At 72.8% G+C, this 203,493-nt stretch carries 217 protein-coding genes and 1 pseudogene; 108 read left to right on the forward strand and 110 right to left on the reverse strand.

Annotated elements, in window-relative coordinates; translation table 11 throughout:
• The 3 genes from CLV63_RS20915 to CLV63_RS20925 all read right to left on the reverse strand — a co-directional run.
• The coding region (locus CLV63_RS20915) for an RNA polymerase sigma factor (RefSeq protein WP_106584876.1) at positions 1-707 on the reverse strand (707 nt) is incomplete at its 3' end.
• A gap of 204 nt (positions 708-911) precedes the next feature.
• Entirely contained in the window at positions 912-1,145 is a 234-nt protein-coding gene (locus CLV63_RS20920; RefSeq protein ID WP_106584877.1) for a hypothetical protein, read from the reverse strand.
• Between the two features lie 11 nt (positions 1,146-1,156).
• Complete coding sequence (locus CLV63_RS20925) at positions 1,157-1,477, reverse strand: hypothetical protein (protein ID WP_146165626.1); 321 nt, start codon at positions 1,475-1,477, stop codon at positions 1,157-1,159.
• 374 nt (positions 1,478-1,851) lie between these two features.
• On the opposite strand from CLV63_RS20925, the gene CLV63_RS20935 reads away from it, so the two are divergent.
• From CLV63_RS20935 to CLV63_RS20950, 4 genes are all read left to right on the forward strand, one after another.
• Complete coding sequence (locus CLV63_RS20935; RefSeq protein WP_106584880.1) at positions 1,852-2,667, forward strand: helix-turn-helix domain-containing protein; 816 nt, start codon at positions 1,852-1,854, stop codon at positions 2,665-2,667.
• Positions 2,654-2,836 (forward strand): DUF397 domain-containing protein, encoded by a 183-nt coding sequence (locus CLV63_RS20940; RefSeq protein WP_106584881.1) that lies wholly within the window; start codon positions 2,654-2,656, stop codon positions 2,834-2,836. Before CLV63_RS20935 ends, CLV63_RS20940 begins: the two co-directional genes overlap by 14 nt.
• A gap of 330 nt (positions 2,837-3,166) precedes the next feature.
• Positions 3,167-4,135, forward strand: a complete 969-nt coding sequence (locus CLV63_RS20945; protein ID WP_211301403.1) for a family 43 glycosylhydrolase — start codon at positions 3,167-3,169, stop codon at positions 4,133-4,135.
• A 327-nt stretch (positions 4,136-4,462) separates the two neighbouring features.
• Positions 4,463-5,245 carry an SDR family NAD(P)-dependent oxidoreductase gene (locus CLV63_RS20950; protein WP_106584882.1) on the forward strand — a complete coding sequence of 261 codons (783 nt, stop codon included), beginning with the start codon at positions 4,463-4,465 and terminating at the stop codon, positions 5,243-5,245.
• A 191-nt stretch (positions 5,246-5,436) separates the two neighbouring features.
• Here the strand turns inward: CLV63_RS20950 and CLV63_RS20955 are convergent, their stop codons facing one another.
• The 3 genes from CLV63_RS20955 to CLV63_RS20965 form a co-directional block, all read right to left on the reverse strand.
• Complete coding sequence (locus CLV63_RS20955; protein ID WP_106584883.1) at positions 5,437-6,078, reverse strand: VOC family protein; 642 nt, start codon at positions 6,076-6,078, stop codon at positions 5,437-5,439.
• 171 nt (positions 6,079-6,249) lie between these two features.
• Positions 6,250-6,930 carry an SDR family NAD(P)-dependent oxidoreductase gene (locus tag CLV63_RS20960; RefSeq protein ID WP_106584884.1) on the reverse strand — a complete coding sequence of 227 codons (681 nt, stop codon included), beginning with the start codon at positions 6,928-6,930 and terminating at the stop codon, positions 6,250-6,252.
• Between the two features lie 41 nt (positions 6,931-6,971).
• Positions 6,972-7,910 (reverse strand): NADP-dependent oxidoreductase, encoded by a 939-nt coding sequence (locus tag CLV63_RS20965; protein ID WP_106584885.1) that lies wholly within the window; start codon positions 7,908-7,910, stop codon positions 6,972-6,974.
• Between the two features lie 101 nt (positions 7,911-8,011).
• On the opposite strand from CLV63_RS20965, the gene CLV63_RS20970 reads away from it, so the two are divergent.
• Positions 8,012-8,704, forward strand: coding sequence for a TetR/AcrR family transcriptional regulator (locus CLV63_RS20970; RefSeq protein WP_106584886.1), 693 nt, complete (start codon positions 8,012-8,014; stop codon positions 8,702-8,704).
• Between the two features lie 244 nt (positions 8,705-8,948).
• Here the strand turns inward: CLV63_RS20970 and CLV63_RS20975 are convergent, their stop codons facing one another.
• Positions 8,949-10,178, reverse strand: a complete 1,230-nt coding sequence (locus tag CLV63_RS20975) for a DUF418 domain-containing protein (protein WP_106584887.1) — start codon at positions 10,176-10,178, stop codon at positions 8,949-8,951.
• A gap of 125 nt (positions 10,179-10,303) precedes the next feature.
• Between CLV63_RS20975 and CLV63_RS20980 the strand changes: the two genes are divergently transcribed.
• Together CLV63_RS20980 and CLV63_RS20985 are read left to right on the forward strand one after the other, a co-directional pair.
• Positions 10,304-10,906: a TetR/AcrR family transcriptional regulator gene (locus tag CLV63_RS20980; RefSeq protein ID WP_106585060.1), complete on the forward strand. Its 603-nt coding sequence runs from the start codon at positions 10,304-10,306 to the stop codon at positions 10,904-10,906.
• A gap of 199 nt (positions 10,907-11,105) precedes the next feature.
• Positions 11,106-11,321 (forward strand): EF-hand domain-containing protein, encoded by a 216-nt coding sequence (locus CLV63_RS20985; RefSeq protein WP_106584888.1) that lies wholly within the window; start codon positions 11,106-11,108, stop codon positions 11,319-11,321.
• A gap of 332 nt (positions 11,322-11,653) precedes the next feature.
• Here the strand turns inward: CLV63_RS20985 and CLV63_RS20990 are convergent, their stop codons facing one another.
• Together CLV63_RS20990 and CLV63_RS20995 are read right to left on the reverse strand one after the other, a co-directional pair.
• Complete coding sequence (locus CLV63_RS20990) at positions 11,654-11,935, reverse strand: MerR family transcriptional regulator (RefSeq protein WP_106585061.1); 282 nt, start codon at positions 11,933-11,935, stop codon at positions 11,654-11,656.
• 1,005 nt (positions 11,936-12,940) lie between these two features.
• Positions 12,941-13,126 (reverse strand): ArsR/SmtB family transcription factor, encoded by a 186-nt coding sequence (locus CLV63_RS20995; protein ID WP_106584889.1) that lies wholly within the window; start codon positions 13,124-13,126, stop codon positions 12,941-12,943.
• 185 nt (positions 13,127-13,311) lie between these two features.
• On the opposite strand from CLV63_RS20995, the gene CLV63_RS21000 reads away from it, so the two are divergent.
• From CLV63_RS21000 to CLV63_RS21015, 4 genes are all read left to right on the forward strand, one after another.
• Complete coding sequence (locus tag CLV63_RS21000) at positions 13,312-14,052, forward strand: class I SAM-dependent DNA methyltransferase (protein ID WP_170134289.1); 741 nt, start codon at positions 13,312-13,314, stop codon at positions 14,050-14,052.
• A 241-nt stretch (positions 14,053-14,293) separates the two neighbouring features.
• Positions 14,294-14,716 carry a hypothetical protein gene (locus CLV63_RS21005; RefSeq protein ID WP_106584891.1) on the forward strand — a complete coding sequence of 141 codons (423 nt, stop codon included), beginning with the start codon at positions 14,294-14,296 and terminating at the stop codon, positions 14,714-14,716.
• Positions 14,717-14,767: 51 nt separating this feature from the next.
• Positions 14,768-15,574 (forward strand): helix-turn-helix domain-containing protein, encoded by an 807-nt coding sequence (locus CLV63_RS21010; protein WP_106584892.1) that lies wholly within the window; start codon positions 14,768-14,770, stop codon positions 15,572-15,574.
• 46 nt (positions 15,575-15,620) lie between these two features.
• A complete protein-coding gene (locus CLV63_RS21015) occupies positions 15,621-16,577 on the forward strand; it encodes an aminoglycoside phosphotransferase family protein (RefSeq protein WP_106584893.1) in 957 nt (318 codons plus the stop codon).
• A 22-nt stretch (positions 16,578-16,599) separates the two neighbouring features.
• Here the strand turns inward: CLV63_RS21015 and CLV63_RS21020 are convergent, their stop codons facing one another.
• On the reverse strand, positions 16,600-17,115 hold the full coding sequence (locus CLV63_RS21020) for a TrmH family RNA methyltransferase (protein ID WP_211301404.1): 516 nt from the start codon (positions 17,113-17,115) through the stop codon (positions 16,600-16,602).
• Positions 17,116-17,493: 378 nt separating this feature from the next.
• Between CLV63_RS21020 and CLV63_RS21025 the strand changes: the two genes are divergently transcribed.
• The 4 genes from CLV63_RS21025 (at position 17,494) to CLV63_RS21040 (ending at position 21,284) form a co-directional block, all read left to right on the forward strand.
• A complete protein-coding gene (locus CLV63_RS21025) occupies positions 17,494-18,678 on the forward strand; it encodes an NAD(P) transhydrogenase subunit alpha (protein ID WP_106584895.1) in 1,185 nt (394 codons plus the stop codon).
• Complete coding sequence (locus CLV63_RS21030; protein WP_106584896.1) at positions 18,675-19,115, forward strand: NAD(P) transhydrogenase subunit alpha; 441 nt, start codon at positions 18,675-18,677, stop codon at positions 19,113-19,115. The genes CLV63_RS21025 and CLV63_RS21030 overlap by 4 nt, the downstream gene beginning before the upstream one ends.
• On the forward strand, positions 19,112-20,527 hold the full coding sequence (locus CLV63_RS21035; RefSeq protein ID WP_106584897.1) for an NAD(P)(+) transhydrogenase (Re/Si-specific) subunit beta: 1,416 nt from the start codon (positions 19,112-19,114) through the stop codon (positions 20,525-20,527). Before CLV63_RS21030 ends, CLV63_RS21035 begins: the two co-directional genes overlap by 4 nt.
• Positions 20,528-20,831: 304 nt before the next feature.
• Positions 20,832-21,284 (forward strand): hypothetical protein, encoded by a 453-nt coding sequence (locus CLV63_RS21040; RefSeq protein ID WP_170134290.1) that lies wholly within the window; start codon positions 20,832-20,834, stop codon positions 21,282-21,284.
• A gap of 69 nt (positions 21,285-21,353) precedes the next feature.
• Here CLV63_RS21040 and CLV63_RS21045 read toward each other — a convergent pair whose 3' ends face one another.
• Positions 21,354-21,926: a dihydrofolate reductase family protein gene (locus CLV63_RS21045; protein ID WP_106584899.1), complete on the reverse strand. Its 573-nt coding sequence runs from the start codon at positions 21,924-21,926 to the stop codon at positions 21,354-21,356.
• A gap of 345 nt (positions 21,927-22,271) precedes the next feature.
• Here CLV63_RS21045 and CLV63_RS21050 point away from each other — a divergent pair, with 345 nt between their 5' ends.
• Positions 22,272-23,366, forward strand: coding sequence for a CapA family protein (locus CLV63_RS21050; RefSeq protein WP_245928960.1), 1,095 nt, complete (start codon positions 22,272-22,274; stop codon positions 23,364-23,366).
• A 123-nt stretch (positions 23,367-23,489) separates the two neighbouring features.
• Here CLV63_RS21050 and CLV63_RS21055 read toward each other — a convergent pair whose 3' ends face one another.
• The 3 genes from CLV63_RS21055 to CLV63_RS21065 form a co-directional block, all read right to left on the reverse strand.
• A complete protein-coding gene (locus CLV63_RS21055; RefSeq protein WP_106584900.1) occupies positions 23,490-24,425 on the reverse strand; it encodes a BsuBI/PstI family type II restriction endonuclease in 936 nt (311 codons plus the stop codon).
• Positions 24,422-25,918 carry an Eco57I restriction-modification methylase domain-containing protein gene (locus CLV63_RS21060; protein ID WP_170134291.1) on the reverse strand — a complete coding sequence of 499 codons (1,497 nt, stop codon included), beginning with the start codon at positions 25,916-25,918 and terminating at the stop codon, positions 24,422-24,424. Before CLV63_RS21060 ends, CLV63_RS21055 begins: the two co-directional genes overlap by 4 nt.
• A 122-nt stretch (positions 25,919-26,040) precedes the next feature.
• A complete protein-coding gene (locus CLV63_RS21065; RefSeq protein ID WP_106584902.1) occupies positions 26,041-27,216 on the reverse strand; it encodes a winged helix DNA-binding domain-containing protein in 1,176 nt (391 codons plus the stop codon).
• A 103-nt stretch (positions 27,217-27,319) separates the two neighbouring features.
• On the opposite strand from CLV63_RS21065, the gene CLV63_RS21070 reads away from it, so the two are divergent.
• Complete coding sequence (locus CLV63_RS21070) at positions 27,320-28,279, forward strand: helix-turn-helix transcriptional regulator (RefSeq protein ID WP_106585063.1); 960 nt, start codon at positions 27,320-27,322, stop codon at positions 28,277-28,279.
• 3 nt (positions 28,280-28,282) lie between these two features.
• On the opposite strand, the gene CLV63_RS21075 is transcribed toward CLV63_RS21070, so the two are convergent.
• The 3 genes from CLV63_RS21075 to CLV63_RS21085 all read right to left on the reverse strand — a co-directional run bounded on the left by CLV63_RS21075 (position 28,283) and on the right by CLV63_RS21085 (position 29,651).
• Entirely contained in the window at positions 28,283-28,711 is a 429-nt protein-coding gene (locus CLV63_RS21075; protein ID WP_106584903.1) for a GNAT family N-acetyltransferase, read from the reverse strand.
• A 66-nt stretch (positions 28,712-28,777) separates the two neighbouring features.
• Positions 28,778-29,062, reverse strand: a complete 285-nt coding sequence (locus tag CLV63_RS21080; protein WP_106584904.1) for a putative quinol monooxygenase — start codon at positions 29,060-29,062, stop codon at positions 28,778-28,780.
• A gap of 127 nt (positions 29,063-29,189) precedes the next feature.
• On the reverse strand, positions 29,190-29,651 hold the full coding sequence (locus CLV63_RS21085) for a MarR family winged helix-turn-helix transcriptional regulator (protein ID WP_211301405.1): 462 nt from the start codon (positions 29,649-29,651) through the stop codon (positions 29,190-29,192).
• Positions 29,652-29,787: 136 nt separating this feature from the next.
• Here CLV63_RS21085 and CLV63_RS21090 point away from each other — a divergent pair, with 136 nt between their 5' ends.
• Both CLV63_RS21090 and CLV63_RS21095 read left to right on the forward strand, forming a co-directional pair.
• Complete coding sequence (locus tag CLV63_RS21090; RefSeq protein WP_106584906.1) at positions 29,788-29,991, forward strand: hypothetical protein; 204 nt, start codon at positions 29,788-29,790, stop codon at positions 29,989-29,991.
• 99 nt (positions 29,992-30,090) lie between these two features.
• Positions 30,091-31,050, forward strand: coding sequence for a slipin family protein (locus CLV63_RS21095; protein ID WP_211301406.1), 960 nt, complete (start codon positions 30,091-30,093; stop codon positions 31,048-31,050).
• A 10-nt stretch (positions 31,051-31,060) separates the two neighbouring features.
• Here the strand turns inward: CLV63_RS21095 and CLV63_RS33680 are convergent, their stop codons facing one another.
• Together CLV63_RS33680 and CLV63_RS21100 are read right to left on the reverse strand one after the other, a co-directional pair.
• The gene (locus CLV63_RS33680; RefSeq protein WP_170134292.1) at positions 31,061-31,228 is read right to left on the reverse strand and encodes a hypothetical protein; all 168 of its coding nucleotides are present in this window, start codon (positions 31,226-31,228) and stop codon (positions 31,061-31,063) included.
• A 203-nt stretch (positions 31,229-31,431) separates the two neighbouring features.
• Positions 31,432-32,616, reverse strand: a complete 1,185-nt coding sequence (locus tag CLV63_RS21100) for an acyltransferase family protein (protein ID WP_106584907.1) — start codon at positions 32,614-32,616, stop codon at positions 31,432-31,434.
• A 186-nt stretch (positions 32,617-32,802) separates the two neighbouring features.
• Here CLV63_RS21100 and CLV63_RS21105 point away from each other — a divergent pair, with 186 nt between their 5' ends.
• The 5 genes from CLV63_RS21105 (at position 32,803) to CLV63_RS21125 (ending at position 35,960) form a co-directional block, all read left to right on the forward strand.
• Complete coding sequence (locus CLV63_RS21105; RefSeq protein WP_146165627.1) at positions 32,803-33,972, forward strand: sensor histidine kinase; 1,170 nt, start codon at positions 32,803-32,805, stop codon at positions 33,970-33,972.
• Positions 33,969-34,589: a response regulator gene (locus tag CLV63_RS21110; protein WP_106584909.1), complete on the forward strand. Its 621-nt coding sequence runs from the start codon at positions 33,969-33,971 to the stop codon at positions 34,587-34,589. Before CLV63_RS21105 ends, CLV63_RS21110 begins: the two co-directional genes overlap by 4 nt.
• 182 nt (positions 34,590-34,771) lie before the next feature.
• The gene (locus CLV63_RS21115; protein WP_106585065.1) at positions 34,772-35,206 is read left to right on the forward strand and encodes an SRPBCC domain-containing protein; all 435 of its coding nucleotides are present in this window, start codon (positions 34,772-34,774) and stop codon (positions 35,204-35,206) included.
• Positions 35,193-35,552, forward strand: coding sequence for an ArsR/SmtB family transcription factor (locus CLV63_RS21120; protein WP_106584910.1), 360 nt, complete (start codon positions 35,193-35,195; stop codon positions 35,550-35,552). The genes CLV63_RS21115 and CLV63_RS21120 overlap by 14 nt, the downstream gene beginning before the upstream one ends.
• Before the next feature lie 3 nt (positions 35,553-35,555).
• Positions 35,556-35,960 (forward strand): VOC family protein, encoded by a 405-nt coding sequence (locus CLV63_RS21125; protein WP_106584911.1) that lies wholly within the window; start codon positions 35,556-35,558, stop codon positions 35,958-35,960.
• A gap of 43 nt (positions 35,961-36,003) precedes the next feature.
• Here CLV63_RS21125 and CLV63_RS21130 read toward each other — a convergent pair whose 3' ends face one another.
• Entirely contained in the window at positions 36,004-36,570 is a 567-nt protein-coding gene (locus CLV63_RS21130) for a GNAT family N-acetyltransferase (protein ID WP_106584912.1), read from the reverse strand.
• A gap of 348 nt (positions 36,571-36,918) precedes the next feature.
• Here CLV63_RS21130 and CLV63_RS21135 point away from each other — a divergent pair, with 348 nt between their 5' ends.
• Positions 36,919-37,800: an AraC family transcriptional regulator gene (locus tag CLV63_RS21135; RefSeq protein WP_106584913.1), complete on the forward strand. Its 882-nt coding sequence runs from the start codon at positions 36,919-36,921 to the stop codon at positions 37,798-37,800.
• A 128-nt stretch (positions 37,801-37,928) separates the two neighbouring features.
• On the opposite strand, the gene CLV63_RS21140 is transcribed toward CLV63_RS21135, so the two are convergent.
• A complete protein-coding gene (locus CLV63_RS21140; protein ID WP_106584914.1) occupies positions 37,929-38,804 on the reverse strand; it encodes an alpha/beta fold hydrolase in 876 nt (291 codons plus the stop codon).
• Between the two features lie 108 nt (positions 38,805-38,912).
• Between CLV63_RS21140 and CLV63_RS21145 the strand changes: the two genes are divergently transcribed.
• The 4 genes from CLV63_RS21145 (at position 38,913) to CLV63_RS21160 (ending at position 41,996) form a co-directional block, all read left to right on the forward strand.
• Positions 38,913-39,419 carry a CGNR zinc finger domain-containing protein gene (locus tag CLV63_RS21145; protein WP_106585066.1) on the forward strand — a complete coding sequence of 169 codons (507 nt, stop codon included), beginning with the start codon at positions 38,913-38,915 and terminating at the stop codon, positions 39,417-39,419.
• A 227-nt stretch (positions 39,420-39,646) separates the two neighbouring features.
• Positions 39,647-40,489 carry an aminotransferase class IV family protein gene (locus CLV63_RS21150; RefSeq protein ID WP_211301407.1) on the forward strand — a complete coding sequence of 281 codons (843 nt, stop codon included), beginning with the start codon at positions 39,647-39,649 and terminating at the stop codon, positions 40,487-40,489.
• 120 nt (positions 40,490-40,609) lie between these two features.
• Positions 40,610-41,155, forward strand: a complete 546-nt coding sequence (locus tag CLV63_RS21155; protein ID WP_106584915.1) for a MarR family winged helix-turn-helix transcriptional regulator — start codon at positions 40,610-40,612, stop codon at positions 41,153-41,155.
• On the forward strand, positions 41,148-41,996 hold the full coding sequence (locus CLV63_RS21160) for an EamA family transporter (RefSeq protein WP_106584916.1): 849 nt from the start codon (positions 41,148-41,150) through the stop codon (positions 41,994-41,996). The genes CLV63_RS21155 and CLV63_RS21160 overlap by 8 nt, the downstream gene beginning before the upstream one ends.
• A 54-nt stretch (positions 41,997-42,050) precedes the next feature.
• On the opposite strand, the gene CLV63_RS21165 is transcribed toward CLV63_RS21160, so the two are convergent.
• Both CLV63_RS21165 and CLV63_RS21170 read right to left on the reverse strand, forming a co-directional pair.
• Positions 42,051-42,413 (reverse strand): fluoride efflux transporter FluC, encoded by a 363-nt coding sequence (locus CLV63_RS21165; protein ID WP_106584917.1) that lies wholly within the window; start codon positions 42,411-42,413, stop codon positions 42,051-42,053.
• Positions 42,410-42,892, reverse strand: a complete 483-nt coding sequence (locus CLV63_RS21170) for a fluoride efflux transporter FluC (RefSeq protein ID WP_245928961.1) — start codon at positions 42,890-42,892, stop codon at positions 42,410-42,412. Before CLV63_RS21170 ends, CLV63_RS21165 begins: the two co-directional genes overlap by 4 nt.
• A gap of 272 nt (positions 42,893-43,164) precedes the next feature.
• Between CLV63_RS21170 and CLV63_RS21175 the strand changes: the two genes are divergently transcribed.
• Genes CLV63_RS21175 through CLV63_RS21185 form a run of 3 tightly spaced genes read left to right on the forward strand, consistent with a single transcriptional unit; the run spans position 43,165 to position 47,586 of the window.
• Positions 43,165-44,061 carry an alpha/beta hydrolase gene (locus CLV63_RS21175; protein WP_106584918.1) on the forward strand — a complete coding sequence of 299 codons (897 nt, stop codon included), beginning with the start codon at positions 43,165-43,167 and terminating at the stop codon, positions 44,059-44,061.
• A 7-nt stretch (positions 44,062-44,068) separates the two neighbouring features.
• A complete protein-coding gene (locus tag CLV63_RS21180; RefSeq protein ID WP_106584919.1) occupies positions 44,069-45,874 on the forward strand; it encodes an ABC transporter ATP-binding protein in 1,806 nt (601 codons plus the stop codon).
• Positions 45,871-47,586 carry an ABC transporter ATP-binding protein gene (locus CLV63_RS21185; RefSeq protein ID WP_106584920.1) on the forward strand — a complete coding sequence of 572 codons (1,716 nt, stop codon included), beginning with the start codon at positions 45,871-45,873 and terminating at the stop codon, positions 47,584-47,586. The genes CLV63_RS21180 and CLV63_RS21185 overlap by 4 nt, the downstream gene beginning before the upstream one ends.
• A 134-nt stretch (positions 47,587-47,720) precedes the next feature.
• Here the strand turns inward: CLV63_RS21185 and CLV63_RS21190 are convergent, their stop codons facing one another.
• The gene (locus CLV63_RS21190; protein WP_106584921.1) at positions 47,721-48,374 is read right to left on the reverse strand and encodes a class I SAM-dependent methyltransferase; all 654 of its coding nucleotides are present in this window, start codon (positions 48,372-48,374) and stop codon (positions 47,721-47,723) included.
• 60 nt (positions 48,375-48,434) lie between these two features.
• On the opposite strand from CLV63_RS21190, the gene CLV63_RS21195 reads away from it, so the two are divergent.
• Entirely contained in the window at positions 48,435-49,103 is a 669-nt protein-coding gene (locus CLV63_RS21195; RefSeq protein ID WP_106584922.1) for a TetR/AcrR family transcriptional regulator, read from the forward strand.
• 75 nt (positions 49,104-49,178) lie between these two features.
• Here the strand turns inward: CLV63_RS21195 and CLV63_RS21200 are convergent, their stop codons facing one another.
• The 6 genes from CLV63_RS21200 to CLV63_RS21230 form a co-directional block, all read right to left on the reverse strand.
• Positions 49,179-50,069: an NmrA family NAD(P)-binding protein gene (locus CLV63_RS21200; RefSeq protein ID WP_106584923.1), complete on the reverse strand. Its 891-nt coding sequence runs from the start codon at positions 50,067-50,069 to the stop codon at positions 49,179-49,181.
• 86 nt (positions 50,070-50,155) lie between these two features.
• Positions 50,156-51,373, reverse strand: a complete 1,218-nt coding sequence (locus CLV63_RS21205) for a GDSL-type esterase/lipase family protein (RefSeq protein WP_106584924.1) — start codon at positions 51,371-51,373, stop codon at positions 50,156-50,158.
• 109 nt (positions 51,374-51,482) lie between these two features.
• Complete coding sequence (locus tag CLV63_RS21210) at positions 51,483-52,319, reverse strand: alpha/beta fold hydrolase (RefSeq protein WP_106584925.1); 837 nt, start codon at positions 52,317-52,319, stop codon at positions 51,483-51,485.
• Positions 52,316-52,747 (reverse strand): helix-turn-helix domain-containing protein, encoded by a 432-nt coding sequence (locus tag CLV63_RS21215; RefSeq protein WP_106584926.1) that lies wholly within the window; start codon positions 52,745-52,747, stop codon positions 52,316-52,318. The genes CLV63_RS21210 and CLV63_RS21215 overlap by 4 nt, the downstream gene beginning before the upstream one ends.
• 237 nt (positions 52,748-52,984) lie before the next feature.
• Positions 52,985-54,664: an SLC13 family permease gene (locus tag CLV63_RS21225; protein ID WP_106584927.1), complete on the reverse strand. Its 1,680-nt coding sequence runs from the start codon at positions 54,662-54,664 to the stop codon at positions 52,985-52,987.
• Positions 54,665-54,913: 249 nt separating this feature from the next.
• A complete protein-coding gene (locus CLV63_RS21230) occupies positions 54,914-56,080 on the reverse strand; it encodes an enolase C-terminal domain-like protein (RefSeq protein WP_106584928.1) in 1,167 nt (388 codons plus the stop codon).
• Positions 56,081-56,194: 114 nt separating this feature from the next.
• On the opposite strand from CLV63_RS21230, the gene CLV63_RS21235 reads away from it, so the two are divergent.
• On the forward strand, positions 56,195-56,899 hold the full coding sequence (locus CLV63_RS21235) for a GntR family transcriptional regulator (RefSeq protein ID WP_106584929.1): 705 nt from the start codon (positions 56,195-56,197) through the stop codon (positions 56,897-56,899).
• Between the two features lie 129 nt (positions 56,900-57,028).
• Here the strand turns inward: CLV63_RS21235 and CLV63_RS21240 are convergent, their stop codons facing one another.
• Entirely contained in the window at positions 57,029-57,988 is a 960-nt protein-coding gene (locus tag CLV63_RS21240; protein ID WP_106584930.1) for a universal stress protein, read from the reverse strand.
• Positions 57,989-58,286: 298 nt separating this feature from the next.
• Between CLV63_RS21240 and CLV63_RS21245 the strand changes: the two genes are divergently transcribed.
• From CLV63_RS21245 to CLV63_RS21255, 3 genes are all read left to right on the forward strand, one after another.
• Positions 58,287-58,502 (forward strand): type II toxin-antitoxin system HicB family antitoxin, encoded by a 216-nt coding sequence (locus CLV63_RS21245; RefSeq protein ID WP_245928962.1) that lies wholly within the window; start codon positions 58,287-58,289, stop codon positions 58,500-58,502.
• 311 nt (positions 58,503-58,813) lie between these two features.
• On the forward strand, positions 58,814-59,248 hold the full coding sequence (locus tag CLV63_RS21250) for a hypothetical protein (RefSeq protein WP_106584932.1): 435 nt from the start codon (positions 58,814-58,816) through the stop codon (positions 59,246-59,248).
• A gap of 127 nt (positions 59,249-59,375) precedes the next feature.
• Positions 59,376-60,050 carry a DUF2306 domain-containing protein gene (locus CLV63_RS21255; RefSeq protein ID WP_106584933.1) on the forward strand — a complete coding sequence of 225 codons (675 nt, stop codon included), beginning with the start codon at positions 59,376-59,378 and terminating at the stop codon, positions 60,048-60,050.
• Positions 60,051-60,094: 44 nt separating this feature from the next.
• Here the strand turns inward: CLV63_RS21255 and CLV63_RS21260 are convergent, their stop codons facing one another.
• A complete protein-coding gene (locus tag CLV63_RS21260) occupies positions 60,095-60,853 on the reverse strand; it encodes an SDR family NAD(P)-dependent oxidoreductase (RefSeq protein ID WP_106584934.1) in 759 nt (252 codons plus the stop codon).
• Between the two features lie 149 nt (positions 60,854-61,002).
• On the opposite strand from CLV63_RS21260, the gene CLV63_RS21265 reads away from it, so the two are divergent.
• Positions 61,003-61,656 carry a TetR/AcrR family transcriptional regulator gene (locus CLV63_RS21265; RefSeq protein WP_106584935.1) on the forward strand — a complete coding sequence of 218 codons (654 nt, stop codon included), beginning with the start codon at positions 61,003-61,005 and terminating at the stop codon, positions 61,654-61,656.
• A gap of 105 nt (positions 61,657-61,761) precedes the next feature.
• Here the strand turns inward: CLV63_RS21265 and CLV63_RS21270 are convergent, their stop codons facing one another.
• The 5 genes from CLV63_RS21270 to CLV63_RS21290 form a co-directional block, all read right to left on the reverse strand.
• Positions 61,762-62,490 carry an alpha/beta hydrolase gene (locus CLV63_RS21270; RefSeq protein ID WP_106584936.1) on the reverse strand — a complete coding sequence of 243 codons (729 nt, stop codon included), beginning with the start codon at positions 62,488-62,490 and terminating at the stop codon, positions 61,762-61,764.
• A 642-nt stretch (positions 62,491-63,132) separates the two neighbouring features.
• A complete protein-coding gene (locus tag CLV63_RS21275) occupies positions 63,133-64,506 on the reverse strand; it encodes a UDP-N-acetylmuramoyl-tripeptide--D-alanyl-D-alanine ligase (RefSeq protein WP_106584937.1) in 1,374 nt (457 codons plus the stop codon).
• Complete coding sequence (locus CLV63_RS21280) at positions 64,503-65,459, reverse strand: D-alanine--D-alanine ligase family protein (RefSeq protein ID WP_106584938.1); 957 nt, start codon at positions 65,457-65,459, stop codon at positions 64,503-64,505. The genes CLV63_RS21275 and CLV63_RS21280 overlap by 4 nt, the downstream gene beginning before the upstream one ends.
• Positions 65,452-66,183, reverse strand: a complete 732-nt coding sequence (locus CLV63_RS21285) for an aspartate/glutamate racemase family protein (protein ID WP_106584939.1) — start codon at positions 66,181-66,183, stop codon at positions 65,452-65,454. Before CLV63_RS21285 ends, CLV63_RS21280 begins: the two co-directional genes overlap by 8 nt.
• A gap of 77 nt (positions 66,184-66,260) precedes the next feature.
• Positions 66,261-67,007, reverse strand: a complete 747-nt coding sequence (locus CLV63_RS21290) for a M15 family metallopeptidase (RefSeq protein WP_106584940.1) — start codon at positions 67,005-67,007, stop codon at positions 66,261-66,263.
• Between the two features lie 89 nt (positions 67,008-67,096).
• On the opposite strand from CLV63_RS21290, the gene CLV63_RS21295 reads away from it, so the two are divergent.
• Complete coding sequence (locus tag CLV63_RS21295; protein ID WP_106584941.1) at positions 67,097-67,792, forward strand: response regulator transcription factor; 696 nt, start codon at positions 67,097-67,099, stop codon at positions 67,790-67,792.
• Positions 67,785-68,894, forward strand: a complete 1,110-nt coding sequence (locus CLV63_RS21300) for a sensor histidine kinase (RefSeq protein WP_106584942.1) — start codon at positions 67,785-67,787, stop codon at positions 68,892-68,894. The genes CLV63_RS21295 and CLV63_RS21300 overlap by 8 nt, the downstream gene beginning before the upstream one ends.
• Positions 68,895-68,928: 34 nt before the next feature.
• On the opposite strand, the pseudogene CLV63_RS21305 reads toward CLV63_RS21300, so the two are convergent.
• The 4 genes and pseudogenes from CLV63_RS21305 to CLV63_RS21320 form a co-directional block, all read right to left on the reverse strand.
• Positions 68,929-69,135: pseudogene (locus CLV63_RS21305) on the reverse strand (hypothetical protein); the annotation flags it as partial.
• Between the two features lie 71 nt (positions 69,136-69,206).
• A complete protein-coding gene (locus CLV63_RS21310) occupies positions 69,207-70,493 on the reverse strand; it encodes an RNA polymerase sigma factor (protein ID WP_106584943.1) in 1,287 nt (428 codons plus the stop codon).
• A gap of 12 nt (positions 70,494-70,505) precedes the next feature.
• Entirely contained in the window at positions 70,506-70,925 is a 420-nt protein-coding gene (locus CLV63_RS21315) for a YciI family protein (RefSeq protein WP_106584944.1), read from the reverse strand.
• 155 nt (positions 70,926-71,080) lie between these two features.
• Positions 71,081-71,575: a MarR family winged helix-turn-helix transcriptional regulator gene (locus CLV63_RS21320; protein WP_106584945.1), complete on the reverse strand. Its 495-nt coding sequence runs from the start codon at positions 71,573-71,575 to the stop codon at positions 71,081-71,083.
• 164 nt (positions 71,576-71,739) lie between these two features.
• On the opposite strand from CLV63_RS21320, the gene CLV63_RS21325 reads away from it, so the two are divergent.
• Positions 71,740-72,900, forward strand: a complete 1,161-nt coding sequence (locus CLV63_RS21325; protein ID WP_106584946.1) for a cytochrome P450 — start codon at positions 71,740-71,742, stop codon at positions 72,898-72,900.
• 230 nt (positions 72,901-73,130) lie between these two features.
• Here the strand turns inward: CLV63_RS21325 and CLV63_RS21330 are convergent, their stop codons facing one another.
• Entirely contained in the window at positions 73,131-73,967 is an 837-nt protein-coding gene (locus tag CLV63_RS21330) for an alpha/beta fold hydrolase (protein ID WP_106584947.1), read from the reverse strand.
• A gap of 131 nt (positions 73,968-74,098) precedes the next feature.
• Between CLV63_RS21330 and CLV63_RS21335 the strand changes: the two genes are divergently transcribed.
• A complete protein-coding gene (locus CLV63_RS21335; protein WP_106584948.1) occupies positions 74,099-74,848 on the forward strand; it encodes a hypothetical protein in 750 nt (249 codons plus the stop codon).
• A gap of 90 nt (positions 74,849-74,938) precedes the next feature.
• Here CLV63_RS21335 and CLV63_RS21340 read toward each other — a convergent pair whose 3' ends face one another.
• Together CLV63_RS21340 and CLV63_RS21345 are read right to left on the reverse strand one after the other, a co-directional pair.
• Positions 74,939-75,565 (reverse strand): class I SAM-dependent methyltransferase, encoded by a 627-nt coding sequence (locus tag CLV63_RS21340; protein WP_106584949.1) that lies wholly within the window; start codon positions 75,563-75,565, stop codon positions 74,939-74,941.
• 38 nt (positions 75,566-75,603) lie between these two features.
• A complete protein-coding gene (locus CLV63_RS21345; protein ID WP_245928963.1) occupies positions 75,604-76,647 on the reverse strand; it encodes an NAD(P)/FAD-dependent oxidoreductase in 1,044 nt (347 codons plus the stop codon).
• Between the two features lie 55 nt (positions 76,648-76,702).
• On the opposite strand from CLV63_RS21345, the gene CLV63_RS21350 reads away from it, so the two are divergent.
• A complete protein-coding gene (locus CLV63_RS21350) occupies positions 76,703-77,314 on the forward strand; it encodes a helix-turn-helix domain-containing protein (RefSeq protein ID WP_106584950.1) in 612 nt (203 codons plus the stop codon).
• A 147-nt stretch (positions 77,315-77,461) separates the two neighbouring features.
• Positions 77,462-77,650 carry a methyltransferase family protein gene (locus CLV63_RS21355; protein ID WP_106584951.1) on the forward strand — a complete coding sequence of 63 codons (189 nt, stop codon included), beginning with the start codon at positions 77,462-77,464 and terminating at the stop codon, positions 77,648-77,650.
• A gap of 148 nt (positions 77,651-77,798) precedes the next feature.
• Here CLV63_RS21355 and CLV63_RS21360 read toward each other — a convergent pair whose 3' ends face one another.
• Positions 77,799-79,112, reverse strand: coding sequence for an FAD-binding oxidoreductase (locus tag CLV63_RS21360; protein WP_106584952.1), 1,314 nt, complete (start codon positions 79,110-79,112; stop codon positions 77,799-77,801).
• 190 nt (positions 79,113-79,302) lie between these two features.
• On the opposite strand from CLV63_RS21360, the gene CLV63_RS21365 reads away from it, so the two are divergent.
• Positions 79,303-80,184, forward strand: a complete 882-nt coding sequence (locus CLV63_RS21365; protein WP_106584953.1) for a sigma-70 family RNA polymerase sigma factor — start codon at positions 79,303-79,305, stop codon at positions 80,182-80,184.
• A gap of 114 nt (positions 80,185-80,298) precedes the next feature.
• Here CLV63_RS21365 and CLV63_RS21370 read toward each other — a convergent pair whose 3' ends face one another.
• The gene (locus CLV63_RS21370) at positions 80,299-81,900 is read right to left on the reverse strand and encodes an MFS transporter (RefSeq protein WP_106584954.1); all 1,602 of its coding nucleotides are present in this window, start codon (positions 81,898-81,900) and stop codon (positions 80,299-80,301) included.
• 84 nt (positions 81,901-81,984) lie between these two features.
• Here CLV63_RS21370 and CLV63_RS21375 point away from each other — a divergent pair, with 84 nt between their 5' ends.
• Together CLV63_RS21375 and CLV63_RS21380 are read left to right on the forward strand one after the other, a co-directional pair.
• On the forward strand, positions 81,985-82,584 hold the full coding sequence (locus tag CLV63_RS21375; RefSeq protein WP_106584955.1) for a TetR/AcrR family transcriptional regulator: 600 nt from the start codon (positions 81,985-81,987) through the stop codon (positions 82,582-82,584).
• A 123-nt stretch (positions 82,585-82,707) separates the two neighbouring features.
• On the forward strand, positions 82,708-83,049 hold the full coding sequence (locus CLV63_RS21380; protein WP_245928964.1) for a DUF2277 domain-containing protein: 342 nt from the start codon (positions 82,708-82,710) through the stop codon (positions 83,047-83,049).
• A gap of 256 nt (positions 83,050-83,305) precedes the next feature.
• Here the strand turns inward: CLV63_RS21380 and CLV63_RS21385 are convergent, their stop codons facing one another.
• Positions 83,306-84,091: a MerR family transcriptional regulator gene (locus CLV63_RS21385; RefSeq protein WP_106584956.1), complete on the reverse strand. Its 786-nt coding sequence runs from the start codon at positions 84,089-84,091 to the stop codon at positions 83,306-83,308.
• A gap of 301 nt (positions 84,092-84,392) precedes the next feature.
• Here CLV63_RS21385 and CLV63_RS21390 point away from each other — a divergent pair, with 301 nt between their 5' ends.
• Positions 84,393-85,562, forward strand: a complete 1,170-nt coding sequence (locus CLV63_RS21390) for a serine hydrolase domain-containing protein (RefSeq protein WP_106585070.1) — start codon at positions 84,393-84,395, stop codon at positions 85,560-85,562.
• Here the strand turns inward: CLV63_RS21390 and CLV63_RS21395 are convergent.
• Positions 85,495-86,448, reverse strand: coding sequence for a helix-turn-helix domain-containing protein (locus CLV63_RS21395; protein ID WP_106584957.1), 954 nt, complete (start codon positions 86,446-86,448; stop codon positions 85,495-85,497). The genes CLV63_RS21390 and CLV63_RS21395 overlap by 68 nt on opposite strands.
• A gap of 78 nt (positions 86,449-86,526) precedes the next feature.
• Between CLV63_RS21395 and CLV63_RS21400 the strand changes: the two genes are divergently transcribed.
• Positions 86,527-87,384: an alpha/beta fold hydrolase gene (locus tag CLV63_RS21400; RefSeq protein WP_106584958.1), complete on the forward strand. Its 858-nt coding sequence runs from the start codon at positions 86,527-86,529 to the stop codon at positions 87,382-87,384.
• A gap of 130 nt (positions 87,385-87,514) precedes the next feature.
• On the opposite strand, the gene sigJ is transcribed toward CLV63_RS21400, so the two are convergent.
• Positions 87,515-88,450 (reverse strand): RNA polymerase sigma factor SigJ, encoded by a 936-nt coding sequence (gene sigJ / locus CLV63_RS21405; RefSeq protein WP_106584959.1) that lies wholly within the window; start codon positions 88,448-88,450, stop codon positions 87,515-87,517.
• 150 nt (positions 88,451-88,600) lie between these two features.
• Here sigJ and CLV63_RS21410 point away from each other — a divergent pair, with 150 nt between their 5' ends.
• Both CLV63_RS21410 and CLV63_RS21415 read left to right on the forward strand, forming a co-directional pair.
• On the forward strand, positions 88,601-89,047 hold the full coding sequence (locus tag CLV63_RS21410) for a nuclear transport factor 2 family protein (RefSeq protein WP_106584960.1): 447 nt from the start codon (positions 88,601-88,603) through the stop codon (positions 89,045-89,047).
• 237 nt (positions 89,048-89,284) lie between these two features.
• Positions 89,285-89,665, forward strand: a complete 381-nt coding sequence (locus CLV63_RS21415) for a DoxX family protein (RefSeq protein ID WP_106584961.1) — start codon at positions 89,285-89,287, stop codon at positions 89,663-89,665.
• A 28-nt stretch (positions 89,666-89,693) separates the two neighbouring features.
• Here the strand turns inward: CLV63_RS21415 and CLV63_RS21420 are convergent, their stop codons facing one another.
• The 6 genes from CLV63_RS21420 to CLV63_RS21445 all read right to left on the reverse strand — a co-directional run bounded on the left by CLV63_RS21420 (position 89,694) and on the right by CLV63_RS21445 (position 93,488).
• Positions 89,694-90,080, reverse strand: coding sequence for a hypothetical protein (locus tag CLV63_RS21420; RefSeq protein WP_106584962.1), 387 nt, complete (start codon positions 90,078-90,080; stop codon positions 89,694-89,696).
• Positions 90,077-90,637: a PadR family transcriptional regulator gene (locus tag CLV63_RS21425; RefSeq protein WP_170134293.1), complete on the reverse strand. Its 561-nt coding sequence runs from the start codon at positions 90,635-90,637 to the stop codon at positions 90,077-90,079. Before CLV63_RS21425 ends, CLV63_RS21420 begins: the two co-directional genes overlap by 4 nt.
• A gap of 99 nt (positions 90,638-90,736) precedes the next feature.
• Positions 90,737-91,543 (reverse strand): NUDIX hydrolase, encoded by an 807-nt coding sequence (locus CLV63_RS34660; protein WP_245928965.1) that lies wholly within the window; start codon positions 91,541-91,543, stop codon positions 90,737-90,739.
• 184 nt (positions 91,544-91,727) lie between these two features.
• The gene (locus CLV63_RS34665) at positions 91,728-92,066 is read right to left on the reverse strand and encodes a methyltransferase family protein (protein ID WP_245928975.1); all 339 of its coding nucleotides are present in this window, start codon (positions 92,064-92,066) and stop codon (positions 91,728-91,730) included.
• A gap of 361 nt (positions 92,067-92,427) precedes the next feature.
• Positions 92,428-93,153, reverse strand: a complete 726-nt coding sequence (locus CLV63_RS21440; protein WP_106584964.1) for a cation diffusion facilitator family transporter — start codon at positions 93,151-93,153, stop codon at positions 92,428-92,430.
• Positions 93,153-93,488 (reverse strand): ArsR/SmtB family transcription factor, encoded by a 336-nt coding sequence (locus tag CLV63_RS21445; protein WP_106584965.1) that lies wholly within the window; start codon positions 93,486-93,488, stop codon positions 93,153-93,155. Before CLV63_RS21445 ends, CLV63_RS21440 begins: the two co-directional genes overlap by 1 nt.
• Before the next feature lie 328 nt (positions 93,489-93,816).
• On the opposite strand from CLV63_RS21445, the gene CLV63_RS21450 reads away from it, so the two are divergent.
• A complete protein-coding gene (locus CLV63_RS21450) occupies positions 93,817-94,242 on the forward strand; it encodes a VOC family protein (RefSeq protein ID WP_211301418.1) in 426 nt (141 codons plus the stop codon).
• 68 nt (positions 94,243-94,310) lie between these two features.
• Entirely contained in the window at positions 94,311-94,811 is a 501-nt protein-coding gene (locus CLV63_RS21455; protein ID WP_106584967.1) for a pyridoxamine 5'-phosphate oxidase family protein, read from the forward strand.
• Between the two features lie 355 nt (positions 94,812-95,166).
• Here the strand turns inward: CLV63_RS21455 and CLV63_RS21465 are convergent, their stop codons facing one another.
• Entirely contained in the window at positions 95,167-95,811 is a 645-nt protein-coding gene (locus CLV63_RS21465; RefSeq protein ID WP_106584968.1) for a dihydrofolate reductase family protein, read from the reverse strand.
• 414 nt (positions 95,812-96,225) lie between these two features.
• Positions 96,226-96,981, reverse strand: coding sequence for a MerR family transcriptional regulator (locus CLV63_RS21470; protein WP_106584969.1), 756 nt, complete (start codon positions 96,979-96,981; stop codon positions 96,226-96,228).
• A gap of 53 nt (positions 96,982-97,034) precedes the next feature.
• Between CLV63_RS21470 and CLV63_RS21475 the strand changes: the two genes are divergently transcribed.
• The gene (locus CLV63_RS21475; protein ID WP_106584970.1) at positions 97,035-97,298 is read left to right on the forward strand and encodes a hypothetical protein; all 264 of its coding nucleotides are present in this window, start codon (positions 97,035-97,037) and stop codon (positions 97,296-97,298) included.
• Positions 97,299-97,386: 88 nt separating this feature from the next.
• Here the strand turns inward: CLV63_RS21475 and CLV63_RS21480 are convergent, their stop codons facing one another.
• Positions 97,387-98,559: an epoxide hydrolase family protein gene (locus CLV63_RS21480; protein WP_106584971.1), complete on the reverse strand. Its 1,173-nt coding sequence runs from the start codon at positions 98,557-98,559 to the stop codon at positions 97,387-97,389.
• A 103-nt stretch (positions 98,560-98,662) separates the two neighbouring features.
• Here CLV63_RS21480 and CLV63_RS21485 point away from each other — a divergent pair, with 103 nt between their 5' ends.
• Entirely contained in the window at positions 98,663-99,238 is a 576-nt protein-coding gene (locus tag CLV63_RS21485) for a CGNR zinc finger domain-containing protein (RefSeq protein WP_106584972.1), read from the forward strand.
• 85 nt (positions 99,239-99,323) lie between these two features.
• On the opposite strand, the gene CLV63_RS21490 is transcribed toward CLV63_RS21485, so the two are convergent.
• From CLV63_RS21490 to CLV63_RS21515, 6 genes are all read right to left on the reverse strand, one after another.
• Complete coding sequence (locus tag CLV63_RS21490) at positions 99,324-99,506, reverse strand: DUF397 domain-containing protein (protein ID WP_106584973.1); 183 nt, start codon at positions 99,504-99,506, stop codon at positions 99,324-99,326.
• Positions 99,499-99,687, reverse strand: coding sequence for a DUF397 domain-containing protein (locus CLV63_RS21495; protein WP_106585072.1), 189 nt, complete (start codon positions 99,685-99,687; stop codon positions 99,499-99,501). Before CLV63_RS21495 ends, CLV63_RS21490 begins: the two co-directional genes overlap by 8 nt.
• The gene (locus tag CLV63_RS21500; protein ID WP_342751420.1) at positions 99,680-99,904 is read right to left on the reverse strand and encodes a DUF397 domain-containing protein; all 225 of its coding nucleotides are present in this window, start codon (positions 99,902-99,904) and stop codon (positions 99,680-99,682) included. The genes CLV63_RS21495 and CLV63_RS21500 overlap by 8 nt, the downstream gene beginning before the upstream one ends.
• Positions 99,862-100,047, reverse strand: coding sequence for a DUF397 domain-containing protein (locus CLV63_RS21505; protein ID WP_106584975.1), 186 nt, complete (start codon positions 100,045-100,047; stop codon positions 99,862-99,864). The genes CLV63_RS21500 and CLV63_RS21505 overlap by 43 nt, the downstream gene beginning before the upstream one ends.
• Before the next feature lie 139 nt (positions 100,048-100,186).
• Complete coding sequence (locus tag CLV63_RS21510; protein WP_106584976.1) at positions 100,187-100,369, reverse strand: DUF397 domain-containing protein; 183 nt, start codon at positions 100,367-100,369, stop codon at positions 100,187-100,189.
• The gene (locus CLV63_RS21515) at positions 100,359-101,183 is read right to left on the reverse strand and encodes a helix-turn-helix domain-containing protein (protein ID WP_106584977.1); all 825 of its coding nucleotides are present in this window, start codon (positions 101,181-101,183) and stop codon (positions 100,359-100,361) included. The genes CLV63_RS21510 and CLV63_RS21515 overlap by 11 nt, the downstream gene beginning before the upstream one ends.
• A gap of 321 nt (positions 101,184-101,504) precedes the next feature.
• Between CLV63_RS21515 and CLV63_RS21520 the strand changes: the two genes are divergently transcribed.
• The 3 genes from CLV63_RS21520 (at position 101,505) to CLV63_RS21530 (ending at position 104,467) form a co-directional block, all read left to right on the forward strand.
• Positions 101,505-101,978, forward strand: a complete 474-nt coding sequence (locus CLV63_RS21520; RefSeq protein ID WP_106584978.1) for an ATP-binding protein — start codon at positions 101,505-101,507, stop codon at positions 101,976-101,978.
• An 8-nt stretch (positions 101,979-101,986) separates the two neighbouring features.
• Complete coding sequence (locus CLV63_RS21525) at positions 101,987-103,024, forward strand: hypothetical protein (protein WP_245928966.1); 1,038 nt, start codon at positions 101,987-101,989, stop codon at positions 103,022-103,024.
• A gap of 267 nt (positions 103,025-103,291) precedes the next feature.
• Positions 103,292-104,467: a winged helix DNA-binding domain-containing protein gene (locus CLV63_RS21530; RefSeq protein ID WP_106585074.1), complete on the forward strand. Its 1,176-nt coding sequence runs from the start codon at positions 103,292-103,294 to the stop codon at positions 104,465-104,467.
• 157 nt (positions 104,468-104,624) lie between these two features.
• Here the strand turns inward: CLV63_RS21530 and CLV63_RS21535 are convergent, their stop codons facing one another.
• Positions 104,625-106,349 carry a serine/threonine-protein kinase gene (locus CLV63_RS21535; RefSeq protein ID WP_211301408.1) on the reverse strand — a complete coding sequence of 575 codons (1,725 nt, stop codon included), beginning with the start codon at positions 106,347-106,349 and terminating at the stop codon, positions 104,625-104,627.
• Positions 106,350-106,465: 116 nt separating this feature from the next.
• Entirely contained in the window at positions 106,466-107,068 is a 603-nt protein-coding gene (locus CLV63_RS21540) for a TetR/AcrR family transcriptional regulator (RefSeq protein WP_106584979.1), read from the reverse strand.
• Between the two features lie 219 nt (positions 107,069-107,287).
• Here CLV63_RS21540 and CLV63_RS21545 point away from each other — a divergent pair, with 219 nt between their 5' ends.
• A complete protein-coding gene (locus tag CLV63_RS21545; RefSeq protein WP_106584980.1) occupies positions 107,288-108,052 on the forward strand; it encodes a class I SAM-dependent methyltransferase in 765 nt (254 codons plus the stop codon).
• Between the two features lie 241 nt (positions 108,053-108,293).
• Here the strand turns inward: CLV63_RS21545 and CLV63_RS21550 are convergent, their stop codons facing one another.
• Positions 108,294-108,779, reverse strand: a complete 486-nt coding sequence (locus CLV63_RS21550) for a DUF6194 family protein (protein WP_342751421.1) — start codon at positions 108,777-108,779, stop codon at positions 108,294-108,296.
• Positions 108,780-108,820: 41 nt separating this feature from the next.
• Between CLV63_RS21550 and CLV63_RS21555 the strand changes: the two genes are divergently transcribed.
• Both CLV63_RS21555 and CLV63_RS21560 read left to right on the forward strand, forming a co-directional pair.
• The gene (locus CLV63_RS21555; protein ID WP_106584982.1) at positions 108,821-109,591 is read left to right on the forward strand and encodes a MerR family transcriptional regulator; all 771 of its coding nucleotides are present in this window, start codon (positions 108,821-108,823) and stop codon (positions 109,589-109,591) included.
• A 171-nt stretch (positions 109,592-109,762) separates the two neighbouring features.
• Positions 109,763-110,236: a carboxymuconolactone decarboxylase family protein gene (locus tag CLV63_RS21560; RefSeq protein ID WP_106584983.1), complete on the forward strand. Its 474-nt coding sequence runs from the start codon at positions 109,763-109,765 to the stop codon at positions 110,234-110,236.
• Between the two features lie 164 nt (positions 110,237-110,400).
• On the opposite strand, the gene CLV63_RS21565 is transcribed toward CLV63_RS21560, so the two are convergent.
• On the reverse strand, positions 110,401-110,967 hold the full coding sequence (locus CLV63_RS21565) for a TetR/AcrR family transcriptional regulator (protein ID WP_106584984.1): 567 nt from the start codon (positions 110,965-110,967) through the stop codon (positions 110,401-110,403).
• A gap of 125 nt (positions 110,968-111,092) precedes the next feature.
• Between CLV63_RS21565 and CLV63_RS21570 the strand changes: the two genes are divergently transcribed.
• The gene (locus CLV63_RS21570; RefSeq protein WP_106584985.1) at positions 111,093-112,016 is read left to right on the forward strand and encodes an NmrA family NAD(P)-binding protein; all 924 of its coding nucleotides are present in this window, start codon (positions 111,093-111,095) and stop codon (positions 112,014-112,016) included.
• Positions 112,017-112,040: 24 nt separating this feature from the next.
• Here CLV63_RS21570 and CLV63_RS21575 read toward each other — a convergent pair whose 3' ends face one another.
• Positions 112,041-112,748 carry a DUF2306 domain-containing protein gene (locus CLV63_RS21575; RefSeq protein WP_106584986.1) on the reverse strand — a complete coding sequence of 236 codons (708 nt, stop codon included), beginning with the start codon at positions 112,746-112,748 and terminating at the stop codon, positions 112,041-112,043.
• A 252-nt stretch (positions 112,749-113,000) separates the two neighbouring features.
• Here CLV63_RS21575 and CLV63_RS21580 point away from each other — a divergent pair, with 252 nt between their 5' ends.
• From CLV63_RS21580 to CLV63_RS21600, 4 genes are all read left to right on the forward strand, one after another.
• Positions 113,001-113,750 (forward strand): TetR/AcrR family transcriptional regulator, encoded by a 750-nt coding sequence (locus CLV63_RS21580; protein ID WP_106584987.1) that lies wholly within the window; start codon positions 113,001-113,003, stop codon positions 113,748-113,750.
• A gap of 405 nt (positions 113,751-114,155) precedes the next feature.
• Positions 114,156-114,446 (forward strand): DUF4287 domain-containing protein, encoded by a 291-nt coding sequence (locus CLV63_RS21590; protein WP_106584988.1) that lies wholly within the window; start codon positions 114,156-114,158, stop codon positions 114,444-114,446.
• Between the two features lie 171 nt (positions 114,447-114,617).
• A complete protein-coding gene (locus tag CLV63_RS21595; RefSeq protein WP_106584989.1) occupies positions 114,618-117,452 on the forward strand; it encodes a DEAD/DEAH box helicase in 2,835 nt (944 codons plus the stop codon).
• Entirely contained in the window at positions 117,449-118,792 is a 1,344-nt protein-coding gene (locus tag CLV63_RS21600) for an SWIM zinc finger family protein (protein WP_106584990.1), read from the forward strand. Before CLV63_RS21595 ends, CLV63_RS21600 begins: the two co-directional genes overlap by 4 nt.
• Positions 118,793-118,870: 78 nt before the next feature.
• On the opposite strand, the gene CLV63_RS21605 is transcribed toward CLV63_RS21600, so the two are convergent.
• Positions 118,871-119,743 (reverse strand): MerR family transcriptional regulator, encoded by an 873-nt coding sequence (locus CLV63_RS21605; RefSeq protein ID WP_106584991.1) that lies wholly within the window; start codon positions 119,741-119,743, stop codon positions 118,871-118,873.
• Positions 119,744-119,920: 177 nt separating this feature from the next.
• On the opposite strand from CLV63_RS21605, the gene CLV63_RS21610 reads away from it, so the two are divergent.
• On the forward strand, positions 119,921-120,322 hold the full coding sequence (locus tag CLV63_RS21610) for a RidA family protein (RefSeq protein ID WP_106584992.1): 402 nt from the start codon (positions 119,921-119,923) through the stop codon (positions 120,320-120,322).
• A gap of 135 nt (positions 120,323-120,457) precedes the next feature.
• On the opposite strand, the gene CLV63_RS21615 is transcribed toward CLV63_RS21610, so the two are convergent.
• Complete coding sequence (locus tag CLV63_RS21615; protein WP_146165628.1) at positions 120,458-121,729, reverse strand: phospholipase D-like domain-containing protein; 1,272 nt, start codon at positions 121,727-121,729, stop codon at positions 120,458-120,460.
• A gap of 312 nt (positions 121,730-122,041) precedes the next feature.
• Here CLV63_RS21615 and CLV63_RS21620 point away from each other — a divergent pair, with 312 nt between their 5' ends.
• Positions 122,042-122,809 carry a phosphotransferase enzyme family protein gene (locus tag CLV63_RS21620; RefSeq protein WP_342751422.1) on the forward strand — a complete coding sequence of 256 codons (768 nt, stop codon included), beginning with the start codon at positions 122,042-122,044 and terminating at the stop codon, positions 122,807-122,809.
• A gap of 53 nt (positions 122,810-122,862) precedes the next feature.
• Positions 122,863-123,330 carry a GNAT family N-acetyltransferase gene (locus tag CLV63_RS35050; protein WP_106584995.1) on the forward strand — a complete coding sequence of 156 codons (468 nt, stop codon included), beginning with the start codon at positions 122,863-122,865 and terminating at the stop codon, positions 123,328-123,330.
• A gap of 139 nt (positions 123,331-123,469) precedes the next feature.
• On the opposite strand, the gene CLV63_RS21630 is transcribed toward CLV63_RS35050, so the two are convergent.
• Together CLV63_RS21630 and CLV63_RS21635 are read right to left on the reverse strand one after the other, a co-directional pair.
• A complete protein-coding gene (locus tag CLV63_RS21630; protein ID WP_106584996.1) occupies positions 123,470-124,273 on the reverse strand; it encodes an NYN domain-containing protein in 804 nt (267 codons plus the stop codon).
• Positions 124,274-124,438: 165 nt separating this feature from the next.
• Positions 124,439-124,987 (reverse strand): hypothetical protein, encoded by a 549-nt coding sequence (locus CLV63_RS21635; RefSeq protein ID WP_245928967.1) that lies wholly within the window; start codon positions 124,985-124,987, stop codon positions 124,439-124,441.
• 348 nt (positions 124,988-125,335) lie between these two features.
• On the opposite strand from CLV63_RS21635, the gene CLV63_RS21640 reads away from it, so the two are divergent.
• The 4 genes from CLV63_RS21640 (at position 125,336) to CLV63_RS21655 (ending at position 129,167) form a co-directional block, all read left to right on the forward strand.
• Complete coding sequence (locus tag CLV63_RS21640) at positions 125,336-126,547, forward strand: MFS transporter (protein ID WP_106584997.1); 1,212 nt, start codon at positions 125,336-125,338, stop codon at positions 126,545-126,547.
• Positions 126,548-126,620: 73 nt separating this feature from the next.
• Positions 126,621-127,058: a DUF3592 domain-containing protein gene (locus CLV63_RS21645; protein WP_106584998.1), complete on the forward strand. Its 438-nt coding sequence runs from the start codon at positions 126,621-126,623 to the stop codon at positions 127,056-127,058.
• A gap of 73 nt (positions 127,059-127,131) precedes the next feature.
• The gene (locus CLV63_RS21650; RefSeq protein WP_106584999.1) at positions 127,132-127,560 is read left to right on the forward strand and encodes a DUF3592 domain-containing protein; all 429 of its coding nucleotides are present in this window, start codon (positions 127,132-127,134) and stop codon (positions 127,558-127,560) included.
• Between the two features lie 209 nt (positions 127,561-127,769).
• Positions 127,770-129,167 (forward strand): erythromycin esterase family protein, encoded by a 1,398-nt coding sequence (locus CLV63_RS21655; protein ID WP_106585000.1) that lies wholly within the window; start codon positions 127,770-127,772, stop codon positions 129,165-129,167.
• Between the two features lie 94 nt (positions 129,168-129,261).
• Here CLV63_RS21655 and def read toward each other — a convergent pair whose 3' ends face one another.
• The 4 genes from def to CLV63_RS21675 all read right to left on the reverse strand — a co-directional run bounded on the left by def (position 129,262) and on the right by CLV63_RS21675 (position 132,598).
• Positions 129,262-129,939, reverse strand: a complete 678-nt coding sequence (def, locus tag CLV63_RS21660; RefSeq protein WP_106585001.1) for a peptide deformylase — start codon at positions 129,937-129,939, stop codon at positions 129,262-129,264.
• Positions 129,940-130,786: 847 nt separating this feature from the next.
• Positions 130,787-131,170, reverse strand: coding sequence for a hypothetical protein (locus tag CLV63_RS21665; RefSeq protein ID WP_106585002.1), 384 nt, complete (start codon positions 131,168-131,170; stop codon positions 130,787-130,789).
• 446 nt (positions 131,171-131,616) lie between these two features.
• Positions 131,617-131,802: a DUF397 domain-containing protein gene (locus CLV63_RS21670; RefSeq protein ID WP_106585003.1), complete on the reverse strand. Its 186-nt coding sequence runs from the start codon at positions 131,800-131,802 to the stop codon at positions 131,617-131,619.
• Positions 131,792-132,598 (reverse strand): helix-turn-helix domain-containing protein, encoded by an 807-nt coding sequence (locus tag CLV63_RS21675; RefSeq protein WP_106585004.1) that lies wholly within the window; start codon positions 132,596-132,598, stop codon positions 131,792-131,794. The genes CLV63_RS21670 and CLV63_RS21675 overlap by 11 nt, the downstream gene beginning before the upstream one ends.
• Before the next feature lie 127 nt (positions 132,599-132,725).
• Here CLV63_RS21675 and CLV63_RS21680 point away from each other — a divergent pair, with 127 nt between their 5' ends.
• From CLV63_RS21680 to CLV63_RS21715, 8 genes are all read left to right on the forward strand, one after another.
• Entirely contained in the window at positions 132,726-132,992 is a 267-nt protein-coding gene (locus CLV63_RS21680) for a hypothetical protein (protein WP_146165629.1), read from the forward strand.
• Positions 132,992-133,303 (forward strand): hypothetical protein, encoded by a 312-nt coding sequence (locus tag CLV63_RS21685; RefSeq protein ID WP_106585006.1) that lies wholly within the window; start codon positions 132,992-132,994, stop codon positions 133,301-133,303. Before CLV63_RS21680 ends, CLV63_RS21685 begins: the two co-directional genes overlap by 1 nt.
• 106 nt (positions 133,304-133,409) lie before the next feature.
• Positions 133,410-134,261, forward strand: a complete 852-nt coding sequence (locus CLV63_RS21690; protein WP_106585007.1) for a radical SAM/SPASM domain-containing protein — start codon at positions 133,410-133,412, stop codon at positions 134,259-134,261.
• A 20-nt stretch (positions 134,262-134,281) separates the two neighbouring features.
• Complete coding sequence (locus CLV63_RS21695) at positions 134,282-134,659, forward strand: hypothetical protein (protein WP_106585008.1); 378 nt, start codon at positions 134,282-134,284, stop codon at positions 134,657-134,659.
• Positions 134,660-134,930: 271 nt separating this feature from the next.
• Complete coding sequence (locus CLV63_RS21700; RefSeq protein WP_245928968.1) at positions 134,931-136,457, forward strand: replication initiator; 1,527 nt, start codon at positions 134,931-134,933, stop codon at positions 136,455-136,457.
• Between the two features lie 320 nt (positions 136,458-136,777).
• Positions 136,778-136,954: a helix-turn-helix domain-containing protein gene (locus tag CLV63_RS35295; RefSeq protein ID WP_106585078.1), complete on the forward strand. Its 177-nt coding sequence runs from the start codon at positions 136,778-136,780 to the stop codon at positions 136,952-136,954.
• Positions 136,954-138,465 carry a tyrosine-type recombinase/integrase gene (locus tag CLV63_RS21710; RefSeq protein ID WP_106585009.1) on the forward strand — a complete coding sequence of 504 codons (1,512 nt, stop codon included), beginning with the start codon at positions 136,954-136,956 and terminating at the stop codon, positions 138,463-138,465. Before CLV63_RS35295 ends, CLV63_RS21710 begins: the two co-directional genes overlap by 1 nt.
• A gap of 331 nt (positions 138,466-138,796) precedes the next feature.
• Positions 138,797-139,918 (forward strand): DNA glycosylase AlkZ-like family protein, encoded by a 1,122-nt coding sequence (locus tag CLV63_RS21715; protein WP_170134294.1) that lies wholly within the window; start codon positions 138,797-138,799, stop codon positions 139,916-139,918.
• 43 nt (positions 139,919-139,961) lie between these two features.
• On the opposite strand, the gene CLV63_RS21720 is transcribed toward CLV63_RS21715, so the two are convergent.
• On the reverse strand, positions 139,962-140,357 hold the full coding sequence (locus CLV63_RS21720; RefSeq protein WP_106585011.1) for a hypothetical protein: 396 nt from the start codon (positions 140,355-140,357) through the stop codon (positions 139,962-139,964).
• A 139-nt stretch (positions 140,358-140,496) separates the two neighbouring features.
• Here CLV63_RS21720 and CLV63_RS21725 point away from each other — a divergent pair, with 139 nt between their 5' ends.
• The 3 genes from CLV63_RS21725 (at position 140,497) to CLV63_RS21735 (ending at position 143,730) form a co-directional block, all read left to right on the forward strand.
• Complete coding sequence (locus tag CLV63_RS21725) at positions 140,497-141,366, forward strand: ATP-grasp domain-containing protein (protein WP_106585012.1); 870 nt, start codon at positions 140,497-140,499, stop codon at positions 141,364-141,366.
• Positions 141,367-141,517: 151 nt separating this feature from the next.
• On the forward strand, positions 141,518-142,360 hold the full coding sequence (locus CLV63_RS21730; RefSeq protein WP_106585013.1) for a thioesterase family protein: 843 nt from the start codon (positions 141,518-141,520) through the stop codon (positions 142,358-142,360).
• A 323-nt stretch (positions 142,361-142,683) separates the two neighbouring features.
• Positions 142,684-143,730 (forward strand): methyltransferase domain-containing protein, encoded by a 1,047-nt coding sequence (locus tag CLV63_RS21735; protein WP_245928977.1) that lies wholly within the window; start codon positions 142,684-142,686, stop codon positions 143,728-143,730.
• Positions 143,731-143,766: 36 nt separating this feature from the next.
• Here CLV63_RS21735 and CLV63_RS21740 read toward each other — a convergent pair whose 3' ends face one another.
• Both CLV63_RS21740 and CLV63_RS33260 read right to left on the reverse strand, forming a co-directional pair.
• A complete protein-coding gene (locus CLV63_RS21740; protein ID WP_106585015.1) occupies positions 143,767-144,309 on the reverse strand; it encodes a hypothetical protein in 543 nt (180 codons plus the stop codon).
• A gap of 75 nt (positions 144,310-144,384) precedes the next feature.
• Positions 144,385-145,440, reverse strand: a complete 1,056-nt coding sequence (locus tag CLV63_RS33260; RefSeq protein ID WP_146165630.1) for a hypothetical protein — start codon at positions 145,438-145,440, stop codon at positions 144,385-144,387.
• Between the two features lie 242 nt (positions 145,441-145,682).
• Here CLV63_RS33260 and CLV63_RS21755 point away from each other — a divergent pair, with 242 nt between their 5' ends.
• Entirely contained in the window at positions 145,683-146,600 is a 918-nt protein-coding gene (locus CLV63_RS21755) for an LLM class flavin-dependent oxidoreductase (RefSeq protein WP_106585018.1), read from the forward strand.
• A 113-nt stretch (positions 146,601-146,713) separates the two neighbouring features.
• On the opposite strand, the gene CLV63_RS21760 is transcribed toward CLV63_RS21755, so the two are convergent.
• Both CLV63_RS21760 and rnhA read right to left on the reverse strand, forming a co-directional pair.
• Positions 146,714-147,157 (reverse strand): SMI1/KNR4 family protein, encoded by a 444-nt coding sequence (locus CLV63_RS21760; protein WP_106585019.1) that lies wholly within the window; start codon positions 147,155-147,157, stop codon positions 146,714-146,716.
• Positions 147,158-147,277: 120 nt separating this feature from the next.
• The gene (gene rnhA / locus CLV63_RS21765) at positions 147,278-147,736 is read right to left on the reverse strand and encodes a ribonuclease HI (protein WP_106585020.1); all 459 of its coding nucleotides are present in this window, start codon (positions 147,734-147,736) and stop codon (positions 147,278-147,280) included.
• Between the two features lie 171 nt (positions 147,737-147,907).
• On the opposite strand from rnhA, the gene CLV63_RS21770 reads away from it, so the two are divergent.
• Entirely contained in the window at positions 147,908-148,888 is a 981-nt protein-coding gene (locus CLV63_RS21770) for a hypothetical protein (protein WP_106585021.1), read from the forward strand.
• A gap of 371 nt (positions 148,889-149,259) precedes the next feature.
• Complete coding sequence (locus tag CLV63_RS21775) at positions 149,260-149,532, forward strand: hypothetical protein (protein WP_106585022.1); 273 nt, start codon at positions 149,260-149,262, stop codon at positions 149,530-149,532.
• Between the two features lie 287 nt (positions 149,533-149,819).
• Here CLV63_RS21775 and CLV63_RS21780 read toward each other — a convergent pair whose 3' ends face one another.
• Positions 149,820-150,833, reverse strand: a complete 1,014-nt coding sequence (locus CLV63_RS21780; protein ID WP_211301410.1) for a nucleoside hydrolase — start codon at positions 150,831-150,833, stop codon at positions 149,820-149,822.
• 213 nt (positions 150,834-151,046) lie between these two features.
• Complete coding sequence (locus tag CLV63_RS21785; protein ID WP_342751424.1) at positions 151,047-151,832, reverse strand: SDR family oxidoreductase; 786 nt, start codon at positions 151,830-151,832, stop codon at positions 151,047-151,049.
• 141 nt (positions 151,833-151,973) lie between these two features.
• On the opposite strand from CLV63_RS21785, the gene CLV63_RS21790 reads away from it, so the two are divergent.
• Both CLV63_RS21790 and CLV63_RS21795 read left to right on the forward strand, forming a co-directional pair.
• A complete protein-coding gene (locus CLV63_RS21790) occupies positions 151,974-153,248 on the forward strand; it encodes a sensor histidine kinase (RefSeq protein WP_106585024.1) in 1,275 nt (424 codons plus the stop codon).
• A complete protein-coding gene (locus CLV63_RS21795; RefSeq protein WP_106585025.1) occupies positions 153,200-153,856 on the forward strand; it encodes a response regulator transcription factor in 657 nt (218 codons plus the stop codon). Before CLV63_RS21790 ends, CLV63_RS21795 begins: the two co-directional genes overlap by 49 nt.
• Positions 153,857-153,866: 10 nt before the next feature.
• Here the strand turns inward: CLV63_RS21795 and CLV63_RS21800 are convergent, their stop codons facing one another.
• Both CLV63_RS21800 and CLV63_RS21805 read right to left on the reverse strand, forming a co-directional pair.
• A complete protein-coding gene (locus CLV63_RS21800; RefSeq protein ID WP_106585026.1) occupies positions 153,867-155,726 on the reverse strand; it encodes an AMP-binding protein in 1,860 nt (619 codons plus the stop codon).
• Positions 155,727-155,872: 146 nt separating this feature from the next.
• A complete protein-coding gene (locus CLV63_RS21805) occupies positions 155,873-157,066 on the reverse strand; it encodes a multidrug effflux MFS transporter (protein WP_449288804.1) in 1,194 nt (397 codons plus the stop codon).
• Positions 157,067-157,520: 454 nt separating this feature from the next.
• Between CLV63_RS21805 and CLV63_RS21810 the strand changes: the two genes are divergently transcribed.
• The 7 genes from CLV63_RS21810 to CLV63_RS21840 all read left to right on the forward strand — a co-directional run bounded on the left by CLV63_RS21810 (position 157,521) and on the right by CLV63_RS21840 (position 163,850).
• The gene (locus tag CLV63_RS21810) at positions 157,521-158,273 is read left to right on the forward strand and encodes a HipA family kinase (RefSeq protein ID WP_211301411.1); all 753 of its coding nucleotides are present in this window, start codon (positions 157,521-157,523) and stop codon (positions 158,271-158,273) included.
• Positions 158,270-158,668, forward strand: a complete 399-nt coding sequence (locus CLV63_RS21815) for a DUF3037 domain-containing protein (protein ID WP_211301412.1) — start codon at positions 158,270-158,272, stop codon at positions 158,666-158,668. Before CLV63_RS21810 ends, CLV63_RS21815 begins: the two co-directional genes overlap by 4 nt.
• A gap of 64 nt (positions 158,669-158,732) precedes the next feature.
• On the forward strand, positions 158,733-159,062 hold the full coding sequence (locus CLV63_RS21820; protein ID WP_106585028.1) for an ArsR/SmtB family transcription factor: 330 nt from the start codon (positions 158,733-158,735) through the stop codon (positions 159,060-159,062).
• 475 nt (positions 159,063-159,537) lie between these two features.
• Complete coding sequence (locus CLV63_RS21825; protein WP_106585029.1) at positions 159,538-160,968, forward strand: hypothetical protein; 1,431 nt, start codon at positions 159,538-159,540, stop codon at positions 160,966-160,968.
• Positions 160,965-162,092: an ARPP-2 domain-containing protein gene (locus tag CLV63_RS21830; protein WP_106585030.1), complete on the forward strand. Its 1,128-nt coding sequence runs from the start codon at positions 160,965-160,967 to the stop codon at positions 162,090-162,092. Before CLV63_RS21825 ends, CLV63_RS21830 begins: the two co-directional genes overlap by 4 nt.
• 114 nt (positions 162,093-162,206) lie before the next feature.
• Positions 162,207-162,593, forward strand: coding sequence for a VOC family protein (locus tag CLV63_RS21835; RefSeq protein WP_106585031.1), 387 nt, complete (start codon positions 162,207-162,209; stop codon positions 162,591-162,593).
• Between the two features lie 276 nt (positions 162,594-162,869).
• Positions 162,870-163,850, forward strand: a complete 981-nt coding sequence (locus tag CLV63_RS21840; RefSeq protein ID WP_106585032.1) for a threonine ammonia-lyase — start codon at positions 162,870-162,872, stop codon at positions 163,848-163,850.
• Positions 163,851-163,909: 59 nt separating this feature from the next.
• Here CLV63_RS21840 and CLV63_RS21845 read toward each other — a convergent pair whose 3' ends face one another.
• The 3 genes from CLV63_RS21845 to CLV63_RS21855 all read right to left on the reverse strand — a co-directional run bounded on the left by CLV63_RS21845 (position 163,910) and on the right by CLV63_RS21855 (position 166,008).
• Positions 163,910-164,878, reverse strand: a complete 969-nt coding sequence (locus tag CLV63_RS21845) for an SRPBCC family protein (protein WP_245928969.1) — start codon at positions 164,876-164,878, stop codon at positions 163,910-163,912.
• Positions 164,879-165,082: 204 nt separating this feature from the next.
• Positions 165,083-165,505 carry an organic hydroperoxide resistance protein gene (locus CLV63_RS21850; protein ID WP_394339798.1) on the reverse strand — a complete coding sequence of 141 codons (423 nt, stop codon included), beginning with the start codon at positions 165,503-165,505 and terminating at the stop codon, positions 165,083-165,085.
• Positions 165,502-166,008: a MarR family winged helix-turn-helix transcriptional regulator gene (locus CLV63_RS21855; protein ID WP_106585033.1), complete on the reverse strand. Its 507-nt coding sequence runs from the start codon at positions 166,006-166,008 to the stop codon at positions 165,502-165,504. Before CLV63_RS21855 ends, CLV63_RS21850 begins: the two co-directional genes overlap by 4 nt.
• Before the next feature lie 282 nt (positions 166,009-166,290).
• Between CLV63_RS21855 and CLV63_RS21860 the strand changes: the two genes are divergently transcribed.
• The 3 genes from CLV63_RS21860 to CLV63_RS21870 all read left to right on the forward strand — a co-directional run bounded on the left by CLV63_RS21860 (position 166,291) and on the right by CLV63_RS21870 (position 168,124).
• The gene (locus CLV63_RS21860; protein WP_245928970.1) at positions 166,291-167,553 is read left to right on the forward strand and encodes a DUF418 domain-containing protein; all 1,263 of its coding nucleotides are present in this window, start codon (positions 166,291-166,293) and stop codon (positions 167,551-167,553) included.
• Between the two features lie 133 nt (positions 167,554-167,686).
• Positions 167,687-167,848 carry a 50S ribosomal protein L33 gene (gene rpmG, locus CLV63_RS21865; protein WP_106585034.1) on the forward strand — a complete coding sequence of 54 codons (162 nt, stop codon included), beginning with the start codon at positions 167,687-167,689 and terminating at the stop codon, positions 167,846-167,848.
• A gap of 30 nt (positions 167,849-167,878) precedes the next feature.
• A complete protein-coding gene (locus CLV63_RS21870) occupies positions 167,879-168,124 on the forward strand; it encodes a type B 50S ribosomal protein L31 (RefSeq protein WP_106585035.1) in 246 nt (81 codons plus the stop codon).
• 49 nt (positions 168,125-168,173) lie between these two features.
• On the opposite strand, the gene CLV63_RS21875 is transcribed toward CLV63_RS21870, so the two are convergent.
• Positions 168,174-169,838, reverse strand: coding sequence for a molybdopterin-dependent oxidoreductase (locus tag CLV63_RS21875; RefSeq protein ID WP_106585036.1), 1,665 nt, complete (start codon positions 169,836-169,838; stop codon positions 168,174-168,176).
• A 154-nt stretch (positions 169,839-169,992) separates the two neighbouring features.
• Between CLV63_RS21875 and CLV63_RS21880 the strand changes: the two genes are divergently transcribed.
• Positions 169,993-170,730, forward strand: a complete 738-nt coding sequence (locus CLV63_RS21880) for a PIG-L deacetylase family protein (RefSeq protein ID WP_211301413.1) — start codon at positions 169,993-169,995, stop codon at positions 170,728-170,730.
• Between the two features lie 28 nt (positions 170,731-170,758).
• On the opposite strand, the gene CLV63_RS21885 is transcribed toward CLV63_RS21880, so the two are convergent.
• From CLV63_RS21885 to amaB, 3 genes are all read right to left on the reverse strand, one after another.
• Positions 170,759-171,646 (reverse strand): DUF2268 domain-containing protein, encoded by an 888-nt coding sequence (locus tag CLV63_RS21885; protein ID WP_106585037.1) that lies wholly within the window; start codon positions 171,644-171,646, stop codon positions 170,759-170,761.
• 441 nt (positions 171,647-172,087) lie between these two features.
• Positions 172,088-172,570, reverse strand: coding sequence for an N-acetylmuramoyl-L-alanine amidase (locus CLV63_RS21890; protein ID WP_106585038.1), 483 nt, complete (start codon positions 172,568-172,570; stop codon positions 172,088-172,090).
• Between the two features lie 59 nt (positions 172,571-172,629).
• Positions 172,630-174,153 carry an L-piperidine-6-carboxylate dehydrogenase gene (amaB, locus tag CLV63_RS21895; RefSeq protein ID WP_106585039.1) on the reverse strand — a complete coding sequence of 508 codons (1,524 nt, stop codon included), beginning with the start codon at positions 174,151-174,153 and terminating at the stop codon, positions 172,630-172,632.
• Between the two features lie 281 nt (positions 174,154-174,434).
• Here amaB and CLV63_RS33685 point away from each other — a divergent pair, with 281 nt between their 5' ends.
• Complete coding sequence (locus CLV63_RS33685) at positions 174,435-175,580, forward strand: pyroglutamyl peptidase (protein ID WP_106585040.1); 1,146 nt, start codon at positions 174,435-174,437, stop codon at positions 175,578-175,580.
• A gap of 16 nt (positions 175,581-175,596) precedes the next feature.
• On the opposite strand, the gene gndA is transcribed toward CLV63_RS33685, so the two are convergent.
• The 7 genes from gndA to CLV63_RS21935 all read right to left on the reverse strand — a co-directional run bounded on the left by gndA (position 175,597) and on the right by CLV63_RS21935 (position 184,858).
• On the reverse strand, positions 175,597-177,036 hold the full coding sequence (gndA, locus tag CLV63_RS21905; RefSeq protein WP_106585041.1) for an NADP-dependent phosphogluconate dehydrogenase: 1,440 nt from the start codon (positions 177,034-177,036) through the stop codon (positions 175,597-175,599).
• Positions 177,037-177,301: 265 nt separating this feature from the next.
• Positions 177,302-178,240, reverse strand: coding sequence for an MBL fold metallo-hydrolase (locus CLV63_RS21910; protein ID WP_245928971.1), 939 nt, complete (start codon positions 178,238-178,240; stop codon positions 177,302-177,304).
• A gap of 180 nt (positions 178,241-178,420) precedes the next feature.
• Positions 178,421-179,302 carry a VOC family protein gene (locus CLV63_RS21915; RefSeq protein ID WP_245928972.1) on the reverse strand — a complete coding sequence of 294 codons (882 nt, stop codon included), beginning with the start codon at positions 179,300-179,302 and terminating at the stop codon, positions 178,421-178,423.
• A gap of 132 nt (positions 179,303-179,434) precedes the next feature.
• On the reverse strand, positions 179,435-180,694 hold the full coding sequence (locus CLV63_RS21920) for an NAD(P)/FAD-dependent oxidoreductase (RefSeq protein ID WP_281260752.1): 1,260 nt from the start codon (positions 180,692-180,694) through the stop codon (positions 179,435-179,437).
• Positions 180,695-180,825: 131 nt separating this feature from the next.
• Positions 180,826-182,370 (reverse strand): PucR family transcriptional regulator, encoded by a 1,545-nt coding sequence (locus CLV63_RS21925; protein WP_106585042.1) that lies wholly within the window; start codon positions 182,368-182,370, stop codon positions 180,826-180,828.
• 135 nt (positions 182,371-182,505) lie between these two features.
• Positions 182,506-183,201: an ANTAR domain-containing protein gene (locus tag CLV63_RS21930; protein WP_106585043.1), complete on the reverse strand. Its 696-nt coding sequence runs from the start codon at positions 183,199-183,201 to the stop codon at positions 182,506-182,508.
• 130 nt (positions 183,202-183,331) lie between these two features.
• On the reverse strand, positions 183,332-184,858 hold the full coding sequence (locus tag CLV63_RS21935) for a PucR family transcriptional regulator (protein WP_106585044.1): 1,527 nt from the start codon (positions 184,856-184,858) through the stop codon (positions 183,332-183,334).
• 147 nt (positions 184,859-185,005) lie between these two features.
• Between CLV63_RS21935 and CLV63_RS21940 the strand changes: the two genes are divergently transcribed.
• From CLV63_RS21940 to CLV63_RS21950, 3 genes are read left to right on the forward strand one after another with little or no spacing between them, the layout of a single operon-like run.
• Positions 185,006-186,490 (forward strand): sodium:solute symporter, encoded by a 1,485-nt coding sequence (locus CLV63_RS21940; RefSeq protein ID WP_106585045.1) that lies wholly within the window; start codon positions 185,006-185,008, stop codon positions 186,488-186,490.
• A gap of 41 nt (positions 186,491-186,531) precedes the next feature.
• On the forward strand, positions 186,532-187,488 hold the full coding sequence (speB, locus tag CLV63_RS21945) for an agmatinase (RefSeq protein WP_106585046.1): 957 nt from the start codon (positions 186,532-186,534) through the stop codon (positions 187,486-187,488).
• Between the two features lie 56 nt (positions 187,489-187,544).
• Positions 187,545-189,167 (forward strand): thiamine pyrophosphate-binding protein, encoded by a 1,623-nt coding sequence (locus CLV63_RS21950; RefSeq protein WP_106585047.1) that lies wholly within the window; start codon positions 187,545-187,547, stop codon positions 189,165-189,167.
• Positions 189,168-189,184: 17 nt separating this feature from the next.
• Here CLV63_RS21950 and CLV63_RS21955 read toward each other — a convergent pair whose 3' ends face one another.
• From CLV63_RS21955 to CLV63_RS21965, 3 genes are all read right to left on the reverse strand, one after another.
• The gene (locus CLV63_RS21955; RefSeq protein ID WP_106585048.1) at positions 189,185-190,246 is read right to left on the reverse strand and encodes a fatty acid desaturase family protein; all 1,062 of its coding nucleotides are present in this window, start codon (positions 190,244-190,246) and stop codon (positions 189,185-189,187) included.
• A 177-nt stretch (positions 190,247-190,423) separates the two neighbouring features.
• A complete protein-coding gene (locus tag CLV63_RS21960; protein ID WP_106585049.1) occupies positions 190,424-191,641 on the reverse strand; it encodes an MFS transporter in 1,218 nt (405 codons plus the stop codon).
• A gap of 260 nt (positions 191,642-191,901) precedes the next feature.
• On the reverse strand, positions 191,902-192,300 hold the full coding sequence (locus tag CLV63_RS21965; RefSeq protein WP_106585050.1) for an STAS domain-containing protein: 399 nt from the start codon (positions 192,298-192,300) through the stop codon (positions 191,902-191,904).
• Positions 192,301-192,579: 279 nt separating this feature from the next.
• On the opposite strand from CLV63_RS21965, the gene CLV63_RS21970 reads away from it, so the two are divergent.
• Positions 192,580-193,431 (forward strand): SAM-dependent methyltransferase, encoded by an 852-nt coding sequence (locus CLV63_RS21970; protein WP_245928974.1) that lies wholly within the window; start codon positions 192,580-192,582, stop codon positions 193,429-193,431.
• Positions 193,432-193,503: 72 nt separating this feature from the next.
• Here CLV63_RS21970 and CLV63_RS21975 read toward each other — a convergent pair whose 3' ends face one another.
• Positions 193,504-194,631 (reverse strand): mandelate racemase/muconate lactonizing enzyme family protein, encoded by a 1,128-nt coding sequence (locus CLV63_RS21975; RefSeq protein ID WP_106585051.1) that lies wholly within the window; start codon positions 194,629-194,631, stop codon positions 193,504-193,506.
• A 31-nt stretch (positions 194,632-194,662) separates the two neighbouring features.
• Complete coding sequence (locus tag CLV63_RS21980) at positions 194,663-195,427, reverse strand: creatininase family protein (RefSeq protein ID WP_211301414.1); 765 nt, start codon at positions 195,425-195,427, stop codon at positions 194,663-194,665.
• Between the two features lie 41 nt (positions 195,428-195,468).
• Here CLV63_RS21980 and CLV63_RS21985 point away from each other — a divergent pair, with 41 nt between their 5' ends.
• Positions 195,469-196,428, forward strand: coding sequence for an ROK family protein (locus CLV63_RS21985; protein WP_106585053.1), 960 nt, complete (start codon positions 195,469-195,471; stop codon positions 196,426-196,428).
• A gap of 32 nt (positions 196,429-196,460) precedes the next feature.
• Here CLV63_RS21985 and CLV63_RS35150 read toward each other — a convergent pair whose 3' ends face one another.
• The 5 genes from CLV63_RS35150 to CLV63_RS22005 are packed head-to-tail and all read right to left on the reverse strand — an operon-like array spanning position 196,461 to position 201,451.
• Positions 196,461-197,276 (reverse strand): ATP-binding cassette domain-containing protein, encoded by an 816-nt coding sequence (locus tag CLV63_RS35150; RefSeq protein WP_342751427.1) that lies wholly within the window; start codon positions 197,274-197,276, stop codon positions 196,461-196,463.
• Positions 197,273-198,070, reverse strand: a complete 798-nt coding sequence (locus CLV63_RS35155) for an ATP-binding cassette domain-containing protein (RefSeq protein ID WP_342751429.1) — start codon at positions 198,068-198,070, stop codon at positions 197,273-197,275. The genes CLV63_RS35150 and CLV63_RS35155 overlap by 4 nt, the downstream gene beginning before the upstream one ends.
• On the reverse strand, positions 198,067-198,969 hold the full coding sequence (locus CLV63_RS21995; RefSeq protein ID WP_106585054.1) for an ABC transporter permease: 903 nt from the start codon (positions 198,967-198,969) through the stop codon (positions 198,067-198,069). The genes CLV63_RS35155 and CLV63_RS21995 overlap by 4 nt, the downstream gene beginning before the upstream one ends.
• Positions 198,966-199,901, reverse strand: coding sequence for an ABC transporter permease (locus CLV63_RS22000; protein WP_106585055.1), 936 nt, complete (start codon positions 199,899-199,901; stop codon positions 198,966-198,968). Before CLV63_RS22000 ends, CLV63_RS21995 begins: the two co-directional genes overlap by 4 nt.
• Entirely contained in the window at positions 199,898-201,451 is a 1,554-nt protein-coding gene (locus CLV63_RS22005) for an ABC transporter substrate-binding protein (protein ID WP_106585056.1), read from the reverse strand. The genes CLV63_RS22000 and CLV63_RS22005 overlap by 4 nt, the downstream gene beginning before the upstream one ends.
• 83 nt (positions 201,452-201,534) lie before the next feature.
• Here CLV63_RS22005 and CLV63_RS22010 point away from each other — a divergent pair, with 83 nt between their 5' ends.
• A complete protein-coding gene (locus tag CLV63_RS22010) occupies positions 201,535-202,368 on the forward strand; it encodes an IclR family transcriptional regulator (protein ID WP_106585057.1) in 834 nt (277 codons plus the stop codon).
• Positions 202,365-203,399: a serine hydrolase domain-containing protein gene (locus CLV63_RS22015; RefSeq protein ID WP_106585058.1), complete on the forward strand. Its 1,035-nt coding sequence runs from the start codon at positions 202,365-202,367 to the stop codon at positions 203,397-203,399. Before CLV63_RS22010 ends, CLV63_RS22015 begins: the two co-directional genes overlap by 4 nt.
• Positions 203,400-203,493: the final 94 nt, after the last annotated feature.

Below are 203,493 nucleotides of genomic sequence, written 5' to 3' on the forward strand. Positions count from 1 at the left end.
GGGTTCGGGGTGGCGGGGGTCCCGCTGTCGGATCCCTGATCGCGGTGGGTGCGTTTGCGGGTGCGTTGGCGGGCGGTGGTGGTGACGTGCTTGGGCCGGTCGCGCCCGGTGCGGACGTCGTTGCCCCACGCCCTCGTGGGGGTTTCGCCTTCCAGCCACAGCGCGGTGAAGGCGCGCCGTGCCCGCGAGATCAGCGAGTAGAAGCTGGACACCGGCAGGCCGAGGGATTCCGCCGCCGCGGTGTAGTCGCCGTGGTCGTAGAGGGCGCGGATGAGTTCCTGGTTGCGGGGGGTCAGGGCGGCCCAGATCTGGTCCAGGGCCAGGCGCTCGACCACGCGTTCCTCGGGGCTGTGAGTGGGGGCGGCGGCCAGCTTCCAATAGCGGTGGAACTGGGGTGCGGACCCGTGGGGGGTCTGGCCGTGGGTGGAGCGGTGCTTGCGGGTATGGACGGTGATGACGTTCCACCCGGCCCGGATCAGATCCCAGTAGGCCGGGGGTTCGGCCGACGTATAAAGGTGCTCGGCCATCGCCGACCACGCGACGTCGCGGCGCTCATCCCAGGGCACCGGGGTGGGGTAGCGGTACTGGGTGGCGGCGTAGTTGGCCAGGCGGGCGAGGGCGCGGGCGGTGAAGCCGTGCCGCAGCGGCTGGTCCTCGGCGCACGCAGAGGGGTCGGACTGTGGGGCGTCCAGGGCGGTTTGAGGCATGGTTGTTCCTCGGCGGGGGTTCGGGGCGGGGTCTCCCGCCCCCAGGGCCTCGCGGGGAGGGGTGCGGTGGGCCCAACGGGAGCGGGAGACGCCTTCGGGGGCGCGACGCGGGATTGGATTCTCGGCAGCCGATGGCGCTTTGTTGGGAGTTGCCCGGATTCGGTCGTTAATGGGCGCACTATGAACACCCGGTATGCAATGGCGCTATTTCTCAACGGGCGTGAACTTGCGCCGCCACGGATCCGGCAGGGGCTTGCCCTCTGTGATCCAGTCATGAAGCTTTTGGAAGGTGTCGTCAGCGCGAATCAGCGCGGCCCTGAGGTCGGCTTTTGTCGCCCGGCTCTCGCGGTGCTCGCGGAGTGCATCCGAGACGAGGTCGAAGAGGATGTCGGCCTGGTCTTCCGGTGATTGCGGGGTGATTCGCTCAAGGTCGTCCACAGCGGTTCCTTTCACTGCTGGACGGAATGGCGGGATGCCGTACTCAGCGCGTGTGCGCACGGTGGGCACGCGCGGGAGTGGTGCTGCAACACCAGGGCGGCAATGGGCATTCGGGCCCGCATCTCATCGGGCGGTCCCCAGAGGTGTTCAGTGAAGCCGTGGGCTTTGACGCACGGCACGGGCAGCGATGCGCAGAACACCGCGTGCGCGGTGATGCCGTCGCGTGCGTCCCTGGTGCGGAAGAACGACCATCCGCCCTGGCCGAAGGCCGCCCGCAGATCAGGGAACGGATGCCGCGCATCCGGAACCCGCTTGGGGATCACGACGGACATCACGCCGCCCCCTGGAGCTTCAAGTACTCCCGCACCAGCCGCCGCAACTCCGCATGCGTGCCGATCTCACCGAGCAAGCCGGTAACTGTCTGAGCGACGACGGCCGGAGGGCGCTCTCCGTTAGGCATTCCAACGTCCATGTAGGCCAAGAAATGCTGATGGCGTGGGAGCCAGACGCAACGCCAACCGGGGGTATCGGTCTCGACTCGACGGACGGCCGCCTCTATAGGTTCGGACTCGTTCATAGATCTATCGTGCGCATCGAAGAGGTGCATGCGTAAGGCCAGACTTCATGTGCGCAGTAGCTGAAATGTTCTGTGCACACCTGAAAATCAGCTATAGATTCTGAATATCTTCCGTGGTGGAATGCTGTCATGGCAGACAGCAGAGTTGCAGGCCGGTTCGGGCGTGAATTGTCCAGAGCACGCAAACGAGCAGGAATGTTACAAGCTGCTCTCGCGCGCGCCCTGGGCGTCAGCCCATCGCACGTGTCCAACCTTGAACGCGGACGACGCGACCCGGCATTGTCGTTGCTCCCCGAACTCGACAAGGCGTTGGAGACGGACGACTATTTCGTCCGTCTTTGGGATGAGTTGACCGGAACAGGGCGGCAGGCGTGGCTGGATGAGATCACAACGCTGACTCACGAGGCCAGCGTCATCTTCGAGTATCAGACCTTGGTGTTCCCCGCGTACCTCCAGACAGAGGCGTACTCGCGGGCGCTTGTGCGACACGGAGTTCCGTGGCTCACTCCGGCGGAGGTAACGGAACGTGTCAAGGTTAGAGTCAGCCGGGCTCGCGATATGGCGAAGGCCATTTCTCCACAACTCTGGCTTATCGTCGACCAGACCGTGCTAGCGCGTCGATACGGGTCATCCGATACTGTCCGGGAGCAACTGTCGTACGTGGCGGGTTTGATCGAACGTGGTCGGCTCATGGTCCAGATGATCCCGGCGGACGCGCATCGTCACCCAGGGACAAGTGGCCCATTCCGAGTGGTCGCCACCTACGGAAGTCCGGACGTCGTCTACGTGGAGAGCGCGCACGAGGGCCAGATCATCACTGCTGCGGCCGACGTCGATCGGTACCGACTCTGGTTCACTGCGCTCCAAAGTGCCGCGTTCACACCGGAAGTCACGCTTTGTGAGATCCGCGACGAACTGAGAAAGTTGGATCATGAACACGAATGACTGGCACAAGTCGTCCTACTCCGGGGGCAACAACGAGTGCGTCGAGGTCCGAGAGGGTCCCTCTACGGCCGACGTTCGCGACACCCAGAACAGGCAGGCCGGACACCTCAGTTTCCACCCCGGCGAGTGGGCGGCGTTCCTGCACCAGGTCCGCACCACCACCCCGTAGGTCCCGCAACGCCACTCCCCCGGCCCCGGACGCGCACCGCGCGTCCGGGGCTGACGCATCTCTGCCGACTCTGCCGCTACTGGCTGCCCGGTTGCGTGTGATCAGCGAGCGAGCAGGACGGTCTTGCCGGGCAGCCGCCCGGTGGCGGCGTCCTCATGCGCGGCGGCCGGGCTCAACCCGCGTGAACCCATGGACACGAGTGTAATCGCCTAACCGTGTTTGCGATCCTTACTTCCTCTCTAATATCGTCATGGGTGTGACGACGTTTTTCACCTGTCGTTCGGCATTGGCGGCCGCGACGCCGACGAAGCCGAGGAGGAGGAATCCGCAGTGAGCACGAACGAGCATTCGACCGTCCCGAGCGCTCCCGACGGCTTCGGCGCCGATCTCGGCGGCCTCGTGCGGGCCGGCAACCCCATCGTCACCGACACCTACACGTCAGACCCCGCCGTGCTCGTCCACGAGGGCACCGCTTACCTCTACACGGGTCACGACGAGGCGCCGCCCGGTGTCGAGGACTACGTCATGCGCGACTGGCTCTGCTTCTCATCGACCGACCTGCTCACCTGGCGGCCGCACGGTCCCCTGCTGCACGTCGGCCGGTTCGCGTGGGCGCGGGACGGGGCGAAGGCCCCCGCGGTGGTCGAGCGCGACGGGAAGTTCTTCTGGTACGCCGCGGTCAACCACGGGACCATCGACGGCGGCGCCATCGGCGTGGCCGTCGCCGACAGCCCCACCGGGCCGTTCCGCGATGCGCTCGGCGCCGCGCTGGTGACCAACGACCTGCCGTTCGACACAGGTGACGACCACACGATCGACCCGTCCGCCATCGTCCACGACGGGCAGGCCCACCTGTTCTGGGGCAAGGAACGGTGCTTCTCGGCGCGGCTCGACGACTCGATGACCGCGCTCGCCGGGCCGATCACGGAGATCGACCTCCCCGGGTTCAAGGAGGGCGCACACGTCCACGAACGGGACGGGTGGTTCTACCTCTCCTACGGGTTCGGATACCCGCAGCGGGTCGCCTACGCGAGGAGCCGCAGCCTCGACGGGCCGTGGACCTTCGAGGGGCTCGTGAACGAGGTCCCCGGCAACTGCGCGACCAACCGCCCGGCGATCGTCGAGTTCGCCGGGGAGTGGTACTTCTTCTACCACAACGGCGTCCTGCCGGGCGGCGGCAGCCACCGGCGGTCGGTCTGCGTCGACCGGCTCGGCTACGACGAGGACGCCCGGATGAACCGTGTGCGCATGACGACCGAGGGGCTTCAGGCGGGCGTCCTTGCGGCGAGCCCCCGCTGAGCCGGCCCACTGTCCCGGACCGCCGGCGGGAGCATCGCGACCACCGGCGGTATCGGTCGCGCAGGGGCGGCTTGTGTATCATGCCCGCATGCGTTCCTGAGAGTGTCGGTCCCCACGTGCGCGGCGTGCAGCCCCGTGGGGTGAATCCTGTCTCGGATCAGGGCGCTTTTGTTTGTTTTCTGCCTCCGCATTTCTCGCGCGCGGTCTTTGTCGTCTCGTCCGTGGTGTGCGTCTCCTCCTCTTGCCCGTGGGCCTCCGCCCGCAGGACGAGTGTTCATAGTCGTCGTCCACGCATTCGGATGACATAACCACTACCGAGGAGGCACGGTGATCGATACTCGCCTTGATGGCCAGAATGTCCTGGTAACTGGTGGTTCCGGCAACGTCGGCGCGGCGATCAGCCGGGCATTCGCAGCCCAGGGGGCATGTGTTGCGATCCATTACCTCGCTCAGGATCTCCCTGCTGCAACGAACGCCGAATGGGCGCATATCACTCCCGCCGCAGAGGAGGGAGACAAGCTCGCGCGGGAACTCGGCGACGGCTCCTTCGCCGTCAGCGCCGACCTTTCCGAACCGGAGGCGGCATCCCGACTGGTGCGTGACGTCGCAGCCCGGGTCGGCGCGATCAACGTCCTGGTCAACAACGCCGCCCACTGCGAGACACCGGACACCATCGACACCCTGACCCACGCGTCGTTGAACCGTCACTACCAGGTCAACGCCATCGCTCCCGCGCTCCTCACCGCCGAGGCGGTACGGCTACACCGTGGAGACGACCCGTTGTGCATCATCAACATCACCACCGACGCCGCACGGGCCTTCCCCGGCCAGACCGGCTACGGAACATCCAAGGGGGCGCTGGAAGCGCTCACCAGGTCCACCGCCCTGGACCTGGCGGCGCGCGGCATACGCGTGAACGCCGTCGCCCCGGGCCCCGTCCAGACCGGCTGGATAGACGAAGACCTCCTGGCTCAGGTGGAGGAGATCGTGCCGATGGGCAGGGTCGGTGAGCCGGAGGACATCGCTGACGCGGTGGTGTATCTGGCCTCCCATCAAGCACGGTGGGTCACCGGACAGGTCCTACAGGTCGCCGGAGGGCACGCTCTGTGACCGTGTCGATTGCCTGCACCAGCGGTGAGGAGGTTCGCTCCACGGTCGAGCACCTTCCGTCTTGGAGGTAGTGGATCAATCTCAGCGCCCCGCGCGGTCGAGCGTCGCGGACGGCCTGGGCTGTAACCGGGGCGGCCGCCGGGTGTGCGGGCCCGGCAGGGAGCATCCCTGCCGGCCCGGAGGCGGTGGTTTCAGAGCAGGACGGTGGGGTCCCAGGGCTGGGCGGGAGCGAACTCGTGGTCCCAGGCGCGCTTGTGCACCTGCCAAGCGGACGCTCCGGCCTCGCGCGCGGCGACCAGCAGTTCGGGATCGACATCGACGCCGAGTGGTTTGCGGGCGAAGTCGGTGGAGCTGCGCATGTGCTCGATGGCGGTGAAGGGGTCGTTGTAGTTGTTGATATTGATCTCGATGATGTTCTGGTCGGGGTCGGCGTAGTAGAACGCGGTCTGCAACCCCTCGTCCACGGCCAGAACGGGCAGGATGTCCTCGCGCTTGAGCCGCACGTAGGTGCCCAGCAGTTCGTCCAGGGTGCTGTACTCGAAGGCCAGATGCTGGAGCCGGTGGTGGCCGGCGCGCTGGGTGTCCAGGGTCAGCCCGGGGATCTCGATGACGGCCATGCGGTGGTTCTGCTCGTCGTTGCTCAGCCAGACGGCCTTGACCTCCAGGCCCTGGCTCCGCATCCCGGTGGGGTCCTCCGAGGTGTGCATGGGGCGCATACCCAGCACGGTCTCGTACCAGGCCAGCAGGGGTTCGAGGTTGCCGGTGGTCATGCCGATGTGCTGCAACCGGGGGTGGACGGCGACCTCGGTGTTGAAGCGGGTGGGCTCGGACACGGTGGTGCTCCGATCTGCGTTGCGGTGGTTCGGGCGGGGAGGGACGGGCAGGTTCACAGGGCGTAGGGGCCGAAGCGGCCCCAGGCCACGAACGCGGCCAGCAGCAGGACTTCCTCACATAGGAGATGGAGGGTCCCCGGTGAGAGGCCGGGCCCCTCACCGGACCGGGTGTCAGGCGTTGAAGACGGCCTCGGAGCGGCCGCGCTCCCGGTGCAGCTCCCAATACAGGGGTGCGATCTGCTCGGGAGTGGCGGTGGGGATGCCCTCGGGCCCGCCCTCGCCGATCCAGACGTTGATCGCCACGTGCGCGGCGTGCACCCCGCTTCCCGCCAGCTCCTTGCCCAGGTTGAGCACCCAGTTGCGCAGGGCCCCGCCCGCGGCGTTGACGTTGCCCATCATGGGGACCGGGTCCACCGAACCGCCTCCGGTGGTGAACAGCAGCGTTCCCGCCCCGGCCGCGCGCATCGCGGGCAGCACCGCACGGGCGGCGGCGACCGCCCCGTAGAGCGTGTACTCGATCTGCGGTTGCAGGTTCTCCACCGTGGCCTCCGAAGGAGCAGCCATGGTGAAGCCGGGCACCGGGGAGTGCGGGGCGGGTGAGTACTCCAGCACATCGATGCCGCCGAAGCGCTCCTTGGCCGCCTCCAAGGCGGCGTTCAGGGAGGGCCGGTCCATGATGTCGGCGGTGAATGCCTCGGCGGTGATGCCCTCGTCCCCGAGTCGCCCGGCCAGAGTGTCCAGCTTCTCCTGGGTGCGGGCGATGAGGGCGACGTCGAAGCCGTTGCGGCCGAAGGTGCGGGCGATGGCCAGGCCCATGCCGGGGCCTGCGCCGACGATGGCGATGGTGGGCATGATCGGATCTCCTCCGTGGCGGTTGGTCGGATACGGGCAGGTCAGGAGCAGTCGACGGCGATCTTGCCCAGGGCCCCGGCACCGAAGGCGTCGAACGCCTGCGGCGCCTGCTCCAGCGGGAACGTCGCGGTGACCGGGACGGTAAGCGCGCCCGAGGCGGCCTGCGCGGCCAGCGCGGCCAGAGTCTGGGCGTTGGCGTCGGCCATGATCGGGTGGACGGTGACGTCGGCGCCGTCGAGGGCTTCGGCGGTCAGGCCGAGGGTGGAGGCGATCCGCCCGCCGGAGCGCAGCAGGGCGGCCAGGGCCGTCCCATCGCCCGCCAGGTGCAGTACCGCGTGCACCCCCTCGGGGGCCAAGGCCCGGACCTGGTCCTCCACGGCGCCGGTGTAGTCGACGAGGTGGATCTCGGCGTCGGTCAGGCCGGTGACGAATTCGGCCTCGGCGCCGGGGCGTGCGGTGGCGATCACCCGGGCGCCCCGGGCCGCGGCGAGCTGCACGGCCAGGGCTCCCACACCGCCGGTGGCACCAGAGATCAGTACCGTCTCGCCCTCGGCCGGGGACACGGCGTTCACGCTGTCGAGCGCGGCGGTCCCGGCCAGCCCCAGAGCACCGGTGTCCCGCACCGCCAAGCCCTCGGGGATGCGTGCGACCCCGTAGCCGGCGGCCACGGTGACGTACTGGGCCAGTGATCCAGTGCCCAGGAACGGCTTCATCACCACACCGAAGACCGCGTCACCGACCGCGAAGCCCTCCGCACCCTCACCGAGCGCCTCCACGGTGCCCGCGAAGTCCTTGCCGACCACCAGCGGGAACCGGTGCTCCATCATCCCGTCCAGGTAGCCGGCCGCCGTGGCCGCGTCAAAGCCGTTCACCGACGAAGCGGCCACCTTCACCAGCAGCTCACCGGCCTGCGGCCGGGGGGTCTCCACATCGGTCACGGCCGGGGCCGAGGGGACCTCGCTCAGTGCCAGAGCACGCATGACAACACCTTCCGATTAAGTGGAACGGCCTTCCCGATTCCACCGTCGGCCAGGGTAACAACATAAGTGGCCCGCCTGTTCCACTTGGGTACAGTGGAGGCATGACCTCCCCGGACTCCGGAGAAAACTCGGACCAGACGCCGGACGCGGACCTGCGCGCGGACGCCGCACGCAACCGCGACCGCATCCTGGCCGCCGCCCGCCGCCTCTACGCCACCGCCGGCCTCGGCGTGCCCATGGCCGCCGTCGCCCGCGAGGCCGGGGTCGGCAAGGCCACGCTGTCGCGCCGCTTCGCCACCCGGGAGGAGCTCATCAACGCGGTCTTCGCCGACCGCATGGACGCCTACGCCGCCGCCGTCACCACCGCCCTGGCCGAACCCGACCCCTGGCACGGCTTCACCCGCTACATCCACGACATCTGTGCCATGCAGGCCGCCGACCGCGGCTTCGCCGACGTGCTGACCATGACCTTCCCCGCCGCCAAGGCCCTGGAGGCACGCCGCGCCCAGGCATACGACGGCCTCCTAACCCTCATCGAGGGCGCCAAGGGCAGCGGGCGCCTGCGCGAGGACTTCACCCACCAGGACGTGGTCATCCTGCTCATGGCCAACGCGGGTGTGGTCAACGCCACCGGCGACGCCGCCCCCGACACCTGGCGGCGCCTGGTCGCGCAGATGCTGCGCGCCTACGCCACCCCCCACGCCCCGCTTCCCCCGCTGCCCCAGGCCCCTGCGCCCACGGTCCTGTACCGCGCCATGATCCTCCTGGGCCGCACCGGCCCCACACGGCCGTGAGCGGTTCCGAACACCCGATCCGGAGAAGTACTTCCGGAAAAACACGGACCGGGCGGCCCCGCCGCACCCTCGACCTCCCCCAGGACTTGGCGGGCGAACTCACCACGTTCACCGGCCGGCCGCCACCGACCTGGGACTCGGCCGCCCCGCTTCGGGACCGACCGGTGAGGGCCTACCGCCAGGTCCTGTAGTAATCCTCGACCCCCACCCGTCCGAACGTGCCCGGTGGCCGCACCTCCCCTGCTCAGGCGGACCGCGCCGCGCGGTAGGTCAGCTTCCGCAGCAGCACCTCCGCCGGGCCCCGCAGTCCTGCCCGTTCCAGCGCCGCCGCGCCGGCCACCGTCATCGCCCAGGTGGCCACCGCCACCGCCGACGCCGACCAGCTCGACAGGTGCGCGCCCAACCCCAGCCCCCAGGCCGCCAGGACCGGCCCCCACACCAGCGACTGCGCCATGTACCCGCTCATCGACCGCCGCCCCAGCGCCCCCAGCCACCGCACCGGCCGCGCCGCGGCCGCCGCGCGTCCGCTCAGCCAGTGCGCGAGCAGCCCGAACAGCGCCGCGTACCCGACCCCGGTGAAGGTCCCGGCGAAGAAGTGCACCCCCGTGAGCACCGGCACCGGGCCGACCTCGACGGACGTGGTGTGCTGGAGGGCCAGAACCGCACCGGTGGTCCACCCCGCGGCGATCCCCCAGAACGCGAGCCGCCGCAGCAGCACCAGGTGCCGGCCCGGCTCGTCCAGCAGCCGGTGCCGCGCCGCGAGCACCCCCATCAGGAACACCGCAGGCAGCGCCAGCTGCGCGAGCCCGCTGAACACCATCAGCCACGCCGGGAACCGCGCCGCCGCCGAGGCCGCATAGGACGGTTCCGCGATGCTCGCCCGCTGCGTGTCGGCCGCCAACGTAGCGCCGACATCCGCGGCGGCCAGCGCGTTCGCCAGGGCGACGAGCGCGGCCAAACCCAGCAGGACCCCGATCCAGACCTTCAGCGTCCGGTCCGAACGGCCGAAGAACGGCGGCACCATGATCAGACCCATCAGCCCGTACAGGCCGATGATGTCGCCCTGCCACAGCAGCAGCGCGTGCACCGCCCCGAACACGATCATCCACAGGTGGCGCCGGCGCAGCAGCCGCCGCACCTGGACGGCGGTGGCTCCCTTGGCCGTCTGCCGCGCGTACATCTGCCCGATGCCGTAGGCGAAGAGGAACCCGAACATCGAGTAGACCCGGGCATCCACCACGATCAGCGTGAACGCCTGGGCGACCCGGTCGGCCACGCCCCCTTCCACCGGGTGCATCCCCACCGAGCCCACGTGCGCGGCGTACAGGAAGAACGGGGTGTGCGCCAGGGCGATCAGCAGCAGCATCACGCCCCGCGCCAGGTCGGGTGCCAGGGACCGGTCCGACAGCGGAGTCGAGCGCACCGGGCCGCCGCCCGGCCGGGGCGGCGCGCGATCGGGGTTTCGGGTGGTCATGTCGTCCTCTCGGTGGGGGTTCAGGTGCCTGCACGACCACTACCAACACACTGTGCTAGTAACAGTAAGAGACTAACACGGTGTGCTATTACGGTGTACTAGTAAGGTGGGGGATGGAGGCGCACATGACTGAATCAGCCAGTTCAAAGCCGGGTTCCCGGCACAGGATCCTCGTGGCGGCCGCGACGATGCTCGGCGAGAATCCGGCCGCGCGACTGAGCGTGCGGTCCGTCGCCGCCAGAGCGGGGGTGAGTACGGGATCGCTCCGGCACCACTTCCCGACACAGCGCGTTCTGGAGGACGCGGTGCTCGCGGGCATCTACGACCTGGTCGCCCCGGACGACCCCATCCACGACACCGACACGCCCGCACGGGACCGGCTGGTCGGCTGCCTCCGGCAGATACTCGCGCCCACCGGGACCGGACGGCAGGCGAGAGCGGCCCTGCGCCAGACCTACGAGACGCTGATCGCCACCGAGCCGACCGAGGAAACGCGGCAGGGGTACCTCGCCCTGGAGCGGACGATGCAGCACCGCGTCGAGCATTGGCTGGCCGTCCTCGCCGACGAGGGGGCACTCCCCCACGGCGACAACGCCCAACGCGCGAAGTTCCTGCTCACCGTCGTCAACGGCCTCACTCTGGAAAGGGCGCTGCCGAGCGCGGAATCGGTCCTCGTCTCCGAGAACGCGGCCCTGTTCGCCGCCGTCGACGCCATCCTGGGCGGCTGATCCCGGGGACGCAGGCCGCGCGGCCCACCGAGCGGTCGGCCCGCGGCGTGCCATGGCGAGGGGTCGTCGTCCGGTCGTCTGCCGCCCTCCCCGCGAGAGGCCGCCCGGACGCCGGGTCCCTGTCTCTGGACGGGCGCGCGGTACGGTACCTAGCGCCGCATTGCGGCGCCGACCCCTCGATCATGAAAGGCGCGACACCTTGGCTGATGTCAACGACTACGCTGCCACCTTCGACCTGGTGGACTCCGATGACGACGGCCGCATCTCGGCCGCGGAGCTGCGCGAACTCATGAGCGCACTCGGCAACGAAATCTCCGCCGAGCGCGCCGACGAGGCCGTCAGCGCCGCCGACTCCGACGGCGACGGCCGTATCTCCCTGGAGGAGTTCGCCTGGTTCATGCGCGAGAACTCCTAAGCGCACCGGCGCGGCCCCGAACCCGCCGCGCCGCCACCGCGACGGCGCGGACCCCAAGGAGCCCGCGCCGGTCCCGCCAGTTCCCGGCCACCAGGCAGCACGGCACCGGGGCCCGAAGACCCCGGACTCCCCGATCGGGAACACCGCGTTGGAGCCCTCCGGCCCCTCACACGCAGGGGCAGCTCAGGGTCGCCCGGTCGCCCAGCACGACGCGGCCGGGCGACCGGATGCGTGCCCGCTCCCGCACCGGATCCCGCGAAGGGAGCCTTTCGCGCGGGGACGCCACGGCCCTGCATCGAGCACGGCGAGAGGTTCTTGCATCGGAGCCTGATTCAGCCCGGAGGAAGGTCTGATTCCTGCGAGGCGGTGCCGCGCATCTCCTCGTTGATCCGCTGGGCCTCCGCCAGCTGGTCCTGCAAGATCACGATCTTGCAGGCCGCCTCGATCGCCATGCCCTCATCGACCAGGTCCCGGGCCCGGGCGGCGATACGCAACTGGTACCGGGAGTAGCGCCGGTGCCCGCCCACCGAGCGCAGCGGTTCGATCAGCCGGGCCTCGCCCAGCGCCCGCAGGAACGCCGGCGTGGTGCCGATCAGCTCCGCCGCCCGGCCCATGGTGTACGCGGGAAAATCGTCGTCGTCCAGCCGCCCTGCGGCATCGGAACCCGTCACAGCACCTCGTCATCATCTCCGGGAGCACGTCGAGGGCCCCGGCGCCATTGCGGCGCCGGGGCCCGAGAGTTCAACACCATCTACCTACCGGCCTGGAGGCCGGTCTGCCGATTCCCGAGAACCTACTGCGACGGGAATGCGGGGATCGCGGTTGTGTGACCGGGGACCACCTTCTTTCCGAGCCAGGGTCCTGCGGTACCCGAGCGGCAACGTTCCTCGCCCGGGCGATCCTGATGGCATCTACTCCTCTCGTCCTCACTACCTACAACTGCATGTACTACTGCTGTCCTGCTACTGCGGTCCTGCTACTGCAACTACTCGATCCTGTGCTACTACCGGCCCCCGGCGCCTTGTTGCACGTGCGCGCCGGTCGGGCCGACCTGCTTTCCTGCTGCGGCCTCCCCCGTGACGGCGGGACACCGGTCCTACGCTTGCACTTCCTCATTCCACCTGCGGGGTCCTGCCAGGCGGCCTCCGGACGCGTTCACACAACCTGATCCGACGCCGGGACGCCCTCATACGTACTGCTTCTACTGCTACTCCCCCCGTGACGGCGGGAAGCCTCCTGCGGTCCTGCATCAACTGCGTACTGCTGTACTACCGGCCCCCGGCGCCTTGTTGCACGTGCGCGCCGGTCGGGCCGACCTGCTCCGCCACTACTTACCGGCGGCCTTCCGTGACCTGTTCTCTCGGCCACGACAAGAAAATTAGCATCCACTTCGGCGCATGTCTACTCCGACGACAACAGTTTTTCGTGTGTCACGCGCCCATGAATCCGCTCCGCCCTGGACGCCGTCCGAGCAGCACCCGCCTCCGGGCACGGCCAACGGTGACCGGCGGGTGAGGGGGTCGCGGCAGTGTGGCGCAGCCATGACCTCCTGCGGACGAGTACCGGCACGTAGCTGATCGACGCTCCGAACACGGGAGGCGGTCCCGCCTGCGCCGTGGCTACGGCCGCTCGCCAGGGGGGTCCGGTGGGGCCGCGGTGGGTCCGATGGCCGTGAGCACGGCGTCGAGCAGGCCGGGGCAGAAAGCGTCGAGGTCGGCGCGGCGCAGCGACATGTAGTGCCGTCGGCCGTCGACGCGCTGGCAGACCACGCCGCTCTCACGCAGGATCCGCCAATGCGTGGTCATCGTCGACGGGGAGGCGCCCGTTACGTCACCGGCGTGGTCCTGCCCATTGACGGCGGCTACAGCGCGGCCTGACCGGTCGACGGCCGATCAGCGGTTCAGGACGGTTCGCGGAGTCCACTCACGGAGCCCCGGGGCGCCGGAAAATGCGTGGACGCCGTTCCGCGCGTTCGGCAGAGTGTCCGTCTGTGACAAGCAGCGAACTCTGGACCCGCGCGACCGCCGACCGCTACGACGACGAGGAGACCGACAGATCCTCGGCCGCCTTCCTCGAACCCACCCTCGCCTTCCTCGCCGACCTCGCCGGGACCGGTAGGGCGCTGGAGTTCGCCATCGGAACCGGGCGCGTGGGCGTCCCGCTGCGCGAACGCGGCGTGCCGGTCGAAGGCATCGAACTGTCGGAGCCCATGGCGTCGGTGCTGCGGCGCAAGATCGGGGCCGACCGGCTCCCGGTCACCATCGGCGACATGGCCACCACCACCGTCCCCGGTGAATTCACCCTGGTCTACCTCGTCTACAACACCATCTCGAACCTCCTCACCCAGGACGAGCAGGTCGAGTGCTTCCGCAACGCCGCACGCCACCTGGCGCCCGGCGGCCGGTTCGTCATCGAGCTGGGCGTGCCGCCGCTCCGGTTCCTGCCGCCCGGCCAGACCGCCGTGCCCTTCGACGTCTCCGCACAGCACCTCGGATTCGACACCTTCGACCTGGCCGAGCAGATCCTCGTCTCCCACCACTTCACCCGCGACGGCGACGACGGCCGGTACCGGCGCGGCAGCTCCCGGCACCGCTACGCCTGGCCGGCCGAACTCGACCTGATGGCGCGGATCGCAGGACTGGAGCTGGAGCGGCGCGTCGCCGACTGGGACGGGGCGCCGTTCACCGACGAGTCCACCCAGCACGTCTCCGTCTGGCGCAAGCCGGCCTGAGCCGGACCGAGCCGTCCCGCCGCCTCGGCCATGCGGGACGGTCCCGGCGGCACCCCCGAGTGGGGCAGCCGGGGCCGTGCGGACCCGCGGCCGGCCCCGCCGTTCCGTCCGGTGGTGCCCCTCCTCGCCCCCTGAACAGCCATCGAGCGGTCATTACCCGGCAGGTAATCGACTCCATGACCTCCCGCACGCGAGCATCGGACCCGTACCCGATCGACGCTCCGTACCCGGGAGGATTCCCATGACGACCTACCAGCCCTCCGCCGCCCGCACCGCCGACGCCCCGTTGCGCCTGGTCCTCCGCGTCGACGCGGCGGCCTGCCTGGCGTCCGGGGTGCTCCTCGCCGCCGGTGGCGCCCTCCTATCCCCGGTCCTCGGCCTGCCCACGGCGCTGCTGTGGCCGGCCGGTGCGTTCCTGCTGGTCTTCGGTGCGCTGCTGTGGTTCACCGCCGGGCGGGCGACGCTGAGCGCGGCCGCGGTGCGGGCCATCGTCGCCGTCAACGCCGCGTGGGTGCTGGCGAGCGCGGCACTGGTGGTGCCCGCCGGACTCTTCGCCCCCACTGCCTGGGGGATATCGTTCGTCCTCGTGCAGGCCGCGGCGGTCGCCGCCCTGGCCGTCGAGGAGGCGGTGCTCCTGCGGCGCAGCACGGCCGTCCGCCGCTGAGCACGCCGCGCACACCGAGTCCACTCAGTCGACCACGGCAAGGAAGCCCCGATGACGACCGTCCAGGACACGGCGCGCCCGGTCGGTGCGCTGGTGCGGCGGTGGCGCGAACGCCGCCGCATCAGCCAGCTCGAACTGTCGTCCCAGACCGGCGTCTCCACGCGGCACCTGAGCTTCGTGGAGACGGGCCGGGCCCGGCCGAGCCGCGCCATGGTCCTGCGGTTGAGCGAATCGCTCGACGTGCCGCTGCGCGACCGCAACCACCTGCTCGTCGCCGCCGGGTTCGCACCGGCCTACCCGCAGGAGCCACTGGACTCCGCGGCCATGGCGCCGGTGCGGGCGGCGCTGCGCCAGGTCCTCGACGGGCACAGTCCCAACCCGGCCGTGGTGGTCGACCGGACGTGGAACCTCCTGGACGCCAACGCCGCCATCGGGGTGCTCGTCGCGGGGGTCTCCCCCGCCCTGCTGGAGCCGCCGGCCAACGTCCTGCGGATCGCCCTGCACCCCGACGGGATGGCGCCGTACATCGAGAACTTCGGCGAATGGCGCGCGCACCTGCTGGCGCGGCTGCGCCGCCAGGTCGAGCACACCGGCGACCCGGAGCTGGCCGCGCTGCACACCGAACTCCTCGACTACCCCTGCGACCAGGACGATCCGGCGGTCGAGGTGCCCGGCCCGGGGGTGATCGCGGTGCCGCTGCGGCTGCGCCACGAAGGGGACGAGCTCACCTTCGTCAGCACCGTCGCCACGTTCGGCACCCCGCTCGACATCACCCTCGCCGAACTGGTCATCGAGTCGTTCTACCCGGCCGACCGCGCGACCGCCGAAACCCTCGCCCGCCTCGCCGCGCACACCTGAGACCCCCACCGTCGTCCTCTCGGCCGTCCGGCTACGGCTGCTCCGCATGACCCACACCGAGATCGAGATCAGCGCCGAGCTGGTCCGGGACCTGCTCCGCGATCAACACCCCGACCTCGCCGACCACCCGGTCACACTCGGCGCGCGCGGCTGGGACAACCAGCTGTGGCGGCTCGGCGACGACCTCGCCGTCCGGCTGCCCTGGGCGACGCAGTCCGCGGACGCGCTGCTGCGCAAGGAGCACGCCTGGCTGCCCGCCCTTGCCCCGCGCCTCCCCCTGCCCGTCCCCGTCCCGCAGCGCCTCGGCGAGCCCTCCGAGCGGTTCCCGCACCCCTGGATCGTCACCACCTGGGTACCGGGCACGCCCGCCGACCACGCCCCCGCCACACGCGGCGCGGAGGCCGCCGACACCCTGGCCGCCTTCCTGACGGCCCTCCACCAACCGGCGCCCGACGGGGCACCCGCCGGGCGCGGCCGCGGGGGGCCGCCGGCCGACCACGCCGGGTACTTCGCCGAGTGGCTCGCCGCGACCACCGAACTGGGGCTGGTCCCCGACCCGGACGCCGTGCGTGCCGTCTGGGACGACGCCGCGGCGGCGCCCGACTGGGACGGCCCGGCCGTGTGGCTGCACGGCGACCTGCACCCGGCCAACGTCCTCACCTCGGACGGCACCTTCAGCGGCGTGATCGACTTCGGCGACCTCTTCGCGGGCGACCCGGCCTGGGACCTCGCCGCCGCGTGGATCCTGCTGCCGGACGGTGCCGCCGACCGCTTCCACGACGCCTACCGCCCAGACGCCGCGACCCTGCGCCGCGCCCGCGGCATCGCGGTACTGCGCGCCTTCGCCGGCATCCACGTCGGCGACGCCGGCGACCACGGCCGCCCCGGCGGCAAGCCGACCTGGGGCCCGCCCGCCCACGCCTCCCTGCGCCGCCTGACCGAGACGGCCCGCTGCCGCGGCATACCGCCGACCGGCGGTTCCGGCGGTGTGCCGCACCGCTGAGTGGCGGTTCCGGCAGCGAGCCTCACAGCAGCCCCGCCAGCTTGTACAGCACCAGCGACCCGGCGACCGCGACGTTGAGGCTGTGCCCGCCGCCGACCATGGGGATCTCCACCGCGTCGTCCACCAGGTCCAGCGCCTCGGGCGGGACACCGTCGCGCTCATGGCCGAGGACGGCGACCGTGGGGACCCGCGCGGCGGGCAGGTCGGCGAGGCGGGACGACTCGTCCGTCAGTTCCACGGCGACGATGCGCGCACCGCGCTCGCGCATGGCCGCGAGCCACGCGACCTGATCGCCGCTCCAATGGACGCACGCCGGGCGGCGCAGCGTGTTGCCGCGGTTCAGCGCCTCGGGCACCCATGGCAGCCGCGGCACGGCCATGCACGCGCCGACGGCGTCGCAGGTGCGCAGCAGGGTGCCGAGGTTCACCCCGTGCATAGGCCACAGCGGCGCGGCGTAGAGATGGTCCCAGCAGGTGTGGGAGCGTCGGCGGCGCTGGGACCGCAGTTCCTTGCGCGGCCGCAGCCGCGGGGCGCTCACCGGCGAGGGGAGGCGGCCTCCCCGACAGGATCTCGCATCGTGGGGGCGTTTCGGCGGCACGCCCGGAGCCATCAGAGGAGATGTGCGACCCGTCCACGGTAGCGCGTCCGCTCCCCGAAGACACCCCCCGGCGTCCGCCCCGCTCAGGGCCGAACCCGGCCGCCCGAACCCGCTCCTGCTGCCCCCGCACCGCGCGGCAACCGGCCGACGTGGCACGGAAGCACCCCCGGAAGCACCCCGGAAGCGGGCCCGCTCCCGTGCCGCAGTCGGTCGGCGTGCCCCGCCCGGGAAGGGGTAAAGAACCCGTGAAAGCCACATTCCCAGCACAGCCGCATCCCCGCACGGCCACGGCGCGAGGCGAGAACAACGAGGTACCGCATGAGCGAACGGCCACTGAACGTCGGCGTCGTCAACGAGGTCGGGGCGGATGAGCTGCGGGTCGCGCTCAACCCCGAGATGGTCGCCCGCCTGACACAGAGCGGGCTGGAGCTGCTGGTGGAAACGGGCGCCGGAGACGGGGCCCGTTACTCTGACGGCGACTACCGCGCGGCCGGTGCCGCCGTGGTCGCCCGCGACGAGCTCACCGCCCGCGCCGACCTCCTGGTGTCGGTCGGCCGCCTCCCGCCCGACCTGCTGCGCGAACTCGGCGGCGGGCGGGCCGTCGCCGGGCTCCTCAACGCCTTGAGCGACCCCCCGCTGATCCGCGACCTCGCCGCCGCCGGGGTCACCGTCATCAGCCTCGACTGCCTGCCGCGCACCCTCAGCCGCGCCCAGCCCATGGACGCCCTCAGCTCGCAGGCGAGCGTCGCCGGGTACAAGGCCGTCCTCGTCGCCGCCAACGCCTACGACCGCTACTTCCCACTGCTCATGACCGCCGCCGGGACCGCCCCGCCCGCCGAGGTCCTGGTCCTGGGGGCCGGGATCGCCGGGCTCCAGGCCATCGCCACCGCGCGCCGCCTCGGCGCCGTCGTCACCGGGTACGACGTGCGCCCGCAGGCCGCCGAGGAGGTCAGATCGCTGGGCGCCCGGTTCCTCGAACTCGACACCGGACCCTCCGACGCCGAGGCGGGCGACGGCGGCTACGCCCGCGAACTCACCCCCGAACGCCAGCGGGAGCAGCGCGACGAACTCGCCCGCCGGCTGCCGGGATTCGACGTCGTCATCACCACGGCGCAGGTCCCCGGGCGGCGGCCGCCCGTCCTGATCACCGCCGAGTCGCTGGCCAAGCTCGCGCCGGGCGCCGTCGTCGTGGACATGGCCGCCGGGCCGCTCGGCGGCAACGTGGAATCGTCGGTGCCCGGTGAAACGGTGGTAACCGAGGCGGGCGTCAAGGTCATCGGCGCGGGCAACCTCGCGGCGGCCGTCCCCCGCGCCGCCTCCGACGCCTACGCGCGCACCATGCACGCCCTCATCACCCTGCTGGTGCGCGATGGCGCCCTCGCCGTCGACCTCGACGACGACGTCCAGGCCGGGGTCGTCATCACCCATGGCGGCGCGGTGACCCACCCGGCAGCGCACGACGCCGTCGAAGCCCTCGACCACGCCGAAAGCGGGCGGCCATGAGCCAGGAACTCCTCACCGACCTCACCGTGTTCGTCCTCAGCCTGCTCGTGGGCTTCGAGGTCATCAGCAAGGTGCCCGCCACCCTGCACACCCCGCTGATGTCCGCTGCGAACGCCGTCCACGGCGTGATCCTGGTCGGGGCGATGCTCATCGCGGTGTCCATCGACACCCCGGCCGGGTACCTGCTGGGGTTCGTCGCCGCCGCGTTCGCCGCCATGAACGTCGTCGGCGGGTACGTCGTCACCGACCGGATGCTGCACATGTTCCGCGACCCTCGGCGCCGTAACGATCCCACTGCCGACGCCACGGCCGTCACCACGTCCGACAGCAGCTCGATCCCTGGCAGGACCGACAGCTCGACCCCTGGCAAAACCGAGACCAAGGCCGACAGCACGACCCCCGGCAGGACCGACACCAGTGAGGAGCCGCGCCCGTGAGCGCCTTCGACATCGCCGTGCGGCTCGTCTACCTGGCCGCCGCCACCTGCTTCGTGGTGGGCCTGCACCTGATGAACTCCCCGGTCACCGCCAAGCGCGGCAACCTCGTCTCCGCTGTGGGCATGGCCGCCGCCATCGCGGCGACCCTCGTCCTGGCGATCGCCTCGGGCACCGTCACGTGGCTGGGGTGGCTGGTCCTCGCCGCGGGGATCGCCGTCGGCGCCGGAGCGGGCCTGCTGTCGGCGCGCAGGGTGCCGATGACCGCCATGCCGCAGCTGGTCAGCCTGTTCAACGCGGTCGGCGGCGGCGCGGCGGCGCTGGTCGGCATCCACGACTTCACCCGGTTCGCCGCGACACCCGACGGCGCCCCGGCGGCCATCGCCGTCGCCGTCGTCCTCGACGTGTTCATCGGCGCCATCGCGTTCTCCGGGTCCCTGGTCGCCTGCGGCAAGTTCCAGGGCTGGATCCCGGGGCGGCCGATCCTGCCGCCGGCGCGCGGCGCGGTCAACGCGCTGCTGCTCCTAGTGATCGTCCTCGGCGCGTGGTTCCTGCTCGTCGGCTCGGGCGGGACATGGGTGCTGACCGCCGTGGTCGCCGCGGCCCTCGCCCTGGGCGTGCTGGCGACCCTGCCGGTGGGCGGCGCAGACATGCCCGTCGTCGTCTCCCTGCTGAACGCCTGCACCGGGATCGCCGTGGCCATGGCGGGCTTCGTCATCGGCAACTCCATGCTGATCATCGCGGGCGGCCTGGTGGGCGCCTCCGGCGGCATCCTCACCAAGCTCATGGCAGACGCCATGAACCGCCCGGTGACCGGCATCCTCGCCGGGGGGTACGGCACGGGCGACACCCCCGGTGTCACCGGCGGCCCCGGCGACGCCCAGGTCCGCTCCACCACCGCCGACGACGCGGCGATCCAGCTCGCCTACGCGAGCCGCGTGATGATCGTGCCGGGCTACGGCCTCGCCGCGGCCCAGGCCCAGCACGAGGTCAACGAGCTCGCCGAACTGCTCGCCTCCCGCGGGGTGGTGGTGGGGTACGCCATCCACCCGGTCGCCGGGCGCATGCCCGGGCACATGAACGTCCTCCTCGCCGAGGCCAAGGTGCCCTACGAGCACATGAAGGAGATGGAGGAGGCGAACCGGGAGTTGGCGCGCACCGACGTCGCCCTGGTCATCGGCGCCAACGACGTCACCAACCCGGCGGCGCGCGTCCCCGGCAACGCCATCTCCGGCATGCCCATCCTCGACGTCGACCAGGCAGGGGGCGTCCTGGTGGTCAAACGCTCAATGGGCCACGGCTACGCGGGCCTCGACAACCCCCTGTACACCGACCCGAAGACCCGCATGTACTTCGCCGACGCCAAAACCGCATTGGCCGACCTCACCGCAGCAGTCAAGACCCTCGTCCGATAGACAACCACGGGCTCCTTCCGGATGGCCCTGTTCTGCCGTGTCCCTGCCCGCTCGAATTACACGGAAAGGGCACTGAACAGGCCCGCGATGCCCCACCGCGTACGCCCGGGTCCGATTGGGACGACCCGCAATCACCCGGTTTCCCACGCGCAGGCCACGGATCTCCCTGACTCACTATGTCACCACGTTGCGTGCTCGGCGACAGTGCCCGACGGTTCTCCTGGTCGTCTGCCCCACGAACCGTACGGCTCAGTGGTGTGCGGAGCCCATCCCGATAGGCCACCCGGGGATGACGATGGCCCCCTTGGTCGTCAGTCTTGAATCCGTCCCCGCCATCACCGACCCCGAGGAAGCCATCCGCTCACCGGAGCTTGCGGTGCTTTCCGCACGGGCCCACGGCGAGGAGAACGGGGTGGTCTATGCGCTGTACGCAGCCCTGATGCACCTCGATAAGGAAACCGGCACGCTATACACTGACTACGCGCTTGCGACGCTCTTGGAACCTGCTCGGAAGCAACTGGAGGACATGTTGGCAACTGGAACCTACGAATTTCAGAGCGATTTCTTCAAGCGTCAGATCGCCGAAGAGGTCACCAAGGGGCAGGCCGAGTCGGTCCTTCTGGTGTTGGATTCCCGCGGCATCGAGGTTTCCGAGGAAGTGCGTGAGCGGATCCTCGCCTGCACCGACCGCGACGAGGCCGAGAAGTGGATCAAGCGCGCGGCCACCGCTCAGTCTGCTGACGAGCTCTTCGACTGAACCGCGTGGAACGACGCCGCTCCGAGCACGCTGGGCCATACGGTCCGCTCTTGCTCGGGGCGGCGTCGGCTATTTGCCGCGGGTGTACTTCTGGATGAGTACTCCGCTGTCGAAGGTCTTCGTTTCGGTCAGGGTGAACGGGGTGGGGGTGAAGGCTCCGCTGAACATGCGTACCCCGGTGCCCGCCACGACCGGGTAGACCTTCACGATCAGCTCGTCGATCTCCGGCAGCAGGGCCGAGGCGAGTTCGCCACCGCCGCCCAGGTAGATGCCCATCCCGTCCTCGGCCTTGAGTTCGCGGACCTTGGCGACGGGGTCGGCCACGATCTCGATCTCCGGGTCGGGCGACTCGGCGATGCTGCGCGACACCACGTACTGCCGGAAGTGCCGGTACGGGCTGGTGATCCCGATCTTCAACGCGGGGTCGTACGTCTTGCGGCCCTGCACCATGGTGTCGAAGTGCTTGTTCGGCGCGCCCGCGACCCCCAACTGCTCCCGGACGTGCGTCGGCAGGGTCTCGGGGTACTCCTCGATGATGTGGGCCAGGAGGTCCTCGCCCACCGGGAAGAAGTCGATGGCGTCATCGGGCGACGCGATGTAGCCGTCGATGGTGGTGCCGATGTAGTAGCTGAGCTTTCGCACCCGGGTCTCCTTTGCGGCCGCATCGTCCCTGCGGACCCGAACTGGGCCGCTGCACTGGACAGGTCGGTGTCCACCGCGGACTCGGCGGATCCCGGGCCCGCTGCGCGACCACTCCCTTTATAGTGCCGATCCGCCCGTTCGGTCCCGGCAGGCACCGATACCTCCACTCCGGCGCGACACGCAGAGTGATTGAATCACGGAAATACCGGATCCATTGGTCACAATGCGTAGCATTGTCGGATGTGTGACAGAGCATCTGCCCAGCGCGGACCGTGTCGGCGTCCTCGCCCGATGGCCCTCGCGGCGGCGTGCATGGCCGGTGCCCTCGTTGCCGGCTGCGGGCCGATGACCACGGGTGGTGGTCCTGATGCCGCGGTCGGCCGCGCCGGTGCGGAGGGCGGCCGCAGCGTCACCGTCCTCGGCGGCGGCGACCTGTTGATCCACCCGCCGGTGTGGAAGCAGGCGCGCGCCGACGGCGGCGGGGAGTTCGACTTCCGGCCGATGTTCGACGGGATCGCCCCCGCCGTCGCAGGGGCCGACCTCGCCCTGTGCCACCTGGAGGTGCCGCTGGCCGGGAAGAAGGGCCCGTTCTCCGGCTGGCCGGCGTTCAAGGCGCCGCCGCAGCTGCTCGACGGAGTCGAGCGCGCCGGGTACGACGGCTGCTCCACCGCGTCCAACCACGTCCTCGACTACGGCGAGAAGGGCGTGCGGCGCACCCTCGCCGCGTTCGACCGGGCCGGGCTCGGCGCCGCCGGAAGCGCGCGCAGCGCGGCCGAGGCCGCCGCGCCGCAGGTGTACCGGGTGCGGCCCGACCGAGGCGCCCCCGTTGAGGTGGCGCACCTGTCCTCGACCGTGACCTTCAACGGCATGGAGCGCCCGCCCGGCAAGAAGTGGCTCGCGAACCTCGCCGACCCCGAGGCGATCCGCGCCGAGGCCCGCGCCGCCAAGGACGCGGGCGCCGAGATCGTGGTGCTGTCCATGCACTGGGGCACCGAGTACGACCACGGCGTGGACGACCGGCAGCGGGAGCTGGCGGCCGCGCTGACCGGCTCCCCCGACATCGACGTGATCCTCGGCCACCACGCCCACGTCGTGCAGCCCGTCGAGAAGGTCCGCGGCACATGGGTCGTCTACGGGATGGGCAACCAGCTCGCCCGCCACGCCGCGCCCGTCGACGCCAACCGCGAAGGCGCCATGGCGCGCGTGACGTTCACCGAGACCGCGTCGGGACGGTGGCGCGCCGAGGGGCTGGAGATGCTGCCGACCCGGGTGGACATCGAGCCGAAGGTGCGGCTGGTGGACCTCGCGACGGCGCTGCGCGACCCGCGCACCCCCCGCCGCCTCCGCGACGACTACGCCGAGGCCCACGCGCGGATCACCGGCCACCTGACCGCGCACGGCGCCCCCGCGGACGGCGCGGTCGTCGCCCCCGCCGACTGACCGCCCCCGCACCTCACGCGTGCGGGCCGACGGTGACGGCGCTAATCCGCCCCACGATCTTCGGCGCCGATCCGGTGTTCGGGACTCGTCAAGTGATGTCGCTGCGCTGATGGCCGGACCCGTCTACGTGTACGGCCCGAGGAACCTCTCACCATTGAGGTGAATCATGTGCGTCGGGTCGGAGGCACACCACGCCTCGGTCTCCCAGGCGAGGTCGGCAAGGAACTTGCGCATCGTGGTCCGGTCCGGGAAGCACGAGACGTAGACGAGTCCGGCAGTCGACCCGGCGAACAACGCCTGGAGCTCGCCGTGGCGCTTTGCGTCCACCGGACCATGCGACGAGGCGGCTTCCATCAGGAATAGCCAGTCCTTCTCATGCTGGTACACGACGAGATCGGGCAGCTTGCCGTGCGTGTCGACGGTGACGCCGAGGGACGCGAGCTTCTGCTCGTCGAAGTGCATGAGCTTTTCGTCCGCGTCGCCGATGTAGAGCACCTCGCCGCCGGGGATGAAGAAGCCGCAGAAGTCGTCGATCATCTGCTTGATGAGCACGTTCTGGCCACCGCCGCCGAGTGTGAGGTCCACCCCTCCGGGAAGCGTGACGGGGATCCGCGTCATCGTGCGTGCAGCCTGGTACATCGAGAGCAGGCCAGGAGCCGCAGCGAGATACTCGGCGATCGCGTCAACGAACTCGGGTGTGCCGTACTTGCGGATGACCCCTACGGCCTCCGGGTTGAGGCGGTAGTTGTTGTCCTTCGAATTCGTGGCCCTGCTGGGATCGTCGTCGTTGTAGATGATGAAGCCTGCGTCACGGAACTGGTGCAGCGTCTGTCGGCGATAGGTCTCGCGGGTGTTCTCCGCGATTTCGTGCCCGAGCCGGTCGCGGATCCAGTCCAGGATCGCCCGGACACCGAGCATCGGGTTCGTGGCGTCGGCCCACTCGCTGCCCTCGTCCAGATGGGCGAGGGCGAGCAGTGTGCGACCGCTCCGCTCGTTGGATCGGGCTTTGTCGAAGCCGAAGGCATTGAGGATCTCACGAGCCTCGTCGAGACGCGTCATGCGGTCACCGCGACAGACGCGAGCACGGACTCTGTGGTCGCGTCGATGCTCAACTGATCGCCCGGGTCGACCTCCCCCAATTCCCGGAGCTGATCGAATGACGGGAACCGCATCTGCCGGAGGTCAGTGGCGTTCACCTGCGTGTGACCGGAGAAGACGCGGAAGTAGCTGTCGAGCTGCGTCGAATTCAAGAAGACCACGAGACCTCGGGCCACCTGCTCGTCCAGGCCGTGCCCATCCTCATGGATGTAGTTGAGCTTGTTGTCGAAGGCCACGTCCTCGCTCGACTGCCACACCGCTGCGACGACGCGGCGGCGCTCTTCCTTGGCGGAGAAGCGCTTGATAAGTACGTAGGTGCCTCCCGGCACAAGCAGTCTGGAGGCGGTGGCGGGACCCGCATGGAACCACTCCGGCTTCTTCGCCCCGACAGGGTGACGGGACACCCCGCCGCGCAGATGGGTCGCGTTGACCATCGGCACTGCCCCTTCGACTTGATCCTGGTGGAGCAGGTCGCGCGCACGGAAGTCGACGACCCTGCCCGTCGAGACCGAGAGGCCGAGGTTCTGGAGGGTATGTGTGACGTGGGTCGTCATCCAGGCGACGGCCTGTGCGTCCTTCTCGGCCGCGGGCACGTGAATGAAGTCGGGGGTGACGATGTCCTGGTACGCGACGGTCCTTGTGGAAGGCACGGTGCTGTGGTCGCGGGACGTATGGACGACGACCTCGTCAGGCGTCCGCCCGACGGTCGCCGAGACGACGATCGACTCCTGGAGCACCCCGGCGTCGCCGAAGACCTTGGAACGGCTCTCGAAGGTGTGCATCGCGTCGATGCCGGCGAGCCGTACGAACTCACGCCGGAACGCCGAGTAGTACGTGCCGTTCATCCACGAGCGCGGGGTGATGGCAACCTGCTGCCCGCCCTCTCCGAGGATCCGCAGTCCGACGGCGAGGAATGCCGCGTAGACGTTCGGCACGTTGATGCCGGCGGAGCGGAGCAGGACCTGAGCAGCGCATCCGGTACGGAGCTTCGCATAGGGCGGATTCTGGATCACGAGGTCGTAGCGCTCGGCAGTGCCCAAGGCCCAAGAGAGGAAGTCGGCATCGACAAGGTCTGAAGTAGCCCCGGTGGCGGCCTCGATGTCGGCGAGTGTCTCGCTCAGCACGGGGTGGAGCACGGTGTCGTTCTCAACGGTGGTGACGTGTACGCGCAGATCAGGACGGGCGGCGTACAGGCGCTCTACAAGAGCCGCCGTAAGGATCCCGCTCCCGGCGCCGGGGTCGAGGATCCTAATGCTCTCGCCCCGCGGGACACGCGGGAGGCCCGCGATGATGCGGGCGGCCGACTGCGGGGTTAGGTACTGGCCGCGCGCCGCCCGTTCGGTGGGATCCAGCCGAGCGAGAGCAGCGGCGCGACGGACCTCTGCGCGTTCCAGCAAATCGACGCGCTGAATCTCGGTCACGCGATCGTCCGTCGATCGCAGTTCGCTGCTCATATGCCCCCGCAACTCCTCGTTCCGACCCTCATCCTGCCTGAGCCCTCTGACATCTGTGGCACGGGCACGACCGGAAGCGAGCATAGGGCCCGTCGACCGATCACTTGCGGTTTCAAGACGCCTCAGGCGTGCGGGCCGACGGTGACGGCGCCGATGCGCACGCGCGGGGCGGCTTCCATGATGGCGCCCACGCGCTGGATCTGCTCGTCCAGGCCGCGGGCCTGCCGGGTGTCGAGCGCGTCGAGCGGTTCCACGGTGATGTCGATCCACCGGCCGGACCGGCGCTGGTGCCACACGCCCGCGACGGTGCCGTCGATCAGCAGCAGCGGGTAGTTGCCCGCCTGCCCGCGCGCCAGGGCGCGTTCGGCCGCGCGGCCGGGGAAGACCAGGTCGCGCGGTTGGCAGGCGATTCCGAACGCGTCGAAGTACGGCAGCAGCCGGACGCTGCGGGCGGGCTCGTCCGGCACCTCGGTGTCGCCCGCGAGCACCCAGGCCGCCGCCCCCTCGACCTCGACCTGCTGCAACTCCCCCGCCATGGACGCGAACAGCTCCGCTGCCCACCCGGGCGGCGCGGCCAGCCACCGCGCGAAGTGCCGGGGCGTGGCGGGCCCGTAGGCGTACAGGTAGCGGCGGACGACCTCGGTGACGGCGGCGCGCGCCTCCATCGGGCGGAACCCGGGCAGCCACCGGCGCGGGCTCGTGTAGGTGACCTTGCGGCCGCGGTCGGGTCCGAAGCACAGCGCGCCGCGGAGGGCGGCCGTGTGCAGCGCCTGCCGCCACCGCGGCCACATCCCCTGGAAGGCGGGCATGACCGGGTCGGCGGCCCACGGCCCGGTGGCGGCGGTGACGGCGGCGTCGAGTTCGTCGATGGTCAGCTCGGCGTCCGCCACCGCGGCGGCGATCGCCGCGACGACCTCCTCGATCTGTCCAGGGTCCAGCCGGATGGCCTTGGCCTGCATCGACGTTGCCGGGACCGCGGCCAGCGCCCCCGTCCACATCGGCAGGTCGCGCGCCGGGAGGAGGTGCACCGTTCCGCGGGGGCCATGCGTCTTGACGAGGGCGCGCTCCTCCCACAGGCCGCGTCGGACGTCGGTGCGGGTCGCGCCGGCGAGCCGCAGCCCGATGGACAGTTCCGCCGCCGACATCACCTGGGCGTGTGCGCCGCACATCGCGGCGACGACATCGGCGGGCCCGGTGGCGGCGGTGTCGACGGGGACGGACAGCGCGTTGCGGTCCAGCCGGCGGGCGCGGACACCGGCCCAGGACAGGCGCTGCACGGCGGGTGCGGGGGTCGTCATCGGGGAGGTCTCCTCAGGGTCCGGCCGCTGTTCGGCCGCCGGTGCCGACACTAGGCGGGAACTAGGACGGTCCTTGTCCCAGATTGCTGGCATGCTGCGGGGTATGAGCGACACACCGGCGCGGCTGCTGACACTGCTGTCCCTCCTCCAGACCCCGCGGGAATGGCCCGGCAGCGAACTCGCCGAGCGCCTGCGCGTCAGTCCCCGGACGATCCGCCGCGACGTCGACCGCCTGCGCGACCTGGGCTACCCCGTCCAGGCGACCATGGGCTCGGTGGGCGGCTACCGCCTCATGGCGGGGGCGGCCATGCCGCCGCTGCTGCTGGACGACGAGGAGGCGGTCGCCATCGCGGTGGGCCTGCGCGCGGCGGCGGGGTCCGCCGTGGACGGCATCGAGGAGGCGTCGGTGCGCGCCCTCACCAAGCTCGAACAGGTCCTGCCGTCCCGGCTGCGGCACCGGGTGTCGACGCTGGGCGCCGCGACCGTGCCGGTGCGCGACAGCGCCGGCCCGAACGTCGACCCGGAGGTCCTGACCGTCCTCGCGGCCGCGGCCGCCAACACCGAGAAGGTGCGCTTCGGCTACCGGTCGTGGAACGGCGCGGAGACCCGGCGCCTGGTCGAACCCCACCGCCTCGTCACCGCGTGGCGGCGCTGGTACTTCGTCGGCTACGACAACGACCGCGCCGACTGGCGGATCTTCCGGGTCGACCGGATCACCGAGGCGCGCGCCACCGGTGCGCGCGCGGCGCCGCGGGCGCTCCCCGCAGAGGACGCCGCGGCGTTCGTCACCGAGCGGCTCCACTCCCTTGAGCCCACCTACCGGGCCGTGGCGACCCTGCACGCCCCCTTCGCCGAGGTCGTGGGCCGCCTCGGGGACGGCCCGGGCGACCTGGAACCGCTCGACGAGCACAGCTGCCGGCTGCACGGCCACACCGACACCCTGGAGTGGCTGGCGTTCCGGCTGATGATGATCGGCTGCGAGTTCGAGGTGCACGAGCCGCCGGAGCTCGCCGAGTTCCTGCGCGGCCTGGGCGCGCGGGTGACGCGCGCCTCGGGCGGGTGACGCTCAGCCGAGCCGCTTGTCGAAGTGGAACGCGGCGATGTCCATGCGTTCGCGGAAGTAGAACCGGTGGGCGTCGTGGCGCTGCACACCGGAGTCGAGGTCGAGGCGGTGGCAGCCGAGGTCGCGGGCGCGCTGCTCCAGGTAGCCGAGGAGCGCGCGGCCGACCCCCGCGGAGCGGCCGCGCTCGGCGGTCACCAGGTCATCGACGTAGAGCTTGCGCAGCGCGCTCGTGCCGACCATGACCCGCCAGCCCGCGACCCCGGCGCACGCGCCATCGGTGTAGGCGGCGCTGAAGCGCAGCCCCTGCCGGTGCCCCTCGTCGTACACCTCGTGCAGCAGCGTCTCGGTCAGGTGCGGGCGGAGCTCCAGCAGGACCGGCAGGACCTCGGAGCCGAGCCGGTCGTCGCCCGGCCCGATGTCGATGATCTTCATAGCCGAACCCTACGGCGCGGCCCGCGCAGCAACGCGGCCCCGTTGCCCGGCCAGGGCGTCCGGCCGCTACGGGGCCTCGGTGGCGGAGATGCGGTACTTCGCCACTGAAGCGTCGCGGATGTCGGCCTGCTGCCCGGGGTCGGGTCCGGCGCCGCGGAACCGGTCGAGGTCGGCGTCGGACTCCCACCGCTCGTAGACGTTGATCCGGGCGGGGTCGAGGGGGTCGGCGGCGAGGACGAAGTCCAGGCAGCCGGGTGCGGCGCGGGCCGCTTCGATGATCGCGCGGCACCCGGCGAGGTAGTCGCCGCGGGCCTGGGGGTCGACGTAGAGCCGTCCGGACACGATGAGCACGCCGGTCCTCCGTTGGTCGAGCAGTGGTCGGCCCCGAACGCTAGCGTGCGCCTGCGACAGTCCGGCGGACACGGCGCCCGCGGTAGTGCGGCGGGCACGACGGACGGGGCCGGACGCGGGGCCGCCGTCAGCCTGCCGCGCCTTCGGGGCCCTCCCAGGTGGGCAGCGCCAGGACGGCGCTCATGCGCCGCAGTTCGTCGCGGTGCAGTGCGCTGAGCCGGGCGAGGTCGCGCTGGCCGGCCGCCGTGAGCTGCACCCGGATCGCGCGCGCGTCGGGCGGGTGCGGGGCGCGGTCGACCAGCCCCTGCTTCTGCGCGCGGTCGACCAGCTCCACGACGCTGTGGTGGCGCAACTGGAGGCGGTCGGCGAGTTCGCGCATGGTCGCCCATTCGCGGCCGGGGAAGCCCTTGAGCGCGAGCAGTAGCTGGTAGTGCTGCGGGGTGAGCCCGTGGCTGCGGACCGCTTCCTCGCTGAACCGCAGGTAGCGCCGGATCCCGAAGCGGAAGCGCGCCAGCGCCTCGAAGTCCTGCTTGGTCAGCGGAGCGGACTCGGTGCGCCCGTCGTCCATGCGCCCGTCCTCCCTAGGCATGGACTCATGTAACCACGTCGGTGGCCGGCCGCCGACGTGATCCTGCCGAAGCCGATTGTATCGTGATACGATATTAACCTTTCGGCGGCCACCGCCTTCCGGCTGCGGCGCCGGCACCCTCCCAGGAGGTGCGGTCATGCCCGGTGCACACCAGTCCCCACGCGACCCCGCTGCCCCCCGACGGCGGCGCCCCGTCCTCGGCGCGCCCATCGCGCGCCCCACCAGCGGCGAGCCCGACGCCGACTCCGGCGGCTGCTGGCCGCCGCCCGCCCCGTGGCCGGCGCCCGGCGGCTGGCTCGAATCCGGCCTGCTCGACCGGCTCCGCCCGCCGTCGCGCTAGCCGCCCCAGTCCCACCCCAGTCGAGTCGACGACGACTCGCCGGTGCTCCACCGGGCGCGGGCCGGTGCGAACGCGAGCGGGCCGGTAATGGAGGACGCCATGTCGGTCATCATCTTCCTACTCATCGCGGCCCTGGTCGTCGGCGCCATCGGCGTCGGGGCGGGCGTCCGCATCGTCAAGCAGTACGAGCGCGGTGTCGTCTTCCGGTTCGGGCGCGTGCTGCCCGATACCCGGCGCCCCGGGCTCGTGTTCCTCATCCCCTTTGTCGACCAGATGCACAAGATCAACATGCAGATCGTCACCATGCCGGTGCCCGCCCAGGACGGCATCACCCGCGACAACGTGACGGTCCGCGTCGACGCCGTCGTCTACTTCAGCGTCGTCGACCCGGTGCGGGTGGCGGTCGACATCCAGGACTACATCGCCGCGATCGGCCAGGCGGCGCAGACCTCGCTGCGGTCCATCATCGGCAAGAGCGAACTCGACGACCTGCTGTCCAACCGCGAGCGCCTCAACCAGGGGCTGGAGCTGATGATCGACAGCCCGGCGCTGGGCTGGGGCGTGCACATCGAGCGGGTCGACATCAAGGACGTCGCGCTGCCCGAGTCGATGAAGCGGTCGATGTCGCGCCAGGCCGAGGCGGAGCGCGAGCGGCGCTCCCGCATCATCACGGCCGACGGCGAGCTCCAGGCGTCCGAGAAGCTCGCCACTGCCGCCGAGACCATGGCCGAGCACCCGGCGGCGCTGCAACTCCGCCTCTTGCAGACCGTTGTCGAGGTCGCCTCGGAGAAGAACTCCACCCTCGTCCTGCCGTTCCCGGTCGAGCTCCTGCGCTTCCTCGAACGCGCCACCCCGGCCGAGACCGGCGGCGCGCCCGCCGCCGCGGAACAGTCGGCGGAGCGGTCGGACGAGCCGTCCGCCGAGCAGCCCGTCGAGCCGGCCGAACCGCGCCGCCCGATAACCGCGGAGGACACCGCCCCCGAGCAGGTCACACACGTCGACGGGCGGTCGGCCGCCATCGGCCGCCCGCCGGCATCGACACCGGTGCCGCACACCTGAGCGCGCCCGGTCACTCCTGCCCGGCGGCCCCGCCGGGCGGGAACCGGGTGTCCGCCTCGACGGCCGCGAGGTAGGCGTCGATGGCGTCGCGGTTGCGGCTCAGGCAGTCGATGCGCTGGCCGAGCCGGGCGGACTCGCGCCGCAGCAGCGCCGACGTCTCCGCTGTCAGGCACTCCAACGGGAGGTGGATGCCGTCCGAGCCGGTCAGGACCGCCCTCCTGCTGGTCGCCGCCGCACTGGCGACCGTCGCCGCCGGCGGCCGCCACGCCTTCCCCCCGCACCGCACCGCCCACTGACCGGTCGGAGCAGACGCTCACGCCGCGTCCTCGCGTGCGATCGTGAGGACCTCCACTGCCGCACGCGAGGGGTTTCTCGCGTTCGTCACGGCACCCTTCGTTCGGCGTTCCTCCACCGGTGTTCGCGCCCGTTCAGCCAGGCGCCGATCGGTGTGCGGCGAACGAGCAGCTGGTACGTGAGGAGCAGCGTCGCGCTGGACGCGACCAGGGTGATCAACAGCTTGACCGCGACCGGGAGTGCCAGGTCCGCAAGGCTCATCCCGATGGCGACCACGATCGGCAGGTGCATCAGGTACATCCAGTAGGAGGCGTCGGCCAGGTACCGGATCGCCGGGCGGGGGCGGGTGAGAAAGCGCATGCACACGCCGACCAGACCGTAGGTCACGCACCACCCGCCGAGGGCGACCAACGCTGCACCGATGGGCAGCGGAACCTGCCCTTGGGCGATGAGCATGATCGACAGGCTGATCGCCCCCACGACGAGATACGCGGCCCAGTCCTTGCCGATTCCGGCCAGCGCGCCGGAGCCGCGACGCAGCGCCCAGCCGACCGAGAAGGCGCCGAGGTATCCGGCGAGTGGGGCGGCCTCGGGAATGATCGTCGCGGGCTCGATGATGCCCGACATCGGCTTCCCCTGGATCACCACGGCGACGATGTAGGGCACGGATGCCACGAGGACGCCGGCGCGCGACGAGAACAGCGTCGCCATCCGCTCGGAGAACGCCGACGTCCGTTCCCTCCCGATGAACCGGATGAGCAGAGCGCGCACCGCCACGGTGATCACGATGCATTCCATGAGCACGAGGAGGAACCAGAGCTGACCGGGGCCGAACATGACCAGCGGGTCGGTCACCTCGGGCTGCGACGCGCCGGGATGGGTGCTCGCGAACATGAGCGCCAGCAGGCCGAGCGGAAACACCGCGACCGGCCAGAACGCGATCATGGGCAGCAGGACGCGCTTGGCTCGATCACGCACGTACCGCTGTGCGCCACGCCGGTCGAGCATCAGCGCCCCGAAGTAGCCGGCCAGCGTCATGAACAGCATCATCCTGAACGAATGGATGACGAAGTTCGTCTCGGCGAGTCCCACCGACCCGTATCGATCGTGGAAGAACCAGGGCTGGGCCGCGATGAACGGCACGAATGCGTGCAACACGATGCCCAGCAGCAGGGCGCCGCAGCGAAGCGCATCCAGTCCGTGGATCCGTTGCGGGCGACCAGCGGGCTCCGTCGTGCGGGCAGGGGTCGGTTCCGTGGACGGGGTCGTCATGTCAGTGACGCTAGGGACCGCGCCGTGCCGGCACATCGACCATCGGGTCGGCCGGGCATCCACCGATCGGTGGAGCGGAGACACTGGCGGACCGTCGTTCGGGGCGGCGACAATCGAGTCGTGCCAGGACAAAGCGGATCGGGGCGAGGCCAGGCGCCGACGTCCGTCGGCCCGGCAGGGGCCTCCGTGTTGTGGATCGGATTGTCGGTCGCCGCGCTCTCCCTCGTGCTCGCGATCAGCCTGGGAATCGGCGGAGACCACCCTCCTCTTCGCAATGGTCGAGCGGCGCCGGATCCGCTGTGGGTCGTGGCGCCGATCGTCGTGCTGCTCGTGCTCCGCGTCTGTATGGAGCTGGTGTACCAGAGGGCGCACGGGGGCGGTCGCCTGGCGACGGCCCTCTATCTCGTGCACGGCCTCACCCTGCTGGCGGGGGTCGCCCTCAACCCGTTTCTGTGCATCTACGCCTTTCTCGGCTTCCTCGACGTCGAGCGTTTCCTGCCCCGACGTGTCGTCGCCGGAGGCATCATCGGCGCGGCTCTGCTGTGCGCCTTCGGCCAGGCGGGCGCTGTCGCGGGCGTCACGACCAGCCCGCTCGTCTTCATCGCCCTGCTCCTGGTCAACGTCGGCCTCGCCGGTGCGATGACGTGGTTCGCGTGGTTGCGAGAAGAACACGCGGACGAACGGGAGCGCGTCGCGGCCGAACTCGCCGAAGCCCACCGGGAGAACCTCGCCCTTCACGAGCAACTGCTCGAACAGGCCCGCTCCGCTGGCGTCGCCCAGGAACGCGCCCGGCTGTCGCGCGAGATCCACGACACGGTGGCCCAGGGCCTCGTGGGGGTGATCCGCCAGCTCGAGGCGCTCCCCGGCGCTCTCGGAGAGAATGCACGGCCGGGGATCGAACGAGCGGAGCACGCAGCACGGGACTGCCTCTCCGAGGCGCGCAGAGCCGTGCGCGCCCTGGCCCCCCACCAACTGGCCGAGGACGATCTCACCAGCGCGCTCCGCGGCCTCGTCGAACACTGGACCGCCTCTCAGGCGACGCCGGCCGAACTCGTCGTCGTCGGCACCCCGGCTGCCGGCGACGGTGACGACGTGGTGCTGCGGGTCACGCAGGAGTCGTTGGCCAATGTCGCACGCCATGCCCGGGCCTCGTCGGTCACCGTGACGCTGAGTTGGCTCCCCGACACCCTTCTGCTGGACGTCGCGGACGACGGCATCGGATTCGACCCCAACGCCATGGTTCGAGGGAGAGGACTCGCGGGAATGAGGGAGCGACTCGTCGAAGTCGGCGGCCAACTGATCGTCGAATCCGAACCCGACCACGGCACCACGATCGCGGCTCAGGTGCCACGGTGAGCGCCGTCCGAATCGTCGTCGTCGACGACCATCCGATCGTCAGGCACGGCCTGACCGGAGTATTCGCCGACGAGCCCGGCATCGACGTGGTCGGCGAGGCGGACAGCGGCCCCCGAAGCCTGGCCGTCATCGCCGACACCGAACCGGACGTCGTCCTCATGGACCTGCGCATGCCCGACGGCGACGGTGTCCCCGCGATTCGGGAACTCGTCCGGCACAGAACTCGCGGCCGGCCACGAGCGCTGGTCCTCACGACCTACGACACCGATCGTGAGATCCGCAGCGCCCTCAACGCCGGCGCAGACGGATACCTGCTCAAGGACGCATCGCGCACCGAACTGGTCCGCGCAGTGCGCGACCTGGCCGCCGGCCGTCCGGTGCTGGCACCCGCAGCGCTCGCGATCCTCCTCGGACACGAATCGGAGACCGAGCTCAGCACCAGGGAAATCGACGTACTGCGCCTCGTCGCCGACGGTCTCACCAACAAGGCGATCGCGACCCGGTTGCGGATCAGCGAGTCCACCGTAAAGACCCACCTCCTCCACACGTATTCGAAACTGGGAGCAGCCGACCGCGCGCACGCCGTCCGCATCTGCTGGGAACGCGGCCTCATCTGATCCCCCGGCAGGGCGGGAGCCCAGTCTGGGGATGGCCGACGGCGAAGTACTCGGGTCCCACTCCTGCACCGGCGTCCGTGTTCGGCCGGGTCTCCCCCACCACCGGCAGGCCCGCGCCTTTATCGCAACCCCATGGTTGTGATAGCTTTCATGGCAACCGATCAGTTGCAATGGAGGTCGCCGTGCCCGTTCCCGACCGCATCGAGCGCACGCTCGAACTCGCCCACCCACCGGAGAAGGTGTGGACGGCGTTGACGACCGCCGAAGGACTCGGCGGCTGGTTCGGCTCCCGCGCGGAGATCGACGCCCTGCGCCCCGGTGGCGAGGCGCGGGTGCACTGGGACGAGTACGGCGAGCACACCCTCCTGATCCAGGTCGTCGAGCCGCCCCACCGGTTCGCCTACACCTGGGCGATCGAAGGGCTGGCTGCGAGCGACCCGCGCCGGACCTATGTGGAGTTCACGCTGGAGCCGACCGGATCGGGCACGCGGGTGACCGTGCGGGAGACCGGCTTCGCCCAACTGCCGGACGCGCTGGCCGGCGCCTACGACGACAACGTCAACGGGTGGCGCATGGAGCTGGCCGATCTGGCGGAGTACCTCGATGCCGCGGCCTGACCCCCACGGGACCGATACCGAGGCGCTCGCGCAGGCGGTCTTCACCGCGTTGGCCGACCCGACGCGGCGCGGCATCCTCGCCGAACTCGCTGCCCGCGGCCCCGCGACGGCGACCGACCTGGCCGACCGGCTCCCCATCTCGCGCCAGGCGATCGCCAAACACCTCGGACTCCTGTCCGATGCCGGGCTGGTCCGGGCGGAGGCCGGCGAGCGGCGCCGGATCCGCTACCGGCTGCACACCGGACCCGTGGCGGTGGCCCAGTCGTTTCTCGCCGCACTGGCGCGCGACTGGGACGGCCACCTGAGTGCCCTTCGCGACCATCTCGACCCCCCACAGGAGGACTGACACGTGACCCCGACCTTCCGCGGCGGCCACAACATCGCCATGAAGCTGCCCAAGGCGCAGTTCGACCACACCATCGCCTTCTACCGCGACATCCTGGGCATGGCGGTCACCGACGAGAGCGGCGCCGCCGTCGCGGGCATCGTGGCCCAGAGCGCCTCGGTGCAACTCGGTCCGGTGACGCTGTGGTTCGACCGCGTCGACAACTACGCGCGCGCCGACCTGTGGCTGGAGCTGTTCACCGATGACGTCGACCAGGCGGCCCGGCACCTGGCGGCGCACGGCGTCGCCGTCCAGGACGAACTGGAGCCGTTCCCCCCGGGCATGAACGCCCACTGGATCAGCAATCCGGTCGGCATCCCGCACATCGTCCGCCGCCCCGAGCCGGATCAGGACCGGGGTCCGTCCTGACCCGGTCGACGCGGACGAGGCGGGCAGGGCCCCGCCCCGGTCGTCAATCCGGTTCGACGGGCTGCCTCGGCGCCGCGGTCGGGCGGTCGATCCGGTAGATGTGGTGCAGCGGGTCGTCGGCCGGATTGTCGGGGGTCATGGGGCCGCTGCCGATACGGTGCAGCCCGGCCTTCTCCAGGGCCCGCCAGGACGCCGGGTTCGCGGCGACGACCGCGACCAGCACCACGGTGGCGTCGGGCCATTCCCGCCAGGTGCGGGCGAGGATCGACCGGATCATCCGGGTCCCCAGCCCGCGGCCCACGTGGTCGGCGGGGCCGATGAGGTAGTCGATGGTCACGGCGCCCTCGGGGACGTCGACGACCTTGGCGAACTCCCCCAGGTACTCGGGGTAGTCGGTCAGCCGCGAGCGCTGCACCAGGCCGAAGGGGACGCCGTCGAGGTGCGCGAGCAGGTCCTCCGCCGGTTCGTCGCCCCGGGCCGTCGGGCCGAAGTCGCGCTCGACGGCATCGGGCGAGGTCTCGTGGTTCCACCACCGCGCGACATGAGGGTGCGACAGCCACTGCGCCAGCAGCGGGAAGTCGGCGGGAACGAGCATGCGCCAGGTGATCATCGCGTCACTCCGCGGTGTGCTTCGGCGGCGGCCGCGCCGGGCCGTGCCACAGCCCTGGGCGGACCCTTGGGACGGCCAACGGTAACGCCGCCCCGGCTTCCGGTCCACGGGGTTCCGGCCACCGGGGCATCGCCCCTCCTCCGTGCCGTGCGGCCCCGTGCGACCGCGTCGCGGCCGTCCCCGGTGGATCCCTCCCGGCCGCGCCGGGACCACCGGCGCTGATGCGGCCCGACCGCTCCAAGGCGGACTCGATCACGCCGGCCCCGGCTTGATCGGAGGCGCGCGGCAAATGGCGGGAGCCGCGACGTTCGCGCTCGCTAACGTCGCCGGTGAACGAAGGGGGAAGCCATGCTGGACCGGTTGAACAAGGCCTTGGCGCACATCGAGGAGGACCCGGGCGCCCCGGTGGACGTGGCGGCCATGGCGCGCACCGCGCTGACCTCCGAGCACCACCTGCGGCGGATGTTCGCCGCGCTCGCGGGGATGCCGCTGGCGGAGTACGTGCGCCGGCGCCGGCTCACCCTGGCCGGCGCCGAGGTCATGGAGGGCCGCCGGACCCTGCTCGCTATCGCCGTCGACCACGGATACTCCTCGGCCGAGGCGTTCACCCGGGCCTTTCGCGCCATGCACGGCGTCACCCCCGGCCAGGCCCGGCGCACCGGGGCCGCGCTGGTCTCCCAGTCCCGCCTGGCCTTCCACCTCACCATCGAAGGGAGCACCACGATGCGCTACCGCATCATCGACAAGGACGCCTTCGCCCTGGTCGGACTGAGCAACCGGATCCGCAACGTCGCCTTCGGGCCCAATCCGGACATGGCCGCCTTCACCGAGGCCGTCGACGACACCACGTGGGAACTGCTCGATTCCGTCGGCGACCGGGAGCCCAGCGGTGCGCTGTCGGCGACGGTGGCCCTGGAGGACGGCGCGGAGTTCGGCGATGAGATCGACTACTGGATCGCCGCGGCCACCACCGGCCCCACCCCTGACGGGATGGAGCGCTTGGAGGTCCCCGCGGCCACCTGGGCGGTGTTCCCGTTCGAGCGGGTGGCGTTCCCCCACGGGCTTCAGGAACTGTGGCGCGCGGTCTACACCGAGTGGTTCCCGGCCCACCCCGCCTACCGCACCGCCCCCGGCCCGGCACTGGTGGCCGTCGACGACGAGGAGGAGCCCGACCTCGGCTCGGGGCACGTGTGGCTGCCCGTGGAGAAGCAGGCCCCGGCGCCGGGGTGAACAGGGGGTTCGGCCGCCGGGCCCGTCACCGGCCGTGTCGGGCCGCGTTCCGGCCCGTCCGGTGGCGGGCGGGCCGGTCGGCCGCCTGTGCGAGCCCAGTCACCTGCCCCGGGACCTCTTCGCGGGCCTCACACCGGCGGTTCGATGGCGGTCAGGAACCCGCGTATGTACCCGGCCACGGTGTCCAGATGGCTTTCGAGGAGGAAGTGTCCGCCGCCGGGAACGAGGTGGACCTCCGCGTCCGGCAGGTCCCGCGTGAACGCGCGTGCCCCGTCCGGGCCGAAGATCTCGTCGCCAGCGCCCCAGACCGCGAGAAGGGGGACCTGGTGTTCCCGGAAGTAGGCGTGCACCTGAGGGTAGAGGGGTGGGTTGGTGGCGTAGTCGCCGAACAGGGCCAGCTGCACGAGGTCGTTGCCCGGCCGGTTGACCTCGCGGTGGTCGGCGGCCCAGGTGTCGGGGTCGACCAGCTCGGGTCGGTTCACTCCGTGCAGGTACTGCCAGCGGATGGCGTCGAGCGAGAGGGCGTCGCGGACGGCGGGTTCGGTTCGCGGCCCCGGGTCCTCCGCATATGCCCAGACGGGCTTCCAGAAGTCCGGGACGAAGCCCTCCTCGTAGGCGTTGCCGCTCTGCGTGATCACCGCGGTGATCGCGGCCGGGTCGCGCAGGGCCAGCCGCCAGCCGATGGGCGCGCCGTAGTCCTGGACGTACACGGCGTAGCGGGCGATGCCGAGCTGGGCCAGCAGGGCTTCGGTGACGTCGGTGAGCGAGTCGAAGGTGTAGGTGAACACGTCCGGGGGCGGGGCATCGGAGTTGCCGAAGCCGAGGTGGTCGGGGGCGATGATGTGGAACCGGTCGGCCAGCGCCGGAATGAGGTGGCGGAACATGCGCGAACTGGAGGGGAATCCGTGCAGGAGGACGAGCGCGGGCGCCTCGCGGGGCCCCGCCTCGCGGTAGAAGACGCGATGTCCCCCCACGGTCGCGTAGCGGTGGCGGACTTCGACCATGGCTAACCCCTTCGATCAAATTTGATGGTTATCCGTCAATCGCCCAGTAGACCCCTGATGGAGTAACCTGTCAATTGACTTGATGAGGTTAGTTGGGAGGTGCGGTCCGTGCTGGACGACCACGCACTGGTGCAGGCGCTGAACAGCACCCCGGTCGCGGACGGCCGGAGCCGGGACCTGTGGCGCGACGACCGCGAGGTGGACAGGTGGGCTCGGGAGCACGGCGGTCTCGGCGGCGACGGGGAGCGCCGGTGGCTGCGCACCGCCCGGGACGCCCTCCAGGCGGTGGCGGCGGGCGCGCCGGCGGAGCCCCGTCTGCGCCGCGTCCTCGCAGGCGTTCGCAAGGTCCCGCGGCCCGGCGTGTCGGGCATCGAGTGGCATTTGGAGGTGCCGCCAGAGCGCAGGCTCGCCGTGGAGCTCGTGCTCGCGTGGGCGGACGTCGAAGAGCGCATGCCGGGCCGGTTGCGGCCGTGCGAGAACCCTGAATGCCGCCTCTTCCTGGTGGACCGCAGCCGCGCCAACACCGCGCGGTGGTGCTCCATGAAGACCTGCGGTAACCGGCTCAAAGCACGCCGGCACCAGGCCCGGACACGGGAGACCCCCCGACCCGAGTAGAACGCCGGCGAGTCGGTGTCGGCTGCGGCCGCTCCCAGCGGTGCGCCGCAGGTGTCGGGCGGACTCGGCCGCCCGCCTCGCTCTGCGCGCGGGCGGCCGCCGATCCTATGACCGCCGGACCTATGCGGACCAGGCTCTGGCCGCCCCCGCCCCGCTCCGGCAGGCTCGAATCCGACCCGCCGACCACGATGGCGGCGGGGCGCCGCCACGACCCGGGGAGAATTCCGATGAGCACCGCTGCCGCCAATGCCGCGCCGACTGCCGAGGCACAGCGCACCGTCGCCGAGCTGAACGGTCGGGCGGCGTCCGCCGAGGCGCTGGCGCCGCTCGCCTTCGCGGGGTACGCCCACTTCACCGCCATGCAGGTGCGCGGCGGCGCGGTCCGGGGCCTCGACCTCCACCTGGAGCGCCTGCGCTCCGCCTCGGTGGAGCTGTTCGGCCGGGCGCTGCCCGAGGACCGGGTGCGGTCCTACCTGCGGACCGCGCTTGCGGACGGCCCGGCCGACCTCTCGCTGACCGCCACCGTGTACGCACCGGCGGGCGAGTTCACCGCGGCCGTCGGCGAGGCAGCACCCGACGTGCTCGTCCGCACCGGACCGGCCGCGACCGGCCCGCGGGGCCCGCTGGCGCTGGCGGCGGTCGAGCACGAACGGGCCCTGCCCGCCGTGAAGCACGTCGGCGAGGTCGCCAAGACCTACTTCCTCCGCCAGGCCGTCGCCGAGGGGTTCGACGACGCCGCCTTCGTCGACCGCCGGGGGCGGTTCAGCGAGGCGTCGATCTGGAACCTGGCCTTCTGGGACGGCACCGCGGTGGTGTGGCCCAAGGCCGCGATGCTGGGCGGCACCACCATGGGGATCGTGCGGCGGCAGCTCGACCGCCTGGGAATCCCCCAGCGGGTCCAGGAGGTCACCCGTGCCGACCTGCCGGAACTGGCGGGGGGCGTGGTCATGAACTCGTGGACGCCGGGCATCGCCGTCCACCGCATCGGCTCCGTGCCCCTGCCCGCGGCGCCGTCCTTCGTGGCGCTGCTGCACCGGGCCTACCAGGCGGAACCACTCATCGCGCTGTGAGTGCCGGGCTGCCCGCACCGCCGGGGTCCCACCGGGGGCGTGCGGGCGGCAACGGGGACCGAGTGGGCGAATCCAGATAAGACCATTGATGAAGCACGTCAAACGTGTTATGCATGAGTCATGCATGATGAATTGAGGACCGCGAACTTGCTCGGCGCCGCCTCGCTGGCGCTCAGCGACCTCCTCCTGGCCGGGGCGACCGCGGCGGCCGGCACCAGCGCCAGCGGTGCCGCCGCCCTGGTCGTCCTGGCCGCGGACCCCGGCCTGAGCGTCACCGAACTGGGCCGCCGGGTCGGACTCAGCCAACCCGCGGCGGCGCGCATGGTCGAGAGCCTGGAGAAGCAGCGGCTCGTCCGGCGCGAACGCACCTGGGGGCGCTGGGTCGCCGTACGGCCCACCGACCTCGGCGCACAGGCGGCGCACAGCCTGCTCGCCTCGCGCGGCAGCGCGCTGCGCACCGCGGTCGGCCGCCTCGACGAACACGAGCAGGAGCAGCTCGACACGCTGCTCGCCAAGCTGCTCACCGGGCTCTACACCGCCCCGGGCGACGCCGAGCGGCTGTGCCGCCTCTGCGACAGGGACGCCTGCCAGGCCCGCGGCGCGGTGTGCCCCGTCGGCCAGGCCGACCGCGACTGCCGCGCCCACGGGGACCGGAGCGATGGGTGAGGCACTCGCCCTGGTCTCGGCGCTGTGCTTCGGCCTCACCGACGTCGCCGCCGGCCTGCTGTCGCGCCGCGCGCACAGCATCACCGTCGCGTGCTACGGACAGGCGTTCGGCACCGTTCTGATGGCGGCCGTCGTCCCGTTCGCCGCCGCGCCGGAGGTCCACCCGGCCGACCTCGGGTGGGGTGCGCTCTCCGGTGTGGGCACCGGGCTGGGGGCGGCCGCCCTGTTCCACGCGATGAGCGTCGGCCGGTTCAGCACCGTGGTGCCCTTGAGCGTCGTCGCGGGCGCGGCCCTGCCCGTGCTGGCGGGGGTCGCCCTGCTGGACGAGCGCCCCGGTGTCGCGGCGTGGGCCGGGATCGCCGCGTCGGTGCCGGCGCTCTGGCTGATCGCGCGGTCGACCGGCGGCCGCGGCGGACCCGGCGACGGCGGTGCGGTCGCCGGGCTGCTCCCCGCTCTGCTCGCCGGTGCCGCGTTCGCCCTCCAGTACACCGCGCTGGCGCAGGCGGACCCGGCGGCCGGGCTGTGGCCGCTGCTCGCGAACCGTGCGGCGTCGGCGGTGCTGGTGTTCGCCCTGGTGCTGCCGCGGCCCGCGCGGCTGCGCGTCCCGGCCCTGATCGGCGCGGGCGCGGCGGGCTCGGGCGCGCTGAGCACGGCCGCGATCACCGCCTTCGCCCTCGCGGGCCGCGCGCAGGACCTGTCCACCGCCGCCGTGCTCACCTCCATGTACCCGGTCGTGCCCGTCCTGTGGGGGGTGGCGGCCCTGGGCGAGCGCCTCGACCGCCACCAGTCCTTCGGCCTGGTGTGCGCCGCCGCGGCGATCGGCCTGATCGCCGCCGGATGAGCTGCGGCGCCGCACCGTCCCCTGCCCTCCCGCTCGGCCGGGACCGGGCTCGCGTCAGCCCGCCACGGCGCGCGCGAGCACGGATCCGGTGACCGCTGCGCCGATCCCCGCGAGGAGGCCGGCTGCGGTGTAGAGGACGGCGAGGGGCCGCGCGCCGTCGCGGCTCAGCCGCAGGGTCTCGTAGGCGAAGGTGGAATAGGTGGTCAGCGCCCCGCACAGGCCGGTCCCCAGCAGCGCCATGGCGTGCGGCGGAAGGGGCAGCGCCGTCAGCGCGCCCAGGATGAGGCAGCCCGCGGCGTTGACGGTGAAGGTCCCCCACGGGAAGAGGGTCCCGCAGCGGGCCTGGACGGCGCGGTCGGTCAGGTAGCGCAACGGGGCGCCCACCGCCGCACCCAGGGCGACCAGGACGACCGTCATGGCGCGCTCCTCTCGCGGCGGGGACGCGCCAGGACGGCAGCGGCGGCGGTGCTCGCGACCGACACCGCGATCAGGGAGCCGACCAGGGTCGCGGCGAGGTAGGCCAGCGCGGTCCGGGGGTCGGTGGACGCGGTGGCGGTGACGTCGAGGACGGCGGCGGAGAAGGTGGTGTAGCCGCCCAGCACCCCCGCGCCGAAGAACGGGCGGATGAGGCGGCTGCCGGGCCGGCGGTGCGCGAGCAGCTCCATGAGCACGCCGATCAGCGCGCACCCGCTGAGGTTGACCACCAGCGTGGCCCAGCCGAACTCGCCGGGCGCGTGCGGCAGGGCGACCGCCACCGCGTGGCGGCCCAGCGCCCCCAGGGCGCCGCCCGCCGCGACGAGCCCCAGGACCGCCCACGGCGACTCGGGGAGTCCGCTGCGCCGCGCGGGCGCCCGCGGGTCGGAATCGGGGTCGGCGGGCGGGATCGACTCGGGCACTGCTGCCTCCTACCGGCATGACGAGAAGCCAGGTAGGGACCGTTGGCGCGTGCGCGGTTGCGCCGCTGCGGAAGGGCGGCGTCGGCGGGCCCCACCGCCGAACCCCCGTGACGGGAGCGGCCCCAGTCTAGTACTGCTGCGTCCCGTGGGCCGCGGAGCCCCGTCGCGGAGCCCTGTCGCAGAGCGGCGGCGCCGATCGGCGCGCGAACGGGGCGGGATGGCCGACGAATGGCGGATGCCCCCGAGGGGCCGCGGCCGTGAGGATGGCCGATATGGACCCTGAACTGGAAGCATTCCTCCCGCTGCTCCCCAAGAGCGACCTGTCCGACCCGGTCACCGACCGCAGGAACCTCGCCGCGATGGCCGCCGCCGTGCCGCCGCCGGACACCGCGGGCATGGCGGTCGAGGACCGCACGGTGCCCGCCGATCCGGACGTGCCGGTGCGCATCTACCGCCCGGACCAGGCGCAGGGCGCCATCGTCTGGCTGCACGGCGGAGGCTGGGTCATGGGGAACCTCGACACCGAGCACCCCTGGGCCGCCCGCCTCGCCGACGCCTCCGGCGCGGTGGTCGTCTCGGTCGACTACCGGCTGGCCCCCGAGAACCCGTTCCCCGCCGCCCTGGACGACTCCTACGCCGTGCTGTCCTGGGTGGTCGAGCACGCGGCCGAACTCGGCGCCGACCCCGACCGGGTCGCGATCGGCGGGCACAGCGCAGGCGCGGGGATGGCGGCGGCTGCCGCGCTGCGGGCGCGCGAGGAGCAGGGGCCGCCGATCCGCTTCCAGCTCCTCAACCAGCCCGGGCTCGACGACCGGCAGCAGACCTGGTCGGCGCGGCACTTCACCGACTCCCCCTGGATGACCCGCGCGAAGGTCACCCAGGCCTGGGGCCACTACCTGGGTTCGGCGCCCGCCACGCCCTACGCCGCCCCGGCGCGCGCCAAGGACCTGTCCGGCCTGCCGCCCGCCTACATCGCAGCGGCGGAGCTGTGCCCCAACCGCGACGAGAACATCGACTACGCCGTGCGCCTGCTCCAGGCGGGTGTGTCGGTCGAGCTGCACCAGTGGGCCGGCACGTTCCACGGCTCGCAGGCGCTCCTGTCCGCCGCGGTGTCGCAGCGCCAGATCGCCGAACTCGGAGCGGTCCTGCGCCGCGCCCTGGCCGCGTGAGGCGGTGATGTCCGTGGACGAGCGCCCCGCACCGCCCCGGGACGACGGCGCAGCGGCGGGCCCGGCGGGGCTGCTCCGCCCCTACGCGGGGGGATTCGCCGCCGTCGTCGTCCTCCAGGTCATCGGCGCGGTCGCGGGCCTGGCGCCGCTGCTGGCGGTCGCCGAGCTGGGCCGCGCCCTGCTGGCGCCCGGCCCGGCCGACCCCGGCCATGTCCGGGCGGCCGTCATCGCGGGCGCGGTCGGCCTGCTCGTCCGGCTGCTGTTCACGGCCGCGTCGTCGGGGGTGGGGCATCTCCTGGACGACCGGGTGCAGCTGGCGTTGCGCCGGCGGCTCGCGGCGCGGTTGGGACGCGTGCCGATCGGCTGGCTGTCCCGGCGCCGGACCGGCGAGCTGGCGAAGGTCGTGGGTGCGGACGTGGCCGCCGTGCACCCGTTCATCGCCCACACCCCCGGCGAGCTCACCTTCGCGTTCGTGGTGCCGCTGGTCTACCTGTCGACCGTCGACTGGCGGCTCACCCTGATCACGCTGATCCCGGTCGTGCTGGCGGTGGCGCTGGTCCCGTTCATGATGACCCCGGCCCGGCAGCGCGAGCAGGCGGCGTTCGACGAGGCCATGGGGCGCATCTCGACCTCGGCCGTGGAGTTCGTCCAGGGGATCGCGGAGGTCAAGGCGCTCGGCGGCGGCGAGCGCGCCCACCGCAGGCTCCGCACGGCCACCGACGACTTCGCCGCCGTCTTCTCCCGGATGGTGCACGCCCTCTCCGTGGTCGCAGCGGGGATGCAGCTGGCGCTGTCGCCGCCGTTCGTGCTGCTGGTCGTGCTGGCCGGCGGGGCGGCGCTGATCACCGCCGGTTCCCTCGCACCCGCGGACCTGCTGCCGTTCCTGCTGCTGGGATTGGGTCTGACCGCCCCGGTGGCGGCCCTCGGCCACGGCTTCGACGACACGCAGGCCGCCCGGCGCGCGGTCGGCCGGATCCGGGACGTCCTCGCCGTGCGGCCCCTCCCGGAGCCCGCGCACCCGGCCGCGCCGCAGGGCCACCGGGTGGAGCTCCGCGGGGTCAGGTTCGGCTACGACGCCGAACGTGAGGTGCTGCGCGGGATCGACCTGGTCCTCGAACCGGGGACGGTCACAGCGGTCGTCGGGCCGTCGGGCGGCGGAAAGTCCACCCTGGTGCGGTTGCTGCCGCGGTTCTTCGACCCGGACAGCGGCTCGGTCGCCATCGGAGGCGTCGACCTGCGCGAACTCGCCAGCAAGGAGCTGCACCGGACGGTGTCCTGCGTCTTCCAGGACGTCCGGCTGCTGCGCGCGACGGTCGCCGACAACATCGCGCTCGCCGTCCCGCACGCCGAGCGCGCGGACGTGGTCCGCGCCGCCCGCGCGGCGCGCATCCACGACCGGATCCTCGAACTGCCGCGCGGGTACGAGACGGTGCTCGGCGCGGAGGCCGAGTTGTCGGGCGGCGAGGCGCAGCGGATCTCGATCGCCCGCGCGCTCCTCGCCGACACCCCCGTCCTCGTGCTGGACGAGGCGACCGCCTTCGCCGACCCGCAGACCGAGCTTGCGGTCCGCCGGGCGCTGGCGGCTCCGGCGGCCGGCCGGACGACCCTGGTCATCGCCCACCGCATGGAGACGGTCGCCGCCGCCGACACCGTCGTGATGCTGGTGGACGGCTCGATCGTGGAACGCGGCAGCCCCGCCGAGCTGCGGGCCCGGAACGGGGCGTTCGCCGCGTTCTGGCGATCCCACCGGTCGGCGGCCGCCGACACGGCCGACACCCGCGGCGGCGTGCCGCATGGAGGCGAGCCCCGATGATCCGAATGCTGCTGCGCGTGCTGGGCCGGGAGTACGCCGGCCCGGTGCGCCGCACCGTGGCCCTGATGGCGGTGACCGCCGTTGTCGAAGGGCTGTCCTACGCGCTGCTGGTCCCCGTGCTGCGGGCGCTGTTCGGGGACACCCCCGGCGACGCGCTGCCGTGGCTGGTCGCGTTCTGCGGCGCGGTCGCGGTCTACGCGGTGCTGCGCTACCTCAGCGACCTGTCCGGGTTCCGCGTCGGCACCACGCTGCTGCGCGGCATGTACCACCGGCTCGGCGACCATCTGGCCCGGCTGCCCGTCGGCTGGTACGGCGCGGGCCGCGTCGGGGAGGTGTCGGTCCTGGCCGGGAGCGGCGTCCTCCAGGCGATGGGCGTGATCGCGCACCTGCTGGGCCCGTTCATCTCCGCCTGCGTGACCCCCCTGACGATCATCGCCGTGATGCTCGCGTTCAACTGGCAGCTGGGCCTGGCGGCGCTGGCCGCCGTCCCGGTCGTCGCGCTCGTCCAGGTCCGGGCGGGACGCGCGGCCGCGGCCGCCGACGCGGAGCGCGCCGAACGCGACCACGAGGCCACCGCGCGGGTCATCGAGTACCTCCAGGCCCAGCCGGTGCTGCGCGCCGGCGGCCGGACCGCCGAACGCTTCCGGCTGCTCGACGGCGCGCTGCGGGGCCTCCAGCGCGCGTCCCGCCGCTCCGTGCTGTCGGCGCTGCCCGGTGTGCTGGGCCTGACGCTCACGGTGCAGGCGGTGTTCACCGCCGTCCTGGTCCTGGGCGCCTACCTCGCGCTCGGCGGGGGCGTCGGCGCGGCGGAGGTCCTGACGATCCTGGTGCTGGCCGCCCGCTGCGCCGATCCGCTGCTGTCGCTGTCGGACATCGGCAGCCAGATCCGCGGCGCACGCTCCGAACTGGTGCGGCTCGACGCGGTGCTGCGCGCCGAGCCGCTGCCGGAGGCGCCCGATCCGGTCCGCCCGGCGGGCCACGGCCTGGAGTTCGCGTCCGTCACCTTCCGCCACGGCGACCGCACGGTGCTCGACGACGTGTCGCTGTCCGTGCCGGAGGGGCGGCGGCTCGCAGTCGTCGGCCCCTCCGGCGCGGGCAAGAGCACCCTGCTGCGGCTGATCGCCCGGTTCCACGACGTGGACGCGGGGGCGGTGCGCGTTGGCGGTGCGGACGTGCGCGCCATCGGTACCGAGGCGCTGATGGCGCGGATCGCCATCGTGTTCCAGCACGTCTACCTCTTCGACGGCACCATCGAGGAGAACGTGCGCCTGGGCCGCCCCGGCGCCGACACGGCCGCCGTGCGGGCGGCGGCGTCCGCTGCGCGCCTGGACGAGGTGGTCGAGCGGCTGCCCGGCGGGTGGGCGGCCACCGTGGGCGAGGGCGGCACGCTGCTGTCCGGCGGGGAGCGCCAGCGCGTCGCGATCGCGCGGGCGCTGCTGAAGGACGCGCCCATCGTGCTGCTGGACGAGGTGACCTCCGCGCTGGACCCGGTGAACGAGGCGGCCGTCCACGAAGGGATCGACCGCCTGATGGCCGGCCGGACGGTGGTGGTGGTGGGGCACAGGCCGCGGACCGTCCGCGGCGCCGACCGCGTCGTCTTCCTCGACGGCGGCCGGATCGCGGCGGAGGGCGGCCACGACGAGCTGCTGCGCGGCGACAGCGGCTACGCCGACTTCTGGAACAGCGCCATGGCCCCCGCAACGGATCACTGACCCGCGGCCGCACCCGCACTCCCCCGGGGCGGCCTTCCGCCGCTCGCGCGGCGCCGGTCCCGGGGGTGCCGCGCGAGCGGCGGGGGCGGAACCGGCCGGGTCGGCGGCGGCCCGCCGCGCCGGGGCGCGCCGGCTCACCCGGTCCGGTCGCGGCGCAGGGTGAACCAGAAGGTGGGCACGTCGTTGGTGCCGGGGGTGGTGTCGGCCAGGGTCCACCCGGCGAACCTGGCGTCCAGTTCGGCGGCTGTGACCCCGGAGACCGGGTCGTCGAACGCCTCGGGTCCGTACCCGAACATCAGCAGCAGGGCGCCGGGGGCGGCGCGGCGGGTGAGCCCGGCGGCGTAGGCGTCCCGGCGGTGCTGCGGGATCCCGCAGTAGCAGCTCAGGTCGAAGAACAGGTCGTAGGGGCCCGGTACGCCGAGTTGGTCGAGCCGGGTGGCGTCGCCGTGCAGCAGCCGTGCCGTCACCCCCGCTGCGGCGGCCTTCTCCCGCGCCTGCCGGACGGCGCGGTCGACCAGGTCGACGGCCGTGACGTCCCACCCGTGGCGGGCGAGGTAGGTCGCGTTGGTCCCGGTGCCGCAGCCGAGTTCGAGGACCCGTCCGGGCGGCAGCGCGCCGCGGCCGTCCACCAGGGCCACCAGCTCGGGCGGCGGCGTGCCGGTGTCCCACGGCGGCGTGCCGGAGCGGTAGTAGGACTCCAGTTCGCGGCGGACGGCCTCCTCCTGGTCGCGTTCTGCGTCGGCCCCGGCGCCCGCACCCGGGCGCACGGCGGCGTTCGGCTCGTTCATCGGCCCTCCAAGAATTTAGATATCAACTCTAGTGTTGAACTCTAGATATAATCTCGTGGCATGAGCGATGTCAAGCAGCCCGACAAGCGGGCCGAACGCTCGCGGCGCACCCGCGAGAAGATCGTCACGGCGGCGCGGGAGCTGTTCGTGGCGCAGGGGTACGGGGCGACGAGCCTGCAAGAGGTCGCCGACCGGGCCGGCGTGGCCGTCCAGACGATCTACTTCGTCTTCCGCAACAAGCGCACGCTGTTCAAGGACGTCGTCGACACGTCCATCGCCGGGGACTCCGAACCGGTCGCCACGATGGACCGCCCGTGGTTCCGCGCCGCCTGCGCGGCGCCCACAGCGGCCGACCAGTTGCGCGCGCACGTGCACGGCACCCGCGGCATCCTCGAACGGGTCGCCCCGATCATGCCGCTGATCGCCGCCGCGTCGGCCACCGACCCGGAGATCGCCGCGCAGTGGCCGGAAGGCCAGGACCCGCGCTACACCGTCCAGCGCGCCGCGGCCGATGCGCTGGCGGCGAAGCCCGGCATCCGCCCCGCCACCTCGGCCGCCGAAGCGGCGGACCTGCTCTACGGGCTGCTCAGCCCGGAGCTGTACCTGGTCTTCGTCCATGAACGCGGCTGGTCGCCCGACACATGGGAGGCGTGGGCGCACGCCACCCTGTGCGACCAGCTCCTCGCCGGGCCCGCGGACGGCACGGGGCCGTCGTCCGGACGGGTGTGACGCCGCGCCCGCCCGGGGCCGCGCCCGGCGGGCCCGGACTTTGCGCGGCGCGGGCCCGGGGGTGTGCGGGCGGGCTCAGAGCTCCGGCAGCAGATGCGCGTGCGCCCACGCCGCGAGCGTGGTCGGAGTCGTGGTGACGACGCTGCGCGGGTCCTCGGGGACGAAGCCCTCGCGCTGCCCGACCGACATGCCGACCACGCCCTCGACCTGCCCGCTGCTCAACCCGGCCGCGCGCAGCGCGTCGCGGAACTCCGCGTCGGAGATCCGCTCGGCGCGCACCCCGCGGCCCAGGGCCCGGCCCAGGATCTCGGCCACCCGCGCGAAGGTGAGGTCCTCAGGGCCGTGCACGGCCTGCACGCCGCTGCCCGTCCAAGCGTCGGAGAGCAGCCGCGCGGCCGCGACGTCGCCGATGTCGCGGGGATCGACCCAGGGCATGGCGAAGTCGAGGGGCCACGGGGTCGTGAGCACGCCCGCGCGCAGCGACTCGACCTCCATGAAGAGATTGCTGAAGAAGTAGCCGCAGCGCAGGTGGCGGACGTTGGCCCCGGTGGCGTCGAGCAGCTCCTCGGTGCGGGCCAGCCCGTCGATCTCGCCGACCCCGTGGCGCTTCTCCGCGCCGACGCTGCTGAGGAACACGGTGCGCGGGATGCCGTTCACCCGGACCGCGTGCGCCGCGTTGGCGCCCATGCGGGCGTACCCGGCGGCGGGGTCGTCATCGGGCGTGGGCGGGTCGACCCAGAAGAGGCTGTCGGCGCCCTTGGTCGCGCGGACGACCGCCTCGGCGTCGCCCTGGTCGCCCTCGACGACGTCGACGCGGTCGCGCGTGGCGGGGTCGAGCCGGCCGGCGTCGCGCAGCAGCAGCGTGGGGCGCTCCCCCGCTTGCAGGAGCAGCCGCACGACGCGGGACCCCACGTGGCCGGTCGGTGTGGTGACGACGATCTTCCGGTGCGCGTTCTCATGAGTCATGCCAAGGACCCTACGGCCGGCCGCCGACGAATCCCGACCACGCCATCGGCGGCGCCCGCCACGTCCCGGATCCGGGCGGGCGGGTGTCAGAGGGCCTTCGCGGCGAACGGGCCGCCTTCGGCGAAGACCCGCTCGGCGAAGCGCGCGCCGATGCGGCGGTGGGTGGCGGCGTCCGGGTGCAGCTGGTCGGGCAGGGGCAGTTCGGCGAAGTCCGCCTCGCCGTACAGGTCGCGGCCGTCGAGGTAGTGCAGGTTCGGGTCCTCGGCCGCCCGCTGCGCGACGATGCGGGACAGCTCCGCCCGGATGGCGGCCAGCGTCAGGCGGGTGGGGTCCGCGGGGTCGCCCGACGCCCGGAACACCACCTTCCCGCTGCTCATGGCGGCGAAGTCCGGGGCGCTGGGGCCCGGGGTGTCCTCGTGGATGGGGCACAGCACCGCGGACACCACCAGCAGCGGTGCGTCCGGGTGCCCCTCGCGGAGTGTGTCGAGGAAGCCGTGCACGGCCGGGCCGAACGCGCGCTGCCGCATCAGGTCGGCGTTGACGAGGTTGACGCCGAGCTTGACGCTGATCAGGTCGGCGGGGGTGTCGCGCATGGCGCGGGCGGTGAACGGGTCGAGCAGCGCGCCGCCGCCGAACCCCAGGTTGACCAGCTCGACGCCGCCGAGGGAGGCGGCGAGCGCCGGCCACGTCGTGGTGGGGCTCTCGGCGTCGGAACCGTGGCTGATCGAACTGCCGTGGTGCAGCCACACCGCGCGGCCGCGGTCCGGAACGGCCTCGACCGGGGCGTCGGTGCGCAGCGCGACCAGCTCGGTGATCTCGCGGAACGTCAGCCAGATCTCGACGTCCTTCATGGCGGCGGGCAGGCCGGTGAACCGGACGGTGCCGACCGGGCCGGGCCGGGTGACCGCCGACCCGGTGGCCATGTCGACGGTCAGGACGTTGCCGCCGGACGCGGTGGCGCGGGCCGCGCGGCGGCCGTCGATGAGCAGGTCGTAGACGCCGTCGGGGCGCGGCGGGGCGCCCTCGTACGCCATCTTGGTGCGGAGCACGTCCAACTCGACGGCACTGGCCCGGGTGCGGAAGACCAGGCGGACCCCCGACGGCTGGGCCTCGGCCATGGCGAGCCGGCCGTCGGGGATCTGCCTGCGGGCCCAGGCGGGGAGCCGGTGCGGCAGGACGCCGTGCGCGGTGTCCTCCACATCGAGGGCGCCGCGCAGCAGGCTCGGTCCGATGGGCGTGGTGACCCACTCGGCCGCATCGGCGCCGGTGCCGCCCGCGGGAATGTCGTCATACTGGGAATCCATGGCCCCAGCCTGCCAACCGGGCCCCCGGTGCGCACGCGCATTACCGCGCGCCCCGCCGGAGCGGCCCGGCGGAGCGTCCTGCCGGGAGCGCCGCCGCGCGGCCGCCCGGTCACTCCCTGAGGAACGCCAGGACGGGTCCGGTCTGGCCGAGGATCGCGTGGCCCACCCCGGGCAGGATGGTCACCGCCGCGTGCGGGACGCACTGCCGCACGCGCCGCGCGGTGTCGGCGGAGTCGAACATGACGTCGTCGCCGCCGGCGATCACGAGCACGGGCATGGCCAGGCGGCGCAGCGCGTCGTCGGGGAACACGGGCAGCCCGGTGCGCGGCTTGAACTGCCTGAAGGTCACGACCAGGTTGTCGAGGACGGGCCCGGCCTGCGGCGTGTCCAGGCCGGTGACGGTGCGCGCCGACCGGCGGATCCCCCAGCGCCCGAACGGGCGCAGCAGCAGCGCCGTGAACAGCCAGCCCATCGTCTGCCGGCCCAGCCCGCCGGGGCACAGCAGGGCCAGGCGGGTCACCCGCTCCGGGCGGCGGGTGGCGTAGTCGACCGCCATCCAGCCGCCGAGGGAGGCCCCGACGATCGATGCCGCCGTGATCCCGAGGCCGTCGAGTACGTCGTCCAGCCACAGCGCGTAGGCGTCCGACCCCAGGGGCGGGCGGGAGGGCGCGCTCAGGCCCGGCTCGCCGATGAGGTCGACGGCGTAGGTGCGGAAGTGCCGCGCCCACGAGGCGGCGTCGCCCTGCCACATCGTGGTGTTCGCGCCCGAACCGTGCAGCAGCACGAGGGGCGGCGCGTCGGCGGGACCGGAGGCGACGACGAAGGTCTCGCCCTCGCGGGTGGGCACCCGCAGGTGCTCGGCGGGGACCGGCCAGTCGGCCAGCGCCTCGCGGTAGCGCCGCCGGATCTCGTTCCCGCCGGCCTCGGACTTGTAGATCGTGCTCATGACGCGAGTACCCCTTCGATGTGGTCGAGGAGGCGGGCGGTGTCGGCCAGGCCGCCCAGGACGATGATCTTCAGCCGGGCCCGCTCCTCGTCGTAGGCCGTCTGGATCCGCAATGGGGTGTCGCCCGCGTGGCGGTCGCCGGTGGCGGTCATCAGGAGGGTGGTCAGGCGGTCGGCCGTCGCGGGGCTGACCGCGTCGACCGCCACGACGCTCGACACCTCGGTGTGGCGCTGCCGCGCGACCGTCTCGCGCAGGGGGGCCGGGACCGGGCGGCCGGTGAACGCCTCCAGGTCCTCGTGCGCGATGCGGTACTGCTTGCCGATGCGGACCGCGGTGAGCCTCCCGTCGCGCACGTAGTTGCGGACGGTGCGCGGATGCAGCCCCAGGCGCTCGGCGACCTGGTCGACGGAGTACAGACGTTCATTCACGAAACTACTCTATATTCCGCAAACTCATGGAGCAATGTGGTTGTTTGCGGAATATACGGAGTACTTGGAAAGGGAAACGGGTTGGTGGTGGACCGCGACGACCGGCTCCCGCGTGGGGTTCGAGTCATGGCTGGACCGGCCCTGCTGATCGGCTTCGGCTGCGACCCGACCGTCACGGGCATCGCCTCCCAGCCCTTCTGAACAGGAACCGGCCGCCTTCATCTCCGGACGATCCGGCTATCGGAACTCAGCAGGAATCGTCATGAGGTCGACTCCCCACAGCAGCGGCAGCAGGAACAGCGTCCCCGCGATGATGAGGGCGAGGGCGATGAGGTTCAGCCAGAACCCGACCCTGACCATTTCCATGATCTTCACCCTGCCGGTGCCGAACATGATGGCGTTCGGAGGGGTGCCCACCGGAAGCATGAACGCGCAGTTCGCGGCCATCGCGCAGGGGACCATCAACGCGTACGGGTGGATGTTCAGGGAGACCGCGAGGGCCGCCATGACCGGGAGGATCATCGTCGCCGTCGCGGCGTTCGAGGTGATCTCCGTCAGGAACAGCACGAGCGCGGTGGCGAGGACGATGGTCAGGGTGATGTCGACCCCGTCAAGCCCGCGCAACTGCTCGCCGATCCACGCGGAGAGGCCGGTGTCGACGAACCCCGCGGCGATGGCCAGCCCGCCGCCGAACAGCAGGAGGATCCCCCAAGGGATCTTCTTCGAGTCCTCCCATTGGAGGATTCTCTTCTCCCCGGTACTCCGGCTCGGCAGCGTGAACAGGACCACCGTCGCAGCGATCGCGATCACCCCGTCGCTGATCCCCGGAAGGAGGTCCTCCCAGAGGAACGACCGGGTCACCCACATGAACGCCGTTCCGAGGAAGACGCCGAATACGACCTTCTCCTCGGTGGACATCCCGCCGAGGGACCTCCTCTCCTCCCGGATGATCTCCCGGCCGCCGGGAAGCTGCTTGAACCGGACCCTGAACTTAACAACCGTAAGGTAGAACCACGCCAGGGCCAGGAGGATGACGGCGATCGGGACCCCGAACGCCATCCACCCGCCGAACGAGATGCTCTCACCGAAGAGCTCCCCCACAGTCGCCGAGAGAACGGCGAGCGGCGGTGTTCCGATCAGCGTCCCGAGACCGCCGATGGTGGCCGCGTACCCGATGCCGAAGACGATGGACTTCTCGAACTTGGGCAGGTCGTCGGCGAACTCCCCTCCCCGCAGCGAACGTGCGGCCTGGTACACGACGGCCAGTCCGACGGGGATCATCATCATGGTGGCGGCCGTGTTGGAGACCCACATCGACAGGAAGCCCGTCGCGACCATGAAGCCGAGGACGATGCGACGCGGGCTCGTCCCTATCGCCGCGACGATCGAGAGGGCGATGCGTTGGTGGAGGTTCCATTTCTCCATCGCGATCGCGAGCGAGAACCCTCCGAGGAACAGGAAGATGATGTCGTTGCCGTACGCCGCGACCACGGCATCGCCGTCCAACGCACCGGTCAGCGGCAGGAGTACGACCGGGAGCAGGGACGTGACCGGGATGGGTATCGCCTCGGTGATCCACCAGGTCGCGACCCAGAGGGTGGTGGCGAGGACCGCCAGTCCCGCCGATGAGAGCCCCTCGGGTTCGAAGAACAGAAGCGTCGCCACGAACAGCAGCGGGCCGAGTACCAACCCGGTGACGCGTGCGGGCGTGTAGCCGGGGCCGGGCCCGGGGCCATCGGACTCCGCGTTCGGTCCCACGGTCTCGGGGCCGTCATGGGCGTCTGCGGGTCCGTCGCCGGAGGCCACCGGCTCGGCCCGTGGCGACTTCCCGCGCTTGGCGAACGTCAGGAGCCCTTTGATCTGCCTGTGGGACGCCCACAGGCGCTCCCACAGGGGGTACGGGTAAGAGGTTGCCATTGCTGCACCTTCTCTGGTCTCGGCTCGACGCGAACCGCGGCGAGAAGACCGGTGTGGGGGGTACGCGGATCGACCTCGGCCGTGAGCGGGAACAGGGCCCTGGGAACTCCGCGCGGAAAAAGGGGACCGTCGCCGGTCGTGGCACTGACTCCGTCGGCGGCGCCCGTGGTCTGGCCGGCCGTTCACGCCGCATCGGAGGCGACGGCTCCCGTGTCCGCGACCATCCCGGGCGCCACCGGTCTCGGACGGTCAGCCGTGCAGGCCCCGGAGGGCCTTGTGGAACTCCGCCTTGCCCTCAAGGCCGATGCCCGGGAGGTCACCCGGCGCCACACGGCCGCGGGTGATCACGGCGTCGTCGGTGAAGCCGCCGGTGGGCTGGAACTCTCCGGGGTAGGACTCGTTGCCGCCGAGCTTGAGGGCCGCGGCGATGTGCAGTGAGAACTGGTGTCCGCCGTGCGGGATGCACCGGCGGGAGGACCAGCCGTGCTGGGCGAGCATGTCCAGGACCCGGCGGTACTCGGTCAGGCCGTAGCTCAGTGCCGGGTCGACCTGGATGAAGTCGCGGTCCGGGCGCATTCCGCCGTAGCGGATCAGGTTCCGGGCGTCCTGGAGGGAGAACAGGTTCTCGCCGGTGGCGATGGGGTTGCGGTAGTTCTCCGACAGCGTCGCGTTGAGGCCGTAGTCCAGTGGGTCGCCGACCTCCTCGTACCAGAAGAGGCCGTACTGGTCGATGGCCCGGCCGTACTCCAGTGCGGTGCGCAGGTCGAACTTGCCGTTGACGTCCACCATCAGCCGGGAGCCGTCGCCGTTCAGGACGTCGATGACCGACTCGATGCGCTTGAGGTCCTCGGCCAGGTCGGCGCCGCCGATCTTCATCTTGACGATCTCGTAGCCGGCGTCGAGGAAGCCCCGCATCTCGTCCCGCAGGTCCTCCAGGGTCTTGCCGGGCGCGTAGTAGCCGCCGGCGGCGTAGACGAAGACGTCGGCGTCCGGGGCGCCGTCACCGTAGTGGTCGGAGATCCACCGGTACAGCGGCACGCCCGCGGCCTTGGCGGCGAGGTCGTGCAGCGCCATGTCCACCACGCCGACGGCGACGGAGCGTTCACCGTGTCCGCCGGGCTTCTCGTTGCGCATCATGACGTCCCACGCGCGGGCGGGTGAGAGTTCGCCGTTCTCGTCGATGAGGTTCTCGGCCGCGGCGGCGCGCAGCCGCGGCAGCATCCGCTCGTTCAGGATGGCCGTGGCGTTGTACCGGCCGTTGGAGTTGAAGCCGTAGCCCACCAGGGGCTTGCCATCGACCACGACGTCACTGACCAGGGCCAGGATCGTGCAGTCCATCTTGCTGAAGTCGATGTAGGCGTTGCGCATCGACGAGCTGATCGGGATGGTGCCGGCGTGGGCGGAAACGATTCGCATGGGTCTCTTCCTGCGGAAACAGATCTTATAAGGCTCTTATAAGTTATGCGGACCCTATACTGACCGAGATGGGGCCACAAGCCCATGAGGGAAAATCTTGTGAGAGAGGTCACGATGACCAGCGCGAACGTCTTCTCCAGCAAGGGTGGGCTGGCCTATACCGAGCTGCGCTGCCGCATCACCTCGGGTGAGCTCGCCCCGGGATCACGCCTGTCGCAGTACGAGCTGGCAGAGGAGATGGGGATGAGCATCACCCCTCTGCGTGAGGCGATCAGGCGGCTGGCCAGCGAGGACTGGGTCGTGATGGACACCCACCGGGATGTGCGCGTGGCACCTATGAGCGCGTCCGAGGCACGTGAGCTGCTGGAGGCCCGTTTCTCGCTGGAACCCTCCGCTACCGAGCTCGCCGCGCTGCGCCGGACGGAACGGGAGATCGCCGCGATGAGGGCGGCGGCCGACGCACTCCTTCCGGTCACCCGCACCTGGGGCGAGGAGGCCATCGCGGCGCACAGGGCCTTCCACCGGGCGATCTACGCCGCCTCCCACAACAACGTGATGATCAGACTTCTGGACGACCTGTGGGACAAGGCCGACCGGTACCGGCGGATCGGCCTGGAACTGCCCGCGGGCGCCGAGCCGCGCACCATCGACCTGAACCAGCACCACGAGATCCTGGAGCTCGTCGTCATCGGCGACGGCGCCGCCGCGGCCGGACTGGTGCGCTCCCACATCCTCAACAGCCTCGGCGCCATGGTCACGGACACCCTCGAAGGCAGGGAGCACACCGCCTACCACCCTTTCGCCGGGCAATCGGCCTGAGCCGGCACGAAGCGGCAGCTGCACGGCCGCGGAACGGCACTCCACCATCGTCGACCCTACTCTGCGTAGTGGCCGCCTGGTCCGGATGGCCCAACGGCACTGCCTGACATGACGTGCGCGACCATGCGGTCACACGACACCGGTCGTGGCCGCGCCCTCCTGGCCGCCGCGGGTGACCACGACCGGGACCGTGGCGTGGTGCAGGATCGCCTGGCTCACCGAGCCGAGGATGAGGCCGCGGAACCCACCGCGGCCCCGCGACCCGACGACGATCAGGTCCGCGGCCCGCCCCTCGGCGAGCAGCGCCCGCGCCGGGTGGTCCTCGACGATGACCAGGCTGGCGGGCACGCGGCCGGTACCCGCTGCGCGCGCCCCGTCCAGGATCCCCTGGAAGTGCGTGCGGTAGCGCAGCATGACGGTCTCGTGGTCGATGACCTCGCCCGACGCCGTGGGCCCGCCCGTGCCGAACGCACCCAGCGCCTGCCACGCGTGCACCGCGACCACGTCGGCGCCCGTGCGGGCCGCCTCCTCGAACGCGAAGCGCAGCGCCGCCCCGGACTGCGGGGAGTCGTCCACCCCCACGACGATGCTGGGGCGCTCCACACGCTCGATCGCGCTGCCCGGCGGGACCACGACCACCGGGCACGCGGCGTGCGAGCTGACCCGGATGCTCACCGACCCGAGGAACAACGAGCCCACACCGCTGAGCCCGCGCGACCCGACCACCACCAGCTCGGCGTCCCTCGAGGCGGCCAGCAGCGCCGGGGCCGGCTCCGGCGGGGCGGCCTCGGTCACCACGGAGAGCCCCGGATGGAGCGCCGCGATGTGCTCGGCCGCCGCGGTGAGCAGTGCCGAGGCGCGGTCGGCGACATCGGGGTCCGGCGGCATCCGCACCGTGTGCGTGAACGGCGTGGCGAACACCGGCATGCTCAGCGCGTACAGGATCCGCAGGCCCGCCCGGCGGTCACCGGCCAGGCGGGCGGCCAGGGCGAGCGCACTCCTGCTCGGCGCCGACCCGTCGACCCCCACGACGACCTCGCGCCCGGACCGTGCGGGCGGGATCCGGCCATGGGACTCTGCGTTGTGCATGGTGCCGTCCTTTCACTGGTCGATCGGTTCTCCGCACGCAACGGCGCCGCCAACGTCGGTGAGCAGGCGGGAGCGCGGCGCACCCGTCGCCTCACCGGACGGCACCGGCCGCCGCTATCAGTCTCGCCGCGCCCTCCCCCAGTCGCCAGCACCCCCCAAGCGTTATCCCCGTGATCGCCGAGCACGCGGTCGGCGTCCTCAAGGGCGGTGCCGCCGGTCAGGCGAGCGTCCAGTGCCGGGACTCTGAGCGTGTGGCGAAAAGGCAGGTTCGTCATCGGCTGCGAACATGGAGCGCACGGTGCGATTGACCGCGACTGTCATCGCCGATGGGGAGGTCGGCGGCTACGTCGCGCGCGCCGTGGAGGTGGAGGTCACCTCCCAGGGCGAGACCCCGGAGAAGGCGCTCGGCGCGCTCAGCGAGCCCTTGGAGCTGTACTTCGAAGGTGACGAGGACCTGGTACCGGCGGAACACGTCACCCTGGTTGCGCCGGTCGACGTGCGCCTGTCCGCATGAGTCCCCGTCTGCCCGCTGATCGTGCCGCTGCACCGGGAATTGAAGCGCGGCACGCCTGCGTCGGTCCGGCGGGGATGAGCGCGGAGGAGTTGCGGGCCCTGCTTTAACTCGGTCCTGAGAGGTACTCAGCCTTACCAGACCGGGCAGCGGGTCGACTCCTACCGCGGCACGCGATTCGTGGTTCCATGCCGCCCTTCCGCGCCGGTGATTCCGGGCCGTCCGTGGACGTGCATGGTGTGCGTGGGATTGCGTAGCGGGGATACGCGATCAGGGGGATTCCCCGCGGACCGCGCCGCACGATCCTGGGCACCATGGTCGAGACAAAGAAGCGCGATATCCGAATCGGTGCCCGATGGGTCACGAGCGGCGGGCTGGTGCTGTGCGCGCTCGGCATCGCGACACTCTGGCTTTCGGGGACCGCCGAATTCCCGGTCGCACTCCCGCCGGGTGCGGAGAACACGACGTCGAGTTCCCGCTCGGAGATCGCCTTCCTGACGATCGGCGCGCTGTTCGTGGCCCTGGCCCGATGGCGCTGGGTGCCGGTCGTCGGAGTGCTCCTCGGCGCCGTCTTCGCCGTCGGGTTCTTCGCGAGTCCCAGCGGGTTCGGCAACCTCACCGGAGCGGCGGGGGCGACCGCCGCCATCGGCCAAGCGGTCCAGCTGGCCGGTGAGCTGACGGCTCTGGTCGCGGGGGTTCTCGCCGTCCGGGCCGGCTACACGGCGCGCCGCGTCTCCCCGGCACCGTGAACGCGCCCGTTGCCGTCGGCGCCGTGAGCGTCGCCGTGGCCGTCGTTGGCGTCGTGAGTGCGGCTGTTGTCGTCGGCGCCGCGTTCCGGGGCGGTCGCGGGCGGGCGCGGACCTCGGGGGCACTCCGATGACGCCGCGCGACGCGTCAGCGCCCCCTCGATCCTGGCGGACCGGTGTCCTGCTGCTCATCGCGGTGGCCGCGGGCGGCGCGCTCGTCTTCCCCTACCTGTCCCCGGACCTGGCCGCGGGGCTGGAGACCCGGAGCGAACTGCACGCGATCCTGCTGCGCGCGCACGTCTTCACCGCCCTGATCGCCCTCGTCCTGGGACCGTTGCAGTTCCTGCCGTCGATCCGGGCCCGGCGGCGGGTGCACCGGGTCATCGGGCGCTGCTACCTGTTCGCGGGCATCCTGCCGTCAGGGCTGGCCGGGATCCCCGTTGCGCTGATGGCCGACAGCCCCGTCACCCGGGTGGGGCTGTTCATCCCGGCCGTCGCCTGGCTGGTCACCGGCTGGCTCGCGCTCCGGGCCGCCCGGCGGCGCGACTTCGCGACCCACCAGGAGTGGATGATGCGCAACTACGCGCTGACCTTCCTGGCCGTGACGGCGCGCGCGGTGGCGCCGCTGATCCTCCTGGCGCAGGCCCCGTTCCTGGACAGCCTGTACGGCGGCTCCCTGGACGCGGCCATCGCGGCCACCATCCCCATCGGGCAGTGGCTGGGCTGGATCATCAACCTGATCATCGCCGAAGCCCTCATCCGCGCGCGGCGGAAGGCCCGCCGCCCCCACCCGGTACGGCCGTAGCGACCGCGTCCGGCCTCGTGGAACATCGGTACAGCGGTTGGGGCTCAGAGGAGGGCGCCGCCGGAGACCTCGATGCGCTGGGCGGTGACCCAGCGCAGGCCCTCGGCGGCCAGCGTGGCGATGGCGTCGCCGATCTCCTCAGGTTCGCCGACGCGGCCGAGCGCGGTCTGTCCGGCCAGAACCTGGCGCATCTCGGCGTCGTCCCGCATCGCTCCACCGTTGAAATCGGTGGCGGTCGGTCCCGGGGCGATGGAGTTGACCCGGATTCCGCGCGGGCCGAGTTCCGCGGCGAGGGTGCGGCCCAAGGCTTCGACGGCGGCCTTCGAGGCGGAGTAGACCGAGGTGGCGGGGCTGGTGTGGCGGGTCAGTGACGTCGAGACGTTGATGACGCGGCCGCCTTGGGTCAGCAGCGGCACAAGTGACTGGATGAGGAAGAACGTGCCCCGGACGTTGGTGCCCATCACCGTGTCGAAGTCGTCGATCGTGACGTCCTCCAGCGGTCCGAAGATCCCCACTCCCGCGTTGTTGACCAGGATGTCGAGCCGCGAAGCACCCCAGCGCTCCAGCTGCTCGCTCAGTTCGGAGGTGAAGGACGCGAAGGAGGGGACGTCGCTGATGTCGAGCCGGAGAACAGCGGCGGTCCCGCCCACCGCCTGCACCTGTTCCGCCGTCTTCTCGGCCCCTGCCGCATCACCGCGGTGGGTGACCACGACCCGCACTCCGCGTGTGGCCAGAGCGATGGCCGCGCCGCGTCCGAGGCCGCGATTCGCACCGGTCACCAAAGCGGTCTTGTCGATCGTCATGAACTGTTCCTCCACCGCGCGGCTACCGGAATTCGACCGGGCGCCGCAGATAGGATGCGAGTCACTCGACTCGCCTTGCTCCCGTACCGTATGCAGGACCACCGAGACGAGTCAAGTGACTCGCCTCGGGTCTGCGGCATACTGTCCGCATGGCAGCCGAACTCTCCGCACACCACCGCAGACTCGCTCAGCAGAAACGCGAGGCGATCACCACCGCGGCCACAGAACTGTTCCTGGACCGCGGCTACGACGGCACCTCACTGGCCCGGATCGCCGAAGCGGCCGGGGTCTCGAAGTCCACCCTGTTCAAGCGGTTCCCCACCAAGGCGGCCCTCTTCGAGGCCATCGTCACCGAGTCCTGGCAGCGTGACGCCGACGACGCCGCCGCGCGGCCGCAGACCGGAGATCTGCGCTCCGGCCTGACGACCATCGGCCGCCGCTATGCCGACCTGGTCGGCCGGCCCGGCATGACAGCCCTGTTCCGGATCGTCATCGCCGAACTCCCTCGTTTCCCCGAACTGGGACGGATGCAGTTCCAGCTCGGCAAACTGCCCTACTTCACCTCCGTTCAGCACTACTTGGAAGCCGAGCACGAGGCGGGCAACGCTGCTGTCCCGGACGCCGTGAGCGCCGCGAACCAGTTCCTCGGCATGATCGCCAACTACGTCCTGTGGCCCCGCATGCTGCTGACCGACTGGAACCCCGCAGCCTCCGACATCCACGACGCCGTCGAGGAGGCCGTCCAGACCATGCTCGCCAGGTACACCCCGACCCGGCGGCCCGACCCGCAGCCGGAGCGTTGACGCCGGCGCGCAATGCCCGACATCCGCGACACCGGATATCGGCCGCCGGACGCGCCTCGTCCCGGCGCATGCGGCCCGGCGTGCCGGCGGCCTGACGGCGCGGGCTCACTTCAGATGCCGGGTCAAGAACTTGCCCGCGGCCTCCCCCGCGTACTGGGGGACGCCGGTGTGCCCGCCCATATTGGCGTGCAGAGCCTTCTCCGTGGAGCCGAAGGCGTCGAACAGGTCCAGGGCCGCCTGCCGGTCGTTCCCTTCGTCGTCCCACTGAAGCAGGACGTGCAGCGGAATGGTGACCCGGCGGGCCTCCTCGAACATGGCGCGAGGCACGAAACTCCCGGCGAACAGGACGGCGGCCGAGATGCGCGGCTCGACCACCGCCAGCCGGGTTCCGATGGAGATCACTCCTCCTGAGTACCCGACCGGGCCGCCGATATCGGGCAGCGACAGGAGAGCGTCCAGGGCGGCCTGCCATTCCGGGACCGCGTTGTCGACCAGGGGAAGGATGAGGGCGTCGATGATCTCGTCGGTAACCGGCTCGCCGGCCTCCATCGCCCGGCGCAGGTCGGCGAGGGCCTGCTCGGCGCCGGGCAGGCGGGGCCGGTCGCCGCATCCGGGGAGTTCGATGGTGGCCGAGGCGAAGCCGTGCGCCGCGGAGTGCCGGGCTCGGGTCGCCAAGCGGGGGTACGCCTTGCGCAGCCCGAGGGGAGGAGGGCCGAGCAGGATCAGCGGCGCCGGTGCGGATGCGGGCGTCCACAGGATGCCGGGAATCTCGCCGAGGGTGAATTCGCGCTCGAGGACGCCGTCGTCGAGGCGCTGTTCGGAAGTGACGTGCATGGTCGTGCCTTTCGGGAGTGCTCAGAGACGGCGCTCCCGGACGACCTACCGCCCGACCGTGACCCCGGAGGGGAGCACCCATGTCGATCCTGCGTTCACGGGTCCCACCTCCTCGTTCTCTTGCACGGCTGCCGGAAGGGTAGCAGGGGCCGCCGTGACCGGCCCACTGGTTTAAGGCGGCCGATCTCCGGGTGCGAGACGCTCCCATGCCCGTGGTCGGAACAGCGGGGATGGCGGCCTCCGGCCATACGCCTCGGCCTGAAACCGTCCGTTCCCGCTGTTACGTCGCACTGCCCTGATTCGTTGCGGGCTGCCCGCTGCCCTCCCCAAGGCCTGACCTCCGAGAAGGTCCACTTATCGGAGGCCAGGATTGCCGCCCTGTCGAACCTTCTTCCGTTTGCGTATCATCTGTTTCGTTTCAGAATTACGTTACAACCACAACGAAACGAAACAGTCGAAAACGCGATGCCCCGGACGCCGCCACCTCCGGACGACCGTCGACCTCGACGCCGCCGTCCCCCGGCGGACAACCCAGGGCTCCCCGGTCCGGGAAGGAGGACGCGGCCCGGCTGTCCCCGCTCGTCCATCCGGCCCACCCACCGCGCGAGGACGGGCACGGGCACCCGGGCCGCGTCTCGACTGTCAAAGTGCGGACAGCTCACGCGCGCAGGCGTGCAGGCCGTACTCGCTGGACGCTTTGACGAACACCACGTCTCCCGGTGCGATCAGCTCGGTGGCCACCCTGAGGGTTCCGGTCACGTCTGGGACCGTGTACACCGTGACCTCCCCGCCGGACGCCTCGGCTGCCATGGCCCGTGGATCGCCTTGGCCGACTGCGATCAGCACGTCGATGCCGAGCTCGGCCACCAGCCAGCCCACCTGCTCGTGCCGGGCCTGGGAGGCGTCGGCCTGCTGTCCCATGGCGCCGAGCACCGCGATGGTGCGGCGGTCGCCGGCCAGTGCCGTGAACGCGTGCAGCCCGGCGCGCATGGATTCCGGGTTGGCGTTGTAGGCGTCGTTGACGACGGTGACGCCGTCGGGCCGGTTCGTGATCTCGAAGCGGCCCGATGCGCGGTGGGTGGCCGCGTTGAGCCCGGCGGTGATCTCGTCGGTGGGCAGTCCCAGTGCGGCGGCGGCCGCGGCGGCGCCCAGCGCGTTGGCCACCTGGTGCTCGCCGACGAGATCGAGGGCGACCCGGGCCCGGTTCGAGGGTGTCACCAGGTCGAATGCGGGCCGGGCCCCGTCATCCAGGCGCACCTGCTCGGCCCGCACATCGGCGCCTGGTGACCTGCCGTAGCGCACGACCCGGGCCGTGGTGCGCTCCGCCATGCGCACGACGTACGGATCGTCGGCGTTGAGCAGCGCGTACCCGTCGGGCGCCAGTGCCTGCACCAACTCCCCCTTGGCCGCGGCCACGTCCGCCAGCCCGCCGCCCATCCGCGACACGTGTGCGGCGCCGACGTTGAGCACCAGGCCCACCTGCGGCGGCGCGATCCCGGTCAGGTAGGTCAGGTCGCCCTTCCTGCCGGCGCCCATCTCCAGCACCAGGTAGCGGGTCCCGGCATCGGCCCGCAGCACGGTGAGCGGTAGCCCGAGCTCGTTGTTGAACGACCGGTCGGTCGAGACGGTCGGCGCGTGCCGTTCGAGTATCTGGGCCAGCAGGTCCTTGGTGGTGGTCTTGCCCACCGATCCGGTCAGGGCGATCACCGTGCAGCCGAGGCGGGCCAGCACGTGCCCGGCCAGCACGCCGAGCGCCGCCTGCACGTCGGCCACCACGATCGCGGGCACGCCGACGGAGCGGGATGCCAGCACGGCAACGGCGCCGTCGGCGACGGCGTCGGCCGCGTGGTCGTGCCCGTCGGCGCGGGCGCCGACCGTCGCGGCGAACAGGCCGCCCGGCACCACCTCGCGCGAATCGACCGTCGGCGGTCCCGTCACCGGCGTGTCCGGGTCGGGCACGGCGTCCAGGCGTGCGTCCAGGACTCGGGCGATCTCGGCCAGCGTCATCGGGATCATGCACCGCTCCTCTCGAACCCCAGGTCGATAAGGCGGCCCAGCAGATCCGGATACGTGAGCCCGCTGGCCTGCCAGCCCCTGGCATAGACGGAACGAGCGGTGAAGCCGGGCATCGTGTTGATCTCCAGTAGGTACAGGCGGTCCGCTTGCTCCTCGTAGAGGAAATCGGCCCTGGCCAGGCCGTAGCAGCCGATCGACCGGTACGCGTGCAGGGACAGCTCGCGTACCTCCTCCGCGATCGGCTCGGGCAGCGCGGCGGGAACCGTGGCGATCTCATAGTCGCTGTGGTATTTCGACTCGTAGTCGAGCAGGTCGCCGCGGACGTTGAGCTCAACGGCCGCCGAGGTGTCGGGGGTGTCGTGGTCGCCGAGCACGCCGCAGGTCAGCTCGCGGGCGATGATGCCCTGCTCGACGACGACGACCCGGTCATAGCCGAAGGCCAGCTCGACGCCCTGGTGCAGCTCCGCCATCGAGGTGACGCGGGAGATGCCGATGGAGGAGCCCATGTTGGCCGGTTTGACATACATCGGCCAGTCCAGCGACTTCACCAGGCCCCGTCTGTCGCTCGTGGTGCCCCAGTCGTGCTCGGTGAACCAGACATGCGGAGTGACCGGGATGCCCTCGGCCCGGAACGCCCGCCGCATTGCGACCTTGTCCATCGCCACGGCCGAGGCGAGGACGCCGCAACCCACGTACGGCAGGCCCAGCGCCTCCAGGTGCCCCTGGACCACTCCGTCCTCGCCGAACGGGCCGTGCAGCACGGGGAAGACGATGTCCACGGCGCCCTGGTGCAGCTCCTGCGACCATCGGCCCTGCCGGTCGATGACGACGAGGGCGGGGTCGTAGCGCTCCACCGGCAGCGCGTCGGCCACCGCCTGCGCCGACTCGAGCGACACCTCGTGCTCGGCAGACGGTCCGCCTGCCAGCACTGCAACGCGCACACGTTCAGCCATGATCGTGGATTCCTTCCATGACCGTCCGCTTCGATCCGGCCAGGGCGAAACCGGCCGCCGCCTCCGCGTGCAGCCGGGCGCTCGGCAGCAACGGGATGGCGGTGTCCTTGTCGGTGATCAGCAGCTCGATCTCGGTGCAGCCGAGTATGACGGCCTCGGCGCCCTGCGCGGCCAGGTCGGCGATCGTGGCCACGTAGGCGTCCCTGGACGAGGGCCGCAGCTCCCCGCGGATCAGCTCTTCGAAGATCACCCGGTGGATCGACTCGCGCTCATCGGGCCCGGGGACGATCACCTCGAAGCCGTGCGCGGCCAGCCGGTCGGTGTAGAAGGACTCCTCCATGGTGAACCGGGTGCCCAGCAGGCCGACCTTGCGCATCCCCCTGTCGCTGACCGCGGCGCCGACGGCGTCGGCGATGTGCAGCACGGGAACGCCGGCCGCCCGCTCCACCTCGTCGTTCACCCGGCTGAAGGTGTTGCTGCAAATGAGCAGTAGTTCGGCCCCCATGGCCTGGAGCGCGACGCCCGCGCCACCGAGCAGCTCACCGACCTCGTCCCACCGGCCGGCGAAGATGAGGTCTTCGACGGTCGTGTAGTCGACCGACCAGATCAGGCTGTTGGCCGAATGGCTCCCGCCGAGGCGTTCACGCACCCGCCGGTTGATGACCTGGTAGTAGATGACCGTCGATTCCCAGCTCAACCCGCCGATAAGTCCGATAGTGCGCATGGTCCTCCGTTCGTTGTCGTTGCGCTGTCGTGCGGCTTCCAGGCGCCCTGCCGAGCGCCCGGCCTGCCGCCCCTCCGCTATGGGTTTGCCGAGGACCGCGGAACCCGTGGCCGATCCGCAGCGGCCGGCTGGTGCCCGGCTCGCTGGATCACCCGGTGGGGTGGGTGCGCGCGCCGCGTCCCGGCGCCGGTATCCCGGCGGACGGCGCCGCCCGACCTCGGGTCGTGAGTGGGGTCGGCATACATGCGCGGGCAACCGCGATCGATCGCTTCGGGGCGCAGTTCGTAGTGCCAGGGTTCGTTGCGGTAGATCTGGCACAGCCCGTATTCGGCACCGTGCTCGGACAGCCACGCCGTGGCATCGGAGTGCCCGATGTCGACCGCGTCCCCGGACACATGGGCAGACGTGTCGGATGTGGCCACCCATCGGGCGGCTTCCTGTTCCGAGCCGTACTTCGAGACCGCCTCACGGAGCAGCTGTTCCTGGTACTCCGGGGAACGCCAGCCGCTGTTGACGAGGAACTCGACGTCGTCGGCCGCGGCGTCGGTTGCGGCGCGGCGGAGGGCACCCCGCAGTTCGGGGTCGAGGTTGGCGACGGCCGGAACCCGGTCGTCGAAGACCGTCACGCCGCCACCGACGGCGCCGTCCGCCTCGCCGAGCGCACCATGCCGATGGTCGCCGGATACGGCCGAGGAGAGCGACCGAGTGCTGTAAGGGCTGTAGACGAGGACGCCGATAAGCGTCGCCCTGGCGACCACGAGCGCGGCGAGAGTGGTCGATCGGGTAAGGCGGGCTGCTGTGCGTGCTGGTCCGCTGTAGGTCATGCCTCCAGACAAGACCGCGTGGTGTTGCCGGCACGTATGCGGTTTTCGATACGCCGACGATATGGCCCGGCTCATAGCATCGAGGGAATATGCGTGTGCTGATCGTCGAGGACGAGCTCTACATGGCAGAGGCCATCCGCGATGGGTTGCGCCTGGAGGCGATCGCCGCCGACATCGCCGGTGACGGCGATGCCGCTCTGGAACTGCTGAACATCAACGCCTACGACATCGCCGTCCTCGACCGCGATATCCCCGGGCCCTCCGGCGACGAGGTCGCCAGACGCATCGTCGCCTCCGGCAGCGGCATGCCCGTCCTCATGCTCACCGCTGCCGACCGGCTCGACGACAAGGCGTCCGGGTTCGAACTCGGCGCCGACGACTACCTCACCAAGCCCTTCGAACTCCAAGAACTCGTGCTCAGGCTCAGAGCACTCGACCGCAGGCGCGCGCACAGCAGGCCGCCCGTGCGAGAGATCGGGGGCCTGCGGCTGGATCCGTTCCGCCGCGAGGTCTACCGCGACGGCCGCTACGTCGGGCTCACCCGGAAACAGTTCGCCGTGCTCGAGGTCCTGATCGCCGCCGACGGCGGTGTCATCAGCGCCGAAGAGCTCCTGGAGCGGGCGTGGGACGAGAACGCCGACCCGTTCACCAACGCCGTGCGCATCACCATCTCGGCGCTGCGCAAACGGCTCGGCGAACCCTGGCTGATCGCCACCGTGCCCGGTGTCGGCTACCGCATCGACACGGCAGCCGACACCGGACGTGAGGGAGGGGACCGTGGATAGACCGCCCGGGTTGAGCGTCCGCCTCAAACTCACCCTCAGCTACGCCGGGTTCCTCGTGCTCGCAGGTGTCCTGCTGCTCGGCCTGTGGGTGGTCTTCCTGCAATTCTTCTCCGATGCCCCGATCATGAAGGACGCGAAGCTCGGCATCCTCGGGGCGTTCGCTCCGGGCCGCTCCAGCACCCAGCAGGCATTCGGCCAGGTGGCAACCGTGATGCTGGCTTTCCTGCTGGTGTTCGGTCTGCTGGGCGGGTGGCTTCTCGCCGGCCGGATGCTCGCCCCGCTGGCTCGCATCACCGACGCCACCCGCATGGCCGCGCACGGATCGCTGTCGCACCGGGTCCGGTTGGCGGGCCGCAGAGACGAGTTCCGCGAACTCGCCGACGCCTTCGACACGATGCTCGCACGCCTCGAAACACAGGTCGCCGAACAACAGCGATTCGCGGCAAACGCCTCCCACGAACTGCGCACCCCGCTGGCGATCACGCAGGCACTTCTCGACGTGGCCCACAACGATCCGAGCCGCAGCACCGGCGAACTCGTCGAACGCCTCCACTTCGTCAACACCCGGGCGATCGATCTCACCGAAGCATTGCTCCTGCTCAGCCGCGCCGACCAGCGGTCGTTCACCCGAGAACACCTCGACCTGTCCCTCCTGGCCGAGGAAGCCACCGAGACGCTTCTCCCCCTCGCGGAGAAGCGCGGCCTCACCATCGAGACCTCCGGCGACATAGCCCCCGCCAACGGCTCCCCCGCGCTCCTGTTGCAGATGACGACGAACCTCGTGCACAACGCGATCGTCCACAACCTGCCCGACCAGGGCACCGTGTGGGTCACGACCAGCGTTCGCCCCAAGACCGTGGTGCTCACCGTCGAGAACACCGGCAAGAAGTTCGCCGCTTCGGTGGTCGCCACGCTGGTGGAACCGTTCCACCGCGGCACCGAACGCGTCCGCACCGACCACGCCGGTGTCGGCCTCGGTCTGGCGATCGTCAAGAGCATCGCCGAGGCTCACGACGGCACCCTCACCCTCACCCCGCGGGCCGACGGCGGGCTCCGCATCACCGTGCGACTCCCCGCCGCACCACCGCACACCGACAGATGACGATCAGGCAGGTTGATCAGGCAGGTTGGGGCCGTCAGACCTCTTCGACGCTGCTCGGCTCGCGCCGACCCAGGTCGATTCCCAGTTCCTCCGCCGCGCGGAAAACGTCCTCGTCGCTGTCGCGCATTTCGATGGCCAAGCCGTCGCTGGACAGCACCTCAACGTTGAGACAGAGCGACTGCATCTCCTTGATGAGCACCTTGAAGGACTCGGGGATACCCGGCTCGGGGATGTTCTCGCCCCCGGGCGCCGGGTCCGCCCGGCCCGCCGCGGCGGGCATCGGGTGCTCGGCGGCCGCCGAGCGGGCCGGCGTCAGTCCAGCGCCGCGCGCTTGCCCTCCAGGACGGCGCGTTCGCGCTCGTTCCCGCACAGCCCCGCGGCCCGCTCCAGTTCGGCGCGCGCCTCGGCGGTGCGCCCCAGGCGGCTGAGCAGCTCCCCGCGGACGCCGGGCAGCAGGTGCGAGTCCGCCAGCGCACCGGCGGCCGCCAGCGCGTCCACGAGCGGCAGCGCCGCCGCCGGGCCCTGGGCCATGGACACCGCCACCGCCCGGTTGAGGTCGACCACCGGCGACGGCGCGATGTGGCCGAGCGCCTCGTAGATGAGCACGATGCGCTCCCAGTTCGTCGCGCCGACGGACGGGGCGACGGCGTGGCATTCGGCGATCGCCGCCTGGAGCCCGTAGGCGCCCAGCCCGCGCCCAGCCTGCTCCGCGCGGGCCAGCGCCGCCCGCCCCCGCCGGATCGCGGCACGGTCCCAGCGGCCGCGGTCCTGGTGCTCCAGCAGGATCGGCTGCCCGTCGGCCCCGGTGCGGGCGGGAAAGCGCGCCGCGGTCAGTTCGAGCAGCGCCAGCAGGCCGTGGACCTCGGGCCCGCCCGGCACCAGTCGGGCCAGCACGCGGGCGAGGCGCTGCGCCTCCCCCGCGAGGTCGAGCCGGAGCAGGTCGCCGCCGGAGCTGGCGGAGGACCCTTCGGTGAAGACCAGGTAGATCACGTTGAGCACCGAGCCGAGGCGTTCGGTGCGGTCCTCGGTCGGCGGCACCTCGAACGGCACCCGGGCCGCCCCGAGGGTCTTCTTCGCGCGCGTGATCCGGGCCTGGACGGTCGAGGTCGGGACGAGGAACGCCTTGGCGATCTCGTCGCTCGTCAGGCCGCCGACCACGCGCAGGGTGAGCGCCACCCGCGCCTCGCGCGACAGCACGGGGTGGCAGGAGATGAACATCAGCGCGAGCACGTCGTCGTCGATCTGGTCCGGATCCCACAGCACGCCGTCGGCGTCCCGGTCCTGGTCGGCGGGGATCCCGCCGGAGGCGGCGCCGCCCTCGCCCAGGTCGCGGGCGAGGGCGGCGTACCGCTCGTCGCGGGCGGAGCGCCGGCGGAACGCGTCGATCGCGCGGCGCCGCCCGACGGTGAGCAGCCACCCCGCGGGGCTGCGGGGCACGCCCTCGCGCGGCCAGGTCACCAGCGCCTCGGCGAGTGCCTCCTGGGCGAGGTCCTCCGCCAGCGCGAAGTCCCCGGTGTAGCGGGCGAGCGCGCCGACGATGCGCGCGGACTCGATCCGCCAGATGGCGGCGACCGCCTCACGGCCGGCGGGGTCAGCCATCGGACGGGCCGATCAGAGCTGACCGGTGGCCTCGCGCCACGCCCGCTCCTTCTGGATCCATTCGTTGTCCTGCGGGAACTCGTCGATCGTGGTGACCCGGCGGATCTCGGTCTTGAAGCCCGGGCCGCCCATCGGCATCCGCTTGGCCCACTCGACGGCCTCCTCCTTCGACGCCACGTTGAGGACGTAGAATCCGCCGAACAGCTCCTTGGTCTCGCCGTAGGGGCCGTCGGTGACAACGGGCGGCTCGGCGGAGTAGTCCACGACCACGCCTTCGTCGGCGGCGGCGAGTCCCTCAGCGGCGAGGAGCACCCCGGCCCGGATCATCTCGTCGTTGTACCGGCCGACGGTCCCGAGCATCTCGGTGAAGTCGATGTCCCCCATCTTCGCGAACGCCTCGTCGGTGGCACGCATGATCAGCATGTACTTCATGGCACTGGCTCCCTTGGTAATCCGGTCCCCTCTTCGGGGACCCGCACCCCTAGGTCGAACGGGGACCCGGCGGATCGACACGACCCATGGTCCTCTTTCGGCGGGATCCGCGCCATGGCCGGGCAGCGGCCGGACAGGGACGGGCCGGACGGGGGTCATCGGGCCGCGCCGCGCTCCTCTTCGGCGAGGGCGGCGTCCATGGTGGTGCCGAGGTGGTCGAGGAACGCCTCGATCTGTTCGAGCAGCTCGGGCGGGTACTGGGCGAGCATGGCGTCCAGGTGCCGGGCGAGCGGTGCGAAGAACCGCCGTGCGGGCTGCTCGATGTCCTTGCTGCTGCGCAGGGTGACGACCCGGCGGTCGGTGTGTTCGCGGGTGCGGACGATGTGTCCCGCGCGTTCGAGCCGGTTCAGCAGCGCGGTGGTCGCGCCGGAGGTCAGCGAGACGCGTTCGCTGACGCGGGAGGGGGTCAGCGGCGCGCCCTTGTCCTCGGCGTAGAGGATCTCGGCCAGCGCCGCGGCGTCGGTGGGGTGCAGTCCCAGCGAGTCGGCGAAGCGCCGGGTGAACTCGGTGTAGTCGGCCCCGAAGCCGCGCAGTCCGCCCAGGATCCGGGTGCGGTGCTCGGCGAGCCGTTCGGGTTCGGGCGCTGCCATCTGTCCTCCGCCTCGGGCCGTCGTCCCTGGTGCTGTGCGCCGCCGGCGCGGTTGACAACCTATCGCCACCAATCTACCTTCCTCGTGAAGTTATTTCACTATGAAGATAGTTTTGTCGCCGCTCCCCTGCCCGCGGCGGCCCGCCGAACACGCCAGGAGTCCGCATGCCCGACGCACCGCGCGTCACGGTCGACCCGTTCGCCCCAGCCGTCCGCGCCATCAGCGACCCCCACCCCGCCCACGCCCTCATGCGGGCGGCGGGCCCCCTCGTCCGCGCCGACGCCCCCGACGGCGGCGGCCCGGTGTGGGTCGTCACCGACCACGCCCTCGCCCGCGAGGTCTGCGTCCACCCCGGCATCGTGAAGGACCCCGCGTACGCACCGCCGGGCTGGGAACCCGGTACCGGCGGGCTCGAACCCACAGCGGCCGAGCAGCCGTCCCTCACCACCCTCGACGGCCCGGCGCACACGCTCCTGCGCCGGGCGCACACCCTCCTCTTCACCGCCCGGCGGATGGACGGGTACACCGGGCGGATCGCCACCATCGCCCGCGAACTGCTCACCGGACTCACCGACCGCGGGGCGACGGTCGACCTGATGGCGGACTTCACCACGCGGTACCCCCTCGCCGTCGTCTCCGCCGTGCTCGGCGTCCCGGCCGACCGCATCGACCAGGCGGTGGCGGCCTGCCGCCGGATGCACAGCGAGGACCCCGAGGACGTGGCAGCCGCCATGGCCGGGTTCGCGGAGCTGGCGGCCGCGGCGCTGCACGGCGACGCAGACGGCCTCGCCGCCGAGCTGCGCGAGCGGCTTCCCGATGGCTACACCGAGGCGCAGCTCCACTACCTGATCTTCACGCTGGTCTTCGCGGGGCAGCTCACCACCGACGTGTCGCTCGGCTTCCTGATCGCCGACGTCCTCGGCAGCGGGCACACCGCGGCGGACGACGCGGGCATCGACGCGGTCGTGCGCGAGTCGCTGCGCCGGCACCCGCCCGCGCCGTTCACCCTGTGGCGCTACACCGCCACCGACGTCGAACTCGCGGGCGTGCCGCTGCCGCCGCGCTCACCGGTACTCGTGGACATCCGCGGCATCAACACCGACCCCGCCCGCCCCGACGGGCCCGACCTCACCTTCGGCGCCGGGCCGCACTACTGCACCGGGGCGCAGCTCGCCCAGGTCGAGCTGCGGGTGCTGGTGGACGTCCTGCGGATCGACTTCCCCGACGCGCGGCTCGCCGTGCCCCACGCCGAGCTGCGCCAGCGCGGCACGGGCGGCATCCTGGGGAGCCGCCTGACCGCCCTGCCGGTCGCACTGCGCGGCTGACGTCCGCGCAGCGCCGGGCCCTCCAGGGCCGCGACGACCTCCGCATCGGGTACCCCCGCCGCCCCAGGCGCCACTGCGCGGCGAGTACCGCGCTCGCGGATCGTGGGCGGGGAGTCAGGGCGGAGTGCGGCGGCGCTCGCGGCCGCGCCCGTGTGTCCGGTGCGGGTCGGCGGCCACACAGGACGGCACCGGTGGCCGGCACGCGCCCCGACAGGTGCGGGCATCACGGACTATCCGGCGAGCGCCCGGCGCAGGGTCGTGGCGAAGGATTCCGGGTCGGTGAAGAAGCCCCCATGATCGCCGGGGAACTCGATCGGCGGGATGGCGAGGTGCTCGGCGAACGCGGTGGCGGTGCGGTGTGCGAGCTGCCCGGCGGAGGTGGCGCCGCGTGCGGCGACGATGCGCGTTGGGGCGGCGCGCAGCGCGGCGATGTCGGGACGGTAGCGGGTGGTGGGCAGCAGGCAGTGCGCGAGCATGCGGTCTCCATTGGCAGCCGTCTGCTCTTTCTCCTGGTCCGTGGGCGGTTCGGGTTCCGTGGCCTGCTGCGCTGCGGCTGAGTCGGCGCCGCCGAGGGCGGTCATCGTCATGAACTTCGCCCACGCGGCGTCGGTGTCGCCGCGCAGGTGGGTGGCGTAGACGTCGTCGACTTCTGCGCGAACCTGCGCTCGGTCGGGGAGCAGTTCGACCAGCGGCGGCTCGTGGGCGACGAGTGTGCGCACCTGCTCGGGGTGGCGGTGGGTCAGGGCGATGCCGGTGACGGCGCCGCCGCTGGAGCCGAACACCGCCACGGGTTCGGTGGTCAGGGCCGTGATCAGACGGTGGACGTCATCAGCGATCAGGTCGGGGTCGGCGTCCTGGTCGGGGTCGTCGATCGTGCTGCCGGAGATGCCCCTGGGGTCGTAGGTCACCACGGTGTGATCCTCGGCGAGCAGAGGCGCCAGACGGGCGAATCCGGTGGAGTCCATAGGCAGTCCGATGAGTAGGAGGACAGGGCCGGTCCCGCGGATCTCGTAGTGCAGGCGCGCACCGCGGACGTCGAGGGTGCGGCTCGTCGCTGTACCGGACATGGAGTATCTCCTGAACTTCAGGGGTGCGGTTCACCGGTACCGACCAGCGTCGGGCCGGGAACTCATCGCGCCGACCGGGTGGGCCGGGTACGGACGCGGTTTCGAGGGTGGGTGCTGTTAGCGTCGCGGCCATGCCTGAAACCGACGAGCTCCCCCTGCTGCTCCGGATGCGCACCCTGCTCTCCATGCCGAACCACAGGCGTGCCGCGGAGATGCTGTCCGATTTCGAGACCGGACGGACCGACCATGTGGAGGACGTCCACCTGAGGTCGGGCGCGCCCCTCGACCCGATCGGCGGCGAGGACTCCGGCGGCACGTACTTCCTCTGCGGCGATGGCGACGACGAGCAGCGCCCCGTCCTGCACGCCGACTCCGAAGGCAACGCGACCTACATCGGCCTGAACCTCCGGTGGGCGCTGGAGCTGCTGCTCAGTCCCGTTCACCATGGGGTGATGGCGGTCCAGCACAGGCGGGACGCCGGCCTCGACGTCCTCGCCGCCCGGGCCGAGGAGTACGCGGCCGAGCAGTGGGCCGACCTCCTCGACGTGTACGCCGAAAAGGGAATCACCGTCACGACCGAGGAGGACCTCGACGACGACCTGGACGACTACGAGTACCGGTCGTCCGACGAGGCGCTCTACGAATGGGTGCAGGACGTCCTCGACGGCGAGGACTCCCTGGAGGTGTCGGACGACTGGGACGGCGAGTACCCGCCGCTGTCCGCGGCGGAGATCAGCCGGCTCCTCCTCTCCCGTCTCGGGCTCGAACGCCGCACCACCGCGGAACTCCTCGCCCATCTCCGCGAGTGCGCCGAGTTCACCCGCGCGAACCCCGGGTTCGCCCTGGTCAACTCCGCTGAGGGCAACATCTACCGCATGTAGCGGGCGGCCCGCCCCGGCCGGTGACCGGCCGGGGCGGGCCGCCACCGCCGGGGTCGGCGGATCCCCCCGGCGCGCCCCCGCGTCCGGGGCTCAGGGGCGCTTGCGGGCGCGCAGGACCGCGTCGTGGACGGTCATCGCGTGGCCGCCGTGACCGGTTGCCGACCGGGACCGGGCGTCGGCGGCGACGACGTCCCACCGCTCGGGGTCGAGTCCCGCCGCGGCCTCCTCCGCCGTGAAGTGCACCTCCGGCGCCGAGGTGTGCGCGGCGCTGTGCGTGTCCGCCGGGTGGTGGCCGACGATGAGCAGGGTCCCGCCCGGCGCGACCGCCGCAGCGAGGCGGCGGAACAGTGCGTCGCGCGCCCCCGCCGGGTGCACGTAGTGGGTGGACACCAGGTCGTAGTGCTCCTCGGCGGGCACCCAGTCGGTCAGGTCGGCTTCGACCCAGTCGATCCGTCCGCTGACGTCGGCGCCGAGGGTGTCGGCGTGCTCGCGGGCGCGGCGCAGCGCGTTGGCCGCGACGTCGACGGCCGTCACCCGCCAGCCGCGCGCGGCGAGCCAGAGGGCGTCGGCCCCCTCGCCGCAGCCCGCGTCCAGCGCCGTGCCGGGCGCGAGGTCGGCGGCCTCCGCCAGGAGCTGCGGGTTGGGCCGCCTGCCACCGGCGGTGTGGCCGCCGCTGTAACGCTCTTCCCAGTACGCCTTGTCGAACTCTTCGGGCACAACACGTCCTTTCGCTGGTCTACAGGATTTCGGTGGTTCTACAGGCCGTGGCGGCTGTCGCCCGCCAGTTGTTCGCTGTTGCGCGCTTCGGACGCGGCCGAGTACGGCGCCCTGGCGGCGGCGACCGCCCGGCGGGTGTCCTCGGCGACCAGGTCGGCGTTGATCTGGGCCCCGGCCGCGGCGCCCGCCGCGGCGGCCGCGCCGACCTGGGCGGTGAGGTCGGTGACGTTGCCCGCCGCCCACACCCCGGGCGCCTCGGTGCGGCCGGCCGCGTCGGCGGGGATGTGCTCGCCCATCCCCGAGGGGTGTTCGACCGGCCGCAGCCCCAGCCCGTCCAGGAATCCGGCGCGCGCCACCATGCGGGGCGCGACCGCCAGCGCCTGGCGGGCGACCGCCGTCCCGTCGTCCAGCCGGACGCCGACGAGGCGGTCGGCGGCGATCTCCAGGGACGCCACCGCGCCGTCCACCACGCGGATGCCGCGGGCGGCGAACTGCTCCGCCTCCTCATCGGAGGGCGGCGGCATGGTGTGCGTGAAGAAGGTGACGTCGGCGCTCCACTGCCGGATCAGCAGCGCCTGGTGCACCGACATCGGCCCGCTGGCCAGCACGCCGATGGCGTGGTCCCGGACCTCCCACCCGTGGCAGTAGGGGCAGTGCAGGACGTCGCGGCCCCATCGGGCCCGCAGCCCCGGTACGTCCGGCAGTTCGTCGACGATTCCGCTGGCGACCAGCAGGCGGCGCGCCCGCACGGACCCGCCGTCGGCCAGCGCGACGGTGAACCCCTCGCCGGTGCGGACCACGCCGGTCGCCTCCCCGGACACGACGTGGCCGCCGTAGCCGCGGACCTCGGCGCGGCCGCGCTCCAGCAGTTCGGCCGGCGGCATCCCCTCGCGGCCCAGGAGCCCGTGCACACCCTCGGCAGGGGCGTTGCGCGGGGCGCCGGAGTCGATCACCGCCACCGATCGCCGCGCACGGGCCAGCATCAGCGCCCCGTTCAACCCTGCGGCACCGCCGCCGAACACCACCACGTCATAGTGGTCTCTCACCTGATCGTTCACCATGATCACCTCCACGACGATCATGCGATCCGGCCCGACGTTACTGCAAGCTTCGTTGCCGGAGTGGCAAAATGGGGGCATGGAAAGCGACCTCGACCGCGCACTCGACTCCGTCGGCCCCCGGCTGCGCGCGCTGCGCCGGCAGCGCGAGACGACGCTGGCCGACCTGTCGGCGGCGACCGGCATCTCGGTGAGCACCCTGTCCCGGCTGGAGTCCGGGGCCCGCCGACCCAATCTCGAACTGCTGCTCCCCCTCGCCAAGGCCCACGGCGTCACGCTCGACGAGCTCGTCGACGCCCCGCCAACCGGCGACCCGCGGATCCACCTGCGCCCGATCACCCGCGGGGGTATGACCATGGTGCCCCTGACGCGCAAGGCCGGCGGGATCCAGGCCTACAAGCTCGTGATCCGGCCCGGCAGCCGCCGGCGGGAACCCGATCCGCAGTCCCACGAAGGCTACGAATGGCTCTATGTCCTCAACGGGCGGCTGCGGTTCGTCCTGGGCGGGCACGACCTGGTGTTCTCCTCCGGCGAGGCGGCGGAGTTCGACACCCGCGTCCCGCACTGGTTCGACACCGCCGACGACGAGCCGGTCGAGTTCCTCAGCCTGTTCGGCAGGCAGGGAGAACGCGCCCACCTGCGCGCCCGCCCCAAGGCGAAGGGGCAGCCAGAGGAGCCCGAGGAGCCGTGAGCGCGGGCGCGGTCCGCCACACCCGCGCCCCGGGGGGTGGCGGGCCGCGCTCCCCCTCCCGGCCGGGGTCCGGCCTCGCCGCCGTCCGATCCGCAGGGTCCGCAACCCGATGTACGTGGCGCTGCTGGCGCTGATCGGCGGCCAGGCATGCTGTTCGCGAGCCCCGCCGTGCTCGGCTACGGGGCCGTGGTGTGGGTGTTCACCGCGTCGTTCGTGCGCTGGCGGGAGGAACCGGTGCTGTTGCGGCGCTTCGGCGACGACTATGCGGAGTACCGCCGCGCCGTCCCGGCGTGGGTGCCGCGGCTGCGCCCCTGGCATCCGCGATCCGGGGAGTAGGCGGTGCGCCGCGGCGCGCCCCGGCGGCCGCGCGGCGCCCCGCCGACCAGCCCGGGGAGGGCGGACGACGGGAAACCGGTTGCGCCCGCCCGCTGCGCCCGCCCGGCACCGCCGCGTGGCGCGGGCGCCGGGCGGGCGCGGCGGAGGGCTACCCGCCGAGGACCGGGTAGTTCGCGCGGAACACGCCGTGCGGGTCGCGGGCGCGCTTGACGGCGCGCAGGCGGTCCAGGGTCGGCGGGTCGAAGGCGTCGGCCGCCTGCTGCCCCGGGGACAGGAACGTGTAGGGCACGCGCCCGCTGACGTGGTCCCCCAGCGCCCCCGAGAACTCGGCCAGCTTGGCGGCGACCCCGTCCTTGAGGTGCGGGAGCCCGAGTCCGATCAGGTAGAGGAGGTAGGGCTCGGCGACCGGGCCGCGCGCTCCGGTGCCGGGCGCCTCGGCGGCGAGCGCGCCGCCCAGGTGCCGCACCTGGGCGTTGATCAGCGGGCCGATCGGCGTCTCGACCAGGGTCTCGGCTGCCTGCTCGGGGACGCCGGTGAGGAGGGCGGCCCGCGCCATCGACGGGGCGGGGGCGGTCGGCTCCTTGGTGATGTCGCCCAGGCGCTCGACCGGCAGGACGGCCCGCGTGTCGGCGGCCGCGTCGCCGATCTTGTCCAGGCGGGCCAGCAGCTCCCTGCCCTCGGCCGCGCCGCCCAGGTAGGCGGCGTCCACGGCGACCATGGGTGGGGCGTCGGGGAACTGGAAGCGGTGGAACCAGACGGACAGCTCGGGTGGCGCGTGCGCGGTGACCTCCCGGAACGCGTCGAACACCTCGGCGGTGCGCGCACCCGGCCACATCACGCGCCCGCCGTACAGGGCCGGCGCGGGGTGCAGGTCGAACTCGACCGCGGTGACCAGCGCGAAGTCGCCCCCGCCGCCGCGCAGCGCCCAGAACAGGTCCGGGTCGGAGTCGGCGCTCACCTGGGAGCGGTCGCCGTCGGCGTCGACGACGTCGAAGGACCGCACCGACTGGGACGCCCAGCCGTAGGCGCGGCCGAACCAGGACAGCCCGCCGCCCAGGGTGAAGCCGGTGACGCTGATCTCCGGCATGCTGCCGGCGAGCCCGGTGAGCCCATGCGGTGCGGCCGCCGCCTGCACGGCGCCCCACCGGGCGCCCGCACCGGCCCGGGCCCGCCGCCGCCCGGCGTCGACCGCCACGTGGTCGAGGCGGCCGGTGCGCAGCAGGATGACCCCGTCGGTGGCGCCGGACGCGCCGTGCCCGTTGGGCTGGGCGGCCACGGACAGGCCCGCCGAGCGCGCGTAGCGCACCAGGTCGGCCGCGTCGTCGGCGTCGGCGGCTGTGACCACCGCCGCCACCGGCTGGGCGACCGTCAGGTTCCACGCCGCTGCGGCCTGCGCGAACCCGTCGGAGCCGGGCAGCAAGACCTCGCCTTTGACGGCGTTGCGCAGATCGTTGATCGTCACGGTGTACTCCTCATTCGTCGGTTCGTCCTTCGAGCGCCCATTGGTCGGAGCCCGTTCACGAGGTCGGTCGCCGCTATGACGAACCGCGCCGTGCAAAGGTGACCGCGTGGGATGAGGCGGGGCGGGGCGGTCACCTCCGCCAAGTCCGGTTCGTCATACACAGGAAGAAGTCAAGCCTGAGGATGTGACAGTGGAGACCGACGAATTCCTGGCAGACCGGTTCGAGCAGCACCGCCCCCACCTCAAGGCGGTCGCCTACCGCATGCTCGGATCGCTCGCCGAGGCCGACGACGCCGTCCAGGAGGGCTGGCTGCGGCTCAGCCGGTCGGCGCCGGGCGGGATCGACAATCTCGGCGGCTGGCTGACCACGGTCGTCGGCCGCGTCTGCCTGGACATGCTCCGTGCGCGCACCGCACGGCGCGAGGACGCGCTGGAGCAGCGTCTTCCCGACCCGGTCGTCAGCCGCGAGGACGCAGGCGATCCGGAGCAGCAGGCGCTGGCCGCCGATTCGGTGGGATTGGCGCTGCTGGTGGTGCTGGAGGCGCTGAGCCCGGCGGAGCGGCTGGCGTTCGTGCTGCACGACATGTTCGCCGTGCCGTTCGACCAGATCGCCGTCATCGTGGACCGCTCACCGGCCGCCGCCAAGAAACTGGCCAGCCGCGCCCGCCTGCGGGTGCGGGGCACGGTGCCGCCCGCCGAACCGGACCCGCACCGGCAGCGCCGGGTCGTCGACGCGTTCCTCGCCGCCGCGCGCGGCGGCGACTTCGCGGGGCTCCTCGCCATCCTCGACCCCGATGTGGTGATGCGCATCGACGCCGGGGCCGTCGCCGGGGGCGGGATCCGGACGGTCACCGGCGCCGAGGCCGTCGCCGGGGGCGTGGTCGGCAACGCGGCCCGCGACGTGCAGCCGGTCGTCGTCAACGGGGTCATCGGCCTGCTCGGTGCCGTGGACGGGCGGCCGCGGTCGGTGCTGAGCTTCACGGTCAGCGACGGCAGGATCGCCGGGATCGACATCCTCTCCGACCCCGACCGGGTGGCCCGGCTGGTCGGGGACGCGCAGGAGCGCCCCTGACCGCGCCGCGGGACCGAGGCGCCGCCCGGCCCCGCCGCCCGCCGACGGCGGACCGGACCGGGCGGCATTGGCCGGGACCGGCCAGGGGCGGCGGGGGCGTCGGTGGCGTCCGGGTCAGGTGCGGGTCTCGGCCGGCTGGGCGCCGGGGCCCCCACCGTCGGCGTCCTCGTCCTCGTCCTCCTGGTGGACGACCTGCTCGGTGCGCAGGTCCCGCAGGACGATCAGGACGACGACCGCGGCCGTTGCGAGCAGGGCGCCCGCGGCCGCGGTCGACGCATGGAGGCCCGCGGTGAACGCCTCGCGCGCCACGTCGGCCAGCCGCTCCCCCGCCGATCCGGGCAGGGACGCCGCGGCGTGCAGCGCCGCGCCGATGGTCTCGCCCGCGGTGTGCAGGACGGCCGCCGGGATCCCCTGGGGCGCGTCGGAGGCGACCTGCGCCTGGTAGATGGCGGTGCTGAGGGTGCCGAGCGCGGCGATGCCCAGCGCCCCGCCGAACTCGCTGCCGGTCTCCGACAGCGCGGACGCCGCACCGGCGCGCTCGGGTGGGGCGGTGGCGACGACCAGGTCGTTGGCGAGTGTGGACACCATGCCGACACCGGCGGCCATGACGGCGGACCCGGCGATGAGGAGCAGCGGCCCGCCGTCGGTGGTCACGCGGGTCATCACCAGGAACCCGGCGGCGGTGGTGAACAGCCCGGCGCCGACCACCGCGGCGGGGCGCAGCCGCCGCACAGCGAGGGTGGCCACCGTGACGCCGATGGGCACCGCGAGGAACGGCACGGTCGACCACAGCGCCGCCACCAGCGGGCGCATGCCGAGCACGCTTTGCAGGAACTGCGCGGTCAGGATCCCCGATCCCATGAGAGCGAACATCGTCAGCGCGTTGACGGCGACGGCGGTGGAGAACGCGCGGCTGCGGAACAGTCCGACGTCGATCATGGGGTCGGCCAGGCGGCGCTGGCGCCGCACGAACAGCACGCCGATCGCCGTGCCGAGCAGGACGGCCGCAGCGGCGGCGGGGTCGGCGCCGTGCTCGGCAAGTCGCTTGATCCCGTAGATGACGGCGAGCACCGCCGCGAGTGACATCGCAGCGCTGAGCAGGTCGAACCGCCCGGCCCGGGCGGCGCGGAACTCGGGGAGCAGCAGCGGGGCCGCGACCAGCAGCGCCGCCATGACTGGGACGTTGATGAGGAAGACCGACCCCCACCAGAAGTGCTCCAGCAGCACGCCGCCGATGACGGGGCCCAGTGCGCCGCCGCCGGAGAAGCCGGCGGTCCATACCCCGATGGCGGTGCGGCGCTGGCGCGGGTCGTGGAACATGTTGCGGATCAGCGCGAGCGTGGAGGGCGCCAGGGTGGCACCGGCGACGCCGAGCAGGGCGCGGGCGGCGACGAGCAGTTCGGCGGTGGGGGCGAAGGCCGCGATGGCCGACGCGAGCCCGAACAGCGCGGCTCCGCCAATGAGGAGGCGGCGGCGTCCGATGCGGTCGCCCAAGGTGCCCATGGTCAGCAGCAGGCCGCCGAGCATGAAGCCGTAGATGTCGGTGATCCACAGGAGCTGGGTGCCGCTGGGTTCCAGCGCCTCGCTGAGGTAGGGCAGCGCGAGGAACAGCACGGACAGGTCCATCGACACCAGGGTGGCGGCGAGGACGAGGGCGGCGAGGCCGATCCATGCGCGGGTCGGGGCCGCGGCGGCTCTGGGGTTGGGTGCTGTCATGCCCGGAAATATACACCTGTCTAATACGTTCGTCATATACGTCCGTATGAGACAAATGTATGAACCATCGGTTATGCTCTCGCTGTGGGACATCGAGAAGATCTGCTCGCCGGCGCGAAGAAGTGCCTGCTGGAGCGCGGATACGCACGCACGACGGCCCGCGACATCGTGGCCGCCTCCGGCACCAACCTCGCCTCCATCGGCTACCACTTCCGGTCCAAGGACGCCCTGATGATGACGGCGCTCTTCGAGGTGCTGGAGGGGTCGATGGAGCCGTCCGTCCCCGCCGCCGAGGGCGACCCCGAAGCACCGTGGGACTTCGAGGCCGATCTCGACGAGGTCATCGGCTCCTTCGTCGACAAGCGCCCGTACTGGGCGCTCAGCATCGAGGTGTACGCGCAGACCCGCGACAACCCCGATCTTCAGAAGGTGTTCGCCGACTACTTCCAGATCATGCGCGCCGACCTCGCCCGGAAGCTCGTCGGCGCCGACGCCGACGACCACGCCGAGCGCACCGCCGGGTCGGCCTACCTGGCGATGCTGTCGGGGCTGTCACTGCAATGGATGATCGACCCGGAGCGGGCGCCCTCGGCCAAGGAGCTCGCGGCCGGACTCCGCACGGTCGCCGACCGTATGGACGGCGCCGACCGCCGGAAGGACGACGCCGACGGCGCGGACGGCTGAGGGCTTGGAGAACGCTGATGGCGCGGGCGGCCGAATCCGGCGGCTCCGCGGACTGTGACCGCACGGGCGGCCGACCGCGCACGCCCCCGCGACACTGTCGGCACCCTCTGCGAAGGTGGGACCATGACCCCGCGCGGGCCCCGTGCATGGGCCGTGCGCTGCGACGACACCGGGAGGACCGCCATGTGCCGCAACATCCGCCGCCTGCACAACTTCACCCCGCCCGCCACCGACACCGAGGTCCACGACGCCGCCGTACAGTACGTACGCAAGATCAGCGGGTCCACCGCGCCCTCGGCCGCCAACCGCGAGGCGTTCGACCGCGCGGTCGAGGCCGTCTCCGCGGCGACCACCGAGCTACTCGAGTCCCTGGTGACCTCGGCACCCCCGCGCACCCGCGAGGAAGAGGCGGCCCGCGCCAAGGAGCGCGCCCAACGCCGCTTCGGCACGGCCGCCCAGAACTAGCCGCACCGCGGCGAGCGCCCTTCGCTCCACGACCGCCCTTCAGCCCCGCGGACGTCGAAGGCCGCCGCTCCGCGCGCAGCGCGAGCGGCTGCGCGCCGCCCACACCGTCCACTTCCCCGAAATCGGCCCTGCCATCCGGGCCAATCACCGGGCAGAGACACTCATTGGCCGAGCGGGATGGTCGAGGACCGCGCCGATGGACGCCGGACGCTGGACCGCCCGTCCCGTAGACCGCCGCGTCCCCCGCGGCCGACCGTCAGCGGTGGGGAATGGGGACGCCCGCGGAACGGAGTTCGGCCTCGACCAGCGCGTTGAGCCGGACCCAGGCCGGCGCCTCATCTTCGCGGTGGTGGTTGATCAGCCGGTACCGGACAGCGGTGTCGGGCCCGGCCCTGAAGCCTGCCGGTGTCGTCAGCAACTCGCGATCGGCCAGCAGGTTGGCGGCGATGGCGGCGGCGAGTTCCTCGATCCGGGGGTCGTCGGCCGCCCAGGACTCCGCCGCCACACTGCGCTTGATCAGGTCGACGTACTCGGGGTCGTCCAGCCGGTGTTCGAGGTTGGTCAGGAAGTGGTCCGCGCCCTCCGGCGACAGCGCCCGGAACAGCACCAGGGCTTCGCGCTGGCCGGCCACATAGTCGGGACTGAAGCCGAGGCCGGTCATCCGGTCCAGGACCGCGAGGGCGCGGTCGGACAGCAGGGCCCGGTCGTCGGCGAGCCGGTGCAGCGTGTCCCGCCGGGCGGTCAGTTCCGCGATCCGCTCGGTCAGGCGCCGTTCGACGCCGGTGAGGGCGGCGGCGAACTGCTCGGGGCCGGCGTCGAGTAGCGACGCGATCTCCGCCAGCGGCACTCCGGCGGTGGCCAGCGTCCGGACCTGGACCAGCCGCAGCAGGTCGTCCGATCCGTACCGGCGGTAGCCGGAGGTGTCTCGCCGCGGTTCGGCGACAAGGCCGTGCCGGTGGTAGTGCCGCACGGTCTTGACCGTGACACCCGCGAACGCGGCCGCCTGCCCGATCGTGACACCGTCGGCCCGACGCCCCGTCATCGGCCCGGCCCGCGCGCGTTGTCGCGGCCGGCCGGTTGACCTGCGGTCCCGACCGGCGTGTCGTCATCCGGTGTAATGCTCCCGGGTGAATCGGAAGATCTCCCCGGATCGACCGGGTTCGCCGTGGTCACCCGACGATTGTGCACCTTGACCCCGGGTCAGGGACAAGCTTCCTGCCGCGGGGCACAGCGGTGCGCACGGTCCCGCCTCCCAGCGCGCCGCCCTCCGGTCATGGGCCGCCGAGGTGACGCGAAAGTCGGGGTTTGACCTTGACCCGAGGTCAATGTGGACGCTCGAGGCCATGAACGAAACGAACAGCGTCAACCACGACAGTGCTACGACCAGCGGGCAGGAGCGCCCGGAACTCCAGGCGGCGATCCAGGACATCGTCGACTCCGGCTTCGCCGGAATGCAGCTCCGTGTGAACGAACAAGGGCGCGAATGGGTCGGCAGCGCCGGGGTGCGCAAGCTGGGCGAGACCGCCAAGCCGCCGACCAACGGGCACTTCCGGATCGCCAGCACCACCAAGACCCTGGTCGCGACCGCGGTCCTGCAACTGGTGGCCGAGGGCGCGATCGGATTGGACGACCCGGTGGCCGACACCCTGCCCGAGTTCGGGCTCGACGGGCGGGTCACGGTGCGCATGCTCCTCCAGCACACCAGCGGGGTGTTCAATTTCACCGGCGAATTCGACCCCGACGGGACCCTCCTGCCGGGCATCCCCGCGCTGGGCCAGGAGTACGTGGACGCCCTGTCCCACACCTACCAACCGCAGGACCTGGTCCGGCTGGCGCTGTCCAAGCCGGCCCGGTTCGAGCCGGGAACGGACTGGGGCTACTCCAACACCAACTACGTGCTGGCCAGGCTGCTGATCGAGAAGGTCACCGGCCGCACGATCGCAGCCGAGATGCAACGGCTGATCCTGCACCCGCTGGGGATGTCGAACACCGTGCTGCCGGACGCCTCACCGGAGATCCCCCACCCGCACGCCCACGGTTACTACTGGTACGAGGACGCCGGCCGGCCGAAGGTGGCCGACGTCACCCGCATGAACCCCTCCTGGGCCTCCAGTTCCGCCGACATGATCTCGACCACCAAGGACCTCCACACGTTCATCTCCGCGCTCATGGGCGGCCGGCTCCTGCCGGCCCCACTGCTGGCCGAAATGCGCACGCCGCACCCCAAGAGCGGCGACTTCCGCTACGGCCTGGGGCTGTTCGTCGAGGACACCGGCCGCGGCGGCACCGTCGTCCACCACAACGGCGGCTTCGCCGGATGGGCGGCGATGATGTACAGCACACTCGACGGCGGCACGACCCTCACCGCATCGCTCACCTTGGGAGACGCCGAACTCGACTTCACCACCGTGGCCAAGGCATTCGAACAGGCGAAGCAACGGCTCGTCACAGAGGTCTTCCACGGCGGAAAGGCCGACGAGACGCCCGCCCCGGCGGCAGACACGACGCCCTGAGCACCCCGCCCTCCGGCCGCCCCAAGGGGCGGCCGGAGGGCGGATCCACCGCCCCGATTCCGCGGAAGGGCCATGCGATGTCGTCAACGGCGAGAAACGGTTCGTCGGCCACTGCCGCGGGCGTTGCCCCGGTGAACGCCTTGACATCCCGATGCAGGTGGGACTGGTCGGCGTAGCCGCCGTCGGCCGCGACCCGGGCCGCGCTTTCCCCCGCGACCAGGCGGTGGGCGGCATGGTCGAAGCGGACCAGTGACACGGCGCGCTTGGGCGGCAGGCCGAGCTGCGACCGGAACCGGGACCACAGCCGCTTCCGGCTCCACCCGACCTCGGCCGCGAGCCCGTCGATCCGGGTCAGGCCGCGGCCGGCGAGGATCCGGTGCCAGGCCCAGGCGACCTCCGGGGCCACCGGCGGCCCCTCCTCGTACCGGCGGGCGAGCAGCGCGTCCGTCAACGCGAATCGGTCCTGCCACGACGACGCATCGCCCAGCCGCTCGCGGATCCGCGCCGCCTCCCGGCCCCACAGGTCGGGAAGGGACACGATGGCGCCGTCGAGGTCGGCGGGAGAGGTGCCCAGAACCGCGCGTGCGATCACCGGGGACAGGCGCACCTGCACGCACGCGACGTTCTCACCCCGCGCCTGGACCGCGCCTCCGGACCCGAGCCCGGGACCGGCGACGACGCTTCCCCGGTGCTGCCCGGCGGCACTGTCGAGGACGGCCGAACCGGCACCGAACTCCAGGAGCAGTGTCACGGCCGGGTGCGGGACCATCCGGAGGGTGTCGAGGTCACGAACACGGAATCCGGCCATGGTCACCCCGGCCACCCGGCTGGGCCGCCGGGGGGAGGCGACGCCCCATACAGCCGCACCGTGCATGAACGTCCGCACGGCCCCATGCTATGTGAGGCAGGCTGAGGGGGACATTCGTCCAATCCATCGGCGCATACCGTCGGAGACAGTGGGCTCATGACTGCTTCCGACGGCGGCCCGCACGTGAACGGCGGCGCCCAGACCACTGAGAGTTCGACCCTGTCGCTGGAGGACGGCGACATCCATGTGTGCCAGGACGGTCCACGCGAGGCCCCCGCGCTCCTGCTCATCCACGGGTCCGCGTCCTCGGCCCGCTCTTGGGCCCCTATGGTCCCGCTGCTGGCCGGATCGCATCGCGTCATCCGGATCGACCTGCTCGGGCACGGTCGGTCCGCCAAACCGGCCGACCGCGGCTACGCGATCCCGGACCAGGCGCGCCGCGCCGCCGCGGCACTGGACCGGCTCGGCGTCGAGCACGCCGTGGTCGTCGGCCATTCCAGCGGCGGCGTGGTGGCCACCGCCCTCGCCGAGGATCGGCCCGACCTGGTGACCGCGCTCGCGCTCGTCAACACCGGACCCAGCCTGGACGCCTTCATCCCATCGGAGGCCGCCGTGATCGACCCCGTGCAGTGGCCGCCGAGCGACGAGCAGATCCGCCGGTTCGCAAGCACCGGGTTCAGCCGCGCGGGCTACCGGGTTCCGGACGAGCTCTTGGACGACGTGCGCGACATGACCTACCACTCGCTCACCACGACGATGAGGGGCACCGTCGCCTACCTGGAGCAGCGGGCGCTGCCGGATCGGCTGGCGGTCCTGGGCAAGCCGCTCCTGGTGGTCTTCGGCGCGGACGACCGCCGATGGCGGGCCTCGTCCGCCGCCGACTACCGCGCCGTTCCGGGTGCGGAGGTCGAGTTGCTGCCCGGTCTCGGGCACTCGCCCCTGCTCGAAGATCCGCCGCGGACCGCAGCTCCCCTGCTGGTCTTCACCGCGGCCCACGCCGTTCGGGCGGGCTGAGAGACCGGAGGGGCGCCACGCGTCGACGGGCTCCCCGGGTATCCGCTCCTGCCGCACGGCCCACTCGCGGACCTGAGCCGGCGCACCCTGCCGCCGGAGTATCGGCGGCAGGGCCGTGCGAGGTCGAGCGTCAGGTGGTGGTCCAGGGGCGGAGTTTTTGGGGGTTGCGGATGCCCCAGATCTGGGTGATGCGGTCGTCGACGACGTCGAACGCCACCACCGCGGCGGTGGCGCCTTCGTACTGCACCACCAGACCGGGCTGGCCGTTGACCGAACGCTCCACGACGGTCAGGCCGGGAGCCCGGACAGCGAGGTCGATGACCGCGCGCGCGACCCGCTCGGCGCCCTCGACCGGCCCCAGGATGGCGCTGACCAGCCCGCCACTGTCGGCGACCGTTGTGGCGTCGGGGTCGAGGAGGCCGATGAGGGCCTCGATGTCCTTGGCCTCCCACGCCTCCTTGAAGGCCCGGACGACGTCGGCACGCCGGGCCGCCGAGGTCGCGGGCGCCTGGGTTTCGCGGACACGGCGGCGGGCCGACGTGGCGAGCTGGCGGCAGGCCCCCGGTGTGCGGCCGACGATCTCGGCGACGTCGGCGAAGGGGTAACGGAACACGTCGTGCAGGATGAACGCCACCCGCTCGGCCGGGGTCATCGATTCGAGGACGACGAGGAACGCCATGCTCACCGACTCGTCCAAGGTGACCCGGTCGGCCGGATCGGCCGGGTCACTCGTCGACGGCCCGGTGTTCCACTCCGCGCGGTCGGGCAGCGGCTCCGGGATCCACTCCCCCACGTAGCTCTCCCGCCGGGCCCGCGCCGAGCCGAGCAGATCCAGGCAGATGCGCCCGGCGACCTTGGTCAACCAGGCGCCGGGGGCGGCGATGGCGTCCTGCTGCTCGGGCGACATCGCGTACCAGCGGGCGTAGGTCTCCTGCACGGCGTCCTCGGCGTCGGCGAGTGAACCCAGCAACCGGTACGACAGGTTGATCAGGTGCCGCCGCTCGCTCATGATCGCGCTCAGGCCCGGATCGGGTCGGCCGCCGTGCGGCCCGGATTGGGTGGTCATGGTGTCGACGACTCCCTTGCTCGCAGCTGCCCTCTCCCTACCGACGGCGCAGCCCCGCGGTTTGTGAGGCGCGGCCGCGCCTCACAAACCGCGGGGCTGCGCCGTCGGACCTCTGAGACACCGCAGGACGGACAAGGGAGGAAGAACCCGATGAGCGACACCAAGGCTATCGCCGACCGTTTCGAGATCGAGGCGCTGCGCGGCGAGTACGCCGACGCGGCGATGATGGGCGACTACGACCGCCTCGCGTCGCTGTTCACACACGACGCCCTGCTGCGCATCCCCACCATCGCCGAGTTCACCAGCAGGGAGGAGATCCGCGCCGGGATCGAACGGCTCCGGAGCAACTGGGAGGTCTTCATGCACCTCGTGCACCCGGGCACGATCCAGGTCGACGGTGACACCGCCACCGGCCGCACCTACATCACCGAGACCGGGCGCTTCCACGACGGGCGCGTGCACCTGAACCACTCCATCTACCACGACCGCTACCGGCGCACACCCGACGGCTGGCAGTTCACGCAGCGCATCTACGAGGTGCGGTACCGGGAGGACGACGGCGTCCCGGTGGACCCCATGTCCGCCGTTTCGCTCTAGCGCGCTCCACCGCACAGCCGGCCCGCGTAGCGGGCCAGGGCCACCGGCACGCGCACTCGCGCCGGTGGCCCGGACCGCGTCCGCACCGCACCGCGAGCCGCCGCACCCCCTGCACCGCGACACGGCCCGATCGGTACCGGCGCCGCCGCCCCCTTCCCGGGCCCTTCGGGAGCGGTCGACACCGGCCCGGTCTGGATGCGGCGCCTCCAGGTCCCCATGCAATGAGGAGAAGCCTTGATGAACGTGTTCCTGTGGATCGTCGCCGCGGTGCTCGCAGCGACGTTCCTGGGCTCCGGAGCTATGAAGCTGCTCACCTCCACGGAGAAGCTCACAACGCTGGGCCTGGGCTGGGCGGAGGACGTCGGTACGGGGATGGTCAAGGCGATCGGCGTGCTGGAACTCCTCGCCGCGGCCGGGCTCACCCTCCCCCCGCTCCTCGGTATCGCACCGGTCCTCGCGCCGTTGGCGGCGATCGGCCTGGTGCTGCTGATGCTCGGCGCCGCGCTCACCCACCTTCGCCGCAAGGAGCCGCAGGGGATAGCGGTCAGCCTGACCCTCGCCGTCCTGGCCATCACCGTGGCCTGGGGCCGCCTCGGGCCGTACCCCTTCGGCGCCTGACCGGCCGCGCCGCCTCCTCCCGGGTGAGTCAGGCGCCGGGCGCGGCCGCGATGACGAGGACGCTGAAGGCGAGCACGATACTGACGGGGGTCTGCACCAGCCGTTCGCGCCTGCTGCGCGAGATCGAATTCGGGACGATCGCGACCGCGCAATAGGCGAACAGCACCCACGTGGCCACGACGATTACGCCCGTGCTGCCACCGGGAAGCACACCGGCCCGGCTCATCAGCAGGAGGGCGAAGCCGACGTAGAGCACGATGGCGGCTGCGGCGGCCCGTCGCAGCCGCGGTGTCGCAACGCGGTGCTGCCCGCCCCAGGCGTACTCCCCGACCGGTCGGCCGGCGATGATGAGGACCTGCATCACGGCAAGCCCGATCAGGACGGCGAGCGCGACCGCGATTGCGGCGGTCGTCATCGGTGCCCGCTCCCCCGCTCCGCGGTCCCCTCGTCCGGCGCGAGCTCGCCGAGCAACTGCTCCAGCCACCTCACCATTTCCGCACTCGCGCGCACGCCGTAGTCGAGGGTCGCGCGCGGATACCGCTGTGTCGCGGTGGCGTCTCCGGGAGCGCCCAGCGTGGTGTCGACCGCCCGGATCTCCGCGAGGTCGGCGAGGGCGCGCCGGTGCAGTGCGAGGAGCACGTCCTTTCGCTCCGCGGTGGTTTCGAGGACGCCGAGCAGCAGGACGCGCGCCAGCATCGACGCCTCCGAGTCCTCGCTCGGCTGCGGCCGCCCCATCCACTCCCGCCAGGCCCCTCGCCCCTGGCCGGTCGCCGCGTACCGCTTCGCGTTGCGCGGCGCACGCGGCTCGTCGACCTGCGCGATGTCGCCGGCGGCGTGCAACTGCCGCAGCGCCCGGTGGATGCTGCCGTAGCTCGCGGCGTAGATGTGCGTGAGACCGGCGTCGAACCGGGCGTGCAGCTCATAGAGCGACAGGGGCTTCGCGATGAGGAGACCCAGAATCAGGAATTTCACACCCGACAACATATCTCATAGATAGGTGAGCGGGCGAACGATCGCCCACCCGGCCCCCGGCCCCGGACCGTCGGCCCGCGCCGCGCCTGCGGCGGCGCCTCAGTGCTGGATCAGGCCGCCGACCGGGACGGGAGCGACGTGGCCCGTCGGCGGGGCGGTCCGCGCCAAGGCGAGTCCGATGTCGACCAGCGATGACCGGTGGAGGCCGGCCACGTCGGGGATCGGCGTCCAGACCGTCGCGACCGTCTCACCGCTGGGTTCGGGCCGGAGCGTGCCGCCGGTGATGCGGACCCGGTAGAAGATGCCGACGTTCTGGTGCTCGACCCCCGCTCGTGCCGCGGCCGCGGGGATCACCCGCGAGTCGACCCCCAGCAGGCTCTCGACCTCGGCCGTGCAGCCGGTCTCCTCGGCGACCTCCCGGATCACCGTGTCGAACGGGTCCTCGGCGTGCTCGACCCGACCGCCCGGCAGCGTCCAGGTCCCCGACGCATGCCGGGCGAGCAGCACCCGCCCGTCCCCGATGCACACGGCGTAGGCCGCCAGCCGGAACCCGCGCCGCTTCGGCCCGCTCGCGACCGCCTCGGACGGACCGCCCGTCCTGTCCATCCCGCTCGTCCCAATGCTCATCGGATCATCCTGGCCCATTCCGCCCCGGCACCCGCAGCCGCGGCGGCGGCCGCCGCACGTGGCCTTATTCCGCTTCGCGCCGCCCACCCGGTCCAGGATGCTGTTCTTTCCGTCGAGGGGGAAGAGCCGGTCGTCGCGTCTGTTCCCGCCCCACTCGCGGACGAAGATCCGGGCGCCGGCCGTGCGGTCCCAGTACTCGTTGCCGGTCTCCGTGTCGTCCTCGTCGTCCTTCGTGCCCTTCCGCGGCCACGGCGCGGGGGGTTCGGCCCGGTCGGCCACGCGGTGTCGTCCTTTCTTCCCGGGTGCGCACAACACCCGGAGATCGATCGCGGAAACCGTACCGTCCGCCCCGGCGGCCCCACCCAGGTGCCCGTCGCCCGGCCGACGCCACCGACGGGAGAAGCCCCCAGGTCGGAGACCTGAGGACTTCGAGGTGCCGTGGGCGCCGGGGACACCGGCGGGGTCAGAGCCGACCCACCCCGGGCAGGAACCGTCCCGTGCGGCGTGCGTAGCCGGGGTACCCGCCGGGGTGGGTGCGTCGGAGGTAGGGCTCCTCGACGCCGCGGACCTGGATCTGCACCGCCGCGACGAACACGCCCAGCGCCGCCACCGACAACAGGGACGGCACGGCGGCGACCATGCCGCCCAGCAGCACGCCGATCGCGGTGAAGATCGGGTTGCGCACCAGCGCGAAGACTCCGCCGGTGACCAGTTCGGTGTGTTCGGAATCGTCCACTCCGATGCGCCAGGACGCGCCCATTGCGGTCTGGGACGCCAGCACCAGTGCGAGGGCGAGGGCCATGAGCGCCACACCGCCCCAGCCCACTGCGGTGTGCGGCTGCGCCAGCGGGGGGGACGCCCGCCAGGGCAACTGCCGGGGCGGCCGCCCCCAGGAGCGTGGCGGCGATGAACGGGGCGGTGCCCCACCAGGCCGGGGACAGCGGCGCGGTGTCGGGTCGGCGGAAGCCGGTGTCGCCGGTGCGCCGCCATGCGATGAGGGTGCGCAGTCCGAACGCCAGGAGCAGGGCGGCGAGGTAGAGCAGGAGCGCGGCGAGGGCCACGGTGTTCCTCCGATCGGTCGCCGGACCAGGGGGCCGAGCGACCGGGTCCGGGGGGCGGGGTCCAGGGGGGTGGGATTCGGTGCGGGGTTCGGGGGCGGGGTGTCAGTCGGCGGTGCAGCAGGAGCAGTCGGGCCCGCACCCGCACGCGTCCTCCCCCGCTGCGGAGGGCCGGGCGGTGAGGGCGATACCGGCCGGGGCGCAGCAGGCGTCCCCGCGCCATGCTTCGCGGCCCTCCTTCACGGCCATCGCGGCGATGACCAGCGCGACGACCGGGTCGGCCCAGGCCCAGCCCAGGAGCGCGTTGGCCAGCAGCCCGATGAGCAGGGCGGCGGAGAGGTAGGTGCACAGCAGGGTCTGCTTGGAGTCGGCCACCGCTGTGGCCGAGCCGAGCTCGCGCCCGGTGCGGCGCTGGGCCAGGGACAGGAACGGCATGACGGCCAGGGAGGCGGCGGCGAGCACGATGCCGGGAGTGGAGGGTTCGGCCTCGCCCGACCCGGCGAGGGAGCGCACGGCCTCGAAGGCGACGTAGGCGGCGAGGGCGAAGAACGAGACGGCGATGACGCGCAGCGCCCGGTGTTCGCGGGCCTGGCGCACGGCGGCGTCGCGGGCGGAGAACTGCCAGGCCACCGCGGCCGCCGAGGACACCTCGATGATCGAGTCCAGGCCGAAGCCGATGAGCGCGGTCGATGAGGCCAGGGCGCCGGCGGTGATGGCGACGACGGCTTCGACGAGGTTGTAGGCGATGGTCGCGGCGACGAACAGCCGGATCCGGCGGGTCAGCACCGCCCGGCGCTCCTCGGTGGGGCGGGCGGCGGCGGGCGCGGCCATCAGCAGCAGCCCTGCGCCTCGGCGTCGGGGCAGGTCTTGTCGGTCTCCACCGCGAGGACGGCTGAGCGCAGGTCGTCCAGGGCGTGGCCCAACCGGGCGTCGGCCAGTTCGTAGCGCACCCGGCGGCCCACGGGCACGGTGACCACGAGCCCGCAGTCGCGCAGGCACGCCAGGTGGTTGGACAGCCGGGTGCGGCTGATGCCGAGCGCGTCGGCCAGCTCGGCCGGGTGCGCGGGGGCCTGGCGCAGCGCGAGGAGGATGCGGCAGCGGATGGGGTCGGCCAGGGCGCGCCCGAAGCGGGCGAGGGCGTCGATGTCGGTGGCGATCGTCAGCATGCCCCGACAATACATCTGATCCTGAATCCACGAAATAGTGGATTCAGGAGATCGTGTCTGGGCACGTGGGCCCGGCTGTCGGCTGTCGGCCGTCGGCTGTCGGCCGTCCGGTGGACGGTGGACGGTCGCCGCGGCGGATCGGAGTGCGCGCGGGCCTCGTCCGGCGGGGGTCGCGGGCGCGCACCGGGGCGGCGGCGGCCGGATGCGGGTACCCAGGACTCAGCACGTGTCCGGTGTCGAGAATGCGGCGCCGGCTCCGTCCCAGGTACACCAGCGGCCACGACGGGCCGCGCGACGATGAAGGAGAACCACCATGGCGATCCAGCGGATGGACAACGTCGGCATTGTCGTCGGCGACCTTGACGCGGCTGTTGCGTTCTTCGCGGAACTGGGCATGGAGCTGGAGGGCAAAGCGCAGGTCGAGGGCCCCTGGGCGGACCGCACCGTCGGACTCGACGGCGTCCGCTGCGACATCGCGATGATGCGGACCCCGGACGGCCACAGCCGGCTCGAACTCGCGAAGTACCTCTCCCCCGCGGCGATCGGCGACGCGTCGCACCACCCGCCGCACAACACGCTGGGCATGCACCGCGTCATGTTCGCCGTGGACGACATCGAGGACGTCGTCGCCCGCCTGCGCAACCACGGCGCCGAACTCGTCGGCGAGCTGGCCCGGTACGGGGACAGCTACCGGCTCTGCTACGTCCGCGGCCCTGAGGGCATCATCGTCGCCCTGGCCGAGCAGCTCGCTTGACAGCCCCGCGCGACCGACCGGAACGGCCCGTTGGACGAGCCGCAGCAACGACCAGGAGAGAGACCACCATGCAACCGGACGATGTCACCGAGGTACTGAACCGGCCGATGAGCCGGGAACTGCTGGCGCGCGACCTGACCCGCTTGGCCTACGTCGCAAAGGACGGCGCACCCCGCAATGTCCCGATCGCGTTCGCGTGGAACGGCGCGGAGATCGTCATGTGCACGACGAGGAACGCGCCGAAGCTCCCGGCCTTGCGCGACAACCCGGCGGTCGCCTTGACGATCGACACCGAGGTGCACCCGCCCAAGATCCTGCTCGTCCGCGGCCGGGCCGAGCTGGACTATGTCGACGGCATCCCGGACGAGTACCTCCAGGCGAACACCACCTACGAGATGACCCCCGAGCAGCGGGCCGAGTGGGAGGCGGAGGTGCGTTCGCTCTACCACGACGGCATGGTCCGGATCGTCGTGACCCCGAACTGGGCGAAGCTGATCGACTTCGAGACGACCCTGCCGAGCGCGGTCGAGGAACTGGTCCGGCTGCGGGAGGAGCGCCGGAACGGCTGAGCGGCGCGCGGCCGCGCGCGGTGGGTGGGTCGTCCGCCCCGTCCCACCGCGGCGCGCGGCCGGCTCGTCCGCGACGTAGCCGGAGGCGTCGCCGTGGACGAAATCGACCCGGTCGGCGACGCCGAGTTCGGCGGCGCGGGCCCGCGCCTGGTCGGTGAACACCGTGCTGATGTCCACGCCGGTCCCCGTGACGTGGTGGTCGCGTGCCCAGGTGCACAGCATCTCGCCCGATCCCGCGGCGAGGGGTTTTCGGGTCGAGGCTGCGTCGCCGCCGGGTGCGCGGCCCGCCGGCCTCGGCGATCCCCGTCCGCCGAGACCGCTCCACGACCGAGCTACCGGCACGTGGGCCCTCGTGTCACTTCCGCCAGAACAGGTGGTGCGTCACGCCGCTCGGGCTGGGCACGATGTCCAGGTGGAAGCGGTCGAGCAGTTCGTCGGGGGACTCCCAGAGCCGTGCCCCGGAGCCGAGCTTCGTCTTCGAGACCGCCACATGCAGGGTGTCGACGAGGTCGGCGTCGAGGAACTGCCGGATGAGCGATGCTCCGCCGCCGAGTCTGACGTCCTTGCCCTGCGCTGCGTCACGCGCCTGTTCGAGGACGGCGGCCGGGTCGCCGCCGACGAAGTGGAACGTGGTGTCGGAGAGCGTGAACGAAGGGCGCGTGTGGTGGGTCATGACGAACACCGGGGTGTGGAACGGCGGCTCGTCGCCCCACCAGCCGACCCAGTCGTGGTCGTGCCAGGGCCCGCGCTGAGGGCCGAACTTGTTGCGGCCCATGATCTCGGCGCCGATGTTGCGGGCGAAGTCGCGTGTGAAGTAGTCGTCGAGCCCGCGGCTGCCGCCGGGGTCGGTGCGGTTGGGCCAGTTCGCCGTGGCGCCGGCCCAGGCGAACATGTCGCCGGGGTCGGCGTGGCCGAACGGCCGCTCAAGGCTCTGGTTCTCGCCGGCACCGAACCCGTCGCTGGAGACGGTGAAGTTCTGGACGCGCAGCAGTTGACTCATGTGGCTCCTCCATGTCGCCGATCATCCATCGACCGCCCGGCCCGACACTGTGCCCGCGTGCGGTCTGCTTCCCGCAGGTCATCGCCCTCCACCCTGCGATCGCCGCGATCCTCGCAGAGGCCCCCGACAAACAGACAGCCAACCCGCCCGGACTCGGCCGCGCTGCCGAAGACAGCACCCTTCGCCACCCTCGCGAGAGCGCCCCATCAATCCCCATCCCCCGCACCCGCTATGAGGACGTGTACTCGCGGTGCGGGATCGCGAGTCCCCAGGCGTTCTCAAGCCGGGGTCTTGCAGCAGAAGGACGAACGCGCCGACTGGCTGTTGCGGGGGCATGACCTCAGCGGCGGTACAAGCGGCTTTCGAGACCACGGGCCCGATCCGGCAGATCGAGATCAGCGAGCGTAAGCGGCTCTATCGGGGTACGTGGGCCTGGTCGGTCAGCCGGCGGGTGAGGAGTTCGTCGAGACGTTCCCATGCCGGGCAGTCGATGCCGAGGTGCCCGGTGAGGATCTCGATGGTCTCGTGCGGCACCCGGTCGAAGGAGGGGAGGTCGGAGGCCATCGTCATGCGCTGGGTCAGCCGTGCTGCTGCGGCGGCGAGCTGGTCGAGGCGGGGATCGTCTGGGCTCCAGTCGATCGCGTCGTCGTAGCCGCGGAGCATGGCGACGTACTCCTCGTCGTCCAGCAGGGCGGTGCGTGTGGGCAGGATGCTTCGGGTGATGTCCGGGGCGACGGCGTAGCTGAGGATGAAGCCGTCGCGGATGGCGTGCTCGTGGCGTTCGGACAGGCCGATGGCGCGCAGGCGCTCCATGTACTCGATTGCCTCGGCTGGGAGGCAGAGCCGGTCGGGCTGGTCGAGGTGGCGCAGCCGGGTCCGGCGCTGCTGGAGTCGGCGGATGTGGTTGCGCAGCTCCGTGTCGATCCGGTCGATCTGTTCAGCGGTGTCCTTCTCGGTGTCCGCGTTGAGCACGTCGGGGATACGGGCCAGCGGGACGCCGGCCTGGGCGAGGGTGACGATGCGGGTCAGGTCGATGATCGCCTGCGCGTCGTAGCGCCGGTACCCGGAGGCGTCGCGTTCTGGTTCGGGCAGCAGGCCCTTGGCGTGGTAGACGCGGATGGCCTTGGTCGATACGCCGGCATGGGCGGCGAGTTGCCCGATCGTCAGCATCCTCCATTGTCGCACTTGACCTTGCCCCAAGGGCAAGGTCTCAGGCTGGTTCCATGACCGATCACAACGTCGATGAAGACACCCTTCGCGCACTCGCGGACGAGGGCAACCAGACCGCGCAGGACCGGCTCGCCGACCTCGCCGATACGCGCAGTGATCTGGACGCGCTGTCCGAACTGCTCGATGAGGGCAACGAGTACGCAGGACGCCTGCTGACCCGCCGCGCCGTGGAGAACCGCGACCTTCGCGAACTGCAACGGCTCTCCGACGCCGGCAGCCCGGACGCCGAGATGGAGCTGGAACGGCTCCTTGGCTAAGGACGCCAGTCGTGACCGGCAATGCGTCGGGACAGACCGCAACCGCGATCGTCGCATGGGGGTATTCCGAGCGGTCGCCGCGCCGCGTTCACCGGTTGGCGGCGAGCACCGCCCCGAGGCCCTCTTGCAGGTCCTTGACGAAGTACTCCGGGACCTCCAGGGCCGGGAAGTGTCCCCCGCGCTCGGGCGTCCGCCAGCGGACGATCTGCCGGTACCGCTGCTGCGCCCAGGGGCGCGGGCACTTCTCGACGTCGCGTGGGTACATCGTGAGTGCCGAGGGGACGTCGACCCGGAGTTCGGGGTCCAGCGAGTTGTGGCTTTCGTAGTAGATGCGGGCCGCCGACGCGCCGGTCCGCGTCAGCCAGTACAGGGTGACGTCGTCCAGAACGCGGTCTCTGGAGATCGTCTCGAACGGGCTGTCCTCGGTGTCCGACCACTCGGCGAACTTGTCGAGGATCCAGGCGAGGAGCCCGACCGGCGAGTCGACGAGCGAGTAGCCGATGGTCTGCGGCCGGGTGGCCTGCTGCTTGGCGTAGGCCGCGCGGTGGCGCCAGAAGTGGCGGGTCTCCTCGGTCCACGCGCGTTCGACCGCCGTCAGCCCGTCCGTCGACAACCCGGGCGGCCCTTCCGCGAACGTCGTGTGGATGCCGAGGACGTGCGCCGGGAACCTGCCGCCGAGGACCGTGGTGATGTTGCCGCCCCAGTCGCCGCCGTGGGCTGCGAACGTGCCGTAGCCGAGCCTCCCCATCAGTTCCACCCACGCGGCCGCGATCTTCTCGGTGCCCCACCCGGTGGCGGCCGGCTTGTCGCTGTAGCCGAAGCCCGGTAGCGACGGGACCACGACGTGGAACGCCGGCGCGGCCGCATCGGTCGGGTCCGCCAGCTCGTCCACGACATCGATGAACCGGGCGATGCTGTCCGGCCAGCCGTGCGTCATGAGCAGAGGGGTGGCGTCCGCGCGCGCGGATCGGCGGTGCAGGAAGTGGATTCCCAGACCATCGATGGTCGTGCGGAACTGGCCGATCCGGTTGAGGCGCTCTTCGAACGACCGCCAGTTGTACCCGGTGCGCCAGTAGTCCACGACGTCGACGAGGTCGGCGAGCGGGACGCCCTGGTCCCATCGGCGGGGGCCGGGCGCGGTGCGGTCGACCGTCTCGGCCTCCGGGAGCCGCGCCGCGGCCAGTCGCGCACGCAGATCGTCGAGGTCGGCGTCTGGTGCGTGGGCTTCGAACGCGTGCACGTCGCTGGCTGGGCGGGGCATGGGACCTCCTGGCCTTCGCGGAACCGGATACGACTTTTCGCGAACCGGCTAAGACGGTTCTAGCATGGTGCCATGTCAGCCTGCAACCGGCTAAGGTGGTTCCATGCCTGCTGGATTCCCCGACTTCCGCCTCGGTACTGTCCTGGCCACCAGCTTCACGGCGACGCTGACGGAACGGCGCGGCGACGCCGTAGAGCGCATCCCCGCGCCGCACCGGCTCGTTGACTGGCTGGCGGTGAACGGCCTCGCCGTGGACTCCTGCACCGACGCTCAGCTCGACCTCGCTCGGGAGCTGCGGGAGGCGATTCACGCCGCCGCGACGGCGGCCGCGGCCCAGGACACTCTTCCCGCGCCTGCCGTCCAGGTCATCAATGACCGCAGCGCCGAGGGCCGGGCCGCGGCGATCCTGACGCCCGAGGGCGAGCGGCAGTGGCGCCTCAGCTCGGCGTCCCGCGTGGAAGACGCCCTCAGCGTGATCGCCGCCGACGCGATCAGCGTCATCTCGGGCGAACGAGACGGAAAACTGGCCTTGTGCGCGTCGCCGACCTGCCAAGCCGCCTTCTTCGACACCAGCCAGAGCCGCACCCGCAAGTGGTGCGACATGAACACGTGCGGGAACCGCCAGAAGAAGGCACGCTTCAACGCCAACCAGCGCAAAAACCCCAGTTCAGCCCAGTGATCGTCACCCCTGGTCCATGCAAAGCCAAGAAGCCTCCAGGCGAGGGGCCTGGAGGCTTTGGGGTCGGCGGGGAACGGTGAGGGGGTTAGAGGCAGTCGCGCTTAAGGTCGCTCAGGAACGCGGCCCATGCCTGGGACGAGTACGCGATGTGACCGAGGCTCCGGTGCTGCGTGTCCCGAACGAAGACCGTGTCGCCTTCGGCGACCTCGACGCAGCTTCCCTCGGGCGCGCTATAGCTGCTTTTGTGCCACGCGCGCGGGTTAGTCATGGACACCACCACGCCTTAAGTCGCTCACGAACGCCACCCATGCCTGGGGCGGATACGCGATGTGGCCGAGGTCCCGGTGCCGGGTGTCGCGTACGAGGACAGTGTCGCCTTCGGCGACCTCGACGCAGCTTCCCTGCCCCCCGCTGTAGCTACTCTTGTGCCACGCGCGCGGGTCAGTCATGGACACCACGCCTCAGGTCGTTGAGGAACACGGCCCATGCCTGGTGCGGGTACGCGATGTGGCCGAGATCCCGGTGCTGGGTATCGCGTACGAGGACGGTAGCGCCCTCGGCAACCTCGACGCAGCTTCCCTTCTCAGCGCTGTACGTGCTCTTGTGCCACTCGCGCGTGTCAGTCATGGACACCACGCCTGAAGGTCGCTCACGAACGCCACCCATGCCTGGGGCGGATACGCGATGTGGCCGAGATCCCGGTGCTGGGTATCGCGTACGAGGACGGTAGCGCCCTCGGCCACCTCGACGCAGTTGTTGTTGCTGCCGTTGCTGTAGCTGCTCTTATGCCAGGCGTGCTGGGCGTCCATCGGCATCTCCCTGTGCGCGCAGGACAGTCGTCGGGCAACCGCTTGTGGCTACATCATGGCGGCGCGGCAGGTTCACAACAAGGACAAGCCTCCAGGCGGGGCCTGGAGGCTTTGGGGTGGGCGGGGAATGGTGAGAGGGTTAGAGGCGGTCCTGCTTGAGGTCGCTCAGGAACGCGGCCCATGCCTGGGGCGGGTACGCGATGTGGCCGAGGCTCCGGTGCTGGGTGTCGCGTACGAGGACGACCGGGCCCTCGGCAACCTCGACGCAACTTCCCTGAGATGCGCTGTAGCTGCTCTTGTGCCAGTGGGGATCACGCTTCATTGTTATCCAGTTCTTCCTTGACCTTGCGGATCAGATCGCGACTCGCCCGGGTCGATAGTGCTTCAGCTTGAAGGATGCCGAAGACGGCCATTGAGTGTTGCACCAGCATCGTTTCATCCATGAGTTGCTCACCGCCCATGTGCTCTGCTGAAACGACCACCGGCTTGTCAGGGAACGTGTAGATCCGGAATGGCCCGGCTCCGCCGGGGTGGAAGGGCGGGCTGGGCTGTACGACTTGGAGGCGTATTGCTTCGCTATCTATCAGGCCCAGAAGGTAGCCGAGCTGCTCATAAAGAACGTCGAAACCGCCAACTGGCCGCTCGATGACAGCCGCTTCCACGACGACCGAGATCTTCGGAGGATCTTCCTTTTTCAGGATCACTTGGCGTTGCATCCGTGCCTTGGCCATGCTCTTTAGGTCGCCGGAGGAAGCCAAGGGGGTGGTGTCACGCAACACCGCGCGAGCATAGCTCGGAACTTGGAACAACCCGGGAATCACAAGTGGCTGATACTCGCGCAGCTCGGACATCAGTGCTTCCAACTGACCGACTTCTTCGTACCACTCTGGTAGAGCGGTTGGGGTGTTGGCCTTGGTCCATGCCCGTATGACAACACCAGACGTCCCAAAAACTCGATCAAGTTCTTCGGCCTGGTCAGCCTGCATGCCGCGCGTCCCACATTCCCAAGCCGACACGGTGGATTGAACTACCTGCAATGCCCTCGCTGCCTGGCCCTGTGTGACCTTCGCTCGCAGGCGAGCAGTACGGATCTCTTTACCCAACCGACGCCATGCAGGTTTGGCTTTGCGGTCCATTCCCACCCTCCATCGCATGGGTACTACCGTCACCACCAAGATATGGCGATCTCAATGCCAGGCACCACACCCAGCTACCAACCGTGACCGAGTGGTGATCTTGCTAGCCGTCCACCTTCCGACGCGTTCATGGTGGTGCTGACGGACACCCCGGGTGATCGATCGAAACCGCCCCATTCGCGCGGAACGCCCCATTCACCGGAAACGTCCGTCGGCCACTCGTAACGGCAATTCGGATGGAAGGTGATTCCTGTGGGAGCAGTGATCGAGAAAGGGGCGCGGGGGGATGCGTCCGCCAGTCCGGGAGCCGGCCGGGCGCGGATGCCGCGGCGGACCATCGACCTGGGCGACCGGGCGCCGGTCGTGTTGGACACGAGCGCGCAGCGGGTCGGGGTCTCGGTGACGGTGGACGGTGCGGCGTGCCAGGCCGCGGTGCTGCGCCGCCATCTGCGCACGGTCGCGGCCCTGCCCGGCCGGGCGATGGACACCCTGGAGCGCCTGGCCAGCGAGCTGTTCAACAACACCCTCGTCCACACACGATCGGGCCAACCCGGCGGCGAGGTCGTCATCACCGTGGCCCGGCTGGAGGGCCGCGTCCAGGTGAAGGTCACCGACGGCGGCCGCCGACCCGGCACCGCCGTGTCCACCCCGCACGTGCGCCCGGTCGATCCCGACCGCGCGGGCGGGTGGGGCCTGTTCCTGGTCGATGCCGAGGCGTCCCGGTGGGGCACCCTGCACGAGGGCGGGCGCACCACGGTGTGGTTCGAGCTCGACCGGCCCACCGTCCGGGGCTGAATCCCGCCATGGCCCCGACCACCACCGCGACCGCGCCCGGCACCGCCCCGGCGCACGAGACTGCCCCCCGCACCGGCCCCGCGGAGTCCGGCACCGGCACAAACCCGACGGAGACCGGCACCCGCACCGCCCCGGCGCCGTCCTCCGCACACCGCACCGCAGGCCCCGGCGGTTCCAGCGAGTACGGTCCCCTGCTGCCCGCGCCCCGCGCCGACGACCCCGTCGGCCACGGCTACACCGCGTTCCAGGCCGTGCGCCTGGCCGTGTGGGCCGCCCGGGAGTGCAACTGGGTCAACGCCATGGCCATGACCCACCGCGCCGAAACCGCCTGGGAGGCCATCACCGAACACCTCCAGACCGCCCCCGAGCGTCCCGCCGAGACCGAGCTGATCGCGGTCGGGTGGAAGGCCATCAAGACCCAGCACTACCACGACCTGCGCACCCGCGGCCTCGCAGGCGCCGACAAGGCCCTGCTCTCCCGCGCGTTCGTCCGCTACTGGACCGACCTGTCCGCCCCCACCGGCGGCCACGAGGACGCGATCGTGGACCGCCTGGCGCTGGCCCAGATCTGGGCGGTGCTGCGCCCCGGCCACCGCAAGGTCCTCACCGCCCTGGCCGAGACCGAGGACCGCCACTGCGCCGGGCAGGCGCTGGGCATGGATCCCACCGCCTTCACCCGCGCCCTGGGACGCGCCCGCAAGGCCTTCTACGCCCTGTGGCACGAGGGCGAGGCCCCGGCCCGGATGTGGGGCGCCGACCGCACCGGCGAGCGCCACCAGAACGTGATGTACCTGGTGCGGCTGCGCGGCCGCAAGGCCCGCGCCCGCAAAGCCCAGGGCATCGCGGCCCGGCCCTTGGGCCGCGCGCCCATCGACCTCGGCGTGGCCAACGCGGTTCTGCTGGATCGCCACGTGGCCGGGGAGTCCTACGGCGCGCTGGCCCGCGCTTTCGGGGTGAGCCGCGACACGATCATCGACCGCATCACGAGGGCCCGCACCCAACGCACCGCGGACAGCACCGCGCGAACGGGCGCGCCACCCCGCTGAACCGGCTCGGCGGCGCGGCCCCTCCCCCTCCCCCGGAACGGGGCAGCGGGCACCCTCCCCTGCCCGCCACGGCCCGCCGCCGAGCCACCACCACGCGTCAGACGCGTTCGCCGCCGACCGCGCCCCCGGTACGGTCGGCGTGACACGGATGCATAACCGCTGCTCATGCCCCCTATCCCGCGTCAGTCGGCTGGCCGCGAATCGGCGCTTTCTCCAGAGCGGCACCACCGTGATCTTGGGCCACGGGCGGTGTGTCACTATGTGCCCGTGCAACACGTGACCGACGCCGAACGCCGCTCTCGCCTGGCCATTCGGCACGCTCTGGCGCCGGACTTCCGCGCCGACTCCCCCGTTGCGGCCACCCGGGCGGTGACCGCGCTCCACGCGACCGAACCGGCCACGGTCTACCTGTCATGTTGGGCCCGCGTCGCCGCGCTGACCCTCGCCGACGTCGACCAAGCGATCTACCAGGACCGCGTGCTCGTCAAACAGCTGGCGATGCGGCGCACGCTCTTCGTGTTCCCCCGCGACCTGCTGCCCACCGTGTGGCCGAGCTCCGCCGCGCGCGTCGCCCGCACAGAGCGCGCCCGCCTGGGCAAGGACGTGGTCGCGTCGGGGCTCGCCGAAAACGGGGACGACTGGATCGATCAGGCCAGGAAAGAGGTCCTCGCCGTTCTCGCCGACGCACCGGAGGGCCTTTCCGCCATCGACGTGCGCCGGGCCGTGCCCAGGATCGCCGTGAAGGTCATCGGGCAGGCGGGCGAGGCGTGGTCGGCGCCGCGGGTGCTCACCGTTCTCGGCGCCGCCGGGGACATCGTGCGCGGGGTCAACACCGGCCGCTTCCCCGCCTCGCAGCCGCGGTGGACCCTGACCGGGCAGTGGCTCGGCGACGTCCCCGCGCCGCGGGGCGTCGCCGAGGGCTATCGGGATCTCGTCCGCCACTGGCTCTACAGCTTCGGGCCGGGGACCGAGGACGACATCGTCTGGTGGCTGGGCGCCACCAAGACGATCGTGCGCACCGCACTGTCCGAACTCGACGCCGTCGCGGTCTCCCTCGACAACGGCGCCACGGGCTGGCTGCTGCCCGACGACACCGACCCGGTCGCCGACCCGGGCTCGTGGGTCGCGCTGCTGCCGGTGCTCGATCCGACCGTCATGGGCTGGCGCGACCGGGACTTCTACCTCGGCCCGTACCGCGACGAGCTCTTCGAGAGCCGCGGGAACGCGGGCACCACGGTCTGGGCCGACGGCCGCGCGATCGGAACGTGGGTGCAGGACGACCGAGGGGCCGTCCGGGTGCAGCTGCTCGAATCCGTCCCGCCGTCGACGCAGCGGGCCCTCACGGAGGAGGCGGAGCGGCTGACCGAGTGGCTCGGCGGCGTCCGTATCGGCACCGGCTATGTCTCACCGGCGATGCGGTCGGCAACGCGCGCACTGGGATGACGGGATGGCGGGCGCCCCAGCCCGCCCCCGCCCCGCCCCGATCCGATCCGCCACACCCTCTCCTGATGCATTGATGCATTGATGCGTTGATGCGGGCAGATCCGCAGCGGCGGCCGCTCCTCGCCGGGGCTCCGAGGTCGACTCTCGAACGCGACGATCACTTCGCCTGTTCGGGGAACCACTCCAGGCAGGCTCGCAACCGGTGCGCCTTCCGGTTGAGGACGGCGTGGACGTCCTTGGCCTTGCACACAATGACACCGCCCTGGAAAGGTTCCCCTCGCGGCCGGGACCGCCCCTTCCCCGGCCAGACCACGACACTGGTGTCGCCGGCCGAACCGACCAGGCGGACCCGGTCCACGTCGGCCCACGCGACCCGCTGGGCTTCTCCTCCCGCGCGATCACGCCACGACAATCCGTTCCGGTCGAAGGTGAGCCAAGGCGCGGGACGCAGGTACTCCACCGCACCGAGGGCAAGGCCGAGCAGCGGGCTCCCCAACAGCAAGAACTGCGGCAGGCCCGCCACCGGGTGCGGCGGGTACTGAGTCGGCACCAGCGCGGCGATGACCAGCCCCAGGATCACACAGACCAGAACCGCGCTCGCGCCGATCCCGAGTCCATCGGATATCTTGCTGGCGGTGAACGTCACCGTCTCCACCGGTTCCGGCGGTGAACGGCGCTTGGTGGTGTCGAAGGTGACCGCGGCGCCCCTCGGTCCCACCGTCACCTGCCGTTGCGTGCCACTGAGCGTTCCCACCCGCGCCTGGACAGCGTGCGCACCTGCTCCAATCTTGAAGGCTTGGCTGGTGCCTTCGGGGACCGTGCCCAGCACAGCCCCGTCCATGACGATTTCGAGCTCGTCCGGGCCGAGGTTGCCGATCACCAGGTCCGCCTGGTCCGTGCGCGCCGCCCTACCGGAATCGCGTCCTCCGCGGGATCCTGCGCTCTCACGCTCTTTCTCTCCGGGGGATCGCGTGCGGTCGGTGTCGATCAGGGTGTACAGGCGTGTCGTGTGCTGGGCGATGACCTCGGTGAGGTCATCGCCCGGCCACCACTCGCCGGTACTCGCGGGTGCACGCGGCGCCAGGATCGCCAGGACGTCCCGCAGCTTGTCCAGGTGGATCCGCGCACCCGGATCCTTGGCCAGGCATTCCGCCACCATCCCGCCCACGGGGCCGCGCAGGCCGGACAGGTCCGGCTTCTCGTGCACGACCCGGAAGAGGACGGCGTGGGCCGGGCCTTCACCGAACGGGCTGTGTCCGGTCATGGCGAAGACCAGCACGCACCCCAGCGAGAACACGTCGGACGCCGGCCCAACCGGCTGGGCACGGGCCTGTTCGGGGGACGTGAACGCCGCCGTGCCCAAGACGGTGGAGGGCTTGGTGAAGGAGGTGTTGTCCAGGACGCGGGCGATGCCGAAGTCGATCACCCGCGGCCCGTCCTCGCCGAGCACGACGTTCGCGGGTTTGAGGTCTCGGTGCACGATCCCGCTCGCGTGCACGGCGACCAGCCCCTCGGCCAGCCCGGCCCCGAGCGCCGCGACTGAATCCGGGTTCAGGGGACCGCGCTCGGTTATGGCTTGGTGCAGGGAGGGGCCCGGGATATAGGCGGTGGCCAGCCACGGCGGGTCGGCACCGGTGTCGGCGTCGATGACCGGGGCGGTGTAGAAACCGCCGACCTTGCGGGCGGCCATCACCTCGTCGGCGAAACGCCGACGGAAGGCCGCGTCCCCGGACAGTTCGGGCCGCACGACCTTGACCGCGACCAGGCGTCCACCCGGGGAGCGCCCCAGGTACACCTGCCCCATCCCGCCCGCTCCGAGCCGCGCATGCAACTCGTATTGGCCGAATCTGGTGGGGTCGCCTTCGCGCAGGGGTTCGGCCACGGCACCGCTTCCAGGTAGTGAAGGGGAGCAATGGTCTCATAAGGGCACGACTGTCCGGATAGGCGGTCGATTGGCGAATGCCGGTTCCGCATGCGCGAGCCGACCGTCCGGGGTCCCTAGGCCGGGTGCTCGGGTACAGCGCCGGAGATGGCCCCGGTTACGAACCGGGTGATGTCCGCGGTGGCCGGGGGGCCGGGGGTGTGGTCGGTGAACAGGAGGTGCCCGCCGCCGACCAGGGAGAGGGTGAGCGAGTCGATGTCGGCGTCGGCGGCGATGCGGCCCCGTTCGCGCTCCTCGGTCAGGTAGGCGGAGATGGCGGCCGTGGCTTCGGCGAGGATCGCGATCCCGCCTCCGGACCTGGCCTGCCGCAGCCGCGCGCGCAGCTCGTCGCGGAAGGTGATGAGCGGGATGACCGCCATCGGGACAGGTCCGAAAAGGGTGGTCAGCGCGTTGGTGAGGTTGTCGGCCACGGTGCCGGTGCCGGCGGACTCGCGCAGCGCGGCCGCCTGGGTTTCGAGCCGCGCGGCCCGGTCGAGGACGAGGTCGGTGAGGAAGGCGTCGAAGTCGCCGAAGTGCCGGTGCAGGACCCCTTTGGCGCAGTCGGCCTCATCGGTGACGGCGCGGCTGGTCAGCCCGTCGGGCCCCTCCCGCAGGAGGACGCGTTCGGCTGCGTCGAACAGCTGCTGCCGCGCGTCGCGAAGGTGTACCCCGGTCGGCATCCACGGTTCCTCTCGCGCGTCGGGCCGCTGGCACCGCTTGTTGAGTGGGCATGCGCCCACTAATGTGGGCGCATGCCCACTCTACCGCGAGAGCCAGCAGAGCCGTTCCCTGACCAGCCGCATGAGCCGCGTGAGGTCGCCGAACTGTCCCCGGGCCAATCGCAAGTGCCGCGTGAGGCTGCCGAACCGTCCCCGGGGCAGTCGCACAAGGCCCGGTCGATGGCCGAGTCGTTCGGCGTCGATGCGCAGCGCTACGACCACGCGCGGCCCTCCTATCCCGACGCGCTGGTGGCGCGGATCGTCGCGGGGATTCCCGGAACCGACGTGCTCGACGTCGGCTGCGGTACCGGCATCGCGGCCCGCCAGTTCCAGGCCGCCGGCTGCACCGTCCTCGGCATCGAGCCCGATGCGCGGATGGCCGACGTCGCACGCGCCAAGGGCGTGCGGACCGAGGTGGCGGACTTCGAGTCCTGGCAGCCGTGCGGCCGGACGTTCGACGCGGTCGTCGCCGCGCAGGCGTGGCACTGGGTCGACCCGGTCGCCGGGGCCGTGAAGGCGGCGCAGGTGCTGCGCCCCGGCGGGCGGCTGGCGATCTTCGGGCACGTCTACGAGCCGCCCGCCGAGGTGGCCGGACCGTTCGCCGCCGCCTTCCGGCGGGTGGCGCCCGACTCCCCGCTCAACGGCCAACCGGACCGGCGTCCGATCGACCTCTACCAGGCGGCCTACGCGAAGACCGCCGCCACGATCAGCGAGACCGGGCGGTTCGACGGGCCCGAGCAGTGGCGGTTCGACTGGGAGCAGTCCTACACGCGCGGCCAGTGGCTCGACCTGCTCCCCACCACCGGCGGCCTCACCCGCCTCCGCCCCGACCAGTTGGCCGAGGTATTGGACGCGGTCGGGGCCGCCATCGACGCCCTGGGCGGGCGCTTCACGATGAGCTACACCACCCTGGCCGTGACCGCCGTCCGCGCCGCCGCGCTCTGAGCCGCGCCAACCGCCGATCAGGGAATCCGTGCGGTTGATCGACGCCTGTGTGGGCGCCGATGGGTTGCACGAATGCGTGAGGCCGGTCGACGCTGCCGTGGGCGCTGACCGGCCGCGCGGGGCGTCCGGCCGTGTTGCGCACGGGGCCGCAGTTGACGGTGTCAGCGCGCGGGCGGGAACGTGCGGCCGTGGTCGGCACGGGTGCGCGCGGGCGCTGGCCCGTGCGCGGCCCCGTGCCGGGTCAGCCGTCCTGTCGCGGCCTTCCCGCTGCGTGGCGCCGCTCGGACCGGGCGCGGGCGGCGTCGTGAGCGGCGCGCAGCAGCGCGACGACCGTGTCCGCTGTCTCCGGGCCCGGATTGACGACGCAGATCCAGCCGAGCTCCCCGTAGACCGGGTGCGGCACCACGCTGTCGGCGGCCGCGTAGTCGCGGGGCCGGGTGAGGGCGCGCGGCTCCTCCCCCGTCAGTTCCCGGAACGTCGCGCGGTCCACGTGGACGTTGACCCGCCAGCGGTCGGCGGGGTCCAGGGCGGAGGCGGTGTCGCCGGGGTAGTCCTTGGTGACGATGGTCCCGTAGGGCTGGACGTTGTTCGGCATCTGTCCGTCGGGCGCGTGGTAGAAGAACACGTCGCCCCATGCGATCTCGGGGAGGTCGCCGCCATGTTCGGCGACGACCGCGAGCGCGCCGTCGAATCCGCGCACGGTCGTGATGATCTGTTCCATTCTCATGGTTCGAGTATCGCCTTCAAGTGCCTATGTAGGGTTGGACTATGGATGGGACGGCGGTCGGGGTGCCGCTGCGCACGGTCGAGATCGCGCGGGAGTCGGGGTACTCGCCGCAACAGGTGCGCAAGCTCGAACGGATGGGGGTCATCCCGCCCGCCGCCCGGTCGCGCAACGGCTACCGCGCCTACGCGCGGGTCCACGTGCACGCGCTGCGCGCCTATCGGGGGCTGGCGGCCGCCATGGGACCCGTCGCGGCCGGGGCGCTGCTCGCAGAACTGCGCACGGGCACGGTCACCGAGGCGGCCGCGGCGGTCAGCGCGGCGCACGTCCGGCTCGCGCGGGAGCGCGAGGAGGCGCTGCGTGCCCAGCGGGCGCTGCGCGCGATCCAGGACGAAGCCGACACGCCGGGGTTCGAGCACGCGGACGACGCGATGACGATCACGGAGCTCGCCGAGGCGCTCCAGGTGCGCGCGTCGACCCTGCGGTTCTGGGAGCAGGAAGGGCTGGTCGCCCCCGAGCGGGTGACGTCGCTGCGTGCGCGCCGCTACGGCATCGAGGCCGTCAACGCGGCCCGGGTCACCGCCGCCCTGCGCGGCGCCGGGTACGGCATCCCGGCGGTGCGCGAGGTCATGGGCGCCCTGGACGGGATCGACGGGCAGGGCGAGGCCGGTCGCATCCTGGTCCGGCGCCTCGACGGGATCGCCGAGCGGACGGTGGCGCTGCTGCGCGCGGGTACGGACCTCGCGGCCGTCGTGGCGGCCGAGCGCGATCCGGAGCCGGACCCGGACCCGGACCCGGGCGGCGGACGGGGCTGAGCTGCGGGGGTGTGAACGCGGTCATCGCGGCCGTCGTCGTCATCGCGGCTGTCGTCCCCCGGGCCCGGGCGCCGGACCGGACTGCGCTGCGGGGGTCGGGGCCCCTGTCACGTTCGGCCTGCCTGGGCCGTCGGTCGGGTGTAAGCACCGGACAACGGCAAGGAGCACACCATGGACGCCCGCTTGAACCTCTTCGACAACCCGGTCGCCGCCAAGGCCATGAAGCACCTGCACTCGGCGGCTATGGCGCTGGAGGAATCGGGGCTGCCGGAGACGACCCAGCAGCTGGTGACGCTGCGCGCCAGCCAGATCAACGGGTGCGGCGCCTGCGTCGACATGCACACCAAGGACGCGTTGGCCGCGGGTGAGAACCCGGTGCGCCTGACCATGGTCGCGGCCTGGCGGGAGGCCACGGTGTTCACCGAGGCCGAGCGGGCCGCGTTGGAGCTGGCCGAGCAGGGCACCCGCATCGCGGACGCGGCCGGGGGCGTCTCCGACGACGCCTGGGCCGGTGCGGCCAAGCACTACGACGAGGCGCAGCTCGCGGCGCTGGTGTGCGGGATCGCCTTCATCAACACCGCGAACCGCCTCAACGTCATCACCCAGCAGCCCGCGGGCGGCTACCAGCCCGGCCAGTGGGGGTGACGGCACCTCCCCTCCCCGCCCCGGCCGCGTCGGGGCAGGTCCGCCCTGGGCACCGCCCGGGGCGGACCGCGTTGGCGGCTCTCCGATCGGCTCTCCGGCCGGTGCTGCTGCGGCGGCCGCCGGACGCGTGGGGGCCGCGCGTACCCGCCGGTGGTGCGCGGTGGTCAGCCCTGCGGGCTCAGTCCCGCCACGGCCAGCCGGAACAGCCGGTCGGCGTGGGCGGCGGGGTCGGGGTGGTGCTCGGTGGCCAGTGCGATGCCGACGATCAGCGCGATCAGCTCGGCGACGGTGACCTGCGGCGTCACCGCGCCGTCGCGGGCCGCGCGCCGCAGCAGCGGGCCCGCCGCCTCTTCCAGCGCCGCGGTGCAGGAGTTCTCGTGCACGGAGCCGACCCCGGCGCCGTCGTAGGCGAGCGTGGCCGCCAGCCCGCGGGCGGTGACGGAGTAGGCCACGACGTCGTCGAGCCATTCCAGGAGCGCGCTGCGGCTGTCGTCGCGGCCGGCCAGCTCGCGGGCGCGGGCGCACAGGGCCTCGACGCGCTCGTGGGAGACCGCTTCCAGCAGCGCCCAGCGGGTGGGGAAGTGGCGGCGCACGGTCGCCGAGCCGACCCCCGCGGTGCGGGCGATCTGCTCCAGTGAGGCGTCGGTGCCGTGGGCGGCGACCTCCTCCTCGGCCACGGCGAGGATGCGCGCGTAGTTGCGCCGGGCGTCGGCGCGCTGGCGGTCGGGCATGGCGTCACTTCCGGGATCACTAAGCGGTGGGGACCGCCGTTTGCTAAGTGGCGGTGTCCGCCGTATCGTATCGCAATATAAACGGCGGGCCCCGCCGTTTAGTGGTCGAGTACTTGAGGAGCACCATGTCCACCGATTCCGCGCCCGTTCTGGTCACCGGCGCCACCGGCAAGCAGGGCGGGGCCACCCTCCGCGCCCTGCGCGCGGCGGGCGTCACCGTCCGGGCCCTGGTGCGCGACCCGCACTCCGACCGGGCCGAGGCCGTTGCGGCCCTCGGCGCCGAACTGGTCACCGGCGATCTCCACGACCGCGATTCCGTGGTGCGGGCCGCCAAGGGCGCCCGCGCCGTGTTCTCCGTGCAGATGCCCGGCATGAATGCCGCAGGATTCGATTTCGACAGCGAGGTCGCCCAGGGCGTCAACCTCATCGAGGCCGCGCGGGCCGCCGGAGTGCCGCAGTTCGTGCACACCTCGGTCGCCGGCGCCGGCCAGCACACCGAGAGTCCCGGCTGGGCCGACGGCCGCTGGGCGCCGATGGAGGCGCCCATGAACGCCAAGAGCGCGATCCAGGACCGGGTCCGCGCGGCCGGGTTCCCCCACTGGACGCTGCTCAAGCCGGGCTTCTTCATGGAGAACTTCCTGCCGTCCATGGCCTACATGTTCCCGCGCGGCATCGACGGCGGCCTGGTGAGCATCCTGCGCCCCGAGACCCGGCTGTCCCTGGTCGCGGTGGACGACATCGGCGCGGCGGCGGCCGCGGCCATCGCCGATCCGCAGCGCTTCGACGGGATCGAACTGGAGCTGGCGAGCGACTTCCTGCCGATGACCGAGATCGCCGCGGTCCTCTCCCGCACCCTGGGCACCCGGCTGGCCGCGCCGGACATGACCGAGGAGGAGGCCGTCGCCGCCGGGATGCCGCCCATGGGCGCATCACACGCGTGGCTGAACGAGATCGGCCAGCCGGCCCGCCCGCAGTACGCCAGGGACCTCGGCATCCCGCTCACCGGCTTCGAGCAGTGGGCGCAGCGGTACATGCGGGCGACCGCCTGACACACCCCCGGCACCGGCCGCCCCTCAGCGGCCGGTGCCCGCCGGCGCCGCCGGGCGGCTCCCGGCACCGGGGCGGGGGCGGTCGCGCGGGGCGAGCGTGCGCTGGACGATGAACCACTCGGCGACGCCCGCACTGACGAGGATCGACGCCCACACCGCCGTGGTGTAGATGTCGGCGAACTCCGGCCACGCGAACTGCGCCCGCACCGCCAGCCCGATACCGAGGAAGGCGCGCAGCAGGACCGCGGCGAAGGACAGCGCGTAGTTGCGGATCATCCAGACGCGGTGCAGCCGGACCTGGCCCCGCCGGATCGCCAGGAACGCCTTGACCAGCGAGTACACCCAGGCCGCCGCCAGCAGGTAGAACGCGACCTGCGCCGAGATCCCGCTCATGGAGAACGTGGCGGACAGGACCGCCGCCACGGCCGCCAGCACGACGCTGACCATGTACACCCGGCCCACGACCCGGTGCACCTTGGGGTACCTGCTGCGCAGCGCCGGGACGAACTGGGCCGGCCCCAGCAGCAGCAGGAGGCTCCCGGGCAGCGCGTGGGCGGTGACGTAGAAGAAGTGCAGGCCCGCTTCGGGGTCGATGGGGATCTTGCTCTGCGACGGGTCGCCCGTGAGGTAGGGGGCGACGCTGAACAGGGCGATCCCGACCGCCGATGCGGCGAACACCCCCCACGCGCCCCACCACACGCGGCGGGATGTCGGGCTGCTGGCTGGGGACATGACGGCTCCATGGATCGGTGCTGGTGCGGGGCTCCGCCGCCTCGGCGGGTGCGCCGGCGCGGTGCTGCGCGCATGCCGGCGGACCGCCCGTCGGGGGCGTGCTGGGTCGGGGACCTGGGACGGGACGCGGTGTCGCGCTCCTCGTCGCCGTCGCTCACGTTAGCGAGGGGAACGCTGGTTTGGCAGTGTTAGATTTTTTTGACGATCGTCGTTTTTCTTGATGGCGTGGAGGGACTGCCGTACGGTCGCCGCATGCCTCCCACCGAATCCGCGACCGCCGCGCCGTCGCTGCGCGAGCGGCGCCGCTCCGTCGCCGTCCACGAGATCCTGGGCGCGGCCGAGCGCCATGTCGTGGAGCACGGGGCCGCCGCGCTGTCCCTGCGCGCGATCGCCCGGAGCCTCGGCATGACCGTGCAGGCGCTCTACCACTACTTTCCGAGCCGCGACGACCTGGTCACGGCGCTGGTCGCCAAGTCCCACGACGACCTGGCCGACGCCGTGGACGCCGCCGACGCCGGGCCGGGCACCGCGGCGGTGCCGCGCGCGGTGGCGGCGACCGAGGGCTACCGCGGGTGGGCCGTCGCCAACCCCGAGCGGTTCCAGCTCATCTACGGGGCGCCGCTGCGCGGCTACCGGGCCCCGGAGGAGGGGCCCACCACCCGGGCGGTGCGCCGCATGGGCGGGGTGTTCCGCCGCGTCCTGTTCGACGGGTTCACCGCGGCGCAACTGGCGGCGTGCGACGCCCCGGAGGTCTCGGCGCCGTTGCGGGCGCACCTGGGGTACCTGGGGCCCGACGGTGTCGGCGCCCTGCCGCCGCCCGCGGCGTCGCTCTTCGTGAGCACGTGGGGGCACATGCACGGCCTCGTCGCCCTGGAGGTGTTCGGGCACACCGCGTTCCTCGGCGCCCACCGGGCCGAGGTGTTCCGGTCGGCGATGCACACCATGGTCGAGGACGTCCACCGCCGCATCCCGCCCGCTGATGGGGTCGTCGGGGTCCGGTAGCGCCCGGAAGCCCCGCCCGGGCGCGGCTTCCGGTACGGTTTCGGCCATTGCGGCCGACCGGCGGTCCCCTCCAGCACCGCCGGCACGGGCGTCGACACATGGAAGGCGCAGCGGTGCGAGACCAGCTCCTCGGCGGCCGGTACCGGTTGGTGCGGCACCTCGGCGAAGGCGGCATGGGCCAGGTCTGGGAGGCGACCGACGAGACGCTCGACCGTCCCGTCGCGGTCAAGATGGTCTCCCTGCTCGCCGGCGGCGGCAGCCGCGGTCGGCGCCCCGTCGCGGGGACGGCACGGACGCGCGCCCCGGCCGATGCGCGGGAGGCGGCGCGGATGCTCTGCCGGAGCCCCGCGGATGTCACCGGTGCGTGTAATGATCCCCTGGCCGACCAGCGAACAGGAGAACCGCATGTCGTTCCAGGCGTATCTCGACGCGATCGAGGACAGGACCGGCCTCACACCGCGCGCCCTTGTCGATCGCGCCACGGAGAAGGGGTTCGACGACCCGTCCGTCAAGGCCGCCACCATCGTGCAATGGCTCGCCGATGACTACGGCCTGGGCCGCGGCCACGCCCAGGCGCTCGTCCACGTGATCAAGAAGGGGCCGCGGATCAGCACGAAGCACGTGGGCACCTCCGGTGCCCACCGCGACGACTCCGACGTCCTCTGGCTCGACGGCAAGGCCGCCCGGCCCCGGTGACGCGCCCGCCCGGCGCCGTGCGCTCGCGCCGCGTCCCTCGGGCGCGGGGGCGTGCGGTCGCGTCACAATGCCGCCCGGATGGGGAATGCGGCGGGTGCGGCGTGTCGTTAGAGGACGGCGATGGCAGGGGTGTCGACGGCAAGGGGCGCTGCGGTTGTGCAAGGACCATCGATGAACCGGGACGCCGGCGGCGGCGCGGCCGACCCGACGGCGCCGGCGTCCTACCCGGCGGTGTTCGAACCGGGCGACCCGGCGCGCACCGGCCGCCTGGTGTTCTACTCCCCCGACGGTGCCGCGCCGCCCCCGGGTCCCGGCCGCACCGGCACCGTCGCGGTCGCGGTGCCCGACGGCACCGGCGGGGTGCGCATCCGCGAGGTGCCCGCGCGGCGCGTGGGCGTGGGCGCGGCGCTGGGGGTGCTCACCGGCGCACCGGCGCGCGGCCCCGGCGTCCACCCCGCCACCGCGTTCTGGGCCGCCGCCGCGCGCCTGGCGCTGCACCTGCTGGCGCGCGGCCGGATCCTGCCCGGGGTGTCCGACGCCGGGTACGACGCGTGGCGGGCGGGCCCCCTGGACCCCGGCGACGTCGAGCGGCTGCGCGCCCTGGCCGACGCCATGCCCGCCCACGCCCGTGCCGTCCCCGTCGCCGGGTCGGCGCCGCCGGAACTGCCGCACGCCCCCGCCCTGCTGCGGTCCTTTGTCGACGCGGTGGCCGACACGCTGCCGCGCACCCCGGCCGCCCCGGCGGCGGCCGGCGGTCCGGTGTTCGCCGCCGCCGACCCCCAGCACGTGCCCGGCCTGCGCGACTGGGCGCGGGAGCTCGCCGCGGGGCTCGACACCGGGGTGCGGGTGTCGCTGCGCGTGGAGGTGCCCGGCGGCGACTTCGCCCACGGCCCCTACACCGCGGTGGTGCAGGTCCGCAGCCTGGCCGACCCCACCTTGGTGGGCGACGCCGCCGACCTGTGGGACCCCGGACGGCCCGCAGCGGCGGCGTTCGGGCCGCGCGCCCGCATCGACACCGTGCTCGCGGTGCGCCGCGCCGCCGCGGTGTGGCCGCCGCTGGACCGGCTGCTGGACCGCGCCGTCCCCGACGAGCTCGCCCTCACCGACGAGGAGGTCGGCGGCCTCACCGTCCGCGGCGCCGCCGACCTCGCCGCCTCCGGTGTCGACGTGCACTGGCCGGCCGAGGTGGCGCGGTCGCTGACCGCGACCGCCGTGGCCGGGTCCCCCGGCGGCGGCCCGGTCGACGCGGCCGCGGTGCTGGGCGGCGGGCACCTGCTGGACTTCAACTGGCGGCTCGCCCTGGGCGGCGCGGACCTCACCGACCAGGAGATGGACTACCTCGCCGAGCAGCACCGGCCCGTCGTGCGGCTGCGCGACCAGTGGGTGCTGGTCGACCCGGAGATGGCGCGCCGCGCCCGCGAACGCGACCTCAAACCGCTGCCCGCCATCGAGGCCCTGGGGGCGGCCCTGAGCGGCACCGCCGTCGTCGACGGCGCGGTCCTGCCGGCCGCAGCCCAGGGGTGGGTGGAGGAGGTGCGGGCGCGCATCGCCGCCCCCGGCACCGGCGCCGACAGCGTCGCCCAGCCCGCCGGGCTTCGCGCGGACCTGCGCGACTACCAGCGCCACGGGTTGGGGTGGCTGGCGCGCATGACCGACCTGGGGTTGGGCGGCTGCCTCGCCGATGACATGGGCCTGGGCAAGACCATCACCCTCATCGCGCTGCACCTGCACCGCCGCGGCGGCGGCCGCGACCCCGGGCCGACCCTGGTGGTGTGCCCCGCGTCGCTGCTCGGCAACTGGGAGCGCGAGATAGCCCGCTTCGCCCCCTCCGAACCGGTGCGCCGCTTCCACGGCCCCGGCCGCACCCTCGACGGCGCCGCGTCCGGGTTCGTCCTGACCACCTACGCCACCCTGCGCATGGACCCCGCGGCGCTCGCCGAGACCGGGTGGGACCTGGTCGTCGCCGACGAGGCCCAGCACGTGAAGAACCCCCGCTCGGGCACCGCGACGGCGCTGCGCGCCATCGGCGCCCGGGCGCGGGTGGCGCTCACCGGCACCCCGGTGGAGAACTCCCTGTCGGAGCTGTGGGCGATCCTGGACTGGACCACCCCGGGGCTGCTCGGCACCCTGGGGGCGTTCCGGCGGCGCTGGAGCGACCCGGTGGAGGGCGGCGCCGCCCCGGAGACCGCCGAGCAGCTGTCCCGGCTGGTGCGGCCGTTCCTGCTGCGCCGCCGCAAGTCCGACCCCGGCATCGCCCCGGAGCTGCCGCCCAAGACCCAGACCGACCAGGCGGTGGCGCTGACCCGGGAGCAGGCCGCCCTGTACGAGGCGGTGGTCCGCGAGACCATGGACCGGATCCGCTCCGCCGAGGGCATGGCGCGCCGCGGCCTGGTCATGTCCCTGCTCACCGCCCTCAAACAGGTGTGCAACCACCCCGCCCAGTACCTCAAGGAGGACGCCCCGCGGCTGGCGGGCCGCTCCGGCAAGCTCGAACTGCTGGAGGAGCTGCTGGAGACCATCACCGCCGAGGGCGGCGCCGTGCTCGTGTTCACCCAGTACGTCGCCATGGCGCGGCTGCTGGAGAAGCGCCTGGCCCAGCGCGGCATGCCCGCCCTGCTGCTGCACGGCGGCACCCCGGTGGCGCGCCGCGAGGAGATGGTGGCCCGCTTCCAGGACGGCGGGGCGCCGGTGTTCCTGCTGTCGCTCAAGGCGGCGGGCACCGGGCTGAACCTGACCCGCGCCGACCACGTCGTCCACTACGACCGGTGGTGGAACCCGGCCGTGGAGGACCAGGCCACCGACCGCGCCTACCGCATCGGCCAGACCCGGCCCGTACAGGTGCACCGGCTCGTCGCCGAGGGCACCGTAGAGGACCGCATCACCGCGATGCTCGCCGCCAAGCGCGACCTCGCCGAGTCCGTTCTGGGCGGGGGCGAGGCCGCCCTGAGCGAACTGTCCGACGCCGAGCTCGCCGAACTGGTGGAACTGAAAGGGGGCCCGCGGTGAGTGGGCGCGCAGAGGAGCAGGCACGGGCGTTCGCGGCGCTGCCCCCGCAGCGGGGGCGTGGGCGGTTCGCCCACTCCTGGTGGGGCAACGCCTGGATCGAGGCGCTGGAGGACACCGCGCTGGACCAGGCCCAGCTCAAGCAGGGCCGCCGCCTGGCCCGCGCCGGGCAGGTCGGCGCCATTGTGGTCAGCCCGGGCCGGATCGAGGCCGACGTGCACTCCCGCGCGGAGTCCTTCCACGCGGTCGTGGGCGTGGAGCGGTTGGACGCGGCCGCGTGGGAGCGGTTCCTCGACCAGGTCGCCGCCAAGGCCGGGCACATCGCGGCGCTCCTGGACAAGGACATGCCGCACGACCTGGTGGAGGTCGCCGCCGACGCCGGGGTGCGGCTGCTGCCCGGCATCGGCGAACTGGAGCCCGAATGCGAGTGCCCGGGCTGGGAGCTGCCGTGTGCGCACGCCGCGGCGCTGGCCTACCAGGCGGCGCGGCTGCTGGACGAGGACCCGTTCGTGCTGCTGCTGATCCGGGGGCGGGGCGACCGGGAGCTGCTGGAGGGCCTGTCCCAGCGCAACGCCCGCCGCGCGGCCGCCGCGGGCAGCGGCGAAGGCGGGGACGGAGTCGGCGGCGGTGGTGCGGGCGGCGCGGACCGGGCCGCCGGGGTTGCGGCGGGCGCGGCGTTCGCCCGGCCGGTGCCGCCGCTGCCCGACCCGCCGGAGCCCCCCGCGCCGGGCCCGCTGCCGGTCCAGGCGGCAGCCCCCGGGCTGGAACCCGACGCGCTGGGCGTCCTGGCCGCCGACACCGCCGCCCGCGCCCGCGAACTCCTCACCCCGCGCGCCGACGCCCACCCCTGGGACGCCTGGCCGGACCCCCACACCGGCGCGCCCCCCTCCGATGCCCGGACGGACGCGTCCCCCGCGGCGGACCGGACCGGCGCGCTCTCCCGGGAGGTCTGGGCCGACACCGTGCGCCTGGCCGCCGCCCACCGCGGCCCCGCCGTGTGGGAGCGGCTCCGTGCGGCCGCACCGGGCCGCGACCTCGACGCGGCGGTGCGCGCCTGGGAATGCGGCGGCGCGGCCGGGTTACAGGTGTGGGAGGCACCGTGGACACCCCCGGGCGCCACCATGGCGCGGGCCCGCACCGCCCTCGACGCGCTGTGGTCCGAGACCGGGGGCCAGGCGCAGGTGTGGCGCAACCGGTGCACCGCACCGGCCGGGGACGCGCAGGTGCGCTACGGGCCCGACGGGCGCTGGCACCCCTACCGCCGCAGCGGCGCCCAGTGGCGCCCCTCGGGCCCCGCGGATCGCGACCCGGCCGCCGCCCTGGCCGAGGACCTGGGCCCCTAGACCGCGTCCCGCCGACCGGGGTCCGCGGCGGCCGAGGCGGATCCCGGGTACGGGGGGCACCGGCTCCCTGCCGGCGCCTCAGGCGGAGGGTGCCTCCGCTCCCCCGTCGTCCTCGTCCGCGCCGGGCAGCCGGTCGAGGGGGTACAGCGTCATGGCGACCTCCAGGCTCTCGGGGTGCAGGATGTAGCGCAGGCTGCCGGAGTCGGGGAAGAGGCCGTCCGGGGCGTCGGGCGGGGTGTAGAGGTGGCCGATGGCGGTGCTGTACTTGGCCATCGAGCCGCGCCCCGGCAGGGTCATCGACCGTTCCTCGCGTTCGGGCAGGTGCCGGAGGTCCATGCCCTCGGGCAGGCCGGCCGGCACCCCGCCGTCGGCGTGCACGGGGACCACGACCATCCAGGCCAGGTTGTGTGCGAGCGGGGCGCGCCGCCCCTCGGCGTCGGCGGACCACGTCATCCAGGGGGAGCCCGCAACGGCGGCGCCGCATTCTGCGACCGCCCGCCCCACCTCGTCGGCGGCGGCGAGGGCGTGGGCGATGTCCTTGTCCAGGACGTCGCCGTCCTGGGCGTCCGAGGGGGGAAGGGCCTTGGACACCGCGGTCACCGCGGGCGCGGTGCCCTGCCGCGTCCGCCGGTCGGCGGTGAAGAGCTCCCGGGCGTCGCGCAGCGCCTCGTCCTGGGCCAGGCGCTCGCTTCGGAGCTCCGCCTCGTGCTGGCGGAGCAGGTCGAGAACGGTGTCGGGGGCGTCCAGGGCGCGGCGCACGAGGCGGACGCTCATGCCGGCCCCTCGCAGGGCCATGACGAGCATGGCGGTCTCGACCTGGGCGAACTCGTAGTAGCGGTATCCGGTCTGCTCGTTCACGTGGTCGGGGACCAGCAGACCCTCGGAGTGGTAGAAGCGCAGGGTCTGCGGGGACAGCCGGCACATCTGGCTGAAGTCGTTGATGCTCAACATGGGACCAGTGTCGGGTTTGCGGTTACCGCAAGGTCAAGTGGGCGGAACGCGTGGAGCCGCGCCCGGCCGGCCGGGCGCGAGCGGGGAGCGCCCAGGAATACGCGACACAGGGTGTCGTGATTTGTGGTGAGGATGGCCCGCGTGACAACGACCCGTCGCACACGAGAGGTGATCCCCATGGCGCACGCCATTGTCAATCCGGACGGCCTGCACGACCCGACCCCGTTCGGCTACAGCCACACCGCCACCGTCCCCGCGGGCACGGAACTGGTGCTCATCGCGGGCCAGTACGGTTCGGGCCCCGACGGCGCGGTGGTCTCGGCCGATTTCGCCGCGCAGGTGCGGCAGACGTTCCGCAACATCGGGGTGGCGCTCGCCGCCCATGGGCTCGACTTCGGCCACGTCGTCCAGCTCCGCACCTATGTGGTGGACCACGACGTCGCCAAGCTCGGGCCGATCGCCGCGGCCGTGCAGGAGGGCTGGGGGGCGAAGCCGCCCGTGCAGACCCTCCTCGGTGTCGCGAGCCTGGCGACGCCCGATGTGCTGTTCGAGGTCGAGGTCCTCGCCGCCCGCCCCTGACCCGCCGCCGCCCGCACCCGGGCCCTCCCGGTGCGGGCGGCGGTCCGGTCGTACCGCGGCGCCGCGGTACGGACGCGCGCCCCGGGACCGCGGGCCCGGGGCGGTCGGCTGCTCCTCCCCCGGGGGTCCGGTCCGCTATTCCGCTTCGCGCTCGGCGGTCCTGGTCGGGGCGACGATCTTGTCGCAGTCGCCGGAGTCCTCGATCGGGACCGTCGCCGCCTTCTGCACGGCGTCGAAGTTGGCGAGGAACGACGCGAACACCGTCCCGTTGTTCATGATCCGGACGACGTTCTCGTCGTTGTTGCGCCGGGACAGGTAGTTCCAGTTGTGGCTGCCGGTGAACACGACCTCGGTGTCGTTGTCGAGGTAGTGGCCGCGGATCGTCATGTTCTTCTGGTGGATGCCGTTCTTCTCCGGGTCGGTGAACCCGCGCACCGACATCCGCGACGGGGTGGACGCGGTCAGCGCCTTGCACGCCTTGTCGTTGATCTGGCTGGCGACGATGTCGACGGTGCAGCCCTGGCGCGCCAACTCGTTGAGCTTGTCGGAGATCCCGGTGCGGGTGATGGTCCACATCCCGACGCGGATCTCGGTCGGCTGGGCCTTGCAGTCCACCGACTTCAGCGAGTTGTAGTAGGTGTCGTCGCCCGTGCCGTCCTCACGCGGCGAGAAGTAGCTCTTGGTGTCGCCGGTGATCTGCGGCGGGTTGGTGTCGTAGTAGTCCGGGTCGCGCTTGGCGTCGCCGTCGGCGACCTTGGCCAGGTCGGCGAAGTAGCCGGTGAACCTCTCGTAGAGGCCGGTGTTGCCGTAGTCGGTGTAGTAGCTGTTCCAGCCGCCGGTTCCGCCCATGGTCGCGCCGCTGAGGTTGGCCGACCCGGTCGCGACGACGTCGTTCTCCTCGCCCGCCTGGGACAGCAGGAGGAACTTGTTGTGCATCGCGTTGGTGCCGTTGCAGGCGCCCTTGCCGGCGGTGTCGCAGGACTTGGCCCACGACTTCGGGTCGCCGGTCTGCTCCAGTGCGCCTTTCAGCGCCGTGTAGGCGGGGTCGTCCACCGTGTCGGCGTCGACCAGGACCTGGACGTGCACGTCCCGTTCGGCGGCCGCGGCGAGCGCGTCGGTGATCCGCTCGTCGCGCATGCGGTACTGGGCGGTCTGCACGGTCGCCCCCGCGGGGGCGGAGCGGATCAGTTCTTCCAGGTGGGCCACGATCTGGTCGCCGCCGGGCGTGTTGAAGGTCGCCTCGTTCGGTGCGGCCGCGTCCTGGGGTGCGGCGGCCGCGGGCGGCGGGCCCGCGAGTCCGGCGGCCAGGGCCGCGGCGGCGAGCACGCCGAATGCCGCTGCGCCCGTGCGCGGCCTGCGGCCCCGGTCGGCCGGGGCCGCCGCGGCGGCCCGGTGCCTTTCCGTCATACGCATACTGCTCCCTCCCTGCCGGCGCCCCGGACGGGCGCCGGCCAGTAGTGTGCGCAGGACCGGGCCGCGGCGACAACGCTTTACGATCTGACTCCAAACGCACTGGTCCGGCCTGTTCCCCAAGGATCGGGCGCAACGGGTCCCGCGGCCGCGCGCCGCGCCGGGGCCGGGTCGGTGCACCGCCGGGCGGCGAGAGCGCGCGAGCCGCCGCGCCCGAAGAAAACCGGTAGCCGGTGGGCGCGCGATGTGGTCCACTCGGGCACCGGCGGCGGTACCGGCGGCGGGAAAAGAGAAATGAGGAGGCGGGCGGTGGTGCGCTCCGAGGAGGCCGAGGTCCCACTGGCGGGCGGCAACGTCAGCGACGCCGTGGTGCGGGTGGGCGCGACCGTGCGCAAACCGGCCACCGCCGCCACCCCCGCGGTGGAGGCGTTCCTCGACCACCTCGCCGCCGCCGGGTTCACCGGTGCGCCGCGCACCCGGGGCCGCGACGCCCAGGGCCGCCACGTCCTGGAGTACGTGCCCGGCCCCATGGCCGACACGCTGCCCCCGATGACGCCCGGCGAGCTGCACCGGGTCGGCGCGCTCATCCGGTCGCTGCACGACGCGGCCGCCTCCTTCACCCCGCCGCCCGGCGCCGCGTGGTCGGTCGCCATCCCCCCGGACCGCGCGGACCTCGTCTGCCACCACGACCTCGCCCCGTGGAACCTGGTCCGCGGCCAGGACCGGTGGGTGTTCATCGACTTCGACGGGGCCGGGCCGGGGTCGCGGCTGTGGGACCTGGGGTACGCGGCGCACGGCTTCGTGCCGCTGGGCCCCGGCGGCGATCCGGGCCGCGACGCCGAGCGGCTGTGCGCCCTCGCCGAGGGCTACGGGCTCGACCGGGACCAGCGGGCGGGCCTCGCGGCGCGCACCGCCGAGCACGTCCGCGGCATGTTCGACCTGCTGATGGAGGGGGCGCGCACCGGCCGCCAGCCGTGGGCGCGGCTGCACGCCCAGGGCCACGCCGACCACTGGGGGCCCGCGGCGGACTACATCGACGCCCACCGCGCCGCGTTCACCGCCGCGCTGCTGGCCTGAACCGCGCATCGCTGCCCCGCGGGCGGGCGTGGCGGCTCTGCCAGACTGCCCGGGTGATCGTCAGACCGGCAGGGACGCACGACGTGCCCGGGCTCCTGGGCCTGGCGGCGGAGGTCGAGCAGTGGTTCGGCCCGATGGTCGCCGAACCCGGGTTCCACCGCGCGCTCCACGAGCACATCCGCGCCGGCGCAGCGCTCGTCGCCGCCTCCCCTGCGGCGCCGGACCTGCTGGGCGGGCTGCTGTTCGGCGCCCAGGCCCCGGTCTACCGCGTCCACTGGCTGGTCGTGGCGCAACGGGCGCGCGGGACGGGGGTGGGGCGCGCGCTGATGGCGGAGGCGCAGCGCCGCTTCGTGCACGGCCCGGGCCGCATCGAGGTGGTCACCTTCGGCGCCGACCACCCGGGCGCGGCGGCCAGCGGCGCGCGCGTGTTCTACGAGCGGCTCGGCTTCACCCCGGCCGAGCCCGCCGACCCGGGCCCGGAGGGCGGATCGCGCCAGACCTACCGCCGCACCGTCCCCTGAACGCGCGAGCGGCGGGGGCCCGGTGCCGCCCGCCGTTGCGCAGGTACCCGCGCGCATCGCGCTGCGCCGGCGCGGCCCCGCAGCCGCTGCCCGCACCGGTGCGGGCAGCCGAACGGCCCCTCCGGTGCGGGTTGCGCATTCACCCCTCCGCCGTGTCGGCCTCGCGGGGCTGCTTGGCGGTGGTGTCGGTGCGGCGCTTGTCGCGGACGTAGATGTCGGCGGGTTTGCCATCACCGGGGGTCCGGCGGTTCAGGGTGAACAGGGTGGTGGCGGCGAACAGCTCGCTGAGCTTGGCGTAGCCGTAGGTGCGGGCGTCGAAGTCGGGGCGCTGCTTGGTGATGATGTTGCCGATGGCGCCCAGATGAGCCCAGCCGTCCTCGTCGGAGGACGCCTCCACGGCGTGGCGCAGCAGGGTGACCAGGGCGGTGTCGCTCTTCAACCGGAGGGCCGATGCGCGGTCGGGCGTCTTGGCCACGGCCGGGGCGGCGCCGGTGCGCAGGTTCTCGATGTAGATGAACTTGTCGCAGGCCGCGACGAACGGCTTGGGGGTCTTGCGTTCCCCGAAACCGTAGACGGCCAGGCCGGACTCGCGGATCCGGGCGGCCAGTCGGGTGAAGTCGCTGTCACTGGAGACGATGCAGAACCCGTCGAACCGCTGGGAGTAGAGCAGGTCCATCGCGTCGATGACCATCGCGGCGTCGCTGGCGTTCTTGCCGGTGGTGTAGGCGAACTGCTGGATCGGCTGGATGGACTGGGCGAGCAACTGGTCTTTCCAACTCTTGAGGCGCGTGCCGGTCCAGTCGCCGTAGGCGCGTTTGACGTGGGCGGTGCCGTACCTGGCGACCTCGGCCAGCAGTTCCTCGGCGACCGCGGGATTGGCGTTGTCGGCGTCGATCAGCACCGCCAGTTTCGCGGCGGTGCCGGCGGCGGGTGCGGTGCTCATGCGCTGCGGCGCCGGTGCCGTCGCCGAGGTCGTCCGCGCGGAATCGCAGGTCCATGGTCATGGCCGCCTCGCAGGGGTGGGTGGGGCCGTGCGCCCCCCGTTGCGCGCCGACGATGGCAATTTCCGGCCCGGAAATTCAACCCCGCCGGTGGGCGGGGGTGCGGCTCAGCCCTGGCCGCGGGCGGGTTCGAGGTCGGCGGTGTCGGTGATGCGGCGCAGCGCCAGGCCGGCGGGCGGGGCCGGGGCGAACAGCCGCACGGCGAACCCGCCGGGCACATGCGCGCACGCCGTCCACGCCCCGGGCGAGGACAGCACGGTGAAGGTGTGGGGGCGGCCGTCGATGGCGATGGGGGTGCTGGAGTAGTCGGCGGCGCCGTGGCGCGGGGGGTCGCTCCAGTCGGCGCGGCCGCGCGCCCGCGCCTCCATGAAGTCGCGCTCGGCGCACAGCAGCCGCAGCTGCCGGGCGGGGTCGCCGCCGTCGCCGATGACGCGGCGGGTGGCGATCTCCAGGTCGAGGCGGGCGTCGCTGGAGCGCCACCCGAAGTCGACCACGACCCGGTCGGGCGCCGCGGCGCCGGGCGCGGTGGTGGTGGCGCTGATGCGGCCGCGCTCGGCGGTGCCCTCGGGGGCGAACAGCGGGACGGCGTCCAACAGTGCGGCGACCTCCGTGCCCGCGTCGCTGCCGCCCACCTGCGTCCCCCCGTCGTCGGCCACGCTGGAAGCCTACCGGCCCCGGGCCGGCGCGATCGGAGGCCGCGGGTCCCCCGCCGAGGCCGCCCTCGTGCCGCGCGCCGGCGGCGGCGCCGTGCGCGCGCTCGGGCACCCGGACCGGGCCGCGATGCCGCCCGCCCGCACCGGGCGCGCCGGGCGCGATGGTGACCCCCGCAACCCTCCCCCAATACCCCCCTCACCTGCACAGATACCGCCGAGACGCACATCACGGGACGTGCGGGGCGCAGGCGGAATGAAATCCCGCCCGGCCATGCGTTGGCCATTCCCGTGTGCCCCTGTCAGGGGCGCAGCCGACCATCCAGCCGCCACTGTCCGCACATGGAGCGCCCTGTGCCTTACGCTCTGCTCGCTCTCGCCATCGGCGCATTCGGAATCGGCACCACCGAGTTCGTCACGATGGGCATCCTGCCCGACGTCGCGTCGGCGCTGGGGGTGTCCATCCCCACCGCCGGCCACCTCATCTCCAGCTACGCCATCGGCGTGGTGATCGGCGCGCCGCTGCTGACCGTGGCGGCCACCCGGGTGCCCCGCAAGACGCTGCTGCTGGGGCTCATGGCGGTGTTCACCGCCGGGAACCTGGCCTCGGCGCTGGCCCCCACCTACGAGGTGCTGCTGGCGTCGCGCGTCCTCAGCGGGCTGCCCCACGGCGCGTTCTTCGGGGTCGCCGCCGTCGTAGGCGCCGGACTGGTGCCCTTCGACCGGCGGGCCCGCGCGATCGCCCTGATCATGTCCGGGCTGACCATCGCCAACATCATCGGGGTGCCGCTGGGCACCCTGGCCGCCCAGCAGCTCGGCTGGCGGGCCGCGTTCGTCATCGTGGTCGCCGTGGGCCTGGCCGCGCTCGCCGCCATCGCGGTGTCGGTGCCCTCCCAGCACACCGCCGGCCGGGCCGGGGTGCGCGCCGAGATGGGCGCCCTGGGCCGCACCCAGGTGTGGTTGGCGCTGCTGACCGGCGCCGTGGGCTTCGGCGGGATGTTCGCGTTCTACTCCTACATCACCCCGATGATGACGGAGCTGAGCGGGTTCGCGCCGTCCTCGGTGACCCTCATCCTCGCCGTGTACGGGCTGGGGATGACCGCCGGGAACTTCCTCGGCGGGCGGCTGGCCGACTGGCGGCTGCTGCCCAGCCTCTACACCGCCATCGCCGCCATGGCCGCGACGCTGCTCGCCATGTACTACGCGGTGAGCGTCCCCTACCTGGCCGTTCCCGGCGTGTTCCTGCTGGCGCTGGCGGGCTCCACCGCGGTGCCCATCCTCCAGACCCGGCTGCTCGACGTCGCCGCCGACGCGCCGTCGCTGGTGTCGTCGCTGCACCACTCGGCGTTCAACATCGCCAACGCCAACGGGGCGTGGCTGGGCGGCCTGGTGATCGGCGCCGGGTACGGGCTCGCCGCCCCCAACCTGGTGGGTGCGGGCCTGGCCGCGGCCGGGCTGGGCCTGGCGGTGGCCGCGGGGACGCTGGGCCGCCGCCCGGCCGCGGCGCCCGCCCCCGTCCGGGCGGCGCCCGATGCGGACCGGGAGCCGGTGGGCGCCCGGCACTGAGCCCCGCGGGGGCGCGGGGGGTCGGGCGCTAGGGTGTGCGGTGCCGGATCCCCCGCCCATGTAGAGGATTGCGATGTTGCCCGACCTCTCCGCCGCTGCCGAGGACACCGCGGTCATCGGGCTCCTGGGCGGTGTCGGAGCGCTGTTCCTCGCGATGGGCGGCACGACCGTGTACCGGGTGATGGCGCTGCGCTCGCGCGGCGTCCGCGTGCCCGGGCGCATCACCGGCGCGCGCATCAGCACCTCCAGCGAGGGCGGCACCTCCAGCGCCGCGACCTTCGAGTTCACGACCGTGGAGGGGCGCCACGTGCACACGACCCAGCCGGTGTCGTCGTCCTCCAACCGCCTGCGCGCCGGGCATGCGGTCACGGTCGCCTACGACCCCGGCGACCCCGAGCGCGCCGAGGTCGTGGAGGCCGTGACCCAGCTCGCCGGAGGGCTGGCCTTCGCCGCGGCCGGTGCCGCCCTCCTGATCGGGGGCGCCGTCGCGCTGGCGCGGCTCCTGGGCTAGGTCCGGCGGCGCGGAGGGAGGCGGCGCTAGGGTGTGCGGCGTCGACTCCCCCCACGCTCTGCCGAGGACCGCGATGCTCGCCGAAATCTCCGCCTTCTTCCAAGACACCATGTTCATCTGGATCCCGCTGATCCTGGGGTCGGTGTTTCTGACCCTGGGCATCACGACCCTGCGCCGGGTGATGGCGCTGCGCTCGCGCGGCATCCGCGTACCCGGGCGCGTCACCGGGTCGAGCGGCATGTCGGGCAACAACACCAGGGCGACGACGTTCGAGTTCACGACCGCGGACGGGCGCTACGTGCACACCGAGCAGTCCGTGTCGACCTCCCCGAACCTGATGCGCCGCGGGCGCCAGGTCACCGTCGCCTACGACCCCGACGACCCCGAGCGCGCCGAGATCATCGAGTCGGTGAGCCAGATCGCGGGCGCGGTGGTGTTCACCGTCGGCGGCTGCGTGGCCCTGCTCGCGGCCGCCGTCATCACGGTGGTGACACTGGGGTAGGGCCGGTCCGGCCGGAGGGCAGGCGCCCTGCCTCTGCGCGGGGGCGGCCCCCGGCGTTGCGGCACCTCGGCCGCGCCGGGCCCCGGCAGCCCCCGGACCGAGGTACACCTATGCCCACCCCGGCCCGGTACCCACGCCCAGTGCCCGGGCGCCCCGCCGCTCCTAGCGTTGGACCCGCCCACGACCCCAGCGCACAGAGGCGGAAACCGATGACGCACACGAGGACCGCGCGGTCCGCGGCAGCCCCCGCGGGCCGCACCCCTCCACCCGGCCTCCGGTGGCGGGTCCCGCTTCTCGCCCTGGCCGCGGCGGTCGCCACCGCGGGGGCGGCCCACCCCGTCCCGGCCGAGGCCGGAACCGACCCCGTGGTGGGGGCCCTGGAGGAGCACGCCCATCCGCTGCGCTCCACCGCACCGGGCGGGCCGCTGCACGACCTGCGGCCGCTGGGCCGCATGGTCGGCGATGCCCCGGTCGTCGCGCTCGGCGAGGCCACGCACAGCTCGCGGGAGTTCTTCACCATGAAGCACCGCGCGTTCCGCCACCTGGTCCGGGACAAGGGCTTCACGACCTTCGGCCAGGAACTGCACGTGGGCGCCGGCCTGCGGTTCAACGACTACGTGCGCACCGGGAAGGGCGATCTGCGGGCGCTGATGCGCGACGACCCCATGTGGAACACCCGCGAGTACCGCGACCTGTTCACCTGGATGCGCGAGTACAACGAGCGCCACCCCGCCGACAAGGTCCAGTTCATGGGGAACGACATCGACTACCCCAGCCCCGAACTGTTCGACCGGGTGACCGCTTACCTGCGGGAGCACGAGCCCGCCCTGCTGCCCGAGATCGCCGGACTCTACGCGGGGCTGCGCCCCGACACCGACTACACCGCGTGGACCGCGGCGTATCCGGACCGGCCGCTGGCCGAGCGCACCGAGCGGGGCAAGCGGGCCGAGCGGGCGCTGGCGCGCCTGGAGCGCGCCGGGGCCGGGGCGGATCCGGACGCGTTCGACACGGCCGTGCACTACGCCAGGGTCGTCTCCCAGACCTACACCATGTACGCGTTCGACCTCGCCGACCCCGCGGAACTGCCGAAGGTGCTCAGCCACCGCGACAAGGCGATGGCCGACAACACCGTCTGGTGGCACGAACGCACCGGCCACAAGATGATGCTCTCGGCGCACAACGGGCACGTCGGCTACGAGTGGACCGGATCGGAGTTCCCGGGCTCCCCGGCGAAGCCCGAACTCCAGGGCGCGTTCCTGCGCGACATGCTGGGCGAGCGCTTCGTCAACGCCGGTTTCACCTTCGACCGGGGGGCATTCAACGCCTACCCGGACGGCGGTTCCGAACTGACCCGCCACGCGGTCGGCCCCGCCGCGCCGGGCAGCAACGAGCACGTCCTCGCCGCGGTGCGCCACCCCGCCTACATCCTGGACACCCGCACCCTGGCGGAACCGGCGCGCGCCTGGGCGGGCGAGGCCCGCCCGACCTTCGGCATCGGCGCCGCGTTCCCCGGCCCCGACGGCCCGCTGGCAACGGTGGCGCTGCGCAGGTCCTACGACATCGTGATCCACCTCGACCGCGTCCGCGCGGCCCGGCTCCTGCCGTGAGGGCGGGCGGCCGCGCGCGGTGGCGCTGAGGGGACCCGCCGGCGGTGACCACCGCCGGCGGGCCCCGCCCCGGGACGCCGCGGGGCGGGGCCTGTCAGGGCGGCGAGCCGAGGTCCCCGGCGAGTTTGGCGGCGGTCTCCTCCCGGCGGGCGAACACGTCGTTGCGCATCTCGCTCATCTGCTTCAGGGCCTTCTTGCGTTCGCGCTTGCCCAACCGGTCGATGTAGAGCCGCCCGTAGGTGTGGTCGGTCTCGTGCTGGAGGCAGCGCGCGAGGTACCCCGCGCCCTCCAGCACCACCGGGGCGCCGTCGCGGTCGAACCCGCGCACGGTGGCGGTCTCGGCGCGCGGCAGCTCGGCGTGGGGGCCCGGCACGGACAGGCACCCCTCCTCGTCCAGGTCCAGCCCGCCCCCGGCGGGGCGCTCGTCCAGGACGGGGTTGCAGACGTGGCCGACGTGGCGGCCCCCGTCGTCGTCGGGGCAGTCGAACACGAACACCCGGGCGTCGACCCCGACCTGGTTGGCGGCCAGCCCCACCCCCTCGCACACGTACATGGTGTGGAACAGGTCGTCGACCAGGCGCGCCAGTTCCGGTGTGCCGAACGCGGCGACGTCGGCGTTGCGCCGGTGCAGCACCTCCTCGCCCACCTCGGTCACCCGCAGGTACCGCCCGCGGGCCGCCTCCGGCGCGTACCGGGGGTAGGAATCGACCTCGCGCCCCTGCACGAAGACCCTGGGCTCCGCGGGCGGCTCGGACGCGTGCTGCTCGGACATCGGTGTCTCGTCTCTCCCCGGTTCGGTTGCGGTGCGGGGTGCGCGCACCCGGCCGCGCCCCACCCCAAGTGTGCCCAACCCCGCAGTGTGCCCGCGCACCGGCCGCCGCGAGCCCTCGCTGCGCGATTCTCCGCGAAGCGTGCGCAGTAGGAGTGTGCGGAGCATCCGGCGGACAGAGGGTTGGTCGCCGTCGCGATTGCGGAGCATTCGGCGGCGCGAAGCGCCTCGGCCGCCAGGCCCCGGGCACGGACCCGTGGGGATGCACGACGTGCGGGAAGGCTCCGGCGTGGTGTTCGGTGCGTCTCGCGCTTGTGGCGGGGGTGCGTTCCACGCCCCCCTGCACCCCGGCGATGCCCAAGGCTGCCGCTCCGCGCGAAGCGCGAGCGGCGCGAAGCACCACGGCGCGTTCAAGTAGGTGAAAGGCGCCGGTCGATCGGGACCGGCGCCTTTCCCATGTCACAGACTATGCCGTTGACCTGCACGGACATCGATCGTTCGGGGGTCTCCTCGGCGGTGGTGTGGCACGGGAGGGCGTGTGTAGAGGTCCGTATGCGCGGGGTGCGGGCCATACACGGGCCAACTGGGGCCGGTGAACTGGGCTGATACCGGGTGGCCCGCGACGGGCAGCTTCCGCAACGGTGCGGCTCGATGCCGCTCCGGGGCGGTCCCGCGCTGGGGAGGGTGGACGGATCTGGGCTCGGGAGCGGCGCACGGCGGGAGATCGGGGCCGCTACGCTCGTCCAGCCGTAGGGGCCCTTCGGGCTCCACCGCGTCTTCCCCTACAAGGCCCCGATCTTCGGGTCCCGCCGTGCGGTGCGGACGTGTACAGATCCGGCCGTCCGGTGCTTCACTGCGGACCGTCGCCTTCGGGGTCCTCGGTGCTGAGGAGCGGCGGACGGTTCGCGAGTGCCTCGCTGATGGCCCGGTTGGCGCGCTGCTCGTCCAGGCGCGCTTGCAGGGGGTTGCTGCCGCGTTCGGTGTCCCAGACTCCGACGCGCCCGTCGGGCAGGATCTTGGTACGTACGCGCCGGTCGATGATTCGCCCGGCCCTGCGTCCGGCCTTGCGGGCGCGTTCGCGCTCGGCCTCGTCGGCGCATGCCAGCACAACGGCGCCGATGGTCTTCAGCTCTGCGGCGATCTGCTCGGCCCATCGCCCGATTCGGTGCGCCTCGGCTTGGGCGCGGGCCTTCGCTGTGGTCGCGCTGCTGATGGGGCGCACGTTGTCAGCCATGGTCGCCGATGCTACCGGGGCGCTGGCGTTCGCGTCGGGGTTCACCCGTGGCCGCGCCGGAGTCGGCTCTGCCGTGCCTGCCTGGGACCGGGCGGAACGTGACCGGTACGCGGGTGATCTGACACGGCGGGGCAGGTCTCTCCCTCCGCGCTGCGCGCGCCCGGGGCGCCCGTGCAGCCGACGTGAGGCGGGCGGCGCGACGCGGCCCCGCGCGAGCACGGCCGACGTGAGGCGGGCGGCGCGACGCGGCCCCGCGCGAGCACGGCCGACGCAGGAGGCCGCGCGCAGTGCGGTAGCCGCTAGGAGCGCTGTCCGCCGACCCTTCGCGCTGACGTTTCAGCCCCGGCCGCGCGTAGCGCGGCCGGGGCTCTTGATCCTGTAGGGAAAGTTCTCACCGCAGCATCGGCCACGCTGCCGCCCCTGTGCCGGGGACGGCTGGGCGGGAACTACCGCGCTTCGGCTCGCACGTGGTGCAGGAACGCCGTCCACTCCTCGGCGCCGAACGTCAGGTGTCCGCGCTCCCTGCTCTGCGTGTCACGCACCAACGCGCCCCGACTGCTCTCGGCGACCTCAACGCAATTGTTCGTAGCTCCGCTGTAACTGGACTTGTGCCACGTCGTCTCACGTGCCATTGCTCTTCACTCTTTCAATCTGATCACGTACGAGCTGTACCGACTCGCCCGGTCGCAACGCCACAGCTTGCAGCCTTCCGAACAGGAACCGGTAACGCGCGACGTGCGCGGGGTCATCTACGTTCTGCCCTGTGTGAACACTCTCCGCATACGCCACGTCGAGTGTGTCCGCAGACGACAGCACCCATAGCGACCCCGTGAGTCCAGGATGCCGAAGTTCGTCAGGAGGAATCACCTGAAGCACGATTCGTTCCGAGTCCGCCAACTCCACAAGGTTCTGTAGCTGTGCGTCCATGATCGCACCTGAGCCGACCACGCGGGAGATCACCCCATGGTCCAGAACTACGTGCATGAGCGGAGTCTCTGAGGCCCCGAACCACTCGCCGCGCTTGATCCTGTCCTGAACCTTCGTGGCCACGTCAGCAACACTCAACCAGGGAGCGCCAGCGCGAATGATCGTCCGCGCGTACTCCTCTGTCTGCAAAAGCGCAGGTACGAGGTTCACCTCATAGGCCAGGATCGACGTTGCCGACCGCTCAAGTAGCGCCAACTTGTCGAGAAAATCCGCGTCGCCCGAATCGGTCAGCTCCTCCCAGAGCCGCATGAGACGGCCCTTGGTGTGCAGAACGGTGTCCAGCGCGGGGACCTCCGTAAAGCTGGGGGAACGTCTCCCGGTTTCGAGATTCGACATGTGACCAGCACTGATGCCGATCTCGCGGGCAAGGGACTTCTGGGTGAGTCCCAACCGCTTGCGTGCGTCTGAGATGGACCGGCCGAAACGCCCGTTCGCTTCCATGCTCAGATTCCATCACACTCACTCAACCTCTACGCCCGGCAATGTCGAACACTCATGAGCGAATGGGATGAACTTCCCTAGTTCGGAAAACCTAGTGCTGACGTTGACTTGCGTCCATCGTGAGCACATGAGCGATTACACGAGAACCACGCTGGTGGCCGGTTCGGTGGAGCTGGCGCGCTGGGTGGAAGAGATGGCCCCAGGATGGCGCTGCGTGTGGCTCCCGCAGCATTCGGAATTCATCGCCTACCCGATCGCGGGGACGGCCTTCGACGGCGCGCGACCCGCAGCCTCGGGGGCGACGGCTGAAAAGGTCCTGGCTGAGATCGGTAGCCACGCGCAGCTCTGCCGTGTGATCCGTGAGTACCTGGCAATGCGGGAGGTGGCCGCGTGATGGCCGAGCGTCCGGTGTCCCCGCGCCATCCCTTCCCCGCGTTCGCGCGTGAGTTCGGCCCGCGCGGGTGGAACATCTTCCGCACCACCGATTCCGACCGTGCGGTCGTGGTCCACGGGGTGTTCTGCGCGTCGCTGCCGATGCTGTGCCCGGACGGGCGCGGACTGGTCGTGCACGTGCGCACCACGCCGGAAGCCTTCGGAAACCTGATGCGCGAGCACGCGGCGGCGGTGGAGCACCACACCAAGACATGCGAGTTGTGCGCGGGCGTGCTCGACGGTGCGGTCCGCCGGGCGCTGGCTTCCCTGTAGCCCTGTGCTCCGTGCGCCTGCGGGGGCCGCACGACCCGGTCCGGGCGCCCTGGTACCCCTCCCTCTTCGTGCCGGGGCGCCCTCCTACCGACAGGAACGAGGAACCATGACCGCCATCTCACTGGAGACGACGGCCACGCCGCCGCTGGACATGCTGTGGCTGGAGATCACGACGAAATGCCAGCTCAACTGCGTCCACTGCTACAACAACTCCGGCCCTGAGGGCACCCACGGCACTCTGTCGCTCAACGACTGGGCTCAGATCCTGGACGACGCCGCGCGGGCGGGCATCAGCAGCATCCAGTTCATCGGCGGAGAGGTCACCCTGCATCCGGACCTGGAACAGCTCGTGTACCACGCGGTGGCGGTCGGGATCGCGCACATCGAGGTGTACTCCAACCTGGTCCGGGTGACCGAACGGCACTGGGCGGCGTTCTCCCGTCCAGGGGTGCGGCTGGCCACCTCGTGGTACTCCGACGACCCCGAGGAGCACCGCCGCATCACCGCGCGGCCGACCTATACGCGGACGCTGTCCAACATCGCCGAAGCACGGCGGCGCGGTATCCCGGTGCGTGCGGCCATCCCGCGCGTCTACGACGCCCAGCGCGTTCGGGCCGCCCGCGACGTCCTGGTCAACCTCGGTGTGCCGCGTATCGGCGATGACGACGTGCGGGGCCTGGGGCGCGGGGCGACCGGGTGCGGCGGCCGGGACATGGGACAGCTCTGCGGAGGTTGCGGAAACGGCGGTATGGCCGTGCTGTCCACCGGTACCGTGACCCCGTGCACGCTGGCGCGATGGCTGGAAGTCGCGCATGTCGGCGACGCTCCGCTGCCCGATATCTACTACGGGCCTGCCATGCGCAAGGCAGCGGGCGAGATCGAGACGGCCGCGGGTGCGTCCACGGGGTTCTGCCAGCCGCGCCGCTGCGAACCCTCCGAATGCGCACCTGACCAATGATCAATGAGAGGGACACCCGTATGACCGATCACAATAACCGGCCCGCACGCCAGCACCACGTGTCGCAGAGCGGCCCGCCATCCCCGCCCGCTTTCGCGGCGGAGGTCGCGCGGTCCCTGGGGTTCGCGGTGCGCTACGTGTCCTACGTGGGGGGTGTGCCCCAACTCGCTAGCGACGTTCCGGCGGCGGTGCTGCCCTGGGTGGTGGAGATCCCAGCCTCGGACAGTGCGCAGAGTCGGACCGCCGTCCTGGTGGTGCTGGACGAGCCGACGGCGGGCTCGGCCGTGCCGACCGGGACACGGCTCGACTTCCTGCCACTGGGCGCGGTGCTTGAGGGCCCGTGGTGGGACGACGAACGCGGTTTCGTACACATCGGGAAGCGCCCCGCCGACGACTAGCCCGCGTGGTGCGCACCAATGGCCCCTGGAACGTCCGCGTTCCGGGGGCTCCGCCGTGTCCGGACTCGAAAAGGTCGGGTAAATCTCGCCCGAATTCGAGATTCAGGGCGTCCGAAACTTTGAAGCGCATTTCCAGCCTGGTCGGTTCCATTGCCGGTTGTTTCGGTGTGGTATGGCGACGAGAATTCGACGCCCTTCTGACCGCGCATCCTGCCGTTCTCCGGGCATCCTCGTACTAGAAAGTGTTTTCGACGGTGCGGGAGGTGCGGGCGTGACGGGAACCGAGTTGTCCCCCGGTATGCGGGCGATGTCGGATCGGGTCTCGGGTGCGGACTATCCGGCGTGGCGTCGCCAGGTTGAGCGGGTGCGGTACTGCGCGCGTCCGGTGCGGGTGACCGGGTGTGCTTCGGCGGTGGACACGTCCACGGGGGAAGTGTCGGCCTCCTTCTCCTCGGGTGATCAGCCGGACGGCACTCTGCTGATCGCGTGCGGAGACCGGCGGGCCTCGGTGTGCGCCTCGTGTGCGGAGACGTACCGGCGCGACATGTGGCACGTGGTCGCCTCCGGCTTGCAGGGGCGGTCTACGGCGACCTCGTCGGGTACCCATACGGGCGCGCGGGCGGACACGGCGGGCTCCGTCGTGCCCTCGACGGTCGAGTCGCACCCAAGGCTGTTCGTGACGCTGACCGCGCCGAGTTTCGGTCCCGTGCATTCCGCGCGGGGCGGAGCGGTCTGTCGTCCGCGCTCCGGAAGGGCTCGGGTCTGCGCGCATGGGCGGCCGGCGGGCTGCGGCCTGGTCCACGACACCGCTCACCCCGTGGTGGGGACCCCGCTGTGCGCGGATTGCTACGACTACGCGGGCGCGGTGCTGTGGAACTCCCACGCGGGCGAGTTGTGGCGGCGGACCCGGATCGGGATCGATCGCGCGTTGGCTCCGCTGGCCTCGGCCGCGACCGGGGCACCTGTGACTGCCTCGGGTGTGCGCGACCTCCTCCGCGTCTCCTACGTGAAAGTCTCGGAGTTCCAGAAGCGCGGCCTGGTGCATCTGCACCTGGTGATCCGCCTCGACGGCGCCGACCCCAACGGCGGGATCGTTGCGCCTGCCTCGTGGGCGACGGCGGCCCTGCTCTCCTCGGCGGTGCGGCGCGCGGTGGGTGCTGCGGCGGTGGCGCTGCCCTCGCCGGACGGCAGGCTGCGGGTCGCCCAGTGGGGAAGCCAGTTCGACGTTTCCGACGTGAGCGCGGGCGGACCTGCGGGTGACACACGCCGGGTGGCGGCCTACCTCGCGAAGTACGCGACGAAAACCGCGTCGGACAGTGCGGGGGCCTCGGGGGCGCTCGCCTCGCGGTTCCGACGCCTGCACCGCACCTGGCTGCGTCGCAAGGTCGGCCGCCACCTCGCGACCTTGGTCGAAACGGCGTGGGACCTGGGCGGGCGCGCCGACCTCGCCGACCTCAAGCTGCGGTCCTGGGCTCACACGCTCGGCTACCGGGGCCACTTCGCCACGAAGAGCCGCCGCTACAGCGTGACGCTGGGGGCGCTGCGGGCCGCGCGCCGGACCTGGCGGGCCGAACAGCGCTCGGCCTCCGGGGAACCCGACGTGTGGCACACCGCGACAGATGCGGGTGCGGCGGTGGTGGGCGACTTCTCTTACGCCGGGCGGGGCTACACCCACGCTACGGATGCCGATCTTGCGCGGATGATGGCGCGCGAGTATGAGGACGCCCTTCATGAGTACCGCGACCTTCTGCGGCGCGAAGCCGAAATGGCCGAATGGTGCCCGCTCACCGATGAATAGCGCGGCAGCACAAAGAAAAACCGCGCGCGTAGCGCGACCAATCCAATCCCCCACTCACATTTCCCATTCCCGCAAACGGGATGGATGGAACAGAGATAAGGCGCGTAGCGCTTCCTTTGTCGCTCGCGTCAGCGGCGAATAGGGGCGGCGGCCGGGGTTTGTGGATGGCCCCGCCGGGCGCCGGAAGTCAAGCTAATTCGAGAATTCGCGTCCGGTTGGGGCGGCCGGTTGCGGACACGATTCGACACAATCGGCGGGTGGCCCGTGGGTGGCCCGCAGAACCGATCTGGAATGGTGCGGCAATGGCGGTAAACCACGTCATGACGGTAGCTGAGATCGCGTGTGAACTGCGGTTCGATCGGACCACGGTATACCGGTGGGTGCGGCTGGGCAACGGGCCGAACTCGTTCCTGTCGCCTGGCGGTCATATTCGTATCTACCGCTCCGATTTCATAGAATGGGCACGTACCAACGGATTTCAAGAAAGGCGCAACTGATGGCGGAACGTGGACAGGATATACAGTTCTGGGAGATTCGCAAGCGCGCGGGCCGGAGAAAGCCCTACGAAGTGCGGTGGCGTATCGACACCGCACAGAAATCGAAATCGTTCCTTACGAAGGAACTCGCGCGGGACCACTTCAACGCCCTGCGCGACGCCGCGAAAGCCGGTGACCGGTTCTCTACGGTCTCGGGTGAGCCGCTGGCCTGGCAGCGCCGTACCGACACCGCCTTTGCTCTGGCGCTGTCCTGGGCGGCGGTGCAGTGGCGCGCGACCGATTCGGGGCTGAGCCGCAAGCGGACCGCCAACCAGCTTGCGCGGCTCGTGACAGAGTTCCTCGACGACGCCAAAGTGAAGCGGGACCGGGCTCCGGCGCCGCTGGCACGGGTGCGCTCGGCGCTGATCCGCTACGCGTTCACCTTCGACGTGGTTTCCGACGCCTCGGCCAGTGGGGGCCACACGGTGCGGGCGCGTCCGGCCCCGGACGCTGACCGGGCGCTGCTGGACTGGGTCGAGCGGGTCTCGCGCCCAGCGGTGGATCTGGCGGAACTGGATACGCTCAAAGCGCTGCTGGAACGGTCCACGGTGCGGCTGCGCGACGGCAAGGCGGGAAGCAAGGCGACCATGCGGCTGCGGCGCGTGACCCTGCAAGGCATGGTGGACCACGCGGTGACGCTGGGGTTCTTCAAAGTCAACGCGCTGGCTGGGGTACGCCTCAAGCGCACCCGTTCCTCCGATGCCGTCTCCCCGCGCACCGTGCCCGATTATGAGCAGGTGCGGCGCCTGCTCGGCGTCATCGAACGCGACCGTGGCGAACTGGCCGCGTTCTTCGCCCTGGCCTACCTGTCCGGGGCGCGCATGGGCGAACTCCGGGCGCTGCGCCCTGATGACGTGCTGTGGCCGGAAGACATCACCGAGGGAACACCCGGCTGGGGCATGGTGGTCCTGGCGGGCTCGTCCCCGGAAGCGGGCCGCGCCTGGACCGATGACGGCCAGCGCTACGAGAACCGCGAACTGAAGTCCCGCGCGGTGGGCGACATCCGGATGGTGCCGATCCCTCCGAATGCGGTAGCGGCGCTGCGGCGCCACCTGTCCGTGCACGGGTGCGGGGCTGACGGGCGCCTGTTCTGGACCGGGGAGGAACGGGAACCGGTGTCGGGCTGGGTCTACCGCTCGGTGTGGCAGCACGCGCGCCGGGCGGTGCTGACCCCGACCGAACTCGGTCACGGTCTAGCGCGCCGGGTCTATGACCTGCGGCACGGGAACGCCTCGCTGCTGCTGGGGCTGGGCATCGCGGGAACGGAGGTCGCTCGGCGCCTGGGCCACACGGTAGAGGTCCTGATGACGACCTATGCGCACTGGTTCCGCAGCATGGAAGACGAGTCGAACAAGCTCCTCGGCGCGTTCTTTGACGCGCGCGGGCCACTCACGGGCCACGCAGGCGAGACCGGGCCGAATTCGACGCAAAACCCCAGCTCACCGGGGGTTACCCCTGAAAACCTCGAATAACCACGGCGCGCCTCGACCGCCGGACCCCGGGCACAGACTCGCCGCCCGCGGGGATGCACGACGTGCGGGAAGGCTCCGGCGTGGTGCTTCGCACCGCCGGGTGCTTCGCAGCCGCGACGGTAGCCAACCCCCCGCGGCTTCCCGCCATCCGCAGCCGCGGGCAGCCCACCTCACCCGAGGGCGCCCAGGCCGTGAGTGCGCCCCGCACCTGGTAATTCAACGCCAGTGCGCCGGGCCGGGCCGCCGGGCCCCTGCTACTGTCCCCCTTTTCGGCCGCCGGGGACTCCGCCGGGGCCGGCCGGGCGCCCGACCGCACCCGCTGGAGGAGACGATGACCGACCTCGGCCGCCAGAGCGCCATCGCCTACCGGGCGCGCGCCCACGGCCTCGACGCCCCCGGCGACGCCGCGACCGTCCTCGCCACCGGAGTCCAGGACTACCCGCCCGGCCGCAGCGCCGGTGCCGCGCTGCGGCTGCGCGGCACCACCCCCGCCCGCACCGTCCTGCTGCACACCATGCGCGGCGCCCTGCACGTCCACGCCGAGTCCGACGCCGCGCTGCTCGCCGCGGCCCTGCGCATCGAGGACGGGCGCGAACCCGCCGCGGCGTCCATGGGCTCCTTCGGCACCGGCCTGGCCGCGGCCGGGACCGGGTTCGCAACGGCGCTGGACGCGGTCGCCGCGGCCATGCGCGCGGTCACCGCCGACGCCGTGCCGCGCACCAAGGGCGAGCTGAGCGGCGCCGTCACCCCCAGGGTCGACGCCGCGTTCGCGCCGTTCTGCCCGGGCTGCGGGGTCCACCATGTCCAGGACGCCCTGTTCCGCTACGCCACGCTCCAGGCCGGGCTGGGCGTGGAGGTCACCGCGCCGGCGCAGACGCACTACGTCGCGCTGGGCGCGCCGGGCGCCGCGGTGGGCCCGGCGGTGGGGCGCGACACCGCCCGCGCGCACCTGGTGCGCCGCTTCCTGCGGGCGGCGGGCCCGGCGCGCCCGCCCCACCTGGCGGCGTGGCTGGCGCTGACCCCGGCCGCGGCGCGCACCTGGTGGGACCTTGTCGCCGACGAACTGGAACCGGTCGCCGTCGAGGGCGGCCGCTCCTTCGCGCACGCGGCCGACATCGGCGCGCTCACCGGCGCCGCCCCGGTGCGCGGGGTGCGGCTGCTGCCGCCCTGCGACCCGCTCACCGAGCTCGCCGACCGCGAGCTCGCCGTGCCCGATGCCGCGCACCGGCGCCAGGTGTGGCGCGCCGCCGGGGCGCCGGGGGTACTGCTGGTGGACGGCGAGGTGGCGGGGACCTGGCGCCAGCGCGCCACGAGGTCCCGGCTGGCGCTGACGCTGACCCCCTTCGCCCCGCTCGCCCCGAGTGTGGCCGCGGGCGCCGAACCCGACGCCCGCACCCTGGCGGCGTGCGCGGGCGCCGCCCGCGCCGAGGTGCGCGTGGCCGACCCGGCCTGAACCGCCGCCGGAGCGCGGGGCCAGGGCGCACCAAGGGCCGGGGTCAGTCGCCCACCGGGACGCGGGTGAACCCGGCGAGGCGCGGCACGGCGCGGGTACCGTCCGGCATCATCGCCCGGACGTCGGGGTCCAGGGTGCCGAACACCTCGAAGCCCTGCGACTCGCAGTGGTCCATGATCGGGCCGTTTCCGGGGTCGCGCGTCCGGACGTGCGTGCGGATGGAGGCGGAGTCGGCGTGGACCTGGATGCTGTGGGCGAGCATGCGGGGTTCGTCGATGTAGATCTGCACCATGATCTGCGGTCCCTGCTCGTCCACGACCGCGACGGCCTTGCGGGCCTCCTCGCGGAACGCCTCCAGGTGCCCCTCGTAGATGCGCAGCGTGTTGTGGTAGACGATCACGTCGTTCTGAGTGCCGGATGTGTCGGCTGTGGTTCGCATGCGCCCATCCTGATACTTCGACCTTACTTGAAGTCAAGGGGCGGGTCCGAGCCCGCCGCGCACACCCCGCCCCGACTCCGAACCACGGGCACCGGCGCACCCGCGTGGCCGCGCGGGCCGCCGGTTAGGCTGTGCGGTCATGGCCATGCCTGTCGTCGTCCCGGGCGACCCCCTCCGCCCCGCCCGCGCCGACCCGCACTTCCACGCCGAAGCCGACACCGCCCGCTCCCTGGGCGCCCCCGTCGCGCTGCTCGACCACGACGCGCTCCTCAACGGCCGCCCCCAGGACGCCGCGCGCCGCATCCCCGCCGGCCTCGGGCCGACCTGGTACCGCGGCTGGATGATCCCCGCCCACCGCTACACCGAGCTCGCCGACACGCTCGCCGCCCGCGGCAGCCCGCTGAACGTCCCCGCCCCCGCCTACCGCAGCGCCCACGAACTCCCCGGCTGGTACCCGCACTTCACCGGGGCCACCCCCGCCAGCGCCTGGTGCGCGGCCGCACCCCACACGCCGCCCGGGCCCGAACGGCTCGCGGCGCTGGCGGCACCCCTGGGGCCCGGCCCCGGCATGGTCAAGGACTACGTGAAGTCGCGCAAGCACGAGTGGGACGACGCCTGCTACGTCCCCGACCTCGCCGACACCGCGACACTGCACCGGGTCGCCGCCCGCATGGTCCGCCTCCAGGGCGACGACCTGTGCGGCGGTGTCGTGGTGCGCGTCTTCGCCGACCTCACCGGCGCCGAGGTGCGCGTGTGGTGGATCCGCGGCCGCCCGGCGGCCGCGGGCGCCCACCCCGACACCCCCGAGCAGGCGCCCGCCCTCGCGACGGCCGCGACGGACGCGGTGGCACCGATGGTGCAGGCGCTGGGCCACCCCTTCGTCACCACCGACCTCGCCGCGAGCCCCGACGGCGCCTGGACCGTCGTGGAGGTCGGCGACGGCCAGGTCAGCGACCGCCCGGCGACGCTCGACCCCGCCGTTCTGCTCGCCCCGCTGCTCGGCGGGTGAGGCGGCGCCGCGATGATCGTGGCCGGCGCGGCGCGGGCTCGCCGGGCAACCGCCCGGCCAGGCCGCGCCCCGCGGGCGCCCGGACCGGCCGCACCGCGTCCGCGTCGTCGGCGTCATTAGCCTGGGCCCCGCACCCTTGGGAGGAGACCGCGTGAACACCGGCCCGCAGGCCCGCGAGGGCTACTACGAGCGCATCGACGAGCACCGCTACAAACCCACCGCCCACACCGGCGGCGGGTGGGACCCCACCGAGCAGCATTTCGGCCCGCTGGGCGGCCTCACCGCCCACGCCATCGACCGCCACCGGTCCCGGGCCACCGGCACTGACAGCGACACCGGTAGCGGCGGTAGCGGTAGCGGGAAGGCTCTCAGCCGCATCAGCTTCGACATCCTGGGCCGCCTCGCCCTCCAGGAGTGCCGGATCGAGGTGGAGACGACCCGGCCCGGCCGCACCATCGAACTCGTCGAGGCCACCGTGCTCATCGCCGAGCGCCCCGTGGTCCGGGCCCGCGCCTGGTACCTCGCCACCGGCGACACCGCGGCCGTTGAGGGCGGCGCCCCCGCCCCGCTCACCCCGCCCGCGCAGTGCCCCCTGTGGCCGATGACCTCGATGTGGCCCGGCGGCTACATCGCCTCCCTGGAGGTGCGCCCGCTCGACGCCCCCCGTCACGGACGCGCGACCGCGTGGATCCGCAGCCCGCTCGACCTCGTCGCCGGGGAGTCCGCCGGCCACGAAGCCGCCTACATCGCGCACGTGGACACCGCCAACGGCCTCGCCGCGCGCCAGCCGCCCGCGGAGTGGATGTTCCCCAACCTCGACCTGACCGTCCACCTGTACCGCCGGCCCGAGGGCCCGTGGACCGGGCTCGACACCACTGCCGTCTTCGGTCCGAACGGCCAGGGTTTGACCAGCACCGTCCTGCACGACGCAACCGGTCCGGTCGGGCAGGCCCAGCAGACCCTGACCGTCCGCCCCTCCCCCAACGGCCGGTAGCTCGCCGCCGCGCCCTTTCGGCCACCGTTCCCGCTCACGGCGCCTGGACGCGCGTAGGCGGCACCAAAAGTGGTGCCAATCCCCACCATTGGCACGATTCCATGGATGAGGGCCTCCCGATCGCGGGCGGGGTTTCGGCGTTCTCGGCGGCGCGGGGCCCGCGGTCCGGTCTTGTCCGCGGGCGGCCCACGTCGAGCCGGAGGGAAAGGGCGGCGACGACGGCGGCATGCCTCCCCCGGCGCCCCAGCGCGCCCACCTCCCCGGCCTGGCATCGCGCACTGCTGAACGTTGCGCGTGAACCGTTCGTCCCCGGCCACGTGTGGATGCTCGGCCGCGACGTCGAGGGCTGGCGTGATCTGCTGCCCAAGCAGCACGAGCGTGTCCAGGAAGCGATTCACGGCGACTTCGCCATCGTCACCCAGGTCGATGACGGCCACCCCGCCGGTGACGACGGGCGCGGCAAGCTCGCCACCAGCAGCATCTCCCAGCCCAGCATCGTGATGGCCATGCTCCACGCCCTGGACGCCGCCGATGGGCACACCGTTCTGGAGATCGGTACCGGCACCGGCTGGAACGCCGCCCTGCTGTGCGAGCGTTTGGGCGACGCGCAGGTCACCTCCGTCGAGGTGGATCCCGAGGTCGCCCGGACCGCGCGAGCCCCCTTGGAGGGGCAGGGGTACAAGCCCGCGGTCATCACCGGCGACGGCGCGGCCGGCGTCGTGGACCGCGCACCCTATGACCGGGTGCTGGCCACGGTCGCGGCCCACGAGGTGCCCTCCGCCTGGATCGCCCAGACGCGGCCGGGCGGAGTGGTCGTCACGCCGTGGGCAACGTGGTTCTCCCCCGGAGCGCTGCTGCGCCTGGTGGTCCACTGCGACGGGTCGGCCTCGGGCCGGTTCGTGGGCTACGCGCCGTTCATGATGCTGCGCGCCCAGCGCAGCGCCTCCCCGCTGGGCCACTGGCGCGACATCGTGAACGAGGACGACCCCGCCGCCCAGGCCGGGCGCACTCGGACCAACCCGCGGTGGATCGCCCACCGCGACGACGGCTGGCGCCTGGTCGCCGGCCACCTGGTGCCCGGCATCGACTTCGTCTCATTCGAGGCCAAGGACGACTCCGGCGAGGCCAGCGTGTTCGTCTACGACCGCGGCGCCGGCTCGGGGTCCTGGGCGCTGGGCGAGTACGAGCCCGGGCGCGACGACTGGGAGACCAAGGTGTGCGGGTCCCGTGACCTGTGGGCCGAGATCGGGCGCGCTTGGGACGCCTGGCAGCGGGCCGGGCGTCCCGGTCGTGAACGGCTCGGGCTCACCGTCGCCGCCGCCGGCACCCAGGCGCTGTGGGCTGATGCTCCCGGCAACGTGCTCGGGTAGCCGGGCTCAACCGTCCTCGTCTGCGCGCCGAAGGGTTCAGCTGTGACGGAGCGGCAGCGACGCCCGCACCACGTGAGCGACGACGGCGAGCACCGTCAGCACGATCCACGGCACCCCCTCGGGGGCGGTCTCCGCGATCCAGGCGGTCGCGGCCAGGACTAGCGCTCCCCCGCCGGTGACCGCTGCCGCGCGAGACGCGCGGCGGCTCGTGGCTTCGGGGTTCCTCCAGGCGGGGGCGACGTGCGCCGTCACGGCAATCACCGCGAGTAGCCCCCATGGGATTCCCGAGGGGGCGAATGCGGATGCCAAGGTCGCCGCGCCCATGCCCAGGGTCCACCAGACGACTGACTGCGCCACCCGCGCCGCCCTGCTGCCGGGCTGCTGGCTGAGGGCGGAGGCCCAACCGGTGGGTGCCGACGCGGGTGCGGGCTCGGCCGGGTCCGCCACCAGCGCGGGCACGCGGTCCATCAGCGACTCGGCGACCTGCGGGTCGTAGTCGGGGCCGAGGTCGCGGGCGACCGCCAGTGCCGCAGCGATGTCGTCGCGGATCTCCTCGTTGCGGCTGCGCTTGGTGTGCACGGTTCTGCTCCGTGGTGGTAGGGGGCGGGTTTCGGGGACGGCGCCGGGTTCGGCGCCGGAGGGAGCGGGGCGCTGTCACTCACCCGCGAGCTCAAGGGTGACACCCAGCAGCCGACGCGTTTCGGTGACGGGAAATCCCTTGCGGTGGGCGAACCCGTCGGCCCCGGTCGTCTCCCTGACCGCGTCGTGCCAGTAGGCGACGTGCGGCGAGTGGTGTCCGCGCAGTTCCTCCTGCCCGGTGACGAACCGCTCCAATGCGGTGCGCCAGACCGAGGGTTCCTGGGCGAGGAACTCCCTGGCGGCCAGGTCCAGGCGGCTGCACGCGGCGTCGACCGCGCCGGTGCCGAAATCCCCCGGTTTCCTGGCCACGACGCCGCGACGCTCGGGCAGTGCGTTCTCGTCGGGAGCGAGGGAGGGATCGTCATGCAGGAGGCAGGCGTAGACGAGGGCCAGGAATCCGGCGACGCGCCGGTGGTGGCGCGAGGACACGTTCTCATAGCGGTCGATGAGGTTCCACGCGCGGCCCTCGGGCACCCGCGCGGCCTGCTGGGCCCGGTGCCCGCTGCGATCGACGGTGGCGTCCAGCGCGGCGGAGACGCGCCGGTCGTGCGGGACACGGGGGTCGGTGACGGGATCACTGACGTGTTCGAGCCAGGCGTCCAGGCCCGCGGCCCGGACGCCCGGGTGGACGCGGGCCGGGTGCGCGGAGCGGTGATCGCGCCATCGGGCCTCGGCCGGCCCCCACCGGGTGTGGGCGCTCTGGCGGGACATGTGGGCGTGGGCACCGATGTCCTCCCAGGACACGCCGCGGCAGCGGGCGGCCACCACGGCGTCATCGACGGTGGCCGCGGCGACGTCGGCGAGTTCGAGGGCGTCGGTCACCAGGGCTGCGGGGTGGCGTTCGCGGTCGGCCCAGGTCTGGGCCAGGTGGATCGCCTGCCAGGCGAGTCGGCTGGAACGGCCGGAGAGCATGAGCCGGGCGTGGTCGGCTTCGGTGAACGCCTCGATCTCGATGTCGGGCAGGGCCGAGCGCCACGCTCCTTCAAGGGCGGACGGGCGAACGGGGTAACCGCCCTTGGGCCGGTCATCTTCATCGGGGAGGCCGTCGGCGGCGGAAGGAGCGCTGTCCATTACGTCATACTACGGTTGACATGATTGTTGTCAACTACATCCTGACGAGGTCCGTGTGCGGCGCGCGGCACGGCCGCCCAGCGGACGGGCCGACCCTGAAAAGCCGAGAACCCCACCCGGGGGTGCGGGAACCGCTTCGTCATGATCGGCGAACGTCGTCATCAGGGGCCACGGTGGGGTCAATAGCGCGGCCTCCGCCGCACCCTTGACCTCAATCCAACTTGAGGTGCGAGGGTGGGCCCATGCCTACGATCAAGATCGGCACCGGCCCGCCCATGGCCATGGACGAACGGGCCGCCGCCGATGCCCCCGCGCCCGCAGACGCAGCACGCCTGATCGAGGAATCGGGACTGGAATCCCTCTGGGTGCCCGACCTGCTCATCGGCGACGGCACCCCCGCGCTGGAACCCGCCCTGACCCTCGCCGCCGCGGCGGCGGCCACCGAACGGGTGAAGATCGGGTTCAGCGTGCTCGTCGTCCCCCTGCGTCCCGCGCCCTGGCTGGCCGCCCAGGTCGCCACGCTCCAGCACCTCTCCGGCGACCGGCTGCTGCTCGGCGTGGGATCCGGCGGATTTCCCGACGCCCCGTTCTGGCAGGCCCTCGGAGTCCCAGCGAAAGGACGCGGCCGCGCCACCGACGCCGCCCTGGCCATGCTGCCCGACCTGCTCGCGGGCCGGCCCGTCACCGTCGCCGACGGGGCACCGCCCCTCACCCTCGCACCACCCGCCGCGCTGCCACCCGTCCTGGTCGGCGGCTCCGAACACGCCTTCACCCGGGTCCTCGACCACGGCCACGGCTGGTTCCCCTCCCTCATCTCCCCGGCTGACCTGGCGCCCGCCGCCGCACGCCTGCGGGAGCGGGCCGCCGAACGCGGCCAGGCCCCGCCCACCGTCACCGTGGGCGGACACCTCGCCCTGGGCACCGGTCCCGACGCCCGCGCCGCCCACGACGCACTGGTGCGCATGCTCGTCGCCGACTTCGCCATGGCACCGGAGGCGGCGGAGCACGTCCCGATGACCGCCCGCACCCCCGCGGAACTCGCCGACATCTACGCCGCCTACCAGGACGCCGGAGCCGACCGCGTCGTCGCAGGAGCCGACAACGGGGACTGGCGGACCCAACTCGACTTCATCGCCGAGGCCCGCGCCCTCCTGGCCTGAGCACCCCGCCCTCCTAGCAGTGGATCTCCGGCCTGCGGCTTTCCGGAGACTGTCGGGGTGCGGGCTCCGGCGCGGTGCTTCGCAGGCCGGTGCGTCCGGCGCCGTCCCGGGGTCTACCCGTGCCAGGCGGTGCCCTGGGTGAAGCAGCGCACCAGATAGTCCTGCAACGACACCACCACCAGGCGGCGCCGGTCGGTGTCGTGATCCCACACGACGATGCCCGGACCGTAATCGGTGTACACGTAGGCGAACTGCGGCCCCATGTCGCTGTCACCGAAGAACACCAGGTCGTCGAACGGCGCGTACAACTCCACGTAGTCGGGCTCGGCGCGGATGGCGAGGTTGTCGTCGATGATGCGCGCCAGCGGCCACACCACCGCGTCGCCGTAGGTGTTGAACACCCCGTCGACCTCGCTGAGCAGCGCCACCAACTCAAAAGGCAGCGGCAGGCCCAGAGCCTTCTCCGCTTCGTCGAGCATCGCCACATCGGCGCCCGGCGCCAGGTCCGCACCGGGGTAGAGGTCTGCGATCAGTTCACGCCACACACCGTGAATCATCACAGGTCATCGCCGACAACCGAAATCCCCCGGGCGCGTGGCGCGAACAACTCCCGCCCGCCATCCCCGCGCCCGCCCCGCACCGGCGCCGTCGTCCCAGCTCACCACCACTACCGAACCTCAGCGCACCGCCGTGCCCGCCGCCTCGGCGGCACCCGCGCGGGCCAAGGCGTCGGCGCGCTCGTTGCCGGGGTCCCCGGCGTGGCCGCGCACCCACACCCACTCCACCTGGTGCGCCGACGCGGCCTCCTCCAGCCGCCGCCACAGGTCCGCGTTCTTCACCGGGGTCTTGGCGCGGGTCACCCACCCGTTGCGCTTCCACCCCGCCACCCACGACGTGATGCCGTTGCGCACGTAGGTGGAGTCGGTGTGCACCCGCACGGTCTCGGCGCGCCGCAGCGCCTCCAGCGCGGCGATGGCCGCCATCAGCTCCATGCGGTTGTTGGTGGTCGCGGGCTCGCCCCCGCGCAGCTCCTTGACGTGGTCCCCGTAGCGCAGGACCGCACCCCACCCGCCGGGGCCGGGGTTGCCGCTGCACGCACCGTCGGTGTGCACGATGACGACGTGATCGTTGGCCATGGCCGACCAATGTAGCGCCCCGCACCCCCTCATCCCGCCCCCGACCACGATTTGCCCCGAAAACTCCCAGGTCAGCGACGTCCACGCGGGTGGGGCCGGACCGGGAAAGACTGGGCCGGAGCACTCCGCTGCACCCGGAATCCGCCGCACCCGGAAAGGGGCGAACCCGCCGTGGCCCGCACCCGTACCGCCCTGGCCGCCAGCGCCGCACTCGCCGTGACGCTGGGGGTGTGCGCGGGCCCCGCCCACGCCGCCGCTGCCGCACCTGCCGCGCCCGCCGCACCCAAGGCCACCACCAGCCTGTACGTGACGCTGGCCGGGAAGTCCACCAAGACCGCCGGGGAATCCGCGCACACCGCCGGCTGCGCCCAGGGCCGCACCGGCCGCTCCGGGGTGCGGGTGCTGTTCCTGGGCACACAGCAGGGCGCCGACCGGCTCCGCCCGCCCGGCACCAGCGCCAAGTCCACCAAACACGCCCCCGCCTCACTGGTGCCGGTGGTCGCCAAGCACTTCACCGCCGGATTCGCCAAATGCCGCACCGGGGGCGCCACCGCCACCCTCGCCCTCGGGGTCAACAACAAGCAGGACGGCGGCGCCAAGGCCGCCACCGCCGGCGCCCAATGGGCGCGCACCGTGCAGTCCGCCGCGAAGTCCGCCACCAAGACGGTGCGCGTCACCGCCGCCATCGACGCCGAACCCCGCTGGTCCAGCCCGGCGTGGGCGCGCGCCTGGGTGAAGTCCTTCACCGACGCCACCAGCACCCCGCTCTACGCCGCGAACTCCGCCGACGGCTGCCCCTCAAGCCCGAAGGGCGCCAACACCTGCGCCAACAAGTGGACGCTCGCCGATGTGCACTACGTGTCCACCGGCGCGGCCCGCACTGTGCACGCGCTGCCGCAGATCTACCGCACCGACGGCATCCAGGCCCGCCAGTGGGCCACCATCTCCACCTGGGGCGCCCGCAACGGCTCAGGGCCGCTGCGCTTCGCGGGCTCCATGTCCCAGCACGGCGCGTGCGGGCAGCGCAGCGGCTGCGGCCGCACCAACAACACCCCGGCCAAAGCCTGGAAGCAGCTCTACGACGCCCTGAACTCCCGCGCCGAGACCCGCCCGGTCCGCCTGCCCACCGCCACCGACATCCGCTGGCTCTGACCCCGTCCGCCCGGTCGTCGCCGACGTGCGCCGGGCCGCCGCGCGCCGCCCTCCACGACCCGGACGAACCCCGACCGCCCACCACCGGGGTACCGAAGGGACCGAGGCCCGTGTGCTGGGCGCCGCTGACGCCAGCGCCGCCGTCCTGCCTGTTGTTGACCCCCAGGGCGAGGATGGCGGTGGCACCGCCGGTGCCGCGGGGGACGCCGTCCGCGCCCCCCTGCGGGACCGCCCCGGTGAGGCGCGCGACGTGACGGGCAGTGAGGGGAGCGTCGCGGTTGGGTCTTGTCCATCGGGCAGGCGCGCGTCACACTCGCTTCGGACGGCGCCCCCGCCCCCGGGCGCGCCGCAGCGAGCACGCTGGAGGCGACATGGCAGGACTGGAACTGGTGCCCAACGAGGACGCCCCCGACACCCTGCTGGTGGTCGATCCGGGCGCCGGCAGACTCGTGGGCGAGGTCATCCCCAGCGACGTCCACCCCGGGAAATGGCGGGCCGCCGTGGCCGACCCGCGCAACGGCTACAGCTTCGTCCGCGTGAGCTCCTCCGGTGAGGAACTCGTCGACCTCCCGCAGGTCGGCACCGAGACGTTCACCAGCCCGTACGCGGCCAAGTCCGCCATCGAACGCAACCGGATCCTGTAACGGCCCGCCCCCTTCGCCCGCCTGATGTAACGCGTGCGAGGGCGTTCTTGACGGCCCTGGTGTCCTGGGGATCTGCGCCTCGCACGGGCCTGTCCGCCCTGTGCGCAGGTTCGCCCAGGGGATCTGCGCCGCGTCCACACCGCGCGCGGGGCTGCGGACCCCGCGCGGTCGGGCCGGGCACGTCCGACGCCCAGAGAACACGCGCCCCCACTGCGGGTTGGTGCGGATGTGGGGGTGGGGGCGGGCCGCGAACCCGGCCTTCAGCGCCCCCGTTGCCGCCGGTGCCGCTATCCCGGCCCCGGGGCACTTGCCGGGCCGTCTGCGGCGGGGTCGCGCGCGAACACCTCGGTGAGCAGCCGGACGAGCAGCCCAGCGTCGGCGTCGAAGGCGACGTGCGCGTTGGGGGTGCCCCGGCTGTCGGGCCGGGTGTCCACCACGGTGCGCCCGACCGTCAGCGGACCGGCCGTGTCGACGGCGACCGGGAGGTGGCGGGTGGTGACGACGTCGGGCTCCACGAGGTAGGCGGTGCACACCACGTCGTGGACCGGCGCGGCACCCCCGCAGGGCGCGGCCGCGCCGTAGGCGTCGATGCGGCGCCCGATGAACCGCGCGGCCGCGGTACCGGCCGGGGTCCCCAGGTCCGCCAACCGCGCGCACGCGGCGCGCGTGACCAGCGCCCGGTGCGTCGCGTCGAGCGGCACGAGGGTGAGGCGGCGAAACCCGGCCGTCAAGACCACATGCGCGGCCTCGGGATCGGCCCATACGTTGAACTCCGCCGAGGCGGTCACGTTCGCCTCGGCGTGCCCGCCGCCCATGACGACCACCTCGTCGACGGCCTCGGTCAGGGACGGGTCGATCGCTAGCACCGTGGCGATGTTGCTCAGCGGACCCACCGGCACCAGGGTCAGCGGCTGGGTCGTGGCCCGCAGTGTCTCCACGAGGAATTCCACGGCCCCGCCCGCGCGGGACGTGCTGCGCGCGGGCGGGATCGGCAGGGTGCTGCCGTGCGGATCATCGTCGGAGTCGCGCTCGAAATGCCGGGCCGACGGAAACCCCGCACGGACGATCGGCCGCGGCAGGCCCGCGAACACCGGCACCTCGGACCGCCCGATCCAGTCCAGGACGCGCAGGGTGTTGTCCATGGTGTTCTCCAGCGGCACGTTGCCGTTGACCGTGGTGACCGCGAGAAGGTCGATCCCGGGGTGCAACGCGGCGAACATGATGGCGACGGCGTCATCGGTCCCGGTGTCCACATCGAGGATGACCTTGCGCCCCACCGACACCACCCCATCGACCCGCACGGCACCGATCGGCCCCGACCAACCGCGACCCTAGCCCGTGCCGCACCCGGGGTCGACCGCGGCCCGACATCATCCGCCGAACGGGGGTCGCACAAGGGGCGGGTGGACCCTGCCGCGCGGCGGCCACCCGCAGCCGGCCCCGCCCCGCAGTGGCCCGGACCCGCCCCCATCAGCCCCGGGCCCCCGCTCGGGAGCCCGCTCCCGCCCGGCCCCTCACCCCCGCCCGATGTAGGGCATCGCCGTCGCCATCAACGTCATGAACTGCACGTTCGCGCCCAACGGCAGCGACGCCATGTGGCGCACCGCCTCGCCCGCGTGCGCCACGTCGAACGACGGCTCACCCCCCGCACCCGCGCCCGGCCCCGCGGTCAACCCCTCCGTCAACCCCGTCGCGGCGTTGCCGATGTCGATCTGCCCGCACGCGATCCCGAACGGCCGCCCGTCCAACGACAGCGACTTCGTCAACCCCGTCACCGCATGCTTGGTCGCCGTGTACGCGATCGACCCCGGACGCGGCGCATGCGCCGCCACCGACCCGTTGTTGATGATCCGCCCGCCCCGCGGATCCTGCGCCCGCATCACCGCGAACGCCTCCCGCGCGCAGTAGAACGCCCCCGTCAGATTCACCCCCACCGCCTCCTCCCACACCGCGTCGGACACCTCGTCCACCACCGCCGCGCCCGGCATCACCCCGGCGTTGTTGAACAGCACATCCACCCGCCCCCGCCACTCAACCGCCGCAGCGAACAACGACCGCACCGCCCCCGCATCAGCCACATCCGTGGGCACCGCCACCGCCGCACCCCCCGCGGCCTCCACCGCCCCCACACACTCCGCCAACGGGCCCCCGCGCCGCCCCGCGGCAACCACCGCGAACCCCCCGGCGCCCAACGCCACCGCCGCCGCCCGGCCGATCCCGCTCCCGGCCCCCGTCACCACCGCGACACCCCGAACACCCACGACCGCACCCCCGCCACACCGCCCGGCACCGACCCCCACACCCTAGAACCCGCCGCCCCACATCCCCGGGGACACCGCCCCTCACCAGGCGGTGGACGTAGCACCACTGCGACCACGCCCACCCGCAACGCACAATGGAACAACAGCACACCGCGAACAGCACACGGAGAGAGCCCACCGATGCCCCAAATCCACTACTACCGGGCCAGCCGCACCCGCCTGCTCGCCTTCTCCCTGCTGTTCACCGTGCTCTCCGTCACCGGAACCGTCCTCCTCGCCCTCACCCTCCTCGCCGGCTTCCTCTCCGCCATCTGGCTCGGCCTGCCCCTCCTCGTCCTCGTCGCCACCCTCATCCGCCGCTACACCGGCGCCGTCCGCCGCATCCTCGGCGAATTCCTCCCCGACGGCCCCATCCCCTCCCCCTACCGGCCCACCAACAACACCACCCTGCGCCGCCGCATCAGCAGCACCCTCACCGACCCCGCCTACTGGCGCGACCTCGCCTGGCTCGCCCTCAACGCCACCGTCGGCCTCGTCATCGCCGCCGTCCCCGCCGCCCTCTTCGCCGCCGCCCTCGACAGCGTCGCCGGCCTCTACTACCACCAGTTCCTCACCGACCCCTGGATCGTCGCGGTCCACATCACCTCACCCCTCGCCGCGATCCTCCTGCTCCCCCAAGCCGCCGTCCTGTTCTTCCTCTTCTGGCTCCTCGCCCCGCCCTGCCTCACCGCCTACGCCCGCCTCTCCCGCCTCCTCCTCGCCCCCACCGAGACCATGCGCCTGTCCGCCCGCGTCACCCACCTCGCCACCTCACGCGCCGAAACCATCGACGCCCAAGCCTCCGAAGTCCGCCGCATCGAACGCGACCTCCACGACGGCGCCCAAGCCCGCCTCGTCTCCCTCGGCATGAGCCTGGGCATGGCCGAGGACATGCTCGAACGCGACCCCCAGACCGCCCAACGGCTCCTCACCGAAGCCCGCGAATCCACCCGCGTCGCCCTCACCGAACTCCGCGACCTCGTCCGCGGCATCCACCCGCCCGTCCTGGTCGAACGCGGCCTCGACGGCGCCGTCCGCGCGTTCGCCGTCGCCCAACCCATGCCCATCACCGTCGACATCGACCTCCCCGGCCGCCCCGCCGACCCCGTCGAATCCGCCGCCTACTTCGCCATCGCCGAAATCCTCGCCAACACCCTCAAACACGCCAACGCCGACCGCGCATGGGTCCGCATCAACCACGGCCGCGGCCGCATGGTCATGGTCGTCGGCGACAACGGCACCGGAGGCGCCACCGCCGCCCCCGGCACCGGACTCGACGGCATCCGTCGCCGCCTGTCCGCCTTTGATGGGACGATGAGCCTCGTCAGCCCGAAGGGCGGGCCGACCATCGTGACCATGGAGTTGCCGTGCGTGTTGTCATCGCCGAAGACCTCGCCCTCCTCCGCGACGGATTGATCCGCCTGCTGGAAGCCAACGACTTCGAAGTCGCCGCCGCCGTCGAAGACGGCCCCTCACTCCTCACCGCACTCCTCGACCACCGGCCCGACGTCGCCGTGGTCGACGTACGCCTGCCCCCCACCTTCACCGACGAAGGACTCCAGGCCGCCATCGAAGCCCGCAAAAAAGTCCCCGGCCTGCCCGTCCTCGTCCTCAGCCAGCACGTCGAACAGCTCTACGCCCGCGAACTCCTCTCCGCAGGCGGATCCGGCGTCGGCTACCTCCTCAAAGACCGCGTCTTCGACGTCGGCCAATTCGTCGACTCCGTCCGCCGCGTCGCCGCCGGCGGCACCGCCATGGACCCCGAGGTCATCTCCCAGCTCCTCGCCATCCAAGACAGCGCCGGCCCCCTCGCCAACATCACCGCCCGCGAACGCGAAGTCCTCGGCGAAATGGCCGAAGGCCGCTCCAACTCCTCCATCGCCGCCCGGCTCTTCGTCACCGAAAAAGCCGTCAGCAAACACATCAACTCCATCTTCACCAAACTCGACCTGCCGCCCTCCCCCGACGACAGCCGCCGCGTCCTCGCCGTCCTCGCCTACCTCTCCGCCGAACAGCACCGCTGAACGCGGCCCCTCACCGCGGCGGCCCCGCCGCCCCCCGATACATCGCGTCGATCTCCTCGGCGAACGCCCGCTCCACCTCCGCCCGGCGCAACCCCCCCGACGCCGACACCAACCCGCTATGCACCCCGAACTCCTCCGGCAGCACATGGAACACCCGGATCGCGGCCTCCGCATCCACCTTGGCGTTCGCCGCCCGCACCGCCGCAGCCACCTCACCGTGCAACGCCGGCTCCGCCGCGACCTCCTCCAACGGCATCGACAACGGCCGCCCGTTCACCAACCGCCAATACTCCACCTGGTCGCGGCCCAACATCACCAACGCCCCCGCACACGGCCGCCCCCGCACCATCACCAGCGCCTGCGCGATCAACGGATGCGCCACCAGCGCCGCCTCCAACACCGCCACCGGATCCACCGCAGCAGCGGCAGCGGCCGGAACGGCAGGCACCCCGCCGGTCGCCGGACCCCGCCCCGGCCCAGGCCCCCCGCCCGCAGCCGCCCCCACCGTCAAAAACCCCGCGTCGTCCAGGCTCCCCACGACCCCCGTCGCCAACCAGCCCTGCCGAAACGCCCGCTCACTCGCCTCCGGCGCCCGAAAATACCCCGAGAACACCGACGCGCCCCGCACATGCACCTCACCCTGGCGCGACAACCGCACCTCCATCCCCGGCGCCGGCCGCCCCACCGTGCCCACCCGCCGGTTCGCCCCCACGTTGAACGTGACCGCGCCCCCCGCCCGCACCACACCGAACGCCTGCACCACCGGCACACCCGCACCCCCGTAGAAATGCGTCAACCGCGGCGCCAACTCACCCCCCGCACACACCGCGAACGCCACACGCCCGCCCAGCTCCTCCCGCACCCGCACGAACGCCCACTCGTACATCCGCCGCGAGAACCGCCGCCACGCACCCCCGCGCCCATCACGGTCGAACTCCACCGCATGCCGCACCGCATTCGTGAACGTGTGCAGCACATCGGAGCCCTCCTCCCGCGCCTGCGCCAACTCCGCCGCATACACCGCCTCCAACAACCCCGGCGTACACACCAGCACCCGCGGACCGAACGACCGCACCTCCGCCAACCGCGACCGCACACCCCTCGACGCCAACCCCACCCGCACCCGCGCCACCACACACGCCAACAGCACCGAATGCCCGAACGTCCCCGCCAACGGCAACCCCAACAGCGCGTCCGGCTCCGCCACCCCCTCCACCATCGGCCCCACCGCACGCACCGCCGACTCCGCCGCCGCCAGCAGACTCCCATGCGTGAACACCGCGCCCAGCTCCCCACCCGCCGTCGTCACCGGGTACACGATCGCCGCAGGATCACTCCGCGACGTCTCCTCACGCCGCAACAACACCGCCGACGGATCCATATACGCACCCGTCCGCACCACCTGCTCCAACTCCCCCGGGCCCCGCTCACCCAGCACCGGACTGCGCCCCAACTCCGGCAACTCACGCCCCGCCACCGCCACCACACCCGCATGGCGACGCGACTCCACAATCACCCGCGCCGGACGGCAATCCAACAGGATCCGATGCAACCGGGCCCCCGAACACCCCGAATGCACCGGAACCAGCACACCCCGCACCGCCCACACCGCGAACGCCACCACCGGCCACTCATACCGGGTCGAACACACCAGCACCACACGGTCGCCCGGCGCGATCCCCGCCGCGATGAACCCCTTCGCCAACGCCGTCACATCACGCAGAAACCGCGACCACGACACATCGACCCACCCCGCGCCGTCCTCGCCGTCCTCCCACCGCGCGAACGCCGCCGCACCCGACGCCGCCTGAGCATTGACATACGGCAGATCGCCCAGACCCAGAACCCCGGACGCATCAGGCTGCGGCATCGAGCCCACTCCTCAACAACAGCGAGGGGACGGCCGAGGCGCCCCCCAGCTACCCCGACCGCCCCGCCGACAAGCAGATCACCCGATTCTGCCCTACCGCACACCCAATCCCGCACCCGGGCGAACCCCGCCCACCAGCCCGCCGATCAACGCGCCGCCACATGGCGCACCCGCGCCGCCACACCCGCGAACACCGCCACCGCAACCACACCGGTCGACGCCATCACCACCACCATCGACCCCAGACTCGGCTGACCACTCGCCGTCAACCCCGCCATCGCGGCCAAACCCCCGCCCACCGCGAACTGCAACGAACCCACCAGCGCCGACGCCGTCCCCGCCACCGAACGCGGCTGCGACGAAATCGCCAACGTCGTCGCATTCGGGAACACGAACCCCACGCTGAACATCATGAAACAGAACACCGCCGTCAACGACACCAGGCTCGCCCACCCGGTACCCCACAGCACACCCAGCACGGCCACCGCCGACAACGCACCCGCCAACCCCGCAGCCAACCGCCGCGGCGTCGACACCCGACCGATCAGCGCCGCATTCACCTGCGTCCCCGCGATCATCCCCACCGTGTTCACCGCGAACATCCAACTGAACTGCTGCGGACTCGCACCGAACTCGTTCTGCGACACGAACGAGAACGCCGAAATGTAGGTGAACATCATCGCGAAACTCAACGCCAACGTCAGCGTCGGACCAATGAACCGCGCATCACGCAGCAGCATCACCAACGTCGACCCCAACTGCCGCGCACCCCGCGCCTGACGCTGCTCCCGCGGCAGGCTCTCCGGCAGCCACAACAGCACCACCACGAAACTCACCGCGGAAACCGCACCCAACACCACAAAACTCAACTGCCACGGACCCACCAGCAGCAACTGCCCGCCAAGAATCGGCCCCAACATCGGCGCCAACCCCGTCACCAGCATCAACCGCGAAAAGAACCGCGCAGCCCCATCACCGTCGAACAAATCCCGCACCACAGCACGCGAAATCACCGCACCCGCGGCACCCGCCACACCCTGCACAAACCGCAAACCCACAAACACCGGCGCCGACGGCACCAACACACACGCCAACGACGCCACCGTGAACACCGCCACCCCGATCAACAACGGAGTACGACGCCCCCACGCATCACTCATCGGCCCGATGAGCAACTGCCCCGCGCCCATCCCCACCATGATCGCCGTCAGCGTCAGCGCCACCTGCGCCTCAGACGCCCCCAAATCCGCCGCGATCTGCGGAAACGCAGGCAGATACAGGTCAGTCGCCAACGGGCCGGTCGCCGTCAGCGTCCCCAGCACCAACACCAACAACGCCACAGCGCGCCGCGACCGCGGCGGCGCACCCGCATCGGCACGGCCGGCACCCCGGGCAGCGGAACGAGACAGGACAGGGGAGGACACAGGACTCCTTCACGGAAATGAAAAGCAAGCGAAAGCAACGGAAGACAACCCATGACCCCGCCACCACATCAAGCCAACACCCCAACACCCCACCCGAAATCCCCAAACCACCGAAATCCCACCGTGATGTCCGTTACCTCGAAAAACCCGGAAACCCCTTTGACAAAGGGGACCCCACTCCGCGCCACAACCCGAACTGCACGACCACGGACACGAACCCATCACAGCCCTCAACGCCATTGACGTAACCCGTGCGACGGCGATCCCACGACCCCGCCGAGCAGGACCACGGGGGTGTGCGGCACGGCCCGGCGCCGGGCGACACCGCCAGCCGCACCGGCCGCACCCCGCAGGCCCTAAGCTGAACCCCGTGCTCACCGAGGTCACCGCCACCCGCTACGTCACACCCCTGCGCGAAGGCGGCTCACTACCCGGCATCGTCGAAGCCGACGACGACGGCACCTACGTCGCCAAATTCCACGGCGCCGGCCAGGGCCGCAAAGCCCTCATCGCCGAGATCATCTCCGGCGAACTCGCCCGCCGCCTCGACCTCCCGGTCCCCGACCTCGCACTCATCACCATCGACCCCCTCATCGCCCGCGCCGAACCCGACGAAGAAGTCCAAGAACTCCTCAAAGCCAGCGCCGGCCGCAACCTCGCCATGGACTTCCTCCCCCGCGCCCTCGGCTACGACCCCCTCACCCACGGCATCGACCCCCGCCTCGCCGGCCGCATCCTCTTCTTCGACGCCTTCGTCGGCAACGTCGACCGCTCCTGGCGCAACCCCAACATGCTCCTCTGGCACCGCGAGCCCTACCTCATCGACCACGGCGCGACCCTGATCTTCCACCACAACTGGGCACGCACCCCCGCACCCACCAAGCCCTACGACGCATCCGACCACGTCATGGCGCACGCCCACCCCGACCTCGCCGCCGCCGACACCGACCTCGCCCCCCGGCTCACCCCCGCACTCCTCACCGAGGCCATCGACCTCGTCCCCGACGAGTGGCTCACCGACGAACCCGGGTTCACCGGCCCTCAGCACGTGCGCGACGCCTACCTAAACCACCTCAGCGCCCGCGCCGCCGACCGCTCCTGGCTGCCCGAGGTGACCCCGTGACCGCCGCCCCCCGCACCCCCTACGAGTACGCCGCACTGCGCGTCATCCCGCGCATCGAACGCGGCGAGCAGATCAACGCCGGCGTCATCCTCTACTCCCAGAGCCACGACTACCTCGCCGCACTGCACCACCTCGACACCCACCGCCTGCACGCCCTCGACACCGCCGCCGACGCCGACGGCATCCGCGCGGCCCTCGACGCCATCAGCACCGTGTGCCGCGGCGAGCCCGGCCAGAGCGCCGCCTGCGACGCCGACCAGGGACGCCGCTTCCGCTGGCTCACCGCCCCCCGCAGCACCATCGTGCAGGCCGGCCCCATCCACACCGGGCTCACCGCCGACCCCGCGGCCGAACTCCGGCGGCTCCTGCGCGTCCTCGTCCTGCCGACCGGCTGAACCGCCCGCACACGCGGCGCACACGGCCCTGAAGCGCATATGCGCGCCTTGGTATATTAAAGGCGTGCCCGAACCCTTCACCGTGCTCGCCGAACCCGCCCGCAGGCGCATCCTCGACCTCCTCCTGGAGCGCCCGCGCCTCGTCGGCGAGATCAGCAGGGAACTCGGCATCACCCAACCCGGCACCTCCAAGCACCTGCGCGTCCTGCGCGAAGCCGGGTTCGTCCACGTGCGCGCCGACGCACAGCGGCGCTGGTACGAACTGCGCCCCGCCCCGCTCGCCGACATCGACGCGTGGCTCACGCCCTACCGCCGGCTGTGGAACGACCACCTCGACCTCCTCGAACGCCACCTCGACACCATGGACTCCGAGGGATCCGAGGAATCCGGCTGACCCGCGAGCGCACCCGCGCCGCCGCTCACCCGCGCGCCCGGGTCCGGGCCGCCTCCGCGTGACCGGCACCAGATGGGCGCGCGCCGCCCCCGACACCCGCACGTCCGCGCCGACCGAAACCCCCGCTGTCACTAAACGACGCGATACACCGGTCGGCGCATCTTCCCGCCCCGCTCTCAACGCCTGCCATGGCGGCGTTATAGGAGGTCGGGCGGCTTGCCGCTCGAATTGGTCTTTGCTGTTCTGCTGTGCAGTGCACAGTATCGCCACCTTTACAATGTAGATTCATAAGATGGCGGCCGGGCCGGTATTCGGACCGAAAAGCCGGTGCCGCCCGTCCCCGGCCCTTGCTAGCGTTGCCCCAGGCTGGCCGCGGGACTCCGGTGCGACTTCCGGACACCGCCTATTAAGCGACAGTTTGCAGCTCGCGCCCCCACTCCCCGGCCGGCCCCGCACCCGCCCCGCAGGAGCCCGCATGACCGACACCTTCGCCGACCTCCTCGCCTGCGAAGACATCGTCATGTTCGCCAACGCCGCCATCGCCGGCACCGGGCAGCGCGAGTTCCGCTCCACCGCCGCCGCACAACGCTTCGGCCTGCGCTTCCTGCACGACTACGTGTGCGGCAACTACCGCGACGTCTACACCGCGATGCTCGCCATCGACATCAACGACCACAACGCCGCCACGATCATCCACACCCTGCTCGCCACCTCCGCCCAGGCCACCCCCCAGCAGCGCCGCGCCGAACGCCCCCTCATCGACCGGCGCCTCCGCGGGCTCCCCCCGCAGCGCGCCTACAAGCTCTTCCACGCGCTCCAGCGCGACCGCGTCAACAACCGCCGCACCCGCGCGATCATCCGCGACTACCGCGCCGCCCGGCCCGACCCCGCACTGGACGCCGTGAAGTATCGCGCCGCGCTCAAGGCCGCCACCCGCCACGCCCACCTGCGCCTGCCCGGCGAGTACGGCACCTTCCTCTACGACCCGCTGCGCCCGGCCCGCTATGACACCCCCCTGCTGGAGACCTGGCGCCGCGCCCACTACAGCGCAAGCGCCCTCTACGACCTCCCCCTCACCGTCGCCGAGGGCTTCGCCGCCAAGCACGGCATCGCGCGCACCGACTTCCTGCGCGCCATCGCCCCCGCCGCCACCCGCGGCGAGGCGCTGCGCCTGCAATCCGCCGCCGCGCGGGCCGACGCGCCGGCCCTCCGCGTCGACCTGCACCGGGTCCCCCTCACCCGGCTCGCGGGCTACGTGCTCTCCCTCGACCTGGACGAGCGCGCCCGGCGCCGCGGCGAACTCACCGGCGCGCTCGCCGCCGCAGCGCGCACCGCGGCCGGCCGCCGCGCCGGAACGTGGGGCCGCACCGCCGCCGTCCTCGACGACAGCTACTCCTCGTTCGGCTCCCCCGCCAAGCGCCGCCGCCCGCTCGCGGTCGCGCTCGCCTGCCACTACCTCCTCGACGCGCTGGCCGAGCGCCACACCAGCCACTGGGTGTCGGGCCGCACCGACCCCCTGATGGCCTACCCCCGCGGGTCGAGCCCGCTGGCCGAACGCGTCCTCGACGCGCTGGAGACCGCTCCCCCGCGGCTCATCGTCGTCTCCGACGGCCACGACGACACCCCGGACGTGTGCGCGTCGGTCCTCAGCGCCTGGCGGCACCGCGTCGACCCCGGCCGCGCCACCAGCGTCACCCACCTCAACCCCGTCTTCGACGCCGAGGAGTTCACCCCCGTCCGCCTCTCCCCCGCCATCCCCACCGTGGGCATCCGCGCCGCCGAGAACCTGCCCGCGCTGGTCGGGCTCGCGCGGTTCGCCGAAGGCACCTCCGGCCTCCACGACCTGCGCAGCCACCTCGCCGACCAGGTGGAGCGCTACCTCGCCGACAGCGGAGACCCCCGGTGAGCCCCCTGCCCGGCCTGCGCACCGCCGCCGCCCAGGTGTGGGGCGGCATCCGGCTCGTCCCCCTGATCCGCGACGAGCCGATCACCGACCTGCGGCTGCACGCCCGGATCGACGACGCCGACCTCACGGTCAGCCGCACCCGCGACGGCGGCCCCTACCTCGCCTACGTGCCGCACGCCTACGTCGCCACGTGGGCGGCAGGCGGCGCGCCCGCCGCGGCGTTCGGCACCCAGATCATCGACTCCGGCACCGCGCCGGACGCCGTCACCATCCGCGTCCACCAGCGCTTCGTGCAGCGCGAGGCCCGCTCGCGGCTGCGCTTCCTGCCCCTGCACCTGGCCATGGAGGGCTACCTCGCCCTGCACTTCGGCGGGCCGAGCGTCGTCTGGCCCGAATGGTCCAAGCAGGCGGTCCGCGCCGGTCTGTCGCCGCGCGCCGAGCGCTCCTATTCGGGGCACCACATCGCCGACCTGGAGGAGGCCCTCCGCGTCTTCGAGATCCTCCCCGGCCAGTGCGGCGTGGTCGTGTACGTAGGCGACTCCCCCGCGACCGCGTTCGCCGTCCCGCACCCCGACGACTACCGCGCCCTGCACCCGACCCTGCTCCTCGACATGTACGGCGAACTCGTCTTCGTCAACGGGCTGCTCGGCCCCCGCGCCGCGCCGCTGCACACCCCGTTCGACCACCGCCGCGTCGGCGGCATCGCCGACCTGCGCGCCGTCCTGGCCGAGCAGCGCCGGGCCTGGGCGGAGTTCCACGACACCCTCATGGCCGGGTCGCTGCGCATCACCGACGAGCACACCGTCGACCACGTCTACTCCGCGGGGAACTACCGGCTGGAGCGCTTCCTGCCGCCGTTCCGCCCCAAGGCCGAGAACCACATCGGCGAGCGGATCGTCGCCGCCGACGGCACCGTCGCCTACCTCAAGACCTTCCGCCTCTCCGAGAACCAGGTGAAGCGGGGCTACGTCCTGGCGGCCCTCGCGGCGCACGACTGGCGGCTCGACGCCGCGGCCGACGCCTTGGGCACCGACCGCGGCGGCCTCGTGGCCCGCCTCGACCGGCTCGGGTTCGGCAACCTCCTCCGCCGCGACCTCCGCGACCGATTCGCCCGCCGCCGTTGACCGGGACGGCCCTCGTCCCGGCCCGGTCGACCGGGACGAGGGGACGCCGCTGGGCGGGCGGGGCCGGGCCGAAACCGCGTGACAGCCCGCGGGCCCGGCGCCGATGATGGGCGGATGGCGCGCCTGCACGACATCGTCTTCGACTGCTCCCACCCCGCTGCCGCGGCCCGCTTCTGGGCGGCGGCCCTGGACGGCTACGCCGTGGCCCCCTACGACGACGAGGAGCTCGCGCGGCTGCGCGCCCTGGGCATCACCAGCACCGAGGACGACCCGACCGTTCTCGTGGAGCCGGCGGGCGGCGGGCCGCGGCTGTGGTTCCAGCGCGTGCCCGAGGCCAAGCGGGTGAAGAACCGCGTGCACCTGGACCTGCTCGCGGTGGACCTGGAGGCGGAGATCCGCCGCCTGACCGGTCTCGGCGCGACCGTTCACGCCCGCCACCTGGACCCCGTCGTCCTGGCCGACCCCGAAGGCAACGAGTTCTGCCTCGGTCGGGCGGACTGACGGCGGCCCGGCCGCCGCTCCGCGACCCCGACGGCCGCCGCCGGGCCCCGGTGGTGGCATCAATGGGAGGCTGCGACGTCCGCCGACGTGTTCGGACAACACCTGCGGCTGACTCAACCGGGGGGACGGCGATCAGAATCATCAACACCAGGCACAGTGAAGGGCGGGGCGCAATCCCCCGCCCTTCACTGCCGAACGAGCCCTGAGTAACGCCACTGGCCGTTCGGTTGCTGCTCAAGCCCCGACGTGGCGCCGGCGGCCCTACGATGCTGTGTCATGCAACAGACCCGCCTCGACACTGCCCGGATCCGGGCGGTGCACCGGGTCATCGACCCGATGTTCCTCGACACTCCTCTGTACCGCTGCGAGGCGCTGGAGCCCGAACTCGGTTGCACGGTGAGCATCAAGCTCGAAACAGCCAACCCGGTCCGCAGCTTCAAGGCCCGCGGCACCGAGCTCGTCGCGAGCCGACTCGTCGACCACGGCCCGCAAGCTGCGGTGTGCGCCAGCGCGGGCAACCTCGGCCAAGCCCTCGCCTGGTCCGGGCGCGGCCGAGACCTCGACGTCACCGTCGTGGCATCCCGCTCCGCTACCGCGGCAAAACTCGACCGCATCCGCGCGCTGGACGCCAGGTTGGAACTGGTGGACGGCGACCACGAAACGGCGCGCGAACGGGCCGCGGCCATCGCGCGCCGCGACGGCATCCGCCTGGTCGAGGACAGCCTGGACATCGAGACCTGCGAGGGCGCGGCGACCATCGGCCTGGAACTGGTCGAGGCCGCACCGCCGTTCGACGCCGTCCTGATCGCTCTGGGCGGCGGGGCACTGGCCACCGGCGTGGGCCATGTGGTGAAGGCATTGGCACCCGGAGTCGAGGTGATCTGCGTCCAGCCGCGGGGCGCTCCGGCGATGACGCGTTCCTGGCACCAGCGGCGCGTCGTCACCACCGACTCCACCCACACCATCGCCGACGGCGTCGCCGGCCGGCGTCCCATCCCCGCCGTTCTGAACGACCTCCTCCTGGTCGCCGACGATGCCGTCCTGGTGCACGAGGCGTCGATCACCGCCGCCATGCGAGTACTCCTCGACCAGGCCGGCCTCATCGTCGAGCCGTCGGCCGCGCTCGGCATCGCCGCGATCCTCGAAGACCGTGACCGCTTCGCCGGCCGACACATCGTCACCATCGTGTGCGGAAGCAACGTCGACATGGACGCCTACCACCGCTGGGTCGGCACGGCTCCCGTCCACGGGTCGTGACGATCGCAGGACCCTGGCCGGCCCGTCCCCACCGAGCTCCGGGACGCCCGGGAGCGGCCTCAGGCGAGGCGGGCCGCGTACCCGCGGCGCAGCTCCTCGGTGCGCTCTTCGGGCCATGGGCAGCGGACGTCGCCGTGGACCGCGGCGAAGAGCACCTCCAGCAGGACCTGGCCGGCGGCGAGCGCGACCGGCACGACGTCGGCCGCGTCGGCGGGGACCGTCTGGGTGACCACCATGCGGCAGCCGATCGGGTCCTGGACGGCCAGGTCGTAGCGCACCCGCCCCGCCGGGGCGCCGTCGCCGCCGAGCCAGGTGTACTCCAGGACCCGGGCGGGCTCCAGGGCGGTCACCGTGCCGGGGGTCTGGTAGCCGTGGGTGAACGTGATGGGCGGCGCCTGCCCGAGGGCGGGTTCGTCGCCTTCGGTGAGGAACCCCCACACCTCCTCCGGGCTCTGCACGAAGTCGCGCTCGAAGCGCACCACGTACCCGTCGCCGCCTTCGGTGACGGTGCCCTCGGCCAGGCCGAAGTCCTCGATGTACTGCTCGGCCAGCGCGAACCACCAGGTGCCTTCGAAGGACTCGGTGCGCCCGTCGAGCCGGGCGTCGAGCGCGCGCAGGCAGCCGTGCCAGCCCGCGGCCTGGCGGGCAGCGGAGGCGCGGTCGCCCCAGGTCCCCGAGCCGCCGAGGGCGTGGGTGAACACCAGTCGGCAGCCCGGCCCGTCGGGCAGCAGCTCGAAGCGCAGGACGGAGTCGTCCCAGGAGAAGGAGAACACCTTGAGCGGGTCGAGTTCGAGGATCTCGCCGTCCTCGTGCAGGGCCTCCTCGTCGGGGTCGGCGTCCTCGAAGACGAAGCGGATGGGCGCGCCGACGCGCTGCTCGGCGTGCAGGACGGCGGGGAACCAGTGGCGCATCTCGGCGGGGTCGGTGATGGCGCGCCAGACGGTCTGCCGCGGGTGCGCGAAGCGGCGTTCGAACCGCAGCACCGGTCGGCCGTCCGTGATCTGCATGGTCGCTGGCGCCTCGTCCACGAGGGGTCCCTTCGCCGGGTCGGGCGGGTGGCGGCGGCCGTCCACCCGGGACCCGAAAATACCTGAACGGCTATATGCCTGCAAGTGCATCAATGGGTGGCGGGGGTCTCCATCGGCCCCGCACCGCGCCGGCGGCGCCGACGCGGTGCGGGAGGTGCGGTGGCCCGGCCCCCCCTGGTGTCCGGGCCACCGCTCAGGGCGCGGTCACACCGTGGCCGAGACCTCGACCTCGATGTTGCCGCGGGTGGCCTTGGAGTAGGGGCAGACCTGGTGCGCCTTCTCCACCAGCTCGGTGGCCTGGGCCTGGTCGAGGCCCGGCAGGGACGCCACGAGCTTCACGGCGAGGCCGAAGCCGTCGCTCTTGATGACGCTGACCTCGGCGTGCACGGACGACTGCGCGGCGTCGGCACCGGCCTGGCGGACGACGTTCTTCAGCGCGCCGTGGAAGCAGGCGGCGTAGCCGATGGCGAAGAGCTGCTCGGGGTTGGTCCCCGGGCCGTCGTCGCCGCCCATCCCCTTGGGCACCGACAGGTCGACGGTGAGCCGCTCGTCGTCGGTGTAGCCCTTGCCCTGGCGGCCGGCGCCTTCGGCGGTGGCGTTGGCGGTGTAGACGACTGGCATGGTCACGACCTCTTCCTCTGGTGGACTTCGGTGGGGCTGCGGTCACCGGCCTCCGCGCGCAGCCGGGCGGTCGCATCGGCCGCCGACGCGGTGATCCGGTCGAGCCGCACGCGCAGCTCGTCGGCTTCGCCCAGGGTGAGGCCCGTCGCGGCGAGCACGGCGTCGGGGACGCGCTCCGCTTCGCCGCGCAGGGTACGGCCCTCGGCGGTCAGCGCGATCTCCACGACGCGCTCGTCGGCCGCGGAGCGGACCCGACGCACCAGGCCCGCGGTGTCGAGCCGCCGCAGCAGCGGCGACAGGGTGCCGGAGTCGAGCCGCAGCGCCTCGCCGAGTTCGCGCACCGCCACGGGTTCGCGCTCCCACAGGACCAGCATCACGAGGTACTGCGGATAGGTGAGCCCGAGACCGGCGAGCAGCTCGCGGTAGAGCCCGGTGAACGCGCGGGATGCGGCGTAGACGGCGAAGCAGAGCTGGCGGTCGAGCGCGAGGTCGTCGCCGGGTCGGTCCATGCGCTCCTCCTCGTGCTCTCCGTGCTCCGCAAATGAGCGTAGCACAACTTAATTGCGCACAACCGACTTTGGGCGCGGCGCGTCCGCCAGTGCCACCACGTCACGGGTTCACCCGCACATTCGTCACGTCGGAACGGTGACGCGGTCCCACTGCCCGAGGGCGGCCCCGATGGGCGACGGTGGCGTCATGGGCCCGGAGCGCCGCCGCGACCGAGCGCGGCGCCCGATCCCCGCACCCCCGAACCGCCGATCGCCGCACAGGCGAACCAGGAGACCACCGCCATGACGACCGCCCCTACCGGCGAACCGCTCTCGAACACCGGGACCGCGGTGCGTTCGACGCCGGTCGCCGAACGCGTCCTCGCACCCGACCTCGCCCGCGGCATGATGCTGCTGCTGATCGCGCTGGCCCATGTGCCGTGGTTCATCTACGACGCGCCCACCGGCTTGGCACTGCTGCACCCCGCCGACGGCTCCCTCGCCGACCGGATCGCCCAGGCCCTCACCCTGATCGTCGTGGACGCCCGGACGCACACCATGTTCGGCTTCCTCTTCGCCTACGGCATCGGTCAGATGTACGCCCGGCAGAGGGCGGGCGGGACGCGCGCGGCGGACGCCCGCCGGCGCCTGCGCCGGCGCCACCTGTGGCTGCTCGCCTTCGGCGCGGTGCACGCCCTCCTGCTGTGGCAGGGCGACATCCTGGGGACCTACGGCCTGATCGGCCTCATCATGATGCCGCTGTTCTTCAACCGCAGCGACCGCACCCTCAAGATCTGGATCGTCGTCCTCCTGGTCGCGGGGGCCCTGATCAGCGCCGTCACGATCGCCTCGGCGGCCCTGGCACCCACGGCGGAGTCCGCGACGGCGGCGGCCGACCTGCAACGGCTCAGCATCGCCGAGACCGGCTACCTGGCGTCCGCCGCGATCCGCTTCCCCACCTGGGTGTTCGCGCTGGTCAGCGGCGTGGCCACGCTCGCACTGCCGACCGCGTTCCTGATCGGCCTCCTCGCGGCGCGGCACCGGATCCTGGAGGAGCCGGCGCGCCACCTGCCGCTGCTGCGCCGGGTCGCCGTCGCCGGAATCTCCATCGGGTGGGCCTCGGGAGCGGTGCTCGCCCTCCAGCACGTGGGCGCCGTCGACATCGGCTACGAGGCGGTGCTCACCACGGTGCACTTCTACACCGGCATCTTCACCGGGGTCGGCTACGCCGCGCTCTTCGGCCTCATCGCGCACCGCATCGGCACGCGCGGGGCCCGGGGCCTGCTGCCGGTCCGGGCGCTGGTGGCACTGGGCCGCCGCTCCCTCAGCGGCTACCTCGCCCAGTCGCTGGTGTTCGCCCCGTTCCTGGCGGCCTGGGGCCTGGGGCTGGGTGTGCACCTGTCGAGCTGGTCGGCGGCGCTCGTCGCCATCGCCACCTGGGCGGCCACCGTGGCGGCGGCGCTGCTGATGGACCGCGCGGGCGTGCGCGGCCCGGCGGAGACCCTGCTGCGCCGACTGACCTACCGCCCGTCGGCCCGCCGGACGCGCGCCGCCGGGACGTCCTAGGCAGGCGCTGCCGTTGCCGCCGCCGGGCGCCCGTGCGGCGGCCGGCCGCGGCAACGGCAGCTGGGAATGAAAACAGTTATCATTGTGTTCCCAGCATCACGAAGCGCACCCGTCCGCCACCCGAGGAGGCCCTGTGGCACGCAGTGAACTCCGCCCGATCGTCCGGCTGCGGTCCGCCGCCACCGGCTACACCTACGCCACCCGCAAGAACCGCCGGAACACGCCCGACCGGCTCGTCCTGCGCAAGTACGACCCCGTGCTGCGCGGCCACACCGAGTTCCGCGAACAGCGCTGACCGGCACCGACCCGACAGGAGCACCCCGCAATGAAGAACGGCATCCACCCCGACTACCGCCCGGTCGTCTTCCGCGACCGCGGCGCCGACTTCGCGATCCTCACCCGGTCGACCGCGACCTCGACGAACACCGTCGAATGGGAGGACGGCCGCACCTACCCCGTCATCGACGTGGAGATCTCCGCAGCCAGCCACCCGTTCTACACCGGCAAGGGCCGCGTCATCGACACCGCCGGCCGGGTCGAGCGGTTCCGCCGCCGCTACGCCGGGTCCTGACCCGCGGCACCACCGCCGCGCCGCACGGCCGCCGCCGTGCGGCGCGCCCTCATTCCACCTCGACCCGAACCGTGTGCCACCCGGACGCGCCGTTGGGGATGGGATCGGCCGCCGCGCCGGTCTGCGGGCGCCCCGACGTGTCGACGGCCCGCACCTGGAGGGTGTGCGGCCCGGGCTCGGCGTCCCACTCCCAGGTCCACTGGCGCCACGTGTCGATCCCCGGCACCTCGGCGAGCTCCGCGTCGCGCCACTCCCCGCTGTCCACGCGGGCCTGCACCGCCTCGATCCCGCGGCGCTGCGCCCACGCCACACCGGCGACCGCCACCGTGCCCGCCGCCACCGCCGCCCGCGAGGTCGGCACGTCGATGCGCGACATCGTCTTGATGGGCGCCTCCACCGCCCAGCCGCGGTCCGCCCAGTAGGAGCGCTCGTCGGCGAAGCGCGTGACCTTGATGTCGGTCACCCACTTGGTGGCGCTCACGTACCCGTACAGGCCCGGCACCACCATGCGCACCGGGAACCCGTGCTCGGGTGTCAGCGGGTCGCCGTCCATGGCGACGGCGAGCAGCGCGTCGCGGCCGTCCAGCACGGCCTCGACCGGTGTCCCGCAGGTCCACCCGTCCGCCGAGGAGCTGAGTAGCTGGTCGGCGCCCCGCTGCACACCGGCCGCGCGCAGCACCTCCGCCAGGCGCACCCCCAGCCACCGGGTGTTGCCGACGAGGTCGCCGCCGACCTCGTTGGACACGCAGGCCAGGGTCACGTCCGCCTCGACCAGGGGGCGCTTGAGCAGTTCCGCGAAGTCCAGCTCGACCGGCCGGTCGACGAGGCCGTGCACCCGCAGCCGCCACTCGTCCGGCGCGAGCTGCGGCACCGTCAGCGCGGTGTCGATGCGGTAGAACCGGGCCGTCGGGGTGCTGAACGGGCTGATCCCGCGGATCGGCAGGTCGACGCCCTTGGGCAGCGGCGGCAGCGGTTTCGCCGGTGCCGGGAGCCGCACCGTGGCGCGCTGCGCGCCGACGTCGGCGCGGGCGAGCAGCAGCCGTCCGATGCCGCCGCCCGCCAGCGCGGCGACGGCGGTCCCCGCACCCGCCAGCAGGAAGCCGCGCCGGGCCGTCGCGGACGCCGCCGTGGGATCCGGTGCCTCTTCCATCGCCGCGGGCTCCGGTGCCGGTCCCGCCGCCGCGGACCCCGACTCCTCCCCTGCTGCCGCCGCCGCGGGCTCCGGTGCCTCCCCCGCCGCGGGCGGTGCCGACGCCGCCGCGGCGCGGCGCGCCAGCGGTCCCACCACCAGCGCACCGGCGGCGGCCCCGAGCAGCGGCGGCAGCAGCGACAGCGGGGCGAAGTCCGGCCGCAGGAACACCGCGGCGACGCCGATGGCGGCGAAGACCGCCATCGCTCCCTGGGCCAGTCCGGGACGGCGCAGCGACGCCGCGCCCAGCGCCACGGCGCACACCGCGAGGACCGCCACGATCCCGCCGATCAGGACCGCCTTGTCGTACACGCCGAAGGCGGCGATCGCGAACTCCTTGAGCGACTGCGGGCTGAACCGCACCACCGCGTCGCCGACGACCACCACCGGCGAGCTCTGCGGCGCGCCCAGCACCCCCGCCGTCAGCTCCGCCGCCGCCAGGGCGACCCCCGCGGTCAGCAGACCCACCGCAGCGCCGCGCCCCAGCGCGCCCGGCGCGTATCCCGATGCCGACTTCTCCGCCATGCCGCCTCCTCCGTTGTCCGGATCGTATGTCGGCGGCGGCCGGAAGCGGGCGCGCGGTGCGTCGAGCGGACCGCGGGATTCCGGCCCCCGTGGGCTAAGGTGCCCCTCGGGCGGCCGCACGGCGCGCCCACCGACCGGAGACGGGAACACCACCATGGAACGGCCCGGCGAACTCGGCGCGATGCCGACCGACTGGCGGCGCGGACTCGTCGTCGTCGCGCACCCCGACGACATCGAGTACGGGGCGGCGGCCGCCGTCGCCGCCTGGACCGCCGCGGGGCGCGACCTCCGCTACGTCCTCGCCACCCGGGGCGAGGCCGGGATCGCCGGCCTGGCGCCCGCGGAGTCCGGTCCGCTGCGCGAAGCCGAGCAGCGCGCCTCGGCCGCCGTCGTCGGCGTCACCGACGTGGAGTTCCTCGATCACCCCGACGGGCGGCTCGAATCCGGCCTGCGGCTGCGCCGCGACGTCGCCGCCGCCCTGCGGCGGCACCGCCCCGAACTCGTCGTCACCTTGAACCACCGCGACGTGTTCGCGCCCCGGCACTGGAACAGCTCCGACCACCGGATCCTGGGCCGCACCGTGCTGGACGCCGTGGCCGACGCCGCCAACGAGTGGATCTTCCCCGAGCTCGCCGACGCGGGATTCGCCCCGTGGGACGGCGTGCGCTGGGTCGCCGCGGCCGCCTCGCCCGAACCCACCCACAGCGTCGACGTCACCGGGTTCACCGACCTCGCCGTCGAGTCGCTGAGCGCGCACCGCCGGTACCTCGAAGCGCTGAGCTCCCTCCCGGTGGCCGAGCAGGCCCGCGGGCAGATCGACGCGGTCACCCGCGACCCGCGCGACCCCGACGGCCCGCGCACCGTCGCCTTCGAACTGTTCCCCTCCGGCTGACGGCACCGCCCCAGGGGTCAGCCGGGGGTCAGGCCGCGCGGTCGAGGGCGGTGGCGATCACCGCCGCGCTGTCGGCGTGCAGGGCCTGGGCGGCCGTCTGCCCCGTCACCGCGAGGTAGGCGTCGACCAGGCGGTTGCCCGCGGCGTACCCGGCCCCGGTCGGCAGCCCCACCGGGGCGACGCCGAGGCGCTCGGCGCCGGCGTCGCCGTGCACCCAGGCCGTGAAGTTCCGCATGCCGGTCACATCGAGCCCGGTCACCACCTTGGCGAAGGCCGCGTCGTCGTGCAGGGAGGCAACGCCGAGGCGGGCGTAGCCGAGTTCGTCGCCGTGGAGCTGCCGGGCGAACGCGTCGGCCAGGCCCTCGGACACCACCTGCTCGCCGACCGTGACGGTGGCCGGGTCCCACACGACCCCGCCCGGGCTGTAGCGCAGGTTGTGGTTGAGCTCGTGCGCGGCGGTGGCCTCCAGCCGCGCCAGGTTCTCGGGGAAGGGCCACAGCGTGATGACGATGTGGCCCGAGATCCCGCCGAACCCGGTCATGCCGAGGCTGGGGCCCATGAAGTGGGCGTCGCCGGGATCGCCGAGCACGGCCAGCACGGTGATGTCGGGGACCGCCAGCCCCGGTACCGCCGCGCGCAGCACGTCGGCGGCGTGGTCGAGCGCGCGCTGCATCCGCCCCCAGGCGTCGGCCGCCGCGAGGGCGTCGAGTGCGTCGAGGCAGCGCTCTTCGTCGCGGTCGAGGGGGAACCCCGACGACTGCTGATGCACGGCCACGAGGTCGACGTCCCCGGGGAAGAAGCGGTACATCCCCTCTGTGGGTGCCAGCATCGCGCGCAGCAGGGCCGTGCGGTCGGCGGCGGGGGCGCGCAGGATCCGCCGCATGGCGGAGTGGCTGTCGAGAACGGTGATCGTCATAGCGGCGACGCTAAACACTCCCGCCGCTGGAGGGTCAACCGGGAACCGCCCGCTCGGCGACCTCCCGCGCTCAGGACACAGCCCCGGACGTGCCCGGCGGCGGGGCGGCCCCGCGCCCGCGCGGGTGCCATGACGACCGCCCACCCCTGGTGGAGCGGGGTGGGCGGTGAAGAGCCGCCGCGTGACCTCCCGGACCGCGGCGACATGCCCCTGCACACCGGGACGCACCCAGCGTACCAACTCGGCTGCTAACGGTGTTCGCGATATGCAATCCCGCTTAGACAATTTCACGCAAACTCCGACGGCAGAACTTTCGAGTTATTTCCTCTCACTGCATGTCGAAGACGTGTAGCAGCGTGTGCGGCGCGCCGGTAAGTTGACTCGCGTGGGCAGCCGCCGCCGTGTCCCCTCCCAGCGGCGGCTGCCTGACATCCCCACACCTCACGCGGCGCCGCCCGATCCGCTCGCCGGCATCCCCTCGCGCACCCACGCATAGAGGTCGTCGCCCGGGCAGTCCGTCGAATTCACATCGCGGTGACCCAACTTGTCGAGCTCGTTCTCCCCGAGCCGCAACGCCTCCTCGTACATCTCCCGGATGGAATCGCGGACCGCCGCCGTGGCATCGCCGTCGCGGCCGATGAAGCACACCCCGATCCCGGCCGTGTTGTGGTTGGACGCGTGCGCCCCGATCACCAGCCACCCGCGGCCCTCATAGACCGTGCCGTCGGCGGCGACGAGGAAGTTGTAGCCGATATCGCTCCACCCGTTGCCGTCCATGTGGAAGTCCTGGATCTGGCGGGGGGTCTGGGTCGTCGGGCCCTCGGAATAGTGCACGACGAACTCCGTGCGGGACGACCACGTGGTCGTCGTGCGGTTGCGCGGTTTGCGGGCGCCCCAATCGGCGCGGCTGACTATGTTCACCATGCCACCCAGGATGCGCCGAGGACGCCCGTCCGCACAGCCGAATCCGCCAGATCATCCCGCTACAGGAAGCTCACCCCCTGCGCCAGCGGCAGCTCCTCGGAGAAGTTCACCGTGTTCGTCGCCCGGCGCATGTAGGCCCGCCAGGAGTCCGACCCCGACTCCCTGCCGCCGCCCGTCTCCTTCTCCCCGCCGAACGCCCCGCCGATCTCGGCACCCGACGTGCCGATGTTGACGTTCACGATGCCGCAATCGGAGCCGTCGGCGGCGAGGAACCGCTCCGCCTCCCGCTGGTCGCGCGTGAACACGCTCGACGACAGGCCCTGCGGCACCGCGTTGTGCAGCGCCACTGCCTCGTCGAAGTCCGAATACGTCAGCACGTACAGGATCGGCGCGAACGTCTCCTCGCGCACCACCTCCGCCTGCACCGGCATGCGCACCACCGCAGGCTCGGCGTAGTAGGCGCCCGGAGCGGTCTCCGCCAACCGGCGCCCGCCCCCCACCAGCACCGTCCCGCCGGCCTCCTCCGCGCGGCGCAGCGCCCCCCGCATCGCCTCATAGGCCCCCGGACCGATGAGCGGCCCCACCAGGGTCGAATCGTCGAACGGGTCACCGATGCGCAGCTTGGAGTAGGCGTCCACGACCCGGTCGACCAGCGCGTCGGCGACGTCCTCATGCACGATCAGCCGCCGCAGGCTCGTACAGCGCTGCCCCGCCGTGCCCGCCGCGGCGAACACCACACCGCGCACCGCCAAGTCCAGGTCCGCGGAGTCGGTGACCACGGCCGCGTTGTTGCCGCCCAACTCCAGCAGCGACCGGCCGAACCGCGCCGCCACCCGCGGCCCCACCTCCCGCCCCATGCGCACCGACCCGGTGGCGCTGAGCAGCGCCACCCGGGAGTCGTCCACCAGCCGGCCGCCGACCTCGGCACCGCCCAGCACCACCTGGTGCACATCCGCGGGCGCACCCGCCTCGGCGGCCGCCCGCGCCAGCAGCGCATGGCAGCCCAGCGCCGTGAGCGGCGCGAGCTCCGACGGCTTCCACACAACGGTGTTGCCGCACACCAGCGCGACCGCGGTGTTCCACGACCACACCGCCACCGGGAAGTTGAACGCCGTCACGACCCCCACCACGCCCAGCGGATGCCAGGTCTCCATCAGCCGGTGCCCCGGCCGCTCCGACGGCATGGTGCGCCCGTACAGCTGCCGCGACAGGCCCACCGCGAACTCGCAGACGTCGATCATCTCCTGGACCTCGCCCGCGGCCTCCGACCGGCTCTTGCCCACCTCGATCGTCACCAGGTCGGCAAGGTCGGACTTGTGCTCGCGCAGCAGCTCGCCGAAACGGCGCACCAGCGCCCCGCGCGCCGGCGCCGGCGTCGTCCGCCACACGCGGAACGCGGCCTCGGCGCGCCCGATCGCCGCATCGGCGTCCGCGGCCGACGCATGGCCCACGGGCAGCACCTCCGCACCCGTGATGGGCGACCGCGCCGCGGCGCCGCCCCCGAACGCGGCGGGATCGGCCCCGCACCGCTCCAGCGCGGCGACCGCGCGATCGCGAAGTGTCTCAGTGGTGGGATAGGACATGGGTTCTCTCTCCGTTGAGAGGGACGGGTGAGCGGGAGTGTCGTTCCCATCGGCGCCCACCGCCAACCGTCATCGAGGTCGAACATCCCGGCACCGCTGCCACCGGCCCGGCGCGCCCGTCCCTCCCCGCGCACCGGCCCGCGGCAGCGGCGGTAGGATCCCCAGCGTCCTCACCTAGGGACTGTTTTGAAAGGGCCGCGAGCCCGAAACGGCTTTTCAGAACACGCCCTAGCCCCGCGCAGCGCCCACCGACACCGCCGACCCCGACTGGACTCCCACCCGTGAACGTCACCGACCGCACCGCCGAGGAATCGCGCGCCGAAACCGCGGTCCCCCGCGCGATCCTGCTCCGTTCCGGATTCGCCGCCGCCGAGCGCCTGCTCACCGCGGAACTGGCCGGGGCCGGCGACCTCGACGGCGCCCAGCAGGTCGTCACCTCCCACGGGCGCCGCCTCTGGGTCGAGGCGACCCGCGAGCAGTCCGGCGTCCCCGACGACCGCCCCCTGTACTGGGCCCGGCTCACCCTCACCGCGGCACTGCGGCGCTGGGACCCCCCGTTCCCGGTGTCCGACGACGCCCGCCACGCCCTGCTGCGCCGCCTCGACCACGCCTCCCGCGGCCACGACGACCTCGTCTTCCCACCCGACAAAGACGTCCTGCGGGTCATCGTCACCGGCTTCGACCCGTTCGGCCTCACCGAGGACCCCCGCGCGGCCAACCCCTCCGGCACCGCGGCGATCGCCCTGCACCGCACCGAACTGGACCTCCCCGGCCGCACGGCCGTCGTCCGCTCCGCCCTGTTCCCGGTCCGCTGGCGCGACTTCACCGAAGGCATCGCCGAACACCTGCTGCTGCCGCACTACACGGCCGACACCGGCGCCGCCGACGCCGTCATCACGGTCAGCCAGGGCCGCGACGGCCGCTTCGACATCGAGGCCCACAACGCCGCCTGGCGCGGCCCCCGCCCCGACAACGAAGGCGTCACCGCCGCCGGGCCCATCCCCCCCGCGCCCGCCGACCCCGCACACCCCGCGGCGCCCGCCCCGCAGTGGACCCGCACCACCCTGCCCGCCGCCGCGATCATCGACCAGGCCGGCGGCCGGTACCCGGTCCACCACCACACCGGCGTCACCGAGGTGCCCGCCGGCGGGGGCAAGCCCGTCGACCGCGCCGACGGCCCCACCCCCGGATCCGCGCCGCGCCGGGGCGGCGGCGGCGACTACCTCTCCAACGAGCTCGCCTACCGCAACACCGCTCTGCGCGACCGCGCCGGGCGCACCATCCCCGTCGGGCACGTGCACACGCCGCGCCTCGTCCTCGGCGCCGACGACCCCGCCGCGCTCACCGACGCCGCCTTCGAACGCGACCGCGCCGACATCACCGCCCAGCTCCGCGCCATCATCACCGCGGCGCTCGACGGCTGCTGAACCCGCCCGCCGCCGCTCAGTCGGTCCGGTGCTCGGCGCGGTCCTGCCCCCACGCCGTGTGGAACACACCGGGGCGGTCCGTCCGCCGGTAGGTGTGCGCGCCGAAGTAGTCGCGCTGCGCCTGGGTGAGCGCCGCGGGCAGCCGCTCGGCCCGCAACGCGTCGTAGTAGGCGAGCGCGGCGGAGAACCCCGGCGCGGCGATGCCCAGCCGCGCGGCGGTCGCGACGACCTCGCGCCACGCCTGCTGCGCGGCGCCGATCTCGCGCGCGAACTCCGCATCGGCGAGCAGGGTCGCCAGCCCGGGGTCCTTGGCGTACGCGGCGCGGATCCGGTCGAGGAACGCGGCGCGGATGATGCACCCGCCGCGCCAGATCGCCGCCACCGCGCCCGGGTCGATCCCCCAGGCGTACTGCTCGCTGCCCGCGGCGATCATGTTCCACCCCTGCGCGTACGACACGATCTTGGACGCGTACAGCGCCTGCTCGACCTGCTCGGTGAACGCCGCCGCGGCCGCGCCGCCGAGCGGGGCCGGCCGAGGCCCGTCCAGGCCGCGCGCCGCACCGCGCAGGCCGGTGTTGCCGGACAGCGACCGGGCGAAGACGGCCTCGGCGATGCCGCTCACCGGCACCCCCAGGTCCAGCGCCGTGACGACGGTCCAGCGGCCGGTGCCCTTCTGCTCCGCGGCGTCGGCGACCACGTCCACGAACGGGGCGCCGGTGGCGGGGTCGGTGTGCGCCAGCACCTCGCCGGTGATCTCGATCAAATACGACTGGAGGCGCCCGGTGTTCCAGCGCCGGAACACGTCGGCGACCTGTGCCGGGTCCAGCCCCGCTGCGCCGCGCAGCAGGTCGTAGGCTTCCCCGATGAGCTGCATGTCGGCGTACTCGATGCCGTTGTGCACCATCTTCACGAAGTGGCCGGCGCCGTCGGGGCCGATGTGCGCCGCGCACGGCTCCCCGCCGACGTGGGCGCTGATGTCCTCCAGGATCGGGCCGAGCGCGGCGTATGCCTCGGCCGAGCCGCCCGGCATGATCGAGGGGCCGTTCAGCGCGCCCTCCTCGCCGCCGGAGATCCCGACCCCCACGAAGTGGACGCCGCGTTCGCGCAGCGCCGCCTCGCGGCGCCGGGTGTCGGCGAAGTGGGCGTTGCCGCCGTCGATGATCATGTCGCCGTCGTCGAGCAGCGGGGCGAACTCGTCGATGACGGCGTCCGTGGGCTCCCCCGCCTTCACCATGACGACCAGGCGGCGCGGGCGCTCCAGCGCCGCGACGAAGTCGGCCGCCCCCGTAGTGGGTACGAAGTCGCCTTCGTCGCCGAACTGCGCCACCAGCTCCTCGGTGCGCGCGGCCGTCCGGTTGTGGAGCGCGACGGTATAGCCGTGCCGGGCCAGGTTGCGGGCGAGGTTGCGGCCCATCACCGCAAGCCCGGTAACGCCGATCTGCGCTTTCGCTGCCATGGGGACTCCAGCTCCTCGTTCGGACGGGCGCGCGTGGCGCGTCGGCCGGCGGCGCCACGCGCTCACGCTACTGAGCCGCCCGCGGGCCCGCCGGTGCGACACGGCCCGGGTTCCGGGCCGATACCCGGACTGAAGCGGTGCCGTGCCCGCGGCCACATCGCAGCGGGCACCCGCCCCGCTCCCCGGGCCCGGGGCATGGCGGCTCGGCTGGGCGTGCGGAGGATGCCGCGCGGGTGTGGGCGGGTCCTCGTCAGGCGCTTGCGGGTCAGGCCCAGGTGGCCAGCGGGCCGCCGTTGAACGCCACCATGTCGGTCAGGACAGCGGGGTAGTCGAGGGCCGCTCCACGCTCGCGGCCGTCGATCTCGGCGTAGGCGCGGTGCAGGTTCCCCACGATGCGCTCCTTGTCGCCCCACCCGGCGTACTCGCCCAGGTCCAGTTCGCGGGCGGCCGCCAGCGGGGCCAGGCCGGCCGCGTGCGACGCGGCGGCGCTGTCGCGCACGAATCGGGCGTACCCGGCGACCTCGCCCATCAGCTCCGGCCCGCACAGCGGGCCGTGCCCCGGCACGACGACCTCGGCGCCGAGGCGCGGGAGGAGGCCCTCCAGCACCTCGATGGTGCCGGCGACCGAGCCCTGCAACAGGAACGGGGTCCCGCCGTTGAACAGCAGGTCCCCGGCGAACAGCACCTTCTGGTCGGGGAGCCACACGAAGGAGTCGTTGTCGGTGTGGGCGGGGGTGCCCACGTGCCGCACCTCGCAGCGCTGGTCCGCCGCGCGCAGCGCCACGGTGTCGGTGAAGGTGACGAAGGGCGGTTCGAGCCGGACGTCTCCCCAGTCCACGGGGGTCCAGATCGGCTCGGACCACGGCAGGCCCCAGTTGAGGACCCCTCTGCGGGTGTTCTCGTGGGCCACGATGGCGGCGCCCTCGAACACGAAGTTGCCGAAGGTGTGGTCGCCGTGGTGGTGCGTGTTGACAACGGTGCGCACGGGCCGGTCGGTCACCGCGGCGATGGTGTCGCGGTAGGCGCGGGTGCGGCGCTCGGTGGCGCACGTGTCGATGCTGACGACCCCCTGGTCGTCGACCAGGAATCCGGTGTTGTTGACCCACCAGGTGCCGTCGGGCTGGACGTAGCCGAAGACGCCGTCGGCGACCTCGTGCAGTTCCGGTGTGCCGGTGCGCGGCGGGTCCCGCCGTTCCTCGATCACGGGTCGGCCTCCAGGTGGGGGTGTCCGTGCGGGCCCGCACGTCCGAGCATCGAATCACGCCGGGCCCCGCTGTAGGTGCCGAATCGGTACGGGGGCGGTGAGTAGTGATCATACCCGCTGCCTTTACAACGTAGATTCACTACTCGGACCACGGCGGCCGCCGCCCGGCGCGTTCCCGCCTCAGGCCGCGGGGGTGTGCACCTGGACGAGGTTGTCCCACGGGTCGTCGGCGGTGAGGACCGCGCCGTCGTGGCGGTAGGCGATGCCGTGGCCGCGCAGGCGTTCGGCGACCGCGCCCACGGCGTCGGACGAGGGCACCTCGATGACGACCTGGCCGAGTCCGAGCGCCGGCGTGCGGGGGCCCGCTCCCCGGCTCAGCCAGGTGTTCATGGCGACGTGGTGGTGGTAGCCGCCCGCCGAGACGAACAGCGCCTGCCCGCCCGGCGCAGCCGTCACCTCGAACCCCAGGACGTCGACGTAGAAGCGGCGCGCGGTCTCGACGTCGCCGACCTTGAGGTGGACGTGCCCGACGTGCACCGCGGTGTCGGCGGCGGGCGCGGGCGCCGCTGCGGCGGGCTCGGCCAGGTGCTCGCTCAGGAAGCGGTTCGGGTCGAGGCGCAGGGAGGCCATCCGGACGCGCCCGCCGTCCCAGGACCACTGCTCCCGCGGCCGGTCCCAGTACAGCTCCAGCCCGTTGCCCTCGGGGTCGTCGAAGTAGAACGCCTCGCTGACGAGGTGGTCGGCGCTGCCGGTGAACGCGGCCGGGTGGCGCCGGGCCACCGAGTACACGGCGGCGGCGAGGTCGGCCCTGTGCTCGAACAGCACGGCGGTGTGGAACAGGCCGGCGTGCTCGGCGGGGGCGTGCTTGAGGCCGGGGACGTGGTGCAGCGCGACCACCGGGGCGCCGCCGTGCCCCAGCACCGCGTTGCCGCCGCCGTGGGACAGCACCGCGAGGCCCACGCCGTCGCGGTAGAAGGCGGTCATCGCGTCGAGGTCGGCGACGTGCAGGGTCACCGCCCCCATGGAGGTGGCGGCGTCGAGGAGGTCCGTCCCATTCGTCATATCCGTCAGAATCGGTTTCGGCCCTCCGCTATTCCCCGGAAGGGGAGCGGCAGGTCCGGGATCCCGGCGTCGCTGCTCCTCGCCTCCGCACCCGGCGGCGCGGGCCCGCGCCGCCGGGGGTTCCCGGGCCCGTCAGCGCGTGGGGCTGAACGGGCGGAGCTGCTCGGGCTGCTTGCCGGTGGTGATCTGCTCGGCGAGGAGCCGGCCGGTGACCGGGCCCAGGGTGAGCCCCCACATGCCGTGCCCGCCCGCGACGTAGACGCCGCGCGCCTTGGTGGCGCCGATCAGCGGGAGCCCGTTGGTGCTCACCGGGCGCGAGCCGACCCATTCGTCGCTGCGCTGATCCCAGTCCACCCCGCTGAGCAGCGGCCGCGCCGACCGGACCACGGCGTCGATGCGCTTGGGGTCCAGCGGCGCCTCGGCGCGGCGGAACTCCATGGTGCCCGCGACGCGGAGCTTGCCCTGGTAGGGCGTGCACGCGACGCGGACCGCGGGGAGGTACACGGGGCCGGGCACCGGCGCGTCGGTCGGGACGGTGAACGAGTACCCGCGGCCCGCGCGCACCTGCGTCCGCACCCCCAGCGGGCGCGCCAGCCCCGGCAGCCAGGTGCCCGTCGCCAGCACGACGGCGTCGGCCGTGACCCGGCGGCCGTCGGCCGCCTCCGCGGCGGCCCCTCCCCCGTCCGGGCGCAGCCGGGCCACCTCGAAGTCCTCCTCGATGACCCCGCCCCGCTCGCGCACCGAGGCGGCCAGGGACGCGACGAACGCGCCGGGGTCGACGTAGCGCTGGCCCTCCAGGCGGATGGCGGTCTGCACCCCGCCGGCGATCTGCGGCACGGCGGCCCGCGCCTCGTCGCCGGTCAGCTCGGTGAACCGCACGTCCTGCCCCGCCTCGGCGATCAGCGAGAGCTCGTGGCGCAGGTCCTTGGCCTGCTCCCGCTTTGCGAACGCCGCCGTGATGGGCGCTTCGTGGGTGGGGGACTCCACCCCGTTGCGGGTGAGGGTGTCGAACGCGTCCAGGCACTCGGAGTTGACGGGGAGGTAGCCGCGCATGCCCCGCTTCCAGGCCCCCATGGTGCAGTGCGTGGCGAAGCGCGCGAGGAAGCTCCACAGCCCGATGTCGGGGCTCATCGGGACGTACAGGGGCGCGCTGGGGCTCACGAGCGACCGGAGCCCGTAGCGCAGGACGCTGGGCTCCGGCAGCGGGATCGACAGCCCCGGGGACAGCCAGCCCGCGTTGCCCCAGGACGCGCCCGCCGCCACCCCGCGGCGGTCCAGGACCGTGACCTCGACCCCCCGCTCCTGGAGGAACCAGGCCGTCGACAGGCCCACGACACCGGCCCCCACGACGACCGCGCTCGCCGGGCCGCCGTCCATTCGCCCCATTGCCATGACCGCCACCTCTCCGCTCCGCACATCCGGATCTCTCCCGGTGATCATGGACCGGAACGGCCGCGGGGGAACTGGCCCGCGTGCACAATCCGCGCGGGCGCGGTTGTCCCCGCCGCACAACCGCGCGGTGCTCAGCCCGCCGCGGGATCCTGGGCGGCCAGGGCGATGATCAGGGCGAGCCGCCCTTCGGGATCGTCCAGCCGCAGGTCGGCGACCTGCGCCAGCTGCCGCATCCGGTAGCGGACAGTGTTGCGGTGGACGCCGAGCCGCTGCGCCGCGGCCCCGACGTCGCCCTGGGCGTCCAGCCACGCCCGCAGCGTGGGCACGTGGCGGGTGCCCTGCTCGGCGTCGCACCGCCGCAGCTCGTGCAGCGGCCCGCGGGCGGGGGTGCGCCCGGCCGCGGCCGCCGCGCGCAGCCGCTCCAGCAGCACCGCGCCCCACGCCTCGTCGTAGGCGACGGCGGGGGCGGCCGGGTCGCGCAGCGCGTGCACGGCCAGGCTCTCGTCGGCCTCGCTGCGGCTCGCGGGCAGCAGCGCCGGCTCGGCCGGGCCGCCGATCCCCGCGCGCACGACGACCCCTGCGGGCAGGTCCTCCGCGACCGAGGCGATCCAGGCGCGGGCCTTGGCGACGTCCCCGCCGCCGGGCAGGACGGTGTACACGGTGCTGCCCGACAGGGCGCTGCGGCCCGGCCGGGTCCAGCCGAACCCCAGCGTGGCGCGCTCGAACGCGAGGAGCACGGCGGCGTGGCCGGAGTCCGCGCCGTGGGCCCGCAGCGCCACCACCCGCGCCGGAGCGGACGCCAGGCCGAGGCGGCTGAGCAGGCCGAGCGTGTCGGCGCTGCCTTCGAGCAGCCCGATGACGCAGTCGGACTCCATGCGCCGTTCGAGGTCGGCGCCCGCCCTGATCCGCAGCATGTGCTGGGCCGCCGCCGTGGCGCCGGCCCGCAGCGCGGCCGCCCTGGGCCCGGTCAGCGGGGCCTCCGACTCCACCCAGATCGAACCGATCAGCTCCCGCCCGGCACGCACCGCGATGACCGCCCGCCCGTGCAGGCCGTGCGCAGCGGAGGGCCGCACGAACAGGGGGTCGTCGGAGGCGTCGAGGTGCCGGAACGCGCCCTGCCGGGCGATCGCCGCGCGGACGCCCTCGGGGACCCGCCGCCCCAGGATGGTCTCGTGGCGGGCGCGGTCGGCGCCGATCTGGCGGCTGGAATAGGCGAGCACGCGGGAGAAGCGGTCCTCGACCGTGACAGGCCCGCCGACCTCCTCGGCCAGCGAGTCGGCGAGTGTGAACAGGTCGGTGGGGCCGCGCCCGGCATCGGACTCGCGCCCGTCGAGGACCAGCCCGAACACCACCGCGGACAGCTGGCTCCACGACACGGCGGGGTCGACGGCGATCAGCGCGACCGCGGCCGTGCGCGCCGCGTCGAGCACCTCCTCGGCGATGTCGCCGCCGTCCCGCAGGACCACGGCGGCCGCCTGCGCGCGGGCCGCCCAGCGCACCGCCTCGACCGCCGATGCGGCGCCGACCGCGAGGAAGACCTCCCCCGTGGCGGGGCGCGGATCGGCGGGGTCGTGGACGGCGACGCTGCGCAGCGCGGTCGCGCGCGGCAGCGGACAGCAGCACAGCCGGCCGCCGTAGGTACTCAGGACGTTGACCAGGCGGTCAACCGTGACCATGGCGCACCCGAGCGCGGCGATACGTGACCATGTCGGACAGCATAGGCACTGCGCGCGCCGCCGGCCCGCGGCCGGACCGCTCCCCCGCGCGGCCGGCGGCGCCGAGCCCGGCATCCGGGCGGCCGACGGCGGCCGTCACCCGCCGGGGAGGTCGATGGCTGCGGGGTCGGCGACGAGGCGGCGGGCGATCTCGACCAGGCGGACGTTGGCCTGCTGCGAGGCCGCCGACATGGCCTCGAACGCCTCGCGCGCGCCGCATCCCCTGGCGTGCATGAGCACCCCAACGGCCTGGTCGATGACGGGGCGGGTGTGCAGGGCGTTGCGCAGGTTCGCGGCCGTGGCGCGCTCCTTGTCCGCCTCGTCGTCGGCGCGCAGTGCGGCGCTCGCCTGGCGCACCAGGCCCCACGCGAGCGCGTGCGCCTCCCCGTCCTCGAACAGTCCGGGGCGCAGCCCGCACAGCTCCAGGGTGAGGGCGCCGGAGTCGGTGCGGGCCGGGACGATGAGCATCGAGCGCACGCCCGCGGCGAGCGCGAGCCGGGTGAAGTTCGGCCACGGGCCGGGCCGCATCGTGTCGGCGATCTCGACCGGTGCGCCGGTGGCCCAGGCGTGCCGGACCGGCCAGTCCGCCGTGCCGGTACCCACCGCGTCGACCAGCGGGAGGTCGGGGTGCGAGGAGACCAGGATCTCCGCGGCACCGGCGCGCCAGACCACCGCCAGCGCCGCCGCGCAGCCCGGAACGACGGCGACGGCCTCGCTGACCAGGCGGTCGAGACGCGCCTCGGGAGAGGACGCCGTGCTCTCGGGCGTGTCGGTGCGCAGGCGGGGCTTCACGCCGTTCTCCTCCCCATGTCGGCCGCCGCCGCGGCGGAGGCGGTGGGCTGCGGATAGCAGTCCCCTGCCCTCCAGTACCGGCCTCACACCACGTGGCGCGACGGCCCACGCGCCCGCCCGGCCCCGCGGGTCAGCCGCCGGGGTCGAACCGGGTGAGCGCGAACCACAGGCGCATCCGCTCCTCGGGGTCGCCCAGGTCGATGCCGAGGTCGCGCTCGACCCTGCCGATCCGGTAGCGGACGCTGTTGCGGTGCGCCCCCAGGTCGCCCGCTGCGCGGCCCCAGTTGCCGTGCCGGGCGAGCCAGGCGCGCAGCGTGCGGCGGAGCCCTTGCGCGTCGGGGCCGCTCCCGGCGAGGGGGCCGAGGATGGCCGCCGCGGCGGCCCCGGCGTCCTCGGGTGCGATGGCGGCGTCCAGCGGGTCGGCGTGCTCGGCCGCGATGAGCGGCGCCCCCGCGGATCGCGCCCGTTCGAGCAGTGCCGCGGCCCGCCGGTCGGCGCGGTGCAGGCCCTCGGGCCCGGCGGGGCCGCTCAGCGCCCCCAGCCAGCCGCGCCCGTGCAGCGCGCGCAGGTGCGCCCAGTGCGCGGCGCGGTCGCCGGTGTCGCCGACCACCGCGCGCACGGTGCCGCCGGGTCCGCCGGTGTCGACGAGCGCGGTGCCGAACCGCTCGGGCGGCGCGGCGGTGTCGGGCCCGCTGCCGGAGCGGCAGGCGTGCAGGACGCGGAACGCGGTGCCCGACCCGCCCGCGAGCCCGGCCGCCAACGGTGCCAGGGTCGCGACCGGCGCGGAGTCGAGGAGCAGCCGGGTCAGGGGCAGCCACGGAGGGTCGGCCGCGCCGCCGCCCGGCAGGAGGCCGAGCAGCGCGACAGCGGTGCCCAGGACCGCGCGGTCGGTGCCGCCGAACGGGGCCGGGCGGCCGATGACGAGCACCTCGGCGCGCTCGGGCGGCTCCCCGATGCCGTGCAGGAACACCTCGTCGGGCCCCATGCGGGCCTTGGCGCTGCGCGGGCCGTTCGGCCGGCACAGCCGGCCGGCCAGCGCCGCGACCTCACCGCTCAGCGGCGGGGTTTCCGGGTCCGCCGGGCCGCCGGGCACCACGGCGGCCCAGCAGCCCAGCGCGTCGGCGAGCGTGCGGACGAGCCGGTCGACCGGTGACGCGGCGGTCGCCGCCCGGGCGAGCGCGCGGTGCGCCTCGCCGAGCCTGCGCGCCTCCTGGACGTGCAGCTCCTCGAGCGCCTGGCCCACGGCCTGGCTGACCGCCACGAACGGGGTGCGTTCGGGCACTTCGAGCAGCGGGAGCCCTTGGGCGCGGCACTGCTCGACCAGTGCGCCGGGCACCGTGTCGTACACCGGGGTGACGCCGAAGCCCAGGGCGCTGACCCCGGACGCGACCAGCCCAGCCACGTAGGCGCGCAGCCGGGCGGGGTCGGCCGCCATGTCGACCCCCGCGGACAGCAGCAGCTCGCCGCCGGTGAGGTAGCGGGCGGGATCGGCGAGTTCGCTGACAACGGCCCACCGCACGCGCGGCTCGGGCCCGGCGGCGGGCGTGCGGCGGCGCAGCGCGAGGTCCCTGCGGTCGGTGATGGCGCTCAGCGGGACGGTCCGGGCCGCGTGGCCGCCGCGTCCGTCGGGGTCGGTCGGGTCGCCGCTCGGTGCCACCGCTGAGCCCTCTCGCCGGGGTGGCCGGACCGCACAGATTCGCCGGGCCAACGGTGCGATCCACCCACTTACGCCGACATTAACGGCTGTTTACGGTGCAGGGAACCCGCCGCCCCCGGCTCCAGCGGCCCACCGACGGAGGCACCCATGACCATCGACATCGCCGTGATCGCCTGCTATCTGCTCGGCATGGTCGCGCTGGGCTGGTGGGGCATGCGCCGGGCCCGCACCAGGTCCGACTACCTCGTGGCGGGGCGGCGCCTCGGCACTTTCATGTACGCGGGGACGATGGCGGCGGTGGTCCTGGGCGGCGCCTCCACCATCGGCGGGATCGGGCTGGGCTACGCGCACGGCATCTCCGGCGCGTGGCTGGTCGCCGCGATCGGGGTCGGCATCCTCACGCTGCACGCGGTCTTCGCCCGCCGCATCTCCCGGCTGCGCGTCTACACGGTGTCGGAGATGCTCGACCTCCGCTACGGCGGGAACTCGCGCGCGGTGTCGGGGCTCGTGATGTGGGGCTACACGTTCATGCTGACGGTGCCCTCGACGCTGGCGTTCTCCACGGTGTTCAGCGGCCTGCTGGACATGCCGCGGGCGGCGGCGATCGTCCTGGGCGGATCGATCGTCGTGCTGTACTCCACCCTCGGCGGCATGTGGTCGGTGACCATGACCGACATCGTGCAGTTCGTCATCAAGACCGTGGGGCTGCTGTTCATCCTCACCCCCGTCGCCGTCTGGCACGCCGGGGGTTTCGCGGGGATGCGCGCCGAACTGGACCCGTCCTACTTCGACCCGGCCGCGATCGGCGGGCAGACCATCCTCACCTACTTCCTCGTGTACTCCCTCGGGCTGCTCATCGGCCAGGACATCTGGCAGCGGGTGTTCACCGGCCGCGACGACCGCGTCGCCACCGTCGGCGGCCTCGGCGCCGGGGTGTACTGCCTGGTGTTCGCCGTGGCCGGCGCGCTCGTCGGCACCTCGGCCGCTGTGCTGTTCCCCGGCCTCGCGGAGCCCGACGACGCGTTCACCCTCATGGTCGGGGCGACCCTGCCCCCGGGGGTCTCCGGGCTGGTGCTCGCCGCGGCGCTGTCGGCCGTGATGTCCACTGCCAGCGGGGCGCTCATCGCCTGCTCCACGGTGACCACCACCGACCTGTGGCCGCAGGTGCGCAGGCTGTGGGCCGGGCCGGGCGGCGAGGAGCGGCCGGACGGCGGCGGCGCGGGCGGGAAGCTCTCCGCGAACCGGATCTGCACCTTCGTGCTGGGCGTCGGCACGATCGGGGTCGCGCTGCTGGTCGCCGACGTCGTCGCCGCGCTGACCGTGGCCTACAACATCCTCGTCGGCGGGCTGCTCGTCGCCATCCTCGGCGGGCTCACCTGGCGGCGCGGGACGCGGGCCGGCGCGCTGTGCTCCATGCTCGCCGGGTCGGTCACGGTGGTCGCCACGATGGCGGCCAAGGGGCTGCTGGCGAACGAACCCATCTACTACGGCCTCGGCGCTGCGCTCGCCGCCTACGTCGCGGTCAGCCTCGCCACCCGGCCCACCGACCCCGACGTCCTCGCCGCGTGGCAGCGCCGGGTCCGCGGCGCGGACGCCGCCGCACCGGTGCCCGGCGCGCGCCGGGAGCCGTGACCCACCGTCCGCGCAGTCCTCCCCGGAAAGGAACCGCCGCGATGTCCACCCCGATCGGCCCCACCGACTCCAGCCTCGTCCCCCGCTTCGCGGGGCCGGCGACGTTCGCCCGGCTGCCGCGGATCGACCAGGTGCCGCACACCGACATCGCGGTCGTCGGGGTGCCGTTCGACACCGGCGTCTCCTACCGGCCCGGCGCCCGTTTCGGCCCCGCCGCGATCCGCGAGGCGAGCCGGCTGCTGCGCCCCTACCACCCGGCGCTGGACGTGTCGCCGTTCGCTGCGGCGCAGGTCGCCGACGCGGGCGACATCGCCGTGAACCCGTACTCCATCGGCGACGCCGTCGAGGCGCTGGACGCGGCCGCCTCGGGGTTCGCCGGGTCGGGGACGCGCCTGGTGACGCTCGGCGGCGACCACACCATCGCGCTGCCGCTGCTGCGCTCGCTGCACCGGCGCCACGGGCCGGTCGCGCTGCTGCACTTCGACGCCCACCTCGACACTTGGGACAGCTACTTCGGGGAGCCCTACACCCACGGCACCCCGTTCCGCCGCGCGGTCGAGGAGGGGCTCCTCGACACCGAGGCGATCTCGCACGTCGGGATCCGCGGCCCGCTCTACGGCCGCGCGGACCTCGCCGCGGACCGCCGGTTCGGGTTCGGCATCGTCACGGCGGCCGACGTGCTGCGCAAGGGGGTCGACGAGATCACCGACGCGCTGCGCGCCCGCATCGGCTCCCGGCCGCTGTACGTCTCCGTGGACATCGACGTGCTCGACCCGGCGCACGCCCCCGGCACCGGCACCCCCGAGGCCGGGGGCCTGACCAGCAGGGAGCTGCTGGAGATCCTGCGCGGGCTGGCGGGCTGCGCCCTCGTCGGCGCCGACGTCGTCGAGGTGGCGCCGGCCTACGACCACGCGCAGATCACCGCGACCGCGGCCGCGCACCTGGCCTACGACCTGATCAGCGTCCTGACCCTGCACACCGCGCACACCGCTCAATAGCGCGGCCGGTAGGGTCGCCGGCGGGCGGGCCGGGCGCCCCTGGGAGGAGAGCAGCCGTGAACACTGTCCGCACCGGCGGCGACCTGGCCGTGGAGACCCTCACCGCCCTGGGCGCGCGCACCGTGTTCGGGATCCCGGGCCAGCACGCCCTCGGGTTGTTCGACGCGCTGCGGCGCACACCGGAGCTGCGGTTGGTCGCCAACCGGGTGGAGAACAACGCGGCGTTCGCCGCCGACGGGCACGCGCGCCGCACCGGCGCCGTGACGCCGCTGCTGGTGTCGACCGGGCCGGGCGCGCTGCTGACCCTGGCGTCCCTCCAGGAGGCCAGGGAGTCCAGTGTCCCGGTGCTCGCCATCAGCAGCCAGGTCCCCGCAGCGGGACTCGGCGGGGCCCGCCGCGGTTACCTGCACGAACTCCCCGACCAGCAGGCGAGCTTCCGCGGGGTCGTGAAGTCGACGCACGAGGCGCGGCACCCGTCGCAGATCCCCTCGGCGATCGCCGCGGCGTGGCGCAGCGCGGCGAGCGCACCCGCGGGGCCCGTGTGGGTGGAGATCCCGCAGGATGTCCTGACCGGGCCGGCCGGGGCCCCGCCCGTCACCGGGGTCGACGGCTCCCCCGTCCCGCTGCCGCCGCGGCCCGAGCTCGTCGAGGAGGCCGCGCGCCTCCTCGACGGCGCGCGCCGGCCCGTCGTCCTGGCGGGCGGCGGGGTGGTGCGCTCCGGCGGCGCGGACGCCCTGCTGGAGTTGGCCGAGCGGCTGCGGGCGCCGGTGGCGTGCACGTTCGGCGGCAAGGACGCGTTCCCGTGGGAGCACCAACTGTCGCTCCAGTCGTGGCTGGAGGACCGGCACCTCACCGACTACCTGGAGCAGGCCGACGTCCTGCTGGTCGCCGGGTCGGGGCTGGGCGAGCTGTCCAGCAACTACCACACGTTCCGGCCGCGCGGCCGGATCATCCAGGTCGAGGCCGACCTCGGCCGGATCGAGGCGAACCACCCCGCCCTGGGCGTGCACGCGGACGCGGCGGCGACCCTGCGCGCCCTGGCCGGGCGGGTCCGCCCGCGCGCGGCGGACCGCGCGGTCGAGGACGAGGTGTCGGCGGTCCGGGCCAAGGTCGCCGCGCGCCTGGCGGCCCAGGACCTGGGGGCGGAGCAGGGCATCCTCGCGTCGATGCGCGCGGCCCTGCCCGACGGCGCGCCGAGCTTCTGGGACATGACGGTCCTCGCGTACTGGGCGTGGTCGGCGTGGGACCCGCGCGGCGGCACCATGCACACGGCCCAGGGCGCGGGGGGCCTGGGCTTCGCCTTCCCCGCGGCGCTGGGCGCCGCCGCCGTCGGCGGCGGCCCGGTGCTCGCGGTCTCCGGCGACGGCGGCGCGATGTACGGGATCGCCGAACTCGCGGCGGCCCGCCAGCACGGCCTCGACGTCACCTGGCTGATCGTCGACGACGGCGGCTACGGGATCCTCCGCGAGTACATGGCCGACGCGTACGGCGCCGCCGCGCACACCGAGCTGGCGCGCCCGGACTTCGCGGCGCTCGCCGCGTCATTCGGGGTCGCGGCCGTCCGCACCGCGCCGGACCGGCTCGCCGACGACCTGGCGGGGTCGCTGGCCGAGCCGGGCCCTTCGGTGGTGCTGCTGCCCGCCGTGCCGCGCATGTTCGCGCCGACGCACCTCGGCTGACGCCGAAGCGCGCGGGGTCAGCCCTTGGCGCGCAGGGGCGCCCCGGCGCGGTGCATGCTGCCGAGCGCCTGCTTGTAGGACCCGATCAGGCTGGTCTCCAGGTAGGAGACGTCGATCTCCGCGCAGTAGTCGCGGACGATCCGCTGGGCGCGGGGCAGATTCACGCTCGGCATGCTGGGGAAGAGGTGGTGCTCGATCTGGTAGTTCAGGCCGCCAAGGGCGACGTCGGTGAACCAGCCGCCGCGGACGTTGCGCGAGGTGAGGACCTGGCGCCGAAGGAAGTCGAGGGAGTCCTCGTTGGTGAGGGTCGGCATGCCCTTGTGGTTGGGGGCGAAGATGCTGCCCAGGTACACCCCGAACAGCCCTTGGTGAATCGCGAGGAACACCAGCGCCTTGCCGGGCGAGAGCACCATGAAGAGCGCGGCGAGGTACCCGCCGAAGTGCGCGAACAGCAGGACGCCTTCCAGCCAGCGGTGCTTCATCGTCGGCCGCGACAACGCGCGCACGCTCGACACGTGCAGGTTGATCCCCTCGAGGGTGAGGAGGGGGAAGAACAGGAACGCCTGCCAGCCGCCGAGGATCCGCGCCAGGCCCTTGGCCTCGTGCGCCTGCCCCTCCGACCAGACGAAGATGTCGGGCTCGACGTCGGGGTCGAGCTCCTCGTGGTTGGGGTTGGCGTGATGGCGGGTGTGCTTGTTCATCCACCAGCCGTAGCCCATGCCGATACCGAGGTTGCCGACGATGCGGCCGGCCGTCTCACTGGCCCGCCGCGACCGGAAGATCTGCTTGTGCGCGAGGTCGTGGGCGACCAGTGCGACCTGCCCGAACGCGACCGCCAGGACGACGGCCGTGATGACCTGCCACCAACTGTCGCCGATGAGGACGAAGGCCGCCCAGCCGGCGGCGAGCAGGCCGAGAATGAGCGAGACGCGCACCGCGTAGTACACGGGGCGCCGATCGAGGAGGCCCTCGGCCACGATGATCCGGGACAACCGGGCGAAGTCGCTGCCCGCTTTCCCGTCGCCTCTGCCGGCCCGCTGGGGCGGACCGTCCTCCTTCTCCTTGAAACCGTTCGACATCGCCACGGCGACCGCCTGCTCTCTTGGGGGTCCGGCATCGGAAAGTGCAGCGGCCGGTACGTGACGACCGCCGATACCGCTCTGATCAAACTATGGGACGGTTGCGGTGCGATTCCATGGCGCGCACTCTCCAGTCGATGGTGGTGCAGGCACCCCTATCGGGAGCCCCCGGCGAGGTCAGCCACCGCGCCCCGTGCGCGCCGCGCCCGCGGCGAGCGTGAGAACCCCGCAGGCGAACCATAGTGCGCCCGCGGCACCCAACGACGCCGCGGCGACCCCGGCGCCGGCGGGCAGCGCCACCTGGCCGATGCGGTTCGCCCACAGCCGCAGGGCGAGCGCCGTGCTGCGCGCGTCGTCGGGGACGGCGCGCACCACCATCGTCATGGTGAGCGGCTGGCCCACACCGAGCAGGAAGCCGCCGACGGCGAGCGCGGCGCCCATCGTCCACGGGCCGCTGAACGGCACGGTCACCGCCGCGAGCGCGCCCGCGGCGCCCAGCGCGCTGGCGACGACGAGGGCGCGCCGGGACCAGCGGTCCAGCAGCCGCGAGAGGAGCAGCCGAGACAGGATCGAGAAGCCCGCGCGCACGCCGAGCAGCAGCCCGGCGACCGACGGGGCGATGCCCCGCTGCTCGGCGATCAGCGGCAGGTAGGCGGTGAGCAGGTCGACCGACGACAGCAGCGCCAGGCTGACGAACAAACCGGCGGAGACGCCGGGCCGGCGCAGCAGGACGCCTACGGGCATCGGGGGCGCGGAATCCCGCTCCCTGGCGGGGGTGCGGGGCCCGCTGCGCGCCAGCCCGGCCACGCCCGCGAGCCCGCACGCGGCGATGACGGCGGCGACGACCAGCGCCTCGGTGGTGGGGCCGTGCAGTGCGGCGCCGCGGGCATTGCCGAGGAGCAGGCCGGCGATCAGCGGGCCCGCCATCTGCCCCACCGAGGTGGCGGCGGTGAACCAGCCGAAGTTGCGGTCGAGGTGCCGTTCCGGGGAGGCGCGGGCGATGATGCCCTGCCCGGCGATCATGAAGACGATGTGGCCGAACCCCAGGACCGTCCCCGCCGCGGCGATCAGCCCGAGCGACGGTGCGACCGCGAGCAGCAGGGGCGCGGCGGCCAGCAGCAGGCAGCCGGCGGCGACGATCCAGCCCATTCGGGCGACGCGGTCGGTCAGCCGGCCCAGCGGAACGGCCACGACGAGCGAGAGCAGCGCGTAGGCCGCTGTGATCAGGCCGATGGCGAGCGCGTCGCCGCCGAGGGAGATCGCCCGGTAGGAGATGAGCGGCCGCGCGAGGTTCAGCGCGGTCTGGGTGCAGACCACGCACACCATGAGCCACCACAGCCAGCCGGCGCCGCCGCGGCCGGGTTCACCGCGCACGGCGGCGACCTGTCGGGTCATGGGATGGCGCGCGCACGCCGGCTCCTCTCAGCGCGCCGGGCGCGGCGCGGGCGGTCCCCTGGGGGCGTGGACGGGGGTGTGGAAAGGCTCTCGGCCGCCCCTGCTGCGCCGCTTCGCGATCGCCGCGCAGCGGGGGCCCGCGGGCCCGGAACGGCGCGCAGGACACGGCCTGCGGCACCGGCGTCCGCCGGTACCGGCCGAAACGATACCGGAGCCGTATACAACGGTGCACTTCGGCACCCGTCCAAGGACCGCCGGGGTCAGCGGGCCGGGCGCACCGCCCTCGGCCGATCGGCGGCGGGGTCGGCGGCGGGGTCGTTGTACAGCGCGTCGTGCACGCTCGGGTACACGGTGAAGAGCTGGTCGGCGCCCGCGATTTCGAGCATGTACAGCACGATCGGGTGCTCGGCGACCACGGCCAGCCCGGCGCCGGACTCGCGGGCGCGGCGGTGTGCGGAGATCAGCACGCCGAGGCCCGCGGAGTCGATGAAGGTCACGTCGGACATGTCGATGATCAGGGATCCGCCGCTGGCGTCGAGCGCGGCGAGCACCTGCTCGCCGACCGATCGCTGCGATGCGGCGTCCACGAGGTCCGGGAGCACGACGAGGGCGCGCGGACCCAGGTGCTCCACGGTCAGGGTGAGGGAGCGCTCGGGCATGGCTCTCCGATCCGGTCGGGTGCGCCGTTGCGGGTCGGGCCGGTTCAACGGGCGGAGGCAGGGAGGGGTGGTCGTCACCCGCGTGCCGACCCTACGGTGTGTATATCGAATCGTCACCTGACGTGGTCGATTCTTGGACCGGCCTTGACCAGGAATCGAACTCCGCCGCCCGTCGAACCGTGCGGCGCCGCCGCCGCATCGGCGGCGATCCGGCCGCCGGACCGCATAGGATCGCCGTATTCGCAGGGGTTCGCGCGCAGATTGAGGAGTGCAGGCCGAGTGATCGAAGGCGAGCAGTTCATCCCCACCGAGATCCGCACCGACCAGCCGACCGTGGCCCGCATCTACGACTACGGGATGGGCGGCAAGGACAACTTCGACGTCGACCGCGCCGCTGCCGAAGGGCTCGCGCAGATCGCGCCGGAGATGCTCGACGTCGCCAGGGAGAACCGCCTGTACCTGTACCGCGCGGTGCGCCACCTCGCGCGCGACGCCGGCATCCGCCAGTTCATCGACCTCGGCAGCGGCCTGCCCACCGCGCACAACGTCCACTCGGTCGCGCAGGAGTTCACCCCGGGCGCCAAGGTCGTCTACGTCGACATCGACCCCATCGTGCTCGCCCACGGGCGCGCGCTGCTGGTCGAGAGCGACGACACCGTGGTGATCACCGCCGACATGTCCGACTCCGCGGAGATCCTCGCGCAGCCGGAGCTGCGCGACCTGATCGACTTCACCGAGCCGGTCGGCGTGCTCTACTTCTCCGTGCTGCACTGCCTGCCCGACTCCGCCGACCCCGGGGCCGCCGTGCGGGCGATGCTCGACGCCGTACCCTCGGGCAGCCACCTCGCGCTGTCCCACCTGGTGAGCGACGACGTCGCAGCGGGCGACGCGTTCACCGAGGGGATGCTCGCGCTCGGCCCGTGGGGGCGGGTGCGGCGCCCGGCGGAGGTCCACGCGTTCACCGAAGGGCTCGAACCGGTCGCGCCCGGCCTCGTGGACGTCGCCGAATGGCGCCCCGACCCCGCGCAGCCGGCGCTCGACCCCGTGCCCGCGCCGCTGCGCCCCTACCTCGGCAAGTCCACAGCGGGCAAGAGCGTGTGGGAGCTCGGCGGGGTCCTCCGCAAGCCGTAGCCGCGCGGCGCCGCCCGGGTGCGCGGAGCGCGCCGGGGCGGCACCGGACGGCAGCGGGGGCGGCCGCACCGGTCAACCGGTGAGGTCGCCCTCCTTCTCGTTGACCGCGGCGTAGTGGGCGAGCTTGTCCTCGTCCACGGTGACGCCGAGCCCCGGGCCGCCGGGCACCCGGATCCGCCCTGCACTGAGTTCGAGCGGTTCGATGATGTCGTCGTCGTGCAGGTAGTACATGCTGTCGATCGCCCGGGACAGCACGGGGGTGCTAGCGACCACCGCGAGGTGCGCCGCTGTGGCGATGCCCAGCTCGCCGCCGCTGTGCAGGTTCATGCCGAGGCCGAAGGTCTCGCAGTGCGCGGCGAGGGCCTTGGTCGCGGAGATCCCGCCCCACTTGTAGACGTCGCCGTGGACGACGTCGACCGCCTGGAGGCGCATCGCGGGGGCGAAGTCCTCGAAGCGCACCACGCACATGTTGGTGCACAGCGGGATGCGGACCTTGGCGCGCACCTGGCTCATGCCCTCGATGCCGGGGCAGGGGTCCTCCAGGTATTCGAGGTCGAGCTCCTCCAGCGCGATCCCGGCGCGCACCGAGTCGGGCACCGACCACGCCGCGTTGGGGTCGACCCGCAGGTCCACGTCCGGCAGCACGGCGCGCAGCTCCCGCAGGATCGCGACGTCGCCCCGCACGTCGGCGGTCCCCTTGAGCTTGACCGCGCCGAAGCCGCCTTCGGCGACCACCCGCGCGGCGTGCTCGGCCAGCGCGGGGCCGAGGTCGGCCCCCGCCGCCCCCGGGGCGTCGGCGCGGGTGATCAGCGCCGTGATCGGCACCTCGTCGCGCACCGCACCGCCGAGCAGGTCGGTGAGGGACTGCCCGGTCTCCTTGCCGATGGCGTCCCAGCACGCCACGTCGATGGCGGCGAGCGCGGCGTAGCCCAGGTAGCCGTGGAAGAACGGCACCATGTGGTTGCGCCGGTGGAACGCCTCCAGCGCGAACGGGCTGGTGCCGACCAGGTCGGCGGCGAGGCGCCGCACCAGGGCCGCGACGGGGCGGCCCCACATCGTCTCGCCCCAGCCCTCGACCCCGGTGTCGGTGCGGATCCGCACCACGGTCCGGGTCTCGCCCGTCTTGGTCTCGAACGAGCTGGTGAACGGGTTTTTCAACGGCAGGTTGAGTACCCACACGTCGGTCTCGGTGATCTTCATATCGGGTCCTCCCTCGTCGTGTCGTGGCGCCTCAGGAGCCGTGGCTCTGCCGGGTCGCGGTGTCGAACCCGCGGATCGCCGCGGCGAGCCCGGCCGCCCGGTGCGCGAGCAGCAGTGCGCCGTCCTCCGCTGTGGCGCCGGAGGCGTCGTCGGTGGTCCCGCCCGCGCGCTCCCACTCGCCGTGGCGCTCAACGGTCAGGCCGGGGTGCGGGGGGCGGTCGAACAGCGGCGCCTCGGCCGGGCCGCCCGCCGCCACCGGGCGGCGCACCGATTCGGGGCGGGCGGCGAGCATCAGCGAGGTCTCGAACCACCCGGCGTGGCCCGGTGTGGCGTCGGGGCGTTCGCCCTCGGTGCCGCCGTCGGTCACCGACCAGTAGGAGCAGGCGGCGAGGGCGACGTCGGTCTCCAGCGCGAAGCGCTTGACGGCGAGGCGCATGGCCTCGTCGTTGCCGCCGTGGCCGTTGACGACCATGATCCGGCGGAAGCCGCTGCGGGCGAGCGAGTCGAGGACGTCGGCGAGGACCGCCAGCAGGGTCGGCGCCGACAGCGACACCGCCGCGGCGAAGACGTGGTGCGGGCTGTGCCCGTAGGGCAGCGCGGGCAGCCGGACGACGGGCGGCCCGTCGCCGCCCAGGCGCTCCAGCGCCGCGTCGAGCACCGCCTCGGCGAGGACGGTGTCGGTGCCCATCGGCAGGTGCGCGGCGTGCTGCTCCTGCGATCCGATGGGCAGCAGCGCGATCGAGGCGCGTCCGGCGTCGCGCACCTCGCGCCACGTCATATGGGTCAAATCAGGCAAGACGGCTCCCGTTCCGGTGATCGGCGTGGCAGGGTGACAGGATGGACTCCCGGCGGCGCACGGCGCTGCGCCTGGTCACCGCGCCTGCGACGGCCGATCCGACCCCGGCGATCGGCGCGGTCGACCTGCTGCCCGGCCGCATCCGCGCGGCGCTGCTCGACATGGGCGGGGCGTTCCTGCGCCGTTCCGAGGTGCCCTATCCGGCGGCGTCGGTGGCGCCGCGGGAGTTCGCGGCGCTGCTGGGGCGCGCGGTGCGCGAGTGCTTCGGGGCGCGGCGGCCGTGCGGCATCGGCATCGCGGCCGCCGGCCTGGTCGACCCCGCCACCGGGGTGATCCTCGAGGTGAACGACGTCCCCGGGCTGCGCGGCTACCCGGTCGCCGAAGTCCTCACCGGGCTGACCGGCCTGCCCGTGCACATCGAGCACCGCGCCCGCGTCCAGGTCATGGGCGACCGCTGGTTCGGGCCGGGGCGCGGGCGCGCCTCGTTCGCCTCGGTCGCCACCGGGGAGGTGCTGGGCGTCGGCATCCTGTACGAGGGCCGGGTGCTCGCCCCGCCCGGCGGCCGCAGCGGGGCGCACATGACCGTCGCTGCGAGCGGCCGCGCCTGCACCTGCGGCGCGCGCGGGTGCTGGAAGACCGTCGCCACCGACGGGTGGCTGCGCGAGCGGGCCGCGGCCCTCGGCCTGCCGCCCGGCACCGGTGTCGGCGCGCTCGCCGCCGCGGCCGGGCGCGGCGGCGCGGCCGCCGCGCTGCTGGACGAGTACGCGGCGAACCTCGCCCTCGGCCTGGCCAACGTCCAGCAGCTCTGCGCGCCGGGGCTGTTCGTGCTGCACGGCGGGGCGCGCGGCGGCGGCGAGCGGCTCCGCGCGGGCATCGAGTCGCGGTTGCGCGACGCCGCTTCTGGCACCGGCGCCCCGGCGCCCGAGGTGCGGTTCAGCGAGGAGACCGGCGACGACGCCGCCCTCCTCGGCGGGGCCGGGCTCGTCCTGTCGGAGGCGTGAGTCCCCGGGCGCCGCTCCGCGGCAGCGGCCCATCAGCCGGCCTTCCTGCGCCGCGCCCGGCGCGGGTCGGGGTCGGGCACCGCGTCGAGCAGGGCGCGCGTGTAGGCGTGCCCGGGCGCGTCGAACACCTGGGCGGCCGGCCCGATCTCGACGATGCGGCCGTGCCGCATGACGGCGACCCGGTCGGCGACCGCCCGCACCACCGCCAGGTTGTGCGACACGAACACGTAGGTGAGGCCGCGCCGCCGCTGGAGCTCCGCGAGGAGGTCGAGGACCTGCGCCTGCACGGAGACGTCGAGGGCACTGGTCGGCTCGTCCAGCACCAGCAGGCGCGGTTCCAGGGCGAGGGCGCGGGCGATCGAGATGCGCTGGCGCTGCCCGCCGGAGAACTCGTGCGGGTAGCGGTCCTGCACCGCTGCGGGCAGGCCGACGGCCTCGAGCAGGCCGCCGACGCGTTCGCGCAGGCCGGGGCGGCGCGCGCGGCCCCGGACGGCGGGGTCGTGGGTCACCAGCGGTTCGGCGACGATGTCGGTCACCCGCATGCGCGGGTTCATGCTGGAGTAGGGGTCCTGGAGGACGACCTGCATCTCGCGGCGAACCGCGCGCAGCCGCGCGGGCGTGAGCCCGGCGAGGTCGCCGCCGTCGAACAGCACCTGCCCGGCGGTGGGCTCGGTGAGGCGCAGCAGCAGCCGGACGAGCGTCGTCTTGCCCGACCCCGACTCCCCCACCAGCGCGAGGGTCTCGCCTTCGGCCACGGCGAGGCTGACGCCGTCGACGGCGACCGTTGCGGCCTGCCCGATGCGGCCGCCGTACTCCTTGCGCAGCCCGCGCAGTTCCAGCAGTGTCACGGCAGCTCCAGCCTTGGTGTGGCGCGCAGGAGGGCGCGGGTGTAGTCGTCGGCCGGGTCGGTGAGGACGTCCATGACGTCGCCGGTCTCCACGGCCCGGCCCTGGTTCAGGACCACCACCCGGTCGGCGACCTCGGCGACCACGCCCAGGTCGTGGGTGATGAGCAGGACCGCCATGCCGTGGCGGCGGCCGAGCTCGGCGATCAGGTCCAGGATCTGGGCCTGCACGGTGACGTCCAGCGCGGTGGTGGGCTCGTCGGCGATGAGGACACGGGGGCGGCCGATCAGCGCCATGGCGATCATCACGCGCTGGCGCAGCCCGCCGGAGAGCTGGTGCGGGTACTGGCCGGCGCGGTGCTCCGGGTCGGGGATCCCGGCCTCGCTCAGCGCCGGGACGACGGCGGCGCGGGCCTGGGCGCGCGAGGCTCCCTGGTGCACCCGCAGCACCTCCGCTAGCTGCGCGCCGACCTTCACCAGCGGGTTGAGGCTGGTCATGGGGTCCTGGAAGATCATGGCGACGTCGTTGCCGCGGACGGCGCGCAGCTCCTTCTCGGAGAGGGTGAGGACGTCGCGGCCGTCGAGCAGCACCTCCCCGCCGCTGTACACGCAGGGCGGGGCGGGGTTGAGGCGCAGGACCGACAGCGCGGTGGCGGTCTTGCCGCTGCCGGACTCCCCCACCACCGCGAGGGTCTCGCCGGCGGCGACGTGCATGCTCACGTTCTCGACGGCGCGCACGGTCCCGGTCCCGAGCCGGAACTCGACGCTGAGGTCGTTGATTTCGAGGATCGTGTTCATCGGCGGTACGCCTTCGGGTCCGCGACGTCGCGCAGGACGTCGCCGGTGACATTGATCGCGAGGGCCGTGCACATCAGGGCGAGACCGGGGAACACCGCGATCCACCACGAGGTGCCCAGGTAGAGCTGGCCGTCGGAGAGCATCGCACCCCAGGTGACGATCTCCTTGGGTACGCCGAGCCCGAGGTAGCTGAGCGACGCCTCCGCCACGATCGCGGCCGCCACCTGGAGGGTGCCGATGGTCGCCAGGGGCGCCATCACGTTGGGCAGCAGGTGCCGCCGCATGATGGCGAGGTCGCCGGCGCCGATCGCGCGGGCCTCCGTCACGAAGTCCCGTGTGCGCAGGGACAGCACCTCGGAGCGCACCACGCGGGCGTAGGCCACCCAGCCGGTGCCGCCGAGCACGAGGATCACCGTCCACAGGCCCGAGCCGACGAAGCCGACGATCGCGAGGGCCAGCAGGATGGAGGGGAACGCGAGCTGGATGTCCGCGAGGCGCATCAGCACCCGGTCGGGCCAGCCGCCGAGGAACCCCGACACCAGGCCGACGACCGCGCCGATCACCCCGGCGAGCAGGGCCGCGCTCAAGCCGACCAGCAGCGAGACCCGCGCGCCGTAGACGAGGCGGCTGAGCAGGTCGCGGCCCAACTGGTCGGTGCCCAGCAGGTGGCCGGGCGCCCCGCCGTCGAGCCAGGCCGGGGGGCGGAGGCGCGCCAGCAGGTCCTGGGCGTTGGGGTCGTGCGGGGCGACCAGGGGGGCGAACAGGCCCGCGAGGGCCATGGCCGCGAGCACGGCCATGGCGGCCAGCGCGAGCCGGTTGCGCAGGACCGCGCGCACGCCGGAGGGGATGCCGCGCGCGGCAGGCGGGGTCGGGTCCGTCGTCGGAGTCGGCGCCGTCATTCGGCCACCCTCACCCTCGGGTCGAGAAGCGTGTAGGAGAGGTCCACCAGGAGGTTCACCAGCACGAAGGTCGCGGCGAAGAACAGGACGGTGGCCTGCACCAGCGGGAAGTCGCGGTTGGCGACGGCCTCGACGGTGAGGCGCCCCACCCCCGGCCAGGCGAAGACCTGCTCGGTGAGGATCGCGCCGCCGAGGAGGCTGCCGACCTCCAGTCCGACGACCGTGATGACCGGCAGCGAGGCGTTGCGCAGCCCGTGGCGGAGCACGACGGCGCCGGTGCCGAGCCCTTTGGCGCGGGCCGTGCGGATGTAGTCGGCGCCGAGGACGTCGATCAGCGCGGAGCGCAGCAGGCGGGCGATGACGGCGACGGAGTAGATCGCGAGCGTCACCGCGGGCAGGACCAGGTGCGCGGCGGTGCCGTACCCGGAGGCCGGCAGGATGCGGAACTGCACGGCGAAGACCAGGATCAGCAGGATCCCCACCCAGAACGGCGGGGTGGACTGGCCGATGAGCACACCGGCCATGACGCCGGTGTCGCCGGCCCGGCCGCGGCGCACCGCGGCGAGGATCCCGGCGGGCACGGCGATCAGCAGCGCGACCGCCAGAGCCGCCGCTGCGAGCTCCAGCGTGGCGGGCAGCCGCTCCAGCAGGACCGTCGCCACCGGCTGGTCGTAGAACAGCGAGGTGCCGAAGTCGAGCCGCGGCAGGCCCCACAGGTAGTCGAGGTACTGCACGGCGAGCGGCCGGTCCAGGCCCAGGCTCGCGCGCAGCGTGGCCTCCTGCGCGGCGGTGGCGTCGGGCGGCAGGAGCACCTTGACCGGGTCGCCGGAGAGCCGCACGAGGAAGAACGCGACGGTGGCGACGCACAGCAGCACCACGGCGGCGCTGCCGAGGCGCACGGCTGCGGCGCGCAGGATCGGGAGGGTCTTCATGCCTCCTCCAGTTCGGCCGAGGCCATGGTCAGCGAACCCGTGACACCGGGCTCCCAGCGGGGCCGGGCGTTGCGCGCGTAGATGTTGTCGAGCTGGTAGAGGAAGACGAACGGCGCCTCCTTCTTCAGCAGCCGCTGGAGCGCGGCGAACGCCTCCTCGCGCTCCTCGGGGTCGACCGACTGCTCCTGGGCGTCGATCAGCGCGTCGGCCTCGGCGGAGTCCCACCGGCTCTGGCGGCGGTCGCTGCGCACGTTGGACTGCACCAGGCTCTGGCCGTCCATGGTCCAGCCGGTGCTCGCCGCGAGGTAGATGGGCCCGAGGGCCCGCTTGTTCGCGGAGGTGAGCCGGGTCGAGTAGGTCCCTGGGTCGAGCAGCGCGACCTTCGCGCGCACCCCGGCCTCGGCGAGCAGCCCGCTGATGGCCTCGGCGACGTTGGCGTCCTCGTTGGACGCCGTGATCGTGGTGGCGAAGCCGTCGGGGTAGCCGGCGTCGGCGAGCAGCCGCTTGGCGGTGCCGACGTCGCGGGTGTAGGGCTCGACGGCCTTGTCGAAGCCGAACGACTCGCGGGGGATCATCGTGGGGAGTTCGCGGGCCTTGCCGTCGAGGACCGCCTCGATGAGCAGGGGGACGTTCACGGCGTGGTTCAGCGCCTGGCGCACCTTGCGGTGGCGCAGCGGGCCGTCCTCGGTGTCCAGCGACAGGTAGGCGGTGCGGATGCCGGGGTGGCTCTCGATCCGCATGCCGGGGTAGCCGTCGAGTTGCAGCGCCGCGTCGGGGGTCAGGCCGGTGACGATGTCCAGCTCGTCGCTCTGCATCGCCGCGAGGGAGGACGCGGCGTTGGGCATGGGCCGGAACACCAGGCCGCCGACGCCGGGCGGGCCGTTCCAGTGGTCGGTGTTGGCGCGCAGCCGGACCTCGTGGGCGCGGCGCCAGCTCTCGAAGACGAACGGGCCGGTCCCGACCGGGGCGCGGGCGAACTCCTCCGGCGGGGTCTCCGCGAGCAGCTTCGGCGGCAGGATCACCCCGCCGAACAGGGAGACCTTGGCGGGCAGGATCGGGTCGGGCTCGCTGGTGTGCAGGTCGACCGTGTAGGGGTCGACGACCGTGGCGCCCTCGACGAAGCGGAGTTCCACGATGGGCGAGCGCGTCTCGGGGTCGAGGAGGCGCTCGATGCTGAACTTCACGGCCTCGGCGCCGCACGGTTCGCCGTTGTGGAAGGCGACGCCGCGGCGCAGCCGGAACCGCCACGTCTTCGGGTCGAGCGCCGTCCAGGAGAGCGCCAGGCCCGGCCCGATGGTGTTCTGCGGTGTCGCGGCGGTGAGGGTGTCGAAGATGTTCACGAGGACGTTCATGGACACCATGTCGCCCTGCTTCTGCGGATCGAGTGTCTGGGGATCCGCTGACTGCGCGAGTCGGAGGATGTCGCTGCCGCCGCCGGCCGCGGCGCCGCCGCAGCCGGCGAGGAGGCCGGGCAGCGCCAGGGCCGACAGCGTCGCGCCGCCGAGCCGCAGCGCGTCGCGCCGCGTGATGCGGTCAGCCGGACGGGCCACAGTGCTCTTCCCTCCCGAAATTGTTCCATTTTCTTCATGAGACGTTCCGCACAACGGAACGCATGTGGGTTAAGCTAAGCCCCATGCAGAGGGCTGTCAATGAAGCCGCCGACGACGGCGCCGCAGCGGGGTCCACCCCCGGCACCAGGACCGCCGTGGACAAGGCGCTCGACGTGCTGACCGCGCTGGTCCGGCCGGACGGCCCGCACCGCCTGTCCGACATCGCCCGGCACACCGGGCTCGCCAAGGCGACCGTGCACCGCACCCTGCACACCCTGGGCGAATCGGGCTACGCCGCCGCCGTCCCCGGCGGCTACGACGTCGGGCCGCGGCTGCTCGGCATGGCGTCCGCCGCGCTGGCCGCGAGCAGGGAGAGCCGGTTCGCCCGGCCGCTCCTGCACGACCTCCAGCAGCGCACGGGGCACACCGCGCACTACGCCGTCCGGCACGGCGACCGCGCCGTCTACGTCGACACCGTCGACCCGGACCGCGGGTACCGCATGAGCACGCGGGCGGGCGGCGAGGTCCCCCTGCACTGCACCGGGATGGGCCGCGCCATCCTGAGCCGGGCGGGCGCCGCCGACGTCGCCGCGGCGCTCGCCGCCCCGCCCGGCGATCCCGCGCCGCACCTGCCCACCGACCCCGCCGAACTGCGCCGCGCGCTCGCGACGGCGGCGGAGCAGGGCTTCGCGGTCGAGAGCGAGCGGTACGAGCCGCACGTCCGCTCGGTGGCCGCCCCCGTACTCGACGCCACCGGCCGCCCCGTCGGCGCGATCGGCGTCGCGGGCCTGACCTTCACGCTCGGCGCCGACACCGCCGAGCTGTACGGGCCGATCGTGCGCGACGCCGCGGCCCGGCTCACCGAGGCCCTCGGCCGCCCGGCCGCGCTCCGCCTGTCCGAGGGGGGCCGCGCGTGAGCGGGCCCGCGGCGCTCCTCGCCGCAGCGCGCGGCGACCGCGTCTTCTCCGCCGCGGCGTGGTCGATCGGCGGCGCCGACGGCCCCGTCGACCGCGGCCTGCTCGGCACGGTCTCCTGGGGCGGCGCGCCCGTCGCCGAGGACAGCCTGTGGGACCTCGCGTCGGTGACCAAGCCCATCGCCGCCATCGCCGTCCTGGCGCTGGTCGAACGGGGTGTGCTCGGACTCGGCGACACCATCGGCGACCACCTGCCCGGGTACCGCGGCGGCGACAAGGCCGCCGTCACGGTGCACCAGCTGCTCACGCACGCCTCCGGGCTGCCTGGCCGCACCCCCCTGTTCTGGGAGCACCCGGACCGCGGCGCGTGGCTCGACACGATGCGCACCTCGCCCCTCCCGGCCCCGACCGGCAGCAGGATCGAGTACTCCTCGCAGGGGTTCATCCTGGCCGGGATGATCGCCGAGGCGGCGAGCGGCACGCCGCTCGACCGGCTGGTGGCCGAACTGGTGACCGGCCCGCTGGGCATGGCGTCGACGATGTTCCGGCCGGGCCCCGCCGACCGGCTGCGCGCGGTCGCCACCGAGGAGTGCGCCTGGCGGGGGCACCTGGTGATGGGCGAGGTCCACGACGAGAACGCGGTCGTCCTCGACCGCGCGGCCGGGCACGCCGGCCTGTTCAGCACGCTCGCCGACATGGAGCGCCTGGGCGGCGCCCTCGCCGCCGGCGGCGGCGCGCTGCTCGGCGCCGACGCGTTCGCCCGCATGGCGTCGGAGCGGGTCGAGCGCGGCGGGCAGAGCTGGGGGCTCGGCTGGATGCGCCGCGACTCCATGGACTCCCCCGCCGGGTGCGCCATCGGCCCCGGCTCCTACGGCCACACCGGGTTCACCGGCACGAGCCTGTGGGTCGACCCCGATGCGGGGCGGTACTACGTCCTGCTCACCAACCGGGTGCACCCCACACGCGACAACCCCGCGATCGTCGCCCTCCGCAGGGACTTCCACACCGCGGCGGCGGGTTCCGGCACGGGCTGAGCTTGAGTTTTATGGTTGCTGCTGGCGGTGTTGTTCGAGGCTGGCTGCCCGCTTCACGGTCTTACCAGGCTCGTAGCGCGGGGCCGGCCTGCGG

This window comes from Murinocardiopsis flavida (assembly GCF_003014485.1).
In the GTDB taxonomy this organism is placed as follows: Bacteria; Actinomycetota; Actinomycetes; order Streptosporangiales; family Streptosporangiaceae; genus Murinocardiopsis; species Murinocardiopsis flavida.

Excerpts from the sequence above, each read along its gene's own strand:
- CLV63_RS20925 (WP_146165626.1), bottom strand. The coding sequence starts at position 1,477 with ATGTCCGTCGTGATCCCCAAGCGGGTTCCGGATGCGCGGCATCCGTTC.
- CLV63_RS20935 (WP_106584880.1), top strand. The coding sequence starts at position 1,852 with ATGGCAGACAGCAGAGTTGCAGGCCGGTTCGGGCGTGAATTGTCCAGA.
- CLV63_RS20940 (WP_106584881.1), top strand. The coding sequence starts at position 2,654 with ATGAACACGAATGACTGGCACAAGTCGTCCTACTCCGGGGGCAACAAC.
- CLV63_RS20960 (WP_106584884.1), bottom strand. The coding sequence starts at position 6,930 with ATGCCCACCATCGCCATCGTCGGCGCAGGCCCCGGCATGGGCCTGGCC.
- CLV63_RS20965 (WP_106584885.1), bottom strand. The coding sequence starts at position 7,910 with ATGCGTGCTCTGGCACTGAGCGAGGTCCCCTCGGCCCCGGCCGTGACC.
- CLV63_RS20970 (WP_106584886.1), top strand. The coding sequence starts at position 8,012 with ATGACCTCCCCGGACTCCGGAGAAAACTCGGACCAGACGCCGGACGCG.
- CLV63_RS20975 (WP_106584887.1), bottom strand. The coding sequence starts at position 10,178 with ATGACCACCCGAAACCCCGATCGCGCGCCGCCCCGGCCGGGCGGCGGC.
- CLV63_RS20980 (WP_106585060.1), top strand. The coding sequence starts at position 10,304 with ATGACTGAATCAGCCAGTTCAAAGCCGGGTTCCCGGCACAGGATCCTC.
- CLV63_RS20990 (WP_106585061.1), bottom strand. The coding sequence starts at position 11,935 with ATGGGCCGGGCGGCGGAGCTGATCGGCACCACGCCGGCGTTCCTGCGG.
- CLV63_RS20995 (WP_106584889.1), bottom strand. The coding sequence starts at position 13,126 with ATGACCACGCATTGGCGGATCCTGCGTGAGAGCGGCGTGGTCTGCCAG.
- CLV63_RS21005 (WP_106584891.1), top strand. The coding sequence starts at position 14,294 with ATGACGACCTACCAGCCCTCCGCCGCCCGCACCGCCGACGCCCCGTTG.
- CLV63_RS21010 (WP_106584892.1), top strand. The coding sequence starts at position 14,768 with ATGACGACCGTCCAGGACACGGCGCGCCCGGTCGGTGCGCTGGTGCGG.
- CLV63_RS21015 (WP_106584893.1), top strand. The coding sequence starts at position 15,621 with ATGACCCACACCGAGATCGAGATCAGCGCCGAGCTGGTCCGGGACCTG.
- CLV63_RS21025 (WP_106584895.1), top strand. The coding sequence starts at position 17,494 with ATGAGCGAACGGCCACTGAACGTCGGCGTCGTCAACGAGGTCGGGGCG.
- CLV63_RS21030 (WP_106584896.1), top strand. The coding sequence starts at position 18,675 with ATGAGCCAGGAACTCCTCACCGACCTCACCGTGTTCGTCCTCAGCCTG.
- CLV63_RS21050 (WP_245928960.1), top strand. The coding sequence starts at position 22,272 with ATGACCACGGGTGGTGGTCCTGATGCCGCGGTCGGCCGCGCCGGTGCG.
- CLV63_RS21055 (WP_106584900.1), bottom strand. The coding sequence starts at position 24,425 with ATGACGCGTCTCGACGAGGCTCGTGAGATCCTCAATGCCTTCGGCTTC.
- CLV63_RS21060 (WP_170134291.1), bottom strand. The coding sequence starts at position 25,918 with ATGAGCAGCGAACTGCGATCGACGGACGATCGCGTGACCGAGATTCAG.
- CLV63_RS21065 (WP_106584902.1), bottom strand. The coding sequence starts at position 27,216 with ATGACGACCCCCGCACCCGCCGTGCAGCGCCTGTCCTGGGCCGGTGTC.
- CLV63_RS21070 (WP_106585063.1), top strand. The coding sequence starts at position 27,320 with ATGAGCGACACACCGGCGCGGCTGCTGACACTGCTGTCCCTCCTCCAG.
- CLV63_RS21075 (WP_106584903.1), bottom strand. The coding sequence starts at position 28,711 with ATGAAGATCATCGACATCGGGCCGGGCGACGACCGGCTCGGCTCCGAG.
- CLV63_RS21085 (WP_211301405.1), bottom strand. The coding sequence starts at position 29,651 with ATGCCTAGGGAGGACGGGCGCATGGACGACGGGCGCACCGAGTCCGCT.
- CLV63_RS21090 (WP_106584906.1), top strand. The coding sequence starts at position 29,788 with ATGCCCGGTGCACACCAGTCCCCACGCGACCCCGCTGCCCCCCGACGG.
- CLV63_RS21095 (WP_211301406.1), top strand. The coding sequence starts at position 30,091 with ATGTCGGTCATCATCTTCCTACTCATCGCGGCCCTGGTCGTCGGCGCC.
- CLV63_RS21100 (WP_106584907.1), bottom strand. The coding sequence starts at position 32,616 with ATGACGACCCCGTCCACGGAACCGACCCCTGCCCGCACGACGGAGCCC.
- CLV63_RS21120 (WP_106584910.1), top strand. The coding sequence starts at position 35,193 with ATGCCGCGGCCTGACCCCCACGGGACCGATACCGAGGCGCTCGCGCAG.
- CLV63_RS21130 (WP_106584912.1), bottom strand. The coding sequence starts at position 36,570 with ATGATCACCTGGCGCATGCTCGTTCCCGCCGACTTCCCGCTGCTGGCG.
- CLV63_RS21135 (WP_106584913.1), top strand. The coding sequence starts at position 36,919 with ATGCTGGACCGGTTGAACAAGGCCTTGGCGCACATCGAGGAGGACCCG.
- CLV63_RS21140 (WP_106584914.1), bottom strand. The coding sequence starts at position 38,804 with ATGGTCGAAGTCCGCCACCGCTACGCGACCGTGGGGGGACATCGCGTC.
- CLV63_RS21150 (WP_211301407.1), top strand. The coding sequence starts at position 39,647 with ATGAGCACCGCTGCCGCCAATGCCGCGCCGACTGCCGAGGCACAGCGC.
- CLV63_RS21155 (WP_106584915.1), top strand. The coding sequence starts at position 40,610 with ATGCATGATGAATTGAGGACCGCGAACTTGCTCGGCGCCGCCTCGCTG.
- CLV63_RS21160 (WP_106584916.1), top strand. The coding sequence starts at position 41,148 with ATGGGTGAGGCACTCGCCCTGGTCTCGGCGCTGTGCTTCGGCCTCACC.
- CLV63_RS21165 (WP_106584917.1), bottom strand. The coding sequence starts at position 42,413 with ATGACGGTCGTCCTGGTCGCCCTGGGTGCGGCGGTGGGCGCCCCGTTG.
- CLV63_RS21175 (WP_106584918.1), top strand. The coding sequence starts at position 43,165 with ATGGACCCTGAACTGGAAGCATTCCTCCCGCTGCTCCCCAAGAGCGAC.
- CLV63_RS21180 (WP_106584919.1), top strand. The coding sequence starts at position 44,069 with ATGTCCGTGGACGAGCGCCCCGCACCGCCCCGGGACGACGGCGCAGCG.
- CLV63_RS21185 (WP_106584920.1), top strand. The coding sequence starts at position 45,871 with ATGATCCGAATGCTGCTGCGCGTGCTGGGCCGGGAGTACGCCGGCCCG.
- CLV63_RS21190 (WP_106584921.1), bottom strand. The coding sequence starts at position 48,374 with ATGAACGAGCCGAACGCCGCCGTGCGCCCGGGTGCGGGCGCCGGGGCC.
- CLV63_RS21195 (WP_106584922.1), top strand. The coding sequence starts at position 48,435 with ATGAGCGATGTCAAGCAGCCCGACAAGCGGGCCGAACGCTCGCGGCGC.
- CLV63_RS21200 (WP_106584923.1), bottom strand. The coding sequence starts at position 50,069 with ATGACTCATGAGAACGCGCACCGGAAGATCGTCGTCACCACACCGACC.
- CLV63_RS21205 (WP_106584924.1), bottom strand. The coding sequence starts at position 51,373 with ATGGATTCCCAGTATGACGACATTCCCGCGGGCGGCACCGGCGCCGAT.
- CLV63_RS21210 (WP_106584925.1), bottom strand. The coding sequence starts at position 52,319 with ATGAGCACGATCTACAAGTCCGAGGCCGGCGGGAACGAGATCCGGCGG.
- CLV63_RS21225 (WP_106584927.1), bottom strand. The coding sequence starts at position 54,664 with ATGGCAACCTCTTACCCGTACCCCCTGTGGGAGCGCCTGTGGGCGTCC.
- CLV63_RS21230 (WP_106584928.1), bottom strand. The coding sequence starts at position 56,080 with ATGCGAATCGTTTCCGCCCACGCCGGCACCATCCCGATCAGCTCGTCG.
- CLV63_RS21235 (WP_106584929.1), top strand. The coding sequence starts at position 56,195 with ATGACCAGCGCGAACGTCTTCTCCAGCAAGGGTGGGCTGGCCTATACC.
- CLV63_RS21240 (WP_106584930.1), bottom strand. The coding sequence starts at position 57,988 with ATGCACAACGCAGAGTCCCATGGCCGGATCCCGCCCGCACGGTCCGGG.
- CLV63_RS21250 (WP_106584932.1), top strand. The coding sequence starts at position 58,814 with ATGGTCGAGACAAAGAAGCGCGATATCCGAATCGGTGCCCGATGGGTC.
- CLV63_RS21255 (WP_106584933.1), top strand. The coding sequence starts at position 59,376 with ATGACGCCGCGCGACGCGTCAGCGCCCCCTCGATCCTGGCGGACCGGT.
- CLV63_RS21260 (WP_106584934.1), bottom strand. The coding sequence starts at position 60,853 with ATGACGATCGACAAGACCGCTTTGGTGACCGGTGCGAATCGCGGCCTC.
- CLV63_RS21265 (WP_106584935.1), top strand. The coding sequence starts at position 61,003 with ATGGCAGCCGAACTCTCCGCACACCACCGCAGACTCGCTCAGCAGAAA.
- CLV63_RS21270 (WP_106584936.1), bottom strand. The coding sequence starts at position 62,490 with ATGCACGTCACTTCCGAACAGCGCCTCGACGACGGCGTCCTCGAGCGC.
- CLV63_RS21275 (WP_106584937.1), bottom strand. The coding sequence starts at position 64,506 with ATGATCCCGATGACGCTGGCCGAGATCGCCCGAGTCCTGGACGCACGC.
- CLV63_RS21280 (WP_106584938.1), bottom strand. The coding sequence starts at position 65,459 with ATGGCTGAACGTGTGCGCGTTGCAGTGCTGGCAGGCGGACCGTCTGCC.
- CLV63_RS21285 (WP_106584939.1), bottom strand. The coding sequence starts at position 66,183 with ATGCGCACTATCGGACTTATCGGCGGGTTGAGCTGGGAATCGACGGTC.
- CLV63_RS21290 (WP_106584940.1), bottom strand. The coding sequence starts at position 67,007 with ATGACCTACAGCGGACCAGCACGCACAGCAGCCCGCCTTACCCGATCG.
- CLV63_RS21295 (WP_106584941.1), top strand. The coding sequence starts at position 67,097 with ATGCGTGTGCTGATCGTCGAGGACGAGCTCTACATGGCAGAGGCCATC.
- CLV63_RS21310 (WP_106584943.1), bottom strand. The coding sequence starts at position 70,493 with ATGGCTGACCCCGCCGGCCGTGAGGCGGTCGCCGCCATCTGGCGGATC.
- CLV63_RS21315 (WP_106584944.1), bottom strand. The coding sequence starts at position 70,925 with ATGAAGTACATGCTGATCATGCGTGCCACCGACGAGGCGTTCGCGAAG.
- CLV63_RS21320 (WP_106584945.1), bottom strand. The coding sequence starts at position 71,575 with ATGGCAGCGCCCGAACCCGAACGGCTCGCCGAGCACCGCACCCGGATC.
- CLV63_RS21325 (WP_106584946.1), top strand. The coding sequence starts at position 71,740 with ATGCCCGACGCACCGCGCGTCACGGTCGACCCGTTCGCCCCAGCCGTC.
- CLV63_RS21330 (WP_106584947.1), bottom strand. The coding sequence starts at position 73,967 with ATGTCCGGTACAGCGACGAGCCGCACCCTCGACGTCCGCGGTGCGCGC.
- CLV63_RS21335 (WP_106584948.1), top strand. The coding sequence starts at position 74,099 with ATGCCTGAAACCGACGAGCTCCCCCTGCTGCTCCGGATGCGCACCCTG.
- CLV63_RS21345 (WP_245928963.1), bottom strand. The coding sequence starts at position 76,647 with ATGATCGTCGTGGAGGTGATCATGGTGAACGATCAGGTGAGAGACCAC.
- CLV63_RS21350 (WP_106584950.1), top strand. The coding sequence starts at position 76,703 with ATGGAAAGCGACCTCGACCGCGCACTCGACTCCGTCGGCCCCCGGCTG.
- CLV63_RS21355 (WP_106584951.1), top strand. The coding sequence starts at position 77,462 with ATGCTGTTCGCGAGCCCCGCCGTGCTCGGCTACGGGGCCGTGGTGTGG.
- CLV63_RS21370 (WP_106584954.1), bottom strand. The coding sequence starts at position 81,900 with ATGACAGCACCCAACCCCAGAGCCGCCGCGGCCCCGACCCGCGCATGG.
- CLV63_RS21380 (WP_245928964.1), top strand. The coding sequence starts at position 82,708 with ATGACCCCGCGCGGGCCCCGTGCATGGGCCGTGCGCTGCGACGACACC.
- CLV63_RS21385 (WP_106584956.1), bottom strand. The coding sequence starts at position 84,091 with ATGACGGGGCGTCGGGCCGACGGTGTCACGATCGGGCAGGCGGCCGCG.
- CLV63_RS21390 (WP_106585070.1), top strand. The coding sequence starts at position 84,393 with ATGAACGAAACGAACAGCGTCAACCACGACAGTGCTACGACCAGCGGG.
- CLV63_RS21400 (WP_106584958.1), top strand. The coding sequence starts at position 86,527 with ATGACTGCTTCCGACGGCGGCCCGCACGTGAACGGCGGCGCCCAGACC.
- sigJ (WP_106584959.1), bottom strand. The coding sequence starts at position 88,450 with ATGACCACCCAATCCGGGCCGCACGGCGGCCGACCCGATCCGGGCCTG.
- CLV63_RS21410 (WP_106584960.1), top strand. The coding sequence starts at position 88,601 with ATGAGCGACACCAAGGCTATCGCCGACCGTTTCGAGATCGAGGCGCTG.
- CLV63_RS21415 (WP_106584961.1), top strand. The coding sequence starts at position 89,285 with ATGAACGTGTTCCTGTGGATCGTCGCCGCGGTGCTCGCAGCGACGTTC.
- CLV63_RS21420 (WP_106584962.1), bottom strand. The coding sequence starts at position 90,080 with ATGACGACCGCCGCAATCGCGGTCGCGCTCGCCGTCCTGATCGGGCTT.
- CLV63_RS34665 (WP_245928975.1), bottom strand. The coding sequence starts at position 92,066 with ATGGCCCTCGCCCTCGCACTGGTGCTGGCGTCCCAGACCGCAATGGGC.
- CLV63_RS21440 (WP_106584964.1), bottom strand. The coding sequence starts at position 93,153 with ATGGCCGCGCCCGCCGCCGCCCGCCCCACCGAGGAGCGCCGGGCGGTG.
- CLV63_RS21445 (WP_106584965.1), bottom strand. The coding sequence starts at position 93,488 with ATGCTGACGATCGCCACCGACATCGACGCCCTCGCCCGCTTCGGGCGC.
- CLV63_RS21450 (WP_211301418.1), top strand. The coding sequence starts at position 93,817 with ATGGACAACGTCGGCATTGTCGTCGGCGACCTTGACGCGGCTGTTGCG.
- CLV63_RS21455 (WP_106584967.1), top strand. The coding sequence starts at position 94,311 with ATGCAACCGGACGATGTCACCGAGGTACTGAACCGGCCGATGAGCCGG.
- CLV63_RS21465 (WP_106584968.1), bottom strand. The coding sequence starts at position 95,811 with ATGAGTCAACTGCTGCGCGTCCAGAACTTCACCGTCTCCAGCGACGGG.
- CLV63_RS21470 (WP_106584969.1), bottom strand. The coding sequence starts at position 96,981 with ATGCTGACGATCGGGCAACTCGCCGCCCATGCCGGCGTATCGACCAAG.
- CLV63_RS21475 (WP_106584970.1), top strand. The coding sequence starts at position 97,035 with ATGACCGATCACAACGTCGATGAAGACACCCTTCGCGCACTCGCGGAC.
- CLV63_RS21480 (WP_106584971.1), bottom strand. The coding sequence starts at position 98,559 with ATGCCCCGCCCAGCCAGCGACGTGCACGCGTTCGAAGCCCACGCACCA.
- CLV63_RS21485 (WP_106584972.1), top strand. The coding sequence starts at position 98,663 with ATGCCTGCTGGATTCCCCGACTTCCGCCTCGGTACTGTCCTGGCCACC.
- CLV63_RS21490 (WP_106584973.1), bottom strand. The coding sequence starts at position 99,506 with ATGACTAACCCGCGCGCGTGGCACAAAAGCAGCTATAGCGCGCCCGAG.
- CLV63_RS21495 (WP_106585072.1), bottom strand. The coding sequence starts at position 99,687 with ATGACTGACCCGCGCGCGTGGCACAAGAGTAGCTACAGCGGGGGGCAG.
- CLV63_RS21500 (WP_342751420.1), bottom strand. The coding sequence starts at position 99,904 with ATGGGTGGCGTTCGTGAGCGACCTTCAGGCGTGGTGTCCATGACTGAC.
- CLV63_RS21505 (WP_106584975.1), bottom strand. The coding sequence starts at position 100,047 with ATGGACGCCCAGCACGCCTGGCATAAGAGCAGCTACAGCAACGGCAGC.
- CLV63_RS21510 (WP_106584976.1), bottom strand. The coding sequence starts at position 100,369 with ATGAAGCGTGATCCCCACTGGCACAAGAGCAGCTACAGCGCATCTCAG.
- CLV63_RS21515 (WP_106584977.1), bottom strand. The coding sequence starts at position 101,183 with ATGGACCGCAAAGCCAAACCTGCATGGCGTCGGTTGGGTAAAGAGATC.
- CLV63_RS21520 (WP_106584978.1), top strand. The coding sequence starts at position 101,505 with ATGCCGCGGCGGACCATCGACCTGGGCGACCGGGCGCCGGTCGTGTTG.
- CLV63_RS21525 (WP_245928966.1), top strand. The coding sequence starts at position 101,987 with ATGGCCCCGACCACCACCGCGACCGCGCCCGGCACCGCCCCGGCGCAC.
- CLV63_RS21540 (WP_106584979.1), bottom strand. The coding sequence starts at position 107,068 with ATGCCGACCGGGGTACACCTTCGCGACGCGCGGCAGCAGCTGTTCGAC.
- CLV63_RS21545 (WP_106584980.1), top strand. The coding sequence starts at position 107,288 with ATGGCCGAGTCGTTCGGCGTCGATGCGCAGCGCTACGACCACGCGCGG.
- CLV63_RS21550 (WP_342751421.1), bottom strand. The coding sequence starts at position 108,779 with ATGAGAATGGAACAGATCATCACGACCGTGCGCGGATTCGACGGCGCG.
- CLV63_RS21555 (WP_106584982.1), top strand. The coding sequence starts at position 108,821 with ATGGATGGGACGGCGGTCGGGGTGCCGCTGCGCACGGTCGAGATCGCG.
- CLV63_RS21560 (WP_106584983.1), top strand. The coding sequence starts at position 109,763 with ATGGACGCCCGCTTGAACCTCTTCGACAACCCGGTCGCCGCCAAGGCC.
- CLV63_RS21565 (WP_106584984.1), bottom strand. The coding sequence starts at position 110,967 with ATGCCCGACCGCCAGCGCGCCGACGCCCGGCGCAACTACGCGCGCATC.
- CLV63_RS21570 (WP_106584985.1), top strand. The coding sequence starts at position 111,093 with ATGTCCACCGATTCCGCGCCCGTTCTGGTCACCGGCGCCACCGGCAAG.
- CLV63_RS21575 (WP_106584986.1), bottom strand. The coding sequence starts at position 112,748 with ATGTCCCCAGCCAGCAGCCCGACATCCCGCCGCGTGTGGTGGGGCGCG.
- CLV63_RS21580 (WP_106584987.1), top strand. The coding sequence starts at position 113,001 with ATGCCTCCCACCGAATCCGCGACCGCCGCGCCGTCGCTGCGCGAGCGG.
- CLV63_RS21590 (WP_106584988.1), top strand. The coding sequence starts at position 114,156 with ATGTCGTTCCAGGCGTATCTCGACGCGATCGAGGACAGGACCGGCCTC.
- CLV63_RS21595 (WP_106584989.1), top strand. The coding sequence starts at position 114,618 with ATGAACCGGGACGCCGGCGGCGGCGCGGCCGACCCGACGGCGCCGGCG.
- CLV63_RS21605 (WP_106584991.1), bottom strand. The coding sequence starts at position 119,743 with ATGTTGAGCATCAACGACTTCAGCCAGATGTGCCGGCTGTCCCCGCAG.
- CLV63_RS21610 (WP_106584992.1), top strand. The coding sequence starts at position 119,921 with ATGGCGCACGCCATTGTCAATCCGGACGGCCTGCACGACCCGACCCCG.
- CLV63_RS21615 (WP_146165628.1), bottom strand. The coding sequence starts at position 121,729 with ATGACGGAAAGGCACCGGGCCGCCGCGGCGGCCCCGGCCGACCGGGGC.
- CLV63_RS21630 (WP_106584996.1), bottom strand. The coding sequence starts at position 124,273 with ATGAGCACCGCACCCGCCGCCGGCACCGCCGCGAAACTGGCGGTGCTG.
- CLV63_RS21645 (WP_106584998.1), top strand. The coding sequence starts at position 126,621 with ATGTTGCCCGACCTCTCCGCCGCTGCCGAGGACACCGCGGTCATCGGG.
- CLV63_RS21650 (WP_106584999.1), top strand. The coding sequence starts at position 127,132 with ATGCTCGCCGAAATCTCCGCCTTCTTCCAAGACACCATGTTCATCTGG.
- CLV63_RS21655 (WP_106585000.1), top strand. The coding sequence starts at position 127,770 with ATGACGCACACGAGGACCGCGCGGTCCGCGGCAGCCCCCGCGGGCCGC.
- def (WP_106585001.1), bottom strand. The coding sequence starts at position 129,939 with ATGTCCGAGCAGCACGCGTCCGAGCCGCCCGCGGAGCCCAGGGTCTTC.
- CLV63_RS21665 (WP_106585002.1), bottom strand. The coding sequence starts at position 131,170 with ATGGCTGACAACGTGCGCCCCATCAGCAGCGCGACCACAGCGAAGGCC.
- CLV63_RS21670 (WP_106585003.1), bottom strand. The coding sequence starts at position 131,802 with ATGGCACGTGAGACGACGTGGCACAAGTCCAGTTACAGCGGAGCTACG.
- CLV63_RS21675 (WP_106585004.1), bottom strand. The coding sequence starts at position 132,598 with ATGGAAGCGAACGGGCGTTTCGGCCGGTCCATCTCAGACGCACGCAAG.
- CLV63_RS21680 (WP_146165629.1), top strand. The coding sequence starts at position 132,726 with ATGAGCGATTACACGAGAACCACGCTGGTGGCCGGTTCGGTGGAGCTG.
- CLV63_RS21685 (WP_106585006.1), top strand. The coding sequence starts at position 132,992 with ATGGCCGAGCGTCCGGTGTCCCCGCGCCATCCCTTCCCCGCGTTCGCG.
- CLV63_RS21690 (WP_106585007.1), top strand. The coding sequence starts at position 133,410 with ATGACCGCCATCTCACTGGAGACGACGGCCACGCCGCCGCTGGACATG.
- CLV63_RS21695 (WP_106585008.1), top strand. The coding sequence starts at position 134,282 with ATGACCGATCACAATAACCGGCCCGCACGCCAGCACCACGTGTCGCAG.
- CLV63_RS35295 (WP_106585078.1), top strand. The coding sequence starts at position 136,778 with ATGACGGTAGCTGAGATCGCGTGTGAACTGCGGTTCGATCGGACCACG.
- CLV63_RS21710 (WP_106585009.1), top strand. The coding sequence starts at position 136,954 with ATGGCGGAACGTGGACAGGATATACAGTTCTGGGAGATTCGCAAGCGC.
- CLV63_RS21715 (WP_170134294.1), top strand. The coding sequence starts at position 138,797 with ATGACCGACCTCGGCCGCCAGAGCGCCATCGCCTACCGGGCGCGCGCC.
- CLV63_RS21720 (WP_106585011.1), bottom strand. The coding sequence starts at position 140,357 with ATGCGAACCACAGCCGACACATCCGGCACTCAGAACGACGTGATCGTC.
- CLV63_RS21725 (WP_106585012.1), top strand. The coding sequence starts at position 140,497 with ATGGCCATGCCTGTCGTCGTCCCGGGCGACCCCCTCCGCCCCGCCCGC.
- CLV63_RS21735 (WP_245928977.1), top strand. The coding sequence starts at position 142,684 with ATGCTCGGCCGCGACGTCGAGGGCTGGCGTGATCTGCTGCCCAAGCAG.
- CLV63_RS33260 (WP_146165630.1), bottom strand. The coding sequence starts at position 145,440 with ATGGACAGCGCTCCTTCCGCCGCCGACGGCCTCCCCGATGAAGATGAC.
- CLV63_RS21755 (WP_106585018.1), top strand. The coding sequence starts at position 145,683 with ATGCCTACGATCAAGATCGGCACCGGCCCGCCCATGGCCATGGACGAA.
- CLV63_RS21760 (WP_106585019.1), bottom strand. The coding sequence starts at position 147,157 with ATGATTCACGGTGTGTGGCGTGAACTGATCGCAGACCTCTACCCCGGT.
- rnhA (WP_106585020.1), bottom strand. The coding sequence starts at position 147,736 with ATGGCCAACGATCACGTCGTCATCGTGCACACCGACGGTGCGTGCAGC.
- CLV63_RS21775 (WP_106585022.1), top strand. The coding sequence starts at position 149,260 with ATGGCAGGACTGGAACTGGTGCCCAACGAGGACGCCCCCGACACCCTG.
- CLV63_RS21790 (WP_106585024.1), top strand. The coding sequence starts at position 151,974 with ATGCCCCAAATCCACTACTACCGGGCCAGCCGCACCCGCCTGCTCGCC.
- CLV63_RS21800 (WP_106585026.1), bottom strand. The coding sequence starts at position 155,726 with ATGCCGCAGCCTGATGCGTCCGGGGTTCTGGGTCTGGGCGATCTGCCG.
- CLV63_RS21825 (WP_106585029.1), top strand. The coding sequence starts at position 159,538 with ATGACCGACACCTTCGCCGACCTCCTCGCCTGCGAAGACATCGTCATG.
- CLV63_RS21835 (WP_106585031.1), top strand. The coding sequence starts at position 162,207 with ATGGCGCGCCTGCACGACATCGTCTTCGACTGCTCCCACCCCGCTGCC.
- CLV63_RS21840 (WP_106585032.1), top strand. The coding sequence starts at position 162,870 with ATGCAACAGACCCGCCTCGACACTGCCCGGATCCGGGCGGTGCACCGG.
- CLV63_RS21855 (WP_106585033.1), bottom strand. The coding sequence starts at position 166,008 with ATGGACCGACCCGGCGACGACCTCGCGCTCGACCGCCAGCTCTGCTTC.
- CLV63_RS21860 (WP_245928970.1), top strand. The coding sequence starts at position 166,291 with ATGACGACCGCCCCTACCGGCGAACCGCTCTCGAACACCGGGACCGCG.
- CLV63_RS21870 (WP_106585035.1), top strand. The coding sequence starts at position 167,879 with ATGAAGAACGGCATCCACCCCGACTACCGCCCGGTCGTCTTCCGCGAC.
- CLV63_RS21875 (WP_106585036.1), bottom strand. The coding sequence starts at position 169,838 with ATGGCGGAGAAGTCGGCATCGGGATACGCGCCGGGCGCGCTGGGGCGC.
- CLV63_RS21880 (WP_211301413.1), top strand. The coding sequence starts at position 169,993 with ATGGAACGGCCCGGCGAACTCGGCGCGATGCCGACCGACTGGCGGCGC.
- CLV63_RS21885 (WP_106585037.1), bottom strand. The coding sequence starts at position 171,646 with ATGACGATCACCGTTCTCGACAGCCACTCCGCCATGCGGCGGATCCTG.
- CLV63_RS21890 (WP_106585038.1), bottom strand. The coding sequence starts at position 172,570 with ATGGTGAACATAGTCAGCCGCGCCGATTGGGGCGCCCGCAAACCGCGC.
- amaB (WP_106585039.1), bottom strand. The coding sequence starts at position 174,153 with ATGTCCTATCCCACCACTGAGACACTTCGCGATCGCGCGGTCGCCGCG.
- gndA (WP_106585041.1), bottom strand. The coding sequence starts at position 177,036 with ATGGCAGCGAAAGCGCAGATCGGCGTTACCGGGCTTGCGGTGATGGGC.
- CLV63_RS21915 (WP_245928972.1), bottom strand. The coding sequence starts at position 179,302 with ATGACGAATGGGACGGACCTCCTCGACGCCGCCACCTCCATGGGGGCG.
- CLV63_RS21920 (WP_281260752.1), bottom strand. The coding sequence starts at position 180,694 with ATGGCAATGGGGCGAATGGACGGCGGCCCGGCGAGCGCGGTCGTCGTG.
- CLV63_RS21925 (WP_106585042.1), bottom strand. The coding sequence starts at position 182,370 with ATGGTCACGGTTGACCGCCTGGTCAACGTCCTGAGTACCTACGGCGGC.
- CLV63_RS21940 (WP_106585045.1), top strand. The coding sequence starts at position 185,006 with ATGACCATCGACATCGCCGTGATCGCCTGCTATCTGCTCGGCATGGTC.
- speB (WP_106585046.1), top strand. The coding sequence starts at position 186,532 with ATGTCCACCCCGATCGGCCCCACCGACTCCAGCCTCGTCCCCCGCTTC.
- CLV63_RS21955 (WP_106585048.1), bottom strand. The coding sequence starts at position 190,246 with ATGTCGAACGGTTTCAAGGAGAAGGAGGACGGTCCGCCCCAGCGGGCC.
- CLV63_RS21960 (WP_106585049.1), bottom strand. The coding sequence starts at position 191,641 with ATGACCCGACAGGTCGCCGCCGTGCGCGGTGAACCCGGCCGCGGCGGC.
- CLV63_RS21965 (WP_106585050.1), bottom strand. The coding sequence starts at position 192,300 with ATGCCCGAGCGCTCCCTCACCCTGACCGTGGAGCACCTGGGTCCGCGC.
- CLV63_RS21975 (WP_106585051.1), bottom strand. The coding sequence starts at position 194,631 with ATGAAGATCACCGAGACCGACGTGTGGGTACTCAACCTGCCGTTGAAA.
- CLV63_RS21985 (WP_106585053.1), top strand. The coding sequence starts at position 195,469 with ATGGACTCCCGGCGGCGCACGGCGCTGCGCCTGGTCACCGCGCCTGCG.
- CLV63_RS35155 (WP_342751429.1), bottom strand. The coding sequence starts at position 198,070 with ATGAACACGATCCTCGAAATCAACGACCTCAGCGTCGAGTTCCGGCTC.
- CLV63_RS21995 (WP_106585054.1), bottom strand. The coding sequence starts at position 198,969 with ATGACGGCGCCGACTCCGACGACGGACCCGACCCCGCCTGCCGCGCGC.
- CLV63_RS22000 (WP_106585055.1), bottom strand. The coding sequence starts at position 199,901 with ATGAAGACCCTCCCGATCCTGCGCGCCGCAGCCGTGCGCCTCGGCAGC.
- CLV63_RS22010 (WP_106585057.1), top strand. The coding sequence starts at position 201,535 with ATGCAGAGGGCTGTCAATGAAGCCGCCGACGACGGCGCCGCAGCGGGG.